Raw genomic sequence first — 175,591 nt, 5'->3', positions numbered from 1 at the left:
CGCCACCGGTTTTGACGCCGTCGCCGCCGAAGGTGGCAGTGCTGCGGTGGAAGCCGTGGGTGCCGCCCACGACGCTGGCGTCTCGGCCTTTGTTGGCGAAGAGCTGGCCAAGTCCGACCGTCCCGAGCTGGCCTCGGCGAAGATCGTCATCTCCGGTGGCCGTGGCATGCAGAACGGCGACAACTTCGAGATGCTGTACAAGGTTGCCGACAAGTTGGGCGCTGCCGTGGGTGCCTCGCGCGCTGCGGTCGACGCCGGCTTCGTGCCGAACGACATGCAGGTCGGTCAGACCGGCAAGATCGTTGCCCCGCAGCTGTACGTGGCGGTCGGCATCAGCGGTGCCATCCAGCACCTGGCCGGCATGAAGGACTCCAAGGTGATCGTGGCGATCAACAAGGACGAGGAAGCACCGATTTTCTCGGTCGCCGACTATGGCCTGGTCGCTGACCTGTTCGACGCGGTTCCGGAGCTGGACGGCAAGCTGTAAGTCACAAGCGGCAATCTACAAGCTACAAGCTTCTGGCCTGTAGCTGAAAAAACCCCGACTCTCACAAGTCGGGTTTTTTTATGCCTGACGTTGAGCATATCTGGCATCTAGGCTCCTCTGGCCAATTTCAGCCGGCGCCAGTGACCCAGCCGGCTATGCAGTTGCTGCAGTGTGTGCAATCCCTCGCGGCGCGCCTTGCTGAGCAGGATCAACATGATCTCAGCGGTGGCCAGGGCATCCGCTGCCGCGTTATGGCGTTGACTGTTGTGCAGACCGAACCACTGTTGCCAGTCATCCAGTCCACCACGTCCGACCCTGGCTTCGGGAAACAGCATGGGAGCCAATTCGGCCACATCGATAAAGCGATGTTGCAGGCGGTGCCCCAGATCCTTGCGCAGCCCACGGCTGAGCATGCGCTGGTCAAAGGGGGCATGGAAGGCAACAAACAGGCATTGCCCGGAAAACTCCATAAAGTCCAACAATGCATCTTCTGCCGCCACGCCGCGTTCTATGGCGCTCGGTGAAATGCCGTGGATCAGAATGCTTTCGCTGACACGGTGCCCGGCGCGGTACAGGGTACATTCATACTGGCTGCCAAGATCGATGGCAGCATGCTCAATCACTACCGCACCCACTGACAGAATCTGGTCGCGCTGGATATTCAGTCCGCTGGTTTCCAGATCCATCACCACCAGCCGTAACTGGTCCAGCGGCGTTGCATCGATCGGCTGTGGCGGCGGCAGGCAATCGCGACGCCTGCGCTGATCCTCGCTCAATGGCGAGCAGCGGAATCGCGACAGCCAGCCTGGCAGTTTCACAACTTGTACCTCAGGGCCAGGCTGGCTTGCAGGCGTTTGGCCTGGCGGAAGGACTCACGCAGGATGCGCCGATCCAGATGGTTCAGGTTGTCCGGATCAATTCGGTTGCTGAAGGGCTGGTCGGCGCTCTGCTGACGCTGGTGCTGCTGCATGCGGATCAACTGGATGAAGTGATAGGCCTCCTCGTAGGCATCGGCATCCTTGGCATCGATCAGGCCCATATCGCGCAATTGGCGAAAGCGTTCCAGTGTGTTGGGTTCACGGATACCGTGGGCCAATGCCAGCAGTCTGGCGGCATCCACAAAGGGTGTCAGGCCCTGGGTTTTCAGGTCCAGGGTATCTTTCTCGGCGCCACTGCGCGCAACCACAAAGTCACGGAATCGACCGATTGGCGGGCGGTGGTGCAGGGCATTCTGTGCCAGCATGTGCTGAAAAAGGGTGTTGCCGGCAATCTTGCGCATGACCTCGGCGAACATCTGCTCGGCCCCCTGATCCGCGCCCCATACCACCCGGAAATCCAAATAGATCGACGACTTCAGCAAATTCTCCGGGGTGGCTGCGCGGATAAAACGCTCAAAACGGGCCGCCCATTCAGCGCGCGACAGGCACAGCTCCGGGTTGCCGGCCATGATATTGCCCTTGCACAGGGTAAAACCGCACTCGGCCAGCGCCTGATTGATGCTGCGGGCCAGCGGCAACAAACGCTCACGGATTTGCAGCGCCTGCTCCGGGCTGTCCGCCTCGAACAGGATGGCGTTGTCCTGATCGGTGTGCAGGGTCTGCTCGCGGCGCCCTTCGCTGCCAAAGCACAGCCAGCTGAAAGGAACACCGGGGTCGCCCTCGGATTGAATGCATAACTCGATCACCCGGCACACGGTGTGGTCATTCAGCAGGGTAACAATATGGGTGATCTGCGTGGAGGAGGCGCCGTGCGCCAGCATGCTGTCCACCAGCCTGCGGATGTCGGCGCGCAATGCAGCAAGCGTGGCCACCCGGCTTGCCTGACGGATGGTGCGCGCCAGATGTACCAGATCAACCCGCTGCAGCGAGAACAGGTCGCGTTCTGACACCACACCCACCAACTCGCCGTGATCCACCACACAGATATGCGCGATATGGTGGGTAGTCATGGCAATGGCCGCATCGAAAGCGCTGGAGGAGGGCGGCAAGTGAAAGGGTTCACAGGTCATTGCCCCGGCGATGGGTGTATCCAGTGACGGAACGCCCTCAGCAACCACCCGGCGCAGGTCGCGCAGGGTGAAGATGCCCTGGGGTTGCCTGTCATTGACCACCACCATGCTGCCAACGCCGGCTTCGTGCATCAAACGAACAGCTTCACGCAGAGGCATGTCGGGGGCACAACTGATCGGATGGCGAACAGCCAGATCACCGATGCGGGTATCCAGTGAATACTGGGCGCCGAGGCTTTCGGTGGCCTGCAGCTGGGCCTGCTGGTTGACCTGATCAAGCAGGCTGCTTACACCGCGCAGGGCAAAGTCGCGGAATACCGGTGACAGCGAGAACAGCCGGACGAAGTCACTGCGCGGCAACATAAGGCAGAAACAGTCCTCGCCTGCCAGATGTTCGGTGCGCGTGGCCCGCTCGCCAATCAACGCCGCCAGCGGAAAGCATTCTCCGGCGCTGATCTCGAACGTGGTTTCCGGCAGTGACTGGCCGGCCAGCACGCGCTCTCCACGCACCAGCCCCTGCTTGAGGATGTAAAAGTGCTGAACAGGGCCGTCCTGCGGACGGATGATCGACTCACCTTCGGCGTAAAAGCGCAGTTGGCAATGTTCGACCATCCAGGCCAGATGGCTGTGCTCCATCTGGTTGAAGGGCGGGTAGCCAAGCAGGAAGGTCATGGTCCCGTGCACGTTCTGCAGCACGGCAGCTCGGCCGGCCTGTTGCATGGCCAGATCTTTGCTCATTTACGTGCTCCTCGTGCGTTGCAGACAGGATAACGCCAGCTTGCGGTGCAGTGTGTCAGCCGCTTCCGTCCCCGCCCATCCGACCTAAGTCTAGTTTGCATATGTACGGACAGGCGTAGTCTCTTGGAAAAAATAACAGGGAGATTCCCCGATGTCCGTTGCCCGCTGTGACTACAACACCGACCAACGTCTGGCCGAACAAGACCCCGTTGCCTTTTGGGCGCGCCAGGCGCAGCGACTCACCTGGTTCAAGGAGCCACAACGTGTTCTGGATCAGGATCAGCACGGCCATGCCCAGTGGTTCCCCGATGGAACCCTGAACACGGCTTGGCTGGCTCTTGATGCCCAGGTGGCTGCCGGGCGCGGCGAACAGACTGCACTGATCTGGGATTCGCCGGTGACCGCAAACAAAGAACGGATTTCCTATACCGAATTGACAAGACGCGTCGCCCAATGTGCGGGCATGTTGCGCGAGCTGGGCGTTGAATGCGGCGACCGGGTAATCATCTACATGCCGATGATTCCTGAAGCTGTGATTTCAATGCTTGCCTGTGCCAGGTTGGGCGCTGTGCATTGCGTGGTGTTTGGCGGTTTTGCCGCCCATGAGCTGGCCATGCGTATTGACGATGCCGAAGCAGATATCGTGCTTACGGCATCTTGCGGTATCGAGGTTGACCGGATTGTTGCGTACAAGCCACTGGTTGACGCCGCTCTTGCTGAAGCCCGTCATCCTGTGCGCCACTGTGTTGTGGTGCAACGCCCGCAGCATCAGGCCGAACTCTATGCCGGCCGTGACCTTGACTGGAGACGGGCGCTGGCCAATGCATTGCCCGCAGCCGCTGTCGAGGTGGCCGCCAGCCATCCCCTATACATCCTCTACACCTCGGGCACCACAGGTAAGCCCAAAGGGGTTGTCCGTGATCATGGCGGGCATGCAGTGGCGATGCTTTGCAGTATGTATGCGGTTTATGGAATGCAGCCGGGCGATGTGTTCTGGGCCGCTTCCGATGTCGGCTGGGTAGTAGGGCATTCCTATATTGTCTATGCCCCATTGCTGGCAGGCTGCACCAGCATTCTCTACGAAGGCAAGCCGGTACGTACGCCGGACGCAGGCGCCTTCTGGCGCGTTTGCGCCGAATATCAGGTAAAACTGTTGTTTGCTGCGCCAACGGCCTTTCGCGCTATTCGCAAGGAGGACCCTCAAGCCGAGCAATTGACGAAATATGACCTGTCGTCACTGGAGCGGATATATCTGGCCGGTGAACGGCTGGACCCTCCCACTTGGGAGTGGCTTAATGAACACCTCCAGCGCCCGGTTATCGATCACTGGTGGCAGACGGAAACCGGCTGGGCGATTGCGGCCAATCCCGCCGGCTACGGGTTGAAGCCAATTCGTCCAGGCTCTGCCGGGGTACCAATGCCCGGTTATCAGGTACGCATACTGGACGATGATGGAGCGCCGGTCGACGCAGGACAGCAGGGCAACATTTGCCTGCAACTCCCGCTGCCACCGGGTTGCCTGAGCGGGATCTGGGGCAATCCGGAACGCTTTGCCGCAGGCTACCTGCAACAGTTTCCCGGGCATTACCAGTCCGGAGACGCAGGCTATCTGGACGAGCAGGGTTATCTGTATGTGATGGGGCGTACCGACGACATCATCAATGTCGCCGGCCACCGCCTGTCCACCGGCGAAATGGAAGAAGTGCTGGGTAGCCACCCGGCGGTTGCCGAATGCGCGGTCATAGGTGTGCCTGACAGCCTGAAGGGTGAGTTGCCGCTTGGCCTGGTGGTGTTGCGTAACGGCAGCAACATTGCTGAAGAGCAGCTTTGCGCCGAACTGCGCGAGCGTATTCGACAACGCATTGGCGCACTGGCCTGTTTCCAGAAAGCGCTTATCGTGGAGCGTTTGCCAAAAACCCGGTCAGGCAAGATACTGCGGCGCACCCTGCGGCAAATGGCATCCGGACAGGACTGGTCCGTTCCGTCTACCATAGAGGATCCCGGCTGTCTGGACGAGCTTCAGCAGCGGCTGAGCGCCTGACGCTTTCCAGCGCCGCCTTTGATTTGCTAATGTGCCACAGCAGACATATGAATGGCGGTCATATCCGCCATTTATGCTCCCGCGGCCGGACATCACGGGGGAGATATCCGCACAGGGCTGTCAGCAGCGAGCAAGGGGTTCAGTTTGATCAAGGTATTGGTAGTTGATGACCACGATTTGGTGCGTAGTGGCATCGTTAGGCTGCTGGCGGATGCCGATGGTATTCAGGTGGTTGGTGAAGCCGACAGTGGCGAATCTGCCATCACCCAGTCACGCGTATTGCGCCCCGATGTAGTGCTGATGGACGTGCGAATGCCCGGGATTGGTGGTTTGGAAGCAACCCGCAAGCTTGTGCAGCATAATCCCACCATCAAAGTACTGACTGTCACCACCTGCAACGAAGATCCCTTTCCGACCCGATTGTTGCAGGCCGGGGCTTCAGGCTACCTGACCAAGGGCGCAGCCCTTGGCGAAATGCTTGACGCCATCCGCCAGGTACATGCCGGCCAGTGCTACATCAGTCCTGAAATAGCCACAATCCTGGCGATAAAATCCGTGCGGCCGACACAGAGCACCCCCTTTGAGGGGCTATCCGAACGCGAGATGCAAATCGCCATGATGATAGTCAGCGGCGAGAAGGTGCCGAACATCTCCGACAAGCTGTGCCTGAGCCCTAAAACCGTCAACACCTATCGTTACCGGATTTTTGAGAAACTCGGCATCGATGGTGATGTGGAGTTGACTCTGCTGGCGGCTCGCCACGGCATGATTGACGGCATGCGCATAGAGGCATGAGCAGCAGTTTCGATGCGCGCGACTTTCTGGCCGGCGTCAGTCGTCTGCCCGGGGTGTACCGGATGTACGATGCCGACGAACAATTATTGTATGTCGGCAAGGCCAGCAACCTGCACAACCGCCTGTCCAGCTACTTTCGCAAAACCGGTCTGTCAATCAAGACCGAGGCACTGGTTGCACGCATTGCGCGCATTGAAACCACCATCACCGCCAACGAAACCGAGGCACTGCTGCTTGAGCAGAGCCTGATCAAGGCCTCGCGCCCACCCTACAACATCCTGCTGCGCGACGACAAATCCTACCCCTATGTGTACCTGTCCAGTCGCGATGCGTTTCCCCGGCTGGCCCTGCACCGGGGCAGCAAAAAGGCGTCGGGGCGCTACTTCGGCCCATACCCGAGCGGTGGTGCTATCCGTGAAAGTCTGGGTTTGCTGCAAAAGGCCTTTCAGGTACGCCAGTGCGAGGACAGCTACTACCGCAACCGCAGCCGGCCCTGCCTGCAATACCAGATCAAGCGCTGCAAGGCGCCCTGTGTCGGACTGGTCAGCCCCGAAGAGTACGCCGATGATGTGCGCCGCTCGGTGCTCTTCCTCGAAGGCCGCAGCAACCAGTTGAACAATGAACTGTCGAGTGCCATGGAACAGGCCGCCGAACGCCTGGAATTTGAACGGGCCGCAGAACTGCGCGACCAGCTGGCATTGCTGCGCCGGGTGCAGGACCAACAAAGCATGGAAGCCGGGCAGGGCAATCTGGATGTGCTGGCCGCCGCCATTGCTTCCGGCAGCGCCTGTGTGCAGCTGCTGATGGTGCGCCAGGGCCGGGTGCTGGGCAGTCGCGCGCACTTTCCGCGTATGCCAATGGAAACCGATGAGGCTGGCGTGCTGGCCGCCTTCGTTGCCCAGTACTATCTGGGCAGCACCGAGCGCGAGGTGCCCGGCGAAATTCTGGTTTCCGCCAACCATCCGGACTGGCCATTGCTGGCCAGTGCGCTGGGCGACGTGCGCGGCCACAACACCCAGATCAGCTGGAAACTGCGCGGCGTACGCAATCGCTGGCTGCAGATGGCCAGAACCAACGCCGAGCAGGCACTGGGCGCACGCCTGGCCAGCCGCCAGACCCTGCAAAGCCGCTTCGAGGCCCTGCAGGAAGCTCTGCAGCTGGAAGAGCTGCCAACCCGGCTGGAGTGCTACGACATCAGCCATTCAAGTGGCGAGGCGACCGTCGCCTCCTGCGTGGTGTTCGGGCCGGAGGGGGCGCTGAAAAGTGACTACCGGCGCTTCAATATCGATGGCGTGACTGCCGGCGACGACTACGCGGCCATGCGCCAGGCCCTGCAGCGACGCTATTCCAGATTGCGCGATGGGGAAGGGCGATTACCCGATGTGCTGCTGGTGGATGGCGGCAAAGGTCAGATGAACATGGCCATCGAGGTGCTGCAGGAGCTGGCAATTCACGACCTGACACTGCTTGGCGTGGCCAAGGGCGTCACCCGCAAGCCGGGACTGGAAACCCTGTACCTGAATAGCCCGGACAACGAACTGGTATTGCCCGCCCATTCGCCGGCCTTGCACTTGATCCAGCAGATCCGTGACGAGGCACACCGCTTCGCTATCACCGGCCATCGTCAGCGACGCGGCAAGACCCGCAACCAGTCGCCACTGGAGGGTATCAGTGGCGTAGGACCAAAGCGCCGGCGCGAGCTGCTGAAGCACTTCGGTGGTCTGCAGGAACTGCAGCGCGCCAGTGAGCAGGAAATCGCCCGGGTACCGGGCATCAGCACAACACTGGCAGGCGAGATCTATGCCGCACTGCATAGCACCTAGGCCAATTGCCGTTTGTTGCTACTTTTTTACCCGCCAGCCACATAGAATGTCGAAAGACCGAACGGACACCAGGCGACCATGAATATACCGAATATCCTAACGTTGATGCGGGTGGCCCTGATCCCCATCTTCATCCTGCTTTACTTTCTGCCATTTCACTGGAGTTACCTGGCCGCAGCTGGCGTCTTCACTCTGGCCAGTATCACCGATTGGCTCGATGGCTATCTGGCACGCAAGCTGAAACAAAGCACCCCCTTTGGCGCCTTTCTCGACCCGGTTGCTGACAAATTGATGGTGGCTGTAGCCTTGGTATTGCTGGTACATAGCCATATGAACCTGTGGGTCACGCTGCCGGCCATGGTTATCATCGGCCGCGAGATCGTAATTTCTGCCCTGCGTGAATGGATGGCCGAGCTTGGTGCACGCGCCCATGTCGCCGTCTCACAATTGGGCAAGTACAAGACTGCTGCGCAAATGGTGGCGCTGGTGGTTCTGCTGGCAAACCCGCCAACACTTACCAGCTGGGTAATTCTGGGGTACGCGCTCCTGATGGTGTCAGCAATTCTCACGCTCTGGTCCATGCTGGTCTACCTTAAAGCAGCCTGGCCGCACCTGAGCATGGAGTCATCCAGGGACGATTGACAGAGCCCGGCGCTGCTCAAAAAATCGCCAGCAAAGTTTTTCGAATCAATAACTTGACAGCGGTTTCCAGAAGCATAAAATGGGCGCCGTTCCAAAGCGGGAATAGCTCAGTTGGTAGAGCACGACCTTGCCAAGGTCGGGGTCGCGAGTTCGAGTCTCGTTTCCCGCTCCAGTTTTCTGCCCGTTGCTGACAGCAGCATCGGGAAGTCCCCCTCAGAGGCCGGGTGGCAGAGTGGTCATGCAGCGGATTGCAAATCCGTGTACGCCGGTTCGATTCCGACCTCGGCCTCCATTTTTTCAGAAGTACCAGCCGATCTGGCAACATTCTGCCTCGGTGGTGAAATTGGTAAACACAGAGCACTTAAAATGCTCCGGCCTTTGGCCTTGCCGGTTCGATTCCGGCCCGAGGCACCACCAGACACCGTGCACCCCAGCGTCAGGCTGCTCTTCGATTCTTTCCGCTCCCGGCGCAAGCACACCCCGCACAGTATCGGTTATGCTTTGACCCTATCCTGGGGTATCTGGAGATAAGCATGGCATTCGACTTTGAGCTTTTCGTGATTGGTGCCGGTTCCGGCGGGGTGCGCGCCAGTCGTATGGCCGCAGGTTTTGGCGCGCGGGTTGCTGTAGCCGAAGACCGCTATCTGGGCGGCACCTGCGTCAATGTTGGCTGCGTGCCGAAAAAGCTGTTTGCCTATGCTGCGCACTTTTCAGAAGACTTTGTCGATGCTGCCGGCTACGGTTGGGATCTTTCTGCCGCCGGATTTGACTGGCAGCGCCTGCTGGCCAACAAGAATAGGGAAATCGGCCGCCTTAACGACATCTACCGCAACCTGCTGGTAAATGCCGGGGTAACACTGATGGAAGGCCGTGCCAGGCTGATCGACTCGCACACGGTTGAAGTGGCTGGGCAGCGCTACAGCGCTGAACGCATCCTCATCGCTACCGGCGGCTGGCCGTTCATTCCGGAGTTTCCCGGCCGGGAGCATGTGCTCAGCTCCAATGAGGTCTTCCACCTGCAGGCGCTTCCCAAGCGCACGCTGGTTGTGGGCGGCGGTTATATCGCCATCGAGTTCGCCAGCATTTTTCATGGATTGGGCTGCCAGTCGACATTGCTCTACCGGGGTGATTTGTTCCTGCGCGGCTTTGATCGCGACGTGCGCGAACATGTGGCCAATACGCTCGGTTCAAAGGGCGTAGACCTGCGCTTCAATACTGATGTCGAACGCATTGAGCGTCAGGCGGACGGCAGTCTGAGAGTGTTCTTGCAGGACGGCAACACGCTGGTTACCGATCTTGTTCTGTACGCTACCGGCCGCAAGCCGAATCTGGACGGGCTGGGTCTGGAAAATACCGGAGTGCAGCTGGATTCCAAGGGCTTTATTGCCCGCAACGGCGACTATCAAACCAACGACCCGACAATCTTCGCGATTGGTGATGTCACCGACACGCCACAGCTGACACCTGTGGCACTGGCGGAAGGCATGGCACTGGTCCGTCGTCTGTATCGCCCGGAGGAATACAGCCCGGTTGACTACGCTGACATACCCACGGCGGTCTTCTGCATCCCGAATATTGCCACTCTGGGGCTGGGTGAAGATCAGGCGAGGAAAGCCGGCCACAAGCTGCGGATTTTCGAGAGCCGCTTCCGCAGCATGCGCAACACCCTGGCCGGCCGCAATGAGCAAAGCTACATGAAGCTGGTGGTTGACGCTGTCAGCGACCGTATTCTCGGTATTCACATGGTCGGCCCCGAGGCTGGAGAGATACTCCAGGGCTTGGCTGTGGCCGTCAAAGCGGGGGCAACCAAGGCAGTGTTCGATGCCACCCTTGGTATCCACCCAACCGCAGCCGAAGAGTTCGTCACCATGCGCACACCCAGTCGCGAAGACTGAGAGAGCGGACAGTTATGACCTGGTTCGACTTTCTTGACCTGTTCGGAGTTGCCGTATTTGCCATAACCGGTGCACTGATGGCCGGACGCAAGTCGATGGACCTGTTCGGGGTGCTGGTTATCGCCCTGATCACTGCCCTCGGTGGCGGCACCCTGCGTGACGCCATTCTGGATCGTAACCCTGTGAGCTGGATTGGCAACGACCTGTACATTCTGGTGGCAACGCTGGCAGCACTGGGCACCGTACTCTGGGTGCGTTTTACCCGGCCAATCCATGAAACCGGATTACTGGTGGCCGATGCGTTGGGGCTGGCAGTATTCAGCGTGATGGGGACACAGATTGCCATGCAATATGAGGTACCAATCAGTGCCGCGGTGATCATGGGCGTAATGACCGGGGTAGCTGGCGGGGTGATGCGCGACATTATCTGCAACGAGATACCGCTGATTTTCCAGCAGGAAATCTATGCCACAGCCTGCATTGCCGGATCACTGACCTGGATCGGACTCAGCCAGCTACACACCCCGAGTGATCTGGATGTGTTGGTGGCGATGGCGGTTGTACTGGTAATACGCCTTGCAGCGATTCGCTGGAAACTAGCCTTGCCGCGCTTTCACTTGCTTGACCGGGATTGAGACCCGTCAATCCGGCTCTGACTGCCGGTTGCTGCCTGGACGCTGGCCGGGTCCCAACACCCTGAAATCCAGATGCAACAGAGTACCGTCATCCAGCTCAAGGGTCAGCGGGTAGCTCCCGCCCGCTTGCAGCGGTCGACCTATACCGAACAGCATCAGGTGATCGCCTCCCGGTCGCAACTGCCTGCACTCGCCTGGCTCCAGCCTGAGTTCGGCAACTTCCTGCATGCTTAACACGCCGGCCCGTTCCACATGCTGGTGAAGTTCGGCACGCGCTGCAACCGGTGTAGTCATACGGATAACGGCCCGGGGCAGGGCACCGGCATTACACAGACGCAGGTAGACAGCGCCTGTGTTGATGTTTGGCGGCATGGCTCTGGACCAGGCGTTTTCGACCTGTAAACCGCCTGCCTGAAGCACGGCAGGCAAAAGCAGACCAAGGGCCAGCAGCCCAGCTTTATTCAAGACGCACCCTATAAACTTCAGCCAGTGAAATGATGCCCTGACGGGCCAACTCCAGTGCCCCTTCAGTCAGTGGGCGCATGCCATCCATGCGCGCCTGCTCCTCAATATCCTGCGCAGCCACTGCCGGCTTGATCAGTCGACGCAGCGAGGCGGTTACCTCAAGAAGCTCGTATACAGCGATACGACCGGCAAAGCCGCGGTCATTGCACTGGTTACAGCCCTTACCGACCTTGAAACTCTCATTCGGATCCAGCCCCAGGCCCTGGCGCACATGATCAGGGACGTCCTCATCCACCAGGCAGTGCTTGCAGTTACGCCGTGCCAGTCGTTGAGCCAGTACGCCGATAAGGGTTGCATTCACAAGGTAGGGTGCGATACCGATTTCCAGCAGTCGAGTGACTGTGCTGGCGGCGCTGTTGGTATGCAGGGTGCTGAGCACCAGGTGGCCGGTCAGGGCGCTTTCACTGGCCATGATCGCTGTTTCCTGGTCACGGATCTCACCAACCATTATTACATCGGGATCATGTCGCAGAATGTGTCTCAAGGCGCGGGAAAAGGTGTAGCCAATGCTTGAGCGCACCTGAATCTGGCGGATACCCTCAATCTGGTATTCCACCGGATCCTCAACGGTGATGATGTTCACCCCGGTCTGGCGGATATCATTAATTGCCGCGTACAACGTGGTGCTTTTGCCTGAACCGGTCGGCCCGGTGACCAGCACGATACCCTGGTTGAGGCTGATCAGACGGCGGAAGCGCGCCGCATCCGTCTCGCTGAAACCTAGTTGCTCAAGGCTTTTCAGGCTCTGCCCAGTGTCCAGAATACGCATTACGACGCTTTCACCGTGGACGGTAGGCATGATCGACAGGCGCAGATCAACGGTGCGACCGGCAATCTTGACCATATAACGGCCATCCTGCGGTAGCCGCCGCTCGGCAATGTTCATCCCGCCTATGATTTTGATACGACTGACAATCGCAGGGAGGGTAGAGCGCTTGATATGACGGATATCCTGCAACATGCCGTCTATCCGGAACTGCACCACCACATCCTTTTCGCCGGGACGCAAATGGATATCCGATGCACGCCGACTGATGGCGTCTTCCAGCATGTTGTCGACAAAGCGCACCGTTGGCTTGTCTTCTGCCAGCGCCTTGATCTGCTGTATGGAAAGCACAGGCTCGACTTTTTCATTTTCTGGCAGTGACTCAACCGTAACAGCACCGTAGTGACTGTTGACCGCACGATCAATGGCGCTCGGATCAGCGTACACAGCCTCAATCGGCTTGCCGCTGATAAAACTGAGCAAATGAAGCAATTCGTGTTGGGTAGGATCGGCACAGGCAACTACCAGGCACTCACCATGTTCCATCAATGGCATTACCTGATATTCACGAGCAATTTCTTCAGGCAGGCTGGTCAGCAGAGAGGCGTCAAAGTCGAACTGATCAAGACTGACTTCGGCAATCTGCAATTGTTCGGCAATGACCTGCTTCAATTGGGAAGGCTTGATACCGTCTATCGACAACAGGATCTGTCCAAGACGGCCAGCTTTAGGGTTGCGCCGCAGCAGGTTCAGCGCAGCATCCAGTTGCGCATTGGTGACCAGTCCTCGCTCAAGCAGAATCTGGCCAAGCATTTTTTCCGGAATATCAGAGCCGTGCCGCTTGAGGTAGCTGACCAGTTGCGTCTTGTCGGTTACCAGCATGTGTACTCCTTGGTAAAAAACCTGCATCAAAAGGCTCAACCAGCAAACACGGCAGAGCATGCATATACTGAGGAAAGTATGCAGCGAAGGCAGCTTTCACCACAAGCAAGAAGCCAACTGCTGAAACTGTGATCCAGTTAACGCAAAAGCGTGACAAAATGGCTCCATGCCATTAGCGTCCGTTACGGACTCACTCTATCATTTCCATGCAGCCAGGCAGTCGACCCATGACTCACTTGCAACCCCGTGACAACCCGAATAATGAAGAGAGACGCACAATGACAAGGAATGCCGTCAGTTCCAGCCTGGAAGTTTTCGATCTGGACTCAGGAGAGCATCTTGGCCGTGTGGTTGATCTGCATAGTGAAGGCATGATGTTGCTCAGCGAGCGTCCGCTCGATCTGAACAGGAACTGGACACTGCAAGTCAATCTGCCAATGAAGCTCAACGGCCATTCAGAGTTTTTTGCCAGCGCCGAAAGCCTGTGGAACCGCACCAGTATCACCGGCAGCCAGCACTGGACAGGCCTTCAGTTTACCCGCCTGCCTGACGAAGCCCGCCAATGCATTGAGCGCATGGTCGGCGCCCCACGTTGATCATGGAAGAGCGGTAGCCTGTCTGCCGCCTGCTCGCCTGCGCTCTGATACACTCATGCCGAGTCCTTAGGGAGTTCGGCATGACCTCTGAATCACAGCCGGTATTTCAGGTTCGCCAGTTAGGCAGGACCTTCGACCTTGGCGAAGTCAAGATTCAGGCGCTGCGTGGCATAGATCTGGAGATCTACGAAGGCGAATTCCTGGTCATGCTCGGCGCCTCTGGCAGTGGCAAATCGACGCTTTTGAATATTCTGGGCGGGCTAGACCGCCCGACAAGCGGCGACATACACTTTCGAGGTCACAACCTCAGCCACGCCAGCGATGCGGAACTGACCCAATTCAGGCGTCAACACATCGGTTTTGTTTTCCAGTTCTACAATCTCATACCCAGCCTTACCGCCCGCGAGAATGTGGCCATGGTCACCGACATTGCCAGCAACCCGATGCCTGCAGTCGAAGCCCTGGAACGGGTAGGGCTTGGCCAGCGGCTGGATCACTTTCCTTCGCAGCTGTCCGGCGGTGAGCAGCAGCGGGTTGCTATCGCCAGAGCCATTGCCAAACGTCCGGATGTGCTGCTGTGTGACGAACCTACCGGCGCGCTGGATTCGCAAACCGGCATTCGCGTGCTGCAGGTATTGCAGGACATCAACCGGGAGTTTTCCACTACCACTGCCATCATTACCCACAACGCTGGCATCGCCGCCATGGCTGACCGCATGCTGCGACTGAGTGACGGGCAGGTCAGCGAAATTCAGATCAATTCCGATCCGTGTCGCGCTGATTCACTGCGCTGGTGAAACAATGACCGCCCTGCAACTAAAATTGCTGCGCATGTTCCTGGGCCTGCGTGGTCAGGCGGCTGCAATTGCGTTGCTGATCGGCACCGGGGTAGCCATGTACGCCATGGCCCATGCCACACTGGACTCGCTACGAGCCACCCGTGAAGCCGTCTATCGTGAGCAGCATTTTGCTGATCTTTTTGTTGATCTAAAGCGCGCGCCGCTGAGCCTGCTGCCGCGAATCCAGGCTCTGCCCGGGGTGGCGCAAATAGAGGCCCGCACCCGTGCCCCAGTCACCTTGCGCCTGCCTGGATTCAGTGACCCGATCACCGGTCTGGCGTTATCAATACCGGATGGTCGACAGCCGCAACTTAATCGCCTGTATCTGCGTAGCGGCACACTCCCGGACCCCTCCCGCAATGATCAGCTACTGGTCAGCGAGGCGTTTGCAGAGGCCCATGCCCTGCAGACTGGCGAACACATTGAGTTGATTATCAATGGACGCTTGCGCCGCTTTGTCATCAGTGGCATCGCACTGTCTCCGGAGTACATTTACCAGATTCGGCCCGGCGACCTGTTCCCGGACTTTTCCCGTTATGCGCTGCTATGGATCAATCAGAATGTATTGCAGTACGCCTGGGGCATGCAGGGCGCGTTCAACAGCCTGAGCTTGCAGCTCACGGCGGAGGCTGACGTCGACACACTGATTGCCCGGCTTGATCCGCTGCTGGAGCCATGGGGTAGCACCGGTGCCTACACCCGTCATGATCAACTGTCGCACCGGTACCTTGAGGAGGAACTGAAGCAGCTGGCAACCATGGCCACCGTACTGCCACTGATTTTTCTGGGTGTGGCGGCCTTCCTGCTGAACATGGTCTGCGCAAGGCTGATTCAGACCCAGCGAGAACAAATTGCCGTACTCAAGGCGTTCGGGTATCACAATCACCAGGTCGGCTGGCACTACCTGCAGTTGACTCTGCTGATCGTAGTGCCCGGCAGCCTGCTTGGCCTGTTGGCCGGCGCCTGGTTGGCAACAGCCCTGGCGGAGCTCTATCAGAGCTATTTCCGATTTCCCTGGCTGGAATTCCGGCTGCGCCCGGAGGTTGCCCTGAGCGCCTGCCTGATTGCCATTGCTGCTGCACTACTGGGTACACTGGGGGCGCTTCGGTCTGCTTTGCGGCTGCAGCCGGCCGAAGCGATGAGGCCGCCGGCACCAGCACATTATCGACCCGGACTGATTGAGTGGTTGCGACTGGACTGGCTAAGCGGACCAACACGAATACTGCTGCGCAACCTGCAGCGCCAACCGGTAAAAAGCAGCCTTTCGATACTCGCAATTGCCCTGGCAACGGCCCTGATGATGCTCACCGGGTTCCAGCAGAACGCCATCAACCATATGCTCGACGTGCAGTTCCGACTGGTGCAACAACAGGATATGACGCTGAACCTGACCGATCCGCTGGCGCGTTCGGCACTCTCCACGTTACGCGCCCAACCAGGTGTCCGGCATGTTGAAGGGCTGCGTGCAGTCCCGGTAATCCTTCGTCACGGACATCTCGACCAGCGCGGCAGTCTGCTTGGAATTGACCCTGAATCGCAGTTGCTGCAACTGCGCAATGCCAATCTTGAGCGGGTGGTCTTGCCGCCACAGGGTCTACTGCTGACCGATCACCTGGCCACCAGTCTGGAGGTCAAACCCGGCGACATGCTTGAGGTTCAGGTACAGGAAGGGCGCAGACCCGTGTTGCGTATCCCCCTTGCTGCAGTGGTGGATGAATATGTCGGGGTCGGCGCCTACATTCAGCGTGGGGCGCTGACACGCATGCTCGGCGAGGGTGACAGCCTGAATCAGGTACTGGTCGCTGCAGACCCGCAACGGCACCTGACCTTGGCACGCACCTTCGAAGAAATGCCCGGCGTACTTTCGGTAACCCTTCGCGAACGCAGCATTGCTGCCTTTAATCAACTGATGGACGAAAGCCTTTTGGTATTTACCCTGTTCAGCCTGTTTCTTGCTGGCTCCATTGCCTTTGCAGTGGTTTATAACAATGCGCGTATTGCCTTTGCCGAACGCGGCAGGGAACTGGCCAGCCTCCGCGTAATGGGTTTTACACAATTTGAAGTAGCCAGCCTGTTGATCGGTGAACAAACGCTGCTGACACTGTTGGCACTGCTGCCGGGTTTTGCCTTGGGCACAGCACTCTGCTGGCTGCTGTCGCAGGCCATGCAGACCGATCTGTACCGTATTCCCCTGGTACTGCAGCCTGCCACTTTTGCCCAGGCGGCTCTGGTAGTATTGCTGGCAACGCTACTGTCGTCCTGGATGCTACTGCGCCGACTGTCGCGACTGGACATGGTGTCCGCCCTCAAGGCTGCGGAGTAACGGATGAAAGTTCTGCTGCTGATTGCACTTCTGGTACTGGTACTGAGCACCTGGCTGAGCCTGCGTCCTGCCACACTCGAGGTTGAGCTGGTTCCTGCGGCGCTGGCACCCATGCGCTTGTTGCTGGAGGAGGAGGGACGTACCCGGGTGGCCAATCGGCATATTATAACGGCCCCCTTGGCCGGCCAGCTTGAGCGGGTTGAACTGGAGCCTGGTGATGCAGTGGTTGCTGGCGATGAACTATTTCGGTTGTTGCCACTGCCAGCAGCCGCACTGGATGCCCGCACTCTGGCGCAAGCGCAGGCATTGCTTGAACGCACGGAAGCCACCCTGCAACAGTATCAGCAGCAGCAAGAGGCAAGCCAGGCACAACTGGAGCTCAGCCAACGGGAACTGCAACGCGGCGAGCAGCTACATGCCGCAGGCCATCTTGCCGCCGAACGACTGGATCAGTTGCACACTGCCTGGAGACATGCGGATGCGACGGCACAGTCGAGCCGCTTTGCCACCCAGGCGGCACGCCACGAACGTGACATTGCCCTACTGCAACTCAGTGTCCAAGGTGGTGCAGCGCTGGACACACCAATACGTATCCCTGCGCCACTGAATGGCACCATATTGCAACGTCTGCGCCAGAGTTCTGGTCCGGTTCAGTCTGGAGAGCCGATCCTGGTGATTGGCGATCTGCAAAGCCTGGAAATCGAGGTCGATGTGCTGTCGGCAGATGCAGTCCGCCTGCGCCCGGGAATGCGTGCTGAACTGCTACGCTGGGGTGGAGAGCCATTACGCGCAAGCATTAGCCGCGTCGAACCGACGGGGTTTACCAAGTTGTCGGCACTGGGAGTAGAAGAGCAACGGGTCTGGGTAGTACTGCAACTGCAATCAGCACACAGTGACTGGCTGGGCCTTGGTGACGGTTATCGGGTCGACGTGCTCTTTATTCTTGAAGAGCATCCTGAGCTACTGCAAGTCCCTGCCAGCTCATTGTTCCGTCTTGGCGAAGACTGGTACCTCTATGTAGAAAAGCAGGGTCGCGCGCAGCTGAGACAGGTAGTTCCCGGGCTTCATTCCGAGTTACAGAGCGCTATTATGCAGGGACTGGAAGCCGGAGAGCGCGTGGTACGCCACCCAGGCCAACATCTGCGGCCGGATATGCGTATTCGCGACCGCTGATACTCAGTGACGCTCTTCCCAGCCGGTTATCATCGCCCGAACATGTGCCAGCGGGGTATGGCCGGTGGTGGCCAGATAGACATGTACAATCAGAAAAACCAGCATCAAAAACGCACCTAGCGTATGCAGTGTTGCTACCTGCTGCAGGGTTACGGGCAGGTCAAAGGCCTGCAGCCGCCCCCAGAACAAATAGGTAAGGCCACTCAGCCACAGCAGAGGGTTGATCAGCAGTTTTACTGACAGGTAGGCGATTCTCTGCAAGGGGTTGTGCTTTCGCTCAGGAGTCACCTTGTAAGGATGCGGTGCACCCTGAAAGATTCCAATGGCGTAGTAGCGGGCCATCCGGCTGATGTTATGCAGGGTAGGGATGTAATGCTTCCACTGACCAGTGGTGAAGTGCCAGAAAATCGCAAACACCCACAGCACAATCAGCATCCAGGCCGCCACCTCGTGAATTTCCACGGCGCGCCGGAATCCGATCAACTGATGGCTGCCATGGATGGCAAAACCGGTGAACAGCAGCAGTAGTATCAAGGCCGCCTGGCACCAGTGCCAGAAGCGCTCAAAGCGGGTAAACAAATAGAGTCGTTCGCCCATTTCAGTGTCTCCTGCGGCGCAAGCCAAGTCCGATCCGCAAGCCGGCATGCCCGGCCACCCCCAACAGCATCAGTGCGGCAAGACCAAAGCCTGCCCGGTCGAGCAGGGCATTGCGGTCGCGCCCTGGCATCCACAGCCCTTCAACAGCCGCCAGACGCCCCTGATCGCTATGGCAACTGGCACAGTCCAGTGCCTGATCCGCCGGTGCAACCATATGCGTAATCGGCCACAACATAGTGGTTTCGATGAAACCATACTCACCACTGAATGGCTGGCCAGCCGCTTCGGTGCCGACTGCCAGCGCCTTGTCCCAGTCGAAGTTGTACCAGAAGGCAGTATCGTCAGGAATTGCTGTATGTGGCACAAGCAGGGTTTTGTGGATCTTGTCGTAGGGTTGTTTGCCCTGGAACAGCTTGACTGGCCAAATACGCGAACCCGGGTCGCCGGGTGCGCCATGAAAACTGTTGATCGCTACCGGGGCGGAGGGATCGATAACCGTATCCGGCTGAGTGTAGGTAACTGAACCGTCAAACCAGAGATACTCCGGCACCACACGCTCGCCCAGCACAAAGTCGCCTTTCTTGCTGTCGTAGATCACATGACCATCGCTGTCACGGTGCTGAAAGGGCTTGCTGTTCTCATCCAGTTGCCCTGCAGTCGACCAGTCCCAACCCATCTTGGTCGGCACTCCGCCGCGGGCAAAGGTCGGAATATGGCAAGTCTGGCAGGCAAGCGTAGTTGCATGGTCATTGAGCCGATTGGCATGCAGCAGGCCATCCTGATGAGGACGGTCTCCGTGACAGGACTGGCAAGTGGCCGGATTGCGATCACTTGGCTGGCCGCGTATCAGGGCGCCGTGCGGATCAGCAGCCGTCATGCTGATGCGACTACCGGCAATATTGTGATCATCTGACTGGTGACAGGTCGAGCACCGGAAATTACCGCCATCCGGGGACATATGTACATCTAGCTGCCGGTCGGGTGTCACCAGGGAAGAATCCAGATCGCCGTGTTTTACGCCGTCCCCGCCGCCTCCATAAAAGTGGCAGCTGCCGCACGTGCGTCGACTGGTTTCGCCAATGGCTTGGGCCACCGCCACCAGATCTACCGGCTCAATAAATTTGCCAGACCCCTTGGGCATTTCCATGCGCTGGTAGGCCGGATGCCCGGCCAGACCGCCGATCTTCGCGTAGTCGCCGGTGTTGTGACAGGCAAGGCAGTCGACTTTTTCCTCAGCGGTAAAATCGAAGCTGTCATCCTTCCAGCCATAACCGACATGACAAGACTGGCAGAAGGCTTCATTGGACTTGTTGCCGATACAGAAGCCGTTGAGCATGGTCTTCTTGCCGAGCTTTTGCCCGGTATCGGCATTCTCGTACTCCCAGCTCCAATGACGGGTCGCCATCACCTGTCTGGACGCTTCAGTATGGCAACTCAGGCAAGCACGGGTAACTTCTTCACCCGTGGCAAAAGGCCCTTGCAGAACGTCAAACTGGCTGTGATCGGCAGTGCCAGCCCACGCAGGCAAGACACAGGAAAGGCCCAGACAGAACAGCATGATAAAGCGACAAACTGTCATGCAACCTCCCCAATACGAAGGCAGAACCAACAGGCAGCAGATACCCGGAGCAGCTATCAGTCGCTGGAGTGATCTGTCAGGCCGTCAGCCAGCGCATAGATTTCTTCCGCGCGCAAAATTCGGACATCTTTGTTATCTATCTGAATCAATCCGTGCTGTTGAAACCGGTTCAAAACACGTGAAACGGTTTCCAGCGCCAGCCCGAGAAAATTACCGATTTCATGACGTGACATCACCAAACGAAAGGCAGTCGCTGAATAGCCTCGCGCCTGATGGCGTGCAGAAAGGTTGACCAGCAGGGTTGCAAGTCGTTGTTCAGCATTTTTCTTGGATAACACCAGCAACATCTGCTGGTTGTCACGAATCTCGCGACTCATCAGGCGCAGCATACGCTTGCGAAGGTGCGCCATGTCATTGCTCAGGTTGTCGAGCATGTCCAGAGGAATTTCACACAGAAAGGTCGTTTCCAGAGCAACCGCAGATACAGGTAGTCGCTCATCCGAATCAACCGCAAGACCGACAATTTCACTGGGCAAATGAAAGCCGGTGACTTGTTCAACACCGGCTTCGGAGAGACTGAATGTTTTGAGTGCACCACTGCGAACCGCATACAAGGAGGTTCCAGGCTGCCCCTGCCTGAATAAAACCTCACCCTTGGCCAGGGATTTGCCACGTTTTATAAAACCATCAAGCCGTTCAATTTCGGCATTTGTCAGCCCCATCGGCAGGCACAGATCGGCCAGCCGACAATCAGTGCAATGAGGCTCGTGCATCTCGCGAGCCAGCAAAGGTTTACCGGTCATTGCTTTGGCCTTCCTTGATTTTGGCGTACTCATAAGGATCGCGATGAGTCTAGTACAAGGATCCTTACCTTGCAAAATACCCCACCCAGTTATTTTCTAACGCCACCGCTGAGTGCGAATCAATACGCTTCAACCACTGGATGAATTGGTATTAAACCGGCAGCATGAGGCTATTAAACGGGATCAAAGAGGCAAAACAATGACATCCGAATTGCAGATTTCAGTGGAATTACCGGCATGGCTAGCACAAATCAATCACCAGCCACCTGAAGTAGCCAATGAAGAAGCGGCCATGCAACTGCTGCTGCAAATTGTTCAACGCAATGTCGCCGATGGTGGCGGCCCCTTTGCCGCAGCAGTGCTGGATCCGCAGGGCCGGCTGCTGAGCATTGCCGCCAACCGCGTGGTACAGCTGCACAGTTCACTCTGGCATGCGGAAATGCTCGCCCTGCTGCTGGCCCAGCGGCGTATTGCTGAGCACCAGTTGGGTGCGATTGGCGCCTGTACTCTGGTCAGCAGCTGCGAGCCCTGTGCCATGTGTCTCGGCGCCATTCCCTTTGCCGGCATACGTCGGCTGGTGTGTGCGGCACGCGGGGAGGATGCCGAAGCGATTGGCTTTGACGAGGGCTGCAAGCCGCCGGACTGGCAGGCGGGCCTGCACAGTCGCGGCATCAGTATTCGCACCGACCTGCTGCGTGAGCCGGCGAGGCAATTGTTGCTGGATTACCGGGAGCAGGGCGGCGTCATCTACGCCGCCCCGTCCGGTTGATCAGGCTGGCAGCAGCTGCACCGGAATGCCGTTGAATACGGCATTGCCGGACAGCGGATCGACCACCTTGTCATCGGTGATGTCATTGATGCTGATACCCGGGTTGCTCTGAGCCACCCGCAGACTGACACCCTCGCGATCATGCCCCCAGCCGTGCGGCAGGCAGACCACCCCGGGCATGATGTCTTCGGTGACCAGCAGATTGACGCGCAACTCGCCGGCACGTGATTGAATGCGTGCCGGCGCGCCAGTAGCCAGTCCAAGACGTGCCGCATCAGCCGGATTGATCAGCAGGGCACAACGATCCGTGCCTTTTACCAGCCGTTGGCTATTGTGCATCCAGGAGTTGTTGGTACGCAGGTCACGCCGACTGATCAGCATCAGACCCGCATCGGGCTCGCTGCGCAATTCAGCCATGGCCCGCTGCAGGTCCTCGACCAGCTCAGGCGGTGTCAGGCGCAGGCGCTGTCCTGGGGTGAACAAATAGCCAGGGAAGGACGGCTGCATCGGTCCAAGATCCAGGCCATGCGGGTAGCGCTTCAATACCTCGACGCTGAGCGGCTCGTCATGCCGGATCGGCTCCCCCTGGTTGTATTCGCTGAAGCCTTTGCCATAGGGGCCGGTTTTCAGGCCATGGTCAAGGATCTGCTCGGGGGTGGGCAGGGCGCGCGGCGGCGCAGCATCCGGATTCTTCAACGCCTCGATGCGCCGGGCCAGACCCTGGACGATATCCCAGTCACAGCGTGTACCCTCAGGCGCCTCGAATACCGGGTCGCTGTAGCGCGACAGATTGCGTACCGCCAGCATGTTGAACACGATGTCGTATTGCTCGTGTTCCAGCGGACCGGTGGGCGGCAGGATGATATCGGCATGCCGTGAGGTTTCGTTCAGGTAGAAGTCGATCGACACCATGAACTCCAGCTGCTCCAGCGCCGCATCCATCTGCCGGCCATTCGGCGTCGACAGCACCGGGTTGCCGGCGACGCAGACAAAGCCGCGTACCTGACCCTCACCGGGGGTAAGCATTTCCTCGGCCATGATTACTGCCGGGAAATAGCGGTCAAACTCCGGCAACCCGCGCACCCGGCTCTGGTAGGTGTTGAAACTGCCCATCGGCCGGCTCTGGGCCTTGTTGAATGCCGGGGTGGTGAACATCATGCCACCGGGGCTATCCAGGTTGCCGGTGAGGATGTTCAGCACCAGCATCAGCCAGTGGTTGAGCGCGCCATAGCTCTGCGTGGAAATCCCCATGCGGCCATAGCAGACCGCGCATTCAGCGGCGGCAAAGTCCTCGGCAATGCGCTGGATATCGGCTACCGCAATGCCGCAACGGGCGCTGACCTGTTCCAGTGAAACGCCCTCGAACAGCGGTGCCAGCGCCTCCCAGTTGTCCGCCAGTTCACGCAGGCGACCGGGTTTAACCAGGCCGCGATCCAGCACATGGCGAATCAGGCCGAGCAGGAAGAAGGCATCGGTACCGGGCCGGATAAACAGGTGCTGGTCAACATAACGTGCCGACTCGGTACGCCGTGGATCGACCAGCACCACCTTGCCGCCACGCTGGCGGATGCGCTCGAGACGCTTGAGGATGTCGCCGGCGGTCATCAGGCTGCCGTTCGAGGCGGCCGGGTTGGCGCCCAGCATCAGCATGTAACCGGTGCGGTCGATATCCGGAATGGTGAACAGCTGGCTGTGACCGAACATCAGGTAGGACACCAGCTGGTGCGGCATCTGGTCGAGGGATGCGGCCGATGAAATATTGCGGGTTTCCAGCGCCTTGCGCAGCGCACCCGAGGCCATCATCAGCCCCAGGTTGTGCGAGGAGGGGTTGCCCCAGTAGCCGGCCACGGCATCGTTGCCATGGCGCTGCTGGATATCCACCAGTCGCGCGGCGACCTTGTCCAGGGCGCTATCCCAGTCGATCGGCAGCCATTCGCCGTTGACCTTCTCCAGCGGCGTACGCAGGCGATCCGGGTCGTTGTGCAGGTCCTGCAGTGCATAGCCCTTCGGGCAGATGTGGCCTTCGCTGTGCGGGTCGTTGACGTCACCGCTGATCGACAGAATCTGCTCGCCACGGGTTTCGATCACCACCCCGCACATCGCCTCGCACAGGGTGCAGGCACGGTGATGGGTTTTCACCGGCAGAAGCGCCTGAGCCTCCTCGCGGGCACGCGCCTGGCGAATCACCGCCAGCATCTCGTCGACCTTCACCAGCTTGCGCCGGGTACGGCCCTCGATGCGCCCGCGCGCCTGTTCATGCTGATCCAGCAGGCGCCAGTCGGCCAGGCTGACAATTTCCAGCTGGCGCTCAGCGAGCAGGGTATCGATGCCGTCACCGGCCAGGTTCGGCAGGCTGCTGCCAAAGTCTTCAAGCAGGCGTTGCACGCTTTCGCTGGCGCATTGCCGGTTGCTGCCGATCACCCCGCTGGCACCACGCTTGATCCAGCCGGCGACGTAGTCGTGCTGTTGATCATCAGCCTCCACCCGGCCACCGGCATTACCAATCACGCCCCGGCGCTGGTCGAAGGGCAGGCCGTCGATGGCCGAGCCCTGGTAGCCGATCGCATGCACCACCAGAGCAGCGGGAATTTCCAGCGAATCCGCCGCCGCACGGGCCTCCAGCTGACCCGCAGCATTGCGGACCAGTTCGGTTCGCTGCGCCTGCACGGCGCTGACCCGTCCGTCGACCGCCGTAAAGCGGCTCGGGCTGGTATAGAACATAAAACGGATGCGCTTGCCTTCAGCCTGTGGGCGGGCTGCAATCTCGCGCAGAAGGCTCAGGTTGTGGCGCGCCTCGGCAAACTCCGGCTGCTCCAGTTGGCGTGCGCTGATCTCGTCCAGCTGCAGATCGGCCGGATCGACCAGCAGCTGCAGGCCGGGAATGGCCATCAGCTGTTCCAGTTCCTTCGGCGTGAAGGCCGCCTGCACCGGGCCGCGGCGTGCCAGCAGGCGGACTTCCTCGATACCACTGCCCGCCAGCGCCTGCAGCGCATGGTCAGCAATATCGGTGCGTTTCAACTGATCCTGCGGCAGCACCAGCAGGCGGGCGATATCCAGCGCCACGTTGCCGATTCCGATGATCACTGCCGTTTTGCCATCCAGCGCTGGTGCGAGACCCACCTGGTCCGGGTGACCGTTGTACCAGCCGACAAAGTTCGACGATCCGAAAATATTGCCGCTGTCGGCACCCGGCAGATCCAGCGGACGACTCTGCGAGCCGCCGGTGGCATAAATCACCCCGTGGTAATGCTCGCGCAGCTCGGCACTGCTGATATCACGACCGATCTCGATATTGCCGAAAAAGCGGAACTGCGGCGATTCGGCGATGCGCTCAAAGCCGGCGCTTACCGACTTGATGCGCGGATGATCCGGGGCCACCCCGTAGCGCACCAGACCAAAGGGGGTAGGCAGGCGTTCGAACATGTCGATCTGCGCTGCCGGGAGCTTTTTCATCAGCGCCTCGGCGGCATAGAAACCGCTGGGACCGGAGCCGACAATCGCGAAACGGGCAGGCAACTGGGCGAGGGGACTGACATCGGCGCTGGCCTTGATGCTCTCGCGGATCACCGGATGGGTCTTGGCGCCTTCGGCATTCAGCTCGATAAAGGACAACTGCTCGGCCGGCACCATGCTCTGCGGGTAAATTGCACCTTCCGGGCAGGCCGCCACGCAGGCGTTGCACTCAATGCACACCTTGGGGTCGATAAACAGCATTTCCGGGGCTTCACGAAATGCCTCGACCGGACAGACATCCACGCAACTGGTGTGCTTGTTGCCAATACAGGCCTGGGTGACAACGTATGCCATGATCTACTCCGCAGCTGGATAAATACAAACCAGCATAGTAGGCAGAATGCCGTCTGGCGTATCGCCAGATGCAACCGAATTGACATTTTGTGCCAAACAGCCAATAGTCTGCCCATGCACAAAACCGACTTCCTTCCGGCCACCTTTGTCGAGCCCTTGCTGGAATACCTGCAGGCCCGCCAAATCGACGACAGGGCCCTTGAAACCGAGCTGCAGCAGGTGCTGCAGAGCTCGCATGTGTGCGCCCGGCAGTTCTGCGATCTGCTGGAGCGACTGCACCGGCACGACCCGGTCAGTGCGCTGGGCGTAAGGCTCGGGCGCGCCGCGCAACCACGGCACTTCGGGGTGGTCGGCTATATGTTGTCATCCTGCAGTACCCTCGGCCAGGCGCTGCCACGTTACCAGCGCTACCACGCCCTGTTGCAGCAGGGACTGCACTCGCGTGCCTGGCTGGGGCAGGGCGTCTTGCATATGCGCTGGAGCCAGGCGGTGGCGAACACGCCGCTGGCGCTGGAGTTCAGCCTGGCGGTGTTTGTCAGCCTGTACCAGAGCCTGATTGGCCGGGCTCAGGCACCACTGCATGCCGGCCTGCCATTTGCGCGCCCGGCAGACAGCGACGTCTATCAGGTGCTGCTGGGTTGCCCGGTGCAATTTGGCTGTGCAGAGATCGAACTGAACCTGCCGGCGCACCTGCTGGCGATGCCGATAGCCAGCAAGGACCCGTATCTGCTGAAACTGCTGGAACAGCAGGCCCAGGCCTTGCTGAGCCAGCAGCCCGAGCATATGGACGCTGACAGCGAGGCGTTTTTCGTCAGGGTGCAGGAACAGGTGGTCGAGTCGATGAAAAATGGCGACGCCAGCGCCGAAGCGGTAGCCGCCGCGCTGGGCTATTCATTGCGCAGTTTCTACCGGCAACTGCAGCAGGCCGGTTACAGCTACCGCAGCGTGTTGGCACAAACCCGGCACACGCTGGCACGCCAATACCTGCGCGACCCGAACCTGACACAAAGCGACGCTGCGCTGTTGCTTGGTTATGCCGAGCAGAGCTCCTTTATTCGCGCCTTTCGCAGCTGGACCGGGATCACCCCGGGGGAATACCGCCAACGGCATTTGCAGCAGCGGGGCGGCAGTTCTCCAGCACAGGCCTCATAACAGCGCGAAATGCGCAGGGGGCAAGTGTGTAGCAGAAGACTCACCGGATCATCTGGCAAATACACTATTTAACATAATATTGATTATAGGAAGTAATGTAGTAAGGTGTGCTGACAAACGCGTTAGTCGCCAAGCGGCTTACTTGACCCGTATCACTCACCAAACCGGGAAACGCGGATAGACTGCACAGAGACTCATTACAACATCGAGGTCACCATGCCGCTGCGCAACAAGACCCATCAATGGAATCTTGGCTACTTTTTCATTGCCTTTATGCTGCTGATGATTTTCCAGACCTGGTGGGCCAGCACCCAGGCCACCCGCAGCATTGCCTACAGTGAATTCCTCGAATTGCTCGATCGCCGTGCCATCGCTGATCTGGTGATAGGACCGGACACCATCGAAGGCCGCTACAACACGCCCGAGGGGCGTATCGAGCGATTTGTCACCCAGCGCGTCGAGCCCGAGCTGGCCGACCGGCTGGTACAGCACCAGATTGCCTTTCGTCACAAACCCGGCAATACCTTGCTGGCCTCGCTGTTGTCCTGGCTGCTGCCACTATTGCTGATTTTTGCCTTCTGGATGTTCATGTTCCGCAATATAGCCAACCGCCAGGGCATGGGCGGACTGGTAAATGTCGGCAAGACCCGGGCACGGGTGCTGGTGCAACGCGATACCGGCGTGACCTTTGATGACGTGGCCGGGATTGACGAGGCCAAGGCAGAATTGCAGGAAATCGTCTCCTTCCTCAAAGACCAGCCCAAATACAGTCGCCTTGGCGCACGCATTCCCAAGGGTATTCTGCTGGTCGGTCCACCCGGCACCGGCAAGACCCTGGTCGCCAAGGCCGTGGCCGGTGAAGCCGGCGTGCCATTCTTTTCGATTTCCGGCTCTGAGTTTGTGGAAATGTTCGTCGGCGTCGGTGCCGCACGGGTCCGCGACCTGTTCGAGCAGGCCCGTCAGGCAGCGCCCTGCATCATCTTTATTGACGAGCTGGATGCGCTGGGCAAGATGCGCGGCATTGGCCCGCTGGGTGGCAATGATGAAAAGGAGCAGACGCTCAACCAGTTGCTCGCCGAACTCGATGGCTTTGATCCACGTGAAGGCGTGGTGCTGCTGGCCGCCACCAACCGCCCGGAAATCCTTGATCCGGCGCTGATGCGTGCCGGTCGCTTTGATCGCCAGGTAGTGATTGACCGCCCCGACCGCAATGGCCGTGCCGCCATTTTGCGCGTTCACCTGCGGCGAATCGAGTTGGATCCGGCTCTTGATGTTGAGCAGATTGCCGCGATGACTGCCGGCTTCAGCGGTGCCGATCTGGCCAATCTGGTCAATGAAGCGGCTATTGTTGCCACCCGGCGCGGTGCCGAACGGGTCGGCATGGATGACTTCACCGCTGCCATTGAGCGCATTCTGGCGGGTGCCGAGCGCAAGGGCCGTTTGCTGCAACCGCATGAACGTGAAGTGGTGGCTTTCCATGAGATGGGCCATGCGCTGGCTGCCACCGCCCTCCCCGGCATGGATCCGGTGCACAAGGTGTCGATAGTACCGCGCTCGATCGGTGCGCTTGGCTACACCATGCAACGCCCCACCGAGGACCGTTTCCTGATCAGCCGGCAGGAGCTCAAGGACCGTCTGGTAGTGCTGCTCGCCGGGCGTGCTGCCGAACAGTTGGTATTCAATGAAATCTCAACCGGTGCGGCCGATGATCTGGCCAAGGTTACCGATATCGCCCGCCAGCTGGTGACCCGTTTTGGCATGAGCGAAGCCCTCGGCCAGGCGGTGTTTGAACGCCAGCACAGCCGTTACCTGGGCGACCAGGTGGTCAACACCACAGAAAAGGACTACTCGGAGAAAACCGCAGAGAAAATAGATCAGGCTGTGCGTGAACTGATTGACGAGGGCTATAACAGGGCTATGCAACTATTGAGAGAACGCCGCGATCTGCTGGATCAGGGGGCTCGTTTGCTGCTTGAGCAGGAAACCCTGACGCCCGAGGATTTTCCTGCATTGCAGCCTCGCAAGAGCTGATGATCACTGGCGGTTCGGCCGACGTCGCCCAGCGGTTACGACGTCGGCCGGGCTTTACCGGTCAGGCCAGTGCAGCCAACGCGGCATTGTAATCCGGCTCCTGACCGATTTCCGGAACCAGCTCGGCGTGCAGAATCTTGTCCTGCGCATCCAGCACCACCACCGCCCGCGCCGCCAGACCGGCCAGCGGACCCTCGGCCAGACGCACACCGTAGTCATCCAGGAAAGCCGCACCGCGCAAGGTCGACAGATTAATCACCTGCTCCAGCCCCTCGGCACCACAGAAACGCGCCTGGGCAAACGGCAGGTCAGCGGAAATGCACAGCACCACAGTGTTGTCCAGTTGACCAGCCTGCTGGTTGAACTGACGTACCGAGGTGGCACAGACCGGGGTGTCAATGCTGGGGAAGATATTCAGGATCTTGCGCTTGCCGGCAAAACTGGCAAGGCTGACATCACTCAGGTCCTTGGCAACCAGGGTAAAGCCCGGCGCCTGCTGTCCAACTGAAGGGAATGTGCCGGCGAGTTGAACTGGATTGCCGCGCAGGGTAACTGTGCTCATATTGCTTCCTCTCTGTTCTGTGGCAGCCCTGATGATCAGGGCTGTACCTGTGTTGATCCAAAATCAATACGGTAGAAGAAATCCAGTGAGCTGGCAAAGCCACTCACTGCTTCCAAATAAAGTCTGCGGGTCAGGTCATAGCGCAAGGCCAGCTGGTTGGCCGGTTCGAACACCCCCACGCCATACCTGAGGCTAAGCCTGTCAGTCAGATAGCCTGCAGCGACTACTTGAGTCATCAGGCCACTACCTTCGGTCTCCAACTGGAAATTTTCAATACCCAGTGTATTGGCAATATTTTGTGCAAGCGGCGCACTGCCAGCCATTCCGAGTGCCAGCGCAGCCTGACCCAGCATGTTTTCATCACCACCACCGGCGCCCAGAGGCCGCCCCAGAATCAGCCATGACAGGGCTTGCTCCTGGGCCATTGCCGGCTCGGAAAACACCTCGGATTGAGGGCTGTCAGCACGACCGGTCAGCCGCAATCCGGCAACCACATCACCGCTGGTACGAATTGCCTCGATATTCAAGAATGGCTGGGTGACCGGGCCGGCAAACAGTAGCTGGGCACGGCGCAGGGCCAGCCGCTGGCCGTAGCCGCGGTACTGTCCGTCAAGAATATTCAGATCACCGTTGGCGTTCAGGTTCTCCTGAACTTCCAGCTGACCGCTCAGGCGACCTTGTAGCCCGAATGCTGATAGCCGCAACTGGTCACCAATCAATAACTGCACACTGGCGCGAATATCCAGCGGGGTTGCGGTTACTGCAGCTTCCTCGCCAAGAATCACCACATCCGGTGACAGTTGTACCGCCGTTTCCGGCAGTTCCCGTACGTCGATATCCCCTTCGGGAATTGCGATCTGTCCGGTTACCGTCAGTTGCCCGTCATTAAGCCGTACACGCAGATCCGGACTGGCCAGCAGGCTGGCCCAGGGATCAACACGAACCGGCAACTGGTTGCCGTTCAATGTCATATTCATCTGTAACGCCTGCGACCAGTCAAAACGGCCACTCAGCCGGGCCTCTCCCTGATCGCCACTTTGCCAGCTACCGTCCAGCTCGGCCGACGCTTGCTGCAGGCGCAGACGCAGCTGCATTTGCTCCAGGCTGACCGGCAGACCGGCGCCACTTACATATCCGTCATCAAGCAATAAAACTCCATCCACAGCGGGTTCTTCAAGGGTCCCGGCGAGTCGGCCGCTGCCATTCAACTCACCACGCAGGCTGTCAACCAGTGGCAGGAATGGCTGAAGAACATCCAGACGCAAGCCTTCCAGTCGATAATCGCCGCTCAACTCCCGCCGTCCGGCCGGATCGCGCAGGTCCGCATTCACCTCCAGATGCCCCAGACTGTCACTGGACAGTCGCAATCGGTTGCGCGCCTGATCCGCCTGCAAGCGGCTGTCCAGTTCGAGTCGCTGGTAGGGCAAGCGCAGCGTACGCTCCTGCTCCAGCAGCTCGATGGCGCCCTCTTCGCTGCGCAGGTGAACATGGGCCTCCGGCGCGCTGCCACTGCGTTGCCTGAAGGACAGATCAGCCTGCAGCAGAGCATCCCAGTTGAAATCTTCCGGCAAAAGCTCAACCAGTGAACTCATCGGAAAATCACGCAGCGTGATCTGTAATGCCTGTTCCGGCGCAAGTTGCTGGTTGCCGTCAAAGCACAGACGAGCTTCCTGATGCTGCCAGCAATGGGCGGATAACTGCAGGCGGCCGTCGGCAGCCCGGTAATCAATCCGGGCCGGATCGCCAAGCTGCCACTCCATTTCGCCACTGGCCAGTAGCGCCTGGCGTAGCTCGCCAAGCCAACCCGACTCATGCCAACTGCCCGACAAAGCCAGCTGCAGGTCAGCCAGCCCGCGATCGAGCTCCAGATCCAGACGGTGTTCCGCCAGCTCTCCCCTGAGCTGCATGGAGAGATTACCAATACGGGTAGTACCCTGGGCAATTCGCAGTAGCTCAAGCGACAACTGACCTGGCAAACGCTGGTCAAGTTGTGCGTCTGCAATCAGCTGCAGGCGAGCCAGACGGGTATCAGCATAAGCCAGACGCCGGCCGTCCAGTCGAAGCTCCAGTCTGGGTGCGCTGGCGCCGCCAACCAAATCGGCACGCCCCTGCAACGTGCCGGCCAGTCCGGGCCATAGATTACCCAGTTGCGGCAGTTGTAAATCCAGTTCACCCCGAGCGTACGATTCATCCAGAGCAGACCAGCGTCCCTGCCCGGCAATACGGTTTTCGCCCTGGCGCAGCAGCAGATCATTGAGGATCCAGCGCCCCTCCTGGCTCTGCAACTGGCCTTCCAGCTGCAACGGCTGGTTACGCAGACGTCCGTCGATTCGCCAATCTGCACCCAGATCCAGAGCCTGGTTCTGCAATCGCCCCTGGGTGTTGATCTCGCCGCTCAATTGACCCGGCATCTGGGCCACGAACACACCCGGATCCAATGACTGCAATTGCAATAGCGCATCCCAGACAAGGCCTTCGGCAAACTCCAGGGTGGCCCTTCCCTGAAGACTTCCGGCAGCGGTAACCGCCTGCAACGCGGATAGATCCAGGCTGCTGTCGTTGCCAGTAAACACCAGATCCAGTTCTACCGCCTGCCCCGCTACGCCACTGAGTGTTGCTGCCAGATTTCCCTGATAGTCCATATTCTGTAGCTGCAGTTGCAGGTCGGCCTGTTGCAGGCTGATCGCTCCGGTGTCCTGCGGATACAGCCAGTACCAGGGAAAGGTCTGCTGTAATTGCAGTTGTGCTGTGCCCTGAAGCTGCTCGGCCCAGCCCAGCTGACCGTTCAGCTGCAACTGGCGTTCGGGCTGTTCCTCTACCTGCAAGAGCAACTCCAGCTCCGGCAGCCCCTGCAGGGTTGCCAGTCCGGACACTGCCATTGCCACTCCCCCGCCGCTGCCCGGCAGGCGGGCATCAGCCTGAATCCGGATGCCCTGCTGCATGTCGCCTTCAGCGTACAGTTTCAACCCTTCCAGCGTGAGGCCGGGGGGCAATTCCTGCAGCGCAAGAAAGGAGTCACTGTGCAGCGACAGCTGCACAGGAAAATGTTCATCCAGTGGTCGTACGGTTCCCTGCAAACGGGCGCTCAGATAGCCTTCACTCTGCACATCAACCGCCACCTCCGCAAGAGTGCCGGACAAGCGGAACCGCGCCTGTTGCGCGCGCTGATCAACCTCAGGCAGCTGCAGGTGCGCATCGAGGCGCAGCGGCCAGTCACCCTTGGTTCGCAGATCGGCATCCAGCTGCCAGGACAGATCCGGCCCCTGGCCGGCAAAGTGCTCTACCACCAACTGGTTGGCACTGGCATGCGCCTTCAACTCGACAGACTGCAATAGCGGCGGCTCGTCACCCAGTTGCAGGGCGCCAAGGGTGAACGACTCCAGACGTATGCCCAATGGCAAGTTGAGCTCCGGCAAGGCCAGAGGGGCAGTGTCTTCTGAGGCCTGCGTGTCCGGCAGCCAGACGTGCACATGCTCCATTGACAGTCTGTCGATACAGACTGTCAGCCCCCACAGGCATTCCGGTGCCCACTGAAACTGCAGATTCCGGACTGCCACTCGGGTGTCGCCATCATCCCAATGCAGCGTATCGAAACTCCAGCCACGCCAGAAGTGACCGTCGACAAACTCCATAGTCAGTTCTGGCTGTATACGCTGGACCTGCTCGAACAGCCAGCGGTTGACTGTTTCGCTGGCCAGCAACGCGAGGATCAGCAGCGGCACCAGCAATATCAACAGCAGGCCACGCACCAGTGATTTGAACAGAAAACGGATCACAGCTCAGGCCCCATCGAGAAGTGGATGCGAAACCCTTCATCGGCATCACTCAACGAACGAGCCAGATCAACCCGGATCGGACCCACCGGTGATACCCAGCGAAAACCGACACCCAGACTGGTTTTGCGGGCATCCAGCAATGAGTCCACTGCGTTGCCATGATCGACAAAACCGGCAGCTCGCCAGCCGGGCTTGAATTCATACTGGTATTCCAGACTGCCCGCTATCAGATAGCGTCCCCCTACCCGCTCGCCGCTGCTATCGGTTGGCGATAGTGTTCGGTAGTCATAACCCCGCACACTCTGGTCGCCACCGGCAAAGAAGCGCAACGAGGGCGGCACCTTGGCAAAACTGTTGCTGGCTATGCCCCCGACATTGCCTCTGGCCAGCAAGCGGTGACGCTCGTGCAAGGTATGCAGGAACTTGGCAGCCAGATTGGCTCGCACAAAATCAAAATCGGATATGACGCCCTCCTTGGCCCCCTGAACTTCAAGCAGCAGTGTGTGGCCATGACTGGGATCCACACCGCCACTGCTGCGTGTGCGCTGGAACGCCACACTGGGAATCAGCAAATGACTCCGTCCCGAGGTATTGCCCAGGCTGAATCGTTCCTGCTCATAGCGCAAGCCTATTACCCGTTCCCAACCTGAGCCGAGGCGTTTCTGTTGTTGCGCCCCCAGCGTCAGCGCCCGGCTTTCGGTATCGTCGATATCCTCATTGAGCAGACCAGTAAAAAACCGCAGGGAGCTGATATGCGGAGGGTTCAGGGGAAGCTGATACCAGGTCGACACTTTCTGACGCGGCGCTGACAGTTCGAACTCCGCGCCACGCGAGTGCCCCTCGGCATTCAGCCAGTGCTGGGTCCAGTTGGCACGCACGCGGGGCCCAACATCCGTGGAAAACCCGCCACCAAACCCCAGCGAATGAGGCTTGCGTGCGACCAGCATGGCCTGCACCGGAATCACGCCGTCCACAGCTTGACGGGCCGGGGCCGATACCTGAACCGATTCGAAATACCCGGTATTCAGCAAATCACGGTTGAGGGCGGCTATCTGATCAGAATCATAGGGAGCTCCCGATTCGAAGCCGACCATTCGTTGCAGCAGGCGTTCGCTGAACGGCGTCTCGCTGAACACCACATCTCCCAGGCGATAGCGTTCACCCGTCTGGTACAAGAGTTCGAGATTGGCACGGTTGCGCTGCGGGTCCACCTCGATACGCTGGCGGGTGAAATGCCCGGAGAAATAGCCGTAACGCAACGCCTGATTGGCAACCAGGGTCTTGTAGCTTTCGTAATGACCGTGATGCAGGATGGCGCCCTGACGCAACCGGGTGCCGGGCGGCAAGTCAAAGGCCTCGGTCCCGGCGCCTGGTCCTTCAAAGTTGATGTCCACCTGATCCAGCCGGGTTGGTTCACCGAGGGTAACTGTCAGTTGCAGCACCGGCGCGCCGTCACTGCCGGCCACCCTGGGCCGCACCTGGGTGTTGTAATAACCCAGCGCCTGTGCCGCCTGCTCGGCCTGGCGCACCGCATGCCGGGCCTGACGCCACATATCACGGCGGTTATCGGCCTTGAGTTCCCCGACAAACACCTCGATATTGCTTTTTACTCTCGCATTACGCGGCTCGACCAGCACTTCAAGTGCGGCCTGCAGTGCGGTGCTGGTACCCATCAGGGCGATCAACAGCAGTGGTCGCAGTGTCATGTTCAACCCTATCCATGGACCCTAAGGCCCGCATCCTGTGCAAGATGCTAACATGCGCAGACTCGCATCCGCTGAACGGATCAATTCAAATGTTGCAAGCCATGACAACCGGCTTGCCGTCTGACTCGGAACCATGCAATGAAGGTTATCTCTTTCAATATCAACGGGCTGCGCGCCAGACCCCATCAACTGTCGGAACTGGTGCAACGCCACGCACCGGATGTCATCGGCCTGCAGGAAACCAAGGTGGATGACCCGCAGTTCCCGCTGGCGGAGGTTGAGGCGCTGGGTTACCACGTCAATTTCCATGGCCAGAAAGGCCATTATGGCGTGGCGCTGCTGACCCGTGAGGCACCGCTGTGGGTTCAAAAGGGTTTCCCCGGGGATGACGATAGCGCACAAAAGCGCCTGATAGCGGCCAACATTCCCTGCGCCGACGGCGGTGAGCTGGTGGTAATCAACGGCTACTTCCCGCAAGGCGAAAGCCGTGACCATCCGATCAAGTTCCCGGCCAAGCAACGCTTCTATGCCGACTTGCAGGACTGGCTGGAAAGCCGCTTCTCGCCAGAGCAGCGGCTGCTGGTGATCGGTGACCTGAACATCTCACCCGAGGACAGCGATATCGGCATTGGCCCCGACAATGCCAAACGCTGGCTGCGCACCGGCAAGTGCAGCTTTCTGCCGGAGGAGCGCGAGTGGCTTGGACGCCTGAAGCACTGGGGGCTGGTTGACAGTTTCCGTCACCTCAACCCGGACAGCGCCGACCGCTTCAGCTGGTTCGACTACCGTAGCCGTGGTTTCGAGGATCACCCCAAACGCGGCCTGCGCATCGACCTGATCATGGCCAGTCGCGGGTTGATTGGGCACTGTGTGTCCAGCGATATCGACTACCAGATTCGCGGCATGGAAAAGCCTTCGGACCATGCCCCGGTGTGGGCCGAATTCGAACTGTAATAGTGGCTGCGCCCGTCAATGACGGGCGCAGCCTGCTCAGGCCAGCTCTTCCTCGGGCAACTCCAGCACCAGTTGATCATCACGCAGGCTCACATGCACTGTGCCGCCCTGCTCCGCCAGACTGCCGAACAGGATCATCTCCGCCAGCGGCCGCTTGATACGGTCCTGGATCAGACGCGCCATTGGCCGCGCGCCCATCTGCGGGTCATAGCCATGCTCGGCCAGCCAGTTGCGCGCCTGCTCGTCGACATCCAGCAGCACATGCTTGTCCTCCAGTTGCGCCTGCAGTTCAGTAAGAAACTTGTCGACCACAAACTTGATGCTGTCGTGGGACAGGCGGCCAAACTGGATGATCGTATCCAGGCGGTTGCGGAACTCCGGCGAGAAACCCTTGCGAATCGCTTCCATGCCATCCGTGCTGTGGTCCTGATGGGTGAACCCGATCGAGGCCCGGCTCATGCTTTCAGCACCGGCATTGGTGGTCATGACGATGATCACATTGCGGAAATCCGCCTTGCGTCCATTGTTGTCGGTCAGGGTGCCGTGGTCCATCACCTGCAACAGCAGGTTGAACACCTCGGGGTGGGCCTTCTCGATCTCGTCCAGTAACAGCACGCAGTGCGGACTCTTGGTGATGGCCTCGGTCAACAGGCCGCCCTGATCAAATCCCACATAGCCCGGCGGCGCACCGATCAGCCGTGACACGGTATGCCTCTCCATGTACTCCGACATGTCGAAGCGCACCAGCTCGATGCCCAAACTTTTGGCCAACTGGCGGGTTACCTCGGTCTTGCCGACCCCGGTAGGTCCGGCAAACAGGAAGGAGCCGACCGGCTTGTCGGCCGTCTTGAGTCCGGCCCTGGACAGCTTGATAGCCGTCGACAACGCCTCGATCGCTTCATCCTGACCGAACACCACCAGTTTCAGGTCACGCTCGAGGTTGCGCAGCAGTTGCTTGTCACTGGTGGATACATGCTTGGGTGGCACCCGCGAGATCTTCGCCACTATCGCCTCGATCTCGGCCACATCGATCTGCTTGACCCGCAACTCCTCCGGCAGCAGACGCTGGTAGGCACCCGCCTCGTCAATCACATCGATGGCCTTGTCCGGCATATGCCGGTCATTGATATAGCGTGCTGCCAGTTCGGCAGCCGCGCGCAGTGCCTCATCGCTATAGGCGATCTGGTGATGCTCTTCAAAGCGCCCCTTGAGGCCACGCAGGATCTGAATGGTATCGCTGACCGAGGGCTCGACCACATCGACCTTCTGGAAACGCCGTGCCAGCGCGCGATCCTTCTCGAAAATACCGCGAAACTCCTGAAAGGTGGTGGAGCCTATACAGCGTATTTCACCCGAAGAGAGCATCGGCTTGAGCAGATTGGAGGCATCCATAACCCCACCAGATGCCGCACCAGCACCAATAATGGTGTGGATCTCATCAATGAAAAGAATGGCTTGCGGGCGTTTCTTGAGAGCCTTCAGCAAGGATTTGAGTCGCTTCTCGAAATCGCCGCGGTACTTGGTGCCAGCCAGCAAGGCGCCCAGATCCAGCGCGTAGACTACCGCCTGCGACAGCACTTCCGGTACCTCACCATCCACGATGCGTTTGGCCAGCCCCTCGGCAATCGCCGTCTTGCCGACCCCGGCCTCACCTACCAGCAAGGGGTTGTTCTTGCGCCGGCGCACCAGTATCTGAGCGACCCGCTCCACCTCGTCAGCCCGGCCAATCAGCGGATCAATCCGTCCCTGCCGGGCCTCGGCGTTAAGGTCTGTGGCATAAGCTTCAAGCGGGTCTGCTCCGGCAACGGCTTCCCCGCCCTCCTCATCAGCGCCCTCAGCACCGGCCTGAGGCGCAGCATCGCTGTCCCCGGCAACCCTGGAAATGCCATGGGAAATAAAGTTCACAACATCGATACGCGCGATATTCTGCTGACGCAAAAAGAACACCGCCTGACTTTCCTGCTCGCTGAAAATCGCCACCAGCACATTGGCACCGCTGACTTCGTTCTTGCCGGAACTCTGCACATGAAAAACAGCACGTTGCAGAACCCGCTGAAAGCCCAGAGTTGGCTGGGTTTCACGATCGCCGTCATGCACCGGTATCAGCGGTGTGGTCGAGTCAATAAATTCGGTCAATTCCCGGCGCAACCGTGCCAGGTCGGCACCGCAGGCTCGCAGTACCGCCAAGGCCGACTGGTTATCCAGCAGCGCCAGCAGCAAATGCTCGACCGTCATGAACTCATGACGCTTGTTGCGCGCGTCCTTGAAGGCCAGGTTCAGCGTAATTTCGAGTTCTCTGTTGAGCATGTCGCCACCTCACATAGCAGTACCGCTGCGTTTACTCTTCCCGTTCGATCTGGCACATCAGCGGATGCTGGCATTCCCGCGCGTGGTCGGTTACCTGTGCTGCCTTGGTTTCCGCGATGTCCTTGCTGTAAATGCCGCAGACCGCTCTACCTTCAGTATGGACCCTGAGCATGACTTGTGTAGCCGCTTCACGGGTCATGGAAAAAAAACCTTCCAGTACTTCGACAACAAAATCCATCGGAGTGTAATCATCGTTAAGCATGATTACCTTGTAACGCGCCGGCGGCTTCAGTCTGGGCTCGACGGTTCCGGTGGCAAGATCGTGATCATGCTGGGGTATCTCATCCTCACCCATCGCAAGCCGCGGCAAAACCGACAAAACCGCACCGGATTCAGACTGTGCACCAGTGCACAGCTTGGCACAGGCAACCTTGACTTGCTCTCGATCAATGTTAAAAAGTCTGTTCAAGTTCATGGAGACGCTCATTCGTCATTTCAACCCAAGGCGCATATGATGCGCCATAAAACCATCACGCCATCAGGCAGTTTACAGAAGGATATTGTATGAAAAACGGCAAGGTAAAATGGTTCAACAATGCCAAAGGCTATGGATTCATTGTGGCTGACGACCAGAATGAAGATCTGTTTGCCCACTATTCGGCAATCCAGATGGATGGCTATCGTACATTGCGCGCTGGTCAGCCTGTCCGCTTTGAAATCGTCAAGGTCGACAGTGGGCTGCACGCCGTCAACATCCAATCTGCCGAGCAAGCTGCTACCAACAGCAGCGAATTCTGAGCCAGCAAGGCAATTCTCGCACAAACGACAAGGCCGGCGAATGCCGGCCTTGTCGTGTGATGCTGCTGGCGGGGATCAACCCATTGCAGCGATCACATCCTGACCAAACTCGGAGCACTTGCGCAGCTTGGCGCCTTCCATCAGGCGCTCAAAGTCATAGGTTACAGTCTTGTTGGCAATAGCGCCGTTGACACCCTTGATGATCAGATCCGCCGCCTCGGTCCAGCCCATGTGACGCAGCATCATCTCGGCCGAGAGGATCACCGAACCCGGGTTAACCTTGTCCAGGCCAGCATACTTGGGTGCAGTACCATGGGTCGCTTCGAACATCGCCACATCGTCGGACAGGTTGGCGCCCGGTGCGATACCAATACCACCCACTTCAGCCGCCAGTGCGTCGGACAGGTAGTCACCGTTCAGGTTCAGGGTAGCGATCACGTCGTACTCAGCCGGGCGCAGCAGGATCTGCTGCAGCATGGCGTCAGCAATCACATCCTTGACCACGATGGTCTTGCCGGTATTCGGGTTCTTGAACTGCATCCACGGGCCGCCGTCCAACAACTCGGCAGCGAACTCGTCACGGGCAATTTCGTAACCCCAATCCTTGAAGGCACCTTCGGTGAACTTCATGATATTGCCCTTGTGCACCAGGGTCACCGAACTGCGATCGTTGTCCACCGCATATTGCAGGGCCTTGCGTACCAGACGCTTGGTGCCCGCTTCAGAGACCGGCTTGATGCCGATACCGCACATGTCGGTAAAGCGGATCTTGGTGACGCCCATTTCCTCGGTGAGGAACTTGATGATTTTTTCTGCCTCGGGCGAACCGGCCTTCCACTCAACACCCGCGTAGATGTCTTCAGAGTTTTCGCGGAAGATCACCATATCAACGTCACCGGGCTTTTTCACCGGGCTCGGCACGCCTTCGAACCAGCGAACCGGACGCTGGCACACGTACAGATCCAGCTGTTGACGCAGGGCTACGTTCAGCGAACGGATACCACCACCTACCGGCGTGGTCAGCGGGCCCTTGATGGACACTACATAATCCTTGACCGCATGCAGGGTTTCTTCCGGCAGCCAGGTGTCCTGGTCATAGACCTGGGTGGCCTTCTCGCCGGCATAAACTTCCATCCAGGAAATCTTGCGCTTGCCGGCATACGCCTTGGCAACCGCGGCGTCGACCACATCAATCATCACCGGGGAGATATCGACACCGATGCCGTCACCTTCGATAAAAGGGATGATCGGATTGTCGGGCACATTCAGGGACAGGTCAGCATTGACGGTAATTTTGTCGCCGTCAGCCGGCACCTGGATCTTTTGGTATCCCATGTTTGACTCCGTAACCTTGTCGTTGTCGTGAAAGAAGCGCAATGGGCGACGGGTAATCGCCGGTCGCGCATCCAGATAATTCCTGGGTCATGCAGGCTTAAATCATGTAGTTTTGCTACAGAGAGACCCGAATTCATGACTTTTCCGCCATGCAAAATAGCCGCTTAACATCGTGCTGGCAAGTCCCGTAGCCTTATTACTTTAGTAGAAGAGCCAGGGCATTGACGACTCGAGCACCACATGTATGGGTACGCCACAATGTAGTGACACTACATACCCGCTACATATCCGCAAGCTTCGCAATAGCGCCGATAACGATGGCACACTATTGTCGTTTTTACCCTGATCAAGATCATTTCCGGAGGTGTCCTTGCGCTTTCTTCCGCACGTTACCGTGGCCACACTGATCGAACGTAATGGCCGCTTTCTGCTGGTCGAGGAGTTACGTGACGGCCGACGGGTGATCAACCAGCCGGCCGGCCATCTGGAAGCCGATGAAAGCCTGCCCGAGGCCGCCGTGCGCGAGGTGCTGGAAGAAACCGGGTGGCAGGTCGAGCTGACCGGCGTAGTCGGCATATACCTGTTCCGCGGCGCCGATGGTGTCACCTACCATCGAACCTGTTTTGCCGCACGACCTCTACAGCATCTGCCCGATCACCCGCTGGACAGTGGTATCATTCGAGCTCTGTGGCTGACGCCCGACGAGCTGGCCGAGCACCAATCAGCGTTGCGCAGCCCGCTAGTATTGCAATGCGTTCACGACTACCTGCAAAAACCCATCTACCCACTGGATCTGATTCGCTGACATGAGTTCATTCGCCAGCCAACCGCCCAGCCAGACCCGCGTGATCGTCGGTATGTCCGGCGGGGTCGACTCCTCGGTGTCCGCCGCCCTGCTGCTGGAGCAGGGCTATCAGGTCGAAGGCCTGTTCATGAAGAACTGGGACGAGGATGACGGCACCGAATACTGCACGGCAATGACAGATCTGGCCGACGCCAGTGCGGTGGCCGAGCGTCTCGGCATCAAGCTGCACACCGCCAACTTCGCCGCCGAATACTGGGACAATGTGTTCGAGCATTTCCTCGCCGAATACAAGGCCGGCCGCACGCCGAATCCGGATATCCTGTGTAACCGGGAAATCAAGTTCAAGGCGTTCCTCGACTATGCACTGATGCTCGGCGCCGACCTGATTGCCACCGGACATTACTGCCGGCGCACCGACCGCGACGGCCAGACCCTGCTGCTGCGCGGCATCGACAACAACAAGGACCAAAGCTATTTCCTGCATGCGGTCAGCGGCGAGCAGATAGCCCGCACACTGTTTCCGGTGGGCGAACTGGAGAAGCCGGAAGTCCGCCGGATTGCCGAGAAATACCAGCTGGCCACGGCAAAAAAGAAGGACTCCACCGGTATCTGCTTTATCGGTGAGCGACGCTTCAGCGATTTCCTCAAGCAGTATTTGCCCGCCCAGCCCGGCGATATCGAAACCACCGACGGCAAGGTCATCGGCCGCCACCATGGCCTGATGTACCACACCATCGGCCAACGTCAGGGGCTGGGTATCGGTGGCCTGCAGGGCGCCAGTGACGAACCCTGGTATGTGTTGCACAAGAACCTTGAGCGCAACGTACTGGTGGTTGGCCAGGGCAACGAGCACCCCTGGCTGTTTTCCTCGGCACTCGAGTGCTCGCATATCTGGTGGGTCAACCCTGTCGAACTGGCTCAACCACGCCGCCTGACCGCCAAGGTCCGCTACCGGCAGAGCGATCAGCAGTGCACCCTGGAACGTACCGCCAGCGGTTACCGGGTCAGCTTCGACCAGCCACAACGCGCAGTCACACCCGGCCAGTCAGTGGTGTTCTATGACGGCGACATCTGTCTGGGTGGCGGTGTGATTGAAACCGCCATAGCCGCCAACCGGGAGAGCTGCGCATGACCAAATGGGAACAGCAGGCACTCGCCCTTGGCGGGGTCTTCAATGCCGCCGTGCTGGTGGACAAGCTGGCGCGCAGCGGACAGCTGGCAGAAAATCCCGCGTCATGCATGGTCTACAGCATTCTCGAACGCTCACCGGACGATGCACTGGCAGTCTACGGTGGCAGCCACCACCAGATCCGACAGGGCTTGCAGGCGCTTGAGGCAATGCTGGCGCGCGATAGCGCCGCCTTGCAGCGTGACGCGCTGCGTTACAGCATGAGTCTGCTGCTGCTGGAGCGGCAACTGGCCAAAAGTGACGACCTGCTCAGCGTACTCGGTCAGCGTCTGCAGCAGGTGCAGAGCCAGGTCGAGCATTTCGGCGTACTGCATGACAATGTCTGGGCTTCCCTGGGCAGCACCTATCAGGACACCCTGAGCACTTTCAAGCTGCGCATCCAGGTGCAGGGCGACATGCGCTACCTGCAACAGCCGGACATTGCCAACCGCATTCGCGGTCTGCTGCTGGCCGGCATCCGTTCAGCCCGCCTCTGGCGTCAGCTGGGTGGGCATCGCTGGCATCTGCTGATCTATCGCCGACGGCTGCTGGAAGCAGTGCGCTCGGTGCTGAATGGCTGAACTCTCGCGCAGCGACCACCCCCGACAGGGCGCCCTGCTGCTAGCCCTGTCGGCGTTGCTGTTCGCCATTATGGGCGTGCTGATCCGCGAGGTCTCCAGCGGCGTCAACAACGAGACCGTGGTGTTCTTCCGCAATCTGGTTGGCGTGTTCTACTTTCTGCCGATGATCCTGCTGCGCGGTTTCCAGCCGTTCCGTACCCAGCGGCTCGGCAATCACTTTCTGCGCACCTTCTATGGTCTGGGTGCGATGTACTGCTTCTTCTACGCCATCGCCCACCTGCCACTGGCCGACGCCATGGTATTCACTTACGCCGCTCCGGTGTTTACGCCGTTACTGGCATGGTGGTGGCTGCGCGAGAGCCTGACCCCGCGCATGATGTTTATGGTATTGCTCGGCTTCGCCGGAGTGTTGCTGGTGGCCAAACCGACAGGTGCATTGTTCGATCCCAAGGGGTTGATCGGTATTGGTGCCAGTCTGCTGGCGGCCTGTGCCTTTGTCTCGATCCGCGCCATGAGCGATACCGAGCCAGCCAGCCGCATCGTTTTCTACTTCTCCAGTTTTTCCGCGCTGCTGTCGTCGATCCCGTTGATCTGGGCCTGGCAGCCACTGACCCTGGAACAGGTATTGCTGCTGATCGGTGTCGGTCTGGTGGCCACCACCAGCCAGTTGGTCATGTCCCGCGCTTACGCCCTGGCGCCGCCAGGCAAGATAGGCCCGTTCAGCTATCTGGCCATTGTGTTTTCCGGGTTGTTTGCCTGGCTGCTCTGGCAGGAAGTACCTGGACTCTCCTCCTGGATCGGCGCCCTGCTGATTTTCTTCTCCACCCTGCTCAGCATCAGCCAGTCATCCGGACGCTCAAGCAAAGGCTGATCAATTGCACAGCATCTTCGGAGCGTGGCAACCGATCAGCTGTTCCGGACCGTCGATGCCCTGGATGGGCATCGCCGAGCTTACATGGACGTATTTACAGCGTGTCCGGAACAGCTGATCGGTTGGCACGCTGACACGGCAGCTCTTTGCTCAGCACTTTCTCACAAGCCGTCTGACTGGTGTATCATCTGGCGTTTTTCCGCCCGACCACTGACGAGTACGCCCATGCAACTGTCCTCCCTGACCGCCGTTTCCCCGGTAGATGGCCGCTATGGCAGCAAGACTTCCAGCCTGCGCAGCATTTTCAGCGAATACGGCCTGATCCGTTTTCGCGTTGAAGTCGAGGTGCGCTGGCTGCAGTGCCTGGCCGCACACCCGGGCATCCCCGAGATCGGCCCGTTCTCGGTCGAGGCCAATGCCCTGCTCGACGCCCTGGTCAGCGACTTCAAGCTGGAGTACGCCGAGCGCATCAAGGACATCGAGCGCACCACCAACCACGACGTCAAGGCGGTGGAATACCTGCTCAAGGAACAGGTCGCCGGCCTGCCGGAGCTGCACAAGGTCAACGAGTTCATTCATTTCGCCTGTACCAGCGAGGACATCAACAACCTGTCCCATGCGCTGATGCTGCGCGCCGGTCGTGATCAGGTGGTACTGCCGCTGATGCGCCGTATCCTCGAAGAAATCCGCAACCTGGCCCACCAGCACGCCGATGTCCCGATGCTCTCGCGCACCCACGGCCAGCCGGCCTCGCCGACCAGCATGGGCAAGGAACTGGCCAATGTGGCCTACCGCCTGCAGCGCCAGATCGCCCAGATCGAGGCCATTCCGTTGCTGGGCAAGATCAACGGTGCAGTCGGCAACTACAACGCTCACCTGTCGGCCTATCCGCAGGTCGACTGGGAAGCCAATGCCCGCCAGTTTATCGAAACCACCCTGGGCCTGGACTTCAACCCCTACACCACACAGATCGAACCGCATGACTACATCGCCGAGCTGTTCGATGCGGTAGCGCGCTTCAACACCATCCTGATTGATTTCGATCGCGACATCTGGGGCTACATCTCCCTCGGCTACTTCAAGCAGAAGACCGTAGCCGGCGAGATCGGCTCGTCGACCATGCCGCACAAGGTCAACCCGATCGACTTCGAAAACTCCGAAGGCAACCTTGGCATCGCCAACGCGGTCATGCAGCATCTGGCCAGCAAGCTCCCCATTTCACGCTGGCAGCGCGACCTGACCGACTCCACAGTGCTGCGTAATCTCGGCGTTGGCTTCGCCCACAGCCTGATTGCCTACGAATCAACTCTTAAGGGAATCAGCAAGCTGGAGATCAATACGCATAGATTGGCTGAAGATCTGAACAACTGCTGGGAAGTGCTGGCCGAGCCGATCCAGACGGTCATGCGCCGCTATGCCGTCCCTAACGCCTATGAAAAGCTCAAGGAGCTGACTCGCGGCAAGGGTATTACCCCCGACGCGCTGCTGGGCTTTGTCGATGCTCTGGAAATTCCCGAGCAAGCCAAGGCCGAACTGAAGGCGCTAACCCCGGCCAGCTATCTGGGCAACGCCATTGACCAGGCCAAACGGATCTGAACCGACCATGACCATCAGCAGCTTGCTCGGCGGCATGAGTCCGGAACAGTTTCTGCGTGACTACTGGCAGAAGAAACCGCTGCTGATCCGTCAGGCAATCCCTGGCTACCAGAGTCCGATCACGCCCAACGAGCTGGCCGGACTCAGCCTCGAGGAAGATATCGAGTCACGCCTGATCCTCGAGCACGGCAGCCACCCCTGGGAGCTGCGTCGCGGCCCGATGGCCGAGGACGCCTTTCAGGACCTGCCTGAGCGCGACTGGACCCTGTTGATTCAGGCGGTCGACCAGATAGTGCCGGAGCTATCCGAGCTGATGCGCGAATTCAGCTTCCTGCCGCACTGGCGCAAGGACGACCTGATGATCAGCTATGCGGTGCCCGGCGGTAGTGTTGGCCCGCACTACGACAATTACGATGTCTTCCTGCTGCAGGCCGAAGGCCACCGGCGCTGGAAACTGGGGCAACGCTGTGACGACCACAGCCCGCTGTTGGAGCACCCGGACCTGCGCATCCTGCAGGATTTCGAGCAAACTGATGAATGGGTGCTGGAACCCGGCGACATGCTCTACATACCGCCGGGTATTGCCCACTGGGGAATAGCCGAAGACCACTGCATGACCTTCTCGGTCGGCTTTCGCGCACCCAGCCACGCCGAAATCCTGCTGCATTACACCGATTACGCCAGTCAGCAACTGGGCGACAGTCAGCGCTACAGCGACGCCGATGCAACGCCTTGCGACGACCCATCACGGATCGACGAAGCCAGTATCGACCGCCTGCAAGCGATACTGCGCCCCTTGCTGGAAGACCGCGAAGCGCTGGCCGCCTGGTTTGGCCGGCACATGACCGAAGCGCGTTACCCGGAACTGTTGAATCCCGCTGAAATCGACCCGCAAGACCTGCTGCAATACCTGCAATCAGGTGGTGCTCTGCTGCGCCATCCGTCAGCACGACTGGCCTGGCATCAGGGCCGCGACGACCTGAAACTCTTTGCCACCGGCGAACATTGCATACTCCCCACTTCACTGTTGCCGCTGGTTCAACTAGTCTGCAATGAGGACTGGCTGGACGCCGACAGACTGCTGCCCTGGCAGGCTGACCCGCAAGCCATGACGCTGCTTGTCCAGCTGCTGGGCAAGGGTGACCTGCTGATGGAGAGCGAAGACGATGAAGGATGTGCAGATTGAACTGGTCGACTGGCGTGATTGCCCGGCGCTGCGCGATATCCGTACCCGGGTATTTGTCGAGGAACAGCAGGTACCTGCAGAATTAGAGTGGGATGATCAAGACGCCACTGCCACCCATTTTCTGATGACCGTCGACGGTCAGTCTGTCGGCACTGCCAGACTGCTTGCGGATGGGCATATCGGCAGGGTGGCCATACTGCCCCAATGGCGTGGCAATGGCTACGGACTGCAACTGATGCGCGCCGTGATAGAGCACGCCCGTCAGAGCGGTATGCAGTCGCTGGAATTGTCGGCGCAAACCCAGGCAATCCCTTTTTACACCCGCCTTGGCTTCGCTGCCGAAGGCGATGAATACATGGAAGCGGGCATTGCTCACCGCCACATGGTCTGGCAGGACACGCCTGAACCTGGCGAACTGCCTCCGATAGAGTTCACCTCACCTGGCCAGTTCAGCATCCACAACCCGGACATTCCGGAACGCCCACGACACACCAGCGAACTGCCCTTCAAACTCGGCGACTACCGCGAAGCACTGGAAATAAACGAGGACAACGCCCTCGAACATGCCTGCAATCTGGCCCTGCAGGCCCAGCGCAGCCTGCTGGTGTATGCCCCTGACCAGGCCGGCTGGCTATTCCAGCAGCGCAGTTTTATCGACTGTTGTGAGCAACTGATCGCCCGCCAGCCGCGCTGCAAGGTACGCTTCCTGCTGCACGAAGTGCGCGACGAGTTTCTGCGCGGGCACAGCCTGCTGTATCTGATGCACCGATTCCCCAGCACCTGCGAGATCCGCCGCCAGCACCCTGATCTTCCCCGCGAGCCACAGATCTATTTGCTGGTCGACAGCGAAGGTATCCTGCTACTGCCTCGCCCACAGCCACGCGAAGGCTTTGTCCGCTATCACAGCCCTGATCAGGTCAAACGCTGGTCGGCCAGTTTCAATGAGCTATGGGACAGCAGCCTGACCGATCCTGCCCTGCGCCGGTTTATGCTATGAAAGCCTTGGCATTGTTGTTGACACTATTCTGGACAGTCACTGTTCAGGCGAGTCTGAGCAGCATCGAACTCAGCTACAACAGTGCAGAAGACCTGCTGCCGGCCATCCAGCCACTACTACAGGACAACGAACGCATTTCCGGCCACGGCAATCTGCTGCTGCTGAATGCCCCTGAGCAGCGTCACGCTGAGATACTGGCACTGATCAGGCAGCTTGACCGTCCCGCAAGGCGTCTACGCATCAGTGTGATCAACGACAGCAACCAGATGCAAAGTAGCAGCGGCTATCGAATTGACGGCAGTACCGACAGCAATCCGCAAGTAATCATCGGCCAGCCTCGCCAAAACACCAATGAAGCACGCATTATCCGCCGCCAGACCCTGGGCAGCGGAACAGGTACGCGCCAGATCCTCGCCAGCGAAGGCCGCCCGGTACTTATCCATAGCGGCCAGAGCGTGCCACTGACCAGCATCAGCACCGACCAATATGGTCGCCCTCAGATCAACACCGAATACCGTGATGCCCTGCAAGGCTTCTATGCTACGGTTCGACTGCACGGCAGCACCGCCAGTATCGACATAGAAACCCGACAGGACAGTGTCAACCAAGGCCGCCCCGGCACCATTGACATGCAACGCAGCAACACCCGAGTCAGCGTCCCGCTGGGGCAATGGGTTACCATCGGCAATCTCGACGACAGCGGACGCGACCGCGAATCCGATATTGGTCGGCGGATCAGCACGCGCAACCAGCAAAACACCAGCATACGTCTGATGGTGGAGGCTCTGGACTGAGGCTCGCGGCCTGTAGTCAGAGAAAAAAACCACTACATGCAATTGACTTCCGACGCAACTCGGCCCATCATTGCCCCGCTCCCGCATACCAGAGGCTCCTATGAACCTCCGGATCGGCTCCGAAACCAAAGGACCGATGCGTGTCTCGACAGCCCAGAAGGCGGTTTGACAAGGTGGCGACTGGAACGAAAGTTGTCCTGAGGGACGGGGAAGCGATTCAAACGTATCAGCCTGCATGACGGGTTCAGCCAGCCCGGCACCCGGTCGACAGCGACCAGCCGGTGGCACAGTCATCACCTGTTCGTCACAGCCCCCCTTCTGAACGGTCTGCGTTCTCCAGTTGTCACCTTCACATCAGCCATCAGGGCCTAGTCCGCGCCACGGGATCAGGGCCACGAATCGTGCTCAACCAAACGCAAACCTTGAAGGATTGACCATGTCAGCTTACCAAAACGACATCAAAGCAGTTGCCGCACTGAAAGAGCAATATGGCAGCAGCTGGAGCGCCATCAACCCGGAATCCGTCGCCCGTATGCGCGCCCAGAACCGCTTCAAGACCGGCCTGGAAATCGCTCAGTACACTGCCGACATCATGCGCAAGGACATGGCTGAGTACGACGCCGACTCCTCTGTATACACCCAGTCGCTGGGTTGCTGGCACGGCTTCATCGGTCAGCAGAAGCTGATCTCGATCAAGAAGCACCTGAAGACCACCAACAAGCGTTACCTGTACCTGTCCGGCTGGATGGTTGCGGCCCTGCGTTCCGACTTCGGCCCGCTGCCCGACCAGTCGATGCACGAGAAGACCGCTGTTTCCGACCTGATCGAAGAGCTGTACACCTTCCTGCGTCAGGCTGACAGCCGTGAACTGGATCTGCTGTTCACTGCTCTGGACGCCGCTCGCGAAGCTGGCGATACCGCCAAGGCTGCTGAAATCCAGAATCAGATCGACAACTACGAAACCCACATCGTACCGATCATCGCCGACATCGACGCCGGCTTCGGCAACCCGGAAGCTACCTACCTGCTGGCCAAGCGCATGATCGAAGCAGGCGCTTGCTGCATCCAGATCGAAAACCAGGTATCCGACGAGAAGCAGTGTGGTCACCAGGATGGCAAGGTAACCGTTCCGCATGCCGACTTCCTGGCCAAGATCGCTGCCGTTCGTTACGCCTTCCTTGAGCTGGGTATCGACAACGGCGTCATCGTTGCCCGTACTGACTCCCTGGGCGCTGGTCTGACCAAGCAAATCGCTGTAACCAATGAGCCTGGCGACCTGGGTGACCTGTACAACTCCTTCCTGGATTGCGAAGAAGTCTCCCCTGCCGACCTGAGCAACGGTGATGTGATTCTGAACCGTGAAGGCAAGCTGCTGCGTCCCAAGCGTCTGCCGTCCAACCTGTTCCAGTTCCGCGCTGGCACTGGCGAAGACCGCTGCGTACTGGACTGCATCACCAGCCTGCAAAACGGCGCTGACCTGCTGTGGATCGAAACCGAGAAGCCGCACGTTGGCCAGATCAAGGCCATGGTTGACCGCATCCGCGAGGTCATCCCGAACGCCAAGCTGGTGTACAACAACAGCCCGTCGTTCAACTGGACCCTGAACTTCCGTCAGCAGGTGTTTGATGCCATGGTCGCCGAAGGCAAGGATGTTTCTGCCTACGACCGCGCCAACCTGATGAGCGTCGACTACGACGACAGCGAACTGGCTCAGGTTGCTGACGAGAAGATCCGCACCTTCCAGCGTGACGGTTCGGCCCATGCCGGCATCTTCCACCACCTGATCACCCTGCCGACCTACCACACTGCCGCACTGTCGACCGACAACCTGGCCAAGGGCTACTTTGCCGACCAGGGCATGCTGGCCTACGTGAAGGGTGTTCAGCGCCAGGAAATCCGTCAAGGTATCGCCTGCGTCAAGCACCAGAACATGGCTGGTTCCGACATCGGCGACAACCACAAGGAATACTTCGCCGGCGAAGCCGCGCTGAAGGCAAGTGGCAAGGACAACACCATGAACCAGTTCGGCTGATAGCTGACTGATTCACAGGTGTTACCGGAAAGGCCGCCCTCGGGCGGCCTTTTTCATGTAAGGGTTTTTCTGTCGGCAGGCATGAGAAATACAGCGGACTGGCGTACAATGCGCCCTGCCCAAACACCCCGCAGGCCGGCAGTACGGCAACGCCTGCCAGGCTTACGATTACAGGTTCCGATTTCGCATGGCTCGTCTAAACCTTGTCTTCCCGGAAGACCAGTTCTACTTCACTACCCAGCTTACCGTCCGCATCACCGACATCAACGCCGGTCGTCATCTGGCCAACGACTCGATGATTTCGATGATTTCAGAAGCCCGCGCACGTTTTCTTTACCAGTTTGGCATTGAAGAAGTAAGCGTGAACGACACAGGCATCATAGTCACCGACCTGGCAACCACCTACAAACAGGAAGCCTTTGCCCGTGACAAACTGGTGTTCGAAGTCGGCCTGATGGATTTGAACCGTTATGGCGGGGATATTATTTTCCGTATCAGCAAGGCTGACAGCGGCGAACTGGTTGCACTGGCGAAATCAGGATTCGTTTTCTACGACTTTACTACCAGCAAGGTTGCCCCCATGCCCGATGACTTTCGTGTTCGCTTCCCCGGCGTCAACAACATTGAGCACTGAAAACTGGAATTAGCGCTTTTAAGGACACAAAAAAGCCGGCCCATTGGGCCGGCTTTTTTATTCAAAGCAAGGTATCAGCGAACCTGAACCTTGGCTTCAACTTCCGCTTCAACACGGCGGTTCATGGCGCGACCGGCGTCAGTAGCGTTGTCTGCGATCGGGCGAGCTTCGCCATGACCAACAGCGCTGACACGGGAAGCGTCAACACCTTCAGCAATCAGAGCCTGACGCACAGCGTTGGCACGACGCTCGGACAGACGCTGGTTGTATACGTCAGAACCGACGGAGTCAGTGTGACCTTCAACAGTGGTGGTGACCGACGGATAGGTCTTCATGAACTCAGCCAGGCTCTGGATGTCCTGACGGAACTCAGGGCGGATGCTGTCACGATCGAAATCGAACTTCACATCCAGCTCAACGCGAACAGCCTGCATCTGCGGCTCAGGCTGGGGAGCCGGTGCCGGAGCAACAACCGGAGCCGGTGCAGGCTCGGCAGCCGGAGCAGCCTTGCCACCAAAGTTCAGGCCCAGGCCTACGCCAGCCATCCACTCAGTGTTGCTGTGGTCGAAACCGTAAGCTACGTCAACACCGGCCTTCAGGAAGAAGTTCTCGTTCAGGTAGTTCTTCACACCGAAACCGGCCAGCGCCATGGTGGTGCGATCACGGTTGCTCTTGCCAACCTGATCCAGCTCCTGGTGAGCCAGGCCACCGGAAACGTACGGACGGAAATTACCTTCACCGAAGTGATATACAGCTTCAACGTGCGACAGACGACCGTCGATATCTTCACGCTTGTTGTCAGCGCCAAAGCGCTCTTCGGTGCGCAGGTTACGGTAAGTACCCAGGCCAACATTCAACAGCACGTCATCGGTCAGGTAATAACCAATAGCGCCGCCCACCAGGGCGCCGTCGTTCAGGTCACGGAAGCTGTCGGTGAAGTAGCGCTTGGCAAAGGCTTCAACTTCGACGCTGCCGGCAGTCTGAGCCATGACAGGCATGGTGGAGGCTGCCAGGGCAGCACCAACAACGAGACCCACAGTGTTTTTCAGTTTCATATAATTCCCCATATTATCCATAAGGATGGTGGTTACACCTGTAACTCGGCGTTCATTATAGCAAAAATTTAACAAGCGCAACAAAACTATTCACTAAAAGGGTTGCCCAATTGGTCGCGAAGTTTATCAAGCGCACGTTTGTAGCGCATTTTGGTGGCGCTTAGCCCCAAATGCATAATCTCTGCAATTTCCTGAAACTCCAACTCCGCCACAAAGCGCAGTACCAGAATTTCCCGGTCAATCGGATTCACGTTAACCAGCAGAGCATCCAGCCCCTTGCTGGCCGCGGGTATCGACTCTCGGGGCTGTACAACCTCTTCCTGTGGATCAAGCGACAGCGCATCCAGCAGGCGCCGTTTGCGCTTCTCCTTGCGATACTGGGTAATACACTCATTATAGGTGATGCTGTACAGCCAGGTCTTGAAACGTGACTTGCCCTCGAAGTTACGAAGACCGTGCAGAACTTTCAGCATGACTTCCTGGGTTACATCGTCGGCATCTCGCTCATTACCCAGATATCGTGCACACACATTGAACAAGGTACGCTGATAGCGCCGCATCAGCTCCTCGTAGGCCAGCGTGGTGTGCAGTAATTCATGGCGCGCCCGCTCCACGAGCTCCTCATCACTGAGCTCGCGGGGATTATAGCGATTGCGTGTGAGGGCCGATTCGGACACTGGAGTTACCTGGTGCCACGCTCTTCAGCGTGACACCTGCCGGTTAATCAGGCTGCGATTGGATACCGAGACAATCTGGCCTTCGTCGGTAAGCAACTGGGTCTTGACCGTGCCGATCTCCTCGATCACTCCTTCCAGCTCATCAACACGGATGCGATCGCCGACTGTGTAGATCTCCCGCACATAGACACCGGCAATGATTTCCGCGACCAGTTCGCGGCTACCAAGCCCGAGCGCCAATGCCGCCGCCGCGCCAAAGGACACCAGTACAATGGCAATCACGGTATTCAGCAGTGCAGTTTCAATCTGCAACTGGCCAATCACCAGCGATACCGTGATGATGACCAGCAAGCCCTGCACAAAGCGCCCGACACCGGCGGCATAGTCGATCCCCATGCCTTCGGCTGCACCCTTGACCACCCCGTTCGCCAGATGCGACAAAAGCAAGCCGGCCAGCAGGATCAGCGCCGCGCCAAACACCTTGGGCAAATACAGGGTAAAGGCATCCAGCGTTGCGGAAACCCGCCCGAGCCCGAGGGTCTCGGCAGCGGACACAACAAAGGTCAGCACAACAAACCAGTAGATGATCTTGCCAACCAGTGCCGACACCGGCATACGTATACCGATTCTGGCCAGCAGCCGGGTAACACCAGCGCCAGCCATCAACCGATCCAGCCCCAGCTTGGCCAGCCCCTTACCGAGTACCGCATCAAGCACGCGGGCAATGACAAAGCCCAGCAGCACAATAAACAGCGCTGCCAGCAGATCGGGTATGAAAGAAGCAATTTTTGACCACAGGGTGGTCATCGCATTGATAAAGCTTTGTCCCCAGCTATTCAGTTCCATATCGATTCACTCAATGGCTGTCATGCGGATGATCGGAGGGTTCGCTACGCCGTTGTGGCTCCCTGTGACGCATACCACGAGAAACGCCCTCACCCAGCACCCACCCCCAGCGGGTAAACAGATTAAGCAGATCCAGCACACCACCTTGCACGTGAGCCTTGTGCAATACCCGCTCCAGCCGGTTATCAGTGTCTCTGGTCAGGTTGTCTTGCGTCCCGGGTTCACGCAACAGTTCGCGCAAACGGGCTTCAATGGGATCGTCCATTACCGCAGCCTCCGTTTCAGTGGATACAGCGTTCTGACGCAAATCGGCCGAATGGTGTCACCATCCGGCCGCTCACGAAGGCTATCAGCAAGTGTTTCAGGGCATGCTCAGCGGTTCAGCCGAGACGATGATGCCGTTGTTGTCGGCATACACATACTCGCCCGGACGGAAGGTCACACCGGCAAAGGCCACCACCACGTTCAGATCACCGATACCGCGCTTGTCGGTTTTCATCGGGTGGCTGGCCAGCGCCTGGATACCTAGCGGCGTCTGTGCCAGCACATCAACGTCACGCACACAACCGTAGACGATGATGCCTTCCCAGCCGTTCTGCGCGGCCTTCTCGGCCAGCATATCGCCAAGCAGGGCACGACGCAGCGAGCCGCCGCCATCGACCACCATAACCTTGCCGCGGCCATCCAGCTCGACCTGCTGTTTGACCACCGAGTTGTCCTCGAAGCACTTCACTGTGACGATCTGACCGCCAAAGGAATCATGCCCGCCAAAGTTGCTGAACATCGGATCGACCACCGCCACATCCGGGTAGGCGTCACACAGGTCCGGGGTTACATAGTGCTGCATGGGAATCTCCTTGTGCTGTTCACTTCTGGCCTTCGGCAAGGAAGAACCAGGTATCCATCACCGAATCGGGGTTCAACGACACGCTGTCAATGCCCTGCTCCATCAGCCACTTGGCCAGATCCGGGTGATCCGACGGACCCTGACCACAGATACCAATGTACTTACCGGCCTTGCGACAGGCCACAATGGCATTCGACAGCAGTTTCTTCACCGCCGCATTCCGCTCATCGAACAGGTGGGCAATGATGCCGGAATCACGGTCCAGCCCCAGGGTAAGCTGGGTCAGGTCATTCGAGCCGATGGAGAAGCCGTCGAAGTGCTCGAGGAACTCGTCGGCCAACAGCGCATTGGCCGGCAGCTCGCACATCATGATCAGCCGCAAGCCGTTTTCACCGCGCTTCAGGCCGTTCTCTGCCAGCAATTCGACCACCTGAGCCGCCTCGCCAACGGTACGTACGAAGGGCACCATGATCTCGACATTGGTCAGACCCATCTCGTCGCGCACCCGCTTCATCGCCCGGCATTCCAGCTCGAAGCAGTCGCGGAAGGAGTCACTGATGTAGCGCGAGGCGCCACGGAAGCCGAGCATCGGGTTTTCTTCTTCCGGCTCGTACAGACGACCGCCGATCAGGTTAGCGTACTCGTTGGACTTGAAGTCCGACAGACGCACGATGACCTTTTTCGGCCAGAAGGCCGCCGCCAGGGTGCTGACGCCCTCGACCAGCTTATCGACATAGAACTCGACCGGATCGGGGTATCCGGCGATGCGCTTCTCGACGCTGTCACGCACATCCGCCGGCAGACCGGCAAAGTTCAGCAGCGCCTTGGGGTGCACCCCAATCATGCGATTGATGATGAACTCGAGGCGCGCCAGACCCACGCCGGCATTCGGCAGGTTGGCAAAATCAAAGGCGCGGTCGGGGTTGCCGACGTTCATCATGATCTGGAACGGCAGCGGCGGCATGGCATCGACGCTGTTGGTACGGATATCGAAGGACAGCTTGCCGGCATAAATCAGACCGGTATCGCCCTCGGCGCAGGACACCGTGACCTCCTGGCCATCCTGCAGTTCGCTGGTGGCATTACCACAGCCAACCACCGCCGGAATGCCCAGTTCGCGGGCAATGATCGCCGCGTGGCAAGTACGCCCGCCACGGTTTGTAACGATGGCGCTGGCGCGCTTCATGATTGGTTCCCAGTCCGGGTCGGTCATGTCGGAGACCAGCACATCGCCGGGCTGCACCTTGTCCATCTCGGACACATCGTGGATCACCTTGACCGGGCCCGAGCCGATACGCTGACCAATGGCACGCCCCTCGACCAGTACCTTGCCTTTTTCCTTGAGCAGGTAGCGCTCCATCACATTGGCGTTGCCACGGCTCTTCACGGTTTCCGGACGGGCCTGGACGATATACAGCTTGCCATCATCCCCGTCCTTGGCCCACTCGATATCCATCGGCCGGCCATAGTGCTTCTCGATGATCAGCGCCTGGCGTGACAGGCTGACCACTTCCTCATCGCTGATGCAGAAACGCGCGCGCTCTGCCGGGTCGACATCCACGGTCTTTACCGAGCGGCCGGCACTGGCCTCCTCGCCATAGACCATCTTGATCGCCTTGCTGCCGAGGTTGCGGCGCAGGATCGACGGGCGACCGGCTTCCAGTGTCGGCTTGTGTACATAGAACTCGTCAGGGTTGACCGCACCCTGCACCACGGTTTCACCCAAGCCATAGGCGCCGGTAATAAACACCACATCACGGAAACCGGATTCGGTGTCCAGGGTGAACATCACCCCGGCAGTACCGGTTTCCGAGCGCACCATGCGCTGTACACCGGCAGACAGCGCGACCAGCTTGTGGTCGAAGCCCTGATGTACGCGATAGGCAATCGCGCGATCATTGAACAAGGAGGCGAAAACTTCCTTGGCGGCACGGATCACATTGTCCACGCCACGAATATTCAGAAAGGTTTCCTGCTGACCGGCAAAGGAGGCATCCGGCAGATCCTCGGCGGTGGCCGAGGAACGCACGGCAACCGCCAGATTGTCGTTGCCGGCGCTCAGTTCGGCAAAAGCCTGACGAATCGCTGCGTCCAGCTCCGGGGAGAACTCGGCGTCCATCACCCACTGGCGGATCTGTGCGCCAGTGCGGGCCAGCGCGTTGACGTCATCCACATCCAGACTGTCGAGGGCTGCGTGAATACGTTCGTTGAGACCACTCTGCTCGAGAAAGTCACGGTAGGCCTGGGCAGTGGTAGCAAAACCGCCGGGAACCGATACGCCAGCATGTGCAAGGTTGCTGATCATTTCGCCCAGCGAGGCATTCTTGCCGCCTACCCGCTCCACATCTCCGACACCCAGGTGTTCGAATGACACTACGTACTCTTGCAAGGTGATCTCTCCGTATTGCAATGAATCGGGCGGCACCTCTGCACACTGTCTGGTCGGACAGGCGCAAATGCGCCACAATGCCGGACGAGCCCGTGCGGCTCGTATACGGGCACACACCACATCTTAAGGCTTCGCCGATGAAACGCACCGCTTTTTTCATATCCGACGGCACCGGCATCACTGCCGAAACACTGGGCCAGAGTCTGCTGTCGCAGTTCGAGAACGTGCAGTTCAGTAAACTGCTGCGGCCCTATGTGGATACCGTGGAAAAAGCGCGGGACATGGTACAACAAATCAATGCAGCTGCCGAGCGTGACGGGGTTCGACCAATCATCTTCGATACTGTCGTAAACAGCGACATTCGCGAGGTACTGGCCGAGTCCAACGGCTACACCCTGGACATTTTCGCTACTTTTCTGGCACCGCTGGAACAGGAGCTTGGCCACGGTTCGTCCTATTCAGTAGGCAAGTCGCACTCGATCCAGCACAACGGCCATTACAAGGACCGCATTGATGCCGTTCACTACGCCATGGACAACGACGATGGCGCCCGTACGCATCACTACAAGGATGCCGACATCATCCTGATTGGCGTGTCCCGCTGCGGAAAGACGCCGACCTGCCTGTACATGGCGTTGCAATACGGCATCCGCGCCGCCAATTACCCGCTGACCGAAGATGACATGGAGCGCTTGCAACTCCCTGCCAGCCTGCGCCCATTCAAGGACAAGCTGTTCGGCCTGACCATCGAGCCTGACCGCCTTGCCAGCATCCGTAACGAACGGCGACCGAACAGCCGCTATGCCAGCTTTTCACAATGCGAATTTGAAGTACGCGAAGTTGAAAACCTGTTCCGCAAGGAAAACATTTCCTTCATCAATTCCACACACTTCTCGGTAGAGGAAATTTCCGCCAAAATTCTGGTGGAAAAAGGCATAGAGCGGCGTCTCAAATAACCACCGCCCATTCCACAGGTCTATTGCTGCGCAGACACTCCAGTAATGCCAGGAGTTTACGTGGCAAGCGACCATGGTTATACAGCAGGTTTACAGGCATCGCTGGCGCCTGCCATGCCTCCAGGCAGCGCACCAGACTTCCGGGATGTGCCGCTTCGGCGCGCTGAGCATACCAGTCCGGCAAAACGCCCACCCCTTGGCCGCGGCGTATGACATCAAACTGCAAGCCAAGGCTGGAAGTACATATCGTCGGGCGCGGCGTGCTGGCTAACAGATCAGACTGCTGTACATGCTGCAAGGTCAGGCTCTCGCCACCGCATCGCAACATATCAAACCAGGCATGTGCACGCAGATCGGACGGCTGGCGCGGTTTGCCATGCGTTTGCAGATAGGCCGGGCTGGCATATAAGCCTACCGACCACTCACCCAGCCGTTCGCAACGCATGGCCTGATCACTGCAATCACCCAACCACAACCATAAATCTGCCTGACCGGATTGCAGCGCAGCCGGAGGTGCTGCACTGGGCACCACCTGCAAGCGCAGCCGGGGATGCTCACGCACAAACTGCTCGAGCAGAGCAGGCAACCAACCCCGCTCGAATGCATTATGGATATTCAACTGCACATCACCACTTACGCTGCCACGCAATTCATCCAGCGCAATCCGGCTCTGGTCGGCAAGATCGAGCATCTGACGACTGTAGCGATGGAACAGGCAACCGGCCTCTGTCGCCAGCATCCGGTTTGACTGTCGAAGCAGCAGCGGCTGCCCCAGTCTTTCTTCAAGCTGCGAAATACGCCGACTTAAAGTTGATTTGGGCACACCCAGTCGCGCTGCGACAGGTGTCAAGCCACCCTCTTCCACAACAGCCACAAAGACTTCCAGATCATTCAGATCAAACACAGAAAACAGCCCCGGTTTTTGTCTCTTAAAGAGATCATTCAATTGCGTTGCATTCTATTGCAAATGATAACCAGTACCAAATGAAATACCGTTCCATTTACTTGAACACGGTGTTCCCGAGGGATAGCTGGCAGCAAGACATGCAAATGAGTAGATTTCTCATCCGAAAATTCTACTCATTAAATCTGCCAAACCGAATTACAGGAGCCCTCATGAGCAAGAACACCACAGCATTGTTAGCCGGCAGCATCGGCCTGCTCGCTAGCAGCATCGCCATGGCCAACAATGGCACGCCTGTGCGACTGGCCGATACCGTGGTAAGCGCCGCCGGGTTCGAACAGAAAATCACTGACGCGCCGGCCAGTATCAGTGTGATCAGCGCAGAACAACTGCGTCAGAACCGCTACAGCAACCTGGCCCAGGCGCTGGATGGGATTGAAGGTGTAGATATACGCCAGGGTACCGGGAAGACAGGCGGTTTGAACATCAGCCTGCGAGGCCTGCCCAGTGAATATACGCTGATCCTGGTCGACGGCCGCCGACAGAACAGCGCCGGAAATGTCACACCCAACGGCTTTGGTGAAACAGCCACCAGCTTTATGCCACCTATGTCGGCAATTGAGCGCATCGAGGTCATCCGTGGGCCGATGTCCACCTTGTATGGCTCGGATGCCATGGGCGGTGTAATTAATATCATCACCAAAAAAGTTGCCGCCGAATGGGGCGCCAGCGCCACAATTGACCACGTTTTTCAGGAAAACAGCGACTACGGCGAAAGCACCCGCACAACCTTGTATGCCAGCGGCCCGCTGGTTGACAACCTGCTGGGACTTGCCTTGCGTGGCAGCTACTACGACCGGCAGGCTTCTGATCTTGAATTCAGTAACGGCAGTACTGTTAGCCGCCGTGGTGCAGCACCAGTAGAAGGCGACAACTTCGTCGCCGGCGCACGTCTGAGCCTTACGCCAACTGATGCTCAGGATTTCTACCTGGATGTCGAGCGTGGCCTGCAGACCTATAACAACGATGAATGCCAGCTAGGCAACCTTGACGGCAGAAGCGGCGGCAACGCCAGTACCGGATGTACCGGCAGCGCGCCGCTGCGTGCCAACGGCTACAAGGACCAACTGCGCTTCAGTCGTAACCAGCTGGTGGCCGGTCACAACGCCAGACTGGCCTTCGGTCAGCTGAGCAGCAGCCTGACGCGCAACGTTACCGAAACCCTCGGCCGGACCATTCCCGGCACACCGATCGGCCAGTCCTACGCAGGCTTTCCCGGCATCATTATCGGCGCTGATCGTGAACTCAAGTCAACCGACCTGATCCTCGACAGCAAACTGACCACTGCGCTGATCGACCGGCATGTCACCACTATTGGCGTGCAGTGGTGGGACGCTGAAGTGAAGGACGGGATTGCCGACGAACGCTTCCAGCAAACCTCCTGGTCAGTGTTTGCCGAAGATGAATGGCGCCTGCGCGATGATCTGGCCCTGACTCTGGGCGGGCGCTACGAGAACCACGACGCGTTCGGCGGTCATATCAGTCCGCGCGCCTACCTGGTATGGAATACCACCGATAACTGGACCCTCAAGGGCGGTGTAAGCCGCGGCTATAAAACGCCGTCCCTGAACCAGTTGCATGACGGCATCAGTGGTGTCACCGCCCAGGGCGCAACGCTCACCATAGGCACCCCAAGCCTGGATCCGGAAATCACCACCAATACCGAAATCGGTATCTATTACGACAACCTGGACAGCTTCAATGCCAACCTCACGCTGTTCCAAAATCGCTTCAAGGACAAGATAGACGATGGCACGCCGTTGCCAAACTGCTTCTCGGCAGACCCGTCAGTACCGGCAAACCTGCCGGGCTGCATCAGCTTTGGGCCAGGTTTTACCCAGGCTGAATACGCACAAAGCACCAACATCGGCAAGGCCGAGACCCAGGGTGTGGAAATTGCGGGCAAATGGCAGTTTGCGCCGGCCTGGAGCCTGAGTGCCAACTACACCCTGACCGAGAGTGAACAAAAGAGCGGCATCAACCGTGGCGCGGCGCTGACCAACACACCAAAGCACCTGCTCGCGGCACGCCTGAACTGGGACCTGAACAGCCGTGCATCACTCTGGCTCAAGGGCGAATACCGCAGCAAGCGCGAGCGCTTTACCGATCGCTACGAAAACCTGTCGGCCGCCAACCAGGCCCTGTATGACCAGGCCGGCGATCTCAAGGCCTACGAGGTCTTTCACCTGGGCGGCTCATTCCGCGCCACCGAGCAGCTCAATTTCAACGCCGCACTCTACAACCTGTTAGACAAGGACTTCACCAAAGGCACCTTCTACACCACCAACACAGGCACAACAGCCTGGGTATCGAACTACATCCAGACCGGCCAATCCACCGATGGCACCCTGGAGGAAGGGCGTCGCCTGTGGCTGTCGGCGACTTACGAGTTCTAAGCCCTGCTACGGCCTGCAACGCCCCGCTTGCGGGCGTTGCAGGCCGCCTCTGCATAAACTGTTGCGCCCGGCAACAGGCTAGCTGTACGGCGACAGAAATAATCTGCAGCAGTAGTCTTTAGCAGACCGTCAACTGCTCCGGCCTGTACCATGTATACCCCGCCCCAGACCGTCTCCCTTCGCCACGACCATAGCCTGAGCGCCCTTAGCGCCGGACTGCTGGCGGTCTTTACCGGCTATGCCGGATCACTGATTCTGATCATCCAAGCGGCACAGGCCGCAGGACTGAATGCAGCCCAGACAACCTCTTGGGTGTGGGCCGTATCTGTCGGCATGGGGCTTGGATCACTTCTGATGTCACTGCATTATCGCCTGCCACTGCTGCTGGTCTGGTCAACGCCCGGCGCTGCGCTGCTGGCCGTCAACCTGCCGGGCATCGCCTTTGCCGAAGCCGTCGGCGCTTATCTGGTCAGTGGTCTGCTGGTGATTCTGAGCGCGTTGTTCACGCCACTCACCCGATTGGCCAGACGATTACCGTCTACACTGGCAGCCGCGCTGCTCGCCGGCATCCTGTTCCAGTTGGGCACACAGGTTTTCCTGGCTGGTGCCGCAGACAGCTGGCTGGTTCTGCCAATGCTGGCTGTCTGGTTGTTATGCAGCCACTGGACACCGCGCTTGGCCATTCCGCTGGCCCTGCTGACCGGTTTGCTGATAGCCGGTCAGCAGGGCCGCCTGGAACTGGGCAGTATCAACTGGCAGTTGGCGCAGCCGGTCTGGCAAACCCCGCAGTTCAGTGTGCAGGCCCTGTTCAGTCTGGCTCTGCCTCTTTATTTACTGGCGATGACCGCACAGAACCTGCCGGGGCTGGCGGTTCTGCAAACCGACGGATACCGTCCACCAGTTCGCGGCGTATTACTGGGCAGTGGTCTGATGTCCCTGCTGCTGGCGCCCTTTGGCAATCACGGTATGACCCTGGCCGCCATTACTGCGGCCCTGTGTACCGGCGAGCAGACACATGCCGACCCTCGTCGGCGTTATATGGCCTGCGTATGGGCTGGAGTGGCCTGCCTGGCGATTGCGCTGTTTGCCGGCAGCCTGGGTAGCTTGCTGCTGCATCTGCCAGGCAGTCTGATCAGCACCCTCGCCGGACTGGCACTGTTGGGCACCATCGGCAGTGGGCTGTCGCAGGCGATGCACAACAGTGAGCAACGCCATGCAGCGCTACTGACCTTTATGGTCACCGCCTCGGGCGTATCCGCAGGCGGTCTTGCCGCACCCTGCTGGGGCTTGCTGGTGGGTCTGCTGTGGCTGGGCTTGCAGCGGTTGCGGCAACGACAATTGCTGCGACAATGAGTCGGTTGCGACCTGCCATCCAACTGCGTAGGCTTTAACCAATACAGCGCGTTCGGATGACTGATTACGGCCGCTCAATTGAGGATAATCCCATGAAAAAACTGCTGCTTCCCCTGCTGCTGGTATCTGGTCTGACCCAGGCGGCCGACCCGCTACACATCGACGTATACCGCGACCCCTACTGCGGCTGCTGCACTGCCTGGATCGACCATCTTAAGGACAACGGCTTCAGCGTTGCCGATCACATTCGCGACGACATGCGCAGCGTCAAGCAAGAGCTGGGTGTACCGGGTGAGCTGGCGTCCTGCCACACCGGCGTGATCAACGGGCAGTTTGTCGAGGGTCATGTACCAGCCACCGACATCCAGCGCATGCTGGAGCAAGACAACCTTCTGGGGATTGCCGTACCGGGTATGCCGGTAGGCTCGCCGGGGATGGAAATAGGCAACCGCGTGGATGCCTATGATGTCATCGCACTGGACAGGAAAAAGCGCGCAAAAGTGTTTGCCAGTTACCCCTGATCAACCGGCAAAGGGCTAAGCACGTGGCGGTTGCGACCGCCACGCTTGGCTGCATACAGGCACTCGTCCGCCTCATGCAGCCAGCTTGGCCAATCAGTTATACCGCGATGAAGCAGGCAACCACCGATAGAAACGGTGACCCGACCACCCGGACTACGCAACTGTTGCTCTACCGACTGGCGAATATGTTCGGCGGCCCGTTCCAGCCCCGCCTGATCTACCTTGGGCAACAGCAGTACAAACTCCTCCCCTCCAAGCCTGAACAACCGGTCTGAAGTACGGCTGACCCGATCCAGTATCGCAACAAACTCCTTCAGCACAGTATCGCCCGCTTTATGCCCATACTGATCATTGATCTGCTTGAAGTTATCCAGATCCAGCAAGAGTAGTCCATAGGTATGCCCGTAACGCTTCTGTTCGGTCATCGCAATTGCCAGCTCTCGCTCCATGGTTCGACGATTACCGGCACCCGTCAGCGGGTCCAGCGTAGCCAGCAGATTCAGTTGCTCGCGCTGACGACGGCCACGGTAGGCAAACACAAAAGCAAACAGACTGGCCAGCGAACTGGTTACGGCAAAGGAACCCATCTGGTAGTGGCTTTCAAATACTTCGCCCGGATATACCAACCCATAGGCGCAGATCGCCAGCAACGCGCTCATGGTGGCGATCAGGCTCTGGCGCGGAGGGACAACGAAAAAGTTGAACAGGATCAGATTGTAGAACCAGAAAAGGCCATTTACACCTAGGTTAATAGCCACCAGAACTGTGCCGGCGGAATACACCAATGCCAGAAAATGCCCAGGTTTTATCGTATCGCCACTAACCCAGGCATATCGCACACAAGCCAGCGTACAGAGCACCAAAAAACTATCGACGACACCAACCAGCCAATTACCTTCTATCAGGCGGAAAATGGCATAGGGTGTAATACCGACGAAGGAAACCAGCGCGACCATCATGATGATCGACAACTGAAAATCGTTTTTCAGGCGAATCCAAAACTCGCTCATGGACCCTCGCATGGATAAGGCCGGCAAAGTCTTTTTGTTGACGCCAGAAAGACGTATCTCAGGCGTACTTTACTCGCGAGTATATACCCTCACCCTAGCGAATGATAGCAGCAGGCCTTTATATTCAAAGACCTGTATCACAAAACTGAAAAGAAGCTGAAGTGTTTACTGGTCAAACCGTAGCAGCACGATCCTGAATGCGCTTGACCATCGCGCGCAAGCCATTGCCTCGGGTTGGGCTCAGGTGCTTGAGCAGGTTGAGCTGTTCGAAGTAGTCCTCGACATCAAAGGCCAGCACCTGCGCCGGGGTCTTGCCGTTGTAGGCGGCCAGCACCACGGCCAGCAGCCCCTTGACGATAAAGGCATCGCTGTCGGCCTGGAAATACAGCTTGCCATCACGCAGCTCACTGTCCAGCCACACCTGGCTCTGGCAGCCGCGCACCAGGTGCTGTTCGGTTTTCAGCGCGTCATCCATCGGCGGCAGCTCGCGGCCCAGGTCAATGATGTACTTGTAGCGATCTTCCCAACTGTCGAAAAACGACAGGTTGTCGATAATGTCAGCGCTGCTGATATCGGTACCGAATTCACTCATCAGAAAAACATCCCGGTTTCCAGTTGCGCCTCTTCACTCATCATCTCGCGACTCCACGGCGGATCGAACACCAGTTCGACCTTCACCTCGCGCACATTCGGCACCAGTCGCACCCGGTACTCGACATCCCCCACCAGCACCGGGCCCATGCCGCAGCCCGGCGCGGTCAGGGTCATGCGGATATCCACCCGGCCGGCTGCCTGGTCGATGTCCACCGAATAGATCAGCCCGAGATTCACCAGATCTACCGGAATCTCCGGGTCGAACACGCTTTTCAGCGCGGTCCACACCTGATCCTCATGGATCAGCGAATCGGTCGGCGCAGGGAACTCGAGAATCTCGCGCTCCAGCCCCAACTTGTCGGCATCGGTGCCGTCCACGCGGACCATCTGGCCGTGGTAGGTCACCGTGTAGTTGCCACCCAGGGCCTGGGTAATTGTCACAAAGGTATCCTTAGGGATGGTCAGCGGCGTGCCATCCGGAACCCTGCGCGCAGGACAATCGGCCTGCGCTACCACCATGCGTCTTTCCATTCAATTCACACTGAAGCTTTCGCCGCAACCGCACTGGTCTTTGACGTTGGGATTGATAAAGCGGATCTGTCGGTTGATGCCTTCCTTGACCAGGTCAATCTCGGTCCCGGATATCACCGACAGGCTGTCGCGGTCGACCAGCAGCTCCACCTGTTCGTCGAGCGGGTAATGCAGATCATCGGCCTTGCCCTGCTCGACCAGTTCGATGTCATACATAAAACCGGTGCAACCACTTTTCTTCACGCTCAGGCGCACACGCTTGCCGGCCTGCCCAGCCAGCTGGCGACGGAAGTGCTCAAGGGCCGCCGGGGTCACACTGACCACCTGACTGGCCGGATCGAAGGCTTCGACGGACATGATGATCTCCTAGAGAAACTGGCGAACCTTGTCGAGCGCCGCAAACAGGCGGTCAACATCGTCTCGCGTATTGTAGAAGCTGAAACTGGCACGCACCGTACCGGGTATCCCGTACTGGTCCATGATCGGCTGGGCGCAGTGGTTGCCGGTACGCACCGCCACCCCCTGCTGGTCCAGCAGCATGCCGACATCCGCCGGGTGTGCGCCCTCCAGCAAAAAGCTCATGACACTGGTCTTGTGCGCCGCCGTGCCGACCAGCCGCAGCCCCGGCACCTGCCGTGCACGCTCCTCGGCATAGGCCAGCAGTGCCTGTTCGTGGGCCGCCGCGCCGGCGCGGTCAAGGCCGTTCAGGTAGTCGATGGCCGCACCAAAGCCAATAACGCCGGCAATATCCGGCGTGCCGGCCTCGAACTTGTAGGGCAACTGGTTGTAGCGGGTACCGGCAAAACTGACGGTCTCAATCATTTCGCCGCCACCCTGGTACGGTGGCATCGCCTCGAGCAATGCAGCCTTGCCATACAGCACACCCACCCCGGTGGGACCAAACAGCTTGTGCGCGGAAAACGCATAGAAATCGCAATCCAGCGCCTGCACATCCACCGGGAAATGGCCGACCGCCTGGGCTCCGTCGATCAGGCAGAAGGCGCCGGCGGCATGCGCCAGGGCAATGATCTGCTCGACCGGATTGATGCTGCCCAGCGCATTCGACACATGTCCGCAGGCCACCATGCGCACTCGCCCTGCTTCCAGCATGGCCTGCAAGGCCGACAGATCCAGGGTGCCGCTGGCATCCACCGGAATCGGCTCGACGCTGGCGCCGCGTTCGGCGGCGACCATTTGCCAGGGCACTATGTTGGAGTGGTGCTCCATCGCCGATACCAGAATGCGGTCACCGGCCTGTAACTGGCTGCGGCCCCAGCTGGCGGCCACCAGGTTGATGGCCTCGGTGGTGCCGCGGGTCCAGATCAGCTCGCGACTTTCCGCCGCGTTGAGAAAGCCCTGCAGCTTGATTCGCGCCGCCTCGAAGGCCTGGGTCGCGCGGTCGGCCAGCGTATGCGCACCCCGGTGCACATTGCTGTTGTCCTGACGGTAGTAGTCACAGATCGCCTGAATCACCGCCTCCGGCTTCTGCGTGGTAGCGGCGTTGTCCAGATACACCAGCGGCTGGCCGTTGACCTGCTGCTGCAGAATCGGAAAATCCGCACGCACCCGCTCGGCATCAAAGGGCGCGACAGTCGCCGGCAGCTCACTCATAGCCCAGTTGCCCCACATGCTCGTCGGCCTCGCCAAACAGCGCCGCCAGCCGCGGACGCAGGTAATCCTGAATGGCCTGCTCCGGCACCTGGCTGAGCAGCTCGTTGATAAAACCAAAGCTCAGCAGGGTACGCGCCTCGGCGGCGGATACGCCACGGCTCTGCAAATAGTAGAGTGCCGTTTCATCAAGCTGGGCAATGGTCGCACCGTGCGCACAGCGCACGTCATCAGCATAGATTTCCAGCTCCGGCTTGGTATCCACCTCGGCCTGCGGCGAGGTCAGCAAGTTGCGGTTGCTCAGCTCGGCCAGGGTTTTCTGCGCCTGCGGATGAATATGAATACGCCCGTTGAAAACCGCCTTGGCCGAATCGCCAATGATGCCGCGGAACACCTCGTTGCTGGTGCAGTGCGGCACACAATGTTCGACATTGGTGTGGTAGTCGATCAACTGGCGATTGCGCGGCAGATACACGCCATGCAGCTCCAGGTGTGCGCCCGGGCCACGATGGTTGACCTGATAGTCGATACGCTTCAGCCGGCTGCCCTGGGCCAGGGTAAAGCCGTGGAAACGCGCATCGCGCTGCAGGTCCACGTGCACACCGCCGACATGCAGCAGGTCTTCCTGCTCCAGATTGATGCGGTAGTGCTGCATGCGCGAATTGGCGCCAACCAGCACCTCGGTCAGGCTGTTGACGAAGCCGTTCTGCGGCGCACTGGTGGACACATAATGCTCGATCAGCTCGGCCTCGGCGTTGTCTTCCAGCACCACCAGCACCCGCTGACTGGCGGCGGCCGGCTCGGCCTCCGGCGTCGACACGTTGAGCAGATAGACCGGCTTGGCGAGTTTCTGGCCACGCGCCACATGCAGCAGCACACCCTCGGCGGCCCAGGCATTGCTCAGTGCGGCAAACAGGTGCCGCTGGCTGTCCACCACCTTGCCCAGATGCTGGCCAATCAGCGCCTGCTGCGCGGCATCCGCCGAACCGAACAGGCTGACCCCGGCCGGCAGCGCATCGGAACGCGCCGCATCAAACTGGCCATTGACGAATACCAGGGTGGTGGCGTCCAGCTCAATACGCTCAATCTGCGCGTCCCAGCCGCTCTGGCTGGCCTGCGCCCAACGTGCCGGCGCGGCCTGCGCCAGTGGCGTCAGTGGAGTGTATTTCCACAATTCAGTCTTGCGCGTCGGCCAGCCAGCAGCGGCCCAGCGCGCGGCGCCATCACTGCGCAACGCCTGCAGCCAGGCGGGTGCCTGCTGCTCGGCGGCCAGTGCCAGTGCCTGTTGTTGAAAGTTGCTCATCGGTTCAGCCCTCGCCATCCAGCCAGCTGTAACCCTTGGCTTCCAGCTCCAGTGCCAGGCTCTTGTCGCCAGACTTGACGATGCGCCCACCGGCCAGCACGTGCACATGGTCAGGCACAATGTAATCAAGCAGGCGCTGGTAGTGGGTCACCACGATAAAGCTGCGCTGGCCGTCACGCATGGCGTTGACGCCATCGGCGACCACCTGCAGGGCGTCGATATCCAGCCCCGAATCGGTCTCATCGAGAATGCACAGGGCCGGCTCCAGCAGCATCATCTGCATGATCTCGTTGCGCTTCTTCTCGCCACCGGAGAAACCCTCGTTGACCCCACGCTTGAGAAACGCCGGATCCAGGTTGACGCGCTTGCTGGTCTCGCGCGCCAGCTTCATGAACTCCACCGCCGACAGCTCCGGCAGGCCCATGTGCTTGCGCTTGGCATCCACCGAGACCTTGAGGAACTCCATGTTGCTCACCCCGGGAATCTCCACCGGGTACTGAAAAGCCAGGAACAGCCCTTCACGGGCCCGCTCCTCGGTTTCCAGCTCGAACAGATCCTTGCCCTTGAAGCTGACGCTGCCACCGGTCACTTCATAACCGGGCCGCCCGGACAGCACATTACCCAGGGTGCTCTTGCCCGAGCCATTGGGCCCCATGATGGCATGCACTTCACCCGGCTTGATCTCCAGGGACAGGCCCTTGAGGATGTCTTTCTCTTCAACTTTCGCGTGCAAGTCTTTGATGGATAACATTTTAGAAACCTGTAAAGCGTAAAAAACTATCAGGCGACCCGCACGGATCAGCCCACCGAACCTTCCAGACTGACCTCGAGCAGCTTGCCGGCCTCGACCGCAAACTCCATCGGCAGCTCCTTGAATACCTCGCGGCAGAAGCCGTTGACGATCATCGACACCGCCTTCTCCGCATCCAGACCACGCTGCTGGCAGAGGAACAGTTGATCATCACTGACCTTGGAGGTGGTCGCTTCGTGCTCGACTACCGCGTTGGGGTTCTTGCTTTCGATATAGGGGAATGTATGCGCCCCGCAGCGGTCGCCAATCAGCAGCGAATCGCACTGGGTGTAGTTGCGCGCCCCATCGGCGCCCGGGTTGATTCGCACCAGCCCGCGATAGGCACTGTTGCTGCGCCCGGCGGAGATCCCCTTGGCGACGATGGTCGAGCGGGTGTTCTTGCCCAGGTGAATCATCTTGGTGCCGGTATCAGCCTGCTGAAAATTGTTGGTCAGCGCCACCGAATAGAACTCGCCAACACTGTTGTCGCCCTTGAGGATACAGCTGGGGTACTTCCAGGTTACCGCCGAACCGGTTTCCACCTGGGTCCAGGAGATCTTCGCATTGGTATGCGCAACACCGCGCTTGGTGACGAAATTGAAGATACCGCCCTTGCCCTCGGCATCGCCGGGGTACCAGTTCTGCACCGTGGAATACTTGATCTGCGCATTATCCAGTGCCACCAGCTCGACCACCGCCGCATGCAGCTGGTTTTCATCGCGCATCGGCGCAGTGCAGCCTTCCAGATAGCTGACGTGAGCCCCCTCGTCACAAATGATCAGGGTGCGCTCAAACTGCCCGGTGTTCATCTCGTTGATACGGAAGTAGGTCGACAGCTCCATCGGGCAACGCACGCCCTTGGGGATATAGACGAAGGAGCCGTCGGAGAACACCGCCGAGTTCAGCGCCGCATAGAAGTTGTCCTTCTGCGGCACCACACTGCCCAGATACTTCTGCACCAGCTCGGGATGGTTTTTGATCGCATCGCTGATCGGGCAGAAGATCACCCCGGCCTCGGCCAGCTTCTCGCGGAAGGTGGTCACCACCGACACCGAGTCAAACACCACATCCATCGCCACCCCGGCCAGCACTTCCTGTTCGTGCAGCGGAATGCCCAGCTTTTCATAGGTGCGCAACAGTTCCGGATCAACTTCGTCGAGGCTCTTCGGCTTGTTGGCCATGCTCTTCGGCGCGGAATAGTAGGACACCGCCTGAAAATCGATCTGCGGGTAGTGCACATGGGCCCAGGTCGGCTCGTCCATTTCCTGCCAGGCACGGAAGGCCTTCAGGCGCCATTCGAGCATCCACTCCGGTTCTTCCTTCTTCGCCGAGATGAAGCGAATCACCTCTTCGTTCAGGCCCGGCGGCAGGGTATCGGACTCAATGTCCGAGTGGAAACCGGCGGCATACTCATTCTTGATCAGGCTTTCGACTTCGTCAGTCACGGTTATCACCTCAAAGGCACGACCAACCCACAGGGGTCAGCCAGCAACAGTCTCAGGCTTGCAGCACGGCCAGCTGCAATGGTCACGGCTCTAAATTGGCCGTTTGTGAATCCCTGCGCTCCACGCACCTCTGCGTGCGCCGGTGGAGCAGTGTGCGTGGCAGGTTAAATGATACGTTCAAGAACTATCTGGCGATTGGCGGCAACCTGTCTATCCTGCCGCAGGCGCACCTGCTGGATATCGTCGCGGGACACCAGATCGGCCAGACTGATCTGCCCGAGAAACTCGCGCAAACGATCACTCAGATCCGACCACAGATGGTGCGTCAGGCAGTGCGTACCATCCTGACAGTCACCCTTGCCAAGACAGCGGGTGGCATCCATCGAATCGTTTACGGCTTCGACAATGTCGGCCACACTGATACTGTCGGCAGCACCCGCCAAACGGTAACCACCACCCGGCCCGCGCACGCTGTCGACCAGCCTGTGCCGGCGCAGCTTGGCAAAGAGTTGTTCAAGGTAGGAAACGGACACACCCTGACGGCTGGAAATGTCCGCCAGGGTGATGGGACCCTGCTCTTCGTGCAACGCCAGATCGAGCATGGCCGTAACGGCATAGCGACCCTTGGTAGTCAGACGCATGATAATGCCCCGAGCAAATTCAAAGTGGGCCGACTATGCAATATCCAAGTATTTTAGTCAACTATTAACCCGCTAATGCCGCTTCGCAAACCCGTGTATTTTACGGGGTTTATGCCGTGCCGGCAAAAGGAATGCCAGCAGAGCCGGAGCAAAAGTCCCATGAATGACGAAAAATCCATCCCACGCCACGGGGGTGATACAAAGCCCCTAACAGTGCTATTGTCTGACGGTTTTTTGATACTGCAACCAGGGAGCATCCCGCATGAGTCATCATCTTGAGTTCTACATCAACGGCCAATGGGTTAAACCGCAGGGCACCCAGACCCTCGACGTGATCAACCCCGCCACCGAAGACGCGATAGCCACCATCGCTCTTGGCAACGCCGCCGATGTCGATCTGGCCGTTGCCGCTGCACGCAAGGCCTTTGAAAGCTACTCGCAGACCACCCGCGAAGAGCGCATTGCCCTGCTTGAGCGTATTCTCGATGTCTTCAAGAAGCGCATGGGCGAAGTGGCCGAAGCCATCACGGCTGAAATGGGCGCCCCCGACAAACTGTCACAAATGGCCCAGGCACCGTCCGGCGTCGGCCACTTTGCCGCTGCCCTGCACGCCCTGAAGAACTTCGAATTCGAAGAGCAGATCGGCACCACCCAGGTAGTCAAGGAACCGATCGGCGTATGCGGCCTGATCACCCCGTGGAACTGGCCGATGAACCAGCTGACCTGCAAGGTCGCCCCGGCACTGGCCACCGGCTGCACCATGGTGCTCAAGCCCTCCGAAGTGGCGCCGCTGTCTGCCCTGCTGCTGGCCGAAATCCTCGACGAAGCCGGTGTACCGCCGGGCGTGTTCAACCTGGTCAATGGCGACGGCCCGACTGTCGGCGCCGCCATGTCCGCTCACCCGGATATCGACATGATGTCCTTCACCGGCTCAACCGGCGCCGGTCGCCAGGTGATGATCAACAGCGCCGGCACCATCAAGCGCGTGGCCCTGGAACTGGGCGGCAAGTCTGCCAACATCCTGCTGGATGATGTCAACTTCGAGAAAATGGTCGCCCACGCAGTTCTTACCTGCATGAACAACACCGGCCAGTCGTGCAACGCACCGACCCGTCTGCTGGTTCCGGCCAACCGCATGGACGACGTCGCCGCCATCGCCAGCGCCGTGATCACCAAGGTCAAGGCCGGTGATCCCAAGGCACCTGACACGGTCAACGGCCCGGTAGTTTCCAAGGCCCAGTGGCTGAAGATTCAGGACCTGATCCAGAAAGGCATCGACGAGGGCGCCACCCTGCTGGCCGGCGGCACCGGTCTGCCTGATGGCCTGAGCAAGGGCTATTACGTCAAGCCGACCATCTTCACCCACGTAACCAACGAGATGACCATCGCCCGCGAGGAAATCTTCGGCCCGGTACTGTCGATCATCGCCTACGAGGATGAAGACGACGCCGTGCGTATCGCCAACGACACCGTCTACGGCCTGTCCGGCTATGTCTCCTCGGCCGATCTGGAGCGTGCCCGCAAGGTCGCCCGGCGCATCCGTACCGGCATGGTGCACCTGAACGGTGCCGCACTGGACAACAACGCCCCGTTCGGCGGCTACAAGCAGTCCGGCATCGGCCGCGAATGGGGCCACCACGGTTTCGAGGACTTCCTCGAAATCAAGTCGATCTTCGGCTACCACCCCAAGCAGGCCTGAGCCTGACACGGCGGGCCTGACCCGCCAGGCAATACCGACCGGCCCCTGCACACCAGGGGCCGGTTTTTTTTGTGATACAGCTATGTGCATTGGCTGAAACCGCAGTGACACACCCATGACGTGCAACTGTCGTGCTGCTGTCGTGGCAAACTGAGCGACAGCAAGGCACAGTGATCGCTCCGCAATAACGAGGAAATCTGCAACATGTCAGTCCAGAAATTGCGCCTCAGGCACGGCTGGTCACAGCAGCAACTGGCCGACGCCAGCGGCCTGAGCGTACGCACGGTGCAACGCATCGAAGCCGGCCAGCCGGCCAGTGTCGAGACGCTGAAGTCCCTGGCTGCCGTGTTTCAGGTGGAATTCAGCACACTGGACCCGGAGCAATCCATGCACAACCCAAGCGACAGCCAGGCCGCCCAACAGGAAGCCGAAGCCTTCAACTATGTCCGCCGCCTGCGCGGCTTCTATCGCCACCTGATCTGCTGGGTTGCGGTGATACTGCTACTGCTGGCAATCAACCTGCTGGTCACCCCGCATCGCCTGTGGGTGCTCTGGGTGATTGCCGGCTGGGGAATTGGCCTGGCGCTGCACGCCTTCAGGGTATTTCGCCCAGTCTGGCTGTTTGGCCCCGAATGGGAGCGCCGGCAGGTGGAAAAACGGCTGAGCAGGCCGCTCTAGGCACAACCAGCTACAGCTGGTTGGACTGGCACAGAATCAGCCGCTGGCCCAGCCCATTCCGGGCACTTGGCAATCACTGGCAAAGCCCGCATCATTGCCACTCGCCCAAGGCAAGGAAAACACCGTCAATGGATCTGATAAAACTCACCAACCGGGTAGCCCTGATCAGCGTACTGCTGCTGGTCTACTGGGTATTCATCTTTATCTGCTCCAGCGTGTTCGGCTTCAAGGTCGTGCAAACGCAGATGACCGAAATGTTCATGCTCAGCATTCTCGGTATCTTCGCCATCCTGGCTGGCGCCATCATCCTCAACATCATGTACAACCTCACCGCGATTGCCCGTGGCCGGCCGCAACCGCAAGCCATCAGCCCGACCCGCAGCCGCCGGCTCAGCCTGCTGTTTGCCGGCTCCTTCGCCCTGATCTTCGCCCTGCTCTATCTGGGCGATGCCGCCACCACCAGCAAGCGCGAACGCACCCTGCTGGATACCGCCAGCCACCTGATCGAAGAGCAGCAAACCATCATCCAGCGGCTCGGCAACTATCGCTTCGAACGTGACTACATCGCGCAGGCCACCAACGACCTGATTCGCCTGCAACGCATCGAGTCGCAGTTCCCGCAGATTACCGTGATCGTTCGCGACAGCATCGAGGATGACCTTGTACTGATGGGGTTCAGCAGCACCAACAAACTCAGGGACAACCAGCCTCCTAGCAGGCTTGACTACCTGGTCAGCACCACAGCCCCCGAGCGCCGCTACCTGCATGGGGTGTTCGACGCTGTCATCAGTGAGCCGCGCTACAGCAGCCAGAACAACAAGCAGGAAGTTTTCTATCCAATAGTCACCGGCCAGGGCCGGATAGTCCTGCACCTGTCGCAATTCAACCGCTACGGCAAGTTCGGTTCCTGAGCCAAACCAAGAGAACCGCCCTAGGCTGGCGCCTGTTACCGCTGTCGCCAGGCTGCAGAAGCCCTGACTGAGGGTTATCTGGCCTGTCCCGCCTGGCGGCTCAACGCCTCCTGCAGAATGCGCGCCTTGAATCCCTCACGCTCCAGTTGCTCAAGCACAACCGCCAATTCAATGGCCAACTGCGCATGACGGCGGTTCAGGTAATGGTAGAGGGTGAACCGGACTACCGGCTCGGGCAAGCGGTTCAGATGCGACCAGTCCGGGCCGCTCACCGGTGACAGCCCTTCAATGTCCGAAGCCAGCGCCAGATCGGCACGGCCATATTCGAGAAGCCTGCGCATCTGCTCATAGTTCTCCGCTGGCAGCGGATACATGTCCAGGGCTTCTGCCGTCTGCTCGGCAATCAAAACGCCACGCCGCACTACCGCATTCAGTCGCCTGCCATTGCCCCGTGGCAAGCTGCTGGCATCGGGATCAAGCACTACCGCAAACAAGCCGGCCTGCAGCAATGGATAGTCAACCCGCCGCAGGTTCGGATAATGCTCGGCAACCGTCGCAATACGGAACAGATCGCCATCCAGCTCACCACGGTCTGCCAGATACTAGGCGCGCCGCGAGGGCAGCACCAGCACCTGCATGTCCACACCCAAACGGGCATAGGCTTCCTTTAGCAAGGCCATGCCAGCAACCGTACTGGGCACATCATCAATAACCGCGATACGCACCTGCTCAGGGTAGGTGCCGGCATAACCCGCAGGCGCGCCGCAGCAAGCCAGAGCCATCAGGGCACAGAACATACAATTGACCAGCACGCGCGGAAAACCGACACCCATAGTGATCCCTCATGCAGGTTGTTGCGCCAAGTATAGGCACAGCCGCGCTGGGCGCTTGGCAATCCGTGGTAAAGCTCGCATCATTGCCGGCACCCCAAACTCCGGGACAAACGCATCAACAGCCCATCGCCATGACCCCAGCCATCAACCTGCTGCGCCAGCAAAAAATCACTCACCAGGTACATGAATACAGCCACGACCCAGGCGCCGCTTCCTATGGTCTGGAAGCAGCCGAAAAACTCGGCCTGGACCCGCAGCAGGTGTTCAAGACACTGGTGGTACAGATCGACGGCAAATCACTGGCCGTGGCGATTATTCCGGTGGCCGCCAGGCTCGGCATGAAGCAGATCGCCAAGGCCGCCGGCGGCAAAAAGGCCGAGATGGCTGATCCTGCTGCGGTTGAGCGCAGCACCGGCTATGTGCTGGGCGGCGTCAGCCCGCTCGGCCAGAAAAGACGCCTGCCAACCTGGATAGACAGCAGCGCCGCCAGCCTGCCGAGCATCCACATCAGCGCCGGCCGGCGTGGCCTGGAAATCGAGATAGCCCCCGACGATCTGGCCATGCTTACCAATGCAGGGTTTACAGCGTTGGCACACTGGGGTTGATGGCAGACAGCCCGATCGGAAACACGGAGAGTCGATGAACAAACTCAAAGACGAGTTACTGGCAACCAGCCTGCCCGCATGGAGAAAGAAAGGCTTCTTTCTGAGCATTGCCGCGATCAGCCTGTTCCCGCTGTTCATTGCCTTTTACAGCGCCCGCCCTGATCTGGCAGAAGGCCTGTGGAAGACGCGTCACTTGATCGGCATCGGCCTCGTGCAGGCACTCGCACAACTTGCCCTAGCCTGGTACGCCCTGAAAAACCCGGTACCCAACTATGTGCTTCTGAGCCTGCTCACCATCACCCTGATGTTTCAGGTGACCTACGGAATTTCCGTGATACTGCTGTCACTCGCGTGACAGGCAATGGCATACCACACTGGCGAGACTGAGCAGGCCAGCTATAGTCAAACCTCTGATATCTGACCTGTGATGTGAGGATTCTGGTCATGCAACATAACGGACATTGTCTGTGCGGGGCGATTGGCTTTGAAGTTAAAGGCGAACCAAATGTGGTCGCGGTATGTCATTGCCGGGACTGCCAGCGCAGCGCCGGTGCCCCCATGGTCAGCTGGGCGATGTTTCCCGAGTCGGCCCTGCGCATCACCAAGGGGCAACCAAAAACCATCAACTCATCCGGCACCGCCATGCGCAGCTTCTGCGCCGACTGCGGCAGCGGTCTGTTCTACCGCAACGAAGCGGTGCTGCCCGGCATAGTCGATGTACAGACCGCCACCCTGGACAACCCCGAAGCACTGCCCCCGGCCATGCAGATCCAGACCGCCGAGCGCCTGGAGTGGATGCAGCATCTGGCGGATCTGCCGGAGTTTCAGCGCTTCCCTGAATAACACCCAGACTGAACAGCTGTCCTGCGAGCAATCCTCATTACAAATGAAAGCCCCCTGCCCGCCGGATCATTACATGACAGGCTGGGCACGCTGACGTCACTGTTAGCCATGATTGCGCCAACCAGAAAGTGACACTAAAGTATCACTGTCGCTGTCAATTTCGATCAAGGTGAGTCCATGAAAGTTGAGCTTGTTACAAACCTCAAGCGCCAAGCCACAAAAATCCTGGCTGACCTGCATCTGTCCAAGGAGCCGGTGTTGATCACTGAGCACGGCCAGCCATCCGCATATCTTGTTGATGTGCAGGATTTCGAATTTATGCAGCGTCGACTTGAGCTGCTTGAGGGGCTATCCCGAGGAGAGCGGGCTGTGCTTGAGGGAAGAACGTACAGCCAGAATGAGGCCAGGGAGAAAATGAGTAAATGGCTGAAGTAATCTGGACTGAGCCGGCCCTTCAAGAATTAAACGCCATCGCAGAATACATTGCTCTGGATAATCCAGCCGCAGCACGCCGTCTGGTAAAAGCGCTTTTCGACAAAACCAACCGCCTGAAAGACTTCCCCCAATCCGGACGAATTCCTCCAGAGCTCCCTGATTCGGTATACAGGGAGGTAGTGGCACCACCATGCCGCATTTTTTATCGTGTGGATGAGACGCGGGTTCTGATTCTTTATGTCATGCGCGAGGAGCGGCAGCTTCGGACATACATATTTGAGAGCAGCTAACCAGGCGAGCAGCCCTAAGGAATCGCTGATCGAATCAGATTGGTGCAGCTGCTGGGCAGCTATGATTTGATCAGCCACCAGGATGCGATATCTCAAAACACTGGATGGAGTGCCCATGACAACCGGATTTGCCAGCTTCACTCACCTCTCACGCAGCATCGCCCTGGCGGCCATGCTGTTGCTTTCCGGTTGTGATGCCTTTACCGATGCCGCAACCCGGCTTGCCTATGACCTTGAAGGGGCGGCCAGGCAGTTGAAGGCGCATGGCGACAGATTCACCCTGCACCATAAAACGCCCTCTGTAGTGGTCAACTGATTCCGGACACGGATTTAAGTTTTTCTTCCGCCAGCACCGGAGCGATTCCACCATTGAAGGCATGTGGCCGCTCAGTGTTGTAATACCCCATCAAATAGCTGCTGATATCCTTCCTGGCTGCCGCCAGACTTTGATAGCCCATCGCCGGCACCCACTCTGTTTTCAGACTCCGGAACAGGCGCTCCATTGGCGCGTTGTCCCAGCAATTGCCTCGGCGACTCATGCTCTGCACCATGCGGTAGCGCCAAAGCCTTTGCCGGAACTTGCGGCTGACATACTGAGACCCCTGATCAGAATGGAACATGAGCTTCTCCGGACGTCCTCGCTGCTCCCAGGCATGATCCAAGGCCTGAACAACCAAGTCCGCATCTGCCGTATCAGACATCGCCCAGCCGACCACGCGACGGGCACACAAGTCCAGGACTACCGCCAGATAGCTCCAGCGCTGGCCAGTCCAGATATAGGTAATATCACCACACCAGACCTGATCAGGCTGTGACACATCAAACTCACGATCCAGCCGGTTGGGAATGTCCAGCCGCTCCACTGTGGCGCGTTTATAGGCGTGAGGTCCTGGCTGCTTGCAGACCAGGCCTAACTCGCCCATCAGCCGGCGCACCTTGAATCGACCGATCTCGATGCCCTGGTCGTTCAGCAAGCCCTGTATGGTGCGACTGCCTGCGGAGCTGCGGCTTTTGTTGAACATCTCGTTAACCCGGGCTCTCAGGGCCACACGCTCAGCATCCACACACTGTATCCTCTGGCGATGTTCGTAGAAGCACGAACGGTTGATACCAAAAGCTGCGCACACCATGTCGACCGGCGCCTGCTCTCTCAACTGGTCAATCAGCGTGTACGTTTCCAGTCGTCCGACATCAAGAGAGCGGTAGCCTTTTTTAATATGGATTTCTCCATTTCAAGCCGCCGGCACCGTTCTTCCAGCTCCTGAATCCGCTGCTGCTCTGGCGTTATGGCTTTGCCTTTGGGTGTGACGCCCTGTCGTTCATCGCTGAGCTGCTGAACCCAGCGGCGCAATGCTGATTCGCCAACGCCCATGGATGTGCAGGCCTGGGCAATGCTGTAGCCCTGATCAAGCACTAGGCTGGCTGTTTCTTGTTTGAATTCAGGGGTAAACGTACGTCGCTTTCTAGTCATCGAACACCTCTCAATGGCGAGCATTGTCGCCTAAGTGGGTGTCCGGTTTCATTAGACCACTACACTCTCGGGCAGGCCAGTGCAGTGGCCCTTACAGGGTGCAGCTGGACAAGGTCGGGGCCTTGGTGATCTGGTGCAAGGATGAACATGGTGTGGTGGTATCCAGTCCTGGTACTTCCTACCACCGGCGTTTTGTTCACACGCCTGAAACCTATCTGGTGGACAAGCAGGCCGGGGAAACGCTGGTTATTGAACTGGAACAGCAGGGCAGCCTGGCTGTCATCGTCAAGGTGTATTGAAGCTGGCGGGAATTATTGACGCTGGTGCTGGCCAATTCTGAACTGATCAGCGAGCTCTTACAGCAAATGCGCTTCTGGCAACATACGTTGGTGGAGGATGCGGATAACTTCAACGACACCGTCGCTAGCTACCCTGTATAAGATGTGATGGCTTGCTTGTGGATACTGTCGGTAGCCTGGGCTGAGATCCTCGCAAGATTGCCCCAGATTCGGATTTTCACCCAACAGGTGGAAGCACTGGTCGAACTGAAGGATGTAGTGGTTTCGTTGCTCCCTGCCCCATCTACGCTCGGTGTACAGCGCAATTGACCTGAGGTCGGCTTTGGCCTTCCTGGAAAGCTTGAAGTTCGGCATCAGCGCTGTTCATTGTCCAGTTCGCGAATAAATGAATCATAGGCGTAGTCTTCAAAACCACTGTCCTCGCCTTCCTTGAGCAGTTTGCGGAGCGTCGTCAGGCGGGTTTCGGACTCCTCAAGCAGGCGCAATCCAGCACGAACAACTTCGCTGGTTGAGCTGTATCGGCCATTTTTGAGCTGTTCTGCAATGAACGCATCAAAATGCTGACCTAGTGTGATGCTGGTGTTTTTTTGCATGATGCCACCTCGCCAATACCAATAATTGGTACATTCTGGTCCGACCAGAATAACAATGCAATCCACACGACCAGCCACTGATTACCGGCGTTTTAAAATATCCGGAATTTTCGTTGTCAGCACCAGCGGACGGGATAGCTGGTGGTGTGGTGGAACAGGCTGTTGCCACTTATCGGGGCTGGCTGGGCCAGCCCCGCCCTGCCCTGCCCTAGCCCAGTGACTTGACCGCTTCGATCATCTGCACCATGACTTTCTGCGCATCACCGTAGACCATTGAGGTGTTGTCGAGGAAGAACAGTTCGTTTTCCACCCCGGAGTAGCCCTTGCCCTGGCCGCGCTTGACCACGTAGGCCTGCTGCGCCTGGTCAACGTTGAGGATCGGCATGCCGTAGATCGGGCTGGACTTGCGGTGGCGGGCGGCCGGGTTGACCACGTCGTTGGCGCCGATGACGATGGCCACGTCGGTCTGGGCGAACTCTTCGTTGATGTCTTCCAGGTCGAAGATAATGTCGTAGGGTACGCCCGCCTCGGCCAGCAGCACGTTCATGTGTCCGGGCATGCGGCCGGCTACCGGGTGAATGGCAAAGCGCACGTCCACGCCCTGCTTCTGCAGCAGCTTCACAAACTCATACAGCTTGTGCTGGGCCTGGGCCACCGCCAGGCCGTAACCCGGTACGATAATCACCCGGCTGGCGTAGAACATCGAGATGGCCGCATCGCTGGGGTCGATGGCCTTCATGCTGCCTTCGATGCCCTCCTCGCCACCGTCGCTGCTGTCGCCGAACTGGCTGAACAGCACGTTGGCTACCGAGCGGTTCATCGCCTTGGCCATCATCAGCGTCAGCAGAGTGCCGGCGGAGCCGACCACGGTGCCGGCGATAATCATCGCCGGGTTCTGCAGCACAAAGCCTTCAAAGGCCACTGCCAGACCGGTGAAGGCGTTATACAGCGAGATCACCACTGGCATGTCGGCGCCGCCAATCGGGGTGGTCATCATCACCCCCAGCGCCAGCGACAACAGGAAGAACACGGTGATCAGCAGCATCGGTGTGGCCGCACCGCCGACCGCTGCGCTGATGATCGCCGCACCGGTGGCCAGGGTGCCGAAGAACAGCACGGCGTTGATCAGTTGCTGCATCGGCAGACGCAGGGTGCGATTCAGCCGGCCATCCAGCTTGGCCCAGGCCACCAGCGAACCGGACAGCGCCACCGCGCCAATCAGCCCGCCAAGGACTGCCAGCACACTGACCACCAGTCCGTGCGACTGGGCATTGCCGGAGTAGAGTTCGATGGCGGCAATCGCGGCGGCGGCACCGCCACCCATGCCGTTGTACAGGGCGACCATCTGCGGCATGTCGGTCATCGCGACCTTTTTGCCGCTGTACCAGGCCCAGCCGACCCCGACCCCAAGGGCAACCAGCACCAGGATGATGTTCATGGTCAGGTAGGGTTGTGCGCGCTCGTTGACGTCAAAGCCGTAGAGGAAGGCCACCACGACCGCAAGCGCCATGCCCCAGCCGGCAACCAGAATGCCGGAACGGGCGGTGACCGGGCTGGACATGCGCTTGAGGCCGTAGATAAACAGCAGTGCGGCAATAAAGTAGGCCGCGTCGATGATGAACTGGGTATCCATGGCTTACTCCTTGTCCGCCGATTTTTGCTTGCTGGGCTTGAACATCTCCAGCATGCGTTCGGTCACCACATAGCCGCCGGCGGCGTTGCCGGCGCCGAGCAGTACGCCAAAGAAGCCGATCACCTGTTCCAGCGGCGAGCCGGCATTCAGCAGTGCCCACATGGCGCCGACCACCACGATGCCGTGGATAAAGTTGGAGCCGGACATCAGCGGGGTGTGCAGGATCGCCGGTACCCGGGCGATGATTTCATACCCGGTAAAGGCCGCCAGCATGAAGATGTACAGGGCAACGAAGCCGGTGATTACGGTTGTCGGTTCCATGGCTTATTCCCCCGTTTCCACGGCCTTGCGTGCCGTGTCGTTGATGATCCGACCTTCATGGGTCAGCAGTGCGCCGGCGAGGATTTCATCCTCCCAGTCCGGTGCCAGTTCGCCGTCCCGGACCAGCAACGGCGCCAGCGCCAGCAGGTTGCGCGCATAGAGTTCCGAGGCGTGTTCGGCCAGGTGACTGGGAATGTTCAGCGGCGCCACTATGGTCGCCGGGCCGACTTCCACGGTGTCGCCGGGCTGGGTCAGCGGGGTGTTACCGCCGCCCTCGGCGGCCAGGTCGATAATCACCGCGCCGGCCTTCATGCCCATGATCTGTGCTTCGCTGATGATTTTCGGGCTGGGCCGGCCGGGAATCGCGGCGGTGGTGATCACCGCATCGGCCTGCTGGATATGCCGGGTCAGCACCTCGGCCACCCGCGCCTGCTCCTCGGCGGTCAGTTCGCGGGCGTAGCCACCCAGACCACTGGCGCTGACGCCGGTATCGACAAATTTGGCGCCAACCGATTCCACCTGCTCCTTCACCTCCGGGCGCACGTCGTAGCCCTCGGTCATGGCGCCGAGCCGGCGGGCGGTGGCCAGTGCCTGCAAGCCGGCCACCCCGGCGCCCATCACCAGAATGCGTGCCGGGCGCAGCGAGCCGACCGCCGTGGTCATCATCGGCAGGATGCGGTTGAGGCTGGTGGCGGCCAACAGCGCTGCGTAGTAACCGGCCAGCGCGGCCTGCGACGACAGTGCATCCATCGCCTGGGCACGGGTGATGCGTGGTACCAGCTCCATCGCCAGACAGGTGATCTGCCGGTCACGCAGGGCGCGCACAATGGCCGGTTCGCGATGGGCATAGACAAAGCAGCAGAGCACGCTGCCGGCGGGGATCTGTTCGATGTCTTCCAGGCTCGGCGGCTGTACGCGGAAGAACAGCCGGGTCCGTTCCGAGTCGGCCAGGCCGATCTGCACCCCGGCCTGCTGGTACAGGCTGTCGGGAATGCGCGCATGCTCGCCGGCGCCGGGTTGCAGGGTACAGTGGATGCCGAGCTTCTCCAGCTTGGCGACGACGGCGGGCACCAGCGCCACACGTTTCTCGTGCAGCCGGGTCTCGCGGGGGACGAACAGGTGGACAGCCATGGACATGCCTCGCAGCGTGCTTGTTGTTGTGAGCACAAGCATAGCCCAGGCATGGCAGTCGGCGAAACGGCGTCAAAGGCTGGTCAATGCCCTCAACGCACCAGCGTGGTGCTGTATTCGTCGGCCACCTGCTGCATCAGCACGCGGTTGTCGTGCTGCCATGGGTGGAAATCCTCGCGGAAAAAGTCGCGATAAGCGCCGAACAACTGGCGAAAGAAGCCGCCCCGTCCCCACAGCCAGCGCATGCCACCCCACCACACCGCAAAACTCAGCTGACCGTCGCGGCGCAGCATGTGCAGGGTGCCGCGGGTGACGTCCTTGAGGAAGAACCAGGTGGACAGGCGCATGGCCTTGCGCAGCATCTTGCGGTCGCCACACACCTGCATGAATACATCAAAGGCCACCGCCTTGTGCTCGGTTTCCTCCAGCGCATGCCAGCGCCACAGGCGGCGCATTTCCGGGGTGGCATCGGCCAGCCACTGCGGGTCACGCAGCACGGCATCGGCCATGATCGCGGTGAAATGCTCCATCGCCACGGTAGCCGCCAGCCGGCGCTCGGGCGGGAATTTTTTGTTAACGAAGCGGATGCGCTGTTTTACCGGGCGTTCCAGCGCATCGATGTCATAGCCGAGGTCGCGCAGCCGGTTGTTGTAGTCGATATGTTCGCGACTGTGGTGGGCTTCCTGACCGATAAAGCCACGGATCTGCTGCTGCAGTTCGGGATCCTTGACTTGCTCGCGGTAGTGGCGCACCGAGTCGATAAAGAACTGCTCGCCATCCGGGAACAGCACCGACATGGCGTTGAAGAAGTGGCTGCGAAACGGGTCATTGCCCAGCCACCAGCGCGGCAGCGGGTCGGGTGTGGCGACATCCAGCCGGCGCGGGCGGATGTCGAGGTTGTCCGGGGTGAGCGACTGCATGACGGGCCTCGTTTGCCTGATGGCATTTATTATTGGTAGCCCGTGCATCCTAGAACAGTTGTGGCGCTGGTTAAAGCGGACCGGTCAGCCCTTGATTTCCTGCAGGCTGTTGCCGCCGTCGGCGACCAGCATCTGGCCGGTCAGGTAGCTGCAGCCGGGGCTGGCGAGGAACAGCGCGACGCGGGCGATTTCCTCGGGGGTGCCGGGGCGGCCGACCGGGGTCTGGCGGGCGGCTTCCAGTTCCTCCGGGGCGCTGGAGCGGGTGGCAATCCAGCCGGGGGCTACGGCGTTTACGGTAATCCCCTGCCCGGCCACCTCATGGGCAATCGCCCGGGTCAGGCCGACCATCGCCGATTTCGCGGCGCTGTAGGCGGCGGTGCCGGGGAAGGTCACCAGCGGCCCGGTGACCGAGGCGATATTCACCACCCGCCCGAAGCCGGCAGCCAGCATATGTGGCAACACCGCCTGGCTGACGTGCACGCAGGTATTCAGGTTGAGGTCGATATCGCGCTGCCACTGGGCAAAGGGAATCTGGTGGAACAACTGCGCCGGCGGGGTTTCCTGGCCGGTCTGGCTCATGCCGGCGTTGTTCACCAGTATGTCGATGCGACCATAGCGCTGGATTACCGCCTCAACCAGCTCGGCGACCTGCTCCGGGTGGGTCAGGTCGGCGACGTGCGCCATGCACCGCACGCCCTCGGGGTCCAGCTCGCGCTGGCGCTCGAAGATGCGGTTGGTGGTCGAGGTCAGCACCACGCTGGCGCCGGCCAGATACAGCAGGCGCGCGGTGGCAAAGCCGATACCCTCGGCGCTGCCGGCCCCGGTTATCAGCGCGACCCGGCCGCGCACATCGGAGATCGAATGTGGCATGTCAGTCGGCCAGCCGCCAGCTGGTGCCACCCTTGCCATCCTCCAGCACCACGCCCATGGCGGTCAGCTGGTCGCGGATGCGGTCGGATTCGCCCCAGTTCTTCTCGGCACGGGCCTGCAGGCGCGCCTGAATCAGCGCCTCGACTTCAGCGGCATCGACCTTGCCGGCGGCGCCGGCCTGCAAAAACGCCTCGGCATCCAGTTGCAGCACGCCGAGCAGCCCGGCCAGCTCGCGCAGGCGCGCCGCCAGGGCAGCCGCTGCCTGGATGTCGCTGTCCTTCAGCCGGTTGACCTCGCGGGCCATGTCGAACAGCACTGCGCAGGCTTCCGGGGTATTGAAGTCGTCGTCCATCGCCGCGCCAAAACGCGCAACAAACTCCTCACCGCCGGCTGCAGCAACCTCCGGCAACCCTTTGAGTGCGTTGTAAAAACGCTCCAGCGCTGCCTTGGATTCCTTGAGGTTGTCCTCGGAATAGTTGATCGCGCTGCGGTAGTGACTGGACACCAGCAGGTAGCGCACCACCTCCGGGTGATACTTCTCCAGCACCTCGCGAATGGTGAAGAAGTTGCCCAGGCTCTTGGACATTTTCTCGCCATCCACGCGCACCGCGCCGGCGTGCATCCAGGCCATGGCGTAGGGCTTGCCGGTGGCCGCCTCGCTCTGGGCGATCTCGTTTTCATGGTGCGGGAACACCAGATCCGGGCCGCCGCCGTGGATATCAAAGGTGTCGCCGAGGCAGCAGGTGGACATCACCGAGCATTCGATATGCCAGCCGGGACGACCGTCACCCCAGGGTGAGGCCCAGCTCGGCTCGCCGGGCTTCACGCCCTTCCACAGGACGAAGTCCAGCGGGTCTTCCTTGGCCTCGTCGACCTCGATGCGTGCGCCAATCTTCAGGTCTTCGATCCTGCGCCGCGACAGCTTGCCGTAGCCCTCGAACTTGCCGACCCGGTAATACACGTCACCGTTGCCCGGTGCGTAGGCGTAGCCCTTGTCGATCAGCGTCTGGATCATTGCGTGCATGCCGGCGATATGCTCGCTGGCGCGCGGTTCCTGATCCGGCGGCAGTACCGCCAACCGGCGCTCGTCCTCGTGCATGGCGTCGATCATGCGCCCGGTCAGCGCCTGGAAGCTCTCGCCATTCTCGTTGGCGCGCTTGATGATCTTGTCGTCAATGTCGGTGATATTGCGGATATAGGTCAGCCGGTAGCCACTGTGGCGCAGCCAGCGCGCCACCACGTCGAAGGCCACCATCACCCGCGCATGGCCGATGTGGCAGAAGTCGTAGACGGTCATGCCGCACACGTACATGCGCACATGGTTGTCTTCCAGCGGCTGCAACGGCGCCTTCTGCTTGCTCAGGGTGTTGTAGATCGACAGTGCCATCAGCCCCCCCAGGAGTCACGCAGGGTGACGGTGCGGTTGAATACCGGACGCGCGGCGCTGGAGTCCTTGCTGTCCAGGCAGAAGTAGCCTTCGCGCTCGAACTGGAAGCGCTCGTCCAGACTGGCCTGGGCCAGCGACGGCTCGGCGCGGCAACCGCTCAGCACCACCAGCGATTCCGGGTTGATGTTGTCGAGGAAGCTGCCGCCCTCTTCGCCCTTGTCCGGGTTGGCGGTCTTGAACAGACGGTCGTACAGGCGTACTTCGCATTCCACGCTGTCGGCACCCGGCACCCAGTGGATCACGCCCTTGACCTTGCGGCCCTCGGGGTTCTTGCCCAGGGTGTCCGGGTCATAGCTGCAGCGCAGCTCGACAATGTTGCCGTCGGCGTCGGTGATCGCCTCGTCGGCACGGATCACATAGCTGCCACGCAGGCGCACTTCGCCGCCCGGTTCCAGGCGCTTGTAGCCCTTCGGCGGATCGATCATGAAGTCGTCACGGTCAATGTAGATCTCGCGGCTGAACGGCAGCACGCGCACGCCCATGTCCTGCTTGGGATGGCGCGGCAATTCGAGGTTTTCCACCTGGCCTTCGGGGTAGTTGCTGATCACCACCTTCAGCGGGCGCAGTACGCACATGGCGCGCGGCGCATTGGCATCCAGATCATCACGGATGCAGAACTCCAGCACACCCATATCCACCACGCCATCCGAGCGGGTCACGCCGATGCGCTCGCAGAACTCGCGAATCGCGGCCGGGGTATAGCCACGCCGGCGGAAGGCGCTGATGGTCGACATGCGCGGGTCATCCCAGCCGTCCACATGGCCTTCGTCGACCAGTTGCTTGAGCTTGCGCTTGCTGGTCACCGTGTAGTTCAGGTTGAGCCGGGCAAACTCGTACTGGCGCGGCTTGCAGGGCACCGGCAGGTTGTCGAGGAACCATTCATACAGCGGCCGGTGATCCTCGAACTCCAGGGTACAGATCGAGTGGGTGATGCCCTCGATGGCGTCCGACTGGCCGTGGGTGAAGTCATAGCTGGGGTACACACACCACGTGTCACCGGTCTGGTGGTGATGGGCATGGCGAATGCGGTAGATGATCGGGTCGCGCAGGTTGATGTTTGGCGCGGCCATGTCGATCTTGGCGCGCAGCACCTTGGCGCCATCGGCAAATTCGCCGGAGGTCATCCGCGCAAACTGGTCGAGGTTGTCCTCAACGCTGCGCTCGCGGAACGGGCTGTTCTTGCCCGGCTCGGTCAGGCTGCCACGGTATTCGCGGGCCTGCTCCGGGGTCAGCTCGCAGACATAGGCCTTGCCGGCCTTGATCAGCTCGATGGCCCAGGCATGCAGCTGCTCGAAATAGTCGGAGGCATGGCGCACCGCACCACTCCACTCAAAGCCCAGCCACTCGACGTCCTGCTTGATCGCGTCGATATATTCCTGCTCTTCCTTGGTCGGGTTGGTGTCGTCAAAGCGCAGGTGACAGTCACCGCCAAACTCCCCAGCAAGGCCGAAGTTCAGACAGATCGACTTGGCATGCCCGATGTGCAGGTAGCCATTCGGCTCCGGCGGGAAACGGGTGACGATACGGGCGTGCTTGCCGGCATCCAGGTCGGCCTGCACGATCTGGCGCAGGAAGTGGGCGGGCGTGGTGCTTTCCGGTTTGCTCATGGGGCATGCGACTCTGTACAGGGGCGGGCACGGGCGGCGCGCCGATTGTGTCTAGGCCAGTGCGGCCAAAAGCGCTTATCATAGCGCAATCCGCCGGGGGTCTGAATGCACCCGGCGGCTCTCTGACGATTTATTCGCGAAGCAATCGAGGACACCCCCACATGGTCAAGCTGCACACCAACTTCGGCGTCATTACCCTGGAACTGTTCGCCGACAAGGCGCCCAAGACGGTCGAGAACTTCAAGCAGTACGTCCGTGACGGCCACTACGACAACACCATCTTCCACCGGGTGATCAGCAACTTCATGATCCAGGGCGGCGGTTTCGAGCCGGGCATGCAGCAGAAGAGCACCCGTGATTCGATCGAGAACGAGGCCAACAACGGCCTGTCGAACAAGGTCGGCACCATCGCCATGGCTCGTACCATGGAGCCGCATTCGGCCAGCGCGCAGTTCTTTATCAACGTCGCCGACAATGACTTCCTCAACCACAGTGCACCGACCGTGCAGGGCTGGGGTTACGCGGTATTCGGTCAGGTCACTGACGGCATGGACGTGGTCGAGAAGATCAAGGGCGTGAAAACCACCATGCGCGCCGGCCACCAGGACGTCCCGGCGGACGACGTGATCATCGAGCGCGCCGAACTGGTCGAGTAAGCCGCCGATGCGCAGTCTGTTCATTTCGGACCTGCACCTGGAACAGCAACGCCCGGATATTACCCGGGCGTTTTTGCAGCTGCTCGAAGGCCCGGCGGACAGCGCCGAACACCTGTATATCCTGGGCGATTTCTTCGAGGTGTGGCTGGGTGACGATGCCACCGACGGCCTCTCGCAACAGGTGATCGCTGCCCTCGCCGCCCGCGCCGAACGCGGTGGCAAGACCTTTGTCATGCATGGCAACCGCGACTTTCTGCTGGGTCGGCGCTTTTGCCGCGAGGCGCGCTGCCAGCTGCTGCCCGATCCCTGCGTGATCAGGCTGAACGGCGAGCCGACGCTGCTGATGCACGGCGACAGCCTGTGCATTGATGACCTCGACTACATGCGCATGCGCCGCCTGCTGCGCAACCCGCTGAGCCGGCTGATCCTGCGCAACCTGCCACGTCGCACCCGGGAAAACATCGGTCGCAAGCTGCGCGCTGAAAGCAGCCAGCGTACCCGGCTGAAATCCAGCGAGATCACCGACGCCAACCCCGGCAAGGTGGTCGAGATGATGCGTAAATTCAAGGTCAAGCGCCTGATCCACGGCCACACCCACCGCCCTGCCCGGCACCCGCTGGTGATCGACGGCCAACCCGCCGAACGCTGGGTTCTCGGCGACTGGGACAAGCAGGCCTGGGCACTCTGGGCAGATGCCGACGGACTGCAGCAGCAGGCCACGCCGCTGCTTGCCACACCCGACCCAGGCTACCCGGAAGCCCTGACCTAAGCAGCCTCCGAATCCCCACAGCCTAATCCAGAAACACCCGGTCATCCCCGCACAGACGGGAATCCACCAGCCCCCGCCACATGGCGGCTTTTTATGCCCGTCATTCCCGCGCAGACAGGGATCCACGAAGTAAACCCATCGACTCGCCGACCGCACCACCGTCATCCCCGCGAAGGCGGGGATCCAGTGCAGCCCCGTCACTCCCTGGATTCCCGCCTTCGCGGGAATGACGTGAATGTATGGATTCAGACCTGCGCAGAAATGCGTACGACGTCACAGAAACCAGAACAACTCTGCCCCGCCTGCCCAATCCAGCCTATAGCCAGTCTTCAGCCTCAACCAAACCAGCCCAATGAAACAGCCCTGCGTATATATCATCAGCAACAGGCGCAACGGTACCCTCTACACCGGGGTCACCTCGAATCTGCCGCAACGGGTCTGGCAGCATCGGGAGGGCATCATCGAGGGCTTCAGCAGCCGCTACGATCTGAAAATGCTGGTGTGGTTTGAACCCCACACAAACATGGAAACGGCAATCCAGCGCGAAAAGGCTATCAAGAAATGGAATCGGCAATGGAAGCTTCGGCTGATTGAGCAACATAATCCGGACTGGCGCGACCTGTGGGCAGATATTTGCCGATAATTCCAAAGGACATGCCAACCACCATCCCCGCGGGCAAAAGTTCAGTTCAAGCACTGATGCCGCCAACCATACAAACCCGTCATTCCCGCGCAGGCGGGAATGACGTGACCGGCTGGGCGCATGTCTGGGCAGGAATGACGTAATCGCACGGGTGCATGCCTGCGCGGGAATTACCAGTAAGAAGCAGCGTTCAGCCTCTCAGGCCTGGTATCCATATCGCAGGCAAAGTGCAGATACCTGTGAGGAACCGCCATCCCCGCGGGTAAAAGTCCGGCTCAAGCGCCGACGCCGCCACCATTCACACCCGTCATCCCCGCGCAGGCGGGGATCCAGTGCAGCCCCGTCACTCCCTGAATTCCCGCCTTCGCGGGAATGACGTGACCGGCTGGATTCAGATCTGCACAGGAATGACGTAATCGCATAGATTCACGCTTGCGCAGGAATGACGAGAGAGAGGCAGGTTAATCGTCTCCGCAGGCATGGATCTGCAGTTGTCCAAACGCAACAACCCCGGCAAATGCCGGGGTTGTTGGTTGTCAGCGACCGCCGCTTAGTGGGCGACAGCGGCGCCGGCTCCGCGCGGGACACGAATGTCCTCAATCAGGTGCTGGATATGCACCGGCGGGGCCTTGGTTACGGTGGACACCAGAATCGCCGCCATGAAGTTGAAAATCATGCCGAGGGTGCCGATGCCTTCCGGCGAGACACCGAACCACCAGTGTTCCGCATTATCCAGCTCGGGGCTGATGAACTTGAAGAACACAATGTAGCTGAAGGTGAAGATCAGACCGACCAGCATGCCGGCAATCGCGCCTTCCTTGTTCATGCGCTTGGAGAAGATGCCAAGCACGATCACCGGGAAGAACGAGGCGGCTGCCAGACCGAAGGCAAAGGCCACCACCTGCGCCACGAAGGCCGGCGGATAGATGCCGAAGATGCCGGCAATCACGATGGCTACCCCCGCTGCCAGTCGCGCCGCCAGCAACTCCTGTTTCTCGCTGATATTCGGCGCGATATTGCTCTTCAACAGGTCATGCGATACCGAGGTGGAAATTACCAGCAACAGGCCAGCCGCGGTCGACAGTGCTGCCGCCAGACCACCGGCAGCAATCAATGCCACCACCCAGCCCGGCAGATTGGCGATTTCCGGGTTGGCCAGCACGATAATGTCGCGATCCACATACAGCTCGTTGGCATTGGCAGTCGGAGCATTGGTGACTACCCGCTCGCCATGCTCGCCCTGCTCGGCAGCGAATTTCGGGGCACCGGCAAAGGGTGCGCCCGGGGCGTACTGGATCACGCCGTCACCATTCTTGTCCTGCCAGGCCACCAGACCAGCGGTTTCCCAGGTCTTGAACCAGTCCGGCACTTCACTGAACGACACATTGGGAATGCTGGTCAGCAGGTTGGTACGGGCAAAGGCAGCCACAGCCGGTGCAGTGGTGTAGAGGATGGCGATAAACAGCAGTGCATAGCCGGCCGACTTGCGCGCATCACGCACGGTCGGGGTGGTGAAGAAGCGTACAATCACGTGCGGCAGACCAGCGGTACCGACCATCAGCGCCATGGTGATAAAGAACACGTCAATCGTCGATTTGCTGCCATCGGTGTACTGGGCAAAACCCAGTTCGGCGCCCAGGCCATCCAGCTTTTCCAGTACCGACAGGCCGGTGGCCGGATCGGTTGAGCCAAAGCCCAGCTGCGGGATCGGGTTGCCGGTGATCAGCAGCGAAATGTAGATGGCCGGTACCATGTAGGCAAAGATCATCACGCAATACTGCGCCACCTGGGTGTAGGTGATGCCCTTCATGCCGCCCAGCACGGCGTAGAAGAACACGATGGCCATACCGATCACTACGCCGGTATTGATGTCCACTTCCAGGTAACGCGAGAACACGATGCCAACGCCGCGCATCTGCCCTGCCACGTAGGTGAAGGAAATGAAGATCACACAGATCACTGCCACCACCCGCGCAGTCTGCGAGTAATAGCGTTCACCAACGAACTCCGGCACGGTGAACTTGCCGAACTTGCGCAGGTAAGGTGCCAGACACATGGCCAGCAGTACATAGCCGCCAGTCCAGCCCATCAGGTAGTAACCACCGTCCCGGCCGATAAAGGAAATGATACCGGCCATGGAAATGAAGGATGCAGCCGACATCCAGTCGGCGCCAGTGGCCATGCCATTGGCAATCGGGTGAACGCCCTTGCTGGCCACGTAGTACTCACTGGTACTGCCGGCACGCGACCAGATGGCGATGCCGATGTACAGCGCGAAGGTCGCGCCGACAAACAGATAGATCAGGGTTTGGGTTTCCATTGCAGTGCTCCTCGCGCCTTATTCTTCGTGGAAGTCGTATTTGCGATCGAGCCTGTTCATCTTCCACACATAGACGAAGATGAGCACCACGAAGGTGTAGATCGAGCCCTGCTGAGCAAACCAGAAGCCCAACGGGAAACCGAAGAACCGAATGTTGTCGAGGGCATCGACGAACAGAACACCGGCACCGAAGGACACCGAGAACCATACGACCAGAAGGATCAGCATGAATCTCAGGTTTTCTCTCCAGTAGCCGCGGGCAGCGTCTTCTTTTGAAAGTGACATAACCATCTCCGCTTGTTGTAGTTATCGCAGAGTCACGGTAGCACCGGGGTTGTCACTGGGGGATTACGACTTTGGTAGGGACAGGCAGAGGGGAGCGCCGTTCAAAAGCACTAAAAATGCTCCAACCAACTGATTTAAGTCAAAAAAAAGAAAACACCCAATCTGTCGAAAAAACGCGGCATGCGACCAAGGTATTAGGAAGCCAGCTACACGCAGGGCTTCGGTCGGGACTCAGTCCTCCAGCCCCTGCACCGCCGCGCGCACCTGATTGCGCCCGGACTGCTTGGCGCTGTATAGCGCCATATCGGCCCGCGCGATCAATTGCTCGATGCTTTCACCCGCGCTCACCTCGGCAACACCAAACGACAGACTGGGATGACCAGCCTGCTCATCTTCAACCTGGTGACAAGCCATACGCAGCCGCTCAGCCGAAGCCAGTGCAGCATGCAGGTCACTGCCCGGTAACAGCAGCAGAAACTCCTCACCACCCCAGCGTACCGCCATATCATCGTTGCGTGAATGCTCCGCCAGGCAGCGGGCAACTGCACGCAATACGCGGTCACCAGTCAGGTGGCCATGGGTGTCATTCAGTAATTTGAAGTGGTCGATATCTGCCAGTATCAATGAAAAAGTCTCACCGTTCTCTAACTGCGCCTGTTGCCAGAGTGCATGCAAAGCCTCTTCACCCGCATGCCGGTTGCTCAATCCGGTCAAACGGTCACTGTTGGCTTGTTCACGCAAACGGTGTTCACGCCGTACCATATCGCTGACATCCTTGCAGATGCTGACGAAGTGGGTAATACATCCCTGCTCGTTAGTGATAGGCGCTATGCTTTGCGACGCGTGATAGAGGCTGCCGTCCCGTCGCCGGTTGACAAAGGTCGCGGAAAAGGGCTCGCCGCGCATCAGCGCCTGCCAGAGCCCAGCATAAAAACGCGGCGGGTGCAGCCCGGATTTCAGCAGTGCGGGTGTCTGGCCAATGAGTTCATCAGGGAAGTAGCCAGTCAGTCGGGTAAAGGCCCGGTTGACCAGTTTGATAAGCCCTTGGGCGTCGGTAATCATCACCGAGGCGCCGGTAGCATTCAGTGCAGCCGTCATCAGGTCCCGCTCACGCTCGGCGCGTATGCGCGAACTGATATCCTGCTGCACCGATACGTAATGACTGATCCTGCCCTGCTGATCACGTACCGGCGAAATATTCCACTCGACCCAATAGGGGCTGCCATCCTTGCGATAGTTGATTGCTGTACCCTGAAAGTACTCACCTTGATGCAAACAACCACGCAGACGCTCAAGCACCTGCGGATCAGTATCAGCCCCCTGCAGCACTCGCGGGGATTGCCCCAGCAGTTCATTTTGGCTGTAGCCGGTCATGGCACAGAAAGCCTGATTGACAAACACTATGTGGGGACCGCCGGCAGAAAGCTCCGCATCGGTCACCAGCATAGGCACAAAAGCCTGAGCCATGGCACTCGAGAGCACCTTGTCGAGACTGTCGGTCATCAGCACTCCGCAGAGTTGATTGGCTCAAGTCTGATGCGATATCAGGCGCACCGAGAAAAACCATCATTCTGACATCAGTCAATCCAATCGTACACCGGCACCGCAGCTTTTTGCCCTGCAGGTCTGAATTAACCGAACCAGTTGCCAACAGTGGTGCGTGCGCGCTGACGAACCGGTTCGTCAATGTAACGGGAAACCGCCAGCAGTGCGGCCGCCATCACCGCCAGATCATCACTGTAGCCAACAATGGGCAACATATCCGGCACCGCATCCAGCGGCAGAATGAAATAACCAAGGGCACCGTAAATGGTATTACGTGCCCAGACGGGTGTGCGCGGATCACGTGCAGCGTAGAACAGCCACAGGGCCTTTTCCACCACTTCCCTTCCAGCCTTGCCTGCGTAACGGCTCAGGGTGTTCCAGAAGCCCTGGTCGCTGAAATGTCGTGCGTATTGGCTATTGCCCATGGGTTTACCCTCTGAAAAGTCGCAAACGGAATGCTGACTGTCGATACCGTGACAGCCACCGGCTTGCCGGCAACAAATAGGGAGGCAGTGTGTAGCCAGCCTTGCTGCTTTCAATGCATAGACCATTTGACTGTGAAATGAGTCACACTTTCATCACCCGTGAGGGTTAGGCAGACATCAATCCCAGCCGGGCACCCCTTCACGGATGTAGCGGGAAAATTGAGGGTCACGATCTGCCTTGTGGGCCCGTGCGGTTATCTGGCCAAGGCGGTTGAGACTGTCAAGGCTGTAACCGGGTATCAGGCCACCAACCGACTCGACATACGAAGGCAGGTGACCTGTAAGCAACAACCGAAAATCCAGCGGCAGACGGGGAAAAATCCTGCGCATCATGTTGAACACCAGCGTGGTGCAATTGGCCGTGACTGTATTGTAGAAGCGCGGCTGGCGATCCAACTGGTTACCGGCCTCAATAAAGGCCATCAGCAATTGCCTGCAAGCCGGCGGTTTAAGCCTGACACGATAAAGGCTGACGTCCTCGCCGCGAACGTTGGTACGCAGGCGCACCGCATCACGCTCGTCACAGGCGAGAATGCACAATTCAAACTGTTTGAAGAAGCCGCCTATCTCGGAGAATTTCTCCCCTCGCTGGCGGCGCACTTCGACGGTAAATGCCAAATGCCGACCATCGGTAAAACCGAAAGACACAAGCACATGAGCGATGCCAGGTCGCCCCCAGCGTGACAACAGCATATCCACGCCGACCAGTTGACTTAGATCGTACTCGCGACTTTCCCAGCGCACCTCGTAGTCCTGCTCGGTGTGCCAATCGAAGTTGCGCAGATTGTGGATCTGCAGGCGATCTCCGTCGATCTCGCCGGTGCTTATATGCTGCAACTCGTCGGCCCAGTCCAGATTGCCCAGCGGGCGAATGCTGCGCCACCACAGCATCAAGACCAGCACCGCCGGGAGCCATAACAGTAAAGCCGCGAACCAATACCCCCCCCAAAGACGCTCCAGCAACACGCCATGAAACAGCATCCACAACAGTGCAGCCAGCATACGCGGTGCCTGAGGCATGGGTAGCCGATGACCAAGGGCAAAGCCTCCCCATACCGCCATTGGCAGTATGCACAGGCTGAGCAACAGGCTGGCGAGAAAGATCATCGGCCCCGGCTCAGGTTTTCGGCCTGAAGGGCTGAATCACGTCCGGATTGCATTCAAGGTAAGGGCCGTCCATCAGATCTATACAATAAGGTACAGCAGGAAAGACAGCATCCAGACACTGACGAATGGCTTTAGGTTTGCCCGGCAGGTTGATAATCAGGCATTTTTTGCGCAGTCCGGCGGTCTGCCGCGACAGAATGGCCGTGGGTACGTACTTCAGGGACTCACTGCGCATCAGCTCGCCAAAGCCCGGCATCATGCGATCGCAGACAGCTTCGGTGGCCTCCGGGGTGACATCACGCTCGGCCGGACCGGTACCTCCGGTGGTAACAATCAGGCAGCAGCCATCCTGGTCAGCCAGCTCGCGCAGGGTTTGCTCGATCTGCTCGCGCTCGTCAGGGATCACCCGGTAAACCGCTTCCCATTCGCTACTCAGGTAATCCTTCAGGGTGGCAATGATACTTTGCCCTGAGATGTCCTCGTAGACGCCGGCACTGGCTCTGTCGCTGACGGTGACTACGCCTATGCGCGCACTGGACGCTGTATTCATGCAATTGGATTTCCTGATTGATTGATCTGACAGCCGCATCCCGAAGATGCGGCTGTCAGATTCTAGCAAACACACGGCCGTGCGTCGGTCATCCTGACGGGGTACCCGTACTCAGGCTGCGGCACGAGGAAACAGACGCAGAAAGTTTTGACTGGTTTCACTGGCCAGTTGTTCGGGCTCGACTCCTCGCAGCTCGGCCAGAAATCGCGCCACTTCAACCACAAAGGCCGGTTCGTTGGGCTTGCCGCGATGCGGCACAGGGGCCAGGTAGGGCGCATCGGTTTCCACCAGCAGGCGATCAGCGGGAACCTGGCGCGCCACCTCGCGCAGGGCATCTGCATTGCGAAAGGTGACAATACCCGACAGCGAGATGTAGTAGCCCATATCCAGCGCCCTACGGGCCATGTCCCAGTCCTCGGTGAAGCAATGCAACACCCCTGCCTGGGGCAGATCGGCCTCGCGCAGCATGCTCAGGGTATCTTCCCTGGCATCACGGGTATGGATGATCACCGGCAAACCCGTCTCGGCAGCCACCTGCAGGTGCATGGCGAAGGAGGCACGCTGTTGCTCTGCCATTTCCGGCTGGTAGTAGTAGTCAAGCCCGGTTTCACCGATACCGACCACCCGCGGATGTGCCAGCTGGCTCTTCAGCCAATTGGCGTCAGGCGCCTGCTCTCGGGTCAGGTCCAGCGGATGAATGCCGACACTGCACCAGACATCGGCATAGCGCTCGGCCAGCGCCTTGACCTCGCTGGCATTCGCGGTATCCACGCCAATACACAGGAAGCGCGACACGCCACGGCTGCGGGCAGCATCCAGGGCAGCATCCAGCGAGCCGCCATGGGCGCCCAGGTCGAGTCGGTCAAGGTGGCAGTGGGAGTCGGTGAGCATGGTCTCTCGCGGGCAATGCCGCCTCGGTCAGTGCGGCGCTGCCGGGGCGAAATATTACATGGTATGGGTTGGGCGATCCGACTTCAGAGCACCGGCCAGATAGGTTTCAATCTTGCTGCGTGCCGTATTGTCCTGATCGCTGAACTGTACACCGATACCGGCAGCACGATTACCCTGGGCACCCTTGGGGGTAATCCAGATAACCTTGCCGGCCACTGGAATCTTCTCGGGTTCTTCCATCAGATTGAGCAGCATGAACACTTCATCGCCAAGCCGGTAGCTCTTGTTGGTCGGAATGAATAATCCGCCATGCTTGACGAACGGCATATAGGCGGCATACAGCACCGACTTGTCCTTGATGGTGAGTGACAGGATACCGCTGCGCGGTCCCGGCATCGCATTGCTCATGGCCTGTGTTCCTTGTTGTTGCCTGCGCGTGCAGATTAACGCCTTTTACCCAATCGTTTCCAGTGCAGCCACAGGCTTTCCAGCAATAGCGTCTGGTTCAGATTGGCCTTGGTCAACAGCATGCGGCGATGCTGCAACAGCCAATCTTGCCACGCTTGCAGTTCTGCAGCCGCTGCGTGACGCGCCATGTAGCCAAGAACAGGCTGCATGTCGGCGACTGCACACTCGGCAGGCAGCCCCAGTTTCAGTTTCTGCAGGGTCAGCGTCCAGTCGTGCAACCAGTCGACCAGCAACAGCAGCGGCACAGACTTCAGCCGGTCAGCCAATACCGACACAGACACCTGATCCTTGAGCAATTGCTTGATGCCGGTGACTACGCGCTCCAGGTGTTCGAGCACCGCCTGCTCATGCAGCTGCAGGGCACGCAGCGGCGCACCACCGGCCAATGCCAGTAGCAGCGCCAGCTGATCGTCTGGCAGCCCCGACAAACTCTCACGCAGCCAGTCAAGGGCACTGGTGGCATCGGGCCCCGACAATGACAGATGCCGACAGCGACTACGCACTGTAGGCAGCAACAGACCTGGCTGGTCACTAACCAGCAACAAAAAGGTGTCCTGCGCCGGTTCCTCAAGGGTTTTCAGCAGGGCATTGGAAGCGTTCTGGTTCATCGCATCGGCCGGATCCAGCAATACCACCTTGCGCCCGCCCTGCTGTGCGGTCTGGTTGATAAAATCGATCAGGTTGCGGATGCGCTCGATGCGAATCTGCTTGCCCTCCTCCTCTGGGCCAACCTGAAACAGATCAGGATGGCTGCCGGCTTCGCGCAACAGACAGCTGCGACAACTGCCACAGGCCTGACCGTCACGCGGCTGAAGGCACAACAACCAGGCTGCCAGACGGGCGGCGAAGGCACGCTTGCCGATACCGGCAGGACCAACCAGTAAAAAAGCATGCGGCAGGTTGGACATGCCCACCAGCTGGCCCCAGGCATCGGCATGCCAGGGCAGCAGCGCCGGCTCATGCATGCCAGCGCTCCAGAATCTCCGCCACCACGGGAGCCAGCGCCTGCTGTACCTGCTGCAGGTCGCCACTGGCATCAATCACCCGGTAACGCTGCGGGTCGGCGGCCGCGCGCTGCAGATAGCAGTCACGTACCGCCCGGAAGAAGGTTTCCTGCTCCTGCTCAAATCGGTCCGGTGTGCTGCGCGCGCGCGCGCGCGCCAGCCCAACGTCCACCGGCACATCAAACAGCAGCACCAAATCCGGCCGCAGACTGCCCTGCACCCAGGTTTCCAGGTCGGCAATGCGCTGCAGGTCAATACCGCGCCCACCGCCCTGATAGGCATAGGTGGCATCGGTAAAGCGGTCACTGATCACTACCTGCCCACGCGCCAGTGCCGGACGGATCAGCCGGTGCACATGCTGGGCGCGGGCGGCAAACATCAGCAGCAATTCGGTATCGCTGGCCATCGGCTCGCTGTGCTGGCGCAGCAGCAACTCGCGGATTTCCTCGGCGACTGGCGTGCCCCCCGGCTCGCGGGTCAGCAGCGGTTCACAGCCGGCACTGCGCAGCGCCGCCGCCAGATACTGCAAGTTGGTCGACTTGCCGGCGCCTTCTGGTCCCTCAAAACAGATGAACAGTCCACTCACCGGGCATTCTCCCTGGGCGTCGGCGGCGGGCTGGAGCGATAATTTTCCGCCCGCTGCTCGATCTGGTACTTGCGCACGGCCCGATTGTGGTCGCGCAGGTTGTCGGAAAAAGTATGGCTGCCATCACCGCGGGCAACGAAATACAGACTGCTGCCAGGCTCGGGACTGACCGCCGCCTCAATCGCTTCGCGGCCCGGCATGGCTATCGGCGTGGGCGGCAGCCCGTCGATCACATAGGTGTTATAGGGTGTTGGCTGACGCAGGTCGGCGCGGCGGATGCGCCCCTGATAGCTGTCACCCATGCCATAGATGACCGTCGGATCGGTCTGCAGGCGCATGCCGATCTTCAGTCGCCGGCTGAATACCCCGGCTATTTCGCCGCGCTCATGCGGCACGCCGGTTTCCCGCTCGATAATCGAGGCAAGAATCAGCGCCTCGTAGGGCGACTTGATCGGCAGGTCCTCGGCACGCTGGGCCCAGGCCTGCTCCAGCACTTGCTGCATGCGCCTGTGGGCGCGCAACAGGATGTCGCGGTCAGTCATGCCAAGGCTGTATTGGTAGGTATCCGGAAAGAACCAGCCCTCGGGATGCCCCTCCAGGCCCAGTGCCGCCATTGTCTCGGCATCGGTCATCTCAGTTGGCAGGGTCTGGCCCAGCCGCTCGGCACGCGCCAGCGCGGCGCGGAACTGGCGAAAGGTCCAGCCCTCGACCAGCGTCACAGTGCGCTGCACCACCTCGCCACGTTGCAGGCGAACCAATAAATCCTGCGCGCTGTCACCAGGCTGTAGCGGGTATTCACCGACCTGCAGGACCGCCTCGGGGGTCTGCCATTGCCAATAGCGACGCAGCAATTGCCCGCGCTCAAGCCACTGGCGCTGCTGCAGGTCGGCAAACAGCCGGGCCGGACTGGTGCCCGGCACCACATCCAGGGTCACTGGCTCTTCAATCTGCAACGGCTGATGCAGGGTCTGCTGCAACACCTGATAGCCCCACAGGGCAACGCCTGCTGCAATAATCGTAGTAAAAACAACAAGTAAAAAAAGGAACTTAATTAACTTTTTCACATAAATACCTGTGCTGCGACGCCTTGCAGACGGCGCGTCTGCGACCCCACTGGCCAGCGTTGACGCTCCAGCGCACGCACCGGCCAGATGCCAAACAGGCTGTTGCAACAGAACAGCTCGTCGGCCTGCGACAGCTGTGTGAGGGCCAGCGGCCGCTGCTGCACCACCTGACCCTGTTGCTGCAGCCAATCGATCAGCCAGTCGCGCATTACCCCGCGCACACCGCAATTACGCAAATCCGGCGTCACCCAGCAGCCATCAATCAAGGCAAACAGGTTGCTCAGAGTGCCCTCGATCACTTCGCCACGGGTATCACGCAGCAGGCCTTCGGCATAGCGGGTATCGGTCCACTCACTGCGCGCCAGTACCTGTTCCAGGCGGTTCAGGTGCTTGAGTCCGGCCAGCAGTGGCTGGCGCGACAGGCGGGTTCGGCAGGGAAACAGTTCAATACCCTCGATGGCATGACTGGCAGGCCAGTCTGGCAAGGCTGACAGCTGCAGCAGATGCCGACAGCGCGCATCGACAGGGATTGCATAACCACGTTGCCCACTGCCACGGGTCACTAGCAACTTGATCACGGCTTCGCCAGCCCCACTGGCAGCGATAAAGCCCTGCAGCTCCTGTTGCAATCGTTGCACATCCAGCGGCAGGCGCAGCCGCTCGGCCCCGCGCTGCAGACGCTGCAAATGCAGTGACCACAGCGGGATTTGCGCGCGCTGCACACGCAGGGTCTCGAACAACCCATCACCATAGGCCAGACCACGGTCAGTCAGCGGCAGACTGTCTGCCGCCTGTCCGTCGACCCAGGCCAGGGCTGTATTACTCACAGACGCCGGAATACCAGTGTGCCATTGGTGCCGCCAAACCCGAAGGAGTTCGACAGCACCACATCCAGCGACCGTGCCTGGGCCTGATGGGCTACATAATCAAGGTCGCAACCGTCACTGGGGTTATCCAGGTTGATGGTCGGCGGCGCGACCTGATCGCGCAGCGCCAGCACACTGAAAATCGCCTCAACCGCTCCAGCAGCACCGAGCAGGTGGCCGGTCATCGACTTGGTCGAACTGATGGCCAAGGCGCCTGCATGTGCGCCGAATACCGATTTGACCGCCATGGTCTCGGCAATATCACCGGCGGCTGTCGAGGTGCCGTGGGCGTTGATATAACCGACCTGCTCAGGGGTCACACCGGCATCCCGCAGAGCATTGCGCATGCACTGGGCACCGCCACGACCGTCTTCCGGCGGTGCGGTCATATGGAAGGCATCACCACTCATGCCAAAACCGATCACCTCGGCATGAATATGCGCACCGCGTGCCCTGGCGTGATCATAGTCCTCCAGCACCATCGCGCCGGCACCGTCAGACAGCACGAAGCCATCACGGTCACGGTCCCAGGGGCGACTAGCGGCCTGCGGATCCTCGTTGCGGGTGGAAAGTGCCCGAGCAGCACCAAAACCGCCCAGACCCAGACCGCAAGTAGCCATCTCCGAGCCACCGGCAATCATCACATCAGCCTCGCCGTAGGCAATGTTGCGCGCCGCCATGCCGATGCTGTGGGTACCCGTGGTACAGGCGGTAGTGATAGCGTAATTCGGGCCCTGCAAGCCGTACTGGATAGACAGGTAGCCCGATACCATGTTGATGATGGACCCGGGCACAAAGAACGGCGAAATACGTCTGGGGCCACTGTTGAGCAGCAGCTCGCAATTCTTCTCGATATTGGTCAGGCCGCCGATTCCGGAGCCCATCGAGACCCCGATGCGATCGCGGTTGGCATCGGTAATGTCCAGTCCGCTGTCACGAATCGCCTGCACACAGGCAGCGATACCGTACTGGATAAACAGATCGAGCTTGCGCGCCTCTTTCGGCGGCATATAAAGCTCGATATCCAAATGGCGTACCGATCCGCCAAAGCGGGTACCGTAGGCACTGACATCCATGTGTTCGATGGGAGCAATGCCGCTCTTGCCGGCCAATGCTGCCTGCCAGCTCTCCTCAACACTGTTGCCCAATGGCGAGAGCATGCCCAGGCCGGTTACCACCACGCGTCTGCGCGACACAGGAGACTCCTTGTTGTCAAAGTCGGAACCCCGGGGCCAGAGTGGCTCGCCCCGCCGTTATTCGAGTGCCGCTATTGTCCGCATAAAGCAGCTGATCGGCAACAGATGATAGCGGTCCGCCGTAGCCACCCATACATCGGGCAACAAAAAACCGCAGCCCCTTGCGGTTGCTGCGGTTTTTACGACTACCGAACCAGGTATTACTTCTGGTGGTTCTTGACGTAGTCGATAGCTTCCTGAACGGTAGTGATCTTCTCGGCTTCCTCGTCCGGGATCTCGGTCTCGAACTCTTCTTCGAGAGCCATGACCAGCTCGACGGTGTCGAGGGAGTCAGCGCCAAGATCATCAACGAAAGAAGCGCTGTTGGTCACTTCTTCTTCTTTGACACCGAGCTGCTCGGCAACGATTTTCTTGACGCGTTCTTCGATGGTACTCATACCTTGTTCTCACTCCTATTTGCAGTTCCGAGAAGCCGGACTGCCGCTAGTTTATAGAAACGTTTCGCAGTTTTTCAAGCGCAAAAGCGTTCTTATCACCCAGACCGGAGCCCGAGGGGCTTCGATCGAACAAACAGGCTCAGGCACGGGCTCCAGCACCCTGCCGGTGCTGACTGCCCGGTCATTCAGCCCATGAACATACCACCATTCACCGGAATAGTCGCCCCGGTGATGTATCCGGCCGGCTCACTGGCCAAAAAAGCTACGGTGGCAGCGATCTCTTCCGCCTGACCCAAACGACCCAGCGGAATGCCCGTCAGCATGGCCTCACGCTGAGCGTCACTGAGCACCTTGGTCATGTCGGTGTCGATAAAACCGGGCGCCACCGAGTTGACAGTAATCGAGCGCGAACCCACCTCACGCGCCAGTGCGCGGGTAAAGCCTTCCATGCCAGCCTTGGCTGCCGCATAGTTGGATTGGCCACCGTTGCCCATGCCGGCGACTACCGAGCTGATATTGATGATACGACCCCAGCGCGCCTTGGTCATGCCACGCAGCACCGCCTTGGACAGCCGGTAGACCGAGCCGAGGTTGGTGTTCAGCACATCCTCCCACTCGTCATCCTTCATGCGCATCAGCAGATTATCTTTGGTGATGCCGGCGTTGTTGACCAGAATCTCCGGCGCTCCGTATGCCGCGATAATGTCATCCAGCACACCGGCAACCGAAGCGCCGTCACGCACGTCCAGCTGCATACCAGTGCCCTGATAGCCCGCCGCCTTGAGTGCTTCGCCAATAGCGGCTGCGCCGGCGTCAGTGGTGGCGGTGCCCACCACAATGACGCCCTGCTCGGCCAGCGCGCGGGCAATCGCCTTGCCTATGCCACGACTGGCACCGGTTACCAGTGCTACCTTGCCTGCGATACTCATGCCTTGTCTCCCTGCTCCAGCTGTTCACGCGCAGCGGCAAAACCCGCTGGCGTTTCCAGCACATGATTGTTCAGCGCCTTGGCGCAACGCTTGTTCAGACCAGCCAACACCTTGCCCGGGCCACACTCGACCAGATCGGCAACGCCCTGGGCAGCCAGGTATTCGATAGTTTCAACCCAGCGTACCGGGCTGAACAGCTGCTGCACCAAATTGTCACGCAACTCGGCCAGGCTGGCCGCCGGGCGCGCAGTGACATTCTGCACCAGAGTACATTGCGGTTCACGCCACTGGATGGCGGCAAAATCCTCGGCCAGCTGTTCGGCGGCCGGACGCATCAGTGCGCAGTGTGAGGGCACGCTCACCGGCAACGGCAAGGCCCGCTTGGCGCCGGCCTGCTTGCAGGCCTCGATGGCGCGCTCGACTGCAGCTGCGTGACCGGCGATCACTACCTGGCCGGGGGCATTGAAGTTCACCGCACTGACCACTTGCCCGGCGGCAGCGCTGGCGCACAGATCAATGATCTGCTGATCCTCAAGACCAAGAATCGCCGCCATGCCACCCTCTCCCTGGGGAACCGCCTGCTGCATCAGCTCGCCGCGCCGGCGCACCAGCTTCACTGCGTCGGCAAACTCCAGCACACCGGCAGCCACCAGCGCCGAGTACTCACCCAGACTGTGACCAGCCACCCAGGCCGGACGCAGGTTGCTCTGCGCACACCACAGGCGCCACAGGGCAATCGAAGCCGCCAGAATGGCTGGCTGGGTAATGTCGGTGCGATTCAGGTCGGATTCAGACCCCTGGCTGACCAGTTGCCACAGGTCGTAGCCAAGCGCGTCAGAGGCTTCGCTGAAGGTATCAACGATCAGTTGATGCTCGCTGGCCAGATCGGCAAGCATGCCGATTGACTGTGAACCCTGACCGGGAAAGACGAAAGCGAGGCTTTGGGACATGCGGTATTCCTCGTTGCGGATATGTTGTTGGTATCGAGCTTTCGGTTTTGGATGGCCGGCAGCCGCAGCGGGTCACAGTGACCGGTCGACCTGCGCCACACGCCCGGCAATCCGTTGCGGCAAACCGGCCTGGCAGGCGCGCACGGTGTAATCAATGGCCGCAGCAAAGGCCTGTTCACCGGCTGCGCCGTGACTCTTTACCACCACCTTGGGCAACCCGAGCAGACTGGCACCATTATAGGCAGTCGGATCGTGTCGCTGGGTAACCGGGCGCAGAGCCCGGCGCAGCAGTGGCGCCATACAGCGCAGCAACAGGCTGTTGGCCAAGGCCTGACGAATCTCCTGCTGCAAATAGACCGCCAGCCCTTCGCTAGCCTTGAGTACCACGTTACCCACGAAGCCGTCACATACCACCACATCGGCCTGGTCACGGAACAAGCCGTCCCCTTCAACATGACCGATATAGTTGAGGGATGCACACTGGCGCAGCAACTCGGACACCTCACGCACCTGCTGTCCGCCCTTGTTCAGCTCATGGCCGATATTCAGCAAGCCAATGCGCGGCGACGGCAGTCCGTACATTTCCGACACCGCCACCGAGCCCATCAGGGCAAACTCGAATAGCTGACGCGCCGAGCAGTCGACATTCGCACCCAGATCCAGCACATGGCAGGGCTTGCCCGCGACCGGCAAGGCCGCCATGATCGCCGGGCGCTCGACACCCTCCAGCATGCCCAGCAGCGATCTCGACAGCACCATCAGCGCCCCGGTATTGCCGGCACTCAGGCAGCCGTCAGCCGCCCCGTCGCGCAGTAACTCAAGGGCTACGCGCATGGACGCATCACGCTTGCCGCGCAGCATGCTGGCGGGCGAGTCATCAGCTTCAATGGTTTCGGTGCAGAAATGCAGGGTAACGCGATCAGCAGGCAGCGCATGGCGCTCGACTTCGTCAAGCAGGGGCTGACGCAGACCGACCAGCAGCAAATGCAGATCGGGATTACGCCGCAGGGCATCGGCGGCGGCGGGAACAACGCAGCGGGGACCGTGGTCCCCGCCCATCACATCAATCGCTATGCAGACTGACGTGGACAAGGGTGTTATTCGTCGTTGCCCTTGCTGACCACCTGACGGCCGCGGTAGAAGCCATCCGGAGACACGTGGTGACGGAGATGGGTCTCGCCAGTGGCGTTGTCCACGGACAGAGCGGGTGCAGTAAGAGCGTCGTGCGAACGACGCATGCCGCGTGCGGAACGAGACTTTTTGTTCTGCTGTACAGCCATGACGGTAAGCTCCTGAGCTTTAGATATCGCGTTTCAAAGTTGCCAGCACACTGAAGGGATTGGGCTTCTCAGCCTTGTCCGAATCATCAGGGTCGGGCTGGAAGCCCGACGGATGCTGACAGTGTTCATCGGGATGCATGGGGACGGCCGGCAGTGCCAGCAACAGTTCATCCTCGATCAGCGCATGCAGATCAAGCGTCTCATCATCCACAATCACCGGTTCATAGGAACGGGGCAGCTGTCGGGCAGCCTCGTCACTATCCACGAACCCAACCACGCAACGGCTGTCGAGTGGCAATGTTACCGACTCCAGGCAACGCTGACAGATCAGCGTTACATCAAGGCGGTAGTGTCCCCGCATGAGCCGAACACCTTGTTCGTCACGCTCGAACTGCAATTGAACCTCGGCCAAGCCTGCCGGCTCATGCAACAGAGCGCTCAGACGCGGCATCAGGCGACTGTCGAGCTGCCCATTAAAGGCGACGGCGCGATCAGTCAGCTTGCGAGGTTCTACGTGTGCAGGTATGGGTCCGGACATAAGCGCGCAATTCTAGGGATACAGACCCCGTCTGTCAAAACAATTTGCAGGTCAAATCCGGCTTGCTGCACCAGTAGCCAGCATGGCTAAAATGCGGCTCCACCTGCTCACGGAGTCAGTCATGCCTGCCCTGCTGCTCGCTTCTTCCTCACCCTGGCGCCGCCAGTTACTTGAACGCCTGCGCGTCCCCTTCGAGTGCGCCAGCCCGGACATCGATGAAAGTCCGCTGGCGGGAGAAAACCCCGAGCAATTGTGCCTGCGCCTGGCAGAAGGCAAGGCCCTCGCGCTGGCAGCGGAGTATCCGAACCACCTGATCATAGGCTCGGATCAGGTACTGCTGCTTGACGGCCAGCCGGTCAGCAAACCGGGCACAGCCGAGGGCGCCTTCGAGCAACTGCGCCGCTGCAGCGGACGGCGCATCAGCTTTTATACCGCGCTGGTGCTGCTGAATACCGCCAGCGGGCGCCTGCAACGCCATTGCGAGCCGTTCCATGTGCATTTCCGCGAACTGGATGATGCGCGCATCCGTCGCTATATAGCGCTGGAGCAACCCTGGGACTGCGCCGGCAGTTTCCGCGTCGAGGGACTGGGCATCAGCCTGTTCAGCGCCCTTGAGGGCCGCGACCCGAACAGCCTGATCGGCCTGCCGCTGATTGCCCTGTGCGATATGCTGGCAGAGGAAGGGGTTATTATCCCGTGATCGATCAACGCACTCATCTTCCGTGTTCCGTGCAAGCTCCATTGCTGGCAGTCAGTGCTGGACACGCCGCAAGTACATCCCTGTAGGCTCGCGCCCAGCCATCCCTGGCCGGGCACGGTCCAGCACTGACTACCAGCAATCGAGCCGCATCAATCCGAGCGAGCAAAGACCCTGGCCTTGACACACTACTCAGCGTAACCCCGGCGCCCCGAACCCAAGGTGCAGCGCCAGGGTATTGCCGACACTGGTACCGAGCTGGCGGGCGAAACGCTCCAGCGGTGATTCGCGGTAACTGAAGTCGACCAGATTGTCGACGCCGACCACATCCCGCGCCACCGTCGAGGAACTGGCCAGACCATCCACCAGGCCCAGCTCCAGCGCCTGCTCACCGGACCAGACCAGTCCGCTGAACATATCCGGATGTTCCTTCAAACGATCACCACGCCCCTGCACCACCTGATCAATAAACTGCTGATGGGTAGTCTGCAGCACTGACTGCCAGAACTCGCGCTCATCCGGCTTTTCCGGCTGGAACGGATCAAGGAATGCCTTGTGCTCGCCGGCGGTGTAGGTGCGCCGCTCGATACCCAGCTTGTCCAGGGTGCCGACAAAACCGAAACCGGCAGCGGTTACGCCGATCGAGCCCACCAGACTGGCCTTGTCGGCATAAATGCTGTCAGCGGCGGCAGCTATATAATAGGCACCGGAAGCGCCCAGATCGGTAATCACCGCGTGCACCTTGATATCCGGGTGCAGGCCGCGCAGCCGGCGGATCTCGTCATACACATAACCGGCCTGCACCGGACTGCCACCGGGACTGTTGATGCGCAGGATCACCGCACGGGTCTGCTCGTTCTCGAAGGCCCGGCGCAGTGCGGTGACCAGATTGTCGGCACTGGCCTCCTGACCCTGGGCAATCATGCCGCGCACCTCAATCAGCGCCACATGCGGCTTGCTCATCGCCTGTCGCGAATCCAGATTGGCCAATGGCGAAAACAGCGCAATTGCGCCAAACAGATAAAGGAAGGTCAGGCTCTTGAAAAATATGCCCCAGCGCCGCGCCCGGCGCTGCTCGATGATTGACGCCTGCAGACTGCCCTCAAGCAGCTTCCAGGCCTTGGCATCCTCGACAGTTCCCGGCATGCCGGCAGATTCACGGGCCTGCATTGGACTCTGGGTCCAGCGATCCTCAGACATCAGACAATCTCTCCATATGAACGCCCGGCCAGGCGCGAGGCCAGCCAGACATCCAGTTGTTGAAAATGATCCAGACACACGGCGGGCGCATGCGGCAACAGCAACTCGCGTGACTGCGCGCCGTAGCTTACGGCTATCGGCGTCACCCCGGCATTGTGCGCCATCTGCAGGTCAAATCCGCTATCACCAACCATTACCGCCTGTTGCGGAGTACGATCCAGCTCACCCAGCAACTCATAGAGCATGCGCGGATCCGGCTTGCTGGCGGTTTCGTCGGCGCAGCGGGTGGCATCAAAAAACCGCTGCAGGTCATGCAACTGCAAAATCCGCTCAAGACCACGCCGACTCTTGCCGGTAGCCACTGCCAGACGTAACCCCTGCTGACGCCAGCCATGCAGCGCCTCCAGCACCCCGTCAAACATCGGCGAGGGCTGCTGCTCCAGCTCCAGATAAGTATTGCTGTAGGCACGGCCAAGACGCTCGATCAACGCAGGGTCATCCAGTTGCGGGTAGAGCACGGCAATCGCCTCCGGCAAACCAAGCCCGATAATGCCACGTACCGCCTCATCGCTGGCTGGCGGCAAGCCCACCTGATCAGCAGCCAGCTGCATGGCGGCGACAATCTTGCTGACCGAATCCACCAGGGTGCCGTCCCAATCAAAAATCAGCGTATCAACCACGGTAGCCTTCCAGTTTTGTCAGCAAACTGTCCCACTCCTCACCCGGCTCGGCGGACACTTCCAGCCATTGCTCATCCGGCAACTGCACGCGCAGCGAGCGCGCATGCAGAAACAGTCGCCGACTACCCAGGCCGGCAATCAGCCGACTGAAATCCTCATCACCATACTTGTCATCCCCGGCAATCGCATGCCCGGCATGTCGGGCATGCACGCGGATCTGATGGGTACGCCCGGTAATCGGCCGTGCCTCAATCAGCGTTGCCACATCCTCAAAGCGTCGTACCACACTGAATTCGGTAAGCGATTCCTTGCCCTCAACGTTAACCTCAACCATACGTTCGCCAGATCGCAGATTGTTCTTGCGCAGCGGCGCATGCACCTTGCGCAGCGAGGTCGGCCAGCGTCCGCGCACCAAGGCCAGATAGCGCTTGTCAACGCCGTCACCACGCAGCGCGGCATGCAGGTGGCGCAGCATGCTGCGCTTTTTTGCAATCATCAGGCAGCCCGATGTATCCCGGTCCAACCGATGCACCAACTCCAGTTGCGGGCAGTCCGGGCGTAGCTGTCGCATCGCCTCGATCAGTCCGAAACTCAGCCCGCTACCGCCATGCACCGCCAGACCCGCCGGCTTGTTGACGATCAGCAACCCCTTGTCCTCATACAGCACACAGCTTTCCAGGTGCTCCAGCAGCCCCTTGCCCAGCTTGGCCGGCTGGTCCGGCTCGGGCAGGCGTACCGGCGGAATGCGCAACTGGTCACCCGCCTGCAGGCGGTATTCCGGCTTGACCCGCCCCTTGTTCACGCGCACCTCGCCCTTGCGCAAGATACGGTACACCAGGGTGCGTGGCGCGCCCTTGAGTCGGGTCATCAGGAAGTTGTCGATGCGCTGTCCGGCCTGATCCTCGGTGATCAGTTCGATGCGCACAGACGGACTTGGCGAAGTGCTTGCGGGGGTATCGGTTTTCATCGGCGCATCATACATTTTTTCTTGCATTTGAAGCACTTGATAATTGCTGCTATAGTCCGCCGAGCTGCGCGTCATGCAGCCGGGAAACGCCGTTGAAAATGCCGGCGAAACATCCCAGAAACATCGGTCAGAGCCGATCCGCGCAACGCAAGGGCGTCGTGGATGACAGGCCAGCCACAGTACACCTGCCCCACCGGCAGGTGATAGGTAATTTAAACCCGCTCTGCGCAAAGCCGCTAGCGGCACCCGATTTGATGGGTAAGTGTCCAGGTGGAGATGCACAGCTTCAGGATCATGTGACCAGCGTTGACAGCCGCCTTTGCAGGCTGTCCCAGTCCCCAGTCCGGCTGATTCCTCCCCCAAGAAGTTCTCTGTACTCGCCAGCAACAGTCGTGCTGTCACTGCCCAGGGCAGTGACAATTGATCTGCAAAGGGCAAGGTTGGCCCAAACAGAAACACACCTGACACCTCGTTAGAGTCAGGGTGCCGTGTGCGTGCGATCCGGCAAGCAACTGGAACGCCAACGGTACTTATGAAAAGAATGCTCATCAACGCAACCCAGCCCGAAGAGTTGCGTGTCGCACTGGTAGATGGCCAGCGCCTGTTCGATCTGGATATTGAATCCGGAGCCCGTGAACAGAAAAAAGCCAACATCTACAAGGGGCGTATTACCCGGGTAGAACCCAGCCTGGAAGCCGCCTTCGTCGAGTTCGGCTCTGAACGTCACGGTTTCCTGCCGCTCAAGGAAATCTCCCGCGAGTACTTCATCAAGCAGCCGGAAGGCCGCGTCAATATCAAGGACGTACTCAAGGAAGGTCAGGAAGTCATTGTCCAGGTCGACAAGGAAGAGCGTGGCAACAAGGGTGCTGCACTCACCACCTTTATCAGCCTGGCCGGCCGCTACCTGGTACTGATGCCGAACAACCCGCGCGCCGGTGGCATTTCCCGCCGCATCGAGGGTGAGGAGCGCAACGAACTGCGCGAAGCACTGAACAGCCTGAATGTGCCCGCCGATATGGGCATGATCGTTCGCACCGCCGGACTTGGCCGCAGCGCCGAGGAACTGCAGTGGGACCTCGATTACCTGCTGCAACTGTGGGGCGCGGTAAAGACCGCCTCCGCCGAGCGCCCTGCTCCGTTCCTGATCTATCAGGAGTCCAATGTCATCATCCGCGCGATCCGCGATTACCTGCGCCAGGATATCGGCGAGGTGCTGATCGACAACCCGCAGGTTCGCGACGACGCACTGGCCTTCATTGACCAGGTGATGCCGCAGTTCGCCAGCAAGATCAAGCTGTACGAGGACAGCGTGCCGCTGTTCAACCGTTTCCAGATCGAAAGCCAGATCGAAACCGCCTTTGAACGCGAAGTGAAACTGCCCTCCGGTGGCTCCATCGTCATCGACCATACCGAAGCCCTGGTTTCCATCGACATCAACTCGGCGCGCGCCACCAAGGGCGGTGACATCGAGGAGACCGCGCTACAAACCAACCTGGAAGCAGCCGAGGAAATCGCCCGCCAGTTGCGCCTGCGTGACATCGGCGGCCTGATCGTCATCGACTTTATCGACATGACCCCGGCGAAAAACCAGCGGGCAGTCGAGGATCGCATGCGCGAAAGCCTTGAGGCTGACCGTGCCCGCGTGCAGATTGGCCGCATTTCGCGTTTCGGTCTGCTGGAAATGTCCCGTCAGCGCCTGCGCCCGTCACTCGGCGAGACCAGCGGTATCGTCTGCCCGCGCTGTAACGGCCGCGGCACCATCCGCGATGTCGAGTCGCTGTCACTGTCGGTACTGCGCCTGATCGAGGAAGAAGCACTCAAGGACCGTACCGCCGAGGTGCGCGCACTGGTGCCGATCAGCGTCGGCAGCTTCCTGCTCAACGAGAAGCGCGAAGTGCTGGTGAGCATCGAGAAGCGTACCCGCGTGCGTCTGCTGGTGATCCCCAGCGAGGCCCTGGAAACGCCGCACTTCGATGTTCAGCGCCTGCGTGATGACAACGAGTCCGTACTCAGCGGCGAAAGCAGCTACAGCATCAGCGTGCAAAGCGAAGAAGAAGCCGCTCCGCAGCCGGTCAGCCAGACCCGCACCGTGGTCCGCCAGGAAGCTGCAGTCAAGGCTATTGCGCCCTCACGCCCGGCACCGGCGCAGACCGCTGCCGAACCCGCTCCGGCCACCGCTCATACCCAGTCGCTGGTAGATACCCAGCCCGGTCTGTTCAAGGGCATGATCCGCTCACTGGTATCGCTGTTTGCCCAGAACAAGCAGCCGGAAACAGACGTGCAAGCCGAGCCGTCCAAGCCGCAGCGTCAGGCGCAGCGTTCGGATGAGCCGCGCCGCAATGACGAGCGCCGTAACAACCGCAACCGCCGCAATCGCAATGATCGTGGCGAACGTGGCGATCGCCCCCGTCAGGAACGCGCACCGCGAGAGGAACGTGCCGAACGCGCACCGCGAGAGGAACGCCAGGAACGCCCGAATCGTGAGGAGCGCCAACCGCGTAACGAGCGTGCAACACCGGCCGCCTCCCCGCAGGTCGAGGGTGAAGTACGTGACAGCAGCAGCGAAAACCGTGGTGAAGGCCGCCGCCGTCGCCGCAATCAGGACAGCGAAACCCGTGATACAACCCGCCAGACAGCGGTAGCTGACGAGGCCGCCGTTCAGGCGCCGCAGCGCCAGCCGCACCCGGCTGCCAGCGAAGTCGCCGGGGTTGCTGTTGCCGCTGCAGCCAGCACTGCCGCTGCCGAACTGGTCGAGGATATTGCCGACAGCGCGGATGAATCCAGCGAAGACAATGCCGTCGACGGACAGGAGCGTCCGCGTCGCCGTTCACGCAACAGCCAGCGCCGCCGCAACAACCGTCGTCGCCCTGAAGCTGAAGCCCAGAACGAGGCTGAAACTGATGCCGACGGCACAGCTGTCGAGCAGCAAACCGAAGCAGGGATTGCTGCAACAGCAGCCGCAGCCACCAGCATCGAAAATGTAGCCATCGAGCCGGTTAGCCAGCCTGTCGAGCAGACCCTGGGTGAAACCGCTGAAGTATTGGAAGCCTCATTGGCCAGTGCCGCCAGCCGTTTTGCCGAGCAGCAGTCCAGCCAGCTGGATACCCAACTGAGCCTGGAACAAGCCGCCGTTGAAGCCCCTGCACAAGCCGAAGCCCAGCCGGAGCCGGTTGCCGCTGAAGCACCTGTTGCCGAGGTCAGCGAGCCCCCTGCAGCAGTAACAGTCGAGCCGCAACCCGCCGCAGAAGCAGCGCCCGAGGCACAGCCTGAAGCGATGCCAGCCCTGACCGAAAGCGGTCGCGCCTACAATGACCCACGCGAAATCCGCCGCCGTCAGCTGGAAGCCAAGCGCCTCGCCGAGGAACAGGCGGCTGCCGAGCAGGCCCAGGCCGATGCGCCCAGCCCGGCTGTCGACGCAGCAGAACCGGCAACTGAAGCTACCAAGGTTGTCAGCCAACCGGTTGCAGAAGCAACCGTCGAGACAGCCCAGCCGGTGGACAACGACACAGCACCTGTCGCGGTGGCCAGCGAAGCGGCTGTCGAGCCCGCAGCCCTTGTCGAGACTGAGGTAGCTGCCGAGACCGCACCTGTTGCAGAGCCACAGGCCGACCTGCCTGCCGAGGTTGCCGCCGAGGTTGAACAGCCGGCCAGCGAGCCACTGCGTCCAGAACAGGCCAGCCTGCTGATCGAGCCCGGCAGCGATGCTGACGGTGAGGCAGAACCGCAGGACGCGGTACAGCCGAGCACTGCAGTGGAGCCTGAACAGCGTTGATCCAGCGCTGCCAGCAAAAAAGGGGATGCCAATCGGCATCCCCTTTTTTATTCAGCAAACGCTGATCAATTGCACAGCATCCTGACAACCTGTTAATCGGTTGTCGCGAAGGCGCAGAACCTGTTTGATCTGTGTTTTCTTTTAACCGACCTGCCCCAGTAACACCGGTTCACGCTCCAGCGCCACGCCAAACCGTGCCTGCACATCCGCTGCTACGGCATCGGCCAGGACCAGCACATCCCGCCCACGGGCACCACCATGGTTGACCAGCACCAGCGCCTGCTCGCTATGCACACCCACAGGCCCAAGTCGACGGCCTTTCCAGCCGGCCTGCTCGATTAACCAGCCCGCCGCCAGCTTGTACTGACCACCCGACTGAGGATACTGCGGCAACTGCGGATACTGTTCGGCCAGCGCCAGTGCCTGGTCCGCAGCGACCAAGGGATTTTTGAAGAAGCTGCCGGCATTACCCAGCACATCCGGGTCCGGCAGCTTGCTACGGCGGATAGCACAGACCAGTTCGGCCAGCAGCCGTGGGTCCGGGCGCTTTACCCCGGTCGCCTCCCAGGCCTGACGCAGCGGCGCATAGTCGATCCGGTGCAGCGGACGACGCGATAGCCGCAGCCGGATACGCAGTATCAGCCAGCGTCCCGCCTGCTGCTTGAACAGGCTATCCCGGTAGGCAAACCGGCAATCCTCGCGAGTCAGGTGCAGGCACTCACCGGTCTGGCGATCCAGTGCATCCAGACTGTCGAAACAGTCGGCCAGCTCGACGCCATAGGCACCGATATTCTGCACCGGTGCAGCGCCGGCAGTTCCCGGGATCAGGGCCAGGTTCTCCAGGCCTGAGAGGCCCAGATCAAGCGTCCAATTGACCAGTTGATGCCAGTTCTCCCCTGCCTCGACTTCCACCAGCAGGCTGTCCGGATCACGCTGCAGCACCCGCCTGCCGCGACTGCGTATGACAACCAGCAGACCCGACAACGGACCGGCCAGCAGCAGATTGCTGCCGCCACCGATAATCTGTAGCGGCCAGCCGTTACGCTCGGCCAACGTCAGGCATTCACGCAGCTGGGCGGTAGTTTCAACCTGACAGAAATACTCGGCGGTTTCGGCCAGATGAAAACTGTTCCAGGGTGCCAGATCGACCTGCTGCCGGACATCAATCACAACAGCAGCTCCAGCCGATCAAGCAGGGCATCACTGGCCTGTTCCAGCAAGTCAAGCACCTGTTCAAAGCCCTGTTCACCGCCGTAGTAAGGGTCCGGCACCTCGCACTCACCAAGGCCGGCATGTGCCAGCAACAAGGCAAGTTCCGCCCTCGGGCTGGCCGGCGCACGCTGACGCAGGGTGCGCAGATTATCCTGATCCATCGCCAGCAACAGGTCGAACTCCTGAAAGTCCGCCGCCCTGACCTGACGCGCACGCAGATCATCCAGCCGGTAACCGCGCCTGGCCGCTGCTGCCTGCGAACGGGCATCCGGCGGCTTGCCGACATGCCAGTCACCGGTACCTGCCGAGTCAATCTGCAGGCGCTGACCGAGTCCACGCTGATCGGCCCGTGCCCGCAACACAGCCTCTGCGCTGGGCGAGCGGCAGATATTGCCCAGACACACCATCAGGATACGCATTCAGGCCCCGCTGATCAGTTGCCGAACCCGCTCCAGATCCTCGGCGGTATCCACACCGGGCTGTGGCGGCACACAGGCATCAGCGACGTGGATGCGCTTGCCGAACCACAGGGCTCGCAACTGCTCGAGGGATTCGGCCTGCTCCAGCGGCGCCGCCGGCCAGCTGACGTACTCATGCAGAAAGCCAACCTTGTAGGCATACAGACCTATGTGGCGGCGGAAACTGCACAGCGCCGGCAGCAACTCCGGGCGTCCGGCGGCAAAGTCGTCACGACACCAGGGCATCGGAGCGCGGCTGAAGTACAGCGCATAGCCCTGATGGTCACAGACCACCTTGACCGCGTTCGGGTTGAACAGGGTGGCACTGTCGCTGAAGGGTTCTGCCAGGGTGGCAATGCTGGCCGCCTCGAAACGTCGCAGGTTGTCGGCCACCTGATCGATCAGCGCCGGTGGCAGTAGTGGCTCATCACCCTGCACATTGACTACCGCATCGTCATCCTTGAGGCCCAGCTTCACGGCAACTTCCTGTAGACGGTCGGTACCCGAGGGGTGATCGGTTCGGGTCATGACCACCTCGGCACCAAAGTCACGACACACGGCGGCAATGCGCTGGTCATCGGTGGCCACCGTCACGCTCTGCGCATGGCTGCGGCAGGCCTGTTGCCAGACGTGCTGGATCATCGGCTTGCCGGCAATCGGCAGCAGCGGCTTGCCCGGTAGCCGGGTCGAGGCATGCCGGGCCGGAATGATTACGTGGAACATGTCAGCGATCCAGCTTCTCGTCGGCGTCGAGGGAGCGTGCCTGGTTCTCCAGCATGACCGGAATGCCGTCACGTATCGGGAATGCCAGGCCGTCGGCACGGCACCAGAGCTCGGTCTTGTCGGCAGTCAGGATCAACGGGCCCTTGCACAGGGGGCAGGCAAGGATATCCAGCAGTTTAGGGTCCATCGGCTTCTCCAGAATCGGGTCGGGGGGTGACGTCTGCTAACATCAAACGCGCCTCGAGGGCTGCCACAAAGGCGGCACCGGGCTCACCGTCGATGCGCAGATACCACCAGTTGTCGCGGGCAAACGCCAGGCATTTTACGGCATCCTTTTCGGTCATCAGCAAGGGCCGTCCATTATCCAGCTGATCCAGCAGCGCCGCATCATAGCGGGCATGATCGGCAAACGCATGGCATTCCGGATGCAGCCCGGCGGCGATCAGGCTGTCGAAGAAACGTTGCGGATTGCCGATACCCGCCAGCGCCACCACCTCGGACTGATCCCAGCTAACCAGTTCACGCTGCTCGCCCGTCTGCAGATTGACCAGCAGGCGTGCCCGTAGCGGCATGGCAAAACCGTCGGCACTGTCCTGCATGGCACCGGTACGCACACAGAGTACATTTTCCTGCAGCCGCTGCGGAGGCTCGCGCAGCGGCCCTTCCGGCAAACAGCGGCGATTGCCCAGCCCTCGCTGGTGATCCAGCATGACGATTTCCAGACTGCGCCCAAGGGCGTAGTGCTGCAGGCCATCATCGCTGATCAGCACGTCAACCGGCTGCTGTTCCAGCAAAAAACGCGCGGCGCGTACCCGCTGCGGATCCACCACCACCGGCACCCCGCATCGACGGGCAACCAGCAACGGCTCGTCACCGCAACGCTCAGCACTGTCGCGTTGCGCATCAACCCGCCACGGCAGTTGCGGCGGCTTTCCACCATAACCGCGACTGATTACACCCGGACGCAATCCACGCTGCTGCAGATAATCGACCAGCCAGACCACCATCGGGGTCTTGCCGGTACCACCGACGGTGATATTGCCGACCACAATCAGCGGTACCGGCGGCTGCCAGACCCGCTGCGGATCAGCCAGATAACGCTGACGGCGACGGCGCGCCAGCCAACCGAACAACAACGACAGCGGACGCAGCAGAATCAGCCAGCGGCTGCCCTGATACCACGCCCTGGTCAGTCGCTGTTCAAGTCCGCCACTCACTCCGCGGCATCCTCCGGCAACTCGGCAGTGGTCAGACGCAAGCGGCTGAAACCGAGCTTGCCGGCGGCGTCCATGGCAGTAATCACCGACTGATGGGGAGTCAGCGCATCGGCAGTAATGACTACCGGCAGATCAAGATTGCCGGCTGACTCACGTTCCAGCGCGCGCATCAGATTTTTCAGATTGGGGTCGGCAAGGGTCTGCTGGTTTACCGCAATGCTACCCTCGGCAGAAATAACCACCTCGATCTGTTCGGGACGATCGGCAGGCACCTGTTCGCCGGTCACCGCCTGGGGCAGATCTACGCGCAGCTGGGTCTCGCGGGTAAAGGTGGTGGATACCATGAAAAAGATCAGCAGCAGGAAAACCACGTCGATCAAGGGGGTCAGATTGACCCCGGCATCCTCGGGACGCTGTCGGCGAAATTGCACGATCAGCCCTCCTTGCGCGGCTTGCCGCTCCTCGGCTTGGACGCTGGCGGACGCGGTGCAGCCGGACGTTGCTCGCCGGTAAAGTCAGCCTCACGATTGCCCTGCACCACCTCAACCAGCCGGGTCGCCTCCTGCTCCATGGCCACTACCAGCTCATCCACCCGGCGCATGAAGAAACGGTGGAAGAACACCGCCGGAATCGCCACGGTCAAACCCGCCGCAGTGGTAATCAGCGCCTTGGAAATACCGCCAGCCAGCACGGCGGTATTTCCGGTGCCCTGCAGCAGGATGGCATTGAATACGTCGATCATACCGATCACGGTTCCGAGCAGACCCAGCAGCGGCGTAATTGCAGCAATGGTGCCCAAGGTATTCAGATAACGTTCGAGTTCATGAATGACTCGTGATGCCGCTTCCTGAATACATTCCTTCATCACATCACGGCCATGCTGAGCGTTGCTCAAACCGGCAGCCAGCACTTCACCCAGAGGGGAACCTGCACGCAAGGTTTTGAGTGCATTGGCATCCAGTTTGCCATCGCGAACCTGCCGCCATACGTTAGCCACCAGACCGGCTGGTGCAACCCGCTTGCCGCGTAGTGTCCACAGGCGCTCCAGCACGATCGCCAGAGCAATCACCGAGGACAACAGAATTGGCAGCATCAGCCAGCCACCGGCACTGATCAGTTCCCACACAGGTCCATCCTCCTTATTGTTCAGGTCGGCTACTCTAGCACAGGGTTTTGCTCCTGAGGCCGCTCTGCGGGAGGCATGGGCAGATGCCAGAAACGCGCTGCCCGTTGCCGCCATTGCCACTCCATACGCGGCTCTGCTGCTTCAGTACCAAGCACCCAGCGCAAGGCACCGGAGCGCGCAGTATAAACCGGTTGCACACCCAATTCGCGATAGCGTTCTACAACCGTTGGATGCGGGTGGTTGTAGCTGTTGTAGCGGCCGGCGCTGAAGACAACCCAGTGAGGAGCGACTGCCCGGATAAAGGCATAGGAAGACGAACTACGGCTACCGTGATGTGGTGCCAACAAGACATCCGCAGCCAGGGTTTTGCCCAGCATGCGGTATTCGGTGCGAACGCCGATATCACCAGCAAGCAGCACTGCCTGCTCGCCAGCCAATACACGCAACACACAGGAACGCTCATTGGCAGGTGCCGGCATGCCCTCTGCATGCACCACCTCGAAGCGCACCCGATTCCAGTACCAGTGTTCTCCGGGCACGCAGGGCTGCGCCCGCAACGCCTCCGGCAAGCGCTCGGACTCGCCTGCCAACACCTTGCCAATGGGTAGTCGCTGCCGCAACGCGGGGGCACCCCCAGCATGATCATTATCCGCGTGACTGATCAACAGCAGATCCAGACGATCCACGCCCAGTTGCCGTAACGCAGGATAAACAACTGCCTCACCAATATCGAAGCCGCTGGGCAAGCGCGCACCTGCGTCATACAACAAGGCGTACTGCCGGGTCTGCAGCAATACCGACAAGCCCTGCCCAACATCCAGCACAGTCACCCATAACTGCCCTTCCGAAGGGCGCGGCTGATACGGCCAGACCAGTGGCAACAGACACAGGATGCCGGGCAGCAGCATCAAGCGTACCAAAGGTCCAAGCAGCATCAGCGTGCCAAGCAGCGCGATGCACCAGGCCAGCCAGCCGGGAAAAGGCAACAGATGCGGTTCAGGGCTGGCCAGATAGCCGAGCAACTGAAACAGCCATTCAAGCAACAGAGCCGCAAACTCCAGGGGCGCGGATATGCCAACAAGCAGGTACAACAGGCTTCCGGACAGAGCCAGCGGCACTACCAGCAAACTGACCCAGGGAATGGCCAGCATATTGACCAATGGCGCATGAACGGAGCCCGGCATGGCCCAGAACACCAGCCAGGGCCAAAGCCCGACAAATACCAACCACTGCGGCCGCAGCCAACGCCACCAGACACCTCGGATGGCCAAGCGTCCACCCATGCCGAACAGCAGCACTGCCACCGCCATGAAGGACAACCAGAAGCCGGCCCGCAGCGGGGCTGCAGGTTCAAGCAGTACCACAAGCAACAGTGCGCCCAGCCAGGCAACCCAGGGATCCGGCCTTCGGTAGAGCACCCGCGCCAGCAGTAACAGCGCCAGCATCAGCAAGGCGCGTCGAGTCGGCACAGCAAAACCGGCCAGTGCCGCATAGAACGCAGCCGTCAGCAGAACCGGCGGTACAGCCAGCCAAAGACGAGGCCAACTGCGTGGCAGAATACCTGCTCGACCGGCCAGCACCAGCAAGGCAAATACAGCAGCCGCCAGCATGCCCACATGCAGGCCTGAGATAACCATCAGATGACTGGTACCCGTAGCCTGCAACACCTTCCAGTCATCGGCAGTCAGCTGATTCCGGTCACCACTGATCAGCGCCAGAACCCGGGTATCCCTGTCCGCCGCCTGCAATACCATGGCAAGCTGCTGCCCCAGCGCATAACGCAGACGGTGCAGTAACTGCATCTGCTGAATATCCAGACGTTCACCGTGACGCACACTGGCCAAACCGCCAATACCTTCGGCGTACAACCATCGCTCGTAATCGAAACCACCGGGATTGCTCATGCCCGCAGCCTGCCGCAGGCGCACATCGAAGCGCCAAAGCTCACCCGGCATGACAGGCTCACCGGCAAACCAGTGCACTCGTAAATCCGGCAAGGGTTCGGCATTGTCCTGATGCACAGAGGTCAAACGAAAGCGCCACCCCAGCTCTGTCTGCTCAGGCAAGCCGGCAACAACGCCCTCAATGATGCGTCGCTGGCCATCCAGCGCAGGATCAAGCCTGGCCTGCAGCAACGCATGGTGCTGAAAGCAGCTCAGTGAAAATGCCAGAAAAAAGGCAGATGCCGGCCACAGCTTTCTGCTTGGCCGGCCCAACAGCAATGCGCCCCCCGAGAGTATCAGCAGCCAGCCAATGGAAGGCAGCAATGGAAGCGCCAACGGCGATACCAGACCGGCGGCAAAGCCCAACAACGTCAGTCGGATGGATATGGCTGACACATGCATTCACCTCTTCCCTGGTCTGGCAGTAGAGCCCGCCGTTCATTCCATGCATAATTGCAGCGACTTCCTGTAGCCCGTGCCTCTGCGATGCCGCGCCAGCTTCTGAAACGCTACATACCCAGCCCGGAGCGGATCAAGAACACCAAGTCGCTGCGCTTTCTCGGCGAATTGCTGCATGATCCAAACCTCTGGCACCTCAACCGTCACGGTGTCGCGCGCGCCATGGCGATCGGCTTGTTCGTCTGCATGTTGCCGATTCCGATGCAAATGCTCGTATCTGCCGCACTGGCAGTGCCCTTGCGTGCCAATCTGCCCATTTCCGTTGGCCTGGTCTGGCTTACCAACCCGGTTACCATGCCGGCGATTTTCTTTGCGCAATACCGCATAGGCACCCTGTTGCTGGGCACCCCTGAACGGCATATTCCGATGGAACTGTCGCTGACCTGGCTGGCCAGCGAACTCCAGCATATCTGGCAGCCATTGCTGACCGGTGCGGTCATTAGTGGCGCCGTGCTGGGTTTCTGTGGCTATGCAGCCACCATGTTGTATTGGCGCTACTGGGTGTCGCGCAACTGGAAGCTGCGCAAACTGAGACGCCGTCGGCATTCCTGAACAGAACATGCCGACAGCAGGCAGTCAGCTCAGCCTTGCCAGGGCGCCAAGTGGCCATCATCCAGCAACAGCGCGCGATCCATACGCGAGGCCAGTTGCAGGTCGTGAGTGACTACCAGGAAGGTGGTATTGAGCGTCTGGCTCAGCTCCAGCATAAGCTGCTGGATACTTCGCGCCGTGTGCTGATCCAGATTGCCGGTCGGCTCGTCCAGCAGCACACAGGCAGGCTTGTTAATCAGCGCCCTGGCAATCGCTACTCGCTGGCGCTCACCACCGGACAACTCGGCAGGCTTGTGCTCGGCACGCGCCTGCAAACCCACACGCTGCAACATGGCCATCCCCAATTCCCGTGCCCGGGAAACCGGCGTCGAACCAATCAACAGCGGCATGCAAACATTTTCCAGCGCACTGAATTCCGGCAACAGATGGTGGAACTGGTAAACAAACCCCAAATCGCTGTTACGCAGCCGCCCACGCTCGGACTCGCGTAACGCAGACATCTGCCTGCCCGCCAGCCATACCTCGCCGGACGTGGGCGTATCCAAACCGCCGAGCATGTTCAGCAGCGTGGTCTTGCCAGAGCCGGAACTACCGACAATGGCCACACGCTCGCCTGCCAGCAGGCGCATATCCACTGCACGCAAGACATCAAGCTGCTGCGGGCCGACCGAATAGCTTTTGGTCAGCTGGCGGCATTCGAGAACCACATCAGTCATAACGCAGGGCCTCCGCCGGTTCGGTACGTGCGGCGCGCCAGGCCGGATACAGGGTAGCGAGGAAACTCAAGCCAAGACCGGCCGAGCAGATCAGCAGCACATCATTCCAGATCAGCTGTGACGGCAGGTAGCTGATGAAATACACATCGGAGCTGAGAAACTGGCGGCCAAGTAACCCTTCGATCCAGGCCACTATCTCGGTGACATTCAGCGCCGCCAGCACTCCCAGCACACAGCCGGCCAGTGTTCCGGTAACGCCAATTACCGAGCCCTGCACCATAAATACACCCATGATCGAACGCGGTGACGCACCCAGAGTGCGCAAAATGGCAATATCCGCCTTCTTGTCGGTCACCACCATCACCAGCGTGGAAATGATATTGAAAGCTGCCACTGCAACAATCAGCAACAACAGCAGGGAGATCATGGTCTTTTCCATACGGATGGCGGCAAACAGGTTGCCGTGGCTGCGCGTCCAGTCTTGCGCATAGAGCTCCCCTGGCAAGGTTGCCACCAGATCCCAGGCCACCCGTGGCGCCTGAAACAGATCGTCCAGACGAAGACGTAAACCCTGTACCTCGCCTGGCTGCATCCGCGACAGCCGGCCGGCATCTGCGATATGTACCAGGGCCAGCGAGCCATCCAGCTCTGCGCCGACCTTGAATACACCGGCCACAGTAAATCGCTTGAGTCGTGGAAAGACCCCGGCAGGTGTTACCGACGCCTCAGGCAAGACAAAGGTCAGCTTGTCCCCGACCTGTACGCCAAAACGTCGCGCGGTCAGCTCCCCAACGACAATACCGAACTCGCCGTCACGCAAGTCGGTCAGAACACCCGCCTGCATATGCTGCTCGATGATGGAAACCTTGCCTTCGTGTGCCGGGTCAATGCCATTCACCAGTACCGGTGCAACAGCCCCGTTATGGGTGAGCATGCCTTGCATCTGAATGAACGGAGCAACCCCTTCAACTCTGGGATGCTCAAGCAGTTGCCCGGCCAGATCCGGCCAGTTACCCAGCGGCTGGTAGCCATTCACTGTGGCATGCGGCACCATGCCCAGAATGCGGGTGCGCAGCTCACGGTCGAAGCCGTTCATGACTGACAGCACCAGGATCATCACCATCACGCCCAGGGTGAGGCCAAGCATGGAAATCAGCGAGATAAAGGATATGAAATGATTGCGACGCTTGGCCCGGGTATAGCGCAGGCCAATAAACAGCGGCAGTGGTCTGAACATGGATAAGCCGTAACAGGAGAAGGGCCGGAGCCGGAGTGCATATCGGATCGACATGTTACACTGAAGCACGACAATGTTAAGGGGCCCGGGACGGTTTTTTGCCGGCCGGACGCTCACCGTTCAGCAGGGAGCCAAGCATGAGCAGTGACGAGGAAAGCCGCGAGTTTTTCCGCATAGAAGACCGCGTTGCGTTGCGCTTCGCTGTCGCCGGCCAGCCACAGGCCGACCAACTGAATACCCTGGAGTCACCGCTGTTCGACCTGTTGGGCGAGTTACACCTGCTGGATTACGAATCTCAGCACCTGCTCCGCCAGATCGCCGAGCGCGACCGGACACTGGCCAGCTATCTGAAAGGGCTTAACCGGCGCATCGATCTTCTTGGGCGGACGCTGGCCACCGAACTGAGCGGTGATCTTGGCCCCCAGCAAGATATCACGCTGAGCGAAGGAGGCCTGTCATTCCGGCACCTGCAACCGATTGAACCAGACACCCCGCTGAACCTCAGCCTTATTCTGCTTCCTGCACCGCTCGGCCTGCGCCTCAAAGGCCGCGTCATATATTGTCGAAAAGAATCCGAAGGCGACTGGCTGGTCGGCGTCAACTTTGAAGACCTGGGTGATGCCCAGCGCCAGTTGCTGGCCCGCCATATAGTGCAAAAACAGGCGCAGGAAATTCGCGCCAGCAAACAACAGGAAGGGACCCCATCATGATCAGCACACTGACCCGAAGCGCCTTGCTCAGCCTGCTACTTGTCTTCTCGGCGGCGCCAACTGCCGATACCCTGCAAATACCTCTGGGCCAGCAAGGCGTCAGCCAGAGCTTGCCTTTGCCGGAGCGCGGCAGCAGCCCGGAAACCGTCCTGCGCGAGTACGGCGAGCCACGCCAGCGCCACGCGCCGGTAGGCCAGCCGCCGATCAGCCGTTGGGACTATGCCGACTTCAGCGTCTACTTTGAATACCGGCATGTGGTACACGCGGTGCGCCACCACCAGCGCAGGAATCCCTGATGCCGGCACTGCAGATATACGGCCATCGTGGCGCCCGCGCCGAAGCCCCGGAAAACACCCTGGCCAGCTTTCGCCGGGCGATTGATGCCGGGGTAACCCGGGTGGAACTGGACCTGCACCTGTCCGCCGACCAACAGCTGATGGTGATTCACGATCCAACCCTGAAACGTACCACCGGCCTGCATGGCAAGGTCGCCCAGCACAGCGCAGACTACCTGCGCCGGCTGGATGCACGGCATGCCCTGCCCGACTGGGTCGAACCCTGCCCGATTCCCAGCCTTGATCAGCTATTTGCCGCCTGTCCGGAAATCCGCCATTACCAGCTGGAAGTGAAAAGCGGTTCGACTGAACAGGCACGTCGGGTGCTGTCGGCCATCCTGCAGCTGGTTGAGCAGTTCGGACTGCAAGAGCGGGTAACAGTTACCTCCTCCAGCCGCACCCTGCTGCGCCAGGCGCATACCAGCAATTACCCGCTGCCGACCGGACTGGTCGAGGAATACGGGCTGCTGGATCCGGTCAAGAGTGCCCTGCGCTACGGCTGCCGCATGCTGGTGCTGAACTGGACGCTATGTAGCCCGGCGCTGCTGGCGCGTGCCCGGCAAACCGGACTGCATGTGTCGGTATGGACGGTGAACGAGCCGGAACTGATGCAACACCTGGCCACCCTGGGCGTCGACAGCCTGATCACCGACCGTCCAACACTGGCCATGCAACTGTTTCCGGATGCCGGGAGTTGACACCAGATGACTGAATGCCTGCTGGCGATTGACCAGGGCACGACCAGCAGTCGCGCCATTCTGTTTGACCGGCTGGGGCATCCGCTGGCCACCAGCCAGCAGGAATTTACCCAGTATTTTCCGCATGACGGCTGGGTTGAACACGATGGCGAGCAAATATGGCAAAGCACCCTCTCGGTTTGTCGCCAGGCAATCCGTGACAGTGGTATCAGTCCCGGACAAATTGCCGGCATCGGCATTACCAACCAGCGCGAAACCACCCTGCTGTGGGATGCCTGCACCGGCGAACTGCTGCACCGGGCGATCGTCTGGCAGGACCGGCGCACTGCGGATTTCTGCGAACAATTGCGCCGCGCCGGCCATGAGCCGCTGATCAGCGAGCGTACCGGCCTGCTAATTGATCCCTACTTCTCCGGCACCAAGCTGCGCTGGCTGCTCGACAACGTGCCCGACGCCCGCCAGCGCGCCGAGCGCGGCGAACTGCGTTTCGGCACTGTCGACTGTTTCCTGTTATGGCGTTTGAGCGGTGGCAAGGTGCACCGCACCGATGCCAGCAACGCCTCGCGCACCTTGCTATTCAATATCCACAGCCAGCAATGGGACCCGGACCTGCTGCAGTTGCTGGACATACCAGCCAGCCTGCTGCCCGAGGTGATGGACTGCGCCGCCCACTTCGGCGAAACCGATCCCGAGCTGTTCGGCAGTGCCATTCCGATCTGCGCCATGGCCGGCGACCAGCAGGCGGCGCTGGTTGGCCAGGCCTGCTTCAGCCCCGGCATGGTCAAGAGCACCTACGGTACCGGCTGCTTTATGGTGATGAACACCGGCAGCCAGCCGGTGACCTCCAGCAACCGGCTGCTGACCACCGTGGCCTATCGCCTTGACGGTCAGGTGACCTATGCCCTGGAAGGCAGCATCTTCGTCGCCGGCGCCGCCGTGCAGTGGCTGCGTGATGGCCTCAAGCTGATCCAGCATGCCGGCGAGACCGAAGCCCTGGCGCAACAGGCCGACGAACACTCCGGGGTCTATCTGGTACCGGCCTTCACCGGTCTGGGTGCGCCCTACTGGGACCCGCAGGCACGCGGGGCTATCTTTGGCCTGACCCGCGATACCGGAATTGCCGAGATCGTCAGCGCCGGCTTGCAGTCAGTGTGCTTTCAGACCCGTGACCTGCTGGAAGCCATGACCGCCGACGGCGCCCATGCCACGGCGGCACTGCGGGTGGATGGCGGCATGGTAGTGAACAACTGGGTGGTGCAGTCGCTGGCGAACATTCTCGGGGTGCCGGTGGAACGGCCTCAGATCACCGAGACCACCGCACTTGGCGTGGCCTATCTGGCGGGGCTGCAATGCGGTCTGTTTGACAGTCTGGAGCAGATTGCCGCGCACTGGCGCTGCCAGCACAGCTTCAGTCCGCAGATGGATGCAGAACGCCGCGAATCCCTGTATCAGGGCTGGCGCGAGGCGGTACAACGGGTCAGAAGCCAGCACGACCCGGCCTGACGGCCGGGTCGTGTGACGGGACAGCGCTCAGCGGCGAACCATAAAGGTTCGGCCGGCGGTGAAGGCACCGATGATCAGTACCGAGCCAATCGCCGGCACCCAGTACCCCTCAATCTGCGGAATGGTGCGCAGGAACACGAAGGCCACCGCCATCGGCGCGATAAAGCGCACCAGGAACTGCCACACAGCAAACCAGCGGTCGTTGGTGTTCATTTCACGCAGCACTTCCTCGCGGGTCAGTGCCCAACCGGCAAACAGCGCGATCAGCAAACCACCAACCGGCATCATGATATTGGTCAGGAACTCCAGCACATCAAAGGGCGAGCGGCCGAACAGTGCGTGGGACCAGGAATCCTTCTCCCAGACATTGAAGCTGAACACCGTCAGCAGGCCCAGGGCCCAGCAACCGAGCACCATCACGGTCACGGCCAGCGGCCGGGACATGCCAAAGCGCTCGACCAGCCAGGCCGCTACCGGCTCGACCAGTGAGATCGCCGAGGTCAGGGCTGCGCCAATCACCAGAATGAAGAAGATACCACCAAGGATGGAGCCGCCCGGCAGGTCGGCAAAGGCAATCGGCAAGGTGACGAACATCAGGCCCGGTCCCTGACCGGCCTCCATGCCCGCACCAAACACCAGGGCAAAGATCGCCACACCGGCCATCAGTGCAATCAGCGTATCCACCAGCGCAATGGAAATTGCCGTGCGGGTCAGCGACGCCTCGCTGGACATGTAGGCACCGTAGGCCATGATCGCCCCCATGCCCAGACTCAGAGTGAAGAACGACTGGCCCATCGCCTGCAGCCAGCCCTCCAGGCTGAGGTCCTCCAGATTGAAGGTAAACAGGAAGCGCATGGCAGCCCCGGCATCACCGACAATTACCGCATAGCCGAGCACGATCAGCAGAATCAGGAACAGTGCCGGCATCATAAAGCGCAAACTGCCTTCAATCCCCTTGTGAATGCCCATGCCGACAATCAGCCCGGAAGCCAGGATGAACAGCGTATGGTAGGTCAGCAGCAGCTCCGGGGAGCCGAGCAAGGTGCCAAAGGCCGCCCCTATGGTCTCGCTGTCGGCGCCGGCCAGCTCACCGGAAAACAGCAGCCAGGTGTAGTGAATCGCCCAGCCGGCAATCACCGAATAAAAGCTCAGGATGATAAAGGCTGCAGCGGCGCCCATCCAGCCGATCGTTTGCCAGGCCGCACTGGTCCCATGGCTCTCGGTCAGATACTTCATGCCCATGATAGGACTGCGCCGGCTGGCACGACCCAGCAGGGTTTCAGCAATCAGGATCGGAATACCGACCATGGCAATGGTCAAGGCATAGATAAGGATGAAGGCGCCGCCGCCGTTCTCGCCAGTCAGGTAGGGAAACCGCCAGAGGTTGCCCAGACCGACGGCGGAACCGACTGCAGCCAGCAGGAAGGTGCCCTTGTGGGTCCAGATGTTCTTTGCACTCATTGGCAACAGGGTCCAGAGTCAGATTGTGTGGAAAATATGCGTGCTGAAGGGTAGCACATCCCTGTTGTACCCCCCCGCAAGCCATGGCCGACGGGATTCAGGACCAAAAAAAAACCCCGACTCTTGCGAGTCGGGGTTTTATGTTGGTCGGAGCGACTGGAATCGAACCAGCGACCTTCTCGTCCCGAACGAGACGCGCTACCAGGCTGCGCTACGCTCCGTTTGTGAGCCGGCATTTTACCGAAAATGCCTGCCAGCACAAGGCCCGCCTGAAAAAAAATTGCAGTAATGACAGATACCTGCGCCGATCAACGCCCCACAAGGGCATGCTGTTCAGTCCCAGTCCTGTGGCTGGTTGGCATTATGCAGGCGCGGATCATCCGCCGCCAGCTGCACAACTCCGTGCGTCTGGCCGAGCAGCCAGCGCAGCGGGCTGCGCCCATCCGCCGCCCAGCAGGCCTCCAGACTGTCCAGGCAATTGCGCGGCAATACACAGAGCAAGGGTTGCCATTGCTCGCCGGCGCGCACCAGGCAGGGCTGCTCCGGATGCGCGGCAGAACACGCCAGCAGCGCATCCAGCAGCGCTCCGTCAAGCGCCGGCAAATCGCAGGGCAACACCAGCAGATGACTGCCACGGCAGGCACGCAGGCCGGCAAGCATCCCCGCCAGAGGACCCGGGTAGTCCGGCAGCGGGTCGCCGACCAGCTGATCCGCCCATTGGGCATAGATTGCCTGATTACGATTGCAGCTGATCAGCAACTGGCCGACCCGGGGACGCAGCAAACTTGCCAGCCGCGCACTGACCACCTCGCCGCGCCACTGCATCAATCCCTTGTCACGCCCACCCAGACGGCTGCCCTGACCGCCGGCCAGCAATAGTCCGCTGACTGGCGCAAAAGAGGTATTCGACATGGCTGGTCTCCGGCGAAACGGGGGGCCTGTGTTATAACACCGCCTGACGTTTTCACCAAAGGAGCCTTGCCATGGCCCACAACAGCAGCGAATTCATCCCGCTGAACATCGCCGTGCTCACCGTGAGCGACAGCCGTACCCTGGACACTGACAGCTCCGGGCAGTACCTGATTGAGGCACTGGGCAATGCCGGCCACCGGCTGATTGACCGCCAGCTGCAAGCCGACGACATCTACCGCCTGCGTGCCAGCGTCTCCGGCTGGATTGCCGACCCACAGGTACAGGTGGTGCTGGTCACCGGTGGCACCGGCTTTACCGGCCGCGACAGCACGCCGGAGGCCCTGACGCCGCTGTTCGACAAACAGGTGGACGGCTTTGGCGAACTGTTCCGCCAGCTGTCGGTGCAGGATATCGGCACCTCGGCGCTGCAATCACGCGCCCTCGCCGGCCTGGCCAACCGTACGCTGATCGTCTGCATGCCCGGCTCCACCGGTGCCTGCCGCACCGCTTGGGAATACATCCTGGCCGAGCAACTGGACAGCCGTACCGGCCCTTGCAACTTTGTCCAGCATGTCACCGTCAACGCCCCTGTCTGCGGTACCCGCTCATGAGCCTGCTACCGGTAGAACAGGCCCTGCAGCAGGTGCTGCAACACGCCGCCGAACAACCCGCGCTGACCAGCGAACGCGTTACGCTGGCCGAAGCCCTCGGCCGGGTACTGGCGAATCCGGTGATTTCCGCGCATGACGTGCCCCCCTGGGACAACAGCGCCATGGATGGCTATGCCCTGAACAGCAGCGACCTGCCACAGGCCCTGCAACATGGCCTGCCGGTCAGCCAGCGGATCACCGCTGGCATGGCCCCCCAGCCGCTGCAGCCCGGCACCTGTGCGCGGATATTTACCGGCGCACCGATTCCCGCTGGCGCCGACACCGTCGAGATGCAGGAAAATGTCGAGCTACTCGAGTGCGGCCTGGCAAAACTGGCCAAACCACTGAAGGCTGGCGCCAATGTGCGGCCACAGGGTCAAGACATTCGCTTGGGCGACCAACTGTTTGCTGGCGGTGCGCGTTTGCGTGCCCAGGACCTGGGCGTGATTGCTTCGGCCGGGGTTACCGAAGTCAACTGCGTGCGCCGCTTGCGGGTAGCCGTGGTTTCCACCGGCGACGAACTGGTGGAGCCCGGCCTGCCCCTGGCTGCCGGACAGATCTACAACAGCAACCGCTATACCCTGCAGGGCCTGCTGCAGGGCCTGGATGTCGAGATCAGCGATGCCGGCATCCTGCCCGACGAGCCCGAGCAGACCCGCCATGAGCTGCTGCGACTGGCAGCAAATGCCGACCTGATCATCAGCTCCGGCGGCGTGTCGGTCGGCGAAGCCGACTTCCTCGGCCAGATCCTGCGTGAACAGGGCCAGCTGACGCTGTGGAAACTGGCGATCAAACCGGGAAAACCCTTCACCTTGGCACGGGTTGGCGAGACGCCGGTGATCGGCCTGCCGGGCAATCCGGCTGCGGTACTGGTGACCTTCCTGCTGCTGGTCCGGCCCTGGTTGTTGCGCCGCCAGGGCGTTCAGGACTGCGCGCCACTGAGCCTGCCGGTAGCGTCCGGCTTTGCCTGGGAGCGTGCCGGCAACCGCGATGAATACCTGCGGGCCCGGCTGGAACAGGGTCGGCTGGTGCTGGCCGGCAACCAGAGTTCCGGGGTGCTCAGCAGCGCCAGCGCCGCCAGCGGCCTGCTGCTGATTCCGGCAGGCCAGACCGTTGAACCGGGGCAACTGCTGGAATTCTTGCCATTCAACGGACTGCTTGACTGAAACCGCCATGGCGGTCGCCCCCTGGGTCGACCGCCTGCTGCGCCTCAGTCAGCGGCAGCGCGCTCGCGCAAAAACTCGACCACTGCCGCCTGATCGCCACTGAACACCACCCGCTGTTCCTTGCCGGAACGCTGGTAGGCATACATCGGGTCGTAATACTGCTCCAGCAGGGCGGCAATCCAGTACCTATGCCCGTCCACCTCACCGCTGCGCTGCTGCTCTATGAGCGCCTCACGCATCAGTTGCTCAAGCTGCTGGTGGCGCTCGCCACCCAGGCGCTTGCGGATGCGCAGCAGACTGCCCAGCAGATGCTCGGAGAGCGCCGCAAAGCTGGCTTCGGGGTTCTGCGGGTAGAGCACAGCAAACTCCGCCTGCATATCCACCACATAGTCGCCAAGGATGCGCGCCACGCGATTCTCGAAGCTATCCTCCAGCCACACCAGCGGTGCCTGCTGCATAACACGGAACAGTTCGATCGGCACGGAACAACTGCCGACGATGCGCCCCTCATCCTCCAGCACCAGTTGCCGGCAACCGGCCTCCATCCGCCGCAAGGCTTCAATCGCCAAACGGTTCTCGAAGTCAATCTGCCCGGGTTGCGGGGTGGCGTGCCGGCCAAAGCTGGAGCCGCGATGGTGGGCGTGCCCTTCCAGGTCCAGACTGTTATCGAGGGCGCTGATCACCTCGGTCTTGCCGGTACCGGTCAGACCCGCCACCAGGGTCAGCGGACAGTCGGCCACGGCCTGATCGAGGGTATCGATAAGGAAACGCCGCATTGCCTTGTAGCCACCGATCACCCGCGGATACTGCACCCCGGCGTCCTGCAGCCACTGCTGCACTATCTGCGAACGCAGCCCACCACGAAAACAATACAGGTAACCGTCCGGGTTGGCCTCGGCAAAGGCCTTCCAGGCTTCAATACGCGCCGCCTTCAGCTTGCCGCAGACCAGTCGATGACCGAGTTCGATGGCTGCCTGCTGGCCCTGCTCCTTGTAGCAGGTGCCAACCTTCTGCCGTTCACCGTCATTCATCAGCGGGTAATTGAGCGCGCCGGGGAAGGCGCCCTTGGCAAACTCGATGGGTGCGCGCACGTCCATCAGCGGCAAAGCCTGCAGAAACAGCCGACGGTAGTCCGCGCTATTGTCACGCATCAGAGCACCTCGACCCAGTGACCGGGCACCGGCTCCAGACATTCGCCTATCGCCGCCAGCTGCAGTCCCAGTTCGGCGGACAGCGTATGGAACTCCGCCTCGGCCTCCGCTGCCACCGCCACCAGCAAACCGCCGCTGGTTTGCGGGTCGCACAGCAGGTTGCGCCAGTGTTCAGGCATGGCAGCCACCTTGTCGCCATAGCTGGCAAAGTTGCGGCCACTGCCACCCGGCACACAACCCTGCGCCAGGTAATGCTCGACACTGGCGATACGCGGCACCGCCGACTCATTGATGCGCGCCAGCACGCCCGAGCCCTCGGCCATCTCCACCAGATGCCCGAGCAGGCCAAAGCCGGTCACATCGGTCATCGCCTGCACCCCCGGCAACCGGGCGAAGCACGCACCGGCACTGTTCAGCTGGCACATCAGATCACGCGCCACCCCGGCATCCTCAGGGCGCAGCTTCTTTTGTTTCTCGGCGGTGGTGAGAATGCCGATACCCAGTGGCTTGGTCAGGTACAGGCGGGCACCGGGGCGAGCGGTATCATTGCGTTTGAGGTGCTGGCGCTGTACCTGCCCGGTCACCGCCAGCCCGAAGATAGGTTCGGGTGCATCGATCGAATGACCACCGGCCAGCGGCATGCCTGCCAGACTGCAGACGCTGCGGGCACCGGCAATCACCTCGCCGGCTAGCGCCGCCGGCAGCAGGTTGACCGGCCAGCCGAGGATGGCGATGGCCATCAGCGGTGTACCGCCCATGGCGTAGATATCGCTGATCGCATTGGTCGCGGCAATCCGCCCAAAATCAAAGGGATCGTCAACAATCGGCATAAAGAAATCGGTGGTACTGACAATACCGGTCTGCTCATCCAGACCGAAGACGGCGGCATCATCACGGCTGGCATTGCCCACCCAAAGACGCTCGAAGGTTGGCCCCGGTGCGCCTACTGAAAGAATCTCGTCCAGCACCCGCGGCGCTATCTTGCAACCACAGCCGGCACCGTGGCTGTACTCGGTCAGTCGAATCGGCTCGCTCACGCGGCAGGCTCCTGTGCTGAAAAAACCGCCATTCTAGCAGCGCTGAGCCAACGGCGGCATCAATGCCCGTCGCGCTCAAAGCGATCCAGCCGATCACTGGCCACCTGCCGGCCCAACTCGATCAGTTCCGGTGCCCGGTAAAACTCAAAAAACCGGCACAGCCGCTTGGGTATGTCGATCACCAGATCCGGCGGATAGCCGGCAATCTTGTACTGGGTCAGTGACGCCTGCATGGCCTCGAAGGACATATTGACCAGTTCAAGCAGGCTACCAGGACCGGCATTCGCATCATCCTCACGGGACTCCCGTACCACGCCTTTGGTCTTGGCCTTGTCTAACGGCGCCGCCGGCAACGCGTCAGGAAAATGTTCCAGCGCCTCGGGCCGAATCTCCACATCGCTCTCCCGCCCGGCCAGCCAGTTGCGCAGCCGGAAGCTCTCCAGCCATTGTTCCCACTGCTGGCGGATCGGCGCCGGCCGCTCGATAACCGGCAAACGGTAGCCATTGGTGTGTAACGAGTTCAGGTTGACCGCAATGATCAGATCGCAATGCGCCGACACCACAGGCACTATCGGCAAGGGGTTGAGCAAGCCACCGTCACTAGCACCCGGTCGCCCTGATGCACCGGGGCAAACAGGCTGGGGATAGCCGCAGAGGCACGCATCGCCTGCTGCAAGCTGCCCTGCTGGAACCAGATTTCCTGCTGGTTGACCAGATCGGTGGCCACCGCCGTAAAGGCGATCGGCAGGTCCTCTATCTGCACATCACCCAGCATGTCACCGATGCGCCCGAACACCCGTTCGCCACGGATAGCCCCTAGACTGCCGAAACCGAAATCCAGCAGTTTGAGCACATCCAGATAATCCAGTCCGCGCACCCAGTCCCGGTATTCGTCCAGCTTGCCGGCGGCGAAAAGCCCGCCTATCACTGCACCCATCGAGCAGCCGGCCACGCATTCGATCCGATAGCCGCGCCGGACCACTTCTTCGATCACCCCGATATGCGCATAGCCCCGCGCACCGCCACTGCCCAGCACCAGCGCTACCGTCTGCCCCATGCTCTGACCTCGACTATAATTGACGCCCCTGCTGGCTGATCGCATCATAGCGCAGCCGGCAGCTCAGACCAGTCTGCCGTCGCGCCATTTGACAATAACAGGGTGCCCCGTGATCCGACTGCTCCGCCGCCTGCCACGCAAACTCGTATTATTGCTGCTGACCATTTCCTTGAGTGTGGTCGGCTACTGGCAATGGTCACTGCAAAGCGCCGCAGCACAACGCAGTGGCAGCCTGAGCCTGACCGGGCTGAAGCAACCGGTTAATGTCTATTACGATGCCTGGGGCGTACCGCACATTGATGCAGCCAACGATCTGGATGCAACGCGCACGCTGGGTTATCTGCATGCCCAGGACCGCCTGTTCCAGATGGACATGCTACGCCGCGTCGGCAACGGACGGCTCGCCGAACTGCTGGGTCAGGAAGCCTTTGCCACGGACAGGTTTTTTCGCACACTGGGCATAGCCCGCCACGCGCGCCAGTATGCCGAGCAACTGAAGACCCGCCAGGACCAGCCGCAAGTCAAGTCGTTACTGGCCTATCAGGACGGTATCAACCAGTACATCGACAGTGGCAAACGCCCCCTTGAATACCGCCTGCTGATGCGACGTCCGCAAGCCTTCACCCCGGAAGACATCATCGGCATCATCGGCTACATGGCTTACAGCTTTGCCGAAGGCTTCAAGACAGATGCTCTGCTGGATCATGTGCATGGCACGCTGGGCGAACGCCATCTGCGCGACCTGGTGCCCGGCTGGCCCGACGAACTGCCCCCACGCCTGCAGCCTGCAACAGGCAATGATCCTGAGCTGTCGAGCGAACAGCAGGCCAGTCTGCTGACACCGCTGCTGCAACAACTGGCCGATATCCAGAAAAACCTGCCAGTTGGGCAATTCATGGGCAGCAATGCCTGGGTGATCTCGGCCGAGCGCAGCGCCAGCGGTGCGCCGCTACTGGCCAACGACCCGCATATAGGTTTCTCGGTACCGGCTGTCTGGCACGAAGCACATATACGCACGCCGGAGCATGAGGTTTATGGACACTTCGTTCCCGGATTGCCGTTCCCGCTGCTGGGCCATACCCGACAGCATGCCTGGGGACTGACCATGCTGATGAATGATGATACGGATTTCTACCGCGAACGCAGCAACCCGGAAAATCCCGAGCAGGTATGGGCCGTAGACCGCTGGCAAAACCTGCGGATACACGAGGAAGTCATTCGTGTGCGCGGCCAGGAAGATCGACTGGTACGTGTACGCCATTCACGACACGGCCCGATAATCAACGACTTGCCGGGCAATCTGCAGACCGGTGTCGAACGCCAACCGGTCAGCCTGCATTGGGGCTTCACCGCAGCCGAGAATGATATCCTGGGCACGCTGTATGCACTCGGCAAGGCCAGCGGCCTGCAGGAAGTCGAGCAGGCTGCTGCATTGCATGGCGCCCCGGGCCTGAATCTGGTTTATGCCGACACCCAGGGCAACATTGCGATGTGGGCCATGGGCAAGCTCAAACCCCAGAGCAGTCGCAACCGCTTCCGTCTGCTCAATGGCGGCAGTGGCCGCGATGATTTCACCGGTTATCAGCCGTTTTCTGCCAACCCGCGCATTATCAATCCGCGCTCGGGGATTATTTACAGTGCCAACCACCCCTACCCTGGCAGCGGCAACCGCCGCCTGCTGGAGGGCTACTATGCCCCGAGCGAGCGTGCCGAGCGTCTTGCCGAATTGCTTGAGGGGCGCGAGCAACTGGAACTGTCCGACATCAAGAGCTTCCAATTGGATAACCAGCGTCCGCAAGCGCTGGCGATGGTTGCCGAGGCTTTGCCGATACTGCGCGATGAACTGCTGCGCAGCGACCTGCGCGCGCCTGCCATGCAGGCGGCAAGACATTTGCAGCTGTGGGACGGGCGCTTCAGCGCTGAGAGTATCGGCGCCACCCTGTTCCAGCGCTGGCAGGACTATCTGATGGAAGCGCTGTTTGCCGACGAACTGGGGCGACAGTACGAATTTTTCCGCGACACCATGATGGCTGAAAAGAGCCTCAACAGACTGTTCTGGAAGCCTGCCTCGCCCTGGTGGGACAACCGCCGACAACCCATGCTGGACGGACGCCAGGCAGCCATTGAGCAGGCCTGGATTCGCACTATCGAATCCCTGGTTGATCAATTCGGTATTGACCCGCAGGACTGGCAATGGCGACATGTCGCCAGCTTGCGCCATGAGCATCCGCTTACCGGAAAAATACCCTTTACCGGCAGCTTCAGTACCGAACCAGTGGCGGTAAACGGTGGTCGGGAAAGCATCAATAACATGTATCACGGGCTGGGCGGACCGCACTACGCCATCAAACTGGGCCCTTCGACCCGCCGGCTGATCGATCTGGCAGACCTGAACGGTACACTGGGGATCAACCCGCTGGGACAATCCGGCAACCCGAAAGACAATCACTTCAGCGATCAGGCAGCCCTGTTCAACGAGGGACGCTATCGCACACAGCTGTTTGACTGGCAGTCAATCGAGGCGCTGCCCGATCGACTGCAAGTGAAGCCGCGCAAGCGCCGCTGAATACTCACAGCCGCGTAATGCGAATACCTGACGCCGGATCCGGCTGGCCGATATCCAGCCGTTGTGCATGGATGCCTCCTGCCTGTAACGCATTGATCAGGGCAGGCGCACCTGCACCGTCAATCCGTACGCGCACACGCACATCGCTGCGCAACATGCGTACCAGAACATCCACCCAGGGCTGCGCCGCCTGCTCGACAGCATTCTCCAGCACCACCTCAGGCAACTCTAGCACACCATCGGCCTGCAACAACTTCAACAGGGTCGCCGGCGTTGGCAGAATATCCTCCTCCACCGGTATCTCTGGAACAAATTCATCAGCGTGCAGATAGACACGACGGTTGCCGCGGGTAATCGAGTAAATCGCAACAAATCGCTGGGGCTGTTCATCCAGACGCAACGCCAGATAGGCCTGATTGTCCTCAGGGCCGTACAGCCGCGAGAAGTTCAGCACCTGATTGGCCCACAGGCTGCTGCTGCCGCATTCACGACCCTCACAGAAAAACAGCACACGATGAGGCCGTTCGAGCAATTGTCCCTTGGCCTGGCGAAAGGCCTCGTCGGCAGTATGACCATCAGGAATTTGCCAGGTACGCCGCAGCAGGTCACCCGCTGCGCGAACCTCACGCTCGGCACGCAACTGATTGTTGATCCGGCGGATGCTGCCGATGACCACGCCATGATCAGCGTTGTCAGCCGCCACCTGCTGTACCAGTTCTGCCCGTGGAAAGGCTTGCAGAACAGGCTCTGCCGACGCGACAAACGGCAGCAGAACAAACACGCCGACCACCGTGCTACGGGTCAAAGCACTGAGATTGCGAAGGTGCATCCAGACTCCTTGCTCGCTGGCGGTCATGCAATCACCGCCGATTGGATTAACTGCACGGTGCCCAGCGTTTGATCACAGGTCAAGCCAAAGCCCGATAAAAACTGTCAAGAATCGTTGCCACCTCAGGTGCAGCCTGTTCCAGGTGAAGGTGATGACCTCCTTCCAGACGGTGCTGCTGGATATGCTCGAACCGCACTATCTGCTCCAGCACGTGGGGATGTCGGTGCATTACCCCTTGATTGGCCAGAATCAGGCAGGCTGGCGAACGGATTGCCTCAATGAAGGCAGCCGCATGACTGTTGGTGAAACGCAAGGGCGACGGCAGCATCAGCTGCGGATCGGTTCGCCAGGTCCAGCCGCCATGTGCCGGCATCAGTCCCCGTTCGACCAGTAATGAGGCGGCATCCCGACTGATCGGTGTGGTCCCTCCCAATACCCGTGCACTGACCGCTTTCTCGACACTGTCGTAAACCGGTTTGCGCTTCTCGCCTGCGGCCAGGCTGGCCTCGAAGAAGCGGGCCATATTGCGCGGCGCATCCTCGGCTTCCGAGGTAAAGGGCAGCAGGCCGTCAATCATCGCCGCGGCCGTAATACGCTCCGGAACACTGCCAGCAATAATGCCGGTGATGATGGCCCCCATTGAATGCCCAAGCAGAGCAAAGCGCTGCCAACCCAACTCCTCCGCCACCTGCAATACCGTCGCTGCCTGCTGCCAAAGACTGTAGCCTCCAGCAGGAAGGTGCCCGGACAACCCGTGTCCGGGCAGGTCCAGCGCCACCAGATGCACGTTCTCCAGCAAGGGCGCAATCCGGTCAAAACTGCCTGCATTGTCCAGCCAGCCGTGCAGGGCGATCAACGGCAGACCCTGCGGGTCCCCCCAGGCCTTGCCTGCCACTTCAATCGACGGCAAGGTGAAACGAACCTCATGACAGCTTGTCTGCATGCCTCTCTCTCTCTTCAGCAATACAACTGATTCAACTACTCTGACGGTTGCTGCCAGACCACTTCCCGTCCGCTGACCGCCCACAGCGGCAGCATGTCACGATAGGTTGCCTCGACACGGTGTCGACGCAGCTTGCGCGTGGGGGTAATAAATCCGGGGAGGGCCTGCCAGTCATCAACAATCACGATCAGACATGCCAGACGCTGGTGCCGCCCCAACTGCGCATTGACTGTCGCCAGCAGCTCGCGCAGGCTCGATTCAAGCTTGGCGCTTCTGTCACCTTCTGACTCTCTGGCCAGCTGCAGTAATGCCAGCGGCTGCGGCAACCCCTCACCCAGCACACAGGCCTGCGCAACCTGTGGATGTTCGCGCAGACGCACTTCAATATCCGCCGGCAGCACAAAGTGTCCCTTGCTGGTCTTGAAACGCTCGCTCAATCGACCGGCAAGGCGCAGAAAGCCCTCATTATCGATGTCAGCCAGATCACCGGTATGCAGAAAACCTTCGGCATCCAACGCCTCGGCCGTTGTACTGTCATCCTTGTAATAACCGAGCATGTTGGCCTTGCTACGGACCAGTAACTGGCCTTCGGAGTCCAGACGGCATTCCACGCCCGGATTGGGCAAGCCGATTCGCCCCTTGCGCGGCTTGCGCGGCCGTCCCAGATGCGAATAACCGCAGTTCTCGGTCATGCCATAGACCTCGCTGGTCAATATGCCGATTCGGCGATACCAGTCGAGCAGACGCTCCGGTACCACGCCACCACCACACACCAGATAGCGCAGACTGTCAAAACCCAACTCGCGGCGGATGCGACGGGCCAACAGGGCACCGTACCAGGGCATGCGCAGCAACAATCCAAGCAGGTGCTGTGGCACTTGCTCCTCGACACCCTGACGCATGCGCTCCAGCACATGCGGCACAGTCATAAGCACTGTAGGCTTCGCGCGCCGAATATCTCGTCTGAAAAACGTGCGTCCCCGGCAGAAATACAAGGAGCCGCCCGCCATCAACATGCATATCTCGGTGGACTGTCGTTCGGCAACGTGAGCCAGCGGCATATGGCAAAAAGCCCGGTCATGCTGGTCAACGCCCAGCAGGCGAATGGCATTCAGTGCAGAAAAGGCCATCGCCGAAAAACTCAGCATCACGCCCTTGGGTGTGCCGGTTGTGCCCGAGGTATACAAAATACTCGCAAGGCTTTCCGGATCCGGTCGAGGACTCTCTTTCAGCGGCTCGCAGCTGGCCATTACCGTATCCCAACCCAGCAGGGACGGTTCTTCAGGCGCTCCGGGAAGGCCGATCAGTGAGAGTTGCGAGGGGATTCCGTCACGTACTGACGCCCAGTTCCGGGTTGGCCCCAGAAAAAGCAGGCGCAAATCGGCGTGTTCGATTACATCACCGAGAGACTCCGCGGTTTGGCCCTGAAACAGCGGTACTGACACATGACCGGCCATCCACACCGCCAGATCAGCCATGATCCAGTGGGCACAGTTGACCGAGAGAATTCCTACATGGCTGCCCGCAGGCAGCTGCATACCGCGCAGCCAGGCGGCCATTCGCCGCACCTGATCACCGACCTGGCGCCAGCTGTACTCGACAACCTGGTCATCCTCAAGAGGTTGCACCAGCAAGACCTGTTCCGGCTGCTGCTGCTCGTGCAGATAAAAGGACTCAAGCACCGATTCGGGTGCAGGCACATGACGATCGGTCATGGGCTTCCTCGTTTTATTGTTGTTTGGATGATATTCCACAAAACCACCCTTCAGGGTCTTGACTATCCCACGCACAAGGCCAGCCAACAAGTGGGCAATATCAAGGATGCGCGCCGCCTCTCATTCCGGCCAGTCAAGCCCCAGCAAGCGCGCCGCACCGCTCGCCGGCAACTCGCAGTCAAGACTGGCCAGGGCCGCTGTAGGCATCGGATAGCGACCGCGGCGGTTACCCTCGATCAACAGACTGATCAGAAGACCTGAGAGCGGCTGATGGCTGACCAGCAACGTATCCTGCGCCTCGAGTGCACACAGCTGAAGCAGCACGGCATCGGGATCAGTGTCCGGCGTCAACCAGTCAACCTGCTGGGCCGGTGGCAACCCCGGCAGAGCCTCCTGCAACACCTGGACTGTCTGTCGGGTGCGCAGATAAGGACTGCACAACAGCCGCTGCGGGAGCATTTCAGCGAACCTGCCAGCCATGACGCGAACTTCCTCACGCCCTGCAGCACTCAGTCGCCTGTCAGCATCCCGCTCGGCACGCAACTCGGCGGCGCCATGGCGCATTACCCACAAACGCATCAGTTGGCCGGCGGGCGCGGCAGGCGAACAGAACGCTGTCCGCATGACCCCGGCCATTCGACAAAAGGCCAGGGCTTGACGGCTTCTGCGCTGGTCAGAAAGGCTGCAATCTGTCGGACGTAGTGCCCGAGCGCCTGTCCCCAGCGCGCCAGACAGGGATGATCTTCGGCATAGAGCACGCGCCAGAACAATTGCGCCAGAACGGTCAGCAGCAACAACACCTCGGCCACCTGCCAGGCCAGCACAAACAGCAACATCCAACCCAGACGTATCCAGAAATCAGCCGACCCCAGACTGCGCAGCGGATTCATTTGTCTTCTCCTCGGTTCCATTCACCGGCAAACCACAATGCCGCAAACTCGACATCATGCTTCTGTTCGCCACCCATCAGGGCTCCGACCACCCTGTCCAGCGGCAACTGCTCGAAAAGTATGGCGTGCAGACCATTGACCAGAGGCATGTACACACCCTCCTCCTCGGCTTTCTGGCGCAACACCTTGAGTGTATTGACGCCCTCGGCCACCTGCCCCAGACGAGCAACGCTCTCTTCCAGAGACAAGCCCTGACCCAGGGCATGCCCTACCTGATAGTTACGTGACAGGGGTGACATACAGGTGACGATCAGATCACCCACCCCGGCAAGACCAAGGAAAGTCAGCGGATTGGCACCCATATGAACAGCAAACCGGGTCATTTCGGCCAGCGCACGGGTAATCAGCATGCTGCGGGTGTTTTCCCCCATGCCCATGGCCGCCGCCATCCCCGAAATAATCGCATAGACGTTTTTCAGTGCGCCGCCCAGCTCAACCCCGTAATGATCCTGACTGGCATACACACGCAAGGTACGGCTGCCCAGTACCTGCTGCACCTCACGGCACAGTTGATCGTCTGCACTGGCGACCACCGTAGCGGTCAGCGCTCCGGCAGCCATCTCGCGCGCCAGATTGGGACCTGACAATACAGCAACACGTGCCGTCGGCACTTCCTCGGCGACAATCTCGCTCATCATCAGAAAACCCGGCTGCTCGATACCCTTGGTGGTGCTGACGATGCCCTTACCGGCCAACAGCGGAGCCGCTTCGCGCAGCACACTGCGAAAGGCGCCGCTGGGGATAGCCAGAAAAACCAGACTGGCGCTTGCAAGCACCTGCTGCAGGTCAGTTTCTACCTGCAGGCGTGGATCCAGCTGAATGTCCGGCAGATAACGGCTGTTCTGCCGCGTCTCACGAATAGTCGCAGCCAGCCCGGCATCACGCATCCACAGGGTCACATCAATGCCGTTGGCTGCCATCAGGCCGCCCAGCGTGGTCCCGAAACTACCACCACCCAGCACTGCCACCGTTGGCTTGTCACTCATGCAAACTCCTCGCAAACATCCAGTTCATGACCCGGGCGGCGCTGCCGCAGCCTTGCCCGAGTATAGGCCGGCGCGAGAATAACAGTGAAAAGCGACTGGAAAAACCATGGACTGCGGGTAATATGAAGCCATTACAACCAAGGCCGTCCGCCATCATGCCAATCCACAAGAACCTGCCTGTATTTCTGGGAGCATGGTTGCTCAGCGCCGTTCCATTGGACGGTCTGGCGCTCGACAACCTGCTGATTGACCAACCTCAGCTACCCGATATCCTCACAGCCAGCCGCTTGCGACAGTCCGCCGCGGAAGTTCCCGGCAGCATGACGCTGATCGACCGGGAACTGATCCGTGCCTCAGGCGCGCGCGACATTCCCGAAATCCTCCGTCTGGTGCCCGGCATGATGGTCGGCCAGCGACGCGGCAACCAGTTCAATGTCAATTACCACGGCACCAGCATTACCGAGGCCAGACGCCTGCAAGTGCTGATTGACGGCCGTTCGGTATACCGTCCGGGACTGGCCACGGTGGACTGGGCAGAGATTCCGCTGGCTATCGAGGACATTGATCACATCGAGGTATTTCGTGGCCCGAATACCGCCGCCTATGGCGCCAACGCATTTCTTGGCGTGGTCAATATTGTCACCCGCCACCCGCGCGAGGACATTGGCACCCGCCTGAAAGTGGTAAAGGGCAAGCGCGGTGTCAACGACTGGTATGCCAGCCAGTCATTCAGCACCGCCAACAGCCAGACACGCCTGAGCCTCTCTGGCATCGAGGATGATGGTTTTGACACCTTCGGCGGCATTCTTGGCTTTCGTCAATTTGAACCCGACCAGGATTACCGAGATGGTCGTCGTGGCAGCCGCTTCAACCTGCGCAGTGCTATTCAGTTGAACGCCAGCCAAAGTATCGACTGGCAAGTCGCCGCCAGCGAAATGACCCGGCAAAGCTACTACGACTACGAGCCCTTCCTGCAGCCAGTAACTCCAGCGCTGGGCGGTTATGACAGCAACATCACCCAGTACGCACCAAAATCCGACTACCGAAACCGCGACTATGCGGTCCAGTTGCGCTGGAACAACGACCTGAGTTCAGATCACAACCTGCAGGTACTGGCCTATGCCCAGCATATGGAGCGACTGAGGGACTGGCGGGTCTGCGACAGCCCGCTGGTCTTCTCGCCGGAACTGCAACAGCTGGCGGGCATGACCTCACTGGGGGCGCGCAGGGTTTCCCGCTGGCTGCGCACTCCACGCATCTGGAACGGGTTGACTTTACCTGAATACATGGAAGGCAGCATGAGAGGCACCTACCTGCCCGAACATGGGGAGCTGGCATTGCAGGTCGAGCAACAACGCCTGGCCCTGCTCGACAGCGAAATGGCCTGCTGGGACATCAACCAGAACCTGCGTGAAAGCCGCTACCACCTTGAAGTCCAGGACACCCTGCGAATCAGTGAGCAACTGCGCATGGTCAATGGCGCCAGTGTGCGTGAAGACCGGGTCAACTCCCAAACCTATTTTGGTGGCGTTCTCAACAACCGGATCTACCAGTTGTTCAGCAACATCGAGTACCGCCCGCACCAGCGTCTGCTGCTGCAGGCCGGCGGCATGTATGAGGATGACAGACGGATTGGCGACTCCTTCTCGCCGCGCCTGGCCAGCCACCTGTTCCTGGCCCCCCAGCACAGCCTGCGACTGGTCTATTCCGAGGCAGTGCGCTCACCCGACATGTTTGAAAACAACGCCACCTGGTCCTATCCGGTGAAGAACCTCAGTGGCCCGGTCAGCGGACCGCAACAGTACTATATAACCGCCACAGGCCCCGGCAATCTGGGCCAGGAACAGATGCGTTCCCGTGAGCTGGGTTACAACGGGCATTTTGCCGAGCAGGGCTTGAGCATTGACATACGCTATTTCCGCGAACAGCTGCGCGACCTGAACAGCCAGCCACTGAAAATTGAAGACTTCCTGCCTGACAACGAGTCCGAGGCCAACTTCCGCGGCTTTGAGAGCCAGATTGACTGGCGCGTGACCCGTAACGACCGGCTGCGCCTGACCCACGCACGGATCCGCTTTGATGCCACAGCTAGCATGGACCAGCGACTGACGCCCAAACACTCGGGATCTGCTGCCTGGTTGCGCCAGTGGCCGGCCAACTGGCATACCAGCCTGATCTATCATGGTGCCGACAAGCTCAATGAGCGCCGCTTTGAACGGGTAGATGCCCGTATCGAAAAGCGCATGCAGGTCACCCCCGCCAGCCAACTGACACTGGCATTGAACTGGCAACAACGGCTCGACAAGCAAGGCATGACCTGGCGGGAAAACCTCTACGACAGCCCCCGCCAATACTATCTGAGTGCAGAGCTGGACTTTTGATCCAGACAAACAGGACAAGGAGTGACATGGATGTCCTTTAAGCGCCATGGACACCGCATGATGCGAGCACTACTGATACTGCTGCTGTGGGTACCGGCAGGCTGGCTGACGGCTGGCACCTTGTTGCTGTCACCAGCACCCTCCACTCTCTCCGAGCAATTTGCCGACGCCCTGGGCCGCCAGGGACGCGCGATAACCGTCCAGTACCTGCAACAACCGCCGGATACGACAGCGTTGGCCGAGGCGGATCTGGTCATTACGCTGGGGCAGGCTGCGCTGAAATGGCGCATGCAACAGGCACCGTCCACCCCTACACTGGCCATCTATCTCAATCTCGACAGCCTGCATACACTGGCACTGACCGATGCCGATCAGCGCCCGGACTGGTTGCAGCTGATGACCATCAGCCCCTTACCGGACCGCCAGCTGCAACTGGCCGCAATAGGCGTACCCCGCCTGCGCAGTCTGGGCCTGCTGTACAGCCCATCACAGGACTGGCAATTACCACTCTGGCAGGCAGCTGCCGAACGCCAGCAACTGCAACTGGTTACCCGGCGACTGGATCATCCCGCGCAACTGGCCCGCCAACTGGCTGACCTGCTACCGCGCACCGACGCCCTGATAGGCATTGAAGACTCAGCCGTCTATGCGCCGGAATTGATCAAGACCATCCTGCTGACCAGCTACAACCACAACCGTGTACTCATAGGCCCCAGTGCTCCCTACATTGCTGCCGGCAGTCTGGCCAGCACATACAGCGACCCTGAGGCCGTAGCCGCGGATGTGAGTGCGTTACTTGCGCAGGAATGGCAGCCGCGCACCCTGCATTTCCCCAGACGCTTTTCCGTGATCAGCAACCGCCAGGTAGCCCGCTCCCTGGGGCTGGACTTGCCAGCGGATGACGATTTGCAACAACGACTTGTCCAAGCGGAGATGCCCTGATGCAGCTCAAGATCAATAGTCTGCCGACCCGCTTGTTGCTGACAGCACTGGCGCCCGCCTTGCTGCTTGGCCTGCTGCTGGTCGCCTGGTTTACCCATGCACGCATAGATGATGTGCAGCGAGAACTTCAGGAAACCGGCCAACTGATCGCTGACCAGTTGGCCCCTGCAGCCGAATACGGCGTGATTACCGGCAACCGCGCCACGCTGGAAGCCCTGCTGACAGGTGCAATGCGTTCACCCCATGTGCATAGCATCGAAGTCCTCGACCGCTTTGGTCTCAGGCTTATCCGGCAGGAGAGCGAGGTGCCGGATAGTGGACAGATACAGTTGTTCATGGCTGACATCATGCGTGAAAGCATTGTGCTGGACCGCGCCCTTTTTCTGCTCGACAGCCCCGCCAGCAACGCACAGGAACAGCAACGCTATCTGGGGCAGGTACGGGTTGGTCTCAGTCCTGCCCTGTTCCAGCAGCGTCAGCACCAGATAATGCTGACCACCCTGTTGCTGTCGGTACTGGTACTGCTGGGCGCGGCGGCTCTGGCATTCGCAATGACTCGCTCCATTTCGCAACCGCTTGGCCGCATGAGCAAGGCCGTCCAGGCACTGCGCGACGGGCGGCTGGAAACCCGTCTGGCTGTCAGCGAAAGTGACGACATGGGACAACTGATGACCAACATCAATACCCTGGCCGACAGCCTGCAAACATCCCGGCAACAAAACCAGCAAATGATCAGCGAACTCACCTCAGCCCGCGAACAGGCAGAGACGGCCAATCAGGCCAAATCGGATTTCCTCGCCATGATGAGCCACGAACTGCGCACACCGATGAATGGCGTCATGGGCATGCTGCAACTGCTGGAAACCACCGAACTGTCTGACGAACAGGACGAATATGTGAATGTCGCAGGGCAGTCCACCCAACACCTGCTGAAAGTCATCAACGACATTCTGGACTTCTCCCGTATCGAGCGCGGCGTGGTCGAACTGGAGCGCATCCCCTTCGATCTTTACGACTGCCTGCACAGCATCCCGCTGTCTTTCGAGCATGCTGCCCGACAAAAAGGACTGCTGCTGGAGGTCCAGTTGTGCGGCGAACCTCCGCACCCCCAGGTTATCGGCGACCCCACGCGGATCAGGCAAATACTGGTCAACCTGCTCGGTAACGCATTGAAATTCACAGAACAAGGCCGCATCCGCCTTGAGGCCCAATGGTCCCTCGAGGACAAACAGCGCCTGTGGCTGGAATGCCGCGTCAGTGATACCGGCATTGGCATCGACAGTGACCGTCTGGACAGCATGTTCGATCCCTTCCAGCAGGCTGACAGCAGCACATCCAGACGCTACGGCGGCACCGGCCTTGGCCTGTCCATAGCCCGCACCTTTGCCCGCCAGATGGGCGGTGAACTGCAGGCCAGCAGCCGGATTGGCCAAGGCTCAAGCTTTACCCTGAGCATGCCCCTTCCGTTGTCTGCCACAACTACACCCGAGCGCAATGGCCTGTCCGCGGGAAAGTTTCCGGACATCGAGGGCAAGTTGCTGGTCGTTGAGGATAACAACGTCAACCGGATGGTCGTTGAAGGCTTGCTGGGCAGCCTGCATATCGACTGCAGCAGTGCAGAAACCGGCGAAGAGGCCCTGCAAATGCTCGAGCGTGAACCTCATCAATGGTCGCTTATCCTGATGGATCTGCAACTGCCCGGACTCAGCGGCCTGCAGACATGGAAGCGCTGTCAAAAACTCTATGCTGAACGGGGGTTGCCACCACCCGCGTGCGTAGCACTCAGTGCCGGCGCCCTGAGTCGCGATCGTGAAGACTGCGAGCGAGCCGGCATGCACGGCTACCTGAGCAAGCCGGTCAGTCGACAGGCCCTGCAGAAGGCCCTGCTGCCGCTGATGCAACGCGAGGAAAATAAACCTGACTGATTCCGGCGCATTCCGCCAATCACTTTGTCCCCTTTCAGGCTGACACTAACAGACAGCCGCGCGACACTGCTCTCAGGCCCATACAACGCACACTCACGAGACAACCAGAATGCCCGTATCCGAACTGCCAACAATCAATCTGGATACTGCTTTTATCAGCCTGCCCCAAATGATTGCCCTGCATGCCCGACACAAGGGCAGCAAACCTGCGCTGATTCAGGAAAAGCAGATCCTTGACTACAAAGAACTGGATCAACGCATGGACCAGGTCGCTGCCACCTTGCAGCAGGCCGGCCTGCAACCGGGTGACAGCATCGCCATCTGCGCCTTGAACTCGATCAACTATGCCACCCTGTTCCTGGGTGCCCTGCGCGCTGGTATTGCCGTAGCCCCGCTGGCCCCCTCATCGACACCGGCCAGCCTGCTCGGCATGCTGCGCGACTCGGCCGCACGCCTGCTGTTTGTTGACCAATCGGTAAAGCCCTCGATCGAACAGATTGCCGATCAACTGCAGTGCCCGCTGGTCGCACTGGATGACCATGCTGCGCCCGGCTTCAGCAACTGGCTCGGCGACACACCGCTCCAGCCTGTAGAAATTGACCCGCAGTGGGTGTTCAATATCATCTACTCCTCGGGCACTACCGGCGAACCCAAGGGCATTGTGCAATCGCATGCCATGCGCTGGTCACACATCCAGCGCAGTGTGCAATTCGGCTATGACGAAGACAGCACCACGCTAATCTCCACGCCCCTGTACTCCAACACCACCCTGGTATCCTTTCTGCCAACACTGGCCCTCGGCGGCACTGTGGTACTGATGGCCAAATTCGATGCAACACGCTATCTGCAGCTGGCCGCACAGCACCGCGCCACCCACACCATGCTGGTGCCCGTGCAATACCAGCGAATCATGGACCGCGAAGACTTCGCCAATTTCGACCTTGGCAATTTCAGGGTCAAGTTCTGCACCAGCGCGCCCTTCCATGCGGCGCTGAAGGCCGACATTCTGGCGCGCTGGCCGGGCGGGCTGGTGGAGTTTTACGGCATGACCGAGGGCGGTGGCTCCTGCATGCTCGCAGCGCATCTGTTCCCGAACAAGCTGCATACGGTCGGCAAACCGCTGGAAGGTCACGACATGCGGGTGATCGACGAGGATGGTCAGGAACTGCCGCACGGTGAAATTGGCGAAGTGGTCGGACATTCCCCGGCGATGATGACCGGCTATCTGAACAAGCCGGAAAAGACCGCCGAGGCCGAATGGTTCGACGCTGAAGGCAAGCGTTTCATTCGCACCGGTGACGTTGGGCGTTTTGACGATGAGGGATTCCTGACCCTGATGGACAGACGCAAGGACATGATCATCAGTGGCGGTTTCAATATCTATCCCAGTGACCTGGAGGCCGAACTGCGCCAGCACCCGGCACTGGAGGATGTCACCGTGATCGGCGTGCGCTCGCGCAGCTGGGGCGAAACACCGGTGGCCTATGCTGTGTTGCGTGCAGGCAGTAGCGAAAGCACTGAGAGCATCCTCAGCTGGTTCAATCAGCGGGTCGGCAAGACCCAGCGCCTGGCCCGCCTGCTGTTTACCGACGAACTGCCACGCAGCGCCATCGGCAAGGTGCTGAAACGCGAGCTGCGCGATGCCTTTCAGGCAGAACACGGAGAACTTGACTGATCCCGTCACCGTTACACGCCGGACATGCGTGGTGCTGTCCGGCAATCACGGGTATCCTGTGCAACCGGACAGCATGTGACTCGGCCCACTCCAACTCAGTCAGAGCACACGCAAAGCCGATTCAACCGCCCACGAAGGGATGAGCAGGAGCCTCCAATGACAAGACAAAATGCGTACGACCGGGAACAGCTGCTGGCCTGCAGCCGTGGCGAGATGTTCGGTCCCGGCAACGCACAGTTGCCCGCCCCCAACATGCTGATGATTGATCGCATCACCCACATCAGCGACACCGGCGGCAAGTTCGGCAAGGGCGAGATCGTCGCCGAGCTGGATATCAATCCGGACCTGTGGTTCTTTGGCTGTCACTTTGAAGGCGACCCGGTCATGCCCGGCTGCCTGGGCCTGGATGCCATGTGGCAGCTGGTCGGCTTTCATCTGGGTTGGCTAGGCTTTGAGGGCCGCGGCCGCGCCCTGGGTTCCGGTGAAGTAAAATTCTTTGGTCAGGTGCTGCCAACTGCAAAGAAAGTCACCTATACCATTCATATCAAGCGCACCATCAACCGCTCACTGACCCTTGGCATTGCCGATGGCAGCATGGCCGTCGATGGTCGCGAGATCTACACCGCCGAAGGGCTGCGGGTAGGTCTGTTCACTTCTACCGATAGCTTCTGAGGATACCCGCCATGCGTCGCGTTGTTATCACCGGAATGGGCATTATTTCCTGCCTGGGCCAATCGCTGGATGCCGTTGCCGACAGCCTGAAGAACGGCAAGTCCGGCATTCGCCACAACCCTTCCTATGCTGAAATGGGGCTGCGCAGCCAGGTCTCCGGCAGCGTTGACATCGACCTGGATGCCGCCATCGACCGCAAGGTCAAGCGCTTTATGGGTGATGCTGCCGCCTTCGCTTACCTGTCCATGCAGCAGGCAATTGCCGATGCCGGCCTGACAGAGGAACAGGTCAGCAACGTGCGCACCGGCCTGGTTGCCGGCAGCGGCGGCGCCTCCACCCTGAACCAGATGGAATCGGTGGACATCCTGCGCGAGAAGGGCGTGAAGAAGATCGGCCCTTACCGCGTGCCGCGCACCATGGGCAGCACCGTATCCGCCTGTCTGGCCACCCCGTTCAAGATCAAGGGCAACAACTACTCGATCTCCAGCGCCTGCGCCACCAGTGCCCACTGCATTGGTCACGCCATGGAGCTGATCCAGCTGGGCAAGCAGGACATCGTGTTTGCCGGCGGCGGTGAAGAGGTGCACTGGTCGCAATCCATGCTGTTCGATGCCATGGGCGCCCTCTCCACCCAGTACAACGACACCCCGGACAAGGCCTCGCGCGCCTACGACGCCAAGCGTGACGGCTTCGTCATCGCCGGCGGCGGCGGCATGGTGGTGGTCGAGGAACTGGAACATGCACTGGCCCGTGGTGCGACCATCTACGCCGAACTGGTTGGCTACGGTGCCACCTCGGACGGCTATGACATGGTCGCCCCGAGTGGCGAGGGTGCGGTGCGCTGCATGCAGCAGGCACTGGCCACGGTGGACGGCAGCATTGACTACCTGAACACCCACGGCACCTCGACCCCGGTGGGTGACGTTGCCGAGCTGAAGGCCATCCGCGAGGTATTCGGCGACCAGGCACCGCTGATCAGCTCGACCAAGAGCCTGTCCGGTCACTCGCTGGGTGCGGCTGGTGTGCAGGAGGCGATCTACAGCCTGCTGATGATGCGCGATGAGTTCCTCTGCGCCTCGGCCAATATCGAGGAGCTGGACGAGAACGTCGGCAATCTGCCAATCCTGCGCCAGCGCGCCGACAAGCGCATCAACCTGGCCATGTCCAACAGCTTCGGCTTTGGCGGCACCAACGCCACCCTGGTGTTCAAGCGCTGGACCGGCGCCTGATCCAGTCCTGGCTGTAAAAAAACCGCTGCCGGCTTCCCGGTAGCGGTTTTTTTATGGGCTGTGACGACCTCCCTGTCGCCAAGCGCCAGTCTCAGAAGCGGTAGTTCATACCCACTTCAAAGGTGCGCTCCGGCCCGACGTAGATGCCCTGACGCAGACCAGTGATATAGCGCTTGTCAGTCAGGTTCTTCACAGCACCCTGCAGCCGCAGGTGATCGTTCACCTGGTACTGGGCCAGCAGGTCATACACTGTGTAGGAGCGCATCTGACCACCCCAGATACCACCGGCCGCATCGGCAGGAATATCCTTGCGATTGCTAGGATCACCATACTGATCACCACGGTAATGCGCGTTGAGAGCAGTGCTCAGGCGACCCTGGGTGTAATTCAGACCGACATTCGCCAGAAACTCAGGCGCATAGGGCAAGCGATTGCCATCGTTCACCCCGGTGCGGAATTCCGATTTGGGTACCCAGGTAGCGTTGGTATCCAGACTGAAGCCTGCGCCCAGCTCGATACCCAGTGCTGCTTCCAGACCGTAGTGCAGGGTCTTGCCGGCATTCGACTGGGATAGGCTCGGATCGCTGTTACCGGTTACCACCTGGTTGTCGAAGTCCATATAGAAGGCAGTAACATCGTAGGTGTAGATACCCTGACTGCCGCGCACACCGAGTTCATAGTTGTCCGAGCGCTCACCATCCAGCTTCTGGTCGACCAGACCATCCAGTGCGACGCCGTTGGAAGCCGGTGAGAACGCCCGATAGGCACCACCGTAAAGCTGAGCCGCAGCGGCCAGTTGGTAGGTAAAACCGATGCCCGGCAACCATTCGGTATTGCGGGTGCTTTCCGAGGCATTCACCGGATTGAAGTTCTGTACCCGCTCACGACGGGTCTGCTCATAGGACTCGACGCGCAGACCAGGGGTAATCGCCAGGCGCTCGCTGATCACAAAGCGGTTCTGCACATAACCGGCCAGACTCTCCGCCAGGTCGGCACGCTTGGCGCGCAAGTCGCCACGCCGGTCACGCGCACGGGTCGCATCTATGGTACGGTCATCCGACTCTTCCTTCATGAAGCGCACCCCGAACTCAGCCTCACTGATCAGCCCAAACAGCTCATGATCAAGATTCAGACGGGATTCCACGCCCCAGCGTTCGAAGCTGCGGTTGTTGCCACGCAGACTGTCGGTATAAACCCAGCGACCAGCGGCATTGGAGGCCGGGGTATCCACCGCATAGCGCCAGTAATCACGGGTCACTTCGCTCCAATAGGCCAATGTACGCAGGGTGGCGCGGTCGTTCAGGTGCCATTCGTGGTTGATGTCGAAGGCCTGACGATCGGTCAGGAAGTAATCATCCGGGGCCGGATTGTAGGTCCGTCGATCACGGTAATCGTCAAGCAACAGGCCGCGGTAGGAGATGTTGGCATCATTCTCGTACCAGGAATATTTGAAGCCGATGTTCTGATTGTCGCCAATGGCGGTCCCCGCCTTGAACATCAGGTCGGTCATATCGTAATCACGATCGAGAAAGCCGTCGCTTTTGGCCTTGCTTGCAACCAGGCCTGCATAGGCGTCACCGTTAGCGCTGCGGCCGCCTGCCTCGAGGGTTGCTTCGCGGGTATTGAATGAACCGATCCGGGTGCTGACCGCGACCCCCTCAGGCGTTTTGGTCTTGTAGTTGATGACACCGCCGATGGTGGACGGGCCATAGCGCAGCGAAGACGAGCCCTTGAGCACCTCGATACCTTCCATACGCTGGATACGCGGGTTGTAATAACGGTCGTTACCGATGAACAGACCCGGCGCTACCGGCACACCGTCTTCCAGGACCAGTGATTTTGACTCACTGGCCGACAGGCCGCGAATACCGATATTGCTGACCACCGCTGACTCTTCCTCAGTCTTGGCATTGATACCGGGAACCCGGCGCAGCACGTCCTCGGTAGAGGTCGGCTGAATCCGCTCGATCTGCTCACGGTCAATCACCACCACAGCACCTGTCTGGCGGGCGATAGCATCATCCTTGGAACCAACCACCTCCATGGATGGCATGCGCAGGGTGTTGTCGGACTGGGCCAGTGCGCTGACCGGCAACAGTGCGGCGGCCACCGCAATAGCCAGAGTGCGGCGGGTAAACAAGGGTGTTGGCTTCATGGGTATTTCCTGTTCAGGTTGCGACTCTCTCCCCTCCCCAGGGAGAACCAGACCGCCAGTACGTGGAATGGAACACGTCATTGCGGCTTTGCGAACAGGATGCTAATTGCAATTGATAATGAGTGTCAATTGCTCCATCTATCAAAACATACATATCAATAACAACACCCCCTTACTGCTGCGCCGGCAACACAACAGGAATCAGCGAAACAGTGAGGGTGAGGAATAACGCCGCGCCAGCACGGCACACAGCAGCACCAGCAGAGCACAACCCAGCATCACCTGGGCCAGTGGCAAGGCACTGCCATCATGCAGCCAACCGACCAGCGCCGAGGTCAGGCCGGCGATAATGAACTGCAAGGTACCCATCAGTGCCGATGCCAGCCCTGCCTGCTCACCCTGCCCGGCCATGGCGCAAGCTGTGGCATTGGGCATGACCAGAGCGCCCAGCGAGACACCGAAAAACAACGGCAACATCAGTAACCAGAGGCTCTGTGGTTGCGACAATGCTGCCAGCAACAGCCAGATGGCAGCCAGCAGATAGGCGCCAGTGGTGAACGGCAGCAAACGCTGCGGAGAGCGGCGACGCAACAACCAGCCATTGAGTTGGGCGAACAGAATGAATCCGGCGGCGTTCAGTCCGAAAAACCAGCCAAAATGTTCTGCCGAAACGCCATACAGGTGCATGATCACGAAGGGTGATGCGGCGATCCAGGCAAACATTCCCGCCATGGTCAGCCCACCCGTGAGCGCATGCAGCATAAAAGGCGCATCCCCCAGCAGTCTGAAATAACTGCCCAGCGCCTTGCTGATCGGGGGACGCCGCGCCGCGTCAGCCAGGGTTTCCGGCAGGCTGCGCAGCACCAACCAGAGAAACAACCCGGCAAAACCACAAAGAAACAGAAAAATCGACTGCCATCCGCCCCACAGCAGCAGCAAGCCACCCAACAGGGGTGCCAGAATCGGCGCCACCCCCATCACCAGCATCAACCTGGAAAACACCTGGGCAGACTCCAGCGGCGTGCACAAGTCACGCACCACCGCACGGTTGACCACCATACCGGCACAGGCACCCAGCGACTGGACAAAGCGCGCCGCCAACAACCACTCGAGTGTCGGTGCCAGTGCACAGCCCAGAGAGGCAATAGCAAACAGGGCAATGCCGAACATCAATGGTGGCCGCCGTCCAAAGCGGTCGGCAATAGGTCCGTAAACCAATTGACCGCAGGCCAGCCCGGCAAAATATACCGACATGCTCAACTGTACCTGCTCGATCTGCACAGCAAAGTCCAACGCCATGGCGGTAAAGGCGGGCAAATACATGTCAATGGCAAGGGGACCAAAAGCACTCAGTCCGCCGAGAATCAGCAACAGCTTGAAAGGCATGGGAAAACGGATCCGTGGAAGCGCAGCAACTGGTAGGCTGTCAGACCATAATGATGCCAGAAGCCGCCGCAGCTTTCCGGCAACAGTCTGTTGCTTCAAGCATGGGCAGGCAATATCCGGCAGGGCGTATGATTGCCAAACACCGCCCTGGAGCCAGTCATGTCCGCAACGTTATTTGCCCGATTCCCTCGCCTTATCGGCACACTCTGTGCCGTCAGCCTGATACTGGTCATGTATCTGCTGTACCTGTTGCTGGATCCACACCAGCGCAGTGCCAGGGAAACCCGGGCTGCAGCAGTGATGCTTGAGGCAGCAGCGCGCGGAGACACCCATGAGGTGACCCGCGCCCTGGATCGCGGGCTATCTGTAAACAGCACTAACGACTGCGGGTGGTCTGCCCTGATGCAGGCGGCCGCGCATGGGCACCCGGACACACTGGAGGCGCTTCTTGCACGCGGCGCAGCGTTGGAGTTACGCGACCAGGCTGGTTACAGCGCACTTATGCTGGCCGTGGTCAATGACCAGCAGCAAATAACAGCCATGCTTCTGGGTGCCGGAGCCAATCCGCAGCTTGCGGATACCGAGAACGGCTGGACAGCCCTGATCTGGGCCGCACGCAATGGCAATCTGTCGATTGTCGAGCAGCTACTGCAAGCCGGTGCCAACCCGCAGCAGCCAGCCAGCGACGGTCGCACTGCCATTGACTGGGCCAGAGAGGCTTCTCAGGCTGACCTGTTCAATCGGCTGCAATCAGCGCTGGAAAACCGCCCAGCAACAAGCTTGCCCTGAGCCGGTCAGAGCCGCATGATGTGGGCTGTTCTGTTCCGTTCCGGGGAAGCTTGCCGATGCCGCTGATTGGCTGGATATTTATACTGCTGGCTGCCGGCATGGTGATCGGCAGCCTCTTGTTGCTGCGTGACAGTGCCAATCGTATGCCCATCGACAAGGAACGCATGAAACGCATCAAAGCCCGCCAGGCAGAGCTTGAGGCGCAAGAAAAACAGCGTGAAAACAAGTAGAATGCCGCCGGTCATTCACCCGTCCAGCTTATCGGGAACAGCCACGCATGATGAACTCACTGCAAGCACAACTGCTCAAGGCCGGTCTGGTCGACGAGAAAAAGATCAAGCAGGCCCAGCGCTCAAAAAAGAAAACAGCCAAGCAGCAGCCAGACACCCTGCAGGCGGTAGCCGAAGCAGCTGAACGGGTACGTCAGGAAAAACTGGAGCGCGACCGTCAACTGAACCAGCAACGCCAGGAAGAAGCCGCGCGTCGCGAAGCCGAAGCCCAGGTCAAACAAATGATCGAGCAGCACCGCATCGACCGCAGCCAGGGTGACACGGCCTACCAGTTTGTCAGCAAGAAGAAGATCAAGAAGATTCACGTCACTGGCGAGCAGTTCGAACGCCTGAGTCGCGGGACACTGGCGATTGCCCGGCTCGGCCCCGGGTTTGAATTGATACCGGCAGATATCGCCACACGCATCAGCGAACGCGCTCCGCACTGGCCAGTGATCGTTGCCGAGGTTTCAGCCCAACCGGCTGATGAAGACGACCCTTACGCTGACTACAAGATCCCAGACGACCTGATGTGGTAAACCTCTACCGGGCACCAACCTGGTGCCCGGTTCGAGCAGGACGGTTATTCCTCGTGCTCTTCCTCAACCTGTTCGGGTTGATTTATCTGGGTATCATCGACCAGCGTTTCATCCTCACGCAGTCGCTTCTGGCGCTCACGCTCATCCTGCTCCACCGAGTCAGAGCAATTCAACGGCAGCAGGAAAGTGCGCGACACATCAATCAGACCAATATGTTCGATGGTTCGGCGCCCAAGCAAGACCGGATAGGTCATGTCACCCCGGTCACGCAGGGAGAACTCTTCCTCGTAGACGCGATCACCAATGCACATGGACATTTTGACTACCGGACGACGGTCTTCACCTCCGGCTCCGCGCACCAGGACACGGCGCGCCACCGGGCGCTCAAACTCCAGCACCACTTTCTCGCCGGAATCTGCATCCCGTACCGGCACCTGATAGCTGACCCAAGCCTTGCCCTTGCGGGTAAAGTTACGGATATTCACCGCATGCATGGAAGAGGTCAGCGCCCCTGAGTCCACTTTGATCTTGACGGCTGTGTGTTCAGGCAGGATTCTGCCCTTTTCAACCCAGCCAACAATCAGCTTGGCAGATACAGAATCGGTAGTGACCGGCTGTTTTTTTCCTGCCGCATACACGGGTAGCGGTTGCAGGGACAGCGATGCGGCCAGCAGTACGGCTGAAATACCGGCAGTGAACGCAGACAGGGTAAAAGCTGACATGGGACTCCCTAGGCAGACCTGCGTGAACAGGGAAGAAAACAGCAAAGCCAATGTGCCTATTCTAGGGGGTGTTACAGTTTCATCACAACAGTGCCAACAGCTCTGCCCGGCGTTGTTGCGGAGCCAACTGCCTGGCTTCAAAATTTCGACGCCAAAATGCCAGCAGATAGGTTACTATCCGCTCAAGATCGGTCTTAAGCAGCCGACATCATGCTGCCAGCAACGGCTTGTTCCGAACTGCGACCACGGAACCATTCTGCCGCACAACAAAGGTCGCTGAAGCCGGAGACTTCACATGAACATTCTGCGCAAAATCAGAATAAGCCAGCGCATCTGGCTGATCCTCGTCGTAGCCCTTGCCAGCCTGCTGATCCAGTCAGGCCTTGCGTTGAGCAATCTGTACCGCGAGTTCAAACAGGCCGAGATCACCAAGGCAACCGATCTGGTCGAAGCCGCCTCCGGTATTCTGGAACATTTTCACGACCTCGAGCAAAAGGGCACGCTGAGCAGCGAGCAGGCTCGCACCCAGGCGCTCGACGTGCTCAGCAAGCTGCGCTACGCCGGCCATGAATATTTCTGGGTCAACGACATGAACCATGTGATGGTCATGCACCCCTACGCACCTGAAACCGTCGGCATGGACCTGACCGTACTGGTCAATGACGACGGCGTGAACTTCATTACCGAAATGGTCAACCGTGCCCGACGCCATGGCACGGCGAGTTTTGAATACACCTGGGCCAAGCCAGGCCAGACCGTGGGCGAAGGGCCAGGCGTACTCAAGGTATCCGCCTTCAAGCACTTCCAGCCCTGGGACTACATGCTAGGTACCGGTATTTTCATCGACCAGATGGATGCCAAGTTCGCCGCTCAGGCCCGCCTGAATATCATCATCATGCTGCTGATTACCGCCGCTATGGGGCTGATCCTGTTTGTGGTCGGACGCAGCATTACCAACCCGCTGACCAAGGTAGTCGACGCCATGCGCGATATCGCCAGCGGCGATGCCGACCTGACCCGCCGCCTGGATGACGATGCGCGGGATGAGGTGTCGCATATGGCGGTGTACTTCAACCAGTTTTCGCAGAACCTGCGAGCACTGATTACTCAACTGGGCGACAACGCCAGACAACTGATCAGTGCCGGCGAACAACTTGATCGCATCAGCAGCAACAGCCTGCGTGACATGAACAGCCAAAGCGAACGCATGGAGCTGATGGCCACCGCAGTGAACGAAATCACCTATGGCGTGCAGGACGTTGCCCAGAATGCCAATGCCGCCGCCGAGGAAGTTGCCCGCGCCAGCGAAGGGGCGGAAAACGGACGCCAGCAAGTACGCAGAACCATTGATGAAATCAGCCACCTGTCCGACAGCGTGCAAACGGCTGTTGAGAACATGCAAACCTTGTCCAGCGACGCCCAGGAGATTACCTCGGTACTGGATGTAATCCGCAATATTGCCGAGCAAACCAACCTGCTGGCACTGAATGCTGCCATCGAGGCTGCACGGGCAGGAGAAATGGGGCGAGGGTTTGCAGTCGTTGCTGACGAAGTTCGCAATCTGGCCCAACGCACACAGAAATCAACTGAAGAAATCCAGGCGATGATCGGCAAGCTGCAGGGTAATACCCAGACAGTGGTCAACGTAATCAACAACAGCCATCAGCACTCGCAGCGCAGTGTCGACCAGGTCAATGCGGCCGGCGAGGCGTTGGAACAGATTATCCAGTCCATGCAGCAACTGGTTGCACTGAACGCCTCGATTGCCAGCGCTACCACGCAGCAGTCCACCGTGGTCGAAGATGTCAACCGCAACGTTACCGAAGCGGCGCAACTGGCCCACGAAACCACCGACGGTGCCCGTCAGACGGCAGAGGCCAGCAATCACCTGGCCGATCTGGGCAAACAAATCGACACGCTGGTAAGCCGCTTCAAGATCTGACCCATGAAAACCAGAAGGCCTCCGATATGGAGGCCTTCTGGTTTCTGGCTCACAGCACTTGTGGCTTGTAGCTGGACGCTTGTCTAGAGGATCATCACCGCCAGCCAGCCGAACAGCATCAGCGGCAGGTTGTAGTGCAGGAAGGTCGGTACTACGGTATCCCAGATATGGTTGTGCTGACCGTCGACATTCAGGCCGGCAGTCGGCCCCAGGGTCGAATCCGACGCCGGCGAGCCGGCATCCCCCAGCGCCGCCGCGGTTCCCACCAGCGCGACAATCGCCAGCGGACTGAAGCCCAGTTGCAGCGCCAACGGCACATAGATGGAGGCAATGATCGGAATGGTCGAGAACGACGAACCAATCCCCATGGTAATCAACAGGCCAACCAGCAACATCAGCAGTGCCGCCAGCGCCCGGTTATCGCCAATCAACATGGCCGAGCTGTCTACCAGCGTCTGAATAGCGCCGGTGGTGCGCATTACCTCGGCAAAACCGGCAGCGGCAATCATAATGAAGCCGATCATCGCCATCATCTTCATGCCCTCGGTAAACACATCATCCGCCTCCCGCCAGCGCACTACGCCGGACACCGAGAAGATCACAAAACCGGCCAGCGCACCGATGATCATCGAGTCCAGCCACAGCTGCACGACGAACGCCACCACCACAGCAACCAGCGCCACCCAGAGCGATAGTGGGCTGTAACGCGCCTCGACCTGCTCGGCTTGGGCGATCCGCTCGATGTTATAGGCACGCGGTCGCCGGTAACTGACCAGCAAGGCAAACAACAAACCCAGCAGCATGCCCAGTGCTGGCAAAGCCATTGCCTGCATCACATTGACTGCAGAGATATCCGCGCCGCTCTCGGCCACATTAGCCAGCAGGATGTTGTTAAGGAAGATCCCGCCAAAGCCCACCGGCAGGAACATATAAGGGGTAATCAGGCCGAAGGTCAGCACGCAGGCAACCAAGCGACGGTCCAGTTGCAAACGCGCCATCACATAGAGCAGCGGCGGCACCAGCAGGGGAATAAAGGCGATATGGATCGGCAGGATATTCTGCGAGGAAATGGCCACAGCCCCGAGCACCAGTACCAGCAACCACTTCAGCCAGGCAGCATTGCCTTCCTGCTGGCGGTTGACCAGGCCAAGCGCCCTGTCAGCCAGCGCATGTGCCAGCCCGGACTTGGCTATCGCTACAGCGAAGGCTCCCAGCAACGCATAACTCAGGGCGACATTGGCGCCCTTGCCAAGACCACCCTGAAAGGCCTGAAGCGTTGCCTCAAGACCCAGCCCGCCAAGCAACCCACCCGTCAGCGCGCCAAGAATAAGCGCCACCACCACGTGCACCCGGCACAGACTCAACACCAGCATGACCGCCACTGCAGCAACCACTGCATTCATCGCGCTTTACCCCTCTTACTCTCCGAATCAAACGGCAACGCCAGGTGGTTGCCATTATCGGCAGGTTAGCTGACGCACAAGGGCGCGTACTCTGCCGCAAGCCCCCGCCCCTGTCAAAAACTCGGGGCATCACCCGAGATTTTCGATCATTCCGATAGAAAATCACGACTTTTAACTGGCATTGGCCTCCCTATAGGATGCACTGACAGCCATTAAGGAGAGCGTTGATGACACATATTGCCCTGGTTGCCGGCAGCAGCCGCCCAGATAGCCAGACCGCCAAGGTCGCCTACTTTATCCGCCAGCGACTGACAGAACACTTCGGCCTGTCTGACGAACAGGTTGGCGTACTGGATCTGGGTAGCCAGCCACTTCCGCTATGGCCGAGCGACGATCAGCCGCACTGGGCCGCTCACCGCGAACAACTGGTGCGTGCCGATGCGATTGTGATTCTTGCGCCCGAGTGGCACGGCATGGCCTGCCCGGCAATCAAGAACTTCTTCCTGTATGCCGGCAAGGACGAACTGGCACACAAGCCTGCGTTGCTGGCAGGTATTTCCGCCGGTGTAGGCGGCGCCTACCCGATCAGCGAACTGCGCGCCTCCAGCTTCAAGAACTGCCGCCTGTGTTACCTGCCCGAGCATCTGATAGTGCGCGGCGTAAACAAGGTCATGAACGGCACGGAAACAGAATCTGAAGACGACCAGCGCATCCGCGCGCGGCTCGACTATAACCTCGACATACTGCTGCGCTATGCCGACGCACTGAAACCGGTGCGGGCTGCCATCGACATGCACAATCCGGCATTCGCAACCGGTATGTAACCTCTTGCAGCGGCCATCTGCGACCAATGTCGAAGGGCCAAAATCGCACACCCGTGATTTAGTGGCATGACCGGAGAGTCAGCTCCGGCTTGCCAATCCGTCACGGAGAACAACAATGCACAAGGGCATCACAGGGATACTCGGCGCCAGCCTCGGCTGCGCCCTGCTATTGCCGACCAGTCTGCAGGCCGGCGGCTTTATTGAAGACAGCAGCGCCTCGCTGCAACTGCGCAACTTTTATTTCAACCGCGACTTCCGCGGTTCAAGCGCCCCCAATGCACAGTCCAAGGCCGAAGAATGGGCCCAGGGAGTAGTGCTTCGCGCCGAATCCGGCTACACCCCGGGGGCCGTGGGTTTTGGCCTCGACGCCCAGGCCATGCTTGGTATCAGACTCGATTCGGATGACCAGAGAGCCGGCACCGGCCTGCTACCCAACCGTTACGGCGATCAGGGCCCGGCGGAGTACAGCCAGCTGCTAATGACTGCCAAGGCCAAGGTATCCAACAGCACCCTGCGCATCGGCAGCCTGTACCCGCAGTTACCGATTGCCCAGGCCAGCGATATCCGCCTGCTGCCGCAATCCTACAGCGGCGCCATGTTACAGGTCGGTGAAATCGACAACCTCGACCTGCAGGCTGGCCAATTGCGCGAAACCAGTTACCGCGCCAGTACCGATCGCGAGGACATCGCCGCCACCCTGGGTGGCAGCTCCGACCGGTTCAACTACCTCGGTGGCAGCTACCGCTTCACCCCGCAAACCAGCCTTGGCCTCTGGCGCGGGCAATTGCAGGATGTATACCGTCAGGATCTGGTCAACCTGATCCACAGTCAGCCGCTCGGTGACTGGACGCTCGGCGCCAATCTGGCCTGGTTCGAGACGCGCGATCATGGCAGCCAGCGATTGACTATTGATCACAGCATGAAATCACTGATGCTCTCAGCTGCCCAGGGTGGACACACCCTTCGTCTTGGCTACCAACACAGCGATGGCGACACCGCTTTCCCTTATCTGCGCGAGAACAATCCGTACATCGCCAACTATGTCCAGGTGCTCGACTTCGCCAGAGCTGACGAAAAGTCCTGGCAGGCACGCTACGACTTCGACTTTGCTACTGTTGGCATTCCCGGACTCAAAGCACTGGCTCGCTACATTCGCGGCAGCAATATCGACATGGGCGCTGCTGGTCGTGGCAAGGAGTGGGAACGCGATCTGGATGTCACCTATGCGTTCCAGACCGGCCCCCTGAAAAACCTGTCGATCCAGTGGCGCAACGCCATGGTACGCTCGGATGCCATCCGTGATATTGACGAAAACCGCCTGATCCTCAACTACAAGATAGCGCTGCGCTGATTCAGCACGCCTGATACCCGGTGGCTCGCCACCGGGTGTACACTTGCCGCACGCAAGCTGCCGACACCGGGAGATACACGTGCACAACGGCCAACCACTGCCCTATTTTCAGCCCCTGATTGATACTGCCACCGGCCGCATTGCCGGCTATGAAGCCCTTGCCCGGCTTCGCCTTGAAGACGGTCGCATAGTCAGCGCCGGCCCACTGTTTACCGACCCGCAGACCGATCCTGATGCGCTATTGGAGCTGGATCGCAGTATCCGCCAGCAAGCGCTGGAGCTGTTCCGTGATCAGCCCGAGGGCTTTATCAGCATCAACATTTCCCCCCTGTGGATCAGCCGTCTGATCAGCGAACAACCGCTGCCCAGCCTGCAGTTGCTGGAACAACTGGGTATGCAGCCGGGACAACTGGTATTCGAGATCACCGAACTGCAAGGCGATATCCGCCAGTTACGCGATGCGGTAGCCCGTTACCGTGCCCACGGCATTCGCGTCGCCATTGACGATTTCGGCGCCGGCGCTTCCATGCTGGATCGTCTGCTCGATCTTGAGCCGGACATCATCAAACTCGACGCCCAGCTGCTGCGTCAGGCAGCCAATGGCAACAGCCACAGCCGCGAGTTTGTCCGTGCGCTGGCCCTGATGGCCGAGCGTTCCGGCTGTGAAGTGATCGCAGAAGGTATCGAAAACCAGCGTGAATTACACTTTGCGCTGGAGTGCGGCGCGCGTTTTGTGCAGGGGTACCTGTTCAGCGAGCCTCGCGAGGGCTTTCAACCGGTTGACAGCTACGTTGAACCCTTTGCCAGCATGCGTGACGCTTATGTCAAACAGCAGCAACAGGAACGCCAACGTCTGGCCGTACTGCGTCAGTCGTTACACACACTGTTCGGTGAGCTGCGCCAGTGGCTGGAACAGGGCGCGGCTCCGCAGCGTCTGCCCGACCCGGCCCGCTGGCCCTGGTTGCTGCGCTGCTACCTGTGTGATGCCGAAGGCACGCAGATATCACCCAACTTCGACGCCACTGCAACGGGCTGGGAAACCGATCCGGCGCTGCTCGACCATAACTGGTCATGGCGCCCCTACTTCCACCAGATACTTGAGGAAGCCGGTGAAGACAGTCGTGTCATTCTTTCCAGCCCCTACCGTGACGCCAGCAGTCAGGCGCTGTGCATGACCTCGGGCCTGTTCTTTAACGACAGCCGGCACCTGCTGCTGGTTGACATAGATGTCAGCCGGATTCCGGCAACACCGGCAGCATGAGCGCCATTCTCGTCAAGCAGCCGGTGCTGACCCTGAAGGCCGGCCCCGCAGCCATGCAACATATTCGCCAGCAGGGTCTGCACCCTGCGGATGTGCACTGCCTGCCCGGAGCAGCCGGTGGCCCCAAGGCACTGGGTATCCTGGGGCTGGACACCGCACTGTTCGGCGACTGGCTACCACGCCAGCCACAGCCGCGCAGCCTGATCGGCGCCTCGATTGGCAGCTGGCGCTTCGCCAGTGCCTGCCAGACCGATCCGGTGGCTGCCCTCAAACGCCTTGGCCAGCTGTACACCGCCATGCGCTTTGCCCCCGGCAGCAGCATCGACGATATAACCCAGCGTTGTGCGCAAATGCTGGATGAGTTGATTGAGGGTGAACAGGCACACATCCTGGGTAACCCGAACTATCACCTGAACATACTGGTCAACCGCAGCCATGGTTTGCTTGAGCGTGATGACCGGCTTGGCATAGGTCTGGCACTGGGCGCTGTGGTTGCCGGCAACCTGCTTTCACGCCAACACCTGCAACGGCACCTGTCGCGAGTGGTCCTGCACGACCCGCGACAGCCACCGCCGATGCAACTGCCAGAGAACTTTGCCAGCCAGTCAGTCGTACTGGACCTGCAGAATCTGAAACCGGCGCTGATGGCCTCTGCCTCCATCCCCATGGTGATGCATGCGGTACGCGAGATTCCCGGCCTGCCTGCTGGCAGTTACCGTGACGGCGGGTTAATTGACTACCACCTGGACCTGCCCTGGCAAGTCCCCGGTATAGTGCTCTACCCGCACTTTACCGACCGCATCATTCCCGGCTGGTTCGACAAAACCCTGCGCTGGCGCAAGCCCAGCGCCGCCGGCAGCGATCAGGTGCTGCTGTTGTCACCCTCCCCCGAATATCTGGCCAGCCTGCCTTACGGCAAGCTGCCGGATCGGCGGGATTTCAAACGCTTTGCCAATGACGACACGGCCCGTGAACGCTACTGGCAGCACGCCATGGACGCCAGCCAGCGCCTCGGCGACGAGTTTCTCGAACTGGTTGAGCGGCAATCACTGCCTGACCGCCTGCAGCCACTCTGACATGAGCCGTCTGCTTGCCATACAGTCAAGCCGCACATCCCTGGATGATGCATGGCTGCTGTTGCGGCTGGCATTCCTGTATGCCGCGCAGGCGTTACTCTGTTATGCGCTGGCGCTGTTAGCCCTGCACCTGATGCTTGGACACGCCTCGGGCAGCGCTCTCTGGCTGCTGGTTGACGGTCTGTATGCGACGGCACTGATGCTGACCAGCCTATGGCTGGCATATCTGCTCTGGCCAGACAGCTCCCGTCAAATACTGGCCGGAAGCCGGACTTCCCGGCAATGCTGGTTACTGGCAATCCTTGGCGCTGTACTTCTGGTTCTGCTGGCTGACCCGCTGGCAAACTGGCTGGATACGCTGCTGGACCTGTCAGCCCTTCCGTCAGGCGGCGGCGATGTATGGAGCCTACTGGAGCAGCGTGGCGCCCTGTTGCTGCTCGGCATCTGGCTGACCGTAGTCTGGGTGCCCCTGGCCGAAGAACTGATTTTCCGTGGCTGGTTGTTTCAGGGCTTACGTCACACCCGTGCCGGAATGTGGCTGGCCCTGCCGGCCAGCAGTCTGATCTTTGCTTTACTGCACAGTTTCTATAGCCCCGGCGGGATGCTGGTTATTGGTCTTCTGGGTTTGGGACTTGGCTGGCTGCGCTGGTACAGCACCAGCCTCTGGCCCTGTGTGCTCGGACACGCCCTGTACAATGCGCTGACACTGCTTTGGGTAGCTCTGGCATGAACACCTGCGTCTTGTGTGGCGGCACCGCTGTTTTCTGGCAGGCCGACCGCCGCAGGCCTTATCTGCGTTGTCAGCGTTGCCTGCTGGTACAGGTACCTGCCGATCACCAGCTAGATGCTGACGCCGAACTGGCAGAGTACCGCCTGCACCGTAACGACCCTGATGATCCGGGCTATCGACGCTTTCTGTCGCGTCTTGCCGAGCCGTTGCTGCAACGCCTGCCCGCCGACAGCAGCGGGCTGGATTTCGGCTGCGGACCGGCACCGGCGCTGGCCCTGCTGCTGCGTGAACAGGGTCACCGGGTGGCCTTACATGACCTGTACTTCGCCAACAATCCGCAGGTCTTTGATCAGCAATGGGATTTCATTTGTGCCAGCGAAGTGGTCGAGCACCTGGCGCAACCCGGCGAGGAGCTGCATCGGTTATGGCAGTGCCTGAAAGCGGGCGGCTGGCTGGCACTGATGACCAAACGGGTGCGCGATGCCGAGGCCTTTGCCAACTGGCACTACAAGAACGATCCAACACACATCTGTTTTTTCAGCGTACCCACCTTCGACTGGCTGGCCGCACACTGGCAAACCCGCGCCGAGTACCCGGCAGATGATGTGGTGCTGCTGCGCAAGCCGCTCTGATCAGTCGATCACGCGGCGCGCGCCCTGGTAGCTGCGCTGCCAATAGCTGGCCTGCAGCTCGTCAAGACGGACCCGCCCACCGGTGCTGGGAGCGTGCAGAAAACGTCCCTCGCCGACGTAGATGCCAGCATGGTCTACACCCCGCTTGCCTGAGGTGGAAAACAGCACCAGATCACCCGGTCGCAGGGCATTGCGCGACGGCGCCTTGGCCTGCATTGCCTGCAAGCCCGAGGTTGTGCGCGGCAATTGCAAGCCGGCCGCTTCACGGTATACATAGTGGATCAGGCCGCTGCAGTCGAATCCGGTTTCCGGTGAACTGCCGCCATAGCGGTAGGGTGTGCCAACCAGACCGAAGGCCTTGAACAGCACATCGTTGTGCACCGGCGAGGCTTGTGGCACCACCACAGGTGTCGGGGCAACCTCCACGGGCCGCGAGGAACAACCGGCCAGTAGTGCCAGCACTATCAGCAACAACGTCAGACGCATCCCCACTCTCCCTGACTGCAACACCCGCAGTGTTCCCGCTGACAGCGCCAGCGTCAACCCCGGCTGCCCGCAAACAGCGACTGGAAGGCCCGACACTGCGCGGCGCTGAGGACGAACACGCCGTGCCCGCCACGTTCGAACTCGACCCATTCAAAGGGCACCTGCGGCCACTGCTGGCGCACATGGCATTCACTGTTGCCGACCTCGATCAGTAGCCAGCCGTTTTCCGTGAGATGGTCAGCGGCTTCGGCCAGCAGCCGGCGTACCAGATCCAGTCCGTCGCTGCCTGCAGCCAAGCCCATCTGCGGCTCATGCAGGTATTCGTCGGGCAGGTCGGCCATGTCCTCGGCATCCACGTAGGGCGGATTGCTGACGATCAGCTCGAAGCGTTCGCCCGGCAGTCCGTCGAATCCGTCCGACCAGCGTGCTTCCACCCGATCCTGCAGGCCGTGCATCTCGATGTTCTGCTCGGCCACTGCCAGCGCGTCCACCGACAGGTCGGCCAGCACCACCTGTGCCTGTGGGAAACGCACGGCACAGGCAATGCCGATGCAGCCGCTGCCGCTACATAGGTCAAGGATGCTGGCCGGCGCCTGTTGCAGCCAGGGGCTGAAGCCGCGCTCGATCAGTTCCCCAATCGGCGATCGCGGGACCAGCACCCGCTCATCGACCATAAAATCCAGTCCGGCAAAGCGCGCATGCCCGGTCAGGTAGGCGGTCGGGATACGCTGCTCGATGCGCTGGTCCAGCAAGGCCTGTACGGTGGCGGCTTCCTGCGCCTCCAGGCGGCAGTCCAGATAGGCATCCGGCGTTTCCCAGGGCAGCCACAGGGCATGCAGCACCAGCAGCCTTGCCTCGTCCCAGGCGTTATCGGTGCCATGCCCGAAAAACAGCCCGGCCTCATGGAAGCGACTGACGGCACGGCGGATATGGTCACGAATGGTCAGCAGGGACATCAGGGCCTCCGGGGCGGTTTTAGTTGGCAATAATGCAAGATTGAAAATCTGGAAAGCAGCGAACCAACAGGCCGGTGCAGGCTCAATTTCCGCTATCCGGTTCTGGACACGCCACAAGTACACCCATGTAGGCTCGCGCCCGCCTATGAGTTTTTTGACAAGTGCGCAAAACTGGTAGAGCGTGCTTGCCGAGCAGTCATGGCGGACCGTGTCTGGCCATGGATGGCCAGACGCGAGCCTACAGGGACGTACTTGCGGCGTGTCCGCCATGGCTGGTCGGCAAGTACGCAAACTCCGCGACCAGCAACCATGCATTCAAGGACAAAGTGTACACGCCGGGACACAGTGTTGCCGACTGCCGTAATGGTCAGCGGTACCTGCCATCCCTTAAAATGACAGCCTTTTGCAGGGGTAGCAGCAACATGGGTGATCTACCCGACGACGACCTTGAACTGTTCCGCGAAGCCACCCGCGGCGCCCGGCCGATCCGTGTCGACCAGGCCGACACCGGCAAGCCGCGCAGCGACCGCAGTGTGCTGCAGAGCCGGCGTCAGGCCGCCAGTGTGGCACCCAAGGCGATTCGCGTCGATGGGCTGTCCGACCAGTTCGTGCTGGATGTCGAGCCGGAGGAATTCCTGCTGTGGACCGGTAACGGCGTGCAGGAAGGCCAGTTGCGCAAGCTCAAGGCCGGTCAGATACCTTTTGATGGCAGCATTGATCTGCATGGTATGACTGTCGAGAAGGCCCGGGAGACCCTGTGGGACTTCCTCGCCGAGGCCAACCGGCTGGAAATCCGCTGCGTGCGGGTGACCCATGGCAAGGCGGTGCGCAAGGATGGCCGCCGGCCGATCCTCAAGAGCCATGTGAATACCTGGCTGCGCCAGCATCCGGGTGTGCTCGGTTTCAGCTCCTGCCTGCCGCGCCATGGCGGCACCGGCTCACTGTATGTGCTGCTGCGCCGCAGCATGCTGGAAGGTCGTGATGAGTAAGCCTTTGCTGCAGCGCCTGTTCAGCTGGTTCGAGGGCAAACTCGACCCCTTCCCCACTGCCGAACCGCAGGAGCCGCCCCGTTCGCTGGTGGCCTTCTGTCTGTTCTATACCCGTGGCGCCTGGCCCTGGCTGAGTGTCGCCGCCGTGCTGATGGCCGGTATCGCATTGGCCGAGGTATGGCTGTTCAGTTTCCTCGGCAGCATCGTTGACTGGCTGTCGGTGCAGGACCCGGACACCTTCCTGCAGGATCAGGCCTGGCCGCTGGCCGGCATGGCGGCAGTGATCCTGCTGCTGTTGCCGGTAATGATTCTGGCCAACTCGCTGGTCACCTACCAGACGCTGATGGGCAACTACCCGATGCGCATCCGCTGGCTGGTACACCGCTACCTGCTGCGCCAGTCGATGGCTTTCTATCAGGACGAGTTTGCCGGACGGGTCGCCACCAAGCTGATGCAGACCGCCCTGGCGGTACGCGAGTGCGTGATCAAGCTGATCGACGTGCTCAACTATGTGACCATCTACTTCCTCGGCACCCTGCTGGTGATCGGCAGTGCCGACTGGCGGCTGACCCTGCCGATGCTGGCCTGGTTGCTGGGCTATCTGCTGCTGATGCGCCATTTCATCCCGCAGTTGCGGCATGTTGCCAGCGAACAGGCGGATGCCCGTTCGCTGATGACCGGGCGCATCGTCGACAGCTATACCAATATCCAGACCGTCAAGCTGTTCTCGCATGCCCAGCGTGAATCCCGCTATGCCCGCGAAGGCATGGACGAGTTTATGGGCACCGTACACCGGCAAATGCGCCTGGTGACCCTGGTCTATACCCTGCTGTATCTGCTGAATGCCCTGCTGCTGCTCGGCGTGGTGGGTCTGGCGCTGTGGCTGTGGCAACAGCAGCTGATCAGCATCGGCGCGGTGGCGGTGGCCGCCGGTCTGGTGTTGCGCCTGTGGGGCATGTCGCAATGGATCATGTGGGAACTGTCGGCGCTGTTCGAGAATATCGGCACCGTGCAGGACGGTATCGGCTCGATCTCGAGGCCACAACTGGTGGATGACCAGCCCGATGCGCGTCCACTGCGGGTCAGTGCCGGCGAGATTCGCTTCGAGCAGGCGAATTTCCACTACGGTAAGGGCGGCGGTGTGATGGCGGGACTGGACCTGCATATCCGCCCCGGAGAAAAGGTCGGTCTGGTTGGACGCTCCGGTGCCGGCAAGTCGACTCTGGTCAATCTGCTGCTGCGATTCTACGACCTGGAGAACGGGCGCATCCTGATCGACGGGCAGGATATCAGTCAGGTAACCCAGGACTCGCTGCGCGAGCAGATCGGCATGGTCACCCAGGACACCTCGCTGCTGCACCGCTCGGTGCGCGACAACATCACCTATGGCCGTCCCGAGGCCAGTGAGGCTCAGGTGGTGGAAGCCCTGCGCCGTGCCAAGGCCGAGGACTTTGTCGCCGACCTGCAGGATGCCAAGGGTCGCCGCGGTCTGGACGCGCATGTCGGCGAGCGCGGCGTGAAACTGTCCGGCGGCCAGCGCCAGCGCATCGCGATTGCCCGGGTAATGCTCAAAGATGCGCCCATTCTGATCCTCGACGAGGCCACCTCGGCACTCGATTCCGAGGTCGAAGTGGCAATCCAGGACAACCTCAACCGCCTGATGGAAGGCAAGACGGTGATTGCCATCGCTCATCGCCTGTCCACCATCGCCGCCATGGACCGGCTGATAGTGCTGGATCAAGGACAGGTGATCGAGGATGGCAGCCATACCGAGCTGCTGGCGCGCGGCGGCCTGTATGCCCAATTGTGGGCACACCAGAGCGGCGGCTTTCTCGGCGAACAGTGAAGGGATGAGGGAAGTCGACACCCGCCGCAGCGGGTGTCGACAATACCTCAGAACAGACGGTTAAGCCCGTCCAGGGCGGCAATCCGGTAGGCCTCGGCCATGGTCGGATAGTTGAAGGTGGTATTGGCGAAGTACTGGATGCTGTTGGCAGCGTCCTTCTGGTTCATGATCGCCTGCCCGATGTGCACGATCTCCGCTGCCTGGTCGCCAAAGCAATGGATCCCCAGCACTTCCAACGTCTCGCGGTGGAACAGAATCTTCAGCAAACCCACTGGTTCACCACTGATTTGCGCACGGGCGATATTCTTGAAGAACGCCTGACCAATCTCGTAGGGCACTTTGGCCTCGGTCAGCTCGCGCTCGTTCTTGCCCAGCGAACTGATCTCGGGAATCGTGTAAATACCGGTAGGCACATCATCGACGAAGCGCCAGGCATCGTTGCTGACGATATTGCCGGCGGCCGAACGACCCTGGTCGAAGGCGGCACTGGCCAGACTCGGCCAGCCGATCACATCACCGACTGCGTAGATATTGGACACCGGGGTGCGGTAGTTTTCATCCACACCCAGCTGTCCGCGACTGTTGGCGTGCAGACCGATATTTTCCAATCCAAGACCATCGGTATTGCCGGTTCGACCGTTGCACCAGAGCAATGCATCAGCCTTCAGGCGCTTGCCGGATTTCAGGTGCAGCACCACACCCTTGTTGTCCAGGCCCTCGATCTTTTCATATTCCTCGTTATGCCGTATCAGCACGCTGTTGTTGCGCAGGTGATAACTGAGGGCATCGGAAATTTCGTCATCAAGGAAGCTGAGCAGGCGGTCACGCGTATCGATCAGATCGACCTTGACCCCAAGTCCGCAGAAGATAGATGCATACTCGCAACCAATCACCCCGGCGCCATAGATAATCAGGCTGCGCGGGGTGTGATTCAGTTTGAGGATGGTGTCGCTGTCGTAGATGCGCGGATGGCTGAAGTTGACATCGGCTGGACGGTAGGGGCGTGAGCCGGTGGCAATGATCACTTCCTTGGCGATCAGCTTCTCCACCACCCCGGACGGATTGACCAGCTCGATAGTGTGCTCGTCAGCAAAACTGCCCTTGCCGAAAAACAGATCGACCCGGTTACGGGCATAGTAGCTGGTACGCGAGGCGACCTGCTTGTTCATCACCAGTTCGGCACTTTTCAGCACATCCGGGAAGGAGAACCAACGCGGATCACCGATCTGGCGAAACATCGGGTTGGTGTTGAACTGGATAATCTGCTTGACCGAGTTACGCAGCGCCTTGGAGGGAATAGTGCCCAGATGGGTACAGTTACCGCCCACCACCGAACGCTCCTCAACCACCGCCACCCGCTTGCCATGCTTGGCGGCGTTCATCGCCGCCCCCTCACCGGCCGGGCCGGAACCCAGGACTACGATGTCATAGTTGTAAACAGCCATTCAGGAATTTCCTTGATTGGGGTTTGCTCGATGCTGACACGAAGGCCAGCCAGCCACTAGTCGACCTTGGTCGCGTCCCTGGCCTGGACCGGCTTGTCCGCATAGGCGGCCTGCGCCACCTTGCTTGCCTCTTCGCAGCGCTCGGCATTGCCGCCGCAGATACCACAGGAACTGTCCAGCCCGGTCGCACCAATGCCGCCACAGGAGCCGGCAATCGGCTTGCGCCCCATCATTACGCCTATTGCCATGCCGGCAACCATTACCAGCATCACACCAAACGCCAGAAGCCAAACCATGAGTTACTCCTTGTCCGTCAACAGGACATTGAAAGCCGGTGTGCGCTGCACCTCGTAGTGCGCGTCCCGGCGTGTGACAAATGCGGCCGCTATGTCATGCGACAGGGCAAAAGCCCAGCCATGCTCGGGGCCCATTACCATCAGGATACTGGAAAGACCGTCAGCGCGCATCGCCGATGGCTCTACCACGGTAACCGAGACCAATCGGTGTTGCAGCGGCCAACCGGTCTCCATATCAAAACCATGGGCATGCAAGCGCCCATCCACCCGCAACTGTCGCCGGTGATTACCACTGGTTGAAACCGCAAAGCTGTCAACATCCAGTATTTGCTGTGCAACCCGGATATCGTCTCGCGGCTCTTCAAGACTGATACGCCATGGCCGACTACCGGCTTTTTGTCCAACCGCCTTGAGATCACCGGGCAATTCGATCATATAGCTTTCAATGAGCTGATCGCGCAGCAGCAGTTCCAGCTGATCAACCAGATAACCTGACGCGATACTGCTGAAATCCAGCTCCAGAGGCACATCCTTGCACAACAGATCATCCTGCAGATGCAAGTGCTGCTGCCCCAGATTGGGCAACACAGCAGCCAACTGCTGCGGATCAGGCGGCCCTCGCCGGTCTTGCGACTGGGGCTGGCTATGTACCCCCCAAATTCGCAATAAAGGCGCCAGCGTCACATCAAGTGCGCCGTCGCTGAAGCGGTGGAATTCGACAGCAGCCGTCGCCAACCTCAGGAAATGACCCTGCAACTGCATGCAGCCGCCAGCCGGTAAACGGTTGAAACGGCTGAGATCGGAGTTTTCCTGTTGAGCTGACATCTGTTGCTCAAAGGCCTGAAGCAGACGCGCAAGCTTACCAGCCAACTCGCTGGCTGGAAGTGGATCACCTACCCACTTTACCGAGTAGTCGCCACCCAGCACCTGGCCACGCACTTCATTGACCGGCGCTGCTGATGTGAAACAGCCCGTCAGGACTGCTGCCAGAGCAGCAACCATGACGGGCTGGTTCAGGTACCGCAGCATGCCGATGGATCAGCCGCCGAAGTCGTCGAGCAGGATGTTTTCCGGCTCTACACCGAGATCTTCGAGCAACTTGATGACCGAGGCATTCATCATCGGCGGGCCGCACATATAGAACTCGCAGTCTTCAGGAGCCGGATGCTCCTTCAGGTAGTTCTCGTACAGTACGTTATGGACGAAGCCGGTCGGGCCGGTCCAGTTGTCCTCGGGCAGCGGATCGGACAACGCCAGATGCCAGGTAAAGTTCTCGTTTTCCTCGGCCAGCTTGTCGAATTCCTCGACATAGAAGGCTTCACGCAGGGAACGGGCACCGTACCAGAAGGTGATCTTGCGCGTGGACTTGAGCCGCTTGAGCTGGTCGAAAATGTGCGAACGCATCGGTGCCATACCGGCACCACCACCGACAAACACCATCTCGGCATCGGTTTCCTTGGCGAAGAACTCACCAAAGGGACCGTACACGGTAACCTTGTCACCCGGCTTCAAACCAAAGACCCAGGAAGACATTTTGCCGGGCGGCAGGTCGTCACGGCCGGGCGGCGGCGAGGCCACACGGATGTTGAACTTGACCACGCCGACTTCTTCCGGGTAGTTGGCCATCGAGTAGGCACGAATGGTGGTTTCTTCAACCTTGGAGACAAAGCGCCACATATTGAACTTGTCCCAGTCACCACGGTACTCGGGCTGGATGTCGAAGTCCTTGTAGTTGACCGTGTGCGGCGGGCATTCCAGCTGCACGTAGCCACCGGCGCGGAAGTTGACGTTCTCACCCTCGGGCAGACGCAGGGTCAGCTCCTTGATGAAGGTCGCCACGTTGGGATTGGACTCGACGGTGCATTCCCACTTCTTCACGCCAAAGACTTCTTCCTCGACCTCGATGTGCATGTCCTGCTTGACCGGAGTCTGGCAGGACAGGCGCCAGCCGGCAGCCGCTTCACGCTTGGTGAAGTGCGACTCCTCGGTCGGCAGCATGGAGCCACCGCCGGATTCGACGATGCACTTGCACTGGGCACAGGTACCGCCGCCGCCACAGGCAGAGGACAGGAAAATGCCATTGTCGGACAGGGTATTGAGCAACTTGCCACCGGCCGGAACCGTAATGGTGCGCTCATGGTTGATGACGATCTTCACATCACCGCTGCTGACCAGCTTGGAGCGGGCGATCAGGATCACCGCCACCAGCGACAGCACGATCGCGGTGAACATGCCGACGCCCAGGTAGATTTCCATGTTCATAGGTTTCCAGCTCCTCTCTTACAGTTGCACGCCGGAGAACGACATGAACCCGAGGGACATCAGGCCCACGGTAACGAAGGTGATGCCGAGACCACGCAAGCCGTCCGGCACGTCGCTGTACTTGAGCTTCTCGCGGATACCCGCCAGTGCAACGATGGCCAGACACCAGCCAACGCCAGCACCGAAACCGTAGACCACACTCTCACCGAGGTTGTAGTCACGTTCAACCATGAACAGCGAGGCACCCATGATCGCGCAGTTCACTGTGATCAGCGGCAGGAACACACCAAGCGCGTTGTAGAGCGCGGGCACGTACTTGTCGAGGAGCATCTCGAGAATCTGCACCATGGCAGCGATCACACCGATGTAACTGAGCAGTCCGAGGAAGCTCAGATCGACATTCGGCAGACCGGCCCAGGCCAGCGCACCGTCCTTCAGCAGGTAGGTGTAGATCAGGTTGTTGGCCGGCACGGTAATGGTCAGTACTACAACCACCGCAATACCTAGGCCCAGTGCGGTTTGCACCTTTTTGGAAATGGCCAGAAAGGTACACATGCCAAGGAAGAAGGCCAGTGCCATGTTCTCGACGAAAATGGCACGCACCATCAGGCTTATATAATGTTCAAGCATGGCTTACATAGCCTCCTTGGTGGCATTGGTCTGCGGCGCCATACGGAATTCAGGCGCTTCGACCTGCTCCGGCTTCCAGGCACGCAGTGCCCATATGATCAGACCGATGATAAAGAACGCCGACGGCGGCAGCAGCAGCATGCCGTTAGGCTGGTACCAGCCACCCTCACTGACCAGCGGCATGATTTCAAAGCCGAGCAGGTTACCTGCGCCGAACAGTTCACGAATCACCGCCACCACGATCAGGATAAAGCTGTAACCCAGACCATTGCCGACACCGTCGAGGAAACTCATGCCCGGCGGGTTCTGCATTGCAAAGGCTTCGGCGCGACCCATCACGATACAGTTGGTGATGATCAGACCAACGAACACCGACAACTGCTTGCTGATGTTGTAGGCAAAGGCCTTGAGCACCTGATCCACCACAATCACCAGAGAGGCGATGATCACCATCTGCACGATCATGCGGATGGAGCTTGGGATCTGGCTGCGAATCACCGAGATAAACAGGTTGGACAGTGCAGTCACCGAGGTCAGGGCAACGCACATCACCAGGGTCACGCTCAGGCTGGTGGTTACCGCCAGCGCCGAACAAATGCCCAGTACCTGCAGGGCAATCGGGTTGTTGTTGAATATCGGGTCAAACAGGACCTGACTGGCTGTTTGCTTGGCCATGCTCATGCCTCCCCTGCGCGAAGGTTGTCGAGGAAGGAGCCGAAGCCGTGCTCACCCAGCCAGAAGCGCACGAGGTTTTCTACCCCACGCGTGGTCAGGGTCGCACCGGCCAGCGAATCCACCTGGTGCTGGGCACGCGGACTGTTCGGATCCACACCGCCCTTGACGATCTGTACTGCCACGTCGCCGCCTTCATTAAAGGCCAGCTTGCCGGTCCACTGGGCTTTCCAGTTGGGGTTGTCTACCTCGCCACCGAGACCGGGGGTTTCGGCGTGCTGGTAGAAGCCCAGACCAACGATGGTGTTCAGATCACCTTCAAGTGCCAAAAAGCCATACAGGGTCGACCACAGACCTGCACCGTGGATCGGCAGGATCATGGTTTCAAT

At 60.0% G+C, this 175,591-nt stretch carries 167 protein-coding genes, 4 tRNA genes and 3 pseudogenes (1 of these 174 running past the window's edge); 74 read left to right on the top strand and 100 right to left on the bottom strand.

The features are described from left to right. On the top strand, positions 1 to 487 hold a 487-nt coding region (locus BMZ23_RS06395), incomplete at its 5' end, for an FAD-binding protein (protein WP_218143576.1). A 107-nt stretch (positions 488 to 594) separates the two neighbouring features. On the opposite strand, the gene BMZ23_RS06390 is transcribed toward BMZ23_RS06395, so the two are convergent. Both BMZ23_RS06390 and BMZ23_RS06385 read right to left on the bottom strand, forming a co-directional pair. Further along, positions 595 to 1,305 carry a 3'-5' exonuclease gene (locus BMZ23_RS06390; protein ID WP_093474236.1) on the bottom strand — a complete coding sequence of 237 codons (711 nt, stop codon included), beginning with the start codon at positions 1,303 to 1,305 and terminating at the stop codon, positions 595 to 597. After that, positions 1,302 to 3,233: a putative nucleotidyltransferase substrate binding domain-containing protein gene (locus tag BMZ23_RS06385; protein ID WP_093474233.1), complete on the bottom strand. Its 1,932-nt coding sequence runs from the start codon at positions 3,231 to 3,233 to the stop codon at positions 1,302 to 1,304. Before BMZ23_RS06385 ends, BMZ23_RS06390 begins: the two co-directional genes overlap by 4 nt. Positions 3,234 to 3,384: 151 nt before the next feature. On the opposite strand from BMZ23_RS06385, the gene BMZ23_RS06380 reads away from it, so the two are divergent. The 9 genes from BMZ23_RS06380 (at position 3,385) to BMZ23_RS06340 (ending at position 11,064) form a co-directional block, all read left to right on the top strand. Continuing rightward, a complete protein-coding gene (locus BMZ23_RS06380) occupies positions 3,385 to 5,274 on the top strand; it encodes an acetate--CoA ligase (RefSeq protein ID WP_093474230.1) in 1,890 nt (629 codons plus the stop codon). A 144-nt stretch (positions 5,275 to 5,418) separates the two neighbouring features. Continuing rightward, the gene (uvrY, locus tag BMZ23_RS06375) at positions 5,419 to 6,069 is read left to right on the top strand and encodes a UvrY/SirA/GacA family response regulator transcription factor (RefSeq protein ID WP_093474287.1); all 651 of its coding nucleotides are present in this window, start codon (positions 5,419 to 5,421) and stop codon (positions 6,067 to 6,069) included. Further along, on the top strand, positions 6,066 to 7,892 hold the full coding sequence (gene uvrC, locus BMZ23_RS06370; protein ID WP_093474227.1) for an excinuclease ABC subunit UvrC: 1,827 nt from the start codon (positions 6,066 to 6,068) through the stop codon (positions 7,890 to 7,892). Before uvrY ends, uvrC begins: the two co-directional genes overlap by 4 nt. 78 nt (positions 7,893 to 7,970) lie before the next feature. Next, positions 7,971 to 8,534 carry a CDP-diacylglycerol--glycerol-3-phosphate 3-phosphatidyltransferase gene (gene pgsA / locus BMZ23_RS06365; RefSeq protein ID WP_093474224.1) on the top strand — a complete coding sequence of 188 codons (564 nt, stop codon included), beginning with the start codon at positions 7,971 to 7,973 and terminating at the stop codon, positions 8,532 to 8,534. Positions 8,535 to 8,630: 96 nt separating this feature from the next. Continuing rightward, positions 8,631 to 8,706 (top strand) — tRNA-Gly (locus BMZ23_RS06360). 46 nt (positions 8,707 to 8,752) lie between these two features. Beyond that, positions 8,753 to 8,826, top strand: a tRNA-Cys gene (locus BMZ23_RS06355). Positions 8,827 to 8,862: 36 nt separating this feature from the next. Continuing rightward, a tRNA-Leu gene (locus BMZ23_RS06350) sits at positions 8,863 to 8,948 on the top strand. A gap of 119 nt (positions 8,949 to 9,067) precedes the next feature. After that, a complete protein-coding gene (gene gorA / locus BMZ23_RS06345) occupies positions 9,068 to 10,429 on the top strand; it encodes a glutathione-disulfide reductase (RefSeq protein WP_093474221.1) in 1,362 nt (453 codons plus the stop codon). 14 nt (positions 10,430 to 10,443) lie between these two features. After that, positions 10,444 to 11,064, top strand: a complete 621-nt coding sequence (locus BMZ23_RS06340; protein ID WP_093474218.1) for a trimeric intracellular cation channel family protein — start codon at positions 10,444 to 10,446, stop codon at positions 11,062 to 11,064. Between the two features lie 6 nt (positions 11,065 to 11,070). Here BMZ23_RS06340 and BMZ23_RS06335 read toward each other — a convergent pair whose 3' ends face one another. Continuing rightward, positions 11,071 to 11,484 (bottom strand): copper chaperone PCu(A)C, encoded by a 414-nt coding sequence (locus BMZ23_RS06335; RefSeq protein WP_281242306.1) that lies wholly within the window; start codon positions 11,482 to 11,484, stop codon positions 11,071 to 11,073. A gap of 37 nt (positions 11,485 to 11,521) precedes the next feature. Continuing rightward, complete coding sequence (locus tag BMZ23_RS06330; protein WP_177197235.1) at positions 11,522 to 13,237, bottom strand: GspE/PulE family protein; 1,716 nt, start codon at positions 13,235 to 13,237, stop codon at positions 11,522 to 11,524. Between the two features lie 278 nt (positions 13,238 to 13,515). Here BMZ23_RS06330 and BMZ23_RS06325 point away from each other — a divergent pair, with 278 nt between their 5' ends. From BMZ23_RS06325 to BMZ23_RS06310, 4 genes are all read left to right on the top strand, one after another. Continuing rightward, entirely contained in the window at positions 13,516 to 13,833 is a 318-nt protein-coding gene (locus BMZ23_RS06325) for a PilZ domain-containing protein (protein ID WP_093474209.1), read from the top strand. 80 nt (positions 13,834 to 13,913) lie between these two features. After that, a complete protein-coding gene (locus BMZ23_RS06320) occupies positions 13,914 to 14,630 on the top strand; it encodes an ABC transporter ATP-binding protein (protein WP_093474206.1) in 717 nt (238 codons plus the stop codon). A gap of 4 nt (positions 14,631 to 14,634) precedes the next feature. Further along, positions 14,635 to 16,995 (top strand): ABC transporter permease, encoded by a 2,361-nt coding sequence (locus BMZ23_RS06315; protein ID WP_093474203.1) that lies wholly within the window; start codon positions 14,635 to 14,637, stop codon positions 16,993 to 16,995. Positions 16,996 to 16,998: 3 nt separating this feature from the next. Next, on the top strand, positions 16,999 to 18,168 hold the full coding sequence (locus BMZ23_RS06310; protein ID WP_093474200.1) for an efflux RND transporter periplasmic adaptor subunit: 1,170 nt from the start codon (positions 16,999 to 17,001) through the stop codon (positions 18,166 to 18,168). Positions 18,169 to 18,171: 3 nt separating this feature from the next. Here BMZ23_RS06310 and BMZ23_RS06305 read toward each other — a convergent pair whose 3' ends face one another. From BMZ23_RS06305 to fnr, 3 genes are all read right to left on the bottom strand, one after another. Next, on the bottom strand, positions 18,172 to 18,765 hold the full coding sequence (locus BMZ23_RS06305; protein WP_093474197.1) for a cytochrome b/b6 domain-containing protein: 594 nt from the start codon (positions 18,763 to 18,765) through the stop codon (positions 18,172 to 18,174). A 1-nt stretch (position 18,766) separates the two neighbouring features. Then, positions 18,767 to 20,323: a tetrathionate reductase family octaheme c-type cytochrome gene (locus BMZ23_RS06300; RefSeq protein ID WP_245748141.1), complete on the bottom strand. Its 1,557-nt coding sequence runs from the start codon at positions 20,321 to 20,323 to the stop codon at positions 18,767 to 18,769. 77 nt (positions 20,324 to 20,400) lie between these two features. Continuing rightward, entirely contained in the window at positions 20,401 to 21,147 is a 747-nt protein-coding gene (gene fnr, locus BMZ23_RS06295) for a fumarate/nitrate reduction transcriptional regulator Fnr (protein ID WP_093474191.1), read from the bottom strand. A gap of 199 nt (positions 21,148 to 21,346) precedes the next feature. Here fnr and BMZ23_RS06290 point away from each other — a divergent pair, with 199 nt between their 5' ends. Then, entirely contained in the window at positions 21,347 to 21,916 is a 570-nt protein-coding gene (locus tag BMZ23_RS06290; protein WP_093474188.1) for a nucleoside deaminase, read from the top strand. Here BMZ23_RS06290 and BMZ23_RS15150 read toward each other — a convergent pair whose 3' ends face one another. Both BMZ23_RS15150 and BMZ23_RS15285 read right to left on the bottom strand, forming a co-directional pair. Continuing rightward, a complete protein-coding gene (locus tag BMZ23_RS15150; RefSeq protein ID WP_425431667.1) occupies positions 21,917 to 24,061 on the bottom strand; it encodes a molybdopterin oxidoreductase family protein in 2,145 nt (714 codons plus the stop codon). 1,500 nt (positions 24,062 to 25,561) lie between these two features. After that, positions 25,562 to 25,630: pseudogene (locus tag BMZ23_RS15285) on the bottom strand (4Fe-4S binding protein); the annotation flags it as partial. A 207-nt stretch (positions 25,631 to 25,837) separates the two neighbouring features. On the opposite strand from BMZ23_RS15285, the gene BMZ23_RS06280 reads away from it, so the two are divergent. Continuing rightward, positions 25,838 to 26,875, top strand: coding sequence for an AraC family transcriptional regulator (locus tag BMZ23_RS06280; RefSeq protein ID WP_093474185.1), 1,038 nt, complete (start codon positions 25,838 to 25,840; stop codon positions 26,873 to 26,875). A gap of 216 nt (positions 26,876 to 27,091) precedes the next feature. Further along, on the top strand, positions 27,092 to 28,906 hold the full coding sequence (gene ftsH, locus BMZ23_RS06275) for an ATP-dependent zinc metalloprotease FtsH (RefSeq protein WP_093474182.1): 1,815 nt from the start codon (positions 27,092 to 27,094) through the stop codon (positions 28,904 to 28,906). 61 nt (positions 28,907 to 28,967) lie between these two features. Here the strand turns inward: ftsH and tpx are convergent, their stop codons facing one another. From tpx to BMZ23_RS06260, 3 genes are read right to left on the bottom strand one after another with little or no spacing between them, the layout of a single operon-like run. After that, positions 28,968 to 29,468 (bottom strand): thiol peroxidase, encoded by a 501-nt coding sequence (gene tpx / locus BMZ23_RS06270; RefSeq protein ID WP_093474179.1) that lies wholly within the window; start codon positions 29,466 to 29,468, stop codon positions 28,968 to 28,970. Positions 29,469 to 29,503: 35 nt separating this feature from the next. Next, on the bottom strand, positions 29,504 to 33,244 hold the full coding sequence (locus BMZ23_RS06265; protein ID WP_093474176.1) for a translocation/assembly module TamB domain-containing protein: 3,741 nt from the start codon (positions 33,242 to 33,244) through the stop codon (positions 29,504 to 29,506). Next, complete coding sequence (locus tag BMZ23_RS06260; RefSeq protein ID WP_093474173.1) at positions 33,241 to 34,950, bottom strand: autotransporter assembly complex protein TamA; 1,710 nt, start codon at positions 34,948 to 34,950, stop codon at positions 33,241 to 33,243. The genes BMZ23_RS06265 and BMZ23_RS06260 overlap by 4 nt, the downstream gene beginning before the upstream one ends. A gap of 138 nt (positions 34,951 to 35,088) precedes the next feature. Between BMZ23_RS06260 and xthA the strand changes: the two genes are divergently transcribed. After that, positions 35,089 to 35,904 (top strand): exodeoxyribonuclease III, encoded by an 816-nt coding sequence (gene xthA, locus BMZ23_RS06255; protein WP_093474170.1) that lies wholly within the window; start codon positions 35,089 to 35,091, stop codon positions 35,902 to 35,904. 36 nt (positions 35,905 to 35,940) lie between these two features. Here xthA and clpA read toward each other — a convergent pair whose 3' ends face one another. Continuing rightward, complete coding sequence (clpA, locus tag BMZ23_RS06250; protein ID WP_093474167.1) at positions 35,941 to 38,211, bottom strand: ATP-dependent Clp protease ATP-binding subunit ClpA; 2,271 nt, start codon at positions 38,209 to 38,211, stop codon at positions 35,941 to 35,943. A 31-nt stretch (positions 38,212 to 38,242) separates the two neighbouring features. After that, positions 38,243 to 38,566, bottom strand: coding sequence for an ATP-dependent Clp protease adapter ClpS (clpS, locus tag BMZ23_RS06245; protein WP_093474281.1), 324 nt, complete (start codon positions 38,564 to 38,566; stop codon positions 38,243 to 38,245). Positions 38,567 to 38,775: 209 nt separating this feature from the next. On the opposite strand from clpS, the gene cspD reads away from it, so the two are divergent. Then, on the top strand, positions 38,776 to 39,009 hold the full coding sequence (gene cspD, locus BMZ23_RS06240; RefSeq protein ID WP_093474164.1) for a cold shock domain-containing protein CspD: 234 nt from the start codon (positions 38,776 to 38,778) through the stop codon (positions 39,007 to 39,009). 75 nt (positions 39,010 to 39,084) lie between these two features. Here the strand turns inward: cspD and icd are convergent, their stop codons facing one another. Continuing rightward, entirely contained in the window at positions 39,085 to 40,344 is a 1,260-nt protein-coding gene (gene icd, locus BMZ23_RS06235; RefSeq protein WP_093474161.1) for an NADP-dependent isocitrate dehydrogenase, read from the bottom strand. 370 nt (positions 40,345 to 40,714) lie between these two features. On the opposite strand from icd, the gene BMZ23_RS06230 reads away from it, so the two are divergent. The 10 genes from BMZ23_RS06230 (at position 40,715) to BMZ23_RS06185 (ending at position 51,008) form a co-directional block, all read left to right on the top strand. Further along, complete coding sequence (locus BMZ23_RS06230; RefSeq protein ID WP_093474158.1) at positions 40,715 to 41,149, top strand: NUDIX hydrolase; 435 nt, start codon at positions 40,715 to 40,717, stop codon at positions 41,147 to 41,149. 1 nt (position 41,150) lies between these two features. After that, positions 41,151 to 42,281 carry a tRNA 2-thiouridine(34) synthase MnmA gene (gene mnmA / locus BMZ23_RS06225; protein WP_093474155.1) on the top strand — a complete coding sequence of 377 codons (1,131 nt, stop codon included), beginning with the start codon at positions 41,151 to 41,153 and terminating at the stop codon, positions 42,279 to 42,281. After that, positions 42,278 to 42,898 (top strand): high frequency lysogenization protein HflD, encoded by a 621-nt coding sequence (hflD, locus tag BMZ23_RS06220; RefSeq protein ID WP_093474153.1) that lies wholly within the window; start codon positions 42,278 to 42,280, stop codon positions 42,896 to 42,898. Before mnmA ends, hflD begins: the two co-directional genes overlap by 4 nt. Further along, positions 42,891 to 43,769 carry a DMT family transporter gene (locus BMZ23_RS06215; RefSeq protein ID WP_093474151.1) on the top strand — a complete coding sequence of 293 codons (879 nt, stop codon included), beginning with the start codon at positions 42,891 to 42,893 and terminating at the stop codon, positions 43,767 to 43,769. Before hflD ends, BMZ23_RS06215 begins: the two co-directional genes overlap by 8 nt. A gap of 225 nt (positions 43,770 to 43,994) precedes the next feature. Further along, a complete protein-coding gene (gene purB, locus BMZ23_RS06210; protein WP_093474148.1) occupies positions 43,995 to 45,365 on the top strand; it encodes an adenylosuccinate lyase in 1,371 nt (456 codons plus the stop codon). Between the two features lie 7 nt (positions 45,366 to 45,372). Further along, the gene (locus tag BMZ23_RS06205; protein WP_093474146.1) at positions 45,373 to 46,551 is read left to right on the top strand and encodes a ribosomal protein uL16 3-hydroxylase; all 1,179 of its coding nucleotides are present in this window, start codon (positions 45,373 to 45,375) and stop codon (positions 46,549 to 46,551) included. Next, complete coding sequence (locus BMZ23_RS06200; RefSeq protein WP_093474143.1) at positions 46,532 to 47,548, top strand: GNAT family N-acetyltransferase; 1,017 nt, start codon at positions 46,532 to 46,534, stop codon at positions 47,546 to 47,548. Before BMZ23_RS06205 ends, BMZ23_RS06200 begins: the two co-directional genes overlap by 20 nt. Continuing rightward, complete coding sequence (locus BMZ23_RS06195; RefSeq protein WP_093474140.1) at positions 47,545 to 48,342, top strand: secretin N-terminal domain-containing protein; 798 nt, start codon at positions 47,545 to 47,547, stop codon at positions 48,340 to 48,342. Before BMZ23_RS06200 ends, BMZ23_RS06195 begins: the two co-directional genes overlap by 4 nt. Positions 48,343 to 48,778: 436 nt before the next feature. After that, positions 48,779 to 50,374 carry an isocitrate lyase gene (locus BMZ23_RS06190; protein ID WP_093474137.1) on the top strand — a complete coding sequence of 532 codons (1,596 nt, stop codon included), beginning with the start codon at positions 48,779 to 48,781 and terminating at the stop codon, positions 50,372 to 50,374. A gap of 187 nt (positions 50,375 to 50,561) precedes the next feature. Continuing rightward, positions 50,562 to 51,008 (top strand): acyl-CoA thioesterase, encoded by a 447-nt coding sequence (locus BMZ23_RS06185; RefSeq protein ID WP_093474134.1) that lies wholly within the window; start codon positions 50,562 to 50,564, stop codon positions 51,006 to 51,008. A 74-nt stretch (positions 51,009 to 51,082) separates the two neighbouring features. On the opposite strand, the gene BMZ23_RS06180 is transcribed toward BMZ23_RS06185, so the two are convergent. The 6 genes from BMZ23_RS06180 to ppsA form a co-directional block, all read right to left on the bottom strand. Further along, on the bottom strand, positions 51,083 to 52,063 hold the full coding sequence (locus tag BMZ23_RS06180; RefSeq protein ID WP_093474131.1) for an OmpA family protein: 981 nt from the start codon (positions 52,061 to 52,063) through the stop codon (positions 51,083 to 51,085). A gap of 86 nt (positions 52,064 to 52,149) precedes the next feature. After that, positions 52,150 to 52,740, bottom strand: a complete 591-nt coding sequence (sigX, locus tag BMZ23_RS06175; protein WP_093474128.1) for an RNA polymerase sigma factor SigX — start codon at positions 52,738 to 52,740, stop codon at positions 52,150 to 52,152. A gap of 24 nt (positions 52,741 to 52,764) precedes the next feature. Further along, the gene (locus BMZ23_RS06170; RefSeq protein ID WP_093474125.1) at positions 52,765 to 53,586 is read right to left on the bottom strand and encodes a mechanosensitive ion channel family protein; all 822 of its coding nucleotides are present in this window, start codon (positions 53,584 to 53,586) and stop codon (positions 52,765 to 52,767) included. A 10-nt stretch (positions 53,587 to 53,596) separates the two neighbouring features. Continuing rightward, positions 53,597 to 53,851 (bottom strand): hypothetical protein, encoded by a 255-nt coding sequence (locus BMZ23_RS06165; protein ID WP_093474122.1) that lies wholly within the window; start codon positions 53,849 to 53,851, stop codon positions 53,597 to 53,599. A gap of 96 nt (positions 53,852 to 53,947) precedes the next feature. Next, positions 53,948 to 54,433 (bottom strand): ribonuclease E activity regulator RraA, encoded by a 486-nt coding sequence (rraA, locus tag BMZ23_RS06160; RefSeq protein WP_093474119.1) that lies wholly within the window; start codon positions 54,431 to 54,433, stop codon positions 53,948 to 53,950. A 19-nt stretch (positions 54,434 to 54,452) separates the two neighbouring features. Next, on the bottom strand, positions 54,453 to 56,822 hold the full coding sequence (ppsA, locus tag BMZ23_RS06155) for a phosphoenolpyruvate synthase (RefSeq protein WP_093474116.1): 2,370 nt from the start codon (positions 56,820 to 56,822) through the stop codon (positions 54,453 to 54,455). Positions 56,823 to 56,959: 137 nt separating this feature from the next. On the opposite strand from ppsA, the gene ppsR reads away from it, so the two are divergent. Continuing rightward, entirely contained in the window at positions 56,960 to 57,778 is an 819-nt protein-coding gene (gene ppsR / locus BMZ23_RS06150) for a posphoenolpyruvate synthetase regulatory kinase/phosphorylase PpsR (RefSeq protein WP_093474113.1), read from the top strand. Here ppsR and BMZ23_RS06145 read toward each other — a convergent pair. Then, positions 57,771 to 58,682 (bottom strand): LysR family transcriptional regulator, encoded by a 912-nt coding sequence (locus tag BMZ23_RS06145; RefSeq protein ID WP_177197232.1) that lies wholly within the window; start codon positions 58,680 to 58,682, stop codon positions 57,771 to 57,773. The two genes, ppsR and BMZ23_RS06145, sit on opposite strands and share 8 nt — an antisense overlap. Before the next feature lie 212 nt (positions 58,683 to 58,894). Here BMZ23_RS06145 and BMZ23_RS06140 point away from each other — a divergent pair, with 212 nt between their 5' ends. From BMZ23_RS06140 to BMZ23_RS06130, 3 genes are all read left to right on the top strand, one after another. Next, positions 58,895 to 61,138 carry a TonB-dependent receptor domain-containing protein gene (locus tag BMZ23_RS06140; RefSeq protein WP_093474107.1) on the top strand — a complete coding sequence of 748 codons (2,244 nt, stop codon included), beginning with the start codon at positions 58,895 to 58,897 and terminating at the stop codon, positions 61,136 to 61,138. Positions 61,139 to 61,288: 150 nt separating this feature from the next. Further along, positions 61,289 to 62,491 (top strand): benzoate/H(+) symporter BenE family transporter, encoded by a 1,203-nt coding sequence (locus BMZ23_RS06135; RefSeq protein WP_093474104.1) that lies wholly within the window; start codon positions 61,289 to 61,291, stop codon positions 62,489 to 62,491. Positions 62,492 to 62,583: 92 nt separating this feature from the next. Further along, complete coding sequence (locus BMZ23_RS06130) at positions 62,584 to 63,012, top strand: DUF411 domain-containing protein (RefSeq protein WP_093474101.1); 429 nt, start codon at positions 62,584 to 62,586, stop codon at positions 63,010 to 63,012. Here BMZ23_RS06130 and BMZ23_RS06125 read toward each other — a convergent pair. From BMZ23_RS06125 to iscR, 9 genes are all read right to left on the bottom strand, one after another. After that, on the bottom strand, positions 63,003 to 64,022 hold the full coding sequence (locus tag BMZ23_RS06125; RefSeq protein ID WP_245748137.1) for a GGDEF domain-containing protein: 1,020 nt from the start codon (positions 64,020 to 64,022) through the stop codon (positions 63,003 to 63,005). The two genes, BMZ23_RS06130 and BMZ23_RS06125, sit on opposite strands and share 10 nt — an antisense overlap. A gap of 172 nt (positions 64,023 to 64,194) precedes the next feature. Further along, positions 64,195 to 64,614: a SufE family protein gene (locus tag BMZ23_RS06120; protein WP_093474097.1), complete on the bottom strand. Its 420-nt coding sequence runs from the start codon at positions 64,612 to 64,614 to the stop codon at positions 64,195 to 64,197. Beyond that, positions 64,614 to 65,135: a putative Fe-S cluster assembly protein SufT gene (sufT, locus tag BMZ23_RS06115; protein WP_093474094.1), complete on the bottom strand. Its 522-nt coding sequence runs from the start codon at positions 65,133 to 65,135 to the stop codon at positions 64,614 to 64,616. Before sufT ends, BMZ23_RS06120 begins: the two co-directional genes overlap by 1 nt. Before the next feature lie 12 nt (positions 65,136 to 65,147). Next, the gene (locus tag BMZ23_RS06110) at positions 65,148 to 65,504 is read right to left on the bottom strand and encodes a HesB/IscA family protein (protein ID WP_093474091.1); all 357 of its coding nucleotides are present in this window, start codon (positions 65,502 to 65,504) and stop codon (positions 65,148 to 65,150) included. Between the two features lie 9 nt (positions 65,505 to 65,513). Next, positions 65,514 to 66,758, bottom strand: coding sequence for an aminotransferase class V-fold PLP-dependent enzyme (locus BMZ23_RS06105; RefSeq protein WP_093474278.1), 1,245 nt, complete (start codon positions 66,756 to 66,758; stop codon positions 65,514 to 65,516). Next, entirely contained in the window at positions 66,751 to 68,058 is a 1,308-nt protein-coding gene (gene sufD, locus BMZ23_RS06100) for a Fe-S cluster assembly protein SufD (protein WP_093474088.1), read from the bottom strand. The genes BMZ23_RS06105 and sufD overlap by 8 nt, the downstream gene beginning before the upstream one ends. 4 nt (positions 68,059 to 68,062) lie before the next feature. Continuing rightward, entirely contained in the window at positions 68,063 to 68,809 is a 747-nt protein-coding gene (gene sufC / locus BMZ23_RS06095) for a Fe-S cluster assembly ATPase SufC (RefSeq protein ID WP_093474085.1), read from the bottom strand. A 47-nt stretch (positions 68,810 to 68,856) separates the two neighbouring features. Then, positions 68,857 to 70,293, bottom strand: a complete 1,437-nt coding sequence (gene sufB, locus BMZ23_RS06090; RefSeq protein WP_093474082.1) for a Fe-S cluster assembly protein SufB — start codon at positions 70,291 to 70,293, stop codon at positions 68,857 to 68,859. A gap of 164 nt (positions 70,294 to 70,457) precedes the next feature. Beyond that, positions 70,458 to 70,934 (bottom strand): Fe-S cluster assembly transcriptional regulator IscR, encoded by a 477-nt coding sequence (gene iscR, locus BMZ23_RS06085; protein WP_093474079.1) that lies wholly within the window; start codon positions 70,932 to 70,934, stop codon positions 70,458 to 70,460. Between the two features lie 262 nt (positions 70,935 to 71,196). On the opposite strand from iscR, the gene BMZ23_RS06080 reads away from it, so the two are divergent. The 3 genes from BMZ23_RS06080 to BMZ23_RS06070 all read left to right on the top strand — a co-directional run bounded on the left by BMZ23_RS06080 (position 71,197) and on the right by BMZ23_RS06070 (position 74,222). Next, positions 71,197 to 72,633, top strand: a complete 1,437-nt coding sequence (locus BMZ23_RS06080; RefSeq protein WP_093474077.1) for an aldehyde dehydrogenase family protein — start codon at positions 71,197 to 71,199, stop codon at positions 72,631 to 72,633. 204 nt (positions 72,634 to 72,837) lie between these two features. Next, positions 72,838 to 73,311 carry a 2TM domain-containing protein gene (locus BMZ23_RS06075; RefSeq protein WP_093474074.1) on the top strand — a complete coding sequence of 158 codons (474 nt, stop codon included), beginning with the start codon at positions 72,838 to 72,840 and terminating at the stop codon, positions 73,309 to 73,311. A gap of 128 nt (positions 73,312 to 73,439) precedes the next feature. Next, complete coding sequence (locus BMZ23_RS06070) at positions 73,440 to 74,222, top strand: hypothetical protein (RefSeq protein ID WP_093474071.1); 783 nt, start codon at positions 73,440 to 73,442, stop codon at positions 74,220 to 74,222. Positions 74,223 to 74,296: 74 nt separating this feature from the next. Here BMZ23_RS06070 and BMZ23_RS06065 read toward each other — a convergent pair whose 3' ends face one another. Further along, positions 74,297 to 74,731 (bottom strand): hypothetical protein, encoded by a 435-nt coding sequence (locus tag BMZ23_RS06065; RefSeq protein ID WP_093474068.1) that lies wholly within the window; start codon positions 74,729 to 74,731, stop codon positions 74,297 to 74,299. A 93-nt stretch (positions 74,732 to 74,824) separates the two neighbouring features. Continuing rightward, entirely contained in the window at positions 74,825 to 75,034 is a 210-nt protein-coding gene (locus BMZ23_RS06060; protein ID WP_218143573.1) for a hypothetical protein, read from the bottom strand. Positions 75,035 to 75,186: 152 nt separating this feature from the next. On the opposite strand from BMZ23_RS06060, the gene ybaK reads away from it, so the two are divergent. The 6 genes from ybaK to BMZ23_RS06030 all read left to right on the top strand — a co-directional run bounded on the left by ybaK (position 75,187) and on the right by BMZ23_RS06030 (position 77,544). Beyond that, entirely contained in the window at positions 75,187 to 75,660 is a 474-nt protein-coding gene (gene ybaK, locus BMZ23_RS06055; RefSeq protein ID WP_093474062.1) for a Cys-tRNA(Pro) deacylase, read from the top strand. 34 nt (positions 75,661 to 75,694) lie between these two features. Further along, the gene (locus BMZ23_RS06050) at positions 75,695 to 76,015 is read left to right on the top strand and encodes a hypothetical protein (RefSeq protein ID WP_093474059.1); all 321 of its coding nucleotides are present in this window, start codon (positions 75,695 to 75,697) and stop codon (positions 76,013 to 76,015) included. 89 nt (positions 76,016 to 76,104) lie between these two features. Next, positions 76,105 to 76,503: a GFA family protein gene (locus tag BMZ23_RS06045; RefSeq protein WP_093474056.1), complete on the top strand. Its 399-nt coding sequence runs from the start codon at positions 76,105 to 76,107 to the stop codon at positions 76,501 to 76,503. A gap of 177 nt (positions 76,504 to 76,680) precedes the next feature. Beyond that, entirely contained in the window at positions 76,681 to 76,938 is a 258-nt protein-coding gene (locus tag BMZ23_RS06040; RefSeq protein ID WP_093474053.1) for a type II toxin-antitoxin system Phd/YefM family antitoxin, read from the top strand. Next, positions 76,926 to 77,228, top strand: coding sequence for a type II toxin-antitoxin system RelE/ParE family toxin (locus BMZ23_RS06035; protein WP_093474050.1), 303 nt, complete (start codon positions 76,926 to 76,928; stop codon positions 77,226 to 77,228). The genes BMZ23_RS06040 and BMZ23_RS06035 overlap by 13 nt, the downstream gene beginning before the upstream one ends. 115 nt (positions 77,229 to 77,343) lie before the next feature. Further along, positions 77,344 to 77,544: a hypothetical protein gene (locus BMZ23_RS06030; protein ID WP_093474048.1), complete on the top strand. Its 201-nt coding sequence runs from the start codon at positions 77,344 to 77,346 to the stop codon at positions 77,542 to 77,544. Here BMZ23_RS06030 and BMZ23_RS06025 read toward each other — a convergent pair. Beyond that, positions 77,537 to 78,699 (bottom strand): IS3 family transposase gene (locus tag BMZ23_RS06025; RefSeq protein ID WP_093474275.1). Its coding sequence is split into 2 segments (ribosomal slippage): positions 77,537 to 78,444 and positions 78,444 to 78,699, totalling 1,164 coding nucleotides; the frame shifts between segments, so codons are not numbered across the junction. The genes BMZ23_RS06030 and BMZ23_RS06025 overlap by 8 nt on opposite strands. A gap of 98 nt (positions 78,700 to 78,797) precedes the next feature. On the opposite strand from BMZ23_RS06025, the gene BMZ23_RS06020 reads away from it, so the two are divergent. After that, on the top strand, positions 78,798 to 78,998 hold the full coding sequence (locus BMZ23_RS06020) for a hypothetical protein (protein ID WP_093474045.1): 201 nt from the start codon (positions 78,798 to 78,800) through the stop codon (positions 78,996 to 78,998). Positions 78,999 to 79,055: 57 nt separating this feature from the next. On the opposite strand, the gene BMZ23_RS06015 is transcribed toward BMZ23_RS06020, so the two are convergent. The 9 genes from BMZ23_RS06015 to BMZ23_RS05975 all read right to left on the bottom strand — a co-directional run bounded on the left by BMZ23_RS06015 (position 79,056) and on the right by BMZ23_RS05975 (position 87,520). Then, positions 79,056 to 79,352, bottom strand: coding sequence for a type II toxin-antitoxin system RelE/ParE family toxin (locus tag BMZ23_RS06015; protein WP_093474042.1), 297 nt, complete (start codon positions 79,350 to 79,352; stop codon positions 79,056 to 79,058). Further along, positions 79,352 to 79,591, bottom strand: a complete 240-nt coding sequence (locus tag BMZ23_RS06010) for a type II toxin-antitoxin system ParD family antitoxin (protein WP_093474039.1) — start codon at positions 79,589 to 79,591, stop codon at positions 79,352 to 79,354. Before BMZ23_RS06010 ends, BMZ23_RS06015 begins: the two co-directional genes overlap by 1 nt. A gap of 208 nt (positions 79,592 to 79,799) precedes the next feature. Then, entirely contained in the window at positions 79,800 to 81,224 is a 1,425-nt protein-coding gene (locus BMZ23_RS06005; RefSeq protein ID WP_093474036.1) for an NAD(P)(+) transhydrogenase (Re/Si-specific) subunit beta, read from the bottom strand. Between the two features lie 3 nt (positions 81,225 to 81,227). Next, positions 81,228 to 81,545, bottom strand: a complete 318-nt coding sequence (locus BMZ23_RS06000; protein ID WP_093474033.1) for an NAD(P) transhydrogenase subunit alpha part 2 — start codon at positions 81,543 to 81,545, stop codon at positions 81,228 to 81,230. A 3-nt stretch (positions 81,546 to 81,548) separates the two neighbouring features. After that, a complete protein-coding gene (locus BMZ23_RS05995; protein WP_093474031.1) occupies positions 81,549 to 82,676 on the bottom strand; it encodes an NAD(P) transhydrogenase subunit alpha in 1,128 nt (375 codons plus the stop codon). Positions 82,677 to 82,768: 92 nt separating this feature from the next. Further along, entirely contained in the window at positions 82,769 to 83,596 is an 828-nt protein-coding gene (locus tag BMZ23_RS05990; protein ID WP_093474028.1) for a metal-dependent hydrolase, read from the bottom strand. Positions 83,597 to 83,680: 84 nt separating this feature from the next. Then, entirely contained in the window at positions 83,681 to 84,466 is a 786-nt protein-coding gene (locus BMZ23_RS05985; protein WP_093474272.1) for an SDR family NAD(P)-dependent oxidoreductase, read from the bottom strand. Position 84,467: 1 nt separating this feature from the next. Next, positions 84,468 to 85,853: a cysteine--tRNA ligase gene (cysS, locus tag BMZ23_RS05980; protein WP_093474025.1), complete on the bottom strand. Its 1,386-nt coding sequence runs from the start codon at positions 85,851 to 85,853 to the stop codon at positions 84,468 to 84,470. Continuing rightward, complete coding sequence (locus tag BMZ23_RS05975; protein WP_093474022.1) at positions 85,853 to 87,520, bottom strand: glutamine--tRNA ligase/YqeY domain fusion protein; 1,668 nt, start codon at positions 87,518 to 87,520, stop codon at positions 85,853 to 85,855. Before BMZ23_RS05975 ends, cysS begins: the two co-directional genes overlap by 1 nt. Positions 87,521 to 87,681: 161 nt before the next feature. On the opposite strand from BMZ23_RS05975, the gene BMZ23_RS05970 reads away from it, so the two are divergent. The 3 genes from BMZ23_RS05970 (at position 87,682) to BMZ23_RS05960 (ending at position 89,588) form a co-directional block, all read left to right on the top strand. Beyond that, positions 87,682 to 88,176 carry a peptidylprolyl isomerase gene (locus tag BMZ23_RS05970; protein WP_093474019.1) on the top strand — a complete coding sequence of 165 codons (495 nt, stop codon included), beginning with the start codon at positions 87,682 to 87,684 and terminating at the stop codon, positions 88,174 to 88,176. Positions 88,177 to 88,183: 7 nt separating this feature from the next. Then, a complete protein-coding gene (locus BMZ23_RS05965; protein ID WP_093474016.1) occupies positions 88,184 to 88,945 on the top strand; it encodes a UDP-2,3-diacylglucosamine diphosphatase in 762 nt (253 codons plus the stop codon). A gap of 352 nt (positions 88,946 to 89,297) precedes the next feature. After that, positions 89,298 to 89,588 carry a GIY-YIG nuclease family protein gene (locus BMZ23_RS05960; RefSeq protein WP_093474013.1) on the top strand — a complete coding sequence of 97 codons (291 nt, stop codon included), beginning with the start codon at positions 89,298 to 89,300 and terminating at the stop codon, positions 89,586 to 89,588. A 550-nt stretch (positions 89,589 to 90,138) separates the two neighbouring features. On the opposite strand, the gene BMZ23_RS05955 is transcribed toward BMZ23_RS05960, so the two are convergent. From BMZ23_RS05955 to BMZ23_RS05865, 19 genes are all read right to left on the bottom strand, one after another. Continuing rightward, positions 90,139 to 91,908: a sodium:solute symporter family protein gene (locus BMZ23_RS05955; protein ID WP_093474010.1), complete on the bottom strand. Its 1,770-nt coding sequence runs from the start codon at positions 91,906 to 91,908 to the stop codon at positions 90,139 to 90,141. A gap of 18 nt (positions 91,909 to 91,926) precedes the next feature. Then, positions 91,927 to 92,193, bottom strand: coding sequence for a DUF4212 domain-containing protein (locus tag BMZ23_RS05950; RefSeq protein WP_093474008.1), 267 nt, complete (start codon positions 92,191 to 92,193; stop codon positions 91,927 to 91,929). A 231-nt stretch (positions 92,194 to 92,424) separates the two neighbouring features. After that, entirely contained in the window at positions 92,425 to 93,696 is a 1,272-nt protein-coding gene (locus tag BMZ23_RS05945; protein ID WP_093474005.1) for a sensor domain-containing diguanylate cyclase, read from the bottom strand. A 128-nt stretch (positions 93,697 to 93,824) separates the two neighbouring features. Beyond that, a complete protein-coding gene (locus tag BMZ23_RS05940; RefSeq protein WP_093474002.1) occupies positions 93,825 to 94,163 on the bottom strand; it encodes a YkvA family protein in 339 nt (112 codons plus the stop codon). A gap of 177 nt (positions 94,164 to 94,340) precedes the next feature. Further along, entirely contained in the window at positions 94,341 to 95,330 is a 990-nt protein-coding gene (locus tag BMZ23_RS05935) for an Lnb N-terminal periplasmic domain-containing protein (RefSeq protein ID WP_093473999.1), read from the bottom strand. Between the two features lie 10 nt (positions 95,331 to 95,340). Beyond that, a complete protein-coding gene (gene mog / locus BMZ23_RS05930) occupies positions 95,341 to 95,880 on the bottom strand; it encodes a molybdopterin adenylyltransferase (RefSeq protein ID WP_093473996.1) in 540 nt (179 codons plus the stop codon). A gap of 111 nt (positions 95,881 to 95,991) precedes the next feature. Continuing rightward, the gene (locus BMZ23_RS05925; protein ID WP_093473994.1) at positions 95,992 to 96,771 is read right to left on the bottom strand and encodes a TatD family hydrolase; all 780 of its coding nucleotides are present in this window, start codon (positions 96,769 to 96,771) and stop codon (positions 95,992 to 95,994) included. 54 nt (positions 96,772 to 96,825) lie between these two features. Then, positions 96,826 to 97,179, bottom strand: coding sequence for a PilZ domain-containing protein (locus BMZ23_RS05920; RefSeq protein WP_093473991.1), 354 nt, complete (start codon positions 97,177 to 97,179; stop codon positions 96,826 to 96,828). A gap of 35 nt (positions 97,180 to 97,214) precedes the next feature. Further along, the gene (locus tag BMZ23_RS05915) at positions 97,215 to 98,204 is read right to left on the bottom strand and encodes a DNA polymerase III subunit delta' (protein WP_093473988.1); all 990 of its coding nucleotides are present in this window, start codon (positions 98,202 to 98,204) and stop codon (positions 97,215 to 97,217) included. Then, complete coding sequence (gene tmk, locus BMZ23_RS05910) at positions 98,197 to 98,829, bottom strand: dTMP kinase (protein WP_093473985.1); 633 nt, start codon at positions 98,827 to 98,829, stop codon at positions 98,197 to 98,199. Before tmk ends, BMZ23_RS05915 begins: the two co-directional genes overlap by 8 nt. Continuing rightward, on the bottom strand, positions 98,826 to 99,893 hold the full coding sequence (gene mltG, locus BMZ23_RS05905; protein WP_245748136.1) for an endolytic transglycosylase MltG: 1,068 nt from the start codon (positions 99,891 to 99,893) through the stop codon (positions 98,826 to 98,828). The genes tmk and mltG overlap by 4 nt, the downstream gene beginning before the upstream one ends. Then, the gene (pabC, locus tag BMZ23_RS05900) at positions 99,890 to 100,720 is read right to left on the bottom strand and encodes an aminodeoxychorismate lyase (protein WP_245748135.1); all 831 of its coding nucleotides are present in this window, start codon (positions 100,718 to 100,720) and stop codon (positions 99,890 to 99,892) included. Before pabC ends, mltG begins: the two co-directional genes overlap by 4 nt. Continuing rightward, positions 100,717 to 101,955, bottom strand: a complete 1,239-nt coding sequence (fabF, locus tag BMZ23_RS05895; RefSeq protein ID WP_093473982.1) for a beta-ketoacyl-ACP synthase II — start codon at positions 101,953 to 101,955, stop codon at positions 100,717 to 100,719. Before fabF ends, pabC begins: the two co-directional genes overlap by 4 nt. Positions 101,956 to 102,155: 200 nt before the next feature. Then, complete coding sequence (gene acpP / locus BMZ23_RS05890; protein ID WP_093473979.1) at positions 102,156 to 102,392, bottom strand: acyl carrier protein; 237 nt, start codon at positions 102,390 to 102,392, stop codon at positions 102,156 to 102,158. A 185-nt stretch (positions 102,393 to 102,577) separates the two neighbouring features. Next, positions 102,578 to 103,321 (bottom strand): 3-oxoacyl-ACP reductase FabG, encoded by a 744-nt coding sequence (gene fabG, locus BMZ23_RS05885; protein WP_093473976.1) that lies wholly within the window; start codon positions 103,319 to 103,321, stop codon positions 102,578 to 102,580. Next, positions 103,318 to 104,271 (bottom strand): ACP S-malonyltransferase, encoded by a 954-nt coding sequence (gene fabD, locus BMZ23_RS05880; protein ID WP_093473973.1) that lies wholly within the window; start codon positions 104,269 to 104,271, stop codon positions 103,318 to 103,320. The genes fabG and fabD overlap by 4 nt, the downstream gene beginning before the upstream one ends. Positions 104,272 to 104,343: 72 nt before the next feature. Beyond that, a complete protein-coding gene (plsX, locus tag BMZ23_RS05875; protein WP_093473970.1) occupies positions 104,344 to 105,363 on the bottom strand; it encodes a phosphate acyltransferase PlsX in 1,020 nt (339 codons plus the stop codon). 5 nt (positions 105,364 to 105,368) lie between these two features. Then, positions 105,369 to 105,551 (bottom strand): 50S ribosomal protein L32, encoded by a 183-nt coding sequence (gene rpmF / locus BMZ23_RS05870; RefSeq protein WP_093473967.1) that lies wholly within the window; start codon positions 105,549 to 105,551, stop codon positions 105,369 to 105,371. 19 nt (positions 105,552 to 105,570) lie between these two features. Beyond that, positions 105,571 to 106,002 (bottom strand): YceD family protein, encoded by a 432-nt coding sequence (locus tag BMZ23_RS05865; RefSeq protein ID WP_177197231.1) that lies wholly within the window; start codon positions 106,000 to 106,002, stop codon positions 105,571 to 105,573. Between the two features lie 208 nt (positions 106,003 to 106,210). Between BMZ23_RS05865 and BMZ23_RS05860 the strand changes: the two genes are divergently transcribed. Then, the gene (locus tag BMZ23_RS05860) at positions 106,211 to 106,789 is read left to right on the top strand and encodes a Maf family protein (RefSeq protein WP_093473961.1); all 579 of its coding nucleotides are present in this window, start codon (positions 106,211 to 106,213) and stop codon (positions 106,787 to 106,789) included. A gap of 189 nt (positions 106,790 to 106,978) precedes the next feature. Here BMZ23_RS05860 and BMZ23_RS05855 read toward each other — a convergent pair whose 3' ends face one another. The 3 genes from BMZ23_RS05855 to rluC are packed head-to-tail and all read right to left on the bottom strand — an operon-like array spanning position 106,979 to position 109,633. Then, positions 106,979 to 107,986 carry a S49 family peptidase gene (locus BMZ23_RS05855; RefSeq protein ID WP_425431663.1) on the bottom strand — a complete coding sequence of 336 codons (1,008 nt, stop codon included), beginning with the start codon at positions 107,984 to 107,986 and terminating at the stop codon, positions 106,979 to 106,981. Further along, entirely contained in the window at positions 107,986 to 108,666 is a 681-nt protein-coding gene (locus BMZ23_RS05850; protein WP_245748133.1) for an HAD-IA family hydrolase, read from the bottom strand. The genes BMZ23_RS05855 and BMZ23_RS05850 overlap by 1 nt, the downstream gene beginning before the upstream one ends. Next, entirely contained in the window at positions 108,659 to 109,633 is a 975-nt protein-coding gene (gene rluC / locus BMZ23_RS05845; protein ID WP_093474260.1) for a 23S rRNA pseudouridine(955/2504/2580) synthase RluC, read from the bottom strand. The genes BMZ23_RS05850 and rluC overlap by 8 nt, the downstream gene beginning before the upstream one ends. Before the next feature lie 532 nt (positions 109,634 to 110,165). Here rluC and rne point away from each other — a divergent pair. Further along, on the top strand, positions 110,166 to 113,405 hold the full coding sequence (gene rne, locus BMZ23_RS05840) for a ribonuclease E (protein WP_218143572.1): 3,240 nt from the start codon (positions 110,166 to 110,168) through the stop codon (positions 113,403 to 113,405). A 141-nt stretch (positions 113,406 to 113,546) separates the two neighbouring features. Here the strand turns inward: rne and murB are convergent, their stop codons facing one another. The 8 genes and pseudogenes from murB to BMZ23_RS05800 all read right to left on the bottom strand — a co-directional run bounded on the left by murB (position 113,547) and on the right by BMZ23_RS05800 (position 120,480). Further along, positions 113,547 to 114,575, bottom strand: coding sequence for a UDP-N-acetylmuramate dehydrogenase (gene murB / locus BMZ23_RS05835; RefSeq protein ID WP_093473955.1), 1,029 nt, complete (start codon positions 114,573 to 114,575; stop codon positions 113,547 to 113,549). Beyond that, positions 114,572 to 115,036: a low molecular weight protein-tyrosine-phosphatase gene (locus tag BMZ23_RS05830; protein WP_093473952.1), complete on the bottom strand. Its 465-nt coding sequence runs from the start codon at positions 115,034 to 115,036 to the stop codon at positions 114,572 to 114,574. The genes murB and BMZ23_RS05830 overlap by 4 nt, the downstream gene beginning before the upstream one ends. Then, complete coding sequence (gene kdsB, locus BMZ23_RS05825; RefSeq protein WP_425431662.1) at positions 115,037 to 115,798, bottom strand: 3-deoxy-manno-octulosonate cytidylyltransferase; 762 nt, start codon at positions 115,796 to 115,798, stop codon at positions 115,037 to 115,039. Position 115,799: 1 nt separating this feature from the next. Continuing rightward, on the bottom strand, positions 115,800 to 115,985 hold the full coding sequence (locus tag BMZ23_RS05820) for a Trm112 family protein (RefSeq protein ID WP_093473949.1): 186 nt from the start codon (positions 115,983 to 115,985) through the stop codon (positions 115,800 to 115,802). Continuing rightward, positions 115,975 to 117,015, bottom strand: a complete 1,041-nt coding sequence (gene lpxK / locus BMZ23_RS05815; protein ID WP_093473946.1) for a tetraacyldisaccharide 4'-kinase — start codon at positions 117,013 to 117,015, stop codon at positions 115,975 to 115,977. The genes BMZ23_RS05820 and lpxK overlap by 11 nt, the downstream gene beginning before the upstream one ends. Beyond that, the gene (locus tag BMZ23_RS05810) at positions 117,012 to 117,446 is read right to left on the bottom strand and encodes an ExbD/TolR family protein (RefSeq protein ID WP_093473943.1); all 435 of its coding nucleotides are present in this window, start codon (positions 117,444 to 117,446) and stop codon (positions 117,012 to 117,014) included. The genes lpxK and BMZ23_RS05810 overlap by 4 nt, the downstream gene beginning before the upstream one ends. Before the next feature lie 71 nt (positions 117,447 to 117,517). Next, positions 117,518 to 118,141: pseudogene (locus BMZ23_RS05805) on the bottom strand (MotA/TolQ/ExbB proton channel family protein); the annotation flags it as partial. Positions 118,142 to 118,170: 29 nt separating this feature from the next. Then, positions 118,171 to 120,480, bottom strand: a complete 2,310-nt coding sequence (locus BMZ23_RS05800) for a DNA internalization-related competence protein ComEC/Rec2 (RefSeq protein WP_218143571.1) — start codon at positions 120,478 to 120,480, stop codon at positions 118,171 to 118,173. A gap of 90 nt (positions 120,481 to 120,570) precedes the next feature. On the opposite strand from BMZ23_RS05800, the gene BMZ23_RS05795 reads away from it, so the two are divergent. Continuing rightward, positions 120,571 to 121,095 carry a DUF2062 domain-containing protein gene (locus BMZ23_RS05795; protein ID WP_093473934.1) on the top strand — a complete coding sequence of 175 codons (525 nt, stop codon included), beginning with the start codon at positions 120,571 to 120,573 and terminating at the stop codon, positions 121,093 to 121,095. Positions 121,096 to 121,124: 29 nt separating this feature from the next. Here BMZ23_RS05795 and lolD read toward each other — a convergent pair whose 3' ends face one another. Continuing rightward, positions 121,125 to 121,811 (bottom strand): lipoprotein-releasing ABC transporter ATP-binding protein LolD, encoded by a 687-nt coding sequence (lolD, locus tag BMZ23_RS05790; protein WP_093473931.1) that lies wholly within the window; start codon positions 121,809 to 121,811, stop codon positions 121,125 to 121,127. After that, positions 121,804 to 123,048 (bottom strand): lipoprotein-releasing ABC transporter permease subunit, encoded by a 1,245-nt coding sequence (locus BMZ23_RS05785; protein WP_093473928.1) that lies wholly within the window; start codon positions 123,046 to 123,048, stop codon positions 121,804 to 121,806. The genes lolD and BMZ23_RS05785 overlap by 8 nt, the downstream gene beginning before the upstream one ends. 137 nt (positions 123,049 to 123,185) lie before the next feature. Between BMZ23_RS05785 and BMZ23_RS05780 the strand changes: the two genes are divergently transcribed. Genes BMZ23_RS05780 through glpK form a run of 4 tightly spaced genes read left to right on the top strand, consistent with a single transcriptional unit; the run spans position 123,186 to position 126,294 of the window. After that, on the top strand, positions 123,186 to 123,758 hold the full coding sequence (locus tag BMZ23_RS05780; RefSeq protein ID WP_093473925.1) for a PilZ domain-containing protein: 573 nt from the start codon (positions 123,186 to 123,188) through the stop codon (positions 123,756 to 123,758). Continuing rightward, positions 123,755 to 124,054, top strand: a complete 300-nt coding sequence (locus tag BMZ23_RS05775; RefSeq protein WP_093473922.1) for a hypothetical protein — start codon at positions 123,755 to 123,757, stop codon at positions 124,052 to 124,054. The genes BMZ23_RS05780 and BMZ23_RS05775 overlap by 4 nt, the downstream gene beginning before the upstream one ends. Next, positions 124,054 to 124,791 (top strand): glycerophosphodiester phosphodiesterase, encoded by a 738-nt coding sequence (locus BMZ23_RS05770; RefSeq protein ID WP_093473919.1) that lies wholly within the window; start codon positions 124,054 to 124,056, stop codon positions 124,789 to 124,791. The genes BMZ23_RS05775 and BMZ23_RS05770 overlap by 1 nt, the downstream gene beginning before the upstream one ends. A 6-nt stretch (positions 124,792 to 124,797) precedes the next feature. Next, the gene (gene glpK / locus BMZ23_RS05765; protein WP_093473917.1) at positions 124,798 to 126,294 is read left to right on the top strand and encodes a glycerol kinase GlpK; all 1,497 of its coding nucleotides are present in this window, start codon (positions 124,798 to 124,800) and stop codon (positions 126,292 to 126,294) included. Positions 126,295 to 126,321: 27 nt separating this feature from the next. Here glpK and BMZ23_RS05760 read toward each other — a convergent pair whose 3' ends face one another. The 3 genes from BMZ23_RS05760 to mobA form a co-directional block, all read right to left on the bottom strand. Further along, entirely contained in the window at positions 126,322 to 127,755 is a 1,434-nt protein-coding gene (locus tag BMZ23_RS05760; RefSeq protein WP_093473914.1) for a sodium-dependent transporter, read from the bottom strand. Between the two features lie 144 nt (positions 127,756 to 127,899). Beyond that, a tRNA-Pro gene (locus BMZ23_RS05755) sits at positions 127,900 to 127,976 on the bottom strand. A gap of 112 nt (positions 127,977 to 128,088) precedes the next feature. Beyond that, a complete protein-coding gene (gene mobA, locus BMZ23_RS05750) occupies positions 128,089 to 128,667 on the bottom strand; it encodes a molybdenum cofactor guanylyltransferase MobA (protein WP_093473911.1) in 579 nt (192 codons plus the stop codon). Positions 128,668 to 128,738: 71 nt separating this feature from the next. Between mobA and moaB the strand changes: the two genes are divergently transcribed. After that, positions 128,739 to 129,278: a molybdenum cofactor biosynthesis protein B gene (moaB, locus tag BMZ23_RS05745; RefSeq protein ID WP_093473908.1), complete on the top strand. Its 540-nt coding sequence runs from the start codon at positions 128,739 to 128,741 to the stop codon at positions 129,276 to 129,278. Further along, on the top strand, positions 129,275 to 130,483 hold the full coding sequence (locus BMZ23_RS05740) for a molybdopterin molybdotransferase MoeA (RefSeq protein WP_093473905.1): 1,209 nt from the start codon (positions 129,275 to 129,277) through the stop codon (positions 130,481 to 130,483). Before moaB ends, BMZ23_RS05740 begins: the two co-directional genes overlap by 4 nt. A gap of 44 nt (positions 130,484 to 130,527) precedes the next feature. On the opposite strand, the gene mnmH is transcribed toward BMZ23_RS05740, so the two are convergent. The 3 genes and pseudogenes from mnmH to BMZ23_RS05725 form a co-directional block, all read right to left on the bottom strand. Continuing rightward, positions 130,528 to 131,634 carry a tRNA 2-selenouridine(34) synthase MnmH gene (gene mnmH / locus BMZ23_RS05735; protein WP_093473902.1) on the bottom strand — a complete coding sequence of 369 codons (1,107 nt, stop codon included), beginning with the start codon at positions 131,632 to 131,634 and terminating at the stop codon, positions 130,528 to 130,530. After that, positions 131,634 to 132,671, bottom strand: a complete 1,038-nt coding sequence (gene selD, locus BMZ23_RS05730) for a selenide, water dikinase SelD (RefSeq protein WP_093473898.1) — start codon at positions 132,669 to 132,671, stop codon at positions 131,634 to 131,636. Before selD ends, mnmH begins: the two co-directional genes overlap by 1 nt. Before the next feature lie 59 nt (positions 132,672 to 132,730). Further along, positions 132,731 to 133,728: pseudogene (locus tag BMZ23_RS05725) on the bottom strand (patatin-like phospholipase family protein). Positions 133,729 to 133,837: 109 nt separating this feature from the next. Between BMZ23_RS05725 and BMZ23_RS05720 the strand changes: the two are divergent. Next, positions 133,838 to 136,294 carry a penicillin acylase family protein gene (locus tag BMZ23_RS05720; RefSeq protein WP_177197230.1) on the top strand — a complete coding sequence of 819 codons (2,457 nt, stop codon included), beginning with the start codon at positions 133,838 to 133,840 and terminating at the stop codon, positions 136,292 to 136,294. Between the two features lie 4 nt (positions 136,295 to 136,298). Here the strand turns inward: BMZ23_RS05720 and BMZ23_RS05715 are convergent, their stop codons facing one another. The 6 genes from BMZ23_RS05715 to BMZ23_RS05690 form a co-directional block, all read right to left on the bottom strand. Beyond that, entirely contained in the window at positions 136,299 to 137,123 is an 825-nt protein-coding gene (locus BMZ23_RS05715; RefSeq protein ID WP_177197229.1) for a DUF4892 domain-containing protein, read from the bottom strand. A gap of 79 nt (positions 137,124 to 137,202) precedes the next feature. Next, positions 137,203 to 138,066 (bottom strand): alpha/beta fold hydrolase, encoded by an 864-nt coding sequence (locus tag BMZ23_RS05710; protein ID WP_093473889.1) that lies wholly within the window; start codon positions 138,064 to 138,066, stop codon positions 137,203 to 137,205. A gap of 35 nt (positions 138,067 to 138,101) precedes the next feature. Beyond that, a complete protein-coding gene (locus tag BMZ23_RS05705; RefSeq protein ID WP_093473887.1) occupies positions 138,102 to 139,781 on the bottom strand; it encodes an AMP-binding protein in 1,680 nt (559 codons plus the stop codon). A gap of 120 nt (positions 139,782 to 139,901) precedes the next feature. After that, a complete protein-coding gene (locus BMZ23_RS05700) occupies positions 139,902 to 140,360 on the bottom strand; it encodes a SixA phosphatase family protein (protein WP_093473884.1) in 459 nt (152 codons plus the stop codon). Further along, positions 140,360 to 140,671 carry a DUF4389 domain-containing protein gene (locus BMZ23_RS05695; protein ID WP_177197228.1) on the bottom strand — a complete coding sequence of 104 codons (312 nt, stop codon included), beginning with the start codon at positions 140,669 to 140,671 and terminating at the stop codon, positions 140,360 to 140,362. Before BMZ23_RS05695 ends, BMZ23_RS05700 begins: the two co-directional genes overlap by 1 nt. Next, complete coding sequence (locus BMZ23_RS05690; RefSeq protein ID WP_093473878.1) at positions 140,668 to 141,717, bottom strand: NAD(P)H-dependent glycerol-3-phosphate dehydrogenase; 1,050 nt, start codon at positions 141,715 to 141,717, stop codon at positions 140,668 to 140,670. The genes BMZ23_RS05695 and BMZ23_RS05690 overlap by 4 nt, the downstream gene beginning before the upstream one ends. A 155-nt stretch (positions 141,718 to 141,872) precedes the next feature. Here BMZ23_RS05690 and BMZ23_RS05685 point away from each other — a divergent pair, with 155 nt between their 5' ends. The 6 genes from BMZ23_RS05685 to fabB all read left to right on the top strand — a co-directional run bounded on the left by BMZ23_RS05685 (position 141,873) and on the right by fabB (position 150,541). Continuing rightward, complete coding sequence (locus BMZ23_RS05685) at positions 141,873 to 144,098, top strand: TonB-dependent receptor plug domain-containing protein (protein WP_093473875.1); 2,226 nt, start codon at positions 141,873 to 141,875, stop codon at positions 144,096 to 144,098. A gap of 30 nt (positions 144,099 to 144,128) precedes the next feature. After that, a complete protein-coding gene (locus BMZ23_RS05680; RefSeq protein WP_093473872.1) occupies positions 144,129 to 145,040 on the top strand; it encodes a hypothetical protein in 912 nt (303 codons plus the stop codon). Then, on the top strand, positions 145,040 to 146,965 hold the full coding sequence (locus BMZ23_RS05675) for an ATP-binding protein (RefSeq protein WP_093473869.1): 1,926 nt from the start codon (positions 145,040 to 145,042) through the stop codon (positions 146,963 to 146,965). Before BMZ23_RS05680 ends, BMZ23_RS05675 begins: the two co-directional genes overlap by 1 nt. A gap of 109 nt (positions 146,966 to 147,074) precedes the next feature. Further along, positions 147,075 to 148,640, top strand: coding sequence for a class I adenylate-forming enzyme family protein (locus BMZ23_RS05670; RefSeq protein ID WP_093473866.1), 1,566 nt, complete (start codon positions 147,075 to 147,077; stop codon positions 148,638 to 148,640). A gap of 156 nt (positions 148,641 to 148,796) precedes the next feature. Then, positions 148,797 to 149,312, top strand: a complete 516-nt coding sequence (gene fabA, locus BMZ23_RS05665; RefSeq protein ID WP_093473863.1) for a 3-hydroxyacyl-[acyl-carrier-protein] dehydratase FabA — start codon at positions 148,797 to 148,799, stop codon at positions 149,310 to 149,312. A gap of 11 nt (positions 149,313 to 149,323) precedes the next feature. After that, entirely contained in the window at positions 149,324 to 150,541 is a 1,218-nt protein-coding gene (gene fabB, locus BMZ23_RS05660; RefSeq protein ID WP_093473861.1) for a beta-ketoacyl-ACP synthase I, read from the top strand. A 91-nt stretch (positions 150,542 to 150,632) separates the two neighbouring features. On the opposite strand, the gene BMZ23_RS05655 is transcribed toward fabB, so the two are convergent. Continuing rightward, positions 150,633 to 152,696, bottom strand: coding sequence for a TonB-dependent receptor family protein (locus BMZ23_RS05655; RefSeq protein WP_093473858.1), 2,064 nt, complete (start codon positions 152,694 to 152,696; stop codon positions 150,633 to 150,635). A 201-nt stretch (positions 152,697 to 152,897) separates the two neighbouring features. Beyond that, positions 152,898 to 154,082 carry a multidrug effflux MFS transporter gene (locus BMZ23_RS05650; protein WP_093473855.1) on the bottom strand — a complete coding sequence of 395 codons (1,185 nt, stop codon included), beginning with the start codon at positions 154,080 to 154,082 and terminating at the stop codon, positions 152,898 to 152,900. Between the two features lie 159 nt (positions 154,083 to 154,241). Between BMZ23_RS05650 and BMZ23_RS05645 the strand changes: the two genes are divergently transcribed. From BMZ23_RS05645 to BMZ23_RS05635, 3 genes are read left to right on the top strand one after another with little or no spacing between them, the layout of a single operon-like run. After that, positions 154,242 to 154,871: an ankyrin repeat domain-containing protein gene (locus BMZ23_RS05645; RefSeq protein ID WP_093473852.1), complete on the top strand. Its 630-nt coding sequence runs from the start codon at positions 154,242 to 154,244 to the stop codon at positions 154,869 to 154,871. Between the two features lie 56 nt (positions 154,872 to 154,927). Then, a complete protein-coding gene (locus BMZ23_RS05640; protein WP_093473849.1) occupies positions 154,928 to 155,101 on the top strand; it encodes a DUF2897 family protein in 174 nt (57 codons plus the stop codon). Between the two features lie 47 nt (positions 155,102 to 155,148). Next, a complete protein-coding gene (locus tag BMZ23_RS05635) occupies positions 155,149 to 155,679 on the top strand; it encodes a DUF2058 domain-containing protein (protein WP_177197227.1) in 531 nt (176 codons plus the stop codon). A 44-nt stretch (positions 155,680 to 155,723) separates the two neighbouring features. On the opposite strand, the gene rloA3 is transcribed toward BMZ23_RS05635, so the two are convergent. Continuing rightward, a complete protein-coding gene (rloA3, locus tag BMZ23_RS05630) occupies positions 155,724 to 156,401 on the bottom strand; it encodes a retropepsin-like aspartic peptidase RloA3 (protein ID WP_093473846.1) in 678 nt (225 codons plus the stop codon). 295 nt (positions 156,402 to 156,696) lie between these two features. Here rloA3 and BMZ23_RS05625 point away from each other — a divergent pair, with 295 nt between their 5' ends. Further along, the gene (locus BMZ23_RS05625) at positions 156,697 to 158,343 is read left to right on the top strand and encodes a methyl-accepting chemotaxis protein (protein ID WP_093473843.1); all 1,647 of its coding nucleotides are present in this window, start codon (positions 156,697 to 156,699) and stop codon (positions 158,341 to 158,343) included. A gap of 83 nt (positions 158,344 to 158,426) precedes the next feature. On the opposite strand, the gene BMZ23_RS05620 is transcribed toward BMZ23_RS05625, so the two are convergent. Further along, complete coding sequence (locus tag BMZ23_RS05620; protein WP_093473840.1) at positions 158,427 to 159,746, bottom strand: Na+/H+ antiporter family protein; 1,320 nt, start codon at positions 159,744 to 159,746, stop codon at positions 158,427 to 158,429. 227 nt (positions 159,747 to 159,973) lie between these two features. Between BMZ23_RS05620 and BMZ23_RS05615 the strand changes: the two genes are divergently transcribed. The 6 genes from BMZ23_RS05615 (at position 159,974) to BMZ23_RS05590 (ending at position 165,620) form a co-directional block, all read left to right on the top strand. After that, positions 159,974 to 160,570, top strand: a complete 597-nt coding sequence (locus BMZ23_RS05615) for an NADPH-dependent FMN reductase (RefSeq protein ID WP_093473837.1) — start codon at positions 159,974 to 159,976, stop codon at positions 160,568 to 160,570. A 115-nt stretch (positions 160,571 to 160,685) separates the two neighbouring features. Continuing rightward, complete coding sequence (locus tag BMZ23_RS05610) at positions 160,686 to 161,921, top strand: OprD family porin (RefSeq protein WP_093473834.1); 1,236 nt, start codon at positions 160,686 to 160,688, stop codon at positions 161,919 to 161,921. A gap of 79 nt (positions 161,922 to 162,000) precedes the next feature. Beyond that, on the top strand, positions 162,001 to 163,182 hold the full coding sequence (locus tag BMZ23_RS05605) for an EAL domain-containing protein (protein ID WP_093473831.1): 1,182 nt from the start codon (positions 162,001 to 162,003) through the stop codon (positions 163,180 to 163,182). Beyond that, positions 163,179 to 164,258, top strand: coding sequence for a patatin-like phospholipase family protein (locus BMZ23_RS05600; RefSeq protein WP_093473829.1), 1,080 nt, complete (start codon positions 163,179 to 163,181; stop codon positions 164,256 to 164,258). The genes BMZ23_RS05605 and BMZ23_RS05600 overlap by 4 nt, the downstream gene beginning before the upstream one ends. 1 nt (position 164,259) lies before the next feature. Continuing rightward, the gene (locus BMZ23_RS05595) at positions 164,260 to 164,988 is read left to right on the top strand and encodes a CPBP family intramembrane glutamic endopeptidase (RefSeq protein WP_093473826.1); all 729 of its coding nucleotides are present in this window, start codon (positions 164,260 to 164,262) and stop codon (positions 164,986 to 164,988) included. Further along, positions 164,985 to 165,620, top strand: a complete 636-nt coding sequence (locus tag BMZ23_RS05590) for a class I SAM-dependent methyltransferase (protein WP_093473823.1) — start codon at positions 164,985 to 164,987, stop codon at positions 165,618 to 165,620. The genes BMZ23_RS05595 and BMZ23_RS05590 overlap by 4 nt, the downstream gene beginning before the upstream one ends. Here BMZ23_RS05590 and BMZ23_RS05585 read toward each other — a convergent pair whose 3' ends face one another. Together BMZ23_RS05585 and prmB are read right to left on the bottom strand one after the other, a co-directional pair. Beyond that, positions 165,621 to 166,106, bottom strand: a complete 486-nt coding sequence (locus tag BMZ23_RS05585) for a C40 family peptidase (protein WP_093473820.1) — start codon at positions 166,104 to 166,106, stop codon at positions 165,621 to 165,623. Between the two features lie 53 nt (positions 166,107 to 166,159). Beyond that, positions 166,160 to 167,062, bottom strand: coding sequence for a 50S ribosomal protein L3 N(5)-glutamine methyltransferase (prmB, locus tag BMZ23_RS05580; RefSeq protein ID WP_093473817.1), 903 nt, complete (start codon positions 167,060 to 167,062; stop codon positions 166,160 to 166,162). Positions 167,063 to 167,484: 422 nt separating this feature from the next. On the opposite strand from prmB, the gene BMZ23_RS05575 reads away from it, so the two are divergent. Together BMZ23_RS05575 and BMZ23_RS05570 are read left to right on the top strand one after the other, a co-directional pair. Further along, positions 167,485 to 168,051, top strand: coding sequence for a Smr/MutS family protein (locus BMZ23_RS05575; RefSeq protein WP_093473814.1), 567 nt, complete (start codon positions 167,485 to 167,487; stop codon positions 168,049 to 168,051). Further along, positions 168,044 to 169,897 (top strand): ABC transporter ATP-binding protein, encoded by a 1,854-nt coding sequence (locus BMZ23_RS05570; RefSeq protein ID WP_281242303.1) that lies wholly within the window; start codon positions 168,044 to 168,046, stop codon positions 169,895 to 169,897. Before BMZ23_RS05575 ends, BMZ23_RS05570 begins: the two co-directional genes overlap by 8 nt. 47 nt (positions 169,898 to 169,944) lie before the next feature. On the opposite strand, the gene sthA is transcribed toward BMZ23_RS05570, so the two are convergent. The 7 genes in view from sthA to BMZ23_RS05535 are tightly spaced (at most 56 nt apart) and all read right to left on the bottom strand, a layout consistent with a single transcriptional unit that may run on beyond the window. After that, positions 169,945 to 171,342: a Si-specific NAD(P)(+) transhydrogenase gene (sthA, locus tag BMZ23_RS05565; protein ID WP_093473810.1), complete on the bottom strand. Its 1,398-nt coding sequence runs from the start codon at positions 171,340 to 171,342 to the stop codon at positions 169,945 to 169,947. 56 nt (positions 171,343 to 171,398) lie between these two features. Further along, positions 171,399 to 171,638 carry a (Na+)-NQR maturation NqrM gene (gene nqrM / locus BMZ23_RS05560; RefSeq protein WP_093473807.1) on the bottom strand — a complete coding sequence of 80 codons (240 nt, stop codon included), beginning with the start codon at positions 171,636 to 171,638 and terminating at the stop codon, positions 171,399 to 171,401. Between the two features lie 3 nt (positions 171,639 to 171,641). After that, positions 171,642 to 172,667: an FAD:protein FMN transferase gene (locus tag BMZ23_RS05555; RefSeq protein WP_093473804.1), complete on the bottom strand. Its 1,026-nt coding sequence runs from the start codon at positions 172,665 to 172,667 to the stop codon at positions 171,642 to 171,644. Between the two features lie 9 nt (positions 172,668 to 172,676). Continuing rightward, on the bottom strand, positions 172,677 to 173,900 hold the full coding sequence (nqrF, locus tag BMZ23_RS05550; RefSeq protein ID WP_093473801.1) for an NADH:ubiquinone reductase (Na(+)-transporting) subunit F: 1,224 nt from the start codon (positions 173,898 to 173,900) through the stop codon (positions 172,677 to 172,679). An 18-nt stretch (positions 173,901 to 173,918) separates the two neighbouring features. Beyond that, on the bottom strand, positions 173,919 to 174,530 hold the full coding sequence (nqrE, locus tag BMZ23_RS05545) for an NADH:ubiquinone reductase (Na(+)-transporting) subunit E (RefSeq protein ID WP_093473797.1): 612 nt from the start codon (positions 174,528 to 174,530) through the stop codon (positions 173,919 to 173,921). A 3-nt stretch (positions 174,531 to 174,533) separates the two neighbouring features. Then, on the bottom strand, positions 174,534 to 175,205 hold the full coding sequence (locus tag BMZ23_RS05540; protein WP_093474245.1) for an NADH:ubiquinone reductase (Na(+)-transporting) subunit D: 672 nt from the start codon (positions 175,203 to 175,205) through the stop codon (positions 174,534 to 174,536). 2 nt (positions 175,206 to 175,207) lie between these two features. Beyond that, positions 175,208 to 175,591, bottom strand: partial view of a Na(+)-translocating NADH-quinone reductase subunit C gene (locus BMZ23_RS05535; RefSeq protein ID WP_093473794.1) — the 3' portion only. 393 nt of this gene lie beyond the right edge of the window; only the last 384 of its 777 coding nucleotides appear in the window; the start codon falls outside the window, past its right edge; its stop codon occupies positions 175,208 to 175,210.

Source organism: Halopseudomonas yangmingensis (genome assembly GCF_900114825.1).
Classification (GTDB): domain Bacteria; phylum Pseudomonadota; class Gammaproteobacteria; order Pseudomonadales; family Pseudomonadaceae; genus Halopseudomonas; species Halopseudomonas yangmingensis.
Note: the sequence above shows the minus strand (reverse complement) of the source record. Positions and strands in the feature narration are given on the sequence as shown.

Excerpts from the sequence above, each read along its gene's own strand:
- BMZ23_RS05715 (WP_177197229.1), bottom strand. The coding sequence starts at position 137,123 with ATGCACCTTCGCAATCTCAGTGCTTTGACCCGTAGCACGGTGGTCGGC.
- BMZ23_RS05595 (WP_093473826.1), top strand. The coding sequence starts at position 164,260 with ATGAGCCGTCTGCTTGCCATACAGTCAAGCCGCACATCCCTGGATGAT.
- moaB (WP_093473908.1), top strand. The coding sequence starts at position 128,739 with ATGGCCCACAACAGCAGCGAATTCATCCCGCTGAACATCGCCGTGCTC.
- BMZ23_RS06005 (WP_093474036.1), bottom strand. The coding sequence starts at position 81,224 with ATGGATACCCAGTTCATCATCGACGCGGCCTACTTTATTGCCGCACTG.
- BMZ23_RS06070 (WP_093474071.1), top strand. The coding sequence starts at position 73,440 with ATGGATCTGATAAAACTCACCAACCGGGTAGCCCTGATCAGCGTACTG.
- BMZ23_RS05975 (WP_093474022.1), bottom strand. The coding sequence starts at position 87,520 with ATGAGCAAACCGGAAAGCACCACGCCCGCCCACTTCCTGCGCCAGATC.
- BMZ23_RS06110 (WP_093474091.1), bottom strand. The coding sequence starts at position 65,504 with ATGTCCGTCGAAGCCTTCGATCCGGCCAGTCAGGTGGTCAGTGTGACC.
- BMZ23_RS05680 (WP_093473872.1), top strand. The coding sequence starts at position 144,129 with ATGTCCTTTAAGCGCCATGGACACCGCATGATGCGAGCACTACTGATA.
- BMZ23_RS06180 (WP_093474131.1), bottom strand. The coding sequence starts at position 52,063 with ATGAAACTGAAAAACACTGTGGGTCTCGTTGTTGGTGCTGCCCTGGCA.
- BMZ23_RS06315 (WP_093474203.1), top strand. The coding sequence starts at position 14,635 with ATGACCGCCCTGCAACTAAAATTGCTGCGCATGTTCCTGGGCCTGCGT.
- cysS (WP_093474025.1), bottom strand. The coding sequence starts at position 85,853 with ATGGCACTGTCGATCTACAACACCCTGAGCAAGCAGAAGGCGCCGTTG.
- BMZ23_RS05855 (WP_425431663.1), bottom strand. The coding sequence starts at position 107,986 with ATGTCTGAGGATCGCTGGACCCAGAGTCCAATGCAGGCCCGTGAATCT.
- BMZ23_RS06380 (WP_093474230.1), top strand. The coding sequence starts at position 3,385 with ATGTCCGTTGCCCGCTGTGACTACAACACCGACCAACGTCTGGCCGAA.
- BMZ23_RS06105 (WP_093474278.1), bottom strand. The coding sequence starts at position 66,758 with ATGAGTGAGCTGCCGGCGACTGTCGCGCCCTTTGATGCCGAGCGGGTG.
- BMZ23_RS06140 (WP_093474107.1), top strand. The coding sequence starts at position 58,895 with ATGAGCAAGAACACCACAGCATTGTTAGCCGGCAGCATCGGCCTGCTC.
- sufT (WP_093474094.1), bottom strand. The coding sequence starts at position 65,135 with ATGGTGGTAGCGCAGGCCGATTGTCCTGCGCGCAGGGTTCCGGATGGC.
- BMZ23_RS05955 (WP_093474010.1), bottom strand. The coding sequence starts at position 91,908 with ATGGAAACCCAAACCCTGATCTATCTGTTTGTCGGCGCGACCTTCGCG.
- BMZ23_RS05575 (WP_093473814.1), top strand. The coding sequence starts at position 167,485 with ATGGGTGATCTACCCGACGACGACCTTGAACTGTTCCGCGAAGCCACC.
- BMZ23_RS06325 (WP_093474209.1), top strand. The coding sequence starts at position 13,516 with ATGACAAGGAATGCCGTCAGTTCCAGCCTGGAAGTTTTCGATCTGGAC.
- cspD (WP_093474164.1), top strand. The coding sequence starts at position 38,776 with ATGAAAAACGGCAAGGTAAAATGGTTCAACAATGCCAAAGGCTATGGA.
- BMZ23_RS05785 (WP_093473928.1), bottom strand. The coding sequence starts at position 123,048 with ATGTTCAGACCACTGCCGCTGTTTATTGGCCTGCGCTATACCCGGGCC.
- BMZ23_RS06215 (WP_093474151.1), top strand. The coding sequence starts at position 42,891 with ATGGCTGAACTCTCGCGCAGCGACCACCCCCGACAGGGCGCCCTGCTG.
- BMZ23_RS05920 (WP_093473991.1), bottom strand. The coding sequence starts at position 97,179 with ATGAGCAATGCGATGCCGGGACCGCGCAGCGGTATCCTGTCACTCACC.
- BMZ23_RS05775 (WP_093473922.1), top strand. The coding sequence starts at position 123,755 with ATGATCAGCACACTGACCCGAAGCGCCTTGCTCAGCCTGCTACTTGTC.
- BMZ23_RS06260 (WP_093474173.1), bottom strand. The coding sequence starts at position 34,950 with ATGACACTGCGACCACTGCTGTTGATCGCCCTGATGGGTACCAGCACC.
- glpK (WP_093473917.1), top strand. The coding sequence starts at position 124,798 with ATGACTGAATGCCTGCTGGCGATTGACCAGGGCACGACCAGCAGTCGC.
- iscR (WP_093474079.1), bottom strand. The coding sequence starts at position 70,934 with ATGCGTCTGACTACCAAGGGTCGCTATGCCGTTACGGCCATGCTCGAT.
- fabA (WP_093473863.1), top strand. The coding sequence starts at position 148,797 with ATGACAAGACAAAATGCGTACGACCGGGAACAGCTGCTGGCCTGCAGC.
- BMZ23_RS06000 (WP_093474033.1), bottom strand. The coding sequence starts at position 81,545 with ATGGAACCGACAACCGTAATCACCGGCTTCGTTGCCCTGTACATCTTC.
- BMZ23_RS05625 (WP_093473843.1), top strand. The coding sequence starts at position 156,697 with ATGAACATTCTGCGCAAAATCAGAATAAGCCAGCGCATCTGGCTGATC.
- BMZ23_RS05770 (WP_093473919.1), top strand. The coding sequence starts at position 124,054 with ATGCCGGCACTGCAGATATACGGCCATCGTGGCGCCCGCGCCGAAGCC.
- BMZ23_RS06185 (WP_093474134.1), top strand. The coding sequence starts at position 50,562 with ATGGCTCGTCTAAACCTTGTCTTCCCGGAAGACCAGTTCTACTTCACT.
- BMZ23_RS06385 (WP_093474233.1), bottom strand. The coding sequence starts at position 3,233 with ATGAGCAAAGATCTGGCCATGCAACAGGCCGGCCGAGCTGCCGTGCTG.
- BMZ23_RS05695 (WP_177197228.1), bottom strand. The coding sequence starts at position 140,671 with ATGAATCCGCTGCGCAGTCTGGGGTCGGCTGATTTCTGGATACGTCTG.
- BMZ23_RS06080 (WP_093474077.1), top strand. The coding sequence starts at position 71,197 with ATGAGTCATCATCTTGAGTTCTACATCAACGGCCAATGGGTTAAACCG.
- BMZ23_RS06195 (WP_093474140.1), top strand. The coding sequence starts at position 47,545 with ATGAAAGCCTTGGCATTGTTGTTGACACTATTCTGGACAGTCACTGTT.
- BMZ23_RS06300 (WP_245748141.1), bottom strand. The coding sequence starts at position 20,323 with ATGCTGTTCTGTCTGGGCCTTTCCTGTGTCTTGCCTGCGTGGGCTGGC.
- BMZ23_RS06030 (WP_093474048.1), top strand. The coding sequence starts at position 77,344 with ATGACAACCGGATTTGCCAGCTTCACTCACCTCTCACGCAGCATCGCC.
- mnmH (WP_093473902.1), bottom strand. The coding sequence starts at position 131,634 with ATGCGTGACAATAGCGCGGACTACCGTCGGCTGTTTCTGCAGGCTTTG.
- BMZ23_RS06120 (WP_093474097.1), bottom strand. The coding sequence starts at position 64,614 with ATGAGTGAATTCGGTACCGATATCAGCAGCGCTGACATTATCGACAAC.
- BMZ23_RS05705 (WP_093473887.1), bottom strand. The coding sequence starts at position 139,781 with ATGACCGATCGTCATGTGCCTGCACCCGAATCGGTGCTTGAGTCCTTT.
- gorA (WP_093474221.1), top strand. The coding sequence starts at position 9,068 with ATGGCATTCGACTTTGAGCTTTTCGTGATTGGTGCCGGTTCCGGCGGG.
- BMZ23_RS06165 (WP_093474122.1), bottom strand. The coding sequence starts at position 53,851 with ATGGACGATCCCATTGAAGCCCGTTTGCGCGAACTGTTGCGTGAACCC.
- BMZ23_RS05600 (WP_093473829.1), top strand. The coding sequence starts at position 163,179 with ATGAGCGCCATTCTCGTCAAGCAGCCGGTGCTGACCCTGAAGGCCGGC.
- nqrE (WP_093473797.1), bottom strand. The coding sequence starts at position 174,530 with ATGCTTGAACATTATATAAGCCTGATGGTGCGTGCCATTTTCGTCGAG.
- BMZ23_RS06130 (WP_093474101.1), top strand. The coding sequence starts at position 62,584 with ATGAAAAAACTGCTGCTTCCCCTGCTGCTGGTATCTGGTCTGACCCAG.
- BMZ23_RS06050 (WP_093474059.1), top strand. The coding sequence starts at position 75,695 with ATGAACAAACTCAAAGACGAGTTACTGGCAACCAGCCTGCCCGCATGG.
- BMZ23_RS05860 (WP_093473961.1), top strand. The coding sequence starts at position 106,211 with ATGCCTGCCCTGCTGCTCGCTTCTTCCTCACCCTGGCGCCGCCAGTTA.
- BMZ23_RS06040 (WP_093474053.1), top strand. The coding sequence starts at position 76,681 with ATGAAAGTTGAGCTTGTTACAAACCTCAAGCGCCAAGCCACAAAAATC.
- BMZ23_RS05780 (WP_093473925.1), top strand. The coding sequence starts at position 123,186 with ATGAGCAGTGACGAGGAAAGCCGCGAGTTTTTCCGCATAGAAGACCGC.
- BMZ23_RS05925 (WP_093473994.1), bottom strand. The coding sequence starts at position 96,771 with ATGCTCACCGACTCCCACTGCCACCTTGACCGACTCGACCTGGGCGCC.
- ftsH (WP_093474182.1), top strand. The coding sequence starts at position 27,092 with ATGCCGCTGCGCAACAAGACCCATCAATGGAATCTTGGCTACTTTTTC.
- rraA (WP_093474119.1), bottom strand. The coding sequence starts at position 54,433 with ATGCAGCACTATGTAACCCCGGACCTGTGTGACGCCTACCCGGATGTG.
- sufC (WP_093474085.1), bottom strand. The coding sequence starts at position 68,809 with ATGTTATCCATCAAAGACTTGCACGCGAAAGTTGAAGAGAAAGACATC.
- rluC (WP_093474260.1), bottom strand. The coding sequence starts at position 109,633 with ATGAAAACCGATACCCCCGCAAGCACTTCGCCAAGTCCGTCTGTGCGC.
- BMZ23_RS05670 (WP_093473866.1), top strand. The coding sequence starts at position 147,075 with ATGCCCGTATCCGAACTGCCAACAATCAATCTGGATACTGCTTTTATC.
- BMZ23_RS05760 (WP_093473914.1), bottom strand. The coding sequence starts at position 127,755 with ATGAGTGCAAAGAACATCTGGACCCACAAGGGCACCTTCCTGCTGGCT.
- BMZ23_RS06290 (WP_093474188.1), top strand. The coding sequence starts at position 21,347 with ATGACATCCGAATTGCAGATTTCAGTGGAATTACCGGCATGGCTAGCA.
- prmB (WP_093473817.1), bottom strand. The coding sequence starts at position 167,062 with ATGTCCCTGCTGACCATTCGTGACCATATCCGCCGTGCCGTCAGTCGC.
- ybaK (WP_093474062.1), top strand. The coding sequence starts at position 75,187 with ATGACCCCAGCCATCAACCTGCTGCGCCAGCAAAAAATCACTCACCAG.
- BMZ23_RS06190 (WP_093474137.1), top strand. The coding sequence starts at position 48,779 with ATGTCAGCTTACCAAAACGACATCAAAGCAGTTGCCGCACTGAAAGAG.
- BMZ23_RS05635 (WP_177197227.1), top strand. The coding sequence starts at position 155,149 with ATGATGAACTCACTGCAAGCACAACTGCTCAAGGCCGGTCTGGTCGAC.
- icd (WP_093474161.1), bottom strand. The coding sequence starts at position 40,344 with ATGGGATACCAAAAGATCCAGGTGCCGGCTGACGGCGACAAAATTACC.
- BMZ23_RS06045 (WP_093474056.1), top strand. The coding sequence starts at position 76,105 with ATGCAACATAACGGACATTGTCTGTGCGGGGCGATTGGCTTTGAAGTT.
- BMZ23_RS05685 (WP_093473875.1), top strand. The coding sequence starts at position 141,873 with ATGCCAATCCACAAGAACCTGCCTGTATTTCTGGGAGCATGGTTGCTC.
- BMZ23_RS05820 (WP_093473949.1), bottom strand. The coding sequence starts at position 115,985 with ATGGACCCTAAACTGCTGGATATCCTTGCCTGCCCCCTGTGCAAGGGC.
- BMZ23_RS06205 (WP_093474146.1), top strand. The coding sequence starts at position 45,373 with ATGACCATCAGCAGCTTGCTCGGCGGCATGAGTCCGGAACAGTTTCTG.
- sthA (WP_093473810.1), bottom strand. The coding sequence starts at position 171,342 with ATGGCTGTTTACAACTATGACATCGTAGTCCTGGGTTCCGGCCCGGCC.
- rpmF (WP_093473967.1), bottom strand. The coding sequence starts at position 105,551 with ATGGCTGTACAGCAGAACAAAAAGTCTCGTTCCGCACGCGGCATGCGT.
- mnmA (WP_093474155.1), top strand. The coding sequence starts at position 41,151 with ATGAGTTCATTCGCCAGCCAACCGCCCAGCCAGACCCGCGTGATCGTC.
- BMZ23_RS05990 (WP_093474028.1), bottom strand. The coding sequence starts at position 83,596 with ATGCAGTCGCTCACCCCGGACAACCTCGACATCCGCCCGCGCCGGCTG.
- clpS (WP_093474281.1), bottom strand. The coding sequence starts at position 38,566 with ATGGGTGAGGATGAGATACCCCAGCATGATCACGATCTTGCCACCGGA.
- BMZ23_RS05650 (WP_093473855.1), bottom strand. The coding sequence starts at position 154,082 with ATGCCTTTCAAGCTGTTGCTGATTCTCGGCGGACTGAGTGCTTTTGGT.
- BMZ23_RS05960 (WP_093474013.1), top strand. The coding sequence starts at position 89,298 with ATGAAACAGCCCTGCGTATATATCATCAGCAACAGGCGCAACGGTACC.
- hflD (WP_093474153.1), top strand. The coding sequence starts at position 42,278 with ATGACCAAATGGGAACAGCAGGCACTCGCCCTTGGCGGGGTCTTCAAT.
- BMZ23_RS05620 (WP_093473840.1), bottom strand. The coding sequence starts at position 159,746 with ATGAATGCAGTGGTTGCTGCAGTGGCGGTCATGCTGGTGTTGAGTCTG.
- xthA (WP_093474170.1), top strand. The coding sequence starts at position 35,089 with ATGAAGGTTATCTCTTTCAATATCAACGGGCTGCGCGCCAGACCCCAT.
- BMZ23_RS06015 (WP_093474042.1), bottom strand. The coding sequence starts at position 79,352 with ATGCCGAACTTCAAGCTTTCCAGGAAGGCCAAAGCCGACCTCAGGTCA.
- fnr (WP_093474191.1), bottom strand. The coding sequence starts at position 21,147 with ATGACCGGTAAACCTTTGCTGGCTCGCGAGATGCACGAGCCTCATTGC.
- BMZ23_RS05700 (WP_093473884.1), bottom strand. The coding sequence starts at position 140,360 with ATGCGTTTGTGGGTAATGCGCCATGGCGCCGCCGAGTTGCGTGCCGAG.
- BMZ23_RS05610 (WP_093473834.1), top strand. The coding sequence starts at position 160,686 with ATGCACAAGGGCATCACAGGGATACTCGGCGCCAGCCTCGGCTGCGCC.
- BMZ23_RS06035 (WP_093474050.1), top strand. The coding sequence starts at position 76,926 with ATGGCTGAAGTAATCTGGACTGAGCCGGCCCTTCAAGAATTAAACGCC.
- BMZ23_RS05985 (WP_093474272.1), bottom strand. The coding sequence starts at position 84,466 with ATGCCACATTCGATCTCCGATGTGCGCGGCCGGGTCGCGCTGATAACC.
- BMZ23_RS05970 (WP_093474019.1), top strand. The coding sequence starts at position 87,682 with ATGGTCAAGCTGCACACCAACTTCGGCGTCATTACCCTGGAACTGTTC.
- ppsR (WP_093474113.1), top strand. The coding sequence starts at position 56,960 with ATGAAACGCACCGCTTTTTTCATATCCGACGGCACCGGCATCACTGCC.
- BMZ23_RS05675 (WP_093473869.1), top strand. The coding sequence starts at position 145,040 with ATGCAGCTCAAGATCAATAGTCTGCCGACCCGCTTGTTGCTGACAGCA.
- rloA3 (WP_093473846.1), bottom strand. The coding sequence starts at position 156,401 with ATGTCAGCTTTTACCCTGTCTGCGTTCACTGCCGGTATTTCAGCCGTA.
- BMZ23_RS05690 (WP_093473878.1), bottom strand. The coding sequence starts at position 141,717 with ATGAGTGACAAGCCAACGGTGGCAGTGCTGGGTGGTGGTAGTTTCGGG.
- purB (WP_093474148.1), top strand. The coding sequence starts at position 43,995 with ATGCAACTGTCCTCCCTGACCGCCGTTTCCCCGGTAGATGGCCGCTAT.
- BMZ23_RS06320 (WP_093474206.1), top strand. The coding sequence starts at position 13,914 with ATGACCTCTGAATCACAGCCGGTATTTCAGGTTCGCCAGTTAGGCAGG.
- BMZ23_RS05940 (WP_093474002.1), bottom strand. The coding sequence starts at position 94,163 with ATGGGCAATAGCCAATACGCACGACATTTCAGCGACCAGGGCTTCTGG.
- BMZ23_RS06305 (WP_093474197.1), bottom strand. The coding sequence starts at position 18,765 with ATGGGCGAACGACTCTATTTGTTTACCCGCTTTGAGCGCTTCTGGCAC.
- BMZ23_RS06340 (WP_093474218.1), top strand. The coding sequence starts at position 10,444 with ATGACCTGGTTCGACTTTCTTGACCTGTTCGGAGTTGCCGTATTTGCC.
- BMZ23_RS05585 (WP_093473820.1), bottom strand. The coding sequence starts at position 166,106 with ATGCGTCTGACGTTGTTGCTGATAGTGCTGGCACTACTGGCCGGTTGT.
- BMZ23_RS05995 (WP_093474031.1), bottom strand. The coding sequence starts at position 82,676 with ATGGCTGTCCACCTGTTCGTCCCCCGCGAGACCCGGCTGCACGAGAAA.
- nqrF (WP_093473801.1), bottom strand. The coding sequence starts at position 173,900 with ATGAACATGGAAATCTACCTGGGCGTCGGCATGTTCACCGCGATCGTG.
- BMZ23_RS05655 (WP_093473858.1), bottom strand. The coding sequence starts at position 152,696 with ATGAAGCCAACACCCTTGTTTACCCGCCGCACTCTGGCTATTGCGGTG.
- BMZ23_RS05645 (WP_093473852.1), top strand. The coding sequence starts at position 154,242 with ATGTCCGCAACGTTATTTGCCCGATTCCCTCGCCTTATCGGCACACTC.
- BMZ23_RS06280 (WP_093474185.1), top strand. The coding sequence starts at position 25,838 with ATGCACAAAACCGACTTCCTTCCGGCCACCTTTGTCGAGCCCTTGCTG.
- BMZ23_RS05865 (WP_177197231.1), bottom strand. The coding sequence starts at position 106,002 with ATGCCGCGTCTGAGCGCTCTGTTGCATGAGCCGGCAGGCTTGGCCGAG.
- BMZ23_RS05615 (WP_093473837.1), top strand. The coding sequence starts at position 159,974 with ATGACACATATTGCCCTGGTTGCCGGCAGCAGCCGCCCAGATAGCCAG.
- mog (WP_093473996.1), bottom strand. The coding sequence starts at position 95,880 with ATGAATACAGCGTCCAGTGCGCGCATAGGCGTAGTCACCGTCAGCGAC.
- fabG (WP_093473976.1), bottom strand. The coding sequence starts at position 103,321 with ATGAGTATCGCAGGCAAGGTAGCACTGGTAACCGGTGCCAGTCGTGGC.
- mobA (WP_093473911.1), bottom strand. The coding sequence starts at position 128,667 with ATGTCGAATACCTCTTTTGCGCCAGTCAGCGGACTATTGCTGGCCGGC.
- BMZ23_RS05915 (WP_093473988.1), bottom strand. The coding sequence starts at position 98,204 with ATGCATGAGCCGGCGCTGCTGCCCTGGCATGCCGATGCCTGGGGCCAG.
- BMZ23_RS05540 (WP_093474245.1), bottom strand. The coding sequence starts at position 175,205 with ATGGCCAAGCAAACAGCCAGTCAGGTCCTGTTTGACCCGATATTCAAC.
- fabD (WP_093473973.1), bottom strand. The coding sequence starts at position 104,271 with ATGTCCCAAAGCCTCGCTTTCGTCTTTCCCGGTCAGGGTTCACAGTCA.
- lolD (WP_093473931.1), bottom strand. The coding sequence starts at position 121,811 with ATGACTGATGTGGTTCTCGAATGCCGCCAGCTGACCAAAAGCTATTCG.
- BMZ23_RS05935 (WP_093473999.1), bottom strand. The coding sequence starts at position 95,330 with ATGATCTTTCTCGCCAGCCTGTTGCTCAGCCTGTGCATACTGCCAATG.
- BMZ23_RS06330 (WP_177197235.1), bottom strand. The coding sequence starts at position 13,237 with ATGCTGGTAACCGACAAGACGCAACTGGTCAGCTACCTCAAGCGGCAC.
- BMZ23_RS05965 (WP_093474016.1), top strand. The coding sequence starts at position 88,184 with ATGCGCAGTCTGTTCATTTCGGACCTGCACCTGGAACAGCAACGCCCG.
- nqrM (WP_093473807.1), bottom strand. The coding sequence starts at position 171,638 with ATGGTTTGGCTTCTGGCGTTTGGTGTGATGCTGGTAATGGTTGCCGGC.
- uvrC (WP_093474227.1), top strand. The coding sequence starts at position 6,066 with ATGAGCAGCAGTTTCGATGCGCGCGACTTTCTGGCCGGCGTCAGTCGT.
- BMZ23_RS06170 (WP_093474125.1), bottom strand. The coding sequence starts at position 53,586 with ATGGAACTGAATAGCTGGGGACAAAGCTTTATCAATGCGATGACCACC.
- acpP (WP_093473979.1), bottom strand. The coding sequence starts at position 102,392 with ATGAGTACCATCGAAGAACGCGTCAAGAAAATCGTTGCCGAGCAGCTC.
- BMZ23_RS06075 (WP_093474074.1), top strand. The coding sequence starts at position 72,838 with ATGTCAGTCCAGAAATTGCGCCTCAGGCACGGCTGGTCACAGCAGCAA.
- BMZ23_RS05945 (WP_093474005.1), bottom strand. The coding sequence starts at position 93,696 with ATGACCGACAGTCTCGACAAGGTGCTCTCGAGTGCCATGGCTCAGGCT.
- BMZ23_RS05570 (WP_281242303.1), top strand. The coding sequence starts at position 168,044 with ATGAGTAAGCCTTTGCTGCAGCGCCTGTTCAGCTGGTTCGAGGGCAAA.
- fabB (WP_093473861.1), top strand. The coding sequence starts at position 149,324 with ATGCGTCGCGTTGTTATCACCGGAATGGGCATTATTTCCTGCCTGGGC.
- BMZ23_RS05740 (WP_093473905.1), top strand. The coding sequence starts at position 129,275 with ATGAGCCTGCTACCGGTAGAACAGGCCCTGCAGCAGGTGCTGCAACAC.
- BMZ23_RS06125 (WP_245748137.1), bottom strand. The coding sequence starts at position 64,022 with ATGAGCGAGTTTTGGATTCGCCTGAAAAACGATTTTCAGTTGTCGATC.
- BMZ23_RS05710 (WP_093473889.1), bottom strand. The coding sequence starts at position 138,066 with ATGCAGACAAGCTGTCATGAGGTTCGTTTCACCTTGCCGTCGATTGAA.
- pgsA (WP_093474224.1), top strand. The coding sequence starts at position 7,971 with ATGAATATACCGAATATCCTAACGTTGATGCGGGTGGCCCTGATCCCC.
- kdsB (WP_425431662.1), bottom strand. The coding sequence starts at position 115,798 with ATGTTCCACGTAATCATTCCGGCCCGGCATGCCTCGACCCGGCTACCG.
- BMZ23_RS06200 (WP_093474143.1), top strand. The coding sequence starts at position 46,532 with ATGAAGGATGTGCAGATTGAACTGGTCGACTGGCGTGATTGCCCGGCG.
- BMZ23_RS06310 (WP_093474200.1), top strand. The coding sequence starts at position 16,999 with ATGAAAGTTCTGCTGCTGATTGCACTTCTGGTACTGGTACTGAGCACC.
- BMZ23_RS05795 (WP_093473934.1), top strand. The coding sequence starts at position 120,571 with ATGCCGCGCCAGCTTCTGAAACGCTACATACCCAGCCCGGAGCGGATC.
- rne (WP_218143572.1), top strand. The coding sequence starts at position 110,166 with ATGAAAAGAATGCTCATCAACGCAACCCAGCCCGAAGAGTTGCGTGTC.
- BMZ23_RS05830 (WP_093473952.1), bottom strand. The coding sequence starts at position 115,036 with ATGCGTATCCTGATGGTGTGTCTGGGCAATATCTGCCGCTCGCCCAGC.
- tpx (WP_093474179.1), bottom strand. The coding sequence starts at position 29,468 with ATGAGCACAGTTACCCTGCGCGGCAATCCAGTTCAACTCGCCGGCACA.
- sufD (WP_093474088.1), bottom strand. The coding sequence starts at position 68,058 with ATGAGCAACTTTCAACAACAGGCACTGGCACTGGCCGCCGAGCAGCAG.
- BMZ23_RS06135 (WP_093474104.1), top strand. The coding sequence starts at position 61,289 with ATGTATACCCCGCCCCAGACCGTCTCCCTTCGCCACGACCATAGCCTG.
- BMZ23_RS06010 (WP_093474039.1), bottom strand. The coding sequence starts at position 79,591 with ATGCAAAAAAACACCAGCATCACACTAGGTCAGCATTTTGATGCGTTC.
- BMZ23_RS05590 (WP_093473823.1), top strand. The coding sequence starts at position 164,985 with ATGAACACCTGCGTCTTGTGTGGCGGCACCGCTGTTTTCTGGCAGGCC.
- BMZ23_RS05640 (WP_093473849.1), top strand. The coding sequence starts at position 154,928 with ATGCCGCTGATTGGCTGGATATTTATACTGCTGGCTGCCGGCATGGTG.
- BMZ23_RS05555 (WP_093473804.1), bottom strand. The coding sequence starts at position 172,667 with ATGCTGCGGTACCTGAACCAGCCCGTCATGGTTGCTGCTCTGGCAGCA.
- BMZ23_RS05950 (WP_093474008.1), bottom strand. The coding sequence starts at position 92,193 with ATGTCACTTTCAAAAGAAGACGCTGCCCGCGGCTACTGGAGAGAAAAC.
- clpA (WP_093474167.1), bottom strand. The coding sequence starts at position 38,211 with ATGCTCAACAGAGAACTCGAAATTACGCTGAACCTGGCCTTCAAGGAC.